The sequence below is a fragment of the Ruegeria sp. YTSA105 genome (assembly GCF_059610225.1).
Map to the genome: position 1 here is coordinate 1 of NZ_JBXWNE010000004.1, position 230686 is coordinate 230686.

Annotated in this window: 199 protein-coding genes and 2 tRNA genes (1 of these 201 cut by a window edge); 120 read left to right on the plus strand and 81 right to left on the minus strand. The window is 56.2% G+C overall.

Features of this window, described 5'->3' with window-relative positions:
- Nucleotides 1-150: 150 nt before the first annotated feature.
- Together AC2FH2_RS06850 and AC2FH2_RS06855 are read left to right on the plus strand one after the other, a co-directional pair.
- Complete coding sequence (locus AC2FH2_RS06850) at nucleotides 151-528, plus strand: hypothetical protein (RefSeq protein ID WP_496823200.1); 378 nt, start codon at nucleotides 151-153, stop codon at nucleotides 526-528.
- Nucleotides 525-1259 carry a DUF3726 domain-containing protein gene (locus AC2FH2_RS06855; RefSeq protein WP_496713551.1) on the plus strand — a complete coding sequence of 245 codons (735 nt, stop codon included), beginning with the start codon at nucleotides 525-527 and terminating at the stop codon, nucleotides 1257-1259. The genes AC2FH2_RS06850 and AC2FH2_RS06855 overlap by 4 nt, the downstream gene beginning before the upstream one ends.
- 201 nt (nucleotides 1260-1460) lie before the next feature.
- On the opposite strand, the gene AC2FH2_RS06860 is transcribed toward AC2FH2_RS06855, so the two are convergent.
- On the minus strand, nucleotides 1461-2462 hold the full coding sequence (locus tag AC2FH2_RS06860; protein WP_496823201.1) for a nuclear transport factor 2 family protein: 1002 nt from the start codon (nucleotides 2460-2462) through the stop codon (nucleotides 1461-1463).
- Between the two features lie 158 nt (nucleotides 2463-2620).
- On the opposite strand from AC2FH2_RS06860, the gene AC2FH2_RS06865 reads away from it, so the two are divergent.
- The 15 genes from AC2FH2_RS06865 to AC2FH2_RS06935 all read left to right on the plus strand — a co-directional run bounded on the left by AC2FH2_RS06865 (nucleotide 2621) and on the right by AC2FH2_RS06935 (nucleotide 17724).
- Nucleotides 2621-3670 (plus strand): ABC transporter ATP-binding protein, encoded by a 1050-nt coding sequence (locus AC2FH2_RS06865; protein ID WP_142639930.1) that lies wholly within the window; start codon nucleotides 2621-2623, stop codon nucleotides 3668-3670.
- Nucleotides 3671-3753: 83 nt separating this feature from the next.
- Nucleotides 3754-4980, plus strand: coding sequence for an ABC transporter substrate-binding protein (locus AC2FH2_RS06870; protein WP_271949112.1), 1227 nt, complete (start codon nucleotides 3754-3756; stop codon nucleotides 4978-4980).
- 65 nt (nucleotides 4981-5045) lie between these two features.
- A complete protein-coding gene (locus AC2FH2_RS06875) occupies nucleotides 5046-6074 on the plus strand; it encodes a carbohydrate ABC transporter permease (protein ID WP_142639926.1) in 1029 nt (342 codons plus the stop codon).
- A 1-nt stretch (nucleotide 6075) separates the two neighbouring features.
- Complete coding sequence (locus tag AC2FH2_RS06880; RefSeq protein WP_496676806.1) at nucleotides 6076-6957, plus strand: carbohydrate ABC transporter permease; 882 nt, start codon at nucleotides 6076-6078, stop codon at nucleotides 6955-6957.
- A gap of 178 nt (nucleotides 6958-7135) precedes the next feature.
- A complete protein-coding gene (locus AC2FH2_RS06885; protein WP_142639922.1) occupies nucleotides 7136-8125 on the plus strand; it encodes a nuclear transport factor 2 family protein in 990 nt (329 codons plus the stop codon).
- A gap of 132 nt (nucleotides 8126-8257) precedes the next feature.
- Nucleotides 8258-8788 (plus strand): ester cyclase, encoded by a 531-nt coding sequence (locus AC2FH2_RS06890; protein ID WP_142639920.1) that lies wholly within the window; start codon nucleotides 8258-8260, stop codon nucleotides 8786-8788.
- Nucleotides 8789-8799: 11 nt separating this feature from the next.
- Complete coding sequence (hisD, locus tag AC2FH2_RS06895; RefSeq protein ID WP_142639918.1) at nucleotides 8800-10140, plus strand: histidinol dehydrogenase; 1341 nt, start codon at nucleotides 8800-8802, stop codon at nucleotides 10138-10140.
- 94 nt (nucleotides 10141-10234) lie between these two features.
- A complete protein-coding gene (locus AC2FH2_RS06900) occupies nucleotides 10235-11284 on the plus strand; it encodes an ester cyclase (RefSeq protein WP_281972843.1) in 1050 nt (349 codons plus the stop codon).
- A 1-nt stretch (nucleotide 11285) separates the two neighbouring features.
- Complete coding sequence (locus AC2FH2_RS06905; RefSeq protein WP_496713559.1) at nucleotides 11286-12053, plus strand: SDR family NAD(P)-dependent oxidoreductase; 768 nt, start codon at nucleotides 11286-11288, stop codon at nucleotides 12051-12053.
- Nucleotides 12053-13072, plus strand: coding sequence for a LacI family DNA-binding transcriptional regulator (locus tag AC2FH2_RS06910; protein WP_496823202.1), 1020 nt, complete (start codon nucleotides 12053-12055; stop codon nucleotides 13070-13072). Before AC2FH2_RS06905 ends, AC2FH2_RS06910 begins: the two co-directional genes overlap by 1 nt.
- The gene (locus AC2FH2_RS06915; RefSeq protein WP_496698277.1) at nucleotides 13069-14043 is read left to right on the plus strand and encodes a nuclear transport factor 2 family protein; all 975 of its coding nucleotides are present in this window, start codon (nucleotides 13069-13071) and stop codon (nucleotides 14041-14043) included. Before AC2FH2_RS06910 ends, AC2FH2_RS06915 begins: the two co-directional genes overlap by 4 nt.
- Nucleotides 14044-14194: 151 nt before the next feature.
- Nucleotides 14195-15157, plus strand: coding sequence for a cupin domain-containing protein (locus tag AC2FH2_RS06920; protein WP_281972845.1), 963 nt, complete (start codon nucleotides 14195-14197; stop codon nucleotides 15155-15157).
- A 58-nt stretch (nucleotides 15158-15215) separates the two neighbouring features.
- The gene (locus AC2FH2_RS06925; protein WP_142639909.1) at nucleotides 15216-16340 is read left to right on the plus strand and encodes a cobalamin-independent methionine synthase II family protein; all 1125 of its coding nucleotides are present in this window, start codon (nucleotides 15216-15218) and stop codon (nucleotides 16338-16340) included.
- Nucleotides 16337-17032 carry an alpha/beta fold hydrolase gene (locus AC2FH2_RS06930; RefSeq protein WP_142639907.1) on the plus strand — a complete coding sequence of 232 codons (696 nt, stop codon included), beginning with the start codon at nucleotides 16337-16339 and terminating at the stop codon, nucleotides 17030-17032. Before AC2FH2_RS06925 ends, AC2FH2_RS06930 begins: the two co-directional genes overlap by 4 nt.
- Nucleotides 17029-17724, plus strand: a complete 696-nt coding sequence (locus tag AC2FH2_RS06935; RefSeq protein WP_496823203.1) for an RraA family protein — start codon at nucleotides 17029-17031, stop codon at nucleotides 17722-17724. The genes AC2FH2_RS06930 and AC2FH2_RS06935 overlap by 4 nt, the downstream gene beginning before the upstream one ends.
- Before the next feature lie 111 nt (nucleotides 17725-17835).
- Here the strand turns inward: AC2FH2_RS06935 and AC2FH2_RS06940 are convergent, their stop codons facing one another.
- Genes AC2FH2_RS06940 through ugpB form a run of 5 tightly spaced genes read right to left on the minus strand, consistent with a single transcriptional unit; the run spans nucleotide 17836 to nucleotide 22936 of the window.
- Nucleotides 17836-18771 carry a glycerophosphodiester phosphodiesterase family protein gene (locus tag AC2FH2_RS06940; RefSeq protein WP_496823204.1) on the minus strand — a complete coding sequence of 312 codons (936 nt, stop codon included), beginning with the start codon at nucleotides 18769-18771 and terminating at the stop codon, nucleotides 17836-17838.
- Nucleotides 18771-19826 (minus strand): sn-glycerol-3-phosphate ABC transporter ATP-binding protein UgpC, encoded by a 1056-nt coding sequence (gene ugpC / locus AC2FH2_RS06945; RefSeq protein ID WP_496823205.1) that lies wholly within the window; start codon nucleotides 19824-19826, stop codon nucleotides 18771-18773. Before ugpC ends, AC2FH2_RS06940 begins: the two co-directional genes overlap by 1 nt.
- A 3-nt stretch (nucleotides 19827-19829) precedes the next feature.
- Entirely contained in the window at nucleotides 19830-20666 is an 837-nt protein-coding gene (gene ugpE / locus AC2FH2_RS06950) for a sn-glycerol-3-phosphate ABC transporter permease UgpE (RefSeq protein ID WP_271949133.1), read from the minus strand.
- Nucleotides 20667-20686: 20 nt separating this feature from the next.
- Complete coding sequence (gene ugpA, locus AC2FH2_RS06955; protein WP_142639899.1) at nucleotides 20687-21568, minus strand: sn-glycerol-3-phosphate ABC transporter permease UgpA; 882 nt, start codon at nucleotides 21566-21568, stop codon at nucleotides 20687-20689.
- A 57-nt stretch (nucleotides 21569-21625) separates the two neighbouring features.
- Nucleotides 21626-22936 (minus strand): sn-glycerol-3-phosphate ABC transporter substrate-binding protein UgpB, encoded by a 1311-nt coding sequence (ugpB, locus tag AC2FH2_RS06960; protein ID WP_271949090.1) that lies wholly within the window; start codon nucleotides 22934-22936, stop codon nucleotides 21626-21628.
- A gap of 181 nt (nucleotides 22937-23117) precedes the next feature.
- Between ugpB and AC2FH2_RS06965 the strand changes: the two genes are divergently transcribed.
- Together AC2FH2_RS06965 and AC2FH2_RS06970 are read left to right on the plus strand one after the other, a co-directional pair.
- Nucleotides 23118-24023 (plus strand): LysR substrate-binding domain-containing protein, encoded by a 906-nt coding sequence (locus tag AC2FH2_RS06965; RefSeq protein ID WP_496823206.1) that lies wholly within the window; start codon nucleotides 23118-23120, stop codon nucleotides 24021-24023.
- Nucleotides 24024-24262: 239 nt separating this feature from the next.
- The gene (locus AC2FH2_RS06970) at nucleotides 24263-26242 is read left to right on the plus strand and encodes a bifunctional 2',3'-cyclic-nucleotide 2'-phosphodiesterase/3'-nucleotidase (RefSeq protein ID WP_496823207.1); all 1980 of its coding nucleotides are present in this window, start codon (nucleotides 24263-24265) and stop codon (nucleotides 26240-26242) included.
- Between the two features lie 117 nt (nucleotides 26243-26359).
- On the opposite strand, the gene AC2FH2_RS06975 is transcribed toward AC2FH2_RS06970, so the two are convergent.
- From AC2FH2_RS06975 to paaG, 4 genes are read right to left on the minus strand one after another with little or no spacing between them, the layout of a single operon-like run.
- On the minus strand, nucleotides 26360-26956 hold the full coding sequence (locus AC2FH2_RS06975) for a TetR/AcrR family transcriptional regulator (RefSeq protein WP_496691524.1): 597 nt from the start codon (nucleotides 26954-26956) through the stop codon (nucleotides 26360-26362).
- Nucleotides 26957-26959: 3 nt separating this feature from the next.
- Nucleotides 26960-28270 (minus strand): phenylacetate--CoA ligase PaaK, encoded by a 1311-nt coding sequence (gene paaK, locus AC2FH2_RS06980; protein WP_142639891.1) that lies wholly within the window; start codon nucleotides 28268-28270, stop codon nucleotides 26960-26962.
- Between the two features lie 24 nt (nucleotides 28271-28294).
- Nucleotides 28295-28720 carry a hydroxyphenylacetyl-CoA thioesterase PaaI gene (paaI, locus tag AC2FH2_RS06985; protein ID WP_142639944.1) on the minus strand — a complete coding sequence of 142 codons (426 nt, stop codon included), beginning with the start codon at nucleotides 28718-28720 and terminating at the stop codon, nucleotides 28295-28297.
- A 2-nt stretch (nucleotides 28721-28722) separates the two neighbouring features.
- A complete protein-coding gene (paaG, locus tag AC2FH2_RS06990) occupies nucleotides 28723-29508 on the minus strand; it encodes a 2-(1,2-epoxy-1,2-dihydrophenyl)acetyl-CoA isomerase PaaG (RefSeq protein WP_496823208.1) in 786 nt (261 codons plus the stop codon).
- Between the two features lie 103 nt (nucleotides 29509-29611).
- Here paaG and AC2FH2_RS06995 point away from each other — a divergent pair, with 103 nt between their 5' ends.
- The 14 genes from AC2FH2_RS06995 to AC2FH2_RS07060 all read left to right on the plus strand — a co-directional run bounded on the left by AC2FH2_RS06995 (nucleotide 29612) and on the right by AC2FH2_RS07060 (nucleotide 44634).
- Nucleotides 29612-31645, plus strand: a complete 2034-nt coding sequence (locus tag AC2FH2_RS06995) for an FAD-dependent oxidoreductase (RefSeq protein WP_496823209.1) — start codon at nucleotides 29612-29614, stop codon at nucleotides 31643-31645.
- A gap of 69 nt (nucleotides 31646-31714) precedes the next feature.
- A complete protein-coding gene (locus AC2FH2_RS07000) occupies nucleotides 31715-32734 on the plus strand; it encodes a TRAP transporter substrate-binding protein (protein ID WP_271949076.1) in 1020 nt (339 codons plus the stop codon).
- A 57-nt stretch (nucleotides 32735-32791) separates the two neighbouring features.
- The gene (locus tag AC2FH2_RS07005) at nucleotides 32792-33298 is read left to right on the plus strand and encodes a TRAP transporter small permease (RefSeq protein ID WP_496689208.1); all 507 of its coding nucleotides are present in this window, start codon (nucleotides 32792-32794) and stop codon (nucleotides 33296-33298) included.
- The gene (locus AC2FH2_RS07010; RefSeq protein WP_281972857.1) at nucleotides 33295-34647 is read left to right on the plus strand and encodes a TRAP transporter large permease; all 1353 of its coding nucleotides are present in this window, start codon (nucleotides 33295-33297) and stop codon (nucleotides 34645-34647) included. The genes AC2FH2_RS07005 and AC2FH2_RS07010 overlap by 4 nt, the downstream gene beginning before the upstream one ends.
- Nucleotides 34647-35834 (plus strand): cytochrome P450, encoded by a 1188-nt coding sequence (locus tag AC2FH2_RS07015; RefSeq protein ID WP_496691529.1) that lies wholly within the window; start codon nucleotides 34647-34649, stop codon nucleotides 35832-35834. Before AC2FH2_RS07010 ends, AC2FH2_RS07015 begins: the two co-directional genes overlap by 1 nt.
- Nucleotides 35835-35941: 107 nt before the next feature.
- Nucleotides 35942-37975 (plus strand): phenylacetic acid degradation bifunctional protein PaaZ, encoded by a 2034-nt coding sequence (gene paaZ, locus AC2FH2_RS07020; protein ID WP_496823210.1) that lies wholly within the window; start codon nucleotides 35942-35944, stop codon nucleotides 37973-37975.
- Nucleotides 37976-38024: 49 nt separating this feature from the next.
- Entirely contained in the window at nucleotides 38025-38840 is an 816-nt protein-coding gene (locus AC2FH2_RS07025) for a PaaX family transcriptional regulator C-terminal domain-containing protein (RefSeq protein ID WP_496823211.1), read from the plus strand.
- Between the two features lie 203 nt (nucleotides 38841-39043).
- Nucleotides 39044-40246 carry a 3-oxoadipyl-CoA thiolase gene (gene pcaF / locus AC2FH2_RS07030; protein ID WP_282021795.1) on the plus strand — a complete coding sequence of 401 codons (1203 nt, stop codon included), beginning with the start codon at nucleotides 39044-39046 and terminating at the stop codon, nucleotides 40244-40246.
- 15 nt (nucleotides 40247-40261) lie between these two features.
- Entirely contained in the window at nucleotides 40262-41239 is a 978-nt protein-coding gene (gene paaA, locus AC2FH2_RS07035) for a 1,2-phenylacetyl-CoA epoxidase subunit PaaA (protein ID WP_271949060.1), read from the plus strand.
- 23 nt (nucleotides 41240-41262) lie between these two features.
- Complete coding sequence (gene paaB / locus AC2FH2_RS07040; protein ID WP_142639870.1) at nucleotides 41263-41547, plus strand: 1,2-phenylacetyl-CoA epoxidase subunit PaaB; 285 nt, start codon at nucleotides 41263-41265, stop codon at nucleotides 41545-41547.
- Complete coding sequence (gene paaC / locus AC2FH2_RS07045; RefSeq protein ID WP_496689217.1) at nucleotides 41547-42305, plus strand: 1,2-phenylacetyl-CoA epoxidase subunit PaaC; 759 nt, start codon at nucleotides 41547-41549, stop codon at nucleotides 42303-42305. Before paaB ends, paaC begins: the two co-directional genes overlap by 1 nt.
- 5 nt (nucleotides 42306-42310) lie before the next feature.
- The gene (gene paaD, locus AC2FH2_RS07050; RefSeq protein WP_142639942.1) at nucleotides 42311-42772 is read left to right on the plus strand and encodes a 1,2-phenylacetyl-CoA epoxidase subunit PaaD; all 462 of its coding nucleotides are present in this window, start codon (nucleotides 42311-42313) and stop codon (nucleotides 42770-42772) included.
- Between the two features lie 13 nt (nucleotides 42773-42785).
- On the plus strand, nucleotides 42786-43859 hold the full coding sequence (gene paaE / locus AC2FH2_RS07055; protein WP_496823212.1) for a 1,2-phenylacetyl-CoA epoxidase subunit PaaE: 1074 nt from the start codon (nucleotides 42786-42788) through the stop codon (nucleotides 43857-43859).
- A gap of 13 nt (nucleotides 43860-43872) precedes the next feature.
- Entirely contained in the window at nucleotides 43873-44634 is a 762-nt protein-coding gene (locus AC2FH2_RS07060; RefSeq protein WP_271949049.1) for a Phenylacetic acid catabolic protein, read from the plus strand.
- A gap of 33 nt (nucleotides 44635-44667) precedes the next feature.
- Here AC2FH2_RS07060 and AC2FH2_RS07065 read toward each other — a convergent pair whose 3' ends face one another.
- The 4 genes from AC2FH2_RS07065 to AC2FH2_RS07080 all read right to left on the minus strand — a co-directional run bounded on the left by AC2FH2_RS07065 (nucleotide 44668) and on the right by AC2FH2_RS07080 (nucleotide 48301).
- A complete protein-coding gene (locus tag AC2FH2_RS07065) occupies nucleotides 44668-45408 on the minus strand; it encodes a maleate cis-trans isomerase family protein (RefSeq protein WP_496786234.1) in 741 nt (246 codons plus the stop codon).
- An 8-nt stretch (nucleotides 45409-45416) separates the two neighbouring features.
- Entirely contained in the window at nucleotides 45417-46580 is a 1164-nt protein-coding gene (locus AC2FH2_RS07070; RefSeq protein ID WP_496823213.1) for a M24 family metallopeptidase, read from the minus strand.
- Nucleotides 46577-47731 carry an amidohydrolase gene (locus tag AC2FH2_RS07075; protein ID WP_496823214.1) on the minus strand — a complete coding sequence of 385 codons (1155 nt, stop codon included), beginning with the start codon at nucleotides 47729-47731 and terminating at the stop codon, nucleotides 46577-46579. Before AC2FH2_RS07075 ends, AC2FH2_RS07070 begins: the two co-directional genes overlap by 4 nt.
- A gap of 105 nt (nucleotides 47732-47836) precedes the next feature.
- The gene (locus AC2FH2_RS07080; RefSeq protein WP_271949042.1) at nucleotides 47837-48301 is read right to left on the minus strand and encodes an Lrp/AsnC family transcriptional regulator; all 465 of its coding nucleotides are present in this window, start codon (nucleotides 48299-48301) and stop codon (nucleotides 47837-47839) included.
- A gap of 125 nt (nucleotides 48302-48426) precedes the next feature.
- Between AC2FH2_RS07080 and AC2FH2_RS07085 the strand changes: the two genes are divergently transcribed.
- From AC2FH2_RS07085 to AC2FH2_RS07100, 4 genes are all read left to right on the plus strand, one after another.
- Nucleotides 48427-49476: a pyridoxal-phosphate dependent enzyme gene (locus AC2FH2_RS07085; protein WP_496823215.1), complete on the plus strand. Its 1050-nt coding sequence runs from the start codon at nucleotides 48427-48429 to the stop codon at nucleotides 49474-49476.
- Nucleotides 49477-49499: 23 nt separating this feature from the next.
- On the plus strand, nucleotides 49500-50552 hold the full coding sequence (locus AC2FH2_RS07090) for a TRAP transporter substrate-binding protein (RefSeq protein ID WP_496823216.1): 1053 nt from the start codon (nucleotides 49500-49502) through the stop codon (nucleotides 50550-50552).
- Nucleotides 50553-50644: 92 nt separating this feature from the next.
- The gene (locus AC2FH2_RS07095) at nucleotides 50645-51181 is read left to right on the plus strand and encodes a TRAP transporter small permease (RefSeq protein ID WP_142639851.1); all 537 of its coding nucleotides are present in this window, start codon (nucleotides 50645-50647) and stop codon (nucleotides 51179-51181) included.
- Nucleotides 51182-51242: 61 nt separating this feature from the next.
- Nucleotides 51243-52526 (plus strand): TRAP transporter large permease, encoded by a 1284-nt coding sequence (locus AC2FH2_RS07100; RefSeq protein WP_416383921.1) that lies wholly within the window; start codon nucleotides 51243-51245, stop codon nucleotides 52524-52526.
- A 59-nt stretch (nucleotides 52527-52585) separates the two neighbouring features.
- Here the strand turns inward: AC2FH2_RS07100 and AC2FH2_RS07105 are convergent, their stop codons facing one another.
- Nucleotides 52586-53890, minus strand: a complete 1305-nt coding sequence (locus AC2FH2_RS07105) for a UDP-glucose dehydrogenase family protein (protein WP_142639848.1) — start codon at nucleotides 53888-53890, stop codon at nucleotides 52586-52588.
- 160 nt (nucleotides 53891-54050) lie between these two features.
- On the opposite strand from AC2FH2_RS07105, the gene gmd reads away from it, so the two are divergent.
- A complete protein-coding gene (gene gmd / locus AC2FH2_RS07110; RefSeq protein WP_496823217.1) occupies nucleotides 54051-55175 on the plus strand; it encodes a GDP-mannose 4,6-dehydratase in 1125 nt (374 codons plus the stop codon).
- A gap of 10 nt (nucleotides 55176-55185) precedes the next feature.
- Nucleotides 55186-56163: a GDP-L-fucose synthase gene (fcl, locus tag AC2FH2_RS07115; protein ID WP_496702161.1), complete on the plus strand. Its 978-nt coding sequence runs from the start codon at nucleotides 55186-55188 to the stop codon at nucleotides 56161-56163.
- Between the two features lie 32 nt (nucleotides 56164-56195).
- Here the strand turns inward: fcl and AC2FH2_RS07120 are convergent, their stop codons facing one another.
- The 8 genes from AC2FH2_RS07120 to AC2FH2_RS07155 all read right to left on the minus strand — a co-directional run bounded on the left by AC2FH2_RS07120 (nucleotide 56196) and on the right by AC2FH2_RS07155 (nucleotide 67189).
- Nucleotides 56196-57272, minus strand: a complete 1077-nt coding sequence (locus AC2FH2_RS07120) for a DUF2793 domain-containing protein (RefSeq protein ID WP_496676873.1) — start codon at nucleotides 57270-57272, stop codon at nucleotides 56196-56198.
- A 207-nt stretch (nucleotides 57273-57479) separates the two neighbouring features.
- On the minus strand, nucleotides 57480-58916 hold the full coding sequence (locus tag AC2FH2_RS07125) for a mannose-1-phosphate guanylyltransferase/mannose-6-phosphate isomerase (RefSeq protein WP_271949025.1): 1437 nt from the start codon (nucleotides 58914-58916) through the stop codon (nucleotides 57480-57482).
- 66 nt (nucleotides 58917-58982) lie between these two features.
- Nucleotides 58983-59876 carry a UTP--glucose-1-phosphate uridylyltransferase GalU gene (gene galU / locus AC2FH2_RS07130; protein WP_281995135.1) on the minus strand — a complete coding sequence of 298 codons (894 nt, stop codon included), beginning with the start codon at nucleotides 59874-59876 and terminating at the stop codon, nucleotides 58983-58985.
- 311 nt (nucleotides 59877-60187) lie between these two features.
- Nucleotides 60188-61993 (minus strand): ABC transporter ATP-binding protein, encoded by a 1806-nt coding sequence (locus AC2FH2_RS07135; RefSeq protein ID WP_496713587.1) that lies wholly within the window; start codon nucleotides 61991-61993, stop codon nucleotides 60188-60190.
- A gap of 1 nt (nucleotide 61994) precedes the next feature.
- Nucleotides 61995-62924, minus strand: a complete 930-nt coding sequence (locus AC2FH2_RS07140) for an ABC transporter permease subunit (RefSeq protein ID WP_142639834.1) — start codon at nucleotides 62922-62924, stop codon at nucleotides 61995-61997.
- A 10-nt stretch (nucleotides 62925-62934) separates the two neighbouring features.
- A complete protein-coding gene (gene oppB, locus AC2FH2_RS07145; RefSeq protein ID WP_142639832.1) occupies nucleotides 62935-63858 on the minus strand; it encodes an oligopeptide ABC transporter permease OppB in 924 nt (307 codons plus the stop codon).
- A 65-nt stretch (nucleotides 63859-63923) separates the two neighbouring features.
- On the minus strand, nucleotides 63924-65552 hold the full coding sequence (locus AC2FH2_RS07150) for a peptide ABC transporter substrate-binding protein (RefSeq protein WP_496676879.1): 1629 nt from the start codon (nucleotides 65550-65552) through the stop codon (nucleotides 63924-63926).
- A gap of 401 nt (nucleotides 65553-65953) precedes the next feature.
- Entirely contained in the window at nucleotides 65954-67189 is a 1236-nt protein-coding gene (locus AC2FH2_RS07155; RefSeq protein WP_496823218.1) for a lytic murein transglycosylase, read from the minus strand.
- 183 nt (nucleotides 67190-67372) lie between these two features.
- Here AC2FH2_RS07155 and AC2FH2_RS07160 point away from each other — a divergent pair, with 183 nt between their 5' ends.
- Genes AC2FH2_RS07160 through AC2FH2_RS07175 form a run of 4 tightly spaced genes read left to right on the plus strand, consistent with a single transcriptional unit; the run spans nucleotide 67373 to nucleotide 71370 of the window.
- Entirely contained in the window at nucleotides 67373-68335 is a 963-nt protein-coding gene (locus tag AC2FH2_RS07160; protein WP_271949015.1) for a cytochrome ubiquinol oxidase subunit II family protein, read from the plus strand.
- Nucleotides 68332-70422 carry a cbb3-type cytochrome c oxidase subunit I gene (locus AC2FH2_RS07165; RefSeq protein WP_496823219.1) on the plus strand — a complete coding sequence of 697 codons (2091 nt, stop codon included), beginning with the start codon at nucleotides 68332-68334 and terminating at the stop codon, nucleotides 70420-70422. The genes AC2FH2_RS07160 and AC2FH2_RS07165 overlap by 4 nt, the downstream gene beginning before the upstream one ends.
- Entirely contained in the window at nucleotides 70419-71051 is a 633-nt protein-coding gene (locus AC2FH2_RS07170) for a cytochrome c oxidase subunit 3 (protein WP_142639822.1), read from the plus strand. Before AC2FH2_RS07165 ends, AC2FH2_RS07170 begins: the two co-directional genes overlap by 4 nt.
- On the plus strand, nucleotides 71044-71370 hold the full coding sequence (locus tag AC2FH2_RS07175) for a cytochrome o ubiquinol oxidase subunit IV (protein WP_142639820.1): 327 nt from the start codon (nucleotides 71044-71046) through the stop codon (nucleotides 71368-71370). The genes AC2FH2_RS07170 and AC2FH2_RS07175 overlap by 8 nt, the downstream gene beginning before the upstream one ends.
- Nucleotides 71371-71386: 16 nt before the next feature.
- Here the strand turns inward: AC2FH2_RS07175 and AC2FH2_RS07180 are convergent, their stop codons facing one another.
- Together AC2FH2_RS07180 and AC2FH2_RS07185 are read right to left on the minus strand one after the other, a co-directional pair.
- Entirely contained in the window at nucleotides 71387-71749 is a 363-nt protein-coding gene (locus AC2FH2_RS07180) for a fluoride efflux transporter FluC (RefSeq protein ID WP_496691548.1), read from the minus strand.
- Nucleotides 71746-72243 carry a fluoride efflux transporter FluC gene (locus tag AC2FH2_RS07185; RefSeq protein ID WP_496823220.1) on the minus strand — a complete coding sequence of 166 codons (498 nt, stop codon included), beginning with the start codon at nucleotides 72241-72243 and terminating at the stop codon, nucleotides 71746-71748. The genes AC2FH2_RS07180 and AC2FH2_RS07185 overlap by 4 nt, the downstream gene beginning before the upstream one ends.
- An 87-nt stretch (nucleotides 72244-72330) precedes the next feature.
- On the opposite strand from AC2FH2_RS07185, the gene AC2FH2_RS07190 reads away from it, so the two are divergent.
- From AC2FH2_RS07190 to AC2FH2_RS07200, 3 genes are all read left to right on the plus strand, one after another.
- Complete coding sequence (locus AC2FH2_RS07190; protein WP_142639816.1) at nucleotides 72331-73911, plus strand: FMN-binding glutamate synthase family protein; 1581 nt, start codon at nucleotides 72331-72333, stop codon at nucleotides 73909-73911.
- A gap of 61 nt (nucleotides 73912-73972) precedes the next feature.
- Nucleotides 73973-74512: an RNA polymerase sigma factor gene (locus tag AC2FH2_RS07195; protein ID WP_142639814.1), complete on the plus strand. Its 540-nt coding sequence runs from the start codon at nucleotides 73973-73975 to the stop codon at nucleotides 74510-74512.
- Complete coding sequence (locus AC2FH2_RS07200) at nucleotides 74509-76446, plus strand: vWA domain-containing protein (RefSeq protein ID WP_496689246.1); 1938 nt, start codon at nucleotides 74509-74511, stop codon at nucleotides 76444-76446. Before AC2FH2_RS07195 ends, AC2FH2_RS07200 begins: the two co-directional genes overlap by 4 nt.
- 19 nt (nucleotides 76447-76465) lie before the next feature.
- Here the strand turns inward: AC2FH2_RS07200 and AC2FH2_RS07205 are convergent, their stop codons facing one another.
- Genes AC2FH2_RS07205 through AC2FH2_RS07220 form a run of 4 tightly spaced genes read right to left on the minus strand, consistent with a single transcriptional unit; the run spans nucleotide 76466 to nucleotide 80376 of the window.
- The gene (locus AC2FH2_RS07205; protein ID WP_142636431.1) at nucleotides 76466-77116 is read right to left on the minus strand and encodes an ABC-type transport auxiliary lipoprotein family protein; all 651 of its coding nucleotides are present in this window, start codon (nucleotides 77114-77116) and stop codon (nucleotides 76466-76468) included.
- The gene (locus tag AC2FH2_RS07210) at nucleotides 77113-78429 is read right to left on the minus strand and encodes an MlaD family protein (protein WP_271949005.1); all 1317 of its coding nucleotides are present in this window, start codon (nucleotides 78427-78429) and stop codon (nucleotides 77113-77115) included. The genes AC2FH2_RS07205 and AC2FH2_RS07210 overlap by 4 nt, the downstream gene beginning before the upstream one ends.
- Nucleotides 78430-78434: 5 nt before the next feature.
- Entirely contained in the window at nucleotides 78435-79250 is an 816-nt protein-coding gene (locus AC2FH2_RS07215) for an ABC transporter ATP-binding protein (RefSeq protein WP_281972879.1), read from the minus strand.
- 1 nt (nucleotide 79251) lies between these two features.
- The gene (locus AC2FH2_RS07220) at nucleotides 79252-80376 is read right to left on the minus strand and encodes an ABC transporter permease (protein ID WP_496823221.1); all 1125 of its coding nucleotides are present in this window, start codon (nucleotides 80374-80376) and stop codon (nucleotides 79252-79254) included.
- Between the two features lie 191 nt (nucleotides 80377-80567).
- On the opposite strand from AC2FH2_RS07220, the gene AC2FH2_RS07225 reads away from it, so the two are divergent.
- The 7 genes from AC2FH2_RS07225 to AC2FH2_RS07255 all read left to right on the plus strand — a co-directional run bounded on the left by AC2FH2_RS07225 (nucleotide 80568) and on the right by AC2FH2_RS07255 (nucleotide 89273).
- On the plus strand, nucleotides 80568-80972 hold the full coding sequence (locus tag AC2FH2_RS07225) for an SxtJ family membrane protein (protein ID WP_281972881.1): 405 nt from the start codon (nucleotides 80568-80570) through the stop codon (nucleotides 80970-80972).
- Between the two features lie 16 nt (nucleotides 80973-80988).
- Nucleotides 80989-81138 (plus strand): DUF5989 family protein, encoded by a 150-nt coding sequence (locus AC2FH2_RS07230; RefSeq protein ID WP_142636421.1) that lies wholly within the window; start codon nucleotides 80989-80991, stop codon nucleotides 81136-81138.
- A gap of 4 nt (nucleotides 81139-81142) precedes the next feature.
- The gene (locus AC2FH2_RS07235) at nucleotides 81143-82978 is read left to right on the plus strand and encodes a carbamoyltransferase family protein (RefSeq protein ID WP_496823222.1); all 1836 of its coding nucleotides are present in this window, start codon (nucleotides 81143-81145) and stop codon (nucleotides 82976-82978) included.
- 72 nt (nucleotides 82979-83050) lie between these two features.
- The gene (locus tag AC2FH2_RS07240) at nucleotides 83051-84583 is read left to right on the plus strand and encodes a sulfatase-like hydrolase/transferase (RefSeq protein ID WP_496823223.1); all 1533 of its coding nucleotides are present in this window, start codon (nucleotides 83051-83053) and stop codon (nucleotides 84581-84583) included.
- Nucleotides 84584-84687: 104 nt separating this feature from the next.
- A complete protein-coding gene (locus tag AC2FH2_RS07245) occupies nucleotides 84688-86553 on the plus strand; it encodes a PAS-domain containing protein (protein ID WP_496713599.1) in 1866 nt (621 codons plus the stop codon).
- Nucleotides 86553-87254 (plus strand): response regulator transcription factor, encoded by a 702-nt coding sequence (locus AC2FH2_RS07250; protein WP_142636417.1) that lies wholly within the window; start codon nucleotides 86553-86555, stop codon nucleotides 87252-87254. The genes AC2FH2_RS07245 and AC2FH2_RS07250 overlap by 1 nt, the downstream gene beginning before the upstream one ends.
- Before the next feature lie 252 nt (nucleotides 87255-87506).
- Nucleotides 87507-89273, plus strand: coding sequence for an ABC transporter ATP-binding protein (locus AC2FH2_RS07255; RefSeq protein ID WP_496823224.1), 1767 nt, complete (start codon nucleotides 87507-87509; stop codon nucleotides 89271-89273).
- Nucleotides 89274-89350: 77 nt separating this feature from the next.
- On the opposite strand, the gene AC2FH2_RS07260 is transcribed toward AC2FH2_RS07255, so the two are convergent.
- The 5 genes from AC2FH2_RS07260 to AC2FH2_RS07280 form a co-directional block, all read right to left on the minus strand.
- Nucleotides 89351-90661, minus strand: a complete 1311-nt coding sequence (locus tag AC2FH2_RS07260; protein WP_496823225.1) for an HlyD family type I secretion periplasmic adaptor subunit — start codon at nucleotides 90659-90661, stop codon at nucleotides 89351-89353.
- On the minus strand, nucleotides 90645-92792 hold the full coding sequence (locus AC2FH2_RS07265) for a type I secretion system permease/ATPase (protein WP_496823226.1): 2148 nt from the start codon (nucleotides 92790-92792) through the stop codon (nucleotides 90645-90647). Before AC2FH2_RS07265 ends, AC2FH2_RS07260 begins: the two co-directional genes overlap by 17 nt.
- Nucleotides 92789-94012, minus strand: a complete 1224-nt coding sequence (locus AC2FH2_RS07270; RefSeq protein WP_496823227.1) for a TolC family protein — start codon at nucleotides 94010-94012, stop codon at nucleotides 92789-92791. The genes AC2FH2_RS07265 and AC2FH2_RS07270 overlap by 4 nt, the downstream gene beginning before the upstream one ends.
- Before the next feature lie 137 nt (nucleotides 94013-94149).
- Complete coding sequence (locus AC2FH2_RS07275; protein WP_142636409.1) at nucleotides 94150-94944, minus strand: SapC family protein; 795 nt, start codon at nucleotides 94942-94944, stop codon at nucleotides 94150-94152.
- A 60-nt stretch (nucleotides 94945-95004) separates the two neighbouring features.
- Nucleotides 95005-98835 (minus strand): beta strand repeat-containing protein, encoded by a 3831-nt coding sequence (locus tag AC2FH2_RS07280; protein WP_496823228.1) that lies wholly within the window; start codon nucleotides 98833-98835, stop codon nucleotides 95005-95007.
- Nucleotides 98836-99047: 212 nt separating this feature from the next.
- Between AC2FH2_RS07280 and AC2FH2_RS07285 the strand changes: the two genes are divergently transcribed.
- Entirely contained in the window at nucleotides 99048-101099 is a 2052-nt protein-coding gene (locus AC2FH2_RS07285; RefSeq protein WP_496823229.1) for a dockerin type I domain-containing protein, read from the plus strand.
- Nucleotides 101100-101111: 12 nt separating this feature from the next.
- On the opposite strand, the gene AC2FH2_RS07290 is transcribed toward AC2FH2_RS07285, so the two are convergent.
- Complete coding sequence (locus AC2FH2_RS07290) at nucleotides 101112-102428, minus strand: HlyD family type I secretion periplasmic adaptor subunit (protein WP_496790987.1); 1317 nt, start codon at nucleotides 102426-102428, stop codon at nucleotides 101112-101114.
- On the minus strand, nucleotides 102428-104167 hold the full coding sequence (locus AC2FH2_RS07295; protein ID WP_416383920.1) for a type I secretion system permease/ATPase: 1740 nt from the start codon (nucleotides 104165-104167) through the stop codon (nucleotides 102428-102430). Before AC2FH2_RS07295 ends, AC2FH2_RS07290 begins: the two co-directional genes overlap by 1 nt.
- Before the next feature lie 426 nt (nucleotides 104168-104593).
- Between AC2FH2_RS07295 and AC2FH2_RS07300 the strand changes: the two genes are divergently transcribed.
- Genes AC2FH2_RS07300 through arcC form a run of 5 tightly spaced genes read left to right on the plus strand, consistent with a single transcriptional unit; the run spans nucleotide 104594 to nucleotide 110540 of the window.
- Entirely contained in the window at nucleotides 104594-106000 is a 1407-nt protein-coding gene (locus tag AC2FH2_RS07300; RefSeq protein WP_496823230.1) for a YfcC family protein, read from the plus strand.
- 9 nt (nucleotides 106001-106009) lie between these two features.
- The gene (locus AC2FH2_RS07305) at nucleotides 106010-107347 is read left to right on the plus strand and encodes an amino acid permease (RefSeq protein WP_496823231.1); all 1338 of its coding nucleotides are present in this window, start codon (nucleotides 106010-106012) and stop codon (nucleotides 107345-107347) included.
- The gene (locus tag AC2FH2_RS07310) at nucleotides 107344-108573 is read left to right on the plus strand and encodes an arginine deiminase (protein WP_142636397.1); all 1230 of its coding nucleotides are present in this window, start codon (nucleotides 107344-107346) and stop codon (nucleotides 108571-108573) included. The genes AC2FH2_RS07305 and AC2FH2_RS07310 overlap by 4 nt, the downstream gene beginning before the upstream one ends.
- Before the next feature lie 29 nt (nucleotides 108574-108602).
- Nucleotides 108603-109604 (plus strand): ornithine carbamoyltransferase, encoded by a 1002-nt coding sequence (gene argF, locus AC2FH2_RS07315; RefSeq protein WP_496823232.1) that lies wholly within the window; start codon nucleotides 108603-108605, stop codon nucleotides 109602-109604.
- A gap of 3 nt (nucleotides 109605-109607) precedes the next feature.
- Nucleotides 109608-110540 carry a carbamate kinase gene (gene arcC / locus AC2FH2_RS07320; protein WP_496689276.1) on the plus strand — a complete coding sequence of 311 codons (933 nt, stop codon included), beginning with the start codon at nucleotides 109608-109610 and terminating at the stop codon, nucleotides 110538-110540.
- Here the strand turns inward: arcC and AC2FH2_RS07325 are convergent.
- Nucleotides 110537-110815 carry a hypothetical protein gene (locus AC2FH2_RS07325; RefSeq protein ID WP_496823233.1) on the minus strand — a complete coding sequence of 93 codons (279 nt, stop codon included), beginning with the start codon at nucleotides 110813-110815 and terminating at the stop codon, nucleotides 110537-110539. The two genes, arcC and AC2FH2_RS07325, sit on opposite strands and share 4 nt — an antisense overlap.
- On the opposite strand from AC2FH2_RS07325, the gene AC2FH2_RS07330 reads away from it, so the two are divergent.
- The 5 genes from AC2FH2_RS07330 to AC2FH2_RS07350 are packed head-to-tail and all read left to right on the plus strand — an operon-like array spanning nucleotide 110808 to nucleotide 114563.
- Nucleotides 110808-111326, plus strand: coding sequence for a DUF4178 domain-containing protein (locus AC2FH2_RS07330; RefSeq protein WP_496823234.1), 519 nt, complete (start codon nucleotides 110808-110810; stop codon nucleotides 111324-111326). The two genes, AC2FH2_RS07325 and AC2FH2_RS07330, sit on opposite strands and share 8 nt — an antisense overlap.
- Nucleotides 111323-112624 (plus strand): DUF4178 domain-containing protein, encoded by a 1302-nt coding sequence (locus AC2FH2_RS07335; RefSeq protein ID WP_496823235.1) that lies wholly within the window; start codon nucleotides 111323-111325, stop codon nucleotides 112622-112624. The genes AC2FH2_RS07330 and AC2FH2_RS07335 overlap by 4 nt, the downstream gene beginning before the upstream one ends.
- A gap of 1 nt (nucleotide 112625) precedes the next feature.
- Entirely contained in the window at nucleotides 112626-112790 is a 165-nt protein-coding gene (locus tag AC2FH2_RS07340) for a hypothetical protein (protein WP_496689284.1), read from the plus strand.
- Between the two features lie 10 nt (nucleotides 112791-112800).
- A complete protein-coding gene (locus AC2FH2_RS07345) occupies nucleotides 112801-113025 on the plus strand; it encodes a DUF350 domain-containing protein (RefSeq protein ID WP_142636390.1) in 225 nt (74 codons plus the stop codon).
- Entirely contained in the window at nucleotides 113022-114563 is a 1542-nt protein-coding gene (locus AC2FH2_RS07350) for a polyamine aminopropyltransferase (RefSeq protein ID WP_496689286.1), read from the plus strand. The genes AC2FH2_RS07345 and AC2FH2_RS07350 overlap by 4 nt, the downstream gene beginning before the upstream one ends.
- Here AC2FH2_RS07350 and speD read toward each other — a convergent pair.
- Nucleotides 114534-114935, minus strand: a complete 402-nt coding sequence (gene speD, locus AC2FH2_RS07355) for an adenosylmethionine decarboxylase (protein ID WP_142636388.1) — start codon at nucleotides 114933-114935, stop codon at nucleotides 114534-114536. The two genes, AC2FH2_RS07350 and speD, sit on opposite strands and share 30 nt — an antisense overlap.
- A 335-nt stretch (nucleotides 114936-115270) precedes the next feature.
- On the opposite strand from speD, the gene AC2FH2_RS07360 reads away from it, so the two are divergent.
- Nucleotides 115271-116434 carry an ATP-binding protein gene (locus tag AC2FH2_RS07360; RefSeq protein WP_496823236.1) on the plus strand — a complete coding sequence of 388 codons (1164 nt, stop codon included), beginning with the start codon at nucleotides 115271-115273 and terminating at the stop codon, nucleotides 116432-116434.
- A gap of 410 nt (nucleotides 116435-116844) precedes the next feature.
- Nucleotides 116845-118866: a DEAD/DEAH box helicase gene (locus AC2FH2_RS07365; RefSeq protein ID WP_496823237.1), complete on the plus strand. Its 2022-nt coding sequence runs from the start codon at nucleotides 116845-116847 to the stop codon at nucleotides 118864-118866.
- Between the two features lie 382 nt (nucleotides 118867-119248).
- Here AC2FH2_RS07365 and AC2FH2_RS07370 read toward each other — a convergent pair whose 3' ends face one another.
- Entirely contained in the window at nucleotides 119249-120850 is a 1602-nt protein-coding gene (locus AC2FH2_RS07370) for a BCCT family transporter (RefSeq protein WP_496698393.1), read from the minus strand.
- Nucleotides 120851-120879: 29 nt separating this feature from the next.
- Entirely contained in the window at nucleotides 120880-121959 is a 1080-nt protein-coding gene (locus AC2FH2_RS07375) for an extracellular solute-binding protein (protein WP_271948936.1), read from the minus strand.
- A 634-nt stretch (nucleotides 121960-122593) separates the two neighbouring features.
- Here AC2FH2_RS07375 and AC2FH2_RS07380 point away from each other — a divergent pair.
- A complete protein-coding gene (locus tag AC2FH2_RS07380) occupies nucleotides 122594-122884 on the plus strand; it encodes a hypothetical protein (protein WP_496823238.1) in 291 nt (96 codons plus the stop codon).
- A gap of 50 nt (nucleotides 122885-122934) precedes the next feature.
- On the opposite strand, the gene AC2FH2_RS07385 is transcribed toward AC2FH2_RS07380, so the two are convergent.
- Nucleotides 122935-123011, minus strand: a tRNA-Pro gene (locus AC2FH2_RS07385).
- A 115-nt stretch (nucleotides 123012-123126) separates the two neighbouring features.
- The gene (locus AC2FH2_RS07390) at nucleotides 123127-124242 is read right to left on the minus strand and encodes a THUMP domain-containing class I SAM-dependent RNA methyltransferase (RefSeq protein ID WP_496823239.1); all 1116 of its coding nucleotides are present in this window, start codon (nucleotides 124240-124242) and stop codon (nucleotides 123127-123129) included.
- Between the two features lie 276 nt (nucleotides 124243-124518).
- On the opposite strand from AC2FH2_RS07390, the gene AC2FH2_RS07395 reads away from it, so the two are divergent.
- The 6 genes from AC2FH2_RS07395 to nqrF are packed head-to-tail and all read left to right on the plus strand — an operon-like array spanning nucleotide 124519 to nucleotide 130379.
- The gene (locus AC2FH2_RS07395; RefSeq protein WP_496823240.1) at nucleotides 124519-125862 is read left to right on the plus strand and encodes a Na(+)-translocating NADH-quinone reductase subunit A; all 1344 of its coding nucleotides are present in this window, start codon (nucleotides 124519-124521) and stop codon (nucleotides 125860-125862) included.
- Between the two features lie 5 nt (nucleotides 125863-125867).
- A complete protein-coding gene (locus tag AC2FH2_RS07400) occupies nucleotides 125868-127076 on the plus strand; it encodes an NADH:ubiquinone reductase (Na(+)-transporting) subunit B (protein ID WP_282027194.1) in 1209 nt (402 codons plus the stop codon).
- Nucleotides 127069-127884 (plus strand): Na(+)-translocating NADH-quinone reductase subunit C, encoded by an 816-nt coding sequence (locus tag AC2FH2_RS07405; protein ID WP_496823241.1) that lies wholly within the window; start codon nucleotides 127069-127071, stop codon nucleotides 127882-127884. The genes AC2FH2_RS07400 and AC2FH2_RS07405 overlap by 8 nt, the downstream gene beginning before the upstream one ends.
- Nucleotides 127884-128537 carry an NADH:ubiquinone reductase (Na(+)-transporting) subunit D gene (locus tag AC2FH2_RS07410; RefSeq protein ID WP_142636378.1) on the plus strand — a complete coding sequence of 218 codons (654 nt, stop codon included), beginning with the start codon at nucleotides 127884-127886 and terminating at the stop codon, nucleotides 128535-128537. The genes AC2FH2_RS07405 and AC2FH2_RS07410 overlap by 1 nt, the downstream gene beginning before the upstream one ends.
- Nucleotides 128537-129145 carry an NADH:ubiquinone reductase (Na(+)-transporting) subunit E gene (gene nqrE / locus AC2FH2_RS07415; RefSeq protein WP_142636377.1) on the plus strand — a complete coding sequence of 203 codons (609 nt, stop codon included), beginning with the start codon at nucleotides 128537-128539 and terminating at the stop codon, nucleotides 129143-129145. The genes AC2FH2_RS07410 and nqrE overlap by 1 nt, the downstream gene beginning before the upstream one ends.
- A gap of 10 nt (nucleotides 129146-129155) precedes the next feature.
- Nucleotides 129156-130379, plus strand: coding sequence for an NADH:ubiquinone reductase (Na(+)-transporting) subunit F (gene nqrF, locus AC2FH2_RS07420; protein ID WP_496823242.1), 1224 nt, complete (start codon nucleotides 129156-129158; stop codon nucleotides 130377-130379).
- A 53-nt stretch (nucleotides 130380-130432) separates the two neighbouring features.
- Here the strand turns inward: nqrF and tviB are convergent, their stop codons facing one another.
- Both tviB and AC2FH2_RS07430 read right to left on the minus strand, forming a co-directional pair.
- Nucleotides 130433-131716 (minus strand): Vi polysaccharide biosynthesis UDP-N-acetylglucosamine C-6 dehydrogenase TviB, encoded by a 1284-nt coding sequence (gene tviB / locus AC2FH2_RS07425; protein ID WP_142636375.1) that lies wholly within the window; start codon nucleotides 131714-131716, stop codon nucleotides 130433-130435.
- A gap of 5 nt (nucleotides 131717-131721) precedes the next feature.
- Entirely contained in the window at nucleotides 131722-132735 is a 1014-nt protein-coding gene (locus AC2FH2_RS07430) for a GDP-mannose 4,6-dehydratase (protein WP_281995105.1), read from the minus strand.
- Nucleotides 132736-132894: 159 nt separating this feature from the next.
- On the opposite strand from AC2FH2_RS07430, the gene AC2FH2_RS07435 reads away from it, so the two are divergent.
- Entirely contained in the window at nucleotides 132895-133665 is a 771-nt protein-coding gene (locus AC2FH2_RS07435; protein ID WP_496713631.1) for a metallophosphoesterase family protein, read from the plus strand.
- 3 nt (nucleotides 133666-133668) lie between these two features.
- Here AC2FH2_RS07435 and AC2FH2_RS07440 read toward each other — a convergent pair whose 3' ends face one another.
- Nucleotides 133669-134193 carry a CBS domain-containing protein gene (locus tag AC2FH2_RS07440; RefSeq protein ID WP_271948907.1) on the minus strand — a complete coding sequence of 175 codons (525 nt, stop codon included), beginning with the start codon at nucleotides 134191-134193 and terminating at the stop codon, nucleotides 133669-133671.
- A gap of 363 nt (nucleotides 134194-134556) precedes the next feature.
- Between AC2FH2_RS07440 and AC2FH2_RS07445 the strand changes: the two genes are divergently transcribed.
- The 6 genes from AC2FH2_RS07445 (at nucleotide 134557) to AC2FH2_RS07470 (ending at nucleotide 141669) form a co-directional block, all read left to right on the plus strand.
- Complete coding sequence (locus AC2FH2_RS07445; RefSeq protein WP_496823243.1) at nucleotides 134557-135582, plus strand: FAD:protein FMN transferase; 1026 nt, start codon at nucleotides 134557-134559, stop codon at nucleotides 135580-135582.
- Between the two features lie 14 nt (nucleotides 135583-135596).
- Entirely contained in the window at nucleotides 135597-135833 is a 237-nt protein-coding gene (gene nqrM, locus AC2FH2_RS07450; RefSeq protein WP_271948901.1) for a (Na+)-NQR maturation NqrM, read from the plus strand.
- A gap of 66 nt (nucleotides 135834-135899) precedes the next feature.
- The gene (locus AC2FH2_RS07455; RefSeq protein ID WP_496693764.1) at nucleotides 135900-137573 is read left to right on the plus strand and encodes a sulfatase-like hydrolase/transferase; all 1674 of its coding nucleotides are present in this window, start codon (nucleotides 135900-135902) and stop codon (nucleotides 137571-137573) included.
- 104 nt (nucleotides 137574-137677) lie between these two features.
- Nucleotides 137678-139195 carry a 2,3-bisphosphoglycerate-independent phosphoglycerate mutase gene (gpmI, locus tag AC2FH2_RS07460; RefSeq protein WP_496823244.1) on the plus strand — a complete coding sequence of 506 codons (1518 nt, stop codon included), beginning with the start codon at nucleotides 137678-137680 and terminating at the stop codon, nucleotides 139193-139195.
- Nucleotides 139192-140322: a murein hydrolase activator EnvC family protein gene (locus AC2FH2_RS07465; RefSeq protein WP_496823245.1), complete on the plus strand. Its 1131-nt coding sequence runs from the start codon at nucleotides 139192-139194 to the stop codon at nucleotides 140320-140322. Before gpmI ends, AC2FH2_RS07465 begins: the two co-directional genes overlap by 4 nt.
- Nucleotides 140323-140328: 6 nt before the next feature.
- Nucleotides 140329-141669: a S41 family peptidase gene (locus AC2FH2_RS07470; protein ID WP_142636359.1), complete on the plus strand. Its 1341-nt coding sequence runs from the start codon at nucleotides 140329-140331 to the stop codon at nucleotides 141667-141669.
- Between the two features lie 125 nt (nucleotides 141670-141794).
- Here the strand turns inward: AC2FH2_RS07470 and AC2FH2_RS07475 are convergent, their stop codons facing one another.
- Nucleotides 141795-142151 (minus strand): VOC family protein, encoded by a 357-nt coding sequence (locus AC2FH2_RS07475; RefSeq protein ID WP_142636355.1) that lies wholly within the window; start codon nucleotides 142149-142151, stop codon nucleotides 141795-141797.
- Between the two features lie 133 nt (nucleotides 142152-142284).
- Here AC2FH2_RS07475 and AC2FH2_RS07480 point away from each other — a divergent pair, with 133 nt between their 5' ends.
- Nucleotides 142285-142983: a helix-turn-helix transcriptional regulator gene (locus tag AC2FH2_RS07480; RefSeq protein ID WP_496689311.1), complete on the plus strand. Its 699-nt coding sequence runs from the start codon at nucleotides 142285-142287 to the stop codon at nucleotides 142981-142983.
- Nucleotides 142984-143057: 74 nt separating this feature from the next.
- Here AC2FH2_RS07480 and AC2FH2_RS07485 read toward each other — a convergent pair whose 3' ends face one another.
- Nucleotides 143058-143405, minus strand: coding sequence for a hypothetical protein (locus AC2FH2_RS07485; RefSeq protein ID WP_496689313.1), 348 nt, complete (start codon nucleotides 143403-143405; stop codon nucleotides 143058-143060).
- Between the two features lie 10 nt (nucleotides 143406-143415).
- Entirely contained in the window at nucleotides 143416-144177 is a 762-nt protein-coding gene (locus AC2FH2_RS07490) for a DUF6478 family protein (protein WP_271948884.1), read from the minus strand.
- 246 nt (nucleotides 144178-144423) lie between these two features.
- Between AC2FH2_RS07490 and AC2FH2_RS07495 the strand changes: the two genes are divergently transcribed.
- The 4 genes from AC2FH2_RS07495 to AC2FH2_RS07510 are packed head-to-tail and all read left to right on the plus strand — an operon-like array spanning nucleotide 144424 to nucleotide 150659.
- Nucleotides 144424-147522, plus strand: coding sequence for an ABC transporter transmembrane domain-containing protein (locus tag AC2FH2_RS07495; RefSeq protein WP_496823246.1), 3099 nt, complete (start codon nucleotides 144424-144426; stop codon nucleotides 147520-147522).
- A complete protein-coding gene (locus AC2FH2_RS07500; RefSeq protein WP_496693760.1) occupies nucleotides 147515-148411 on the plus strand; it encodes a CPBP family intramembrane glutamic endopeptidase in 897 nt (298 codons plus the stop codon). Before AC2FH2_RS07495 ends, AC2FH2_RS07500 begins: the two co-directional genes overlap by 8 nt.
- A 59-nt stretch (nucleotides 148412-148470) precedes the next feature.
- Entirely contained in the window at nucleotides 148471-149388 is a 918-nt protein-coding gene (gene accD / locus AC2FH2_RS07505) for an acetyl-CoA carboxylase, carboxyltransferase subunit beta (RefSeq protein WP_496689318.1), read from the plus strand.
- Nucleotides 149385-150659, plus strand: a complete 1275-nt coding sequence (locus AC2FH2_RS07510; RefSeq protein WP_496823247.1) for a bifunctional folylpolyglutamate synthase/dihydrofolate synthase — start codon at nucleotides 149385-149387, stop codon at nucleotides 150657-150659. The genes accD and AC2FH2_RS07510 overlap by 4 nt, the downstream gene beginning before the upstream one ends.
- A gap of 59 nt (nucleotides 150660-150718) precedes the next feature.
- Here AC2FH2_RS07510 and zapE read toward each other — a convergent pair whose 3' ends face one another.
- A complete protein-coding gene (gene zapE / locus AC2FH2_RS07515; protein ID WP_142636336.1) occupies nucleotides 150719-151777 on the minus strand; it encodes a cell division protein ZapE in 1059 nt (352 codons plus the stop codon).
- 146 nt (nucleotides 151778-151923) lie between these two features.
- Here zapE and AC2FH2_RS07520 point away from each other — a divergent pair, with 146 nt between their 5' ends.
- Nucleotides 151924-153162, plus strand: coding sequence for an MFS transporter (locus AC2FH2_RS07520; protein WP_496823248.1), 1239 nt, complete (start codon nucleotides 151924-151926; stop codon nucleotides 153160-153162).
- Between the two features lies 1 nt (nucleotide 153163).
- Here the strand turns inward: AC2FH2_RS07520 and AC2FH2_RS07525 are convergent, their stop codons facing one another.
- From AC2FH2_RS07525 to AC2FH2_RS07545, 5 genes are all read right to left on the minus strand, one after another.
- Nucleotides 153164-153784, minus strand: a complete 621-nt coding sequence (locus tag AC2FH2_RS07525; protein ID WP_282021765.1) for an HAD family hydrolase — start codon at nucleotides 153782-153784, stop codon at nucleotides 153164-153166.
- Between the two features lie 142 nt (nucleotides 153785-153926).
- Nucleotides 153927-154382 (minus strand): YaiI/YqxD family protein, encoded by a 456-nt coding sequence (locus AC2FH2_RS07530; RefSeq protein ID WP_281972917.1) that lies wholly within the window; start codon nucleotides 154380-154382, stop codon nucleotides 153927-153929.
- Nucleotides 154379-155827, minus strand: coding sequence for a Si-specific NAD(P)(+) transhydrogenase (gene sthA, locus AC2FH2_RS07535; RefSeq protein WP_142636327.1), 1449 nt, complete (start codon nucleotides 155825-155827; stop codon nucleotides 154379-154381). Before sthA ends, AC2FH2_RS07530 begins: the two co-directional genes overlap by 4 nt.
- A 3-nt stretch (nucleotides 155828-155830) precedes the next feature.
- Nucleotides 155831-156664: an S-formylglutathione hydrolase gene (gene fghA / locus AC2FH2_RS07540; protein ID WP_496823249.1), complete on the minus strand. Its 834-nt coding sequence runs from the start codon at nucleotides 156662-156664 to the stop codon at nucleotides 155831-155833.
- A 104-nt stretch (nucleotides 156665-156768) separates the two neighbouring features.
- Nucleotides 156769-157698 (minus strand): AEC family transporter, encoded by a 930-nt coding sequence (locus AC2FH2_RS07545; protein WP_142636323.1) that lies wholly within the window; start codon nucleotides 157696-157698, stop codon nucleotides 156769-156771.
- Nucleotides 157699-157891: 193 nt separating this feature from the next.
- On the opposite strand from AC2FH2_RS07545, the gene AC2FH2_RS07550 reads away from it, so the two are divergent.
- From AC2FH2_RS07550 to AC2FH2_RS07580, 7 genes are all read left to right on the plus strand, one after another.
- The gene (locus tag AC2FH2_RS07550) at nucleotides 157892-158509 is read left to right on the plus strand and encodes a TetR/AcrR family transcriptional regulator (protein WP_142636321.1); all 618 of its coding nucleotides are present in this window, start codon (nucleotides 157892-157894) and stop codon (nucleotides 158507-158509) included.
- Between the two features lie 368 nt (nucleotides 158510-158877).
- The gene (locus tag AC2FH2_RS07555) at nucleotides 158878-160461 is read left to right on the plus strand and encodes an ABC transporter substrate-binding protein (RefSeq protein ID WP_142636319.1); all 1584 of its coding nucleotides are present in this window, start codon (nucleotides 158878-158880) and stop codon (nucleotides 160459-160461) included.
- Nucleotides 160462-160526: 65 nt separating this feature from the next.
- The gene (locus tag AC2FH2_RS07560; protein WP_496823250.1) at nucleotides 160527-161621 is read left to right on the plus strand and encodes a M24 family metallopeptidase; all 1095 of its coding nucleotides are present in this window, start codon (nucleotides 160527-160529) and stop codon (nucleotides 161619-161621) included.
- A complete protein-coding gene (locus AC2FH2_RS07565; RefSeq protein ID WP_142636316.1) occupies nucleotides 161621-162628 on the plus strand; it encodes an ABC transporter permease subunit in 1008 nt (335 codons plus the stop codon). Before AC2FH2_RS07560 ends, AC2FH2_RS07565 begins: the two co-directional genes overlap by 1 nt.
- On the plus strand, nucleotides 162628-163530 hold the full coding sequence (locus AC2FH2_RS07570; RefSeq protein WP_185956667.1) for an ABC transporter permease subunit: 903 nt from the start codon (nucleotides 162628-162630) through the stop codon (nucleotides 163528-163530). Before AC2FH2_RS07565 ends, AC2FH2_RS07570 begins: the two co-directional genes overlap by 1 nt.
- 4 nt (nucleotides 163531-163534) lie before the next feature.
- Nucleotides 163535-164512, plus strand: a complete 978-nt coding sequence (locus AC2FH2_RS07575; protein ID WP_142636312.1) for an ABC transporter ATP-binding protein — start codon at nucleotides 163535-163537, stop codon at nucleotides 164510-164512.
- On the plus strand, nucleotides 164509-165465 hold the full coding sequence (locus AC2FH2_RS07580; protein ID WP_496691600.1) for an ABC transporter ATP-binding protein: 957 nt from the start codon (nucleotides 164509-164511) through the stop codon (nucleotides 165463-165465). The genes AC2FH2_RS07575 and AC2FH2_RS07580 overlap by 4 nt, the downstream gene beginning before the upstream one ends.
- A 1-nt stretch (nucleotide 165466) precedes the next feature.
- Here the strand turns inward: AC2FH2_RS07580 and AC2FH2_RS07585 are convergent, their stop codons facing one another.
- A complete protein-coding gene (locus AC2FH2_RS07585; RefSeq protein ID WP_142636309.1) occupies nucleotides 165467-166144 on the minus strand; it encodes a GntR family transcriptional regulator in 678 nt (225 codons plus the stop codon).
- A gap of 157 nt (nucleotides 166145-166301) precedes the next feature.
- Here AC2FH2_RS07585 and AC2FH2_RS07590 point away from each other — a divergent pair, with 157 nt between their 5' ends.
- Nucleotides 166302-167339 carry a GlxA family transcriptional regulator gene (locus AC2FH2_RS07590; RefSeq protein WP_246097212.1) on the plus strand — a complete coding sequence of 346 codons (1038 nt, stop codon included), beginning with the start codon at nucleotides 166302-166304 and terminating at the stop codon, nucleotides 167337-167339.
- 32 nt (nucleotides 167340-167371) lie between these two features.
- Here AC2FH2_RS07590 and AC2FH2_RS07595 read toward each other — a convergent pair whose 3' ends face one another.
- The 6 genes from AC2FH2_RS07595 to AC2FH2_RS07620 all read right to left on the minus strand — a co-directional run bounded on the left by AC2FH2_RS07595 (nucleotide 167372) and on the right by AC2FH2_RS07620 (nucleotide 172107).
- Entirely contained in the window at nucleotides 167372-168214 is an 843-nt protein-coding gene (locus tag AC2FH2_RS07595; protein WP_496693755.1) for a fumarylacetoacetate hydrolase family protein, read from the minus strand.
- Nucleotides 168215-168233: 19 nt separating this feature from the next.
- Nucleotides 168234-168989, minus strand: coding sequence for an SDR family oxidoreductase (locus AC2FH2_RS07600; protein ID WP_142636305.1), 756 nt, complete (start codon nucleotides 168987-168989; stop codon nucleotides 168234-168236).
- 86 nt (nucleotides 168990-169075) lie between these two features.
- Nucleotides 169076-169906, minus strand: coding sequence for an amidohydrolase family protein (locus AC2FH2_RS07605; RefSeq protein ID WP_496689340.1), 831 nt, complete (start codon nucleotides 169904-169906; stop codon nucleotides 169076-169078).
- Entirely contained in the window at nucleotides 169903-170331 is a 429-nt protein-coding gene (locus tag AC2FH2_RS07610; RefSeq protein WP_142636301.1) for an RbsD/FucU family protein, read from the minus strand. Before AC2FH2_RS07610 ends, AC2FH2_RS07605 begins: the two co-directional genes overlap by 4 nt.
- Nucleotides 170321-171373 carry an aldo/keto reductase gene (locus tag AC2FH2_RS07615; RefSeq protein ID WP_281995094.1) on the minus strand — a complete coding sequence of 351 codons (1053 nt, stop codon included), beginning with the start codon at nucleotides 171371-171373 and terminating at the stop codon, nucleotides 170321-170323. Before AC2FH2_RS07615 ends, AC2FH2_RS07610 begins: the two co-directional genes overlap by 11 nt.
- The gene (locus tag AC2FH2_RS07620) at nucleotides 171370-172107 is read right to left on the minus strand and encodes a GntR family transcriptional regulator (RefSeq protein ID WP_496823251.1); all 738 of its coding nucleotides are present in this window, start codon (nucleotides 172105-172107) and stop codon (nucleotides 171370-171372) included. The genes AC2FH2_RS07615 and AC2FH2_RS07620 overlap by 4 nt, the downstream gene beginning before the upstream one ends.
- Nucleotides 172108-172190: 83 nt before the next feature.
- Between AC2FH2_RS07620 and AC2FH2_RS07625 the strand changes: the two genes are divergently transcribed.
- From AC2FH2_RS07625 to AC2FH2_RS07650, 6 genes are all read left to right on the plus strand, one after another.
- Nucleotides 172191-173744, plus strand: coding sequence for a UxaA family hydrolase (locus AC2FH2_RS07625; protein ID WP_496823296.1), 1554 nt, complete (start codon nucleotides 172191-172193; stop codon nucleotides 173742-173744).
- Between the two features lie 40 nt (nucleotides 173745-173784).
- Entirely contained in the window at nucleotides 173785-175311 is a 1527-nt protein-coding gene (locus AC2FH2_RS07630; protein ID WP_496823252.1) for a sugar ABC transporter ATP-binding protein, read from the plus strand.
- Entirely contained in the window at nucleotides 175308-176315 is a 1008-nt protein-coding gene (locus AC2FH2_RS07635) for an ABC transporter permease (RefSeq protein WP_142636296.1), read from the plus strand. Before AC2FH2_RS07630 ends, AC2FH2_RS07635 begins: the two co-directional genes overlap by 4 nt.
- Nucleotides 176316-176363: 48 nt before the next feature.
- Nucleotides 176364-177308: an ABC transporter substrate-binding protein gene (locus AC2FH2_RS07640; RefSeq protein ID WP_271948847.1), complete on the plus strand. Its 945-nt coding sequence runs from the start codon at nucleotides 176364-176366 to the stop codon at nucleotides 177306-177308.
- A gap of 153 nt (nucleotides 177309-177461) precedes the next feature.
- On the plus strand, nucleotides 177462-178109 hold the full coding sequence (locus AC2FH2_RS07645; protein WP_281995091.1) for a GNAT family N-acetyltransferase: 648 nt from the start codon (nucleotides 177462-177464) through the stop codon (nucleotides 178107-178109).
- An 85-nt stretch (nucleotides 178110-178194) separates the two neighbouring features.
- Complete coding sequence (locus tag AC2FH2_RS07650; protein ID WP_281286267.1) at nucleotides 178195-179964, plus strand: adenylate/guanylate cyclase domain-containing protein; 1770 nt, start codon at nucleotides 178195-178197, stop codon at nucleotides 179962-179964.
- Between the two features lie 52 nt (nucleotides 179965-180016).
- On the opposite strand, the gene AC2FH2_RS07655 is transcribed toward AC2FH2_RS07650, so the two are convergent.
- The 5 genes from AC2FH2_RS07655 to AC2FH2_RS07675 all read right to left on the minus strand — a co-directional run bounded on the left by AC2FH2_RS07655 (nucleotide 180017) and on the right by AC2FH2_RS07675 (nucleotide 185089).
- Complete coding sequence (locus AC2FH2_RS07655; protein ID WP_246097208.1) at nucleotides 180017-180622, minus strand: pentapeptide repeat-containing protein; 606 nt, start codon at nucleotides 180620-180622, stop codon at nucleotides 180017-180019.
- Nucleotides 180623-180735: 113 nt separating this feature from the next.
- On the minus strand, nucleotides 180736-182031 hold the full coding sequence (locus AC2FH2_RS07660; RefSeq protein ID WP_281972927.1) for a gluzincin family metallopeptidase: 1296 nt from the start codon (nucleotides 182029-182031) through the stop codon (nucleotides 180736-180738).
- Between the two features lie 44 nt (nucleotides 182032-182075).
- The gene (locus tag AC2FH2_RS07665) at nucleotides 182076-183398 is read right to left on the minus strand and encodes a TfuA-like protein (protein ID WP_496823253.1); all 1323 of its coding nucleotides are present in this window, start codon (nucleotides 183396-183398) and stop codon (nucleotides 182076-182078) included.
- Entirely contained in the window at nucleotides 183395-184600 is a 1206-nt protein-coding gene (locus tag AC2FH2_RS07670; protein WP_142636285.1) for a YcaO-like family protein, read from the minus strand. Before AC2FH2_RS07670 ends, AC2FH2_RS07665 begins: the two co-directional genes overlap by 4 nt.
- Nucleotides 184601-185004: 404 nt before the next feature.
- Nucleotides 185005-185089 (minus strand) — tRNA-Leu (locus AC2FH2_RS07675).
- Between the two features lie 664 nt (nucleotides 185090-185753).
- On the opposite strand from AC2FH2_RS07675, the gene AC2FH2_RS07680 reads away from it, so the two are divergent.
- The 16 genes from AC2FH2_RS07680 (at nucleotide 185754) to AC2FH2_RS07755 (ending at nucleotide 208458) form a co-directional block, all read left to right on the plus strand.
- Nucleotides 185754-186236, plus strand: coding sequence for a hypothetical protein (locus AC2FH2_RS07680; RefSeq protein ID WP_246097206.1), 483 nt, complete (start codon nucleotides 185754-185756; stop codon nucleotides 186234-186236).
- A gap of 2 nt (nucleotides 186237-186238) precedes the next feature.
- Entirely contained in the window at nucleotides 186239-188251 is a 2013-nt protein-coding gene (locus AC2FH2_RS07685) for a dynamin family protein (protein WP_142636261.1), read from the plus strand.
- A gap of 98 nt (nucleotides 188252-188349) precedes the next feature.
- Entirely contained in the window at nucleotides 188350-189975 is a 1626-nt protein-coding gene (locus AC2FH2_RS07690; protein ID WP_496823254.1) for a dynamin family protein, read from the plus strand.
- Nucleotides 189976-190005: 30 nt separating this feature from the next.
- Complete coding sequence (locus tag AC2FH2_RS07695) at nucleotides 190006-190407, plus strand: hypothetical protein (protein ID WP_142636257.1); 402 nt, start codon at nucleotides 190006-190008, stop codon at nucleotides 190405-190407.
- A 22-nt stretch (nucleotides 190408-190429) separates the two neighbouring features.
- Nucleotides 190430-191302 (plus strand): hypothetical protein, encoded by an 873-nt coding sequence (locus tag AC2FH2_RS07700; RefSeq protein ID WP_496823255.1) that lies wholly within the window; start codon nucleotides 190430-190432, stop codon nucleotides 191300-191302.
- 67 nt (nucleotides 191303-191369) lie between these two features.
- Nucleotides 191370-193412 carry a dynamin family protein gene (locus AC2FH2_RS07705; protein ID WP_496689350.1) on the plus strand — a complete coding sequence of 681 codons (2043 nt, stop codon included), beginning with the start codon at nucleotides 191370-191372 and terminating at the stop codon, nucleotides 193410-193412.
- Nucleotides 193409-194695, plus strand: a complete 1287-nt coding sequence (locus AC2FH2_RS07710; RefSeq protein WP_271948831.1) for a dynamin family protein — start codon at nucleotides 193409-193411, stop codon at nucleotides 194693-194695. Before AC2FH2_RS07705 ends, AC2FH2_RS07710 begins: the two co-directional genes overlap by 4 nt.
- A 334-nt stretch (nucleotides 194696-195029) precedes the next feature.
- Complete coding sequence (locus tag AC2FH2_RS07715) at nucleotides 195030-197189, plus strand: serine/threonine protein kinase (RefSeq protein WP_496823256.1); 2160 nt, start codon at nucleotides 195030-195032, stop codon at nucleotides 197187-197189.
- Between the two features lie 202 nt (nucleotides 197190-197391).
- Nucleotides 197392-198363 (plus strand): FHA domain-containing protein, encoded by a 972-nt coding sequence (locus tag AC2FH2_RS07720; protein WP_281995082.1) that lies wholly within the window; start codon nucleotides 197392-197394, stop codon nucleotides 198361-198363.
- Between the two features lie 3 nt (nucleotides 198364-198366).
- On the plus strand, nucleotides 198367-199155 hold the full coding sequence (locus tag AC2FH2_RS07725) for a PP2C family protein-serine/threonine phosphatase (RefSeq protein WP_281995081.1): 789 nt from the start codon (nucleotides 198367-198369) through the stop codon (nucleotides 199153-199155).
- 19 nt (nucleotides 199156-199174) lie between these two features.
- Nucleotides 199175-200416, plus strand: coding sequence for a peptidoglycan-binding protein LysM (locus AC2FH2_RS07730; RefSeq protein ID WP_496689359.1), 1242 nt, complete (start codon nucleotides 199175-199177; stop codon nucleotides 200414-200416).
- Nucleotides 200417-200460: 44 nt separating this feature from the next.
- The gene (locus AC2FH2_RS07735) at nucleotides 200461-201567 is read left to right on the plus strand and encodes a transporter substrate-binding domain-containing protein (RefSeq protein ID WP_271948822.1); all 1107 of its coding nucleotides are present in this window, start codon (nucleotides 200461-200463) and stop codon (nucleotides 201565-201567) included.
- A 258-nt stretch (nucleotides 201568-201825) separates the two neighbouring features.
- The gene (locus AC2FH2_RS07740; RefSeq protein ID WP_142636239.1) at nucleotides 201826-203304 is read left to right on the plus strand and encodes a Y-family DNA polymerase; all 1479 of its coding nucleotides are present in this window, start codon (nucleotides 201826-201828) and stop codon (nucleotides 203302-203304) included.
- On the plus strand, nucleotides 203301-206675 hold the full coding sequence (locus tag AC2FH2_RS07745; RefSeq protein ID WP_496823257.1) for an error-prone DNA polymerase: 3375 nt from the start codon (nucleotides 203301-203303) through the stop codon (nucleotides 206673-206675). Before AC2FH2_RS07740 ends, AC2FH2_RS07745 begins: the two co-directional genes overlap by 4 nt.
- Nucleotides 206676-206830: 155 nt before the next feature.
- A complete protein-coding gene (locus tag AC2FH2_RS07750; RefSeq protein ID WP_496823258.1) occupies nucleotides 206831-207802 on the plus strand; it encodes an ATP-grasp domain-containing protein in 972 nt (323 codons plus the stop codon).
- Nucleotides 207802-208458, plus strand: coding sequence for an HAD family hydrolase (locus tag AC2FH2_RS07755; protein ID WP_496823259.1), 657 nt, complete (start codon nucleotides 207802-207804; stop codon nucleotides 208456-208458). Before AC2FH2_RS07750 ends, AC2FH2_RS07755 begins: the two co-directional genes overlap by 1 nt.
- Here AC2FH2_RS07755 and AC2FH2_RS07760 read toward each other — a convergent pair.
- The 10 genes from AC2FH2_RS07760 to AC2FH2_RS07805 form a co-directional block, all read right to left on the minus strand.
- Nucleotides 208433-209551: a glycosyltransferase family 4 protein gene (locus AC2FH2_RS07760; protein WP_142636233.1), complete on the minus strand. Its 1119-nt coding sequence runs from the start codon at nucleotides 209549-209551 to the stop codon at nucleotides 208433-208435. The genes AC2FH2_RS07755 and AC2FH2_RS07760 overlap by 26 nt on opposite strands.
- A 3-nt stretch (nucleotides 209552-209554) precedes the next feature.
- Nucleotides 209555-210574: a glycosyltransferase family 2 protein gene (locus tag AC2FH2_RS07765; protein WP_185956666.1), complete on the minus strand. Its 1020-nt coding sequence runs from the start codon at nucleotides 210572-210574 to the stop codon at nucleotides 209555-209557.
- A complete protein-coding gene (locus tag AC2FH2_RS07770; protein WP_496693743.1) occupies nucleotides 210535-211482 on the minus strand; it encodes an NAD-dependent epimerase/dehydratase family protein in 948 nt (315 codons plus the stop codon). Before AC2FH2_RS07770 ends, AC2FH2_RS07765 begins: the two co-directional genes overlap by 40 nt.
- Before the next feature lie 10 nt (nucleotides 211483-211492).
- Nucleotides 211493-212737: a class I SAM-dependent methyltransferase gene (locus AC2FH2_RS07775; RefSeq protein WP_271948813.1), complete on the minus strand. Its 1245-nt coding sequence runs from the start codon at nucleotides 212735-212737 to the stop codon at nucleotides 211493-211495.
- On the minus strand, nucleotides 212737-213939 hold the full coding sequence (locus tag AC2FH2_RS07780; RefSeq protein WP_142636227.1) for a DegT/DnrJ/EryC1/StrS family aminotransferase: 1203 nt from the start codon (nucleotides 213937-213939) through the stop codon (nucleotides 212737-212739). The genes AC2FH2_RS07775 and AC2FH2_RS07780 overlap by 1 nt, the downstream gene beginning before the upstream one ends.
- 24 nt (nucleotides 213940-213963) lie before the next feature.
- Complete coding sequence (rfbG, locus tag AC2FH2_RS07785; RefSeq protein WP_496701901.1) at nucleotides 213964-215097, minus strand: CDP-glucose 4,6-dehydratase; 1134 nt, start codon at nucleotides 215095-215097, stop codon at nucleotides 213964-213966.
- A gap of 8 nt (nucleotides 215098-215105) precedes the next feature.
- On the minus strand, nucleotides 215106-215915 hold the full coding sequence (gene rfbF / locus AC2FH2_RS07790; RefSeq protein WP_142636222.1) for a glucose-1-phosphate cytidylyltransferase: 810 nt from the start codon (nucleotides 215913-215915) through the stop codon (nucleotides 215106-215108).
- A 96-nt stretch (nucleotides 215916-216011) separates the two neighbouring features.
- Nucleotides 216012-217646, minus strand: a complete 1635-nt coding sequence (locus tag AC2FH2_RS07795; RefSeq protein WP_496823260.1) for a glycosyltransferase family protein — start codon at nucleotides 217644-217646, stop codon at nucleotides 216012-216014.
- 1 nt (nucleotide 217647) lies between these two features.
- Complete coding sequence (locus AC2FH2_RS07800; RefSeq protein ID WP_496710013.1) at nucleotides 217648-218016, minus strand: GtrA family protein; 369 nt, start codon at nucleotides 218014-218016, stop codon at nucleotides 217648-217650.
- A 138-nt stretch (nucleotides 218017-218154) separates the two neighbouring features.
- Nucleotides 218155-220047 (minus strand): polysaccharide biosynthesis protein, encoded by a 1893-nt coding sequence (locus AC2FH2_RS07805; protein WP_496823261.1) that lies wholly within the window; start codon nucleotides 220045-220047, stop codon nucleotides 218155-218157.
- A gap of 1062 nt (nucleotides 220048-221109) precedes the next feature.
- On the opposite strand from AC2FH2_RS07805, the gene AC2FH2_RS07810 reads away from it, so the two are divergent.
- Genes AC2FH2_RS07810 through AC2FH2_RS07820 form a run of 3 tightly spaced genes read left to right on the plus strand, consistent with a single transcriptional unit; the run spans nucleotide 221110 to nucleotide 223318 of the window.
- Nucleotides 221110-221715: a sugar transferase gene (locus tag AC2FH2_RS07810; protein ID WP_142636214.1), complete on the plus strand. Its 606-nt coding sequence runs from the start codon at nucleotides 221110-221112 to the stop codon at nucleotides 221713-221715.
- A complete protein-coding gene (locus AC2FH2_RS07815) occupies nucleotides 221712-222626 on the plus strand; it encodes a methionyl-tRNA formyltransferase (protein WP_496823262.1) in 915 nt (304 codons plus the stop codon). The genes AC2FH2_RS07810 and AC2FH2_RS07815 overlap by 4 nt, the downstream gene beginning before the upstream one ends.
- Complete coding sequence (locus AC2FH2_RS07820; protein ID WP_496823263.1) at nucleotides 222623-223318, plus strand: PIG-L deacetylase family protein; 696 nt, start codon at nucleotides 222623-222625, stop codon at nucleotides 223316-223318. The genes AC2FH2_RS07815 and AC2FH2_RS07820 overlap by 4 nt, the downstream gene beginning before the upstream one ends.
- A gap of 30 nt (nucleotides 223319-223348) precedes the next feature.
- Here the strand turns inward: AC2FH2_RS07820 and asnB are convergent, their stop codons facing one another.
- From asnB to AC2FH2_RS07835, 3 genes are all read right to left on the minus strand, one after another.
- Entirely contained in the window at nucleotides 223349-225298 is a 1950-nt protein-coding gene (gene asnB / locus AC2FH2_RS07825) for an asparagine synthase (glutamine-hydrolyzing) (RefSeq protein ID WP_496823264.1), read from the minus strand.
- 3 nt (nucleotides 225299-225301) lie between these two features.
- Entirely contained in the window at nucleotides 225302-226426 is a 1125-nt protein-coding gene (locus tag AC2FH2_RS07830; protein ID WP_496823265.1) for a glycosyltransferase, read from the minus strand.
- A 100-nt stretch (nucleotides 226427-226526) separates the two neighbouring features.
- On the minus strand, nucleotides 226527-227690 hold the full coding sequence (locus AC2FH2_RS07835; protein ID WP_496823266.1) for a DegT/DnrJ/EryC1/StrS family aminotransferase: 1164 nt from the start codon (nucleotides 227688-227690) through the stop codon (nucleotides 226527-226529).
- Between the two features lie 424 nt (nucleotides 227691-228114).
- Between AC2FH2_RS07835 and AC2FH2_RS07840 the strand changes: the two genes are divergently transcribed.
- Nucleotides 228115-229347, plus strand: coding sequence for a glycosyltransferase family 4 protein (locus AC2FH2_RS07840; RefSeq protein WP_496823267.1), 1233 nt, complete (start codon nucleotides 228115-228117; stop codon nucleotides 229345-229347).
- Between the two features lie 24 nt (nucleotides 229348-229371).
- Here AC2FH2_RS07840 and AC2FH2_RS07845 read toward each other — a convergent pair whose 3' ends face one another.
- The gene (locus AC2FH2_RS07845) at nucleotides 229372-230208 is read right to left on the minus strand and encodes a sulfotransferase family protein (protein WP_496823268.1); all 837 of its coding nucleotides are present in this window, start codon (nucleotides 230206-230208) and stop codon (nucleotides 229372-229374) included.
- 33 nt (nucleotides 230209-230241) lie between these two features.
- Nucleotides 230242-230686, minus strand: partial view of a glycosyltransferase family 4 protein gene (locus AC2FH2_RS07850; RefSeq protein WP_496823269.1) — the 3' portion only. 719 nt of this gene lie beyond the right edge of the window; the window shows 445 of its 1164 coding nt (coding positions 720-1164); its start codon lies off the right edge, out of view; its stop codon occupies nucleotides 230242-230244.

Consider the following 230686-nt stretch of genomic DNA (forward strand, 5'->3'; position numbering starts at 1 on the left):
TTGCCGTAACTTCGAGACAATCTCTTCCGGCTTCGGTCGCTTGTTTGCCATTCTAGGTCCTCCGTTTCCTAAACATAGCCGTGGACCAGTTCAGTTGGGGAGGCTCAGCGGCTGGGTTTTGCCGGTGCTGATCCGGGGATTGAGAAACAAATGCCGCTGCCCATCGGGCGCCGTGTTCGCGCCTGCTATGACGTGTTGTTGGAAGACCTTGAAGAGCATCCAGGCAGTGACGTCATTCATTTCCTGTTGCGCCGCCCAGCTCTGAAAAGCATCGTGCGCCGCATCCAAACCATGAGCAGGCGCAAATACGCCGAAATCCGAGCCAACCTTGCGGACCGGAACGTGCACCCCATGGATCTGTTGCGCTGCAACCTTGCCTTCTTTGGCGTCAGCAAGTTCGACCCTCGTTCGAAGCTATGGGTACGTAACACAATGTATCAGGGGGCACCGCTGATTGATGACATCGGCCAGACCTATGAAAGCTGGTTCCTGCCACTGAAACCGCAGATTGAGGAGGCACAGGCATGAAAGTATCCCGTAACGAAATGATCACCGCGCTGTCCCGCGCCTACGAAGGAGCCGGGCACGAGATCGGTGACTATGAGGACGCTGGCCAATTGGTCACTTGGTTGCAAATGGCGGGTCTGAGCGGGTTCGACCGTATCAGCCTGCCACCACGGGCCCCCAAGGGTGGAGCGACTCCGCGGTTGGTGTTCGAAAATGGCGACATCGCCGTTCTTGATGCAGGTGGCGCGGATGTCTGCGAGCACGGCTCATTGGCGGCCTATCTGATGCACTCCAAGGCCAACAAGTCGGGCTTTGCGATCATCGAACTGGCCAACTGCCGCTATCCTGGTCTAATCCTGCGAAGCCTGTCGATGGTCGCGCAGTTGGGCGTGTATATCTCAGCCTATCGGAAAGATCAGGTTGGATCACACGGAGCGAGCTTTGAAAGCGGCGCGACTTTCCCGCATTACTGGCGATTGGATAATGCAGATGACAGAAAAGAAATCTCGACCGTCACTATCATCTGCACAAATCAGCCTGCATTGCTGGCGGACGCGGTGACACGTCAGGTGGAGCAACCCGAACTTCAGCGGTTTGAAATTTCGGCGGCGCAGCTAGCAGCCAACTATAACCAAGCTTTGGAACAGGGGATTGAGGTTGACCCCGGCCAATGGGACGCCCTGAACGCCGCCGCTTGGCCCATTCTCGTTCGCTCAGATACGCAATCCCGCTCAGGCGCCGGGCCCATGTGAGGCTTGGGATATGAGCCAGCGCTTGCTCCGTTTGCAAACAAAAAAAATGCCGCCCCGATTGGGGCGGCGTCGGACCGGAACTCGTTCAGCATGTATTCCCGGTGAATCGGCGCTGGGTCGCCAAAGAACCTTTTGACCCTGCGCGCCATGAGCCAGGGGTAGTGCACAGAGCCAAGGTCTGATGTGCGTCAATCCTGCCGGTTATGTTCGCGGTAGCTCGGACATTCTGGCAAGGATGTCCACACCCTGCTGTTTCCAGAAATGCAAAAGGTCGATGAATATCCAGTTCTCGGCCAACTTATCCCCGTCTCGCCGATAGATATCTATCACCCGAAATTCACCGGCTTTGTCAGTTGCAGGCATTCCCATGAACCCGCCAGTTGGACGGGCTGTGAAGTTCGGCCAGCCAAAAAAACCGCCATAGTGACCCTCTGCCAGGCGGCATATGTGTTTGGTTTTCGACCGGTCAGTGAAACCAGCACGGAAAGGGCCTGCATGCTGTTGGGCGTAGCGTTCGATCGTGTAGGTCGCCCCGATCCCGGATGGCCCCCACCAGATCATGTCTTCGGACCATGTGCGCCGTAGTTCGTCCTCAAGGCTGAGGCCGCTGTTCCATTGGCCCAGATCGGAGATCATAGAGTTGATGGCCGCCAGAGTCCGCTCTCCTTCCGCCGCAGGTTGCGGACCGACCATCAGGCCGTCATGGGTCATGGGCCCCGGCTGCACGAGCTGCGCGGCTGTCTGAGGCGGGAACGGCTGCAATCCGGCCTGCATCATGAAATGAGGTATGTCGAAATACATCGCCGTTTCAGTGATTTTTCCGTTTTCGACCTTGTTGAATTCGCAATAGCGCAGAAATGTCATTTTGCCGTTTGGCGAGATACCTAGCCAATCTTTGTCGAACAGCCCCATGAGATGGCCCATTGATGCAACCCAGACCGAGGTGAAACCGTCCATCTCGTTTTCTCCGGCCATGAATACGTCCATACGGCGCTGCATTCGGGTCAGGCTTTGTTTCAGCGGAAGCCAGAACTGGGCACCTACGTCACTGGGGCCATGCAGTTCGTCAAAGGGATGGAATCCGCGCCACAGATAGTCATCGGCGCAATATTTCGAGATCACGTCAGGGACCGCTGATTCTTCAGCTCGGCTCAGAGCTTCATAAAGATCCAGAACAATATTTTTCTCGGCTTCGTAAGGCATATTCTTTTCTTTCAGTGCTTTACCAGGAATTGAGCACAGGTTTTCTGTATAGTGAAACGTAGATTTGCAAACGCATGCAAAAAAAGCTTGCCTGATGTTCCATCAGATGTCTATGCTCTTGCAAACGTATGCACGACAAGTGCACATGGGAGGACAGAATGGCCGAAATTCAACTTCGCAGTGTTGGGAAACGTTGGGGATCGTTTGTGGGGGTGGATAATTTCGACCTGACTATTGCCGATAAAGAGTTTCTGGTTCTTCTTGGCCCATCAGGCTGTGGCAAGACGACGACCATGCGCATGATTGCGGGTTTGGAGGACGCCAGCGAGGGCGACATTCTGATAGATGGCGAGCGTGTCAATGACATGGAGCCCAAGGACCGCGATGTCGCCATGGTGTTTCAGTCCTACGCGCTCTATCCGAACATGAATGTTTATGAGAATATCCGGTTCCCGCTGAAGGTGCGCGGCATCGACCCTTCCACACATGACGAAAAAGTGCGCCGCGCTTCGGCCATGGTCGAACTGGATGACTTTCTGCATCGCAAACCGGCAGAGCTGTCGGGCGGCCAGCGTCAGCGCGTCGCTTTGGCCCGCGCCATTGTTCGCGAGCCAAATGTCTTTCTGATGGACGAACCGCTGTCAAACCTTGACGCCAAGCTGCGTGTTTCGACGCGCGCGCAGATCAAGAACCTCAGCCACGAGCTTGCCGTGACCACGATCTACGTGACTCATGACCAGATCGAAGCGATGACTCTTGCAGATCGTGTGGTGATCATGAAGCAGGGTATCGTGCAGCAGGTTGGCTCTCCGACCGATATTTACGATGCACCCGCAAACACTTTTGTGGCCAGCTTTATTGGCAACCCGGCAATGAACCTTATCGATGGTCAGGTTCAGGATGGGGTGTTTCGGGCTCAGAACACTGAGGTGCATGGGCTGAATGCGTCGGACGGCCCGATTACGCTGGGCTTTCGCGCCGAGGACGCCAATGTCGTGGAAAGCGGCGGCGAGATTAACGGGCCCATCTACACGCAGGAGCTTTTGGGCGACAGCACGATGGTCTCGGTTCGGATCGGTGGCGCGCTGGTTTCGGTCAAAGCCGACAAAACCTATCGCGCTGAAATCGATGATCAGGTTTCAATCCATATCCACACCGATCACTGCCACTTGTTTGATGCGCAAACCGGAACGCGTTTGGAGCGCTGAACAGAAAATCCAAACCCGCATTGCCGGGTTTAACGCAGGTGCAGACTTCGAAGATGCACCCATCTACCTAGGGAGGAATACAAATGTTTCTGAAGAAAATTGCATTGGCTGGGTCCTTGGCCGCCTTTGCCGCCAGCGCAGGTTATGCCTGTGAAATTAGCGGGCGCGTGAATATCGTTGGTAACGAATTTGCGGCCATTCAGGCCGTCGCAACCGGCGCGAAAGAATGCACAGGCGCATCGGTCGATTCAAACCTGACCTCCGAGCACCAGACCATCAACGTGGCTGGTCTGTCCGGAAACCCGTCTGAATACACCAGTGCCATCATCGCCAACAGCTCGATCGTGGCGTTGATGAACGAAGATGTTATTCGGCCGCTCAACGATCTGGTGGAACAGCATGGTCAGGACCTGCAGCCAGGTCAGTTGATCAAGATTGGTGATGACATTATGGCCGTGGCGTTCATGGCGAATGCTCAGCACCTGATGTATCGTAAGGACGTGTTGGAACAGGCCGGTGTCGAAGTGCCGACAACCTATGAAGAATTGCTCGAAGCGGCCAAAGCCATTCGCGAGCAGGGCATCATGCAAAACCCGGTTGGCGGCGCCTATGCGTCGGGTTGGAATCTGGCACAGGAATTCAACAACATTTTTCTTGGCTATGGCGGCAGCCACTTCAAAGCCGGAACAGCAGAGCCCAACGTGAATTCTGAGGCTGGTGTCAATGCGCTGAACATGATGAAGGCTTTGTCGGAATATATGAACCCCGACTTTCTGACCCACGATTCCAATGCCACTAATGCCGAATACCGTGCTGGTAACGTTGCAATCATGAACATGTGGGGTTCACGCGCATCGCAGCAAACCACGACCGAAGGCGTGCTTCAGGAAGTGATCGACGGTCATGCGATCGGCGCACCACTGACAGTCGGCGGCGGCTCGACGCCGGCATCGACCCTGTGGTGGGACGGCTGGACCGTCGGCAAGAACATCTCGGATGAAGAAGCCGAGGCTACGTTCATCGCGATGAAACACGGTATCCGTCCTGACATGCTGAACGATGAAACCACGCCGCTGGCGGTATGGTTGATCGAAGGCTACGAGCCTGGTGCGGACGCCGAAGGCGTGTTTGAGGCGGCCAAAATGGGCACACCGCCTTATCCGATGTTGCCTTACATGGGCCTGATGCACAGCGCGCTAGGCAATGAACTTTCAGACTTCATGCAAGGCAAGGAAAGCGCTGAGCAGGCGCTGGCCGATGTCGAAGCCGCATATCGCGCCGCTGCCATCGAACAAGGTTTCCTCCAGTAGGGCCTGACTCGTGCGGGCGTCTGTAAGGGCCGCCCGCACAAACCAATTCACGTGGGGATTGCGACATGCGCCATAAGACCTTCCTGTGGTTCTTCCTGCCCACCGGGCTTGCGATGCTGCTGTTCATCGCGATGCCGATAGTCTCGGTGGTGACCCAATCCATTTTCGCGCCTCATCCGGCCGTTTTGTTAGAGGTCGAAAGCTGCACCCCCCTGATCGGCTGCACGACAGAGACCACGATTGATCAAGAGGCAACAGCAGCCCTTCGCGCCGAGAAACCACTGGGCCGATTTGTCGGATTGGACATTTACCTGGACCGTGGCCACCTGGCGATCCAGGAAATTGGACAGATCTGGGCTGCGAATGAAACCTGGGGCGGTTTCTTCTCAAAGATCGGTAATTTGCCCTTTTACAGGGCAATGGCTTTTACGCTGACCTTCACGTTTGTTGTGACGCCGCTCACAATCATTTTGGGGCTGGTGATTGCGCTGGCAATCAACTCCCTGCACCGAAATCTCAAAGGGCTGCTGATCTTCTTTTCGCTTCTGCCGATGATCGTCACTCCGTTGATTGGCTCGCTTATCCTGTTCTGGATGATTGACAGCCGCGGGGTCATCGGCAACGCCCTAGTATATCTGGCCGGGGATCCGGATTTTAGCCTGAAGGCCTCAACCGGGCTGATGTGGGTGGCGCTGATGGTTTATGGAGTTTGGCACGCCGCTCCATTTGCATTTGTCGTGTTCTATGCGGGGTTGCAAACATTGCCCCAGGATCAAATCGAGGCCGCCCAGATAGACGGGGCAACCCGCTGGCAACAGGTTAAGTTCGTGGTCGTTCCTCATCTCATGCCACTGGTCACATTTGTTGCGTTGATTCAGTTGATGGACAACTTCAAGGTGTTTGAACCGATAATCGGGTTCAGCGCAGGTGCGCACGCACAATCCCTTAGTACATTCATCTTCAACGACTTAGGCGGTGAAACCCGGCAGCTTTCTTCCGCGGCCGCGACCTCTGTGATCACGATAATCGGAGTCGCCATTCTGCTGTCACCGGTGCTTGTCCGCACCTGGCGCGACTTCAAAGGAGCAAGATAATATGGCCAGCCGCGCACAAAGAATGCCTAGAAGTCTCCGGATCGCCACGTCCTTATTTGTGATCCTATGGTTCGTTCTGGCCGCTTTCCCGTTCCTCTGGACGGTCTGGGGTTCGTTCAAGGTAGAGTTGGATTTCTTTTCGATCGCCGACTGGACCAATGCCATCACCGGAGCACGGACCGAAGCCGTCTATGGCTCGCCCTTCACAACCACAGGGTACGAGGGCGCCTGGATACAGGAAGAATTCTGGCGGAATGTTCTCAACACGGGGATCATCTGTTTCTTTGTTGTCACCATCTCGCTCACAATCGGAACGCTGGGGGGCTATGCCCTGTCCCGGTCGACCTACAACTATACGTTCTGGCTATTGATCACGGCACTTATCTTCCGGGCTATGCCACCGATTACGCTGGTCTCGGGATATTTGCTGCCTTTCTTCGAATGGAACATCTGGGGGATCCTTCCAACCACGATCATCGTGCTTGTGGCGATAAACCAGCCGTTCACTCTGTGGATGCTGCATTCTTTCTTTAAGAATATCCCAAGCGAGCTGGATGAAAGTGCCAAGGTCGACGGATGCAACCAGTTCCAGGCATTTCGTCGCGTGATCATTCCGGTGATGTGGCCAGGGGTGATCACCACCGGGCTGTTCTCGTTCCTGCTGGCCTATAACGATTTTGCTGTCGGGGCGATGCTTCTGTCCGAAAGCAACCGCACGATGGTGCCTGCCATTGCCGCGTTTCTTGGTACAACGCAGACTGAAGGTAACGTGATGTTCGCGGTTGCGGCTGTGGTTTCAGCCACAGTTCCACTGTTCATTCTGGTCATGTTCTTCCAGCGACAGATTGTGGGCGGTCTGACGGCCGGGGCTGTGAAAGGCTAACTCTGATGGGACGCACTCATCCTCAGTCCGTATCTGCCCATGCGCATACAGCCAGACTGAATGTGGCTGCGCGCAGGACCCGGCGGCCGGGACGAATTCCATTTGCTTTGATGCGCGCGGGACCTTGCGGGGCGCTTCTCCGAACACGCCCCGAACAGACCCCATTGAGACAGAGAAGATGAAAAACCTCGACCGTAAACCCTTTCTGAAATTCACCGAAGCACAACGCCATCCTGGCAACTTCCGGCCGGCATTTGACGCCTTCTTCGCCCCCGGTGCACATGTCAACGTGGTGCATCCCTTCAATGAGGTCGCGGGCGGCCTCGGGCTGCACGATCACGTCATCGCCCCGCTCGCCGCTGCCTTCGACGGGCTTTTTCGGCGCGATGACATCGTCATGGCCGGCGAATTTGACGGGCAGGACTGGATCAGCGCCACCGGCTATTTCGTTGGTCGGTTCTCGCGCGACTGGCTCGGCATCCGGGCCACAGGCGAGCTTGCCTATCTGCGCTTCGGCGAGTTCCACCGGATGCAGGACGGCAAGGCGGTGGAAAGCTATATCTTCTTCGATATTCCAGAGCTGATGCTGGCCGCTGGACAATGGCCGATCCCCGACAGCCCGGGCAAGACCCGCGGCTTCACCGGCATGATTCAGGGCCCTGCCAGCCATGATGGCATATTGACCACTCCGCAGGATCCTGCCGAGGGTGCCAAGAGCTATCATATGGTCACAGAAATGCTGGCCGGGCTTGCTACCGAGAACGAGGCTTGGCGCCCCTACTGGCATGACAACATGGTCTGGTACGGCCCCGGCGCCTTCGGTTCTTTCGTCGGGATCGAGAGTTTTGCCAGCTTCCAGGTGCCTTTCGAAGCCACCTTTGAAGGCTGGTCCGGCGGCACTGCGGGCAACGGTATGACGGCGCATTTCACCCGCTATGGCGAAGGTAACTACGTATGCTCGGGCGGTTGGCCCTCGTTAACTGGCGTCCAAGTGAAACCTTTCCTCGGCCAGTCCGCAAGTGGCAAACGCGTCTTCATGCGGGTCTGCGATTGGTGGCGCCGCGAGGACGATCTGCTGGTCGAAAACTGGGTTTTTGTCGATGTCCCGCATGTGCTGTTGCAACTGGGCTATGACCTCTTTGCTGAAATCGCCGAGCAGGCTGCATGAGCTGCTCTGCCAGACATAACGCCGTTGCGCGCCATCCGGCGCTCAACCGGATGCCAAGGGATTTTCTGACGGCGGATTAATCCTCGCCCTCCACACAGAAGACCCCTTGGTAACCATAAAAGGAAGAGAAACATGAAGGGCTCCCGCCCCGAACAGGCCGTGCTGACACGTGACACGGACATGAGCAAAACCGACGAGACCCGCGCCGTGATCGAGGGGATGGTCGATGGTTTGAACGACCACCGTATCGAAGACATCGGCGAATTCTTCGCCGAAGGGTTCCGCTGGCTTGGCAACCAGGGTTGCGGCACCAAGACGGGCCTGAAGGAATTCCAGGAAAACTGGCAACGCCCGTTCCAGGCTGCGTTTTCCGACAAGACCTGCATCGACGAGGCCCGGCTTTATATGGGCGAGTGGGCGGCAGCTTTTGGCCGCCAGGAAGCAACCCATTCTGGCGAATTTCTGGGGATTGCGCCCACCGGCAAGCGCGTCGAGATCCGTTACATGGATTTCTGGAAAGTTGTCGACGGCAAGATCGTCGACAACTGGGTGAATGTCGATTTTGCCCATGTCGCCTCGCAGCTTGGAGTCGATCTGTTCCAGGGCAAAGGGTGGGAAACATTTGACCGGGGAGAAGAAATTCCGCCCCGGCCCGAAAATTGAGGATTAGGACAATGGCTATCGAATATCTGAAAAGCGGCAAACCCGAGGCCGACCGGGCCGAAGATGACGCCAAAACCCGCGCTGTCGTTGAAGCGACGCTGAAAGACATCGAAACCCGAGGTGATGCGGCAGTGCGTGATCTGTCGGAAAAGTTTGATAATTACTCGCCGGAAAGCTTCCGCCTGAGCCAGAAACAGATCGACGAGCTGATCGCCTCATTGACCGAACGCGAGCTGGCCGACATCAAGTTCGCTCAGAAACAGGTGATAAACTTCGCCCAGGCGCAGCGTGACTCAATGCTGGATATCGAGGTTGAAACCTTGCCGGGGGTCATCCTCGGCCACAAGAACATCCCGGTGCAGTCTGTTGGCTGTTATGTTCCTGGCGGTAAATTCCCGATGGTTGCGTCGGCGCATATGTCGGTTGCGACCGCTAAAGTGGCCGGTGTGCCTCGCATCATCGCCTGTACGCCACCGTTTCAGGGCAAGCCCAATGCGGCCGTGATCGCTGCCATGTATCTGGGTGGGGCGCATGAGATCTATGTCATGGGTGGTATCCAAGCGATTGGTGCCATGGCGATCGGTACGGAAACCATTGATCCGGTCCACATGCTGGTCGGCCCCGGGAATGCCTTTGTGGCAGAAGCCAAACGGCAGCTCTTTGGTCGCGTTGGCATCGACCTTTTTGCGGGCCCGACCGAGACCATGGTCATTGCCGACGAAACCGCTGCCGATGCCGAACTTTGTGCGACCGACTTGTTGGGGCAGGCCGAGCATGGCTACAACAGCCCCTGTGTTCTGGTCACCAACTCGCGCAAGCTGGCGGAAGAAACGCTTAGCGAGATCGACCGTATCCTCGGTATCCTGCCTACCGCCGGAACCGCAAAAGTCAGCTGGGAGGAGTATGGGGAAGTCATTGTCTGCGACACTTATGACGAAATGCTGCAAGTTGCCGATGATATCGCCTCTGAGCATGTGCAGGTGATGACCGACCGTGACGACTGGTTCCTGGAAAACATGACCAGCTATGGCGCGCTGTTTCTTGGGGCGCGGACCAATGTTGCAAACGGTGATAAGGTGATCGGCACGAACCACACGCTGCCGACCAAAAAGGCCGGACGTTATACCGGCGGCTTGTGGGTCGGCAAGTTCATGAAAACTCACAGCTACCAGAAGGTTGTTACTGACGAGGCAGCGGCAATGATCGGCGAATACGGCTCACGCCTGTGTATGCTGGAAGGCTTTGTCGGCCATGCCGAGCAATGCAATATTCGCGTCCGGCGTTATGGGGGCATCAACGTACCTTACGGCGAAGGTGCGGCTTATCGCGAGGCTGCAGACGCGTCCTCATAAGAGTGAGGTCATTGCTGCAGAACTTGCGCTTGGGGTTTGCCCGGGCACCACGGGTTTTGAAAGAAAAGCAGATAACACAATGCGAGATTTCGCAATGGACACACATTCTACCCATAAGGCCCTGATCGCGCCATTGCGCGAAGCCATGTATAACTTTGACGAAACCGGCGTCCGAGCTGCACTGCAGGCGGTGATTGCGCCCGATGCCGTCATCCACATGCCCCATCCATTCGGCGACCTGACCGGGCCGCAGGAACTCTATGATGCCTGCTACACACCGCTTTTGAAATCCATGCCCGATCTGGAACGCCGGGATTGGATTGTGATGGGCGGGCCGACGCAACATGGTGATGATTGGGTCTGCTGTGGCGGCCACTACGTAGGCACCTTCGTCGCCCCTTGGTTGGACATCCCGCCGACCGGGCATCTGACCCATATGCGGTTCCACGAATTCTACCGCTTTGAAAATCGCAAAGTTGTCGAAATCCAGGCACTCTGGGACATTCCCGAAGTGATGATGCAGGCGAAGGCCTGGCCGATGGCCCCGTCTTTGGGGCAGGAGTTCTGTATTCCCGGCCCGGCGACGCTGGACGGTATCGTGCGGGGCCCCTGGGATGAGGCAAAATCGAAGGCCTCCTGCGACCATATCGTTTCCATGCTTGAACATCTGGAAAAGCATCCCAGTCAGGGTGGCCCCGAAGTGATGGAGATGGAAAGGTTCTGGCATCCGCGCATGAACTGGTACGGCCCCGCTGGGATCGGCACCGGGCGCGGCATTGCAGGGTTTCGCAACTGGCACCAGATCCCTTTCCTAGGTGGCATGCCGGACCGAGGCAAATACGCCGACGAGATCACCTTTCATTTCTTTGGTGACGGTGATTATGCAGCTGTTACCGGTTGGCCGGACATGATCCAGACCATCACTCATGACGGCTGGATGGGTATCGCCCCTTCTGGCCAGCGCATCACTATGAGATCGTTGGATTTCTGGCGATTGGAAGATGGCCTGATCCGGGAGAACTGGGTGTTGGTCGACCTGCTGGACGTGTACCGGCAACTGGGCGTAGATGTCTTTGCCCGCCTGCGCGAATTCAACAAAGCGCGTGTCGCAGGTGAAATTCCATACCCAGTCGGCGAGGTCTGATATGCTCAATTTTCCCAGTACCCCTAGTTTCAGTCTAGGCGGCAAACGTGCGCTAGTCGCCGGGGCATCGTCGGGCATAGGTCTGGCCTGCGCCGTAGCGCTGGCAGAGCATGGGGCCGAGGTCACATTGTCGGCGCGCCGCGCAAGTGCGCTACAAGAGATAGCCGATCAGATGACTGCCAGGGGATGGTCTGCCAAGGTGCTTGAGATGGATGTCACCGATGTCGCAGGAACTGCCGCGGCTGTCGCCGAAAACGGGCCGTTTGACATCCTTTTGAACTCGGCAGGGTTTGCACGTCATAGCAAGGCGGTCGAAACGGTGCCCGAAGATTTTGACTTGGTCATGAACGTCAATGTCCGGGGGGCCTATTTCCTAACCCAAGCCGTTGCCAAAGGGTTGCTTGAAGCCGGGCGTCCCGGATCGCTGATAAATATCTCAAGCCAGATGGGCCATGTCGGCGGGCAGGAACGCGCGGTCTATTGCGCCTCCAAGTTTGCGGTCGAGGGCTTTACCAAGGCGATGGCGCTGGAATTCGGGCCCGCAAAGATCCGTGTCAACACGATTTGCCCGACTTTCATCCTGACGGATTTGTCCCGGCCTACATTCGAAGACCCGACCAAACGGGCCTGGATTTTGGACAAGATCAAGCTGGGCCGCCCGGGAGAGATTGAGGATATTATGGGCGCGGTAGTGTACCTGGCATCAGAGGCGTCGGCTTTGGTTACAGGAACAGCAATGTTGGTGGACGGAGGCTGGACGGCAGACTGATGGTTACTCAGAAGGTTACATCGTTGGACGTTGCCCGGCTGGCCGGGGTCAGCCAATCCGCCGTTAGCCGGGTCTTTACGCCTGGTGCATCGGCCTCGCAAAAAACGGTCGCGAAAGTGCGCAAGGCAGCGGATGAACTGGGATATCGGCCAAATTTTCTGGCCCGTGCGGTGGTCTCGGGCAAAAGCCGGATCATTGGACTTGTGGTCGCCTATCTGAACAATCAGTTCTATCCTGAAGCGTTGGAAAAGCTGACAAACAAGTTGCAAGAGCGCGGCTACCACGTGCTGGTCTTCATGGCGTCGCATCAGGCCGGCAACATAGACAACGTGATCGAAGAAATACTGGATTTTCAGGTTGATGGGATTATCGCGGCTTCGGTGGCTTTGTCGTCGGATCTGTCGGATCGTTGTCTGGCTGCCGGTGTGCCGATGGTGCTGTTTAACCGGGTTCAGGACGACCCGGCCATGTCGGCGGTCACCTCGGACAATATCGCGGGTGGGCGCAAGGCTGCCGAATTCCTTTTGGCCGGGGGGCATAAAAAGATCGGGTACATCGCCGGTTGGGAAGGCGCGTCGACCCAGCGTGACCGCGAAGCAGGTTTCAGGGCCGCCTTGCACGATGCGGGGGCGGAACTGCATGCGCGCGGTGTTGGGAACTTCACCAGCGAACAGTCGCGGGCGGCAACGCTGGAGATGTTTGCCTCGGACCCGCCCGACGCCGTTTTTGTGGCCAATGACCACATGGCCATTGCAGTGATGGACACCCTCAGATTCGAGTTGGGCCTAAGGATTCCCGAAGATGTTTCGGTTGTCGGATATGACGATGTGGCCGTTGCGGCATGGCCAACCTATAGCCTGACCACTGTACGACAGCCTGCAAACCGTATGGTTGCCGAAACCGTGGACATTTTGCTGAGCAAAATCGAAGGGCCCGATATTGGTCCGCACCGATTGGAAATAGATGGACCGCTGATTGTTCGCGGTTCTGCACGTATACCTGAAGGATGGAAGACATGAAGGGATTTGACCCGAAATTCAAAGATTTTCCTGACTATATTATTGGGATCACAAAAGAAATCTGGGAAGATCGGGGCATTGCCACGCTGCACCATTACTATGCGCCCGATATCGTAGTTCGATCCCCGGGGTCAGTTGTCGTTGGCAATCAGGGCGTCATTGCCGCTACCATGGCAACGCTTGCCGAGTTCCCCGACCGCACATTGCTGGGTGAGGATGTGATTTGGTCAGGCACACCGGAAGAGGGCATGCTGTCCTCGCACAGGCTTTTGTCGACTGCGACCCATCTGGGCGACGGTGTCTATGGGAAGGCTACCGGGAAAAAGCTGGTCTACCGTATCCTTGCTGACTGTCACGCCATCAACAACCAGATCAACGATGAATGGCTGATCCGCGACCAGGGTGCGATTGTCCAACAGATGGGTTGGGACCCAAAAGAATATGCCCGCGATCTGATCGCCCGCGAAGGCGGCCCAGAGGCTTGCGCCCAGCCTTACACGCCGGCGAATGATCAGCCTGGACCTTACAAAGGGCGTGGTAATGACAATGAATGGGGTCAGAAATACGCCGACATTCTGAACCGGGTCATGTCTGCAGACCTGAGCGTGATCAGTGCCGAGTATGACCGCGCCGTGCAATCGGAATATCCGCGCGGCACGACTGGTCACAGCTGGGCTCCGGTCGATCGCTTTTGGATGGGACTTCGCGCCTCTTTCCCGAATGCCGAGTTCAAAATTCAACATCAGATCGGTCGCGATGACCCAATGATGCCGCCTCGCGCCGCGATCCGCTGGTCGCTGCATGGCAAGCATGATGGATGGGGTGTGTTCGGCACGCCGACGGGGGCCGAGGTCTTTGTGCTGGGTATCAGCCACGCCGAATTCGGCCCCTGGGGCCTGCGCCGTGAATACACTCTGTTTGATGAAACGTCGGTCTGGAAACAGATCCTTTTGAAAACCGGTGATCTGTAAAATGTCGCATCGTCTCTCAAATCTGGAGGCTGGGCAGGCCCTGCGGCGTTTTCACGCCCACCGGGCCAGCCTGCGTGCCCGGCGACTGAACAACCGCCCGCCTGGTTTCGGAGTTTGACCGCAGCGAACTCCAACCAAAAGGAAGACTGAAATGAGTACCATCCAAAGCCGCATCGTCCGTTATGGCGAATTGAAACCCTGTAAAACCGCGTTCATCGACGCCCATACCCCGGGGTCAGATCAAAAGGAAAACTTCACCATCATCGGCGGGGGCGTATCTGAAAGCCCCGACCAGCATGTCCACATCACCGACAAGATTGGTTTCAACATCGGTGCCGCAGGCCAACCGCCGAGATGCCGGAACTCTCTGCATAGCCACACCACGGCCGAAGTGTTCTTTGTCGCCAAAGGCCGTTGGCGGTTCTTCTGGGGCAGATACGGATCGGCTGGTGAGTTCATTGCCGAAGAAGGAGACATCTTCAACATCCCGACCGGTATCTTCCGCGGGTTTGAAAATGTGGGGCAGGACTATGGGATGATCATGGCGGTCCTTGGTGGTGACGATGCCGGGGGCGGGGTCACCTGGGCGCCGCAGGTTATTCAGGATGCGCAGGCCCATGGCTTGATGCTGGGAAACAATGGGGTTCTTTACGACAGCAAAAAAGGGGAAACGCTGCCGCATAACGTACAGCCCATGCCCTTGCTGACTGAAGAGCAGTTGAAAGCCTATCCCGAGGTCCCCGTCGAAAATGTGATTGGCAATTACGTGGCCCGCTATTGGGATTTGATGGCGCTGTCATCAAACAAGCCTGCCGTTGTGATCGGTGAAAACGGCCTGATCAAAGACAAGCCGGGTTTCGAGGTTGATTTCCTTGGTCGCGGCTCGTGCGTGTCTGATCCGGTCAAAGCCGAAAAGCCTGTGGTCTTGATGCCGGCCAGTGGCCACTGGCGGATTACGATTGAGGATGTCGAAACAACCCTGACAAATGGGGATACCGCACTGGTTCTGCCCGGCGAAAGCTATGGCGTCACGCCTTCGATGACCGGTGACGCGGGGCTCTATCGCGTTACCGCAACCGAAGATCCGGCAGGTACAACTTGGACAGGTGCATGAAACAAACTGCGCTGCCTTCCGGGCGGCGCAGATTAGACTTGCAGAGGGAGAAGAAGGAATGACCCGCATTTCAACCACACATGTAGGGAGCCTTCCGCGTAGTCAGGAGGTCGTGGATTTCATCTTTGCGCGCGAGCGTGCAGAGCCATTTGACGCGGATGCGTTTGATGCCTGTATGACCTCGGCCGTGTCCGAGACAGTGCGCAAACAGGTCGAAGCCGGGGTCGATATCGTATCGGATGGCGAGACATCGAAGATCTCATACGCCACCTATGTCAAAGACCGCTATACCGGCTTTGACGGGGACAGCCCGCGCAACGCGCCAGCGGATCTGAAGATGTTTCCCGGCTTCCTGAAACGTCTGGCTGATGATGGCGGTACGCCACAATATGCGCGCCCAATGTGTGTGGGTGAGGTGCGGTCAAAAGGGCAAGGTGAACTGCAAAAAGACATCGACAACCTCAAGGCCGCCATGGCCGCGCATGGTGTCGAGCGTGGTTTTATGAACGCGGCCAGCCCGGGTGTCATCTCGCTGTTTCTGCAAAATGATTTCTACCCCACGCGTGAAGCCTATCTGGCTGCACTCGCCGATGCGATGAAGCAAGAGTACGAAACCATTGTGGGGGCCGGTCTGGACCTACAGCTGGATTGCCCCGACCTGGCCTTGTCTCGCCATATGCTGTTCTCTGACCTTTCGGACGAAGAATTTGTCAAAGTCGCCAATTTGCATGTTGAGGCCCTGAACCACGCATTGCAGGACGTTCCCGCTGACAAGGTGCGCGTCCATATTTGCTGGGGCAATTACGAAGGACCGCATTGTTGCGACATTGGAATGGACAAAGTGTTCGGCACGCTGATGTCGACCAAATCCCGCTATGTCCTGTTCGAAACCTCGAACCCCCGTCATGCGCATGAATGGACGGTGTTCCGTGACCGCAAAGCCGAAATACCTGAGGACAAAGTGCTTGTACCTGGAGTTGTCGACACCACGACAAATTTTGTCGAACATCCGGAACTGGTCGCCCAACGTATTGAACGGTTTTCGAATATTGTCGGCCGCGAAAGAGTGATCGCGGGCTCGGATTGCGGATTTGGCACTTTTGCCGGATTTGGTGCGGTTGATCCTGATATCGCCTTTGCCAAGCTTGGATCTCTGGCCGACGGGGCTGCATTGGTCACATGAAACCACTTGTAATGTTGCCCGGCATGATGTGCGACGCCCGGCTTTTTGCCCCGCAGATCGCGGCGCTTTCGAGCAGCAATCCTGTCCTCTACGCGCCGATTGGGGGGCATGACACGGTGCAGGCTTTGGCCGCCGAAGTGTTGTCTTATGCGCCCCCGCGCTTTGTCCTTGCGGGTCTGTCCATGGGTGGCATCGTTGCGATGGAAATAATCCGGCAGCAACCGCAGCGCGTCGTCAGCGTGGCGCTGATGGATACCAACCACTTGGCCGAACGGGATGACGTCAAAGCCAAGCGTGGCCCACAAATCGCCTCTGTGTCCAGTGGGGGCTTGGGCCGGGTCATGGCCGAGGAGATGAAACCGAATTACCTGACCGATGGCCCGAACCGCGAGGCAATTCTGAACCTGTGCATGGATATGGCCTTGGGTCTTGGACCGGATGTTTTTATCAACCAGTCCAAAGCATTGCGAGATCGCCCTGACCAAAGCGATACCTTGCGCGGTTATACCGGGCAGGCCCTGATCCTGTGCGGGAAAGATGATGCTCTGTGCCCGGTTTCGCGACACGCTTTGATGCATGAACTTCTCACGAATAGCCGTTTCGAGGTCATCGAACAGGCGGGGCATTTGCCTACACTTGAACAACCCGAACGGACGACAGCGGCTCTGTGCCGTTGGCTGGAGGCACTATGAAAAAACCCTTGCTGGATCTTTTGAAATCCGTCGACACCCCCACCGTTTGCAATGCGATAGAAGTGGCGCAAGGCAGGCGTGGGTTCGACAATTTCACGCGGGGCACAATGCAGTGCTCGGATCCCGATGCGGGCGCAATGGTCGGTTATGCCAGAACGGCAAAGATCGCGGCGGTGAACCCTCCCGATGACCCTCCCGAAGTGATCCGTCAGCGCCGGATGGATTACTACCGGCACATGGCAACGGGCACAGGCCCGGCTGTCACGGTTGTCGAAGATCTGGATTTCCCGGACTGCATCGGTGCTTATTGGGGTGAGATCAATACCACGGTCCACAAAGGGTTTGGCATCAGCGGTGCGTTGACCAACGGCGTGATGCGGGATCTGGGCGATTTGCCGGATGGGTTTCCGGTTGTGGCGGGCTCGGTCGGTCCAAGCCACGGGTTCGTGCACGTCAAAGAGGTGGGCACTCCGGTGACCATCTTCAGCCTCTCGATCAAGGACGGGGACCTGGTGCATGCGGACCGGCACGGCGCTTTGGTGATCCCGCCCGAAGTGGTGGACAGCCTGGAACAGGCGATCCGCAAATTGCTTGAAACCGAAAAGCTTATTCTTGGCCCAGCACGCGCGTCAGAGTTTGATTTTGAGGCCTTTGAACAAGCATGGGCGGCGTTCGAAGCCTCGCGCACGTAAATGCGGCAACAACCGCGCGGCCCAGCCATAGACTAACCCGACAGCGAGCCGATGTGATCCTGAATAGACCCGTCACTAGCGATGGCGATCGTGTCAGAAATCGCGGCTGGGTCACACCCATCTCATGCCCAAATCCGACAGATGCCTTTGAACCCGTCCAGGATAGTCCGAGACGATGGCATCGACACCCAGATCAATCATCCTGCTGATATCCGCCGGTTCATTGACCGTCCATACGGCTACGCAAAGCCCAAGTTCTTTGGCAAGCGCGACGTCCTCAGAAATCACATCTGCGAAATACGGACACCAAAGCGCGCCGCCCGCTTGCTTGACCATTTGCGGGATTTTTTCGCTTTGGCCTCGAAAGTCCGGACAAACGGCCTTGGAGGAATCCTCGCCAACGTCATCGGCATTTTCGGGAAGCTGCGTCAGGTAAGATGAAGGGATGTCAGGTGCCTGCCGCTGACAGACTTCCAACAGGGTCCAGTCAAAGCTGTGCAGCAACACGCGATCGGATAGGCCAGCGGCCCGAACCTGCTGTACCACGCATGCGACAAAGCGGTCCAGATAGGCCGCGTCATGGGCCAGATCCGGATCAGATTTCAGTTCGAGCATCAGATTGGCTTTGCCGTATTCCGGCCGATTGATCAGATCCAGCAGGTCCTGCAGCTTTGGCACGCGAACGCCGTCCAGTTGGGCCTGATCGGGGAACCGTCGACCATAATCCGAGTGTCCGTCCAAGCGCCCGATTTCGAACTGTTGAATCTGGTCGAAGGACAGGGACGAGACTTTGGGTTCTTTTCCGGTCAAAAACTGACCGCTGGCATCCCGAAAGGTCGGCGCGTGCAGCCGATGGTTATGGGTTATGACAGGCACATCATCCGCCGTCAGCACCACGTCGAACTCAAGAAGTGGAACCCCGATGGACAGCGTAAAATCGAAACCGATCATGCTGTTTTCGGGCAGGACGCCGCGTGCCCCCCGGTGCCCTACTACACGGATCAGGTTTTTACCGCCGCGAAACGCCTCGACCTGAGGGAAAGGCATCAGCCCTCGAGCCTTATGCCAGAGGCCGGGTCAAACAGATGCATATGCTCTGGCGCAACAGAAAAACGCATATTGGGATGACGGCCTTCGATCGGATGAACACCCGGAAGGCTGATCGTGATTGCCGCGCCAGAGCCTGACACCTGACCGTGCAGCAAAGTATTCGCCCCCAGCGGTTCGGCTATCTGAACTACGACATCAAAGGGCCCGTTTTCATCAAAGAACAGATGCTCTGGCCGTATGCCCAATTTGAACGGGCCATCGGGCCCGTCCGAGGGGCCAATCTCGGTATCGTTGATCCTGATCTTTCCGCCCTGTCGCTCTGCATCAAAGGTATTCATCGCCGGGCTGCCGATGAATTGCGCAGCGAACAGCGTCCGCGGCGTCTCATAGACCTCAAGCGGGGTGCCGATTTGCTCGGCAACACCACCGTTCATCACGATCATTCTGTCGGCCATGGTCATGGCCTCGACCTGATCATGGGTCACGTATAGCGAGGTGATCCCCAGCTTTTCTTGCAGTTCGCGGATTTCCAGGCGCATCTGGACACGCAGCTTTGCATCCAGGTTTGAGAGCGGCTCATCAAACAGGAACACGGCAGGTTCACGGACAATAGCGCGGCCCATGGCAACCCTTTGGCGTTGACCGCCTGAAAGCTGACGGGGCTTGCGGTCAAGCAGCGGCTCAAGCTGCAACAGCTTAGCGGCCTCGGTCACCTTCTGGTCAATCTGAGCCTTGGGCAATCCGGCGATTTTCAGACCATAGCCCATGTTCTGGCGTACCGACATATGGGGGTACAGAGCATAGTTCTGGAACACCATTGCAATGTCCCGGTCCATCGGCTCCTTGTCATTGGCGCGCTCTTCGCCAATCCGGATTTCGCCGGATGTCACAGTCTCAAGCCCGGCCACCATCCGCAGCAAAGTGGATTTGCCGCAGCCCGAGGGGCCCACGATCACGATAAACTCGCCATCCGCGATATCGACGTCGATGCCATGAATGACGTCCGTCGGGCCAAAGCTCTTTTTGACGTTCTCAAGGGATACTGTTGCCATTTCTTATTTCTCGCTATCGACAAGGCCGCGGACAAAAAGCTTTTGCATCGACACCACCACAAGGACCGGTGGGATCATTGCCAGGATCGAGGTCGCCATGATCGTCGGCCAATGGGCAAAATCATCGCCCGAGGGGAACATCTGTTTGATGCCCATCACGATGGTGTTCATCTCGGGGTCGGTCGTGATCAGCAGCGGCCAGAGATATTGATTCCACCCATAGATGAACAGGATCACGAACAGGGCCGCGATGTTGGTTCGGCTCATCGGGATCACGATATCAACGAAGAACCGCATCGGGCGGGCGCCATCCACCCGCGCGGCCTCGGCCAGTTCGTCCGGGATGGTCAGAAAGAACTGGCGGAACAGGAACGTGGCAGTGGCCGAGGCGATCAGCGGAAAGATCAGCCCCGAATAGCTGTTGAGCATACCAAACCCGGCCACCACCTCGAAGGTCGGGACAATCCGCACCTCAACCGGCAGCATCAGGGTCAGGAAGATCAGCCAGAAAAACGTGTTCCGCCCGGGAAAGCGGAAATAGACGATGGCAAAGGCTGACAGCAGCGAGATGACGATCTTGCCCACGGCAATGCCAATCGCCATCACCAGGCTGTTGAACAGCATCGTTGCGACCGGGACGTTCACGCCTGAGAACAGGGCCGCCTTGTAATTCACCCAGAACTGATCACCTGGCACAACCGGCATCGGGGGCGAGATTATGTCGGCCTGAGTAACGGTCGAGGCCACAAAGGCCAGCCAGATCGGGAAGAAGATGACCAGAACGCCAAGGATCATAAACGCATGGGTCAGCCACAGGCCCGCACCACGTTTCTCGACCATTCCATGTTGTTGGGCCGCCATCAGTAATGCACCCTCTTCTCAACGTATTTGAACTGGATCACTGTCAGCAGGCCGACAACCACCAGCAGGATGACCGATTGGGCCGAAGACGACCCCAGATCTTGGCCCACAAACCCATCGGAAAAGACTTTGTAGACCAGGATAGTTGTGGCTTGTTGCGGACCCCCTCCGGTGATCGTGTGGATCACGCCGAAAGTTTCAAAGAAGGCATAGACAATGTTCACGACCAGCAGGAAGAACGCGGTCGGCGACAAAAGCGGCAGTACGATGGTAAAGAACCGGCGCCAAAAATGGGCCCCATCAATCGCCGCTGCTTCGATGACCGAGCGGGGCACGGATTGCAGCGCCGCAAAGAAGAACAGAAAGTTATAGCTGATGCGCCCCCAGGCCGAGGCGACAACGACCAGCCCCATGGCCTCGGCATCGTTCAGGACGTGGTTCCAGTCATAGCCGAGCTGGCCCAGATACCATGCGACCACACCAACGCGGGTGTTGAACATGAACAGCCACAGCACACCCGCCACCGCGGGGGCAACGGCGTAGGGCCAGATCAACAAGGTCCGATACACGCCCGAGCCCTTGATCAGTCGATCTGCGATGACTGCCAGGAACAAGGCCGGGATCATCGAGCACAGGGTCACAAGCGTAGAAAACACCGCCGTCGTCACGAATGAGGCGCGGTAGTATTTATCGCTCAGCAGGAATTCGAAATTGCCCAAGCCCACGAACTGAGATGACAACCCGAACGGGTCGGGAATGAACAACGATTGCCATACGGCCTGACCAGCAGGATAGAAAAAGAAGACGGCGGAAATGATGACCTGCGGGGCGATCAGCGCAAGCGGCAGCAGCCAGCCGCGAAAAATGACGCGTTTTTCCATTCTATTGGCCCACCAGAGTAGAATGCGGGCCCAACGAGGCCCGCATCAGATTACGACTTATTGATTGGCGGATTCGAACCGGCGCAGCAGCGCGTCGCCGCGTTCCTTCGCACTGTCCATCGCCTCTTGGGCGGTCTTTTCACCAGCCCAGATGGCCTCAAGCTCTTCGTCGATGATGCCACGGATCTGGTCGAATGATCCCAGACGCAGACCTTTCGAGTTTGCCGTCGGCTCTTTCGCGGTCATCTGGATGACGGCGATGTCGGTGCCTGGGTTTTCGTCATAGAAACCAGACGCTCGGGTCGCTTCGCCCGCCTCGGTGGTGATAGGCAGATAGCCGGTGTTCTGGTGCCAGGCTGCCTGAACGTCAGACGAGGACAGGAAGCTGAGGAATTCGCCGACGCCTTTGTATTCATCGGCCTCATGACCTTCCATGACCCACAGTGAGGCACCACCGATGATGGTGTTCTGCGGCTCGGCCGTGACAGCTTCCCAATAGGGCAGCGGGCGCACGTCGAAATCAAACTCGGCTTCGGCTTTGATCCCGGCGTATCCCGCCGAGCTTTCGGTGAACAGGGCGCATTCGCCGGACCGGAAGTTCGCGCCACCTTCGTTGCGGCGGCCCGTGTAGATGAACTTGCCGTCCTTGGCCCAGTCACCCATCGCGGTCAGGTGCGCAACCTGGGCCGGACCGTTCAGCATCAGCTCGGTATCCAGACCGGCAAAGCCGTTATCCTGCGAGGCGAAGGGGACGTCGTGATAGGCTGACAGGTTCTCAAGATGAATCCAGCTTTGCCATGCAGTGACCAACGGGCAATCTTCACCACCGGCCTTGAGCTGCTCCAGCGTTTCCCCGACCTTTTCCCAGGTCGACAGATCGGTGTCAGGATCAACGCCCGCCGCTTCGAACGCGTTGCGATTGACCCAAAGAACCGGCGTGGAAGAGTTGAAGGGCAGGGACAGCATGTCGCCATCTGTGGTCGTATAATACCCTTTGACCGAGCCGATATAGGCGTCCGGATCAAATGACGCACCGCTTTCGGCCATTACCTCATAGACCGGTTTGATCGCGCCCTGGGCCGACATCATAGTTGCGGTGCCAACCTCAAAGACCATCAGGATCTGCGGTTGTTCACCGGCGCGGAACGCGGCGATGCCTGCATTCAGGGTTTCCGAATAGTTGCCCTTGTGGCTTTCAACCACGACATATTCATCCTGGCTGGCGTTGAATTCTTCAACCTGAGCTTTCACAAGCTCACCCAGGCGGCCGGTAAAGGCATGCCAGAACTGAACTTCGGTTTGCGCCATTGCCGCGATCGGGGACAAGGCTGTCGATACGGCAAGAGCGCCAAGCAATTTCGTTTTCATCATTCCTCCCATGCATCAAAGGCGATGCTTCGTTGAATACCGAGCGCTACGCGTAATCGGCACACATGACGATTTCACGACGTTAACGTTACAGAAATATAATTCAAGCCTGATTTTCTGGCAAAAAATATAATACGATGTTATGAAGTGACCGAGATTTGCAGCAAAAACAGGACGCTCCATGAGCCAAACCCTGAGAATCCGGCAGCTAGAAGCGCTTATGGCGGTGACCGTCAATGGCTCGGTCACGGCTGCCGCATCCGATCTGGGGGTCAGCCAGCCCGCGGTCAGCAGGTTGCTTTCAGATTTGGAAAAATCGCTTGGGTTTCAACTGTTCGACCGCCGCGAAGGTCGATTGGTTCCGACGCAAGAGGTCCGCTATCTGCAACCTAGCGTAGAGCGCGTGCTGGAATTGATGCGGCAGATCTCGGATGTCAGTCAGGACATCACGCAACGCAAAGCCGGGCATATTCGCGTCGCCTGCCTTCCTGGCTTCGCCACCAGTCACTTACCAGATGTTGTAGCCGGATTTCTGAGCGACCGGCCTGGCGTCACCATGACGATAGAGCCGGATCGGCCCGAGCGCATCCTGGAGTGGATGATCGGCGAGCAATATGATTTCGGAATCACAGATGGGTTTAATGGCCACCCGGCTGTCGAAAGCACCCATATTGATATCCGCACAGTTTGCGTCTTTCCCGCAGGCCATGCGCTGAAAGACCTTTCGACCGTGACACCGGCAGATATTGCCGATCAGAAGATCATCCACACCCGGCGCGACAGCGACTTTTTCGCACGCCTGTCGCGTGCATTTCAAAACTCGAATGTCGAACTGAACTCGCATATCGAGGTTCGGCAATTCACGGCCGCTTGCGAATTGGTGGTGAAGGGCGTTGGGGTGTCTGTCGTTAGCGAACTGGACGCAGTACAATATCAGAACAGGGGGTTGAGCTATCGGTCTTTCAGGCCATTTCTGCCTCATACGCTGTCGCTGGTGCGACCGGTTTTGAAGCAACCATCGCTGGTCACGCTGGAATTCATAGAACAGTTCAGCGACAGCCTTGGACCTTTCATCGCCGATCCTTAGCTGGATACAGCAGAAAGCGTTGCCCGATTGATTGCCTGAACGCGGCTTTGGGCATTGGCAAAATTTTACAAAAATCGAATTGAGACCCCGGGATTGCTTTACGCGCCCTGAAACTTGTGGGCAAACTGACTTGGTTCATGCCCAGTTCGACGCGTGGCAGGACCTGCCAGCCAGTGTCACACCACTGTTTCGCAGGGCCTGCACAAGTCGCGTCGACAAACGAAAATGAAAGGTGTCACATGCCATTTTCCAACCCCAGCTTGATGTCCCGCCGTCAGTTCCTTGCGACCACCACCGCCAGCGCCGCGGCCATTACACTTCACCCTTTTTCTGCGGCGGCTGCCAATAATCAGGCGCATTTACGGATAATGGAGACGACGGACATTCATGTGCATGTCTTCCCTTATGATTATTACGCCGACAAGCCTCGCGACACGGTAGGCCTCTCCCGTACCGCTTCAATCATCAACGGCATCCGGTCCGAGGCGACGAATTCTCTGCTGGTCGATAACGGAGACTTTCTGCAGGGCAACCCAATGGGCGATTACATCGCCTATGAGCGAGGGATGAAAGAGGGCGACAGCCACCCGATTATCACCGCCTTCAACACAGTCGGTTATGACGCCGCCACATTGGGCAATCACGAATTCAACTACGGTTTGGACTTTTTGGAAAAGGCGCTTTCTGGCGCGGATTTCCCGGTTGTTCTGGCCAACGTCGCAAAGGAACAGGGGGCAAACCCGCGTGAGGATAAAACGCTGGTTAAACCCTATGCGATTCTCGACCGCGAGATTGAAATGGGCGATGGCAGCAAACACCCGATCAAGGTCGGCGTCATTGGGTTTACGCCACCGCAGGTCATGAATTGGGACCGCAAGCATCTCGAAGGCAACGTGCAGGCCCGCGACATTGTCGAGACAGCGCAGGCCTATGTGCCTGAGATGAAAGAGCAGGGCTGCGACTTGATCATCGCGCTTTCGCATTCGGGGATTGGCGATGCCGACCATTCCGACGGTATGGAAAACGCCTCGGTCGTGCTGGCCGGTGTTGACGGGATTGACGCGCTGGTGACCGGTCACAACCACCTTGTTTTCCCGTCCGAGACATTTGCCGACCGTCCCGGTATTGACGTTGCAAAAGGGATGTTGATGGGCAAACCCGCCGTAATGGGCGGGTTCTGGGGATCGCATCTTGGCCTTCTGGACCTGCTGCTGGAGCGCGATGGGAATGAGTGGCGCGTGGTGACCACAACGTCCGAGGCGCGCCCGATTTCGGTTCGCAACGAAGACCGCTCGATCACCGCGCTGGTCGAGGATGATCAGGCCGTTCTGGCCTCGGTCGCCACGGACCACGACGAAACCCTGGCCTATGTGCGCCGCGCGGTCGGCAAGACGTCGGCCCCGCTGCACAGCTATTTCGCGCTGGTTGCGGATGATCCATCTGTACAGATCGTGTCGATAGCGCAGAAATGGTACGTCGAAGAGATGATGAAGGGCACGGAACATGAAGGCCTGCCCATATTGTCAGCCGCGGCGCCTTTCAAGGCCGGCGGTCGTGGTGGCCCGGAGTATTACACCGATGTCCCGGTGGGTGACGTGGCAATCAAGAACGTGGCCGACCTTTACCTTTATCCCAACACCGTCCGCGCCGTACGGGTGAACGGAGCGCAGGTTCGGGGCTGGCTGGAGCGGTCTGCCGGGATGTTCAATCAGGTCGAACCGGGCGCAAGCGACGCGGTCCTGCTGAACCCAGAGTTTCCGTCCTATAATTTTGACGTGATGGACGGCGTCACCTATCAGATCGACCTGTCCCAACCATCGCGGTTTGGACCCAAGGGTGAAGAGGTCAACCCTGGCGCGGCCCGGATCGTGGACCTTGCCTTCAATGGTTCTCCGGTCACGGATGATATGGAGTTCATCATTGCCACCAACAATTACCGAGCGTCCGGTGGCGGATCTTTCCCCGGCGCGATGGGCGACACGGTTGTGTTCGAGGCGCCGGACACCAACCGCGACGTGATTGTCCGCTATATCGTCGAACAGGGCACGATTGACCCCAAAGCAGATGCCAACTGGTCGTTTGCGCCGCTGGACGGCACCACGGTCCTGTTCGAAACAGGCCCGAAGGCGCGTGACTATATGAGTGACGTCAAAGGTGTTTCGATCGAGGATGTCGGTGAGGGCGCAGATGGTTTTGCGGCCTTCCGCATCCAGCTGTAACAGATTGAAAGCAGGCTTATCCCCCTAATTTCTGACCCAATGGTATGGATCGGAGTTGGGGGGTGAGCCTAAATTATTCTGTCAGGCAACTGTCCTGCGAAGCGGCCCGTCCTGGGTCTAGAGTTTGCGTATTCCGTGGAGCGTTAGGGTGCTGACCAAATCAGCGTAATCCTCACGTGCTTTGGTGCCCGCGCCGGAGTTCCACATGTAATACCAGTTCAGCATGCCAAAAACTGACATCGTGGCGCCGCGCAGCTTGTCCTTGTCATCGCCGAACGACTCCGGGGACAGGTCTTTCAATATGTCCCGCACGACATTCACCAGATCCAACTGATACCCGCGCAACAGCTTTTGCTGATCGTCGCTCAGGGCGTTCATGCCGCTGATCTGCACCCGATGTTCATCATCCGCGCCCTGATAGGCGAACAGGATTTCACGCACGGTCTTTCGCAGCCTTTCTTCGGGCGTCAGGCCCGTCAGATCAACCTCGCAGATGCGATCGCGCAGCTCACGCAGATAGGTTTCGAGGATGTCATACAGGATGGCATCCTTGCTGTCGTAATAGTGGTAGATGTTCGCCTTGGAGATTCCGCACTCATTGGCCAAAAGGGTCATCGAAGCGCGATCAAACCCCTGGTCGGCAAACACTTTGGCTGCCGTTTTCAGGATTTGTTCCCGCTTTTGGTCGTGGTCTTTTGCGATTGTCCGGGCCAAGGCTTAATCCTTATCGCGGTTGTCGATGACGCGCTTCGCCTTGCCCTGAGAGCGTTCGACGTCGCCCGGCTCACCTACAACAATTTCTGTTGAAACTCCAACGATGTCCTTGATGCGTTTGGTCAGCATCCGGGCGGCCGCCGTCTTGGACATTTCATCGGTAGATCCCGGAGAGGCTTCGACAAAGACCCGCATGGCATCCATCCGGCCGGATTTATACAGCTCGACCTGGTAATAAGGCGCAAGGCCTCCGGTCGCCATGACCTGTTCCTCGATTTGGCTGGGAAAGACATTGACGCCGCGCAGGATCATCATGTCGTCGCTGCGGCCGGTGATCTTGGCCATGCGACGCATGGAACGGGCCGTTCCGGGCAGCAGGCAGGTCAGATCGCGCGTGCGATAGCGGATCATCGGCAGCCCTTCTTTGGTCAGGGTGGTAAAGACCAGCTCACCAGTTTCACCGTCGGGCAGTACTTCGCCGGTGGCGGGGTCGATGATTTCTGGCAGAAAGTGATCTTCCCAGATCACTGGGCCATCCTTGGTTTCGACGCATTCGCTGGCAACGCCGGGCCCCATGATCTCCGACAGGCCATAGATGTCGACCGCATGCATGTCGAATGCAGCCTCGATTTCCGAGCGCATCGCGTCGGTCCAGGGCTCGGCGCCGAAGATACCAACCTTCAGAGAGCTTTCGCGCGGATCAAGGCCCACCTTATGGAATTGTTCGAGGATGTTGAGCATGTAGGATGGGGTCACCATGATCCCATCGGGTTGAAAATCTGTGATCAGTCCAACCTGCTTTTCGGTTTGCCCGCCACCCATCGGAACGACGGTCGCCTCTAGACGTTCGATGCCGTAATGCGCGCCCAGACCCCCGGTGAACAGGCCATAGCCATAAGCGTTATGCACGATATCGCCCTTGCGCAGACCTGCGGCCCGCAGCGACCGAGCACCCAGATCGGCCCAGTTGTCGATATCGCCTTTGGTATAGCCCACAACGGTTGGCTTGCCGGTTGTCCCGGATGAGGCATGCAGCCGAACCAGTTGGCTGCGCGGCACGGCGAACATGCCGAACGGGTAGTTGTCACGCAGGTCGTTCTTGTAGGTGAATGGAAATTTCGAAAGGTCAGATAACTGTTGCAGGTCATCTGGATGCACGCCGGCATCGTCGAAGCGCTGGGTGTATATCGGCACGTTTTCGTAAGCGTGACGCAGGGACCATTTCAGACGCTCCAACTGGGTGGCGCGGATTTCGTCAACCGAGGCGATCTCGATCGGGTCCAGGTCAGCTTTGTTAGGGGACAGGTCCTCCATCGCGTTACTCCTTCGGTCGCGAAGCTATTCTTGAAAATTCGTGCCACCAATCGCGCGGGACATGCCGCGGAATTCGGCGACCACGTTGCTGTCTTGATTGGTGACGCGCACGTCATAGATGCCGCTGCGACCCGTAACCGAGACCTCGGTCGCGGTGGCCGTCAGGCGATCCCCCAGCTTGCCGGGGGCGAGATAGCTCATCATCGTGTGCTGGCCAACGGTCGCGTGATTACGGCTGTTGCAGGCAAAGGCGAAGGCGCTGTCGGCCAGGGCATGGGTCACGCCGCCATGGCACATGCCGTGCCCATTACAGTGATGCGCAACGACGGTCAGCGCCAGAACTGCGCAGCCTTCGTCCACCTCGACAAGCTCCATGCCAAACCATTTGCTGGCTTCGTCACTCGCCCACATCGCAGCGGCTGATTTGCTGGCACGTTCCTTTGGTGTCATCGTCATTTACCCTGAAAATTGGGCGCGCGCTTTTCAAGAAAGCTGGACACGCCCTCGGCATAATCCGCGCTTTCGCCGCAGATTTTCATCGCATCAGCCTCCAATTCCAGATGATCGGACAAAGAGGTCGCCGCCGCTGCTTGGATACAGTGCTTGGTCTTGCCCAACCCAAGGGTCGGGCCATTGGCCAGTTGATAAGCCAGCATACGAGCCTCTGCCAATAGCTGATCGTCGGGTATGGCTTTCCAGATCAGGCCCCAGTCTTCGGCCTGTTTGGCGGGCAGCGGCTGTGCAGTAAAGGCCAGCCCTTTGGCGCGCGCCTCGCCCAAAAGGCGGGGCAGGTGCCAGCTGCCGCCAGTGTCCGGGATCAGGCCGACCTTGGAAAAGCTCTGGATGAATTTCGCGCTTTCCGCTGCCAGAACCATGTCGCAGGCCAGTGCCAGATTGGCCCCAGCCCCCGCGGCGACGCCATTCACGGCGCAGATGACAGGGCAGTCCAACGACCGGATCAGCCGCACGAGGGGGGCATAGAAACTGCGGACGGTCTTGCCCAGATCCGGCGGCCCGTCCATTTTCGACGGATCGCGGTCACCAAGGTCCTGGCCGGCACAAAAGCCACGCCCGGTGCCCGTCAGCAGCACTGCCCGCGCGCCTGTATCGCGCGCGGAATTCAAGGCAGCCTGAAGCGCATGATGCATGTCTTCGTTGAACGAATTCAGCTTGTCTGGACGGTTCAACGTAATCTCGACCCAGTTCCCGTGATTTTCTACAAGAATCGTATCGCTCATCACTGCCTCGGCCGGTATCGTTTCAACTTTATGATTGCATTAACCGAACGGTTGGTCAATATATAAACGCAAGCCGAATCTGAGCAAATCAAAGGGATGGGTTATGGCAAAATCGCCGGTGGTGAGCGTTGAGCGGAAGGGTGACGTTGCCTGGGTAACGATCAACAATCCGCCAGTGAACGCGACATCCGCTGCGGTGCGTCAGGGGTTGGCCGACGCGGTAGGTGCCATCAAAGGCGCGCGCGTGGCTGTCCTGCGATGTGCGGGTAAAACCTTTGTTGCCGGTGGCGATATGTCAGAGTTCGACGCCCCACCGGTTGAGCCACATCTGCCTGACGTAGTACAGATGATCGAAGACAGTGAAGTTCCCTTTATCGCCTGCATGCACGGTACTGTTCTGGGCGGCGGGTTCGAGATTGCCATGGCTTGCGCTTGGCGCATTGCCGCGTCGGGCACCAGATTTGGTCTGCCAGAGGTCAATGTCGGCCTGATCCCCGGGGCAGGGGGTACCCAGCGTATTCCCCGTCTTGTGGGGATGGAGGCCGCGATTGACATGGCCTGCCGGGGCGAGATCCTGACTGCAGAAACGTTACTAGGGCTGGGTGGCCTTGATCTTGTCGCTGAACAGCCTGAGGCTGCCGTTGAGGCCTTTGCGGCCGAACTGCCGCAGCGACCAGTGCCAGTCAGTCAGCGTAGCCTCACCAGCTTTGCACCGGACCTGATCGAGGTTTCGCGCGCGGAACTTTTGAAACGGTCAAAGGGTCAGCAGTCTCCGCTGGAAAATCTGACGGCATTGGGGTGGGCGACCGAACCCTTTGCCGATGCCTTGCCAAAAGAGCGCGTCCGCCATTTAGCCCTGCGCCAAGGTGCCGAAAGCCGAGCCCTTCGCCATGCTTTCTTTGCCGAACGGAGCGTGTCCAAACCTTCTTTGATCAGAGGCGTAACCCCGCGCGACATCAGCCGTATCGCGGTGGTCGGCGGCGGTCTGATGGGGGCCGGGATTGCAACCGCCGCCCTGAATGGGGGGTTTTCTGTCACGTTGATTGAGCAGAACGCCGAAGCCGCCGCGGCGGCCTTTGGGCGTGTTAAGGGTCTGCTCGAAGGCGCTGCCAAACGGGGAAAGCTGACTGAGGCGCAGATGCAGAGCCGTCTGAGCGCCTTTCGCGCCGTTGACAGCTATGCCGACGCACGGGATGCGCAACTGGCCATTGAGGCGGTGTTCGAGGACATATCTGTCAAACAGCAGGTTTTCGCGGAACTCGCCCGGCATATGGACACAAACGCAATTCTTGCCACCAACACATCTTATCTGGATCCAAACCAGATTTTCGCCGGTATCGACAGTCCGGACCGCTGTATAGGTCTACATTTCTTCAGCCCAGCCCATGTCATGAAACTGCTTGAAATCGTACATACCGGGTATTCGGACCCAGAGGTCATCGCCACCGGATTTGCGTTTGGCAAAAAGCTGGGCAAAGTGGCGGTCCTATCGGGCATTTGCGATGGCTTTATCGGCAATCGCATGCTGGCCGCCTATCGGCGCGAGGCTGATTATCTTCTGGCAGATGGTGCGCTGCCTTATCAAGTGGATCAGGCCATGCGCGACTTTGGTATGCCCATGGGTCCGTACGAATTGCAGGATCTGACCGGTCTTCAGATCTCATGGGCCAATCGCAAGCGCAATGCCGCAACACGCCCACCGGATGAGCGCTATGTCTCTGTGGCCGACCAGCTTTGCGAGATGGAGCGTTTCGGGCAGCGGTCCGGAAAAGGCTGGTATAGTTATGATGACGGCGACCGTACGCCGATCCGTGATACACAGGTCGAGGCTTTGATCGAAGCCAACTCGGCTGAACATGGCATCACCCGGCGCGCGTTTGCGAGCACCGAGATTTCGTCGCGCTTGATGGCGGTACTTGCGAATGAGGGCGCATTGATCATCGAAGAGGGTATCGCCGAAAACGCGATGGCCGTGGATATGGTCCAGATCCATGGCTACGGATTCCCGCGCTGGCGCGGGGGGCCGATGAACTATCGAGATGAAATTGGGGCGCAGCTGTCGCGGGAAATAATGGAGACCGTCGCCTCTGAAAGCCCCGGGTCTTGGAGGATTGCGAGGCAGACCACATCACCATGACTATTGATGGTTACAAAACGGACTATTAACGCAGATTCAATGTATGTTTCAGAGGGAGGAGACAAAACCATGAAATTCAACAGTTTGAGCACGCTATTGGCCTCAGCCGCCTTGGCCGTTTCGGGCACCGTGGCGCTGGCCGCAGATTATACGCTGACCATATCCAGCTGGGCACCGCCGACCCACGGTATCAACGCGAAGATGTGGCCAAAATTCGTGGAAATGGTTGAAGAGGCCACAGACGGTCAGGTCACCGCCGAACTGAAGTTGGGCATCGCTCCGCCACCAGCACAGATGGATCTGATCATGGATGGCGCGGCGGATGCCTCGATCATTTTCCACGGCTACCAGCCGGGGCGCTTTGTCACCACAAAGATGATAGAACTGCCCGGATATGAAGGCTCGGCAGAGGCCGCATCGGTTGCATATTGGCGCACCTATGACGCGCATCTCAAGGCCGCGGACGAGCATCGCGGCGTGAAAGTGATCGCCCTGCATACGCATGGTCCGGCGCAGCTGCATTCCAGCAGCGCGGTGACCACGCTGGATGAAGTGTCGGGCCTCAAGGTCCGTATCCCGGGTGGGGTTGGCGGTGACGTCGGCACAGCGCTTGGCGCGACCGGCATCCAGGTGCCTGCACCGAAAGTCTATGAGACCCTTGCTTCGAAAGCAGCCGATGGCGTTGTCATGCCGTTTGAATCCCGCAAGGGTTTTAAGCTGACCGAGGTTGCCCAGAACGTTTACGAAGTTCCGGGCGGTCTGTATCGCGGGTCGTTCGCCTTTATCATGAACGAAGAAACGTTTGCCGACCTGCCCCCTGAGCTGCAACAGGCGCTGGAGGAGAATGTGTTCGGTGAACCGCTGAGCCGCGAAATCGGCAAGATCTGGGACGAGATCGACGGGATCGGCCGCGAGGCGACCGAAGCCACTGAGGGCAACGCAATCAACGCGGCCTCGGCGGAAGATCTGGAAAAGTTCAACGCGATCGCCGTTGATGTCCGCGCCAAGGTGATTGACGAGGTCAACGGCACCGGTGTTGACGCACAGGCGGCCTATGACATGATCGTAAATGAAATGGCTGCCCAGTAACGCAGTCCGGCTGGCGGGGTCTCTTCGCCAGCCATATTCACCAGCCGGGACCCAATCATGCAATCTCTCGTGACTTTTGCGCGTCGCGTCAGCATCGCTCCGACGCTGCTGGCCTGTATAGCGCTGTTCATCCTGATGGTGATGACCTTTTTTGACGTCATACTGCGGTCTGTCTTGAACGCCCCGATTGAGGCAGCGACTGAGCTGACACGTATTCTCATGGCGATCATGGTGTTTTCGGTTCTGCCGATGATCTCAGCCGGAAAGGGTCAGATCGCCGTCGACCTGACGGACGGAGTATTTTCCCGCTTGCGGCTGAGCCGAGCGCGTGACGCTGTTGTATATATTGTGTCGGGCGTGATGCTCATCTGGCCGATCAAACGCGTCTGGATTCTTGCCGAGCGCGCACGGGACTATGGCGATGTGACTGAATACCTGTCGATCCCGGTATTCTATGTCGGCTGGTTCATCGCCGGGTTCACTGCGATCACGGCCATGGCGATGATTGTCACGGGCCTGATTACTATCTTCTCCCCCCAATCCTTGTCGGAGACCTCTCAATGACCGCCGCACTTATCGGTTTTGCCCTTGTTCTGGTGCTTGTACTGGTGCGTCTGCCTATCGTCTTCGCGATGGGTCTGGTTGGTACGCTTGGGTTCGCCTACGAACGTGGCGGCAGCATCTTTTCGGAGCGCGGCTTGAAGGCGGCGATGTCGATGGTGGGTCGCCAGATCACCGATACGGCACAGGATTACGGATTGTCGGTGGTGCCTCTGTTCATCCTGATGGGCCTGTTCGTGAACAAAGGCGGGCTCGCGCGCGAGCTTTATGCGGTGTCCAATGCATTTCTCGGCCATTTCCGGGGCGGCATCGCCATGGCGACTGTCGCGGCCTGCGGCGGGTTCTCGGCAATTTGCGGGTCGTCTCTGGCGACAGCGGCCACCATGTCCAAGGTCGCGATGCCGGAAATGCGCCGGTATGGTTATGCGGATGAGCTTTCGACTGCGTCGATTGCAGCGGGTGGCACGCTTGGCATCCTGATCCCGCCCTCGGTGATCCTGGTCATTTATGGCCTGCTGACGGAAACCTCGATTGGCAAACTGTTTGTTGCGGGCATTATCCCCGGTGTGCTTGGCATTCTTTTTTATCTTCTCGCGGTGCGCTGGACCGTCTGGCGCAAACCAGAGGCGGGACCGGCAGGCGAACGCCACGGTTGGGTCGAGCGCCTGAGGGCCTTGCGCTCGGTCTGGGCCGTGTTGCTGCTGTTCTTTCTGGTCATTGGCGGGCTTTATGGTGCCTTCGATTTTCAACCGCTGAACCTGACCTTCAGCCCGACCGAGGCGGCAGGGATGGGGGCCATGGGCGCCTTTTTGATTGCCTTGTCGCGCGGCGGGCTTAGCCTGGGTTCAACATTCGAGGTTTTGAAGGAAACCACCGCGACCGCTGCGGCCCTGTTCTCGGTCCTGATCGGGGCGCAGATATTTTCGAACTTCATCAACCTCGCCGGTTTGCCCGAAGCGCTGATCGCCATGGTCACAGCGTATGACGTTGCGCCCTTTGTGGTGATCCTGATGATCCTTGGCATCTACATCATTTTGGGGTGTGTTTTTGAATCCCTGTCGATGCTACTGCTGACCGTGCCGATCTTTTTTCCTCTGGTCACATCGCTGGGATATGACCCGATCTGGTTCGGCATTGTTGTGGTCGTCGTCACCGAAATCAGCCTGATCACCCCGCCCGTGGGGCTGAACGTGTTCATTCTGAAGGGTGTGGTCGGGGATGTGTCGACCGGGACGATCTTCAGAGGCGTCACGCCGTTTTGGATCGCCGATATCTTCCGGCTGGCCCTGATCGTTCTGGTGCCCTGGCTTGTGCTGGTTCTGCCGGAACAGATGGGGGCGATGGGCCACTGATGTTTGCGCTGACCAAGCTGCCTGACGGGTTCCACGATGATCCCTATCCTACCTATAGGGCGCTGCGTGAAGATACGCCCGTCTGCCTGCAACCCGATGGGTCAGTGATCCTGTCACGACATCAGGATCTGGACATCATCTATCGGGACACAACGCGGTTCATTTCGGACAAGAAGGCCGTGTTTGGCCCCAAATACGGGGTGGATAGCCCATTGTTTGAACATCACACCACCAGTCTTGTGTTCAATGATCCGCCCCTGCACTCGCGTGTCCGCAAGGTGATGGTGGGCGCGATGAACCCGCGCGCTTTGGCGCAGATGGAGCCGGGTCTGATCGAACTTGTCGACGGGCTGTTGGATCAAATGCAGGCCAAGGGCACAGTTGAGTTGATCGAGGATTTTGCCGGGGCGATCCCGATCGAGATCATCGGCAACCTGCTGGGAATCCCTCGGTCCGAGCGTGAGCCGTTGCGTGAGTGGTCCTTGGCCATTCTCGGGGCGTTGGAACCGCAGCTGACGCCCGAGCAGGAAGATTGGGGCAACCGCGCAGTCCGCGAGTTCAAAGCCTTTCTGCGCGATATCATCGACGACCGCAGGGCCAACCCGGGCAACCCGGAGACCGATGTTTTGACCCGGTTGATACAGGATGACACCGAGGGCGGCCTGACCGAAGTTGAACTGTACCAGAACTGCATCTTCATTCTGAATGCCGGGCATGAGACCACAACAAACCTGATTGGCAACGCTTTGGATCTGTTGGATCGCCACAGGGATAAGCGGACCGAGCTGTTGGTTAATCCAGACCTGATTTTCACCGCAGTTGACGAGTTTCTGCGTCTGGAAAGCCCGAACCAGTTCGGCAATCGCCTGACCACTGAAGAGGTGGAATTTCACGGACATGTCATTCCAGCAGGAACCGATCTGCATCTTTGCATCGGCGCGGCCAACCGCGATCCGCGGCAGTTTGATTGCCCCGACGACATGATGTTGGATCGCCGTCCCAACAAGCACCACGCGTTTGCGGGCGGACCGCATACTTGTGTTGGTCTGACCTTGGCCCGGATGGAAGGACGGGTTGCCATTAGCCGGTTTTTGAACCGGTTCCCTGATTACCAGATCACGGAAAGTGCTCAGCGTGGGGGGCGTATCCGGTTTCGGGGGTTCGCCCACCTGCCCGCGCAGGTTTGAACTAGCCGCGCTGCTTGTTCTGAAATTTATTGACCGACCGTACGGTTAATAATAAGATATCGCAAACGCCCCCGCGCGCTAGCCCTGCCGCGAGTAAGGAGAGACCTATGACGATCCAACAGATTTCAAGTTTTGCTGCGGGCGAGTGGATTGCGCCGGGGGCAGGTGCTCGCAACATCGCAAGCGCGGTGACGGGAGAGGTGATCGCAACAGCCGGAAACAACGCCTTGGACGTTCAGGGAATGCTGGATCATGCGCGCAATGTTGGTGGTCCTGCGCTGCGCAAGATGACGTTTCACCAGCGGGCCAAGATGCTCAAGGCGCTGTCTGTTCATCTGGGCAAGCACAAGCAGGCGATGTACGATCTGTCCTTCAATACCGGCGCAACCCAGGCGGATCATCTGATCGACATTGACGGCGGTATTGGCACGATGTTCGTCTTTGCCTCAAAAGGGCGGCGCGAGATGCCGGACGGGCATGTCTATCTGGATGGTGAGGTCGAGCAGCTTTCGCGCAATGGCACCTTTCTGGGGCAGCACATTTGTACACCCCTGCAAGGCGTGGCCGTCCATATCAACGCTTTCAACTTTCCGGTTTGGGGCATGCTGGAAAAGCTGGCGCCGACCCTGCTGGCGGGGGTTCCGGCCATCGTCAAACCGGCCACGAATTCCTGTTACGTGACCGAGCTGTGTGTTCGCCTGATGCTGGATTCGGGCATCTTGCCCAGCGGGGCGTTGCAGCTGGTGTCAGGCGGTTTGGGCGACATGCTGGATCACCTGACCCTGCAAGACGTGGTCAGCTTTACCGGCTCGGCGGATACAGCGCTGAAGCTGCGTGCGAACCCTGTGATCCTGGAAAATTCGGTCCGGTTCGTGGCGGAACAGGACAGCTTGAACTGCTCGGTCCTTGGCCCTGATGCCGCGCCGGGAACGCCCGAATTCGATCTGTTCGTCAAAGAGGTTCAGCGCGAGATGACCACCAAGGCGGGTCAGAAATGCACTGCCATCCGCAGGATCATCGCGCCCGAGCCGCATGTGCAGGCCGTGATTGAGGCGCTGTCCGCGCGTTTGGCAAAGACCACCATCGGGGATCCGAAACTGGAAACCACCCGAATGGGTGCGCTGGTCTCAGCCAGTCAGAAGCGCGATGTTTTAGAGAAGGCCGCGATTATAGGGCGCGAGGCCGAGTGCGTCTTTGGCAACCCGGACGACTTCGTGGTCGATGGGGCCGATGCGGATAAGGGCGCCTTTCTGCCACCAATGCTGTTCCATTGCAGCGATCCCGATGCCGCGCAACGTGTGCATGATACCGAAGCCTTTGGGCCCGTCAGTACAATCATGGGCTATCGCGATACCGACCACGCGATTGAGCTGGCGAACCGAGGGCAGGGGTCTCTGGTGGCCTCAGTCATCACACATGATGCTGATGTTGCCCGCAAATTTGTTATGGGGGCAGGGGCCTATCATGGGCGGCTCTATTTCAACAACCGAGACTCGATGAAAGAATCCACAGGCCATGGCTCTCCTTTGCCGCATATGGTCCATGGCGGTCCCGGCCGTGCTGGCGGTGGCGAGGAAATGGGCGGTGTGCGCGGTGTGATGCATTATATGCAACGTACGGCGATTCAAGGATCGCCGGACATATTGACAGCTATTGGCGAGAGATGGGTGCCGGGTGCCGCCGAGGAGGTCAATGCGCCAGCCCATCCATTTACACGCCGCTATCACGATCTGGCCATTGGTGAGACGATCCACACCGCACCGCGGACCGTGACCATGGAAGACATTGAACATTTCGCGGAATTCACTGGCGACACCTTCTATGCCCACATGGATCAGGCCGCGGCTGAGCGTAACCCGTTCTTTCCGGGCCGGGTCGCACATGGATATCTTTTGCTGTCTTTCGCGGCGGGTCTTTTTGTGGAACCGAACGAGGGGCCGGTCCTGGCCAATACTGGGCTCGATAACCTGCGCTTTATGAAACCGGTAGAGGCAGGCGACAGCATCAAGGTGCGCCTGACGGTCAAAAAGAAAACCCGCCGCAATGATGAATATGGCGAGGTGCGCTGGCATGTCACCCTGACCCAACAGGATGATGAGCCTGTGGCCGAATATGAGCTGCTGACCATGGTGGCCTACTAAGATTCTTGGGCCGGATGGTAATTCGATCTGGCCCGATTATACTTGCCGTATGAAAGATTCAGCCCCTGATTGGTTTGAAACCTGCGTTAGCCATCTGACCTCTGAGGGTACGCAACGGGTGTGGTCAGTGCTGGTGACGATATTCGGTGATCTGGCGCAGGAAGAAACAGATCAGATAAGTGGTGCGGTGATCACCGCACTGACCAGCCTTGCCGGGATCAAGGCCGAAGCCACGCGTGTTGCCCTGCATCGGCTGCGCAAGGATGGCTGGATTGAAAGCACCCGCAAAGGGCGCAGCAGCTTTCACCGCCTGACCGCGTTTGGCCGTCATCAGAGTGTGACCGCCGCACCGCGTATCTATGCCAAGGAAGCGCCGGAACCCGGCCTCTGGCATGTACTTATCGCCAGCAATTCGGACTCATCGCGCAAAGAATTGGCTGACCTGATGCTGACTGGGGACTACATCTCTCTCAATCCCGCAACATCGATGGCTCCGGGTCAGGTTCCGGCGGGTCTTGAAGAGCTGATGTGCGTGGAAAGCAGCGCTATCTCTGTTCCTGGCTGGCTTCGGGATCTCTGCGGGCCAGAGGCGTTGAAAACCGCCTATGATCAGTTCTTGAGATCGACACAGATCATCGACCAAGAGATGCCATCTGAGGGGGCGGGCGACCCGATGAAGACGGCCATTCTGCGTGTCCTGATCGTGCATAATTGGCGCCGTATTGTTCTGCGCCATCCCGCCTTTCCTGCAGCGTTTCTGCCCGCTGACTGGAAAGGCCCTGCATGCCGGGCGGCTGTATCTCAGTTGTTGGAAAAACTGCCGCGCCCGGATTTAACATCCTTGGAAGCCGAGCTGGACAGCTAGGTTTTCTTTAGCGTCACCTATCTGATCCGCCCGATGCTGGTCATTCGGCGATCATTGCGGGCGTATCTCTCGCGCTTAATGTTACAGAAAAGCTAAGAAAGAAGAAGAGCTCGTAACATAAAGCTTGCCTCGAATCGATGGACGCCCTAAAAACCGACCATGCGGTCAATGATACGGATCAGCACCTACAGGAGAATTAAGTGATGGACGCATTCATTTGCGACGCGACGCGCACTCCGATTGGGCGATATGGGGGGGCTTTGTCGTCAGTCAGGACAGATGATCTGGCCGCGATTCCATTGGCCGCCCTGAAAGAGCGCAACCCGCAGGTTGATTGGGCCAGCGTTGATGATGTGATCTATGGCGATGCCAATCAGGCGGGTGAAAGCAACCGCAATGTGGCGCGGATGGCGGCCTTGTTGGCTGGATTGCCGGTTGATGTGCCCGGAACAACAGTGAACCGATTGTGCGCCAGTGGAATGGATGCGGTTGGAATGGCGGCGCGGGGCATCAAGGCGGGCGATTATGATCTGGCTGTGGCCGGCGGCGTCGAAAGCATGTCGCGGGCGCCCTTTGTGATGCCCAAGGCGACCTCGGCCTTTACCCGCAGCAATGCGGTCTATGACACCACAATCGGTTGGCGCTTTGTGAACCCGAAGATGAAACAGGCCTATGGCATCGACTCGATGCCGCAAACGGCCGACAATGTGGCCGAAGACTTTGGTATCAGCCGCGATGACCAAGATGCTTTTGCGGCGCGCAGTCAGGCCCGATGGGCCGCCGCGCACGAGGCAGGTCTGTTCCGGGATGAAATCACTCCGGTCACGATCCCGCAACGCAAGGGCGATCCGATCATTGTCGATACGGATGAACATCCGCGCCCGGATGTGACCGTGGACAAGCTGTCCGGTCTCAAAGGTGTCAACGGGCCGGATAAGACGGTGACCGCTGGCAACGCCTCGGGCGTCAATGACGGCGCTGCGGCCATTTTGATGGCCAATGAGGCGGCAGCGTCAAAGAACGGCCTGACCCCGATGGCCCGGGTCGTGGGCATGTCTGTCGCCGGGGTTGAGCCGCGTGTCATGGGCATTGGCCCGGTTCCGGCTAGCCGCAAAGTTTTGGCTCGCGCCGGGCTGAGCATCGAGCAAATGGACGTGATAGAGTTGAATGAGGCCTTCGCGTCACAGGGTCTGGCGACACTGCGCGAACTGGGTCTGCCAGACGACGCGCCACAGGTGAACCCGAATGGGGGCGCGATTGCCATTGGCCACCCGTTGGGCATGTCCGGCGCAAGGTTGGTTATGACCGCGGCCTATCAGTTGCGGCGCACGGGCGGGCGATACGCGCTGTGCACCATGTGTGTCGGCGTCGGTCAGGGCGCAGCGCTTATTCTTGAACGCGTATAGGGGAGATGACGGGATATGTATGCTCAGATGGTTAAGTCCGAGGCGACACAGGAAGATCCTGCAAAGCTCGCTGCCTTTCAGTCGCGCATAGACGCTGACGAAAAGATCGAACCCAAGGATTGGATGCCCGAAGGCTATCGCAAGACGCTGATCCGCCAGATCGGCCAGCACGCCCATTCCGAAATCGTTGGACAACTGCCCGAGGCGAACTGGATCACACGGGCACCCACACTGGAACGCAAGGCGATCCTGTTGGCAAAAGTTCAGGACGAGGCCGGGCATGGTCTGTACCTTTACTGCGCCGCCGAAACACTGGGTGTCAGCCGGGATGAGATCACCGAAATGCTGCTGGACGGGCGCATGAAATACTCGTCCATCTTCAACTATCCCACCCTGAACTGGGCTGATGTTGGTGCCGTTGGCTGGCTGGTGGATGGCGCCGCGATCATGAACCAGGTGCCGTTGCAGCGCACGTCTTACGGTCCCTATTCACGCGCCATGATCCGCATCTGCAAAGAAGAGAGCTTTCATCAGCGTCAGGGCTATGACGCCATCCGCAAGATGGCCGAAGGCACGCCGGACCAGAAACGAATGGCGCAGGACGCTTTGAACCGCTTTTGGTACCCATCGCTGATGATGTTTGGACCGTCCGACAAGGACTCGGTGCATTCGACGCAGTCGATGAAATGGAAGATCAAGATGAACACCAATGACGAGCTGCGTCAGAAATTCGTCGATCAGACTGTGCCACAGGCCGAGTATCTGGGCCTGACCATCCCTGACCCAAAGCTGAATTGGAACGACGATCGCGGCCATTATGATTTTTCAGAACCTGACTGGTCCGAGTTCTTCGATGTCATCAGTGGCAATGGCCCCTGCAACACCGACCGGCTGGCCGCCCGAAACCAAGCCTGGGACGACGGCAAATGGGTGCGCGACGGGCTGATGGCCTATGCCGAAAAGAAACGCTCTGGCACAGTGGCTGCCGAATAAGCCGACCCTGAGGAGGAAACCCGATGAAAAACGAATGGCCCCTGTGGGAAGTCTTTATCCGCGGTCAGCATGGTATGAGCCACCGTCACGTCGGCTCGTTGCATGCCCCTGACGCGGAGATGGCCATCAAGAACGCGCGCGATGTCTATACCCGCCGCAATGAAGGTGTGTCGATCTGGGTGGTCGAGGCGAATAATATCTCGGCCTCCTCGCCCAGCGACAAGGGCCCATTATACGAGCCCAGCGAAAGCAAGGTCTATCGTCACCCGACCTTTTTCGACATCCCCGATGAAGTGGGGGCCATGTGATGGACCGGGACGCGGCATTTGTACAATTCCTTCTTCGGATGGGTGATAACGACCTGGTCCTTGGCCATCGCGTCAGTGAATGGTGCGGCCATGCGCCGGTGCTGGAAGAGGATATCGCACTGGCCAACACGGCCTTGGACCTGATCGGGCAGACTCAGATGTGGTTGGGTCTGGCGGGGGAAATCCAAGGCGGCAAAACCGCTGACGATCTGGCCTTCCTGCGCGATGCCTGGGATTTCCGCAATGTGCTGCTGGTCGAGGTTCCCAATGGGGATTTTGGCCGGACCCTGATGCGCCAGTTCCTGTTCGATGCATGGCATTCCATCATGCTGGGACGCTTGCTCAACTCTACGGATGACCGTGTCGCGGCCATTGCCGCGAAAGCCAGCAAAGAGGTGGCATATCACCTGGAACGCTCGGGCGACACGGTGGTTGGTCTGGGGGACGGAACAGCGGAAAGCCACGCCCGGATGCAGTCGGCTCTGGACTACCTGTGGCCGTATGTCGGTGAGATGTTCACCAGCGACGAAGTTGACGTCGAGATGGTCGCGGCGGGCATTGCGCCGAACCCCGCGGATCTGCGCGCGGAGTTTGACGCTTTAGTGCAGCGGATCCTGTCCGAGGCGACCTTGACGATCCCGGAAGGCGCGTTTGCCCATAAAGGTGGGCGTGACGGGCGGATGCATACGGAACATCTGGGTCATCTGTTGACACAGATGCAGTGGCTGCAACGCGCCTATCCCGAAGCAAGCTGGTAACGCCGATGGATCGGGCATCGACCAAACAAATCTGGGAATGGCTGGATGCTGTTCCTGACCCTGAAATTCCGGTGATTTCGGTGGTCGATCTTGGCATTGTGCGCGATGTGCAGTGGCAGGACGAGACGTTGAAGGTGACGGTCACTCCAACCTATTCCGGCTGTCCGGCAACATCCATTATCAGCCTGGATATCGAAACCGCCTTGCACGATCGCGGGATCAGTGACGTGCAGATCGAAACCAGCATCGCCCCGGCCTGGACCACCGATTGGCTCAGCGAAAAGGGCCGCGCCCGGTTGGAAGACTATGGCATTGCCCCGCCGCAACCGGCAGGCGGCCCGGATCGCTGTCCACGCTGCGGCAGCAAAGCGGTCGAGAAGGTCAGCCAGTTCGGTTCGACGCCTTGCAAGGCGCATTGGCGATGCACCGACTGCCTGGAACCATTTGACTATTTCAAGTGCATCTGAGGAGGACCACCGGATGGCACGTTTCCACGACCTGAAAGTCACAGATATCCACAAAACCACTCGCGATGCGGTGGTGGTGACACTGGAACCTGTGAACGGCGCTGCAGATCAGTTCGATTTCACCGCCGGTCAATATCTGACATTTCGTCGCGAATTTGAGGGCGAAGAACTGCGCCGGTCCTACTCGATCTGCGCGGGCAAGGATGAAGGCGTGCTGCAGGTTGGCATCAAACGCGTTGAAGGCGGCGCATTTTCCGGATGGGCGAATACTGAACTGAATATCGGCGACATCGTCGAGGCCATGCCGCCGATGGGCAGCTTTCATACTCCGATAGATGCGGGTGCGGAAAAGCAATATCTGGGCTTTGCAGGGGGCTCGGGGATTACTCCGGTCCTGTCGATCCTCAAAACGACCCTCGCACAGGAACCGCAATCACGCTTTACCCTTATCTATGCCAATAAGGGCATCAACACGATCATGTTCCGCGAGGATCTCGAAGACCTCAAGAACCTCTATATGGGTCGCCTCAACGTGATCCACGTTCTTGAGAGGGATTCACAAGAGATCGAGCTGTTCACCGGTTTGGTGACCCAGGAAAAATGCGCGCAGCTGTTCAAACATTGGGTCGATATCGACCATGTCGACACCGCATTTATCTGCGGCCCGGAACCGATGATGCTGGGCATTGCCGCCGCATTGCGCGAACACGGACTGGATGACAGCCAGATCAAGTTTGAACTGTTCGCCAGCGCCCAGCCCGGACGGGCCAAGGCTAAGCCCGTTTCGGCAGAAACGGGTACGCAGGGCAATCAAAGCAGCGCGTCGATCACGCTGGATGGATCCACTCAGACCGTGACCATACCCAAGGACCAATCCATCCTTGAGGCGGCCCTTGCAAACGCTATGGATGCCCCGTTTGCCTGCAAGGCGGGTGTCTGTTCGACCTGCCGCTGCAAGGTGCTTGAGGGTGAGGTCGAGATGCTCGCCAATCACGCGCTGGAAGATTACGAAGTGGAAAAAGGCTATGTGCTAAGCTGCCAGGCCTACCCGGTAACAGACCGCGTGGTCGTCGATTACGACCGGTAGAAAGGGGGCAGATATGTCCGATTCAATGACACTCGACAGCTATCTGGCCGCAGGCGGTGTTCTGACCAACCCATCGAACGTGCCGCCTCGCTATCGGGCCGAGCTGATGAAGCTGATGGCGACATTTGTCGACAGCGAACTGGCTGGGGCTGCCGGGTTTGCCGACATCATCAATCAGGGGCCGGGGATCAAGGAACGGATCGCCGCCGCAAAGATCGTGCTGGAAAAGTCAGACCACGCAAATTGTGTTCTCAGCATCATGGGCGAATTTGGCGCAGATACCGAACGCTATGCCAATCACCATCCTTGGACCATGCGCTTGTCGCGGGATGCGGATATAGGGGCCACCCGGTCCGAGCATGACATGCGTCTGGCGGTGTTCAACTATCCGCTGTCCGGCTGGACAGACGCTGTGGTCATGAACCTGCTGATGAGCCGCGCGGTGGCCGAACAACTGGCCGAGTATTCCACCATCTCGTATCAGCCTCTGGCCGAAGCCTTCCGATCCATCGCCCCGGTCGAGGCACATCATGGCGAGCTGGCGTTGGAAGGGGCGGTCAAACTGATCGAGAACGGTGCGGCGGACGACATGCAGAACTCGGTCACTTACTGGTGGCCTCGGGTTGCGGTGTCCTTCGGCGGCGATGACCCGAAACGGTTCGAGCTGTTGAAATCAATGGGCCTGCGTCGCAACACAAACAGCGCATTGCAGGACCGTTGGGGCCAGACAATGGCTGCAACTCTGGCAACGCTTGGCCTCAAATCGCCTGCTTGAACGAAAGCGCCCTAGGCGGACACCCTTCACGCTCTAGGCAAAGAGCCGTCCGAACTGAGGGTTGAGGTCCTCAATGCCGGCCAATCGAAGCATATGCCAGGCAAGCGCCTGATTACTGGAAATGACTGGAATCCCGATCTTTTCTTCTGCCTGAACAATGACGTCAAGGCATCGCAGATTCGTGCAAGAGACAATGACAGCATCGCAGGGCGCTTGAGCCGCGACCTTTTCAATAGCGTCAAGGATCGACCCTTCTGTGATCCGCGCAACAACGCGATCATTTCCTTCCTCGAACGACCCGAAACCTGCGATTTCGAAACCGGCCTGTTCCAGCTTTGTGCGCATCCCAGCGGAAACTTCGGGAATATAGGGGGTGACGAAGCCCAATCGTCGGGCTCCTAAATGCTGACCGGCAGCGATGATTGCCGCCAACGGATCTGTCACACGTGCATCCGGGCAGACCGTCTTTATCACCTTGGCCACATTCTCGGACCCGATCACGGTCGAGGCCGAGGTACAGCCAAATCCGATTGCATCAAAGCTGAGCGATGGTGGTAAAAGCCGTGCCGTCGCAGGTAAGTCCTGTTCCATCCGCGCCAGTGTGTCGGGTCGGATTTCGGGCACCATCGGAATCCGGCTGTGATAGAGCGCGACACCAGCTAGGCGCATGATCCGAGAGAATTCGTTCTCTAACGTCTCGTCAGTCTCAAGAACAATCACACCTAGATTGGCGCGGGTGCCAATGCCTTCGTCTGTTTCGAAATCAAGCTTCATGATTGGCCTCAGATGATTGGTAGTTCGGGCGCGGCGCGTTTGGTCAAAAGCTCTGCCCCACTTGCACGTATGACGATGTTCTCTTCGTGCACCATGACCCGACCGTCGCCATAACCAAGTGATGGTTCAAGGGTCAGTACCATATTTTCGGCGATCTCGGTTGTATCCCAACTGGTGTGTGAGGGCCATTCGGTCAGCTGCATGCCAAGCCCATGACCCAGCCTGCCGACGTCACCACCCTGATCGTCGAGCTCAGCGATCACCTTCTGCATCGCTAGAAACAATTCTCGGCAAGTCGCTCCGGGGCGAGCTGCGGCGATCCCGGCCTCAGTCGCGCGCCAAAGAACATCATATGCACGGCGTGAGGCGTCATCGGCGCGGCCAATGGCCCAATTCCGATCGAAGTCACAAAAATACCCGTCCCAGTTGGAACCGGTGTCAAGCATCAGCACATCGCCGCGCGTCAGTGGACGGCGGGACGGGGGCGAGATGACGTCGTGATAGCCACCCGTATCAGCACCGCCGACCAAATACGGAACATCATCGGCACCCTGCGCCAGCCCTTCGCGCCGAAAGGAGCGGAAAACATCCTCAAGCGGCTGCCCTTCGCGGGCGAAGTCAGGCACCTGCTCAAACGTTTGCGACCCGATTGAGCAGATATAAGAGAGCTTTTCGATCTCGGCCTCGGATTTCACCATTCGCAAGCCCCGAACGATCTCGGTCGCGTCAGTGATCTTTAGCCCATTCAGGCCCGCCAACAGCCGCTCATAATCGCCAAGCGGCATCCGCAAATGGGTTTCGTGGCCCTTCATCAGGCCGACAGTCTCGCCGCGGCTGGCAAGCGGCGCCAGCAGATCGGTCAACAGCCCGATACCGTCATCCTTTGGTGCAGGTGCGCCCCAGGTGCGGATATCTGTGACCCAGGTTCGCCGCATAAGGTCTGCGCCGATCTCAGGGATGATTGCGATGGGCTTGCCGGATGCCGGGATGAACAGGAACCATGGGCGGGTCGGGCTTTGCCAAAACAGTGTGTGGAACCCGCTGAAATAGCGCACATCCGGTTCAGTTGTCAGCAATATGCCCGCCATACCGGTTTCGGCCATCTTTGTCTGCGCCGCTGCGGTACGCGTTGCGAATTCTTGTTGGTCAAAACCACGTCGTGGGGCGTTCATGACTCTTGATCCTTTCGCAGGGGCAACCGGTCCTGAACCAATCGGGCCCAGAATTCAGCTCCGATCGGCAGCAGTTCATCATTGAAATCATAGTCAGAAGCATGAAGCGGTTGGCCATGCGGCCCGGTCTCGCCATTGCCCAGCAAAAGGAAACATCCTGGCACGGCGGCCGAAAACTGGGCGAAATCCTCAGAAAAACTCATCGGTGCCCGATCTTTGATCAGGTCACAACCGGCGGCTTCGGCTGCGCGATATACCGCAAGGGCCGGGGTGGCGGCGTTGATGGTCTCGACGAACTGCGTATCAAAGCTGACCGAGGCCTGAATGCTATGCGCCGCCGCAATCCCCTCGGCGATCTGGCGCATGAACCCTTCGATGGCGCTGCGGTCCTCGGGCGATCTGGCGCGGAAATCTCCTTTGAGAGTGGCGTTGCCCGGCAAGACATTTCGCTGGCCGTCCGTCAGGAATTCGGTCACGGACACTACCGCGCCAGAGGCGGGCGCAAGCTTTCTTGCCACCACGGTCTGCAATGCCACCACAATCTCGGACCCTACGGTAATTGCATCAACGCCGGTTTGTGGCATCGAGGCATGACCGCCCTGGCCTTTAACCGTGATCTCGAACAGGGTTTCACTGTTACAGATAATACCGGTGCGGGTCGAAATCTGACCGGTTGGAGCGCCTGGCAAATTGTGGATTGCATAGATTTCTTCGACCGGAAATTGCTCTAGCACACCGTCGTCGATCATCGCGCGCGCGCCCAGGCCGTGCTCTTCGTTTGGCTGGAATAGAAAAACAACCGTACCGTCAAAGGTAGGTTCTTTCGCCAGACGCTCTGCCGCCCCAAGCAGCATGGTTGTATGTCCATCGTGGCCACAAGCATGCATCACACCGGGTGAGGTAGAGACATAGTCATGGGACGAGGTTTCGGTGATTGGAAGCGCATCCATGTCAGCACGCAGGCCAATGGCTTTGTTGCCACCGCCGGATCGAAGCACACCGACAACGCCTGCGCCTTCGTGCACTTCGATCCCAAGGGCGCGCAGCCGTTCAGCGACAACCGACTTGGTTCGCTTCTCTTGAAAGCCCAGTTCCGGGTGCCTGTGCAAATCCCGCCGAAGCGCGATCATACGGTTTTCTAAATCGCTCATTTCTTCATCCGCGTGTGAGTTGCATCGGTTCTACAGGATAGGGCTGCGTGTTTCGCATCAAATTTCCGGCCCTAAAGCAGAAAAAATTGCACAAAAGCGCCAAGTTCAGATCGGAAGTTCCAGACCAATCTTTGTACGGTCCATCGCGACGGATGTGCGAAATCTGCGGACGTTCGAGTTATCGAAAAACAAGCGATGGGTCAGGTCCTCGAAATCCTCCATGTCCTGCGCGACGCAGATAAGAACAAAGTCGGCATCACCGGTCACATAATAGCATTGCTGAACTTGCGGCTCGTTCCTGGCGCGTTTTCGGAACAGATCGAGTTGCTGAAGCGATTCCCGGTCAAGTTCGACCAGAACAATGAAGGTCATCTTATAGTCAAAGCGCGACGGGTTGAGCACCGCGACCTCTTTCAGGATCAGCCCGGAATCTCGCAACCGCTTGAGCCGCCGCTGCACCGAGGGAACAGAAAGACTGCATTCTTGCGCCAGCTGTTCCAGCCCGATTCGACAATCCCTTTGCAGGGTTCTGAGGATTATCGTGTCTGCATCATCAAGTTGTTGGTTCATGAAAAATCCTCGCGATGGAAGAGGCAGGTTTGAAACATATTATCGAGATTAGGGTCAAATACGATAAATAGAAATAGGTCGGTCATGCACAATCTCTGCACATGGAGAAAGCGGATGAAAAATACATGATAGTGACCGACGACCTAAGCTTCGCCCCGGATTTCGTCCGTGCGCAGGTGTTTTTTCAGGGGCAAGAGACCTATGCTGTATCGCCGCTGATTGAAATCACGGGGCCGGATGGTCAGAGCATTCTGGCCAAGAACGAGACAGAGCGTATGGGGCTTGGCGCCTTCAAAGCTTTGGGGGCACCCTATGCGGTTGCACGCCTTCTCGAGGATGCATGGCACGAGAATACAGGTGAAACGCTCTCCCTCACGCGGATGAAGGATGCCGATTTTAGAGAATTCGCATCTAGCCACACATTCGTCTGCGCAAGTGCAGGCAACCACGGAATGGGCGTTGCGGCTGGGGCACGGGCGATGGGCGCAAAGGCGCGAATTCATCTGGCGCAGACCGTACCGCAAGGGTTCGGCGACCGTCTTAGAACCTTCGGTGTCGAGGTTGTCCGTTCGGGCGATGTTTATGACGAAAGCGTCGCCGCCGCTATTGCTGACGCCAAAACCACCGGTGCCACGCTTTTGGCCGACGGAACCTGGCCTGGTTACACCGAAATTCCGAAACTGGTGATGGAGGGCTATTGCGTCATCGCCGAAGAGTTGCGCGCGCGGTTCGAGGCCTCGGGGCAGTGGCCTACGCATGTCTATCTGCAGGCCGGTGTCGGTGGGTTGGCCGCCGCAATGTCGCATATGATCCGTCTGAACTGGGCGGAACAGCCTGAACTGATCGTTGTCGAACCCGGCGCTGCGTCCTGTTTGCGGGCCAGTCACTTGGCCGGACGGGCCACCCGCAGCGATGGGCCGGATTCGAATATGGGTCGGCTTGACTGCAAGGCACCGTCGATCGTGGCCTGGGATGTGCTCGAGCGCTGCGGCGTGAGCTACGAAACCCTTTCCGAAGAAGAAGGCCAGGCAGCCGCAGAAGCTGTCACAGCACTTGGAATCGCGACCACTCCGTCAGGCGCGGCCGGTTACGGCGCCCTGTGCAAGAGAACCAACCAACAGGCGAGGACGCAGGAAATACGTCCTCTTGTCATCATCTCAGAAGGGCTCGCATGAGCGGGCAAGAAAGGACTAACAGAATGACATCCATTTTTAGCAAGCTGATAACCTCGGCGGTTTTCGCGGCAGGTCTGTCGACTGCTGCCTTTGCGGACACCTGGAAATTCGCCTCGGAAGAGGACAAAGGCGACGTACAGGATATCTTTGCACAGGCCTTCGCCGAAAGTGTCAAAGAGCAGTCCGATGGCGACATCAAAGTGCGTATCTACTACTACGGTCAGTTGGGTACCGAGAACGATATTGTCGAGCTGACATCTAAGGGTACGGTCCAGTTCGTATCGGTGGGCACCGGTCACCTGGGGTCTTATGTGCCCGAGGCGCAGGTTCTTGATCTTCCCTATGTTCTGGGCGGTGATATCGACGTGATCCGCGAGGTTCTGACCACCAGCCCGACCATCTACGAAGACCTCAGCGAGAAATTCGAGAAGGTGAACCTCAAGCTGCTCACTATGATCTCGGAAGGCGACATGGCCTGGGGCGCCAACAAGGCGATCCGCAGCCCGGCGGATTTTGAAGGCCAGAAAATCCGTACCTTCACCTCGACCATTCCGGTGGAAACCTTCAAGGCGTTTGGCGCTAACCCGACTCCTTTGTCCTGGGGCGAGGTCTATGGCGCGCTGCAGTTGAAGACCGTCGATGGCATGGTGAACCCGATCTATTTCATCTACAACGCCAAGTGGCATGAGGTTCAGGATTACCTGATCTTCCCCGGCCAGCTTCCTTACGTCGGCACTGTTTCCACCAACAGCGATTGGTTCAACCGCCTGCCTGCAGATCAGCAGGAAATGGTCAAGAACGCTATCGCCAAGGGTGAGCAGGCTGCGCATGACTATCAGATCAAGATCAACTTGGAAAACATGGAAAAGATCAAAGCAGAGCGCCCCGATCTGCAGGTCATTGTCCTGACCGAGGACGAGCGCGCTGTCTTTGAAGCCCAAAGCGCCACATTGCATGAAACATTCTTCGATGTGGTCGAAAACGCCTATGACGACGCCGAGAAACCTGCGGCCCGCGCGCAAGCCCAGAAGATCCTCGACGGCCTGCTTAACGAGGTGAGCAATGCGTCGCAATAAAAGCTGACATCACTGAAAGGCGCGGCGTCTCATCCAGGCGTCGCGTCTTTCATTTACGGAACGCTGACTGGCGGGCCGAGGGAGGGAAAATCATGAGAAGCGCATTGGTCGCCCTAAGTAGGGGCACCGAGTTCATCGAGAAATTCGTTATCATTCTGGCCATATTGTTGATGATGGTGAATTCGACCGCTAACGCCATTGGCCGCTACGCCTTTGGCAAAAGCCTGTTCTTCTCGGAAGAGCTGAACCAGTTTCTGATTGTCAGCGTGACCTTTTTTGGATTTGCCTATGCGGTTCGGAAAGGTCGGAACATTCGGATGACGGCGGTTTATGACACGCTGTCCCGTCGGTCCAAGAAAGTGATCCTGACGCTGATTTCGATCACGACCAGCATGCTGCTGGCCTTTTTGGCCTATAAGTCCGTGTTCTACGTGCTTGAGATCAAAGAGCTGAACCGTCTGAGCCCGGCGCTGCAGTTTCCGGTCTATATCATCTACTCGGTGATCCCGGTCGGCCTGTTTATGGCCAGCCTGCAATATCTGATCGCATTCATCATGAATGTCACTCATGTCGGCATCTGGCACTCGTACGAGGTCGAGGACAATGACGCAGTGGATGTAGGAGTCTGAGATGCCCGGATTCCTTGATTTCCTTGGCGATGTCATAGCTGGTGAGCTGGATATCTATGTCATCACCTTTGCTCTGGTCGTGGCGATGGTGGTTCTGCTGTTCCTCAGCTACCCGATGGTTGTTCCGCTAGCGGTTGCCACGCTGATTGGCCTTGTTCATTTCTCGCAAAGCGATACTGGCGTCATCATCCAGCAGATGGTCACTGGCATTTCGCCAAACGCGCTGATCGCTGTGCCGATGTTCATATTCGCCGCCGATATCATGGCGAGAGGTCATACGGCCAACAATCTGCTGGGGCTGATCGAAGCCTTTGTCGGTCACCGCCGGGCCGGATTGCCGATCACGGCCTGCATCAGTTGCACATTGTTCGGCTCGGTTTCGGGTTCGACTCAGGCGACCGTGGTTTCGATTGGTCAGATCATGCGGCCAAAGCTGCTGAAGGCCGGTTACAAGGACAGTTTTGTCATGGCGTTGATCATCAATGCTAGCGACATCGCCTTCCTTATCCCTCCAAGCATCGGGATGATCCTATATGGCACGCTGGCCAATACCAGCGTGGGCGAGCTGTTCATTGCAGGAATTGGTCCGGGCGTTGTTCTGGCGCTGATGTTTTCGGTCTATTGCTATTTTTACAGCGTCCTGCAGGGCGATCTGATCGCGCGGGTGCCAAAGAAATCCGGTGCCGAGCGGCGCGCAGCGTTTCGCAAGGCCATACTGCCGCTTGGTTTCCCGGTCCTGATCGTCGGCGGTATCTACACCGGCGCGGTGACCCCGACCGAAGCAGCCTCGTTTTCGGTGCTTTATGCGCTGATCGTCGAATGCGTGATTTATCGGGAACTGAAACTCAACGACGTTTTGGATTCTGCTCTCAGTACAGGATTGATTACGGCGGTTGTGTTCATCCTTGTCGGGATCGGTCAGGCGTTCTCCTGGTATATTTCCTTCGAACAGATCCCACAGGGCCTGTTAGAGCCGCTGAACCTGGAAGGCGCGTCGCAGGAATACATCCTGTTCATCATCGCGCTGTGCTTCTTCGTGGGATGTATGTTCGTCGACTCGCTGGTCGTGCTTGTCATCCTTACGCCAATCTTCGTTCCGATCGTGGATGCCTCGGGGATTGATCCGGTTCTTGTCGGGGTTATGGTGACGCTGCAGATGGCCATCGGATCAGCAACACCGCCGTTTGGCTGCGATATCTTCACTGCAATCGCGATTTTCAACAGACCTTATCTTGAGGTGATCCGGGGCACTTTGCCGTTCTTCGCGATCCTGGCGCTGATGACGGCTATGCTGATCTACTTCCCGGGTATCGCGCTATTCCTCAGGGATCTGGCGGCGTTTTGACAAAATGAATGACGGATGGCCGGTTGATTTGAATCGGCCATCCAAACTTGATCCGTAGATCAGCGCCCAATACCGACGTAACTATCGAAGCCGGATTTCTTGACGGCGGGTTCGGAATAGATATTGCGCAGATCGACCATTCGGGGGGATTTCATCGTGCCAGCTAGTTCGCTCAGATTGAGCGCACGGAACTCGTTCCATTCGGTCAACAGCACAACGACATCCGCATCTGCAGCAGCAGCATAGGGATCTTCGCACCATTCGACGCCGGGCAGCAGGGCCTCACCTTCGGAACGCCCCTGAGGGTCGACAACCCGCACCGTTGCCCCACCACCGATCAGTGCAGGCACGATAGTTAACGAGGGCGCATCACGCATATCGTCGGTATTGGGTTTGAAGGTCACGCCCAGAACAGCGATCGTTTTTCCATTGAAACTGTCGTCGCAGACATCTCGGATTTTCTGGATCATCCGTTTCTTGACCTCGTCATTCACCCGGATGACGGTTTCGGTGATCTGCATCGGGTGGGCATGTTCCTGACCGATCCGGGCCAAAGCGGCGGTGTCTTTTGGAAAGCACGATCCGCCATATCCCGGACCTGCATGTAGGAATTTATTGCCAATGCGCCCATCCAGACCGATGCCTCGGGCGACCTCTTTCACGTCGCCGCCAACACGTTCGCACAGGCCTGCGATCTCATTTATAAAGGTGATCTTGGTCGCAAGAAACGCGTTAGCGGCGTATTTGATCATCTCTGCGCTTTCCAGATCAGTGGTCAGGATCGGGAAGTCCCGCAGGTAAAGCGGGCGGTATATTTCCGCCATTACATCGGCGGCGCGGTCTGATTCAACGCCGACAACCACACGATCCGGGCGCATGAAATCATCAATGGCGGCCCCTTCGCGCAGGAATTCAGGGTTCGAGGCGACGTCGAATTCGGCCTTCGGGTTGGCGGCAGAAATGACCTGATGCACCTTGCGATTGGTGCCAACTGGAACGGTCGATTTGGTTACCACCACAGTGTAGCCCGTAATCGCATGCGCAATTTCTTCTGCGGCGGCCATCACATAAGTCAGATCGGCGTGACCGTCCCCGCGACGTGTGGGCGTGCCCACGGCAATAAAAACAGCATCCGCACCATCCACTGCTGCGGCCAGGTCCGTGGAAAAGCTGAGCCGACCAGCGGCTACGTTTTTGGCCATCAGGACGTCAAGCCCGGGCTCATATATCGGGACTTCGCCAGCCTGCAGCATCTCAATTTTCTGTTCGGCCTTGTCGACGCAAATGACATCATGGCCGAAATCGGAAAAACATACCCCGGACACCAAACCTACATAGCCGGTTCCGATCATCGCAATACGCATACTAAAATACCCTTCTTAACAAATACCGCCTTTGGCGCGCACACATTCGAAGAAAGTTCCGCCGGTTTCAATGCCTGTCAGCGTGCTTGGGTTGCATTCCGGGGATTCTTGCTGTTTTTGGGTCGGCAATCATACACATTTGTTTTCGTAGGGCGGAACTATGACAAAAACGGCATTAATCACCGGGATTACCGGACAAGACGGATCGTATCTGGCCGAGTTTTTGTTGGAAAAAGGTTATGAAGTTCACGGCATTAAGCGCCGCGCGTCCTCATTCAACACGCAACGCATCGACCACATCTATCAAGACCCACACGTTCCCAATCCCAAACTGCACCTGCACTATGGTGATCTGAGCGATACGTCTAACCTGACGCGAATCATTCGCGAAGTGCAGCCGGACGAGGTCTATAACCTTGGCGCACAGTCCCATGTGGCCGTCAGTTTTGAATCCCCGGAATACACTGCGGATGTGGATGCCATTGGTACTTTGCGTTTGCTGGAAGCGATACGTTTTCTCGGGCTCGAGAAAAAGACACGCTTCTATCAGGCCTCGACCTCGGAACTCTACGGTCTGGTGCAAGAGACTCCGCAACGCGAAACCACCCCGTTCCACCCAAGGTCACCTTATGCGGTTGCCAAACTCTATTCTTACTGGATCACGGTTAATTACCGTGAGGCCTATGGCATGTATGCCTGTAACGGGATCCTGTTTAACCACGAAAGCCCGCGCCGGGGCGAAACTTTTGTTACCCGCAAGATCACACGCGGTTTGGCAAATATTGCGCAAGGACTGGAAAGTTGCCTGTACATGGGCAATATCGACAGTCTGCGGGATTGGGGCCACGCGCAGGACTATGTGCGGATGCAATGGCTGATGCTGCAGCAGGACAATCCTGAGGATTTCGTGATTGCGACCGGGGTTCAGTATTCGGTACGACAGTTCATTGAATGGTCGGCAGCCGAGCTTGGCGTTTCACTGGAATTCACCGGGTCAGGCGTTGACGAAACCGCGACTGTTGTTTCGATCGAGGGGGACAAAGCCCCGGGATTGAAACCCGGTGACGTCGTAATGCGGATAGACCCACAATATTTTCGCCCGGCCGAGGTCGAAACCCTTCTGGGCGATCCCTCAAACGCCAAGAACAAACTGGGTTGGGTACCAGAACTGACCGTGCAGGAAATGTGCGCTGAGATGGTGACCGAAGACCTGAAGACGGCCAAACGTCACGCGCTTTTGAAAGAGCACGGGTTTGAGCTGCCAATGAGCCTGGAAAACGGCTGAGGAGGCCCTCATGCGTAAGATCTATGTTGCCGGGCATCGTGGTATGGTTGGCGGCGCAATCCTGCGCCGTTTGCAAAACCGCAAGGACGAAGGCGAAGCGCTGGAGTTGATCACGCGCAGGCATTCCGAACTGGATCTGACCGACCAACCCGCCGTGCGTGATTTTATGCAGACCGAGCGTCCGGATATGGTGATCCTAGCCGCGGCCAAGGTTGGTGGGATTCACGCAAATAACACCTACCCCGCAGATTTCATTTACGAAAACCTGATGATTGAATGCAACGTGATCCATCAGGCTTTTGCAGCGGGGGTAAAGCATTTGCTGCAACTGGGCAGCTCGTGCATTTACCCACGGGCTGTCCCTCAGCCCATGCGTGAAGACGCTTTGCTGACCGGCGTGCTGGAACCCACCAACGAACCCTATGCCGTTGCAAAGATCGCCGGGATCAAGCTGTGTGAAAGCTATAATCGCCAACATGGCGTCGATTACCGGTCGGTTATGCCAACCAATCTTTACGGACCCGGAGACAATTTTCACCCCGAAAACAGCCATGTCCTGCCGGCCCTGATCCGCAGATTCCATGAGGCGCAGCGTGACGGGCTGGAAGAAGTGGTGATTTGGGGCACAGGAAAGCCAAGGCGCGAGTTTTTGCATGTTGATGATATGGCCGAGGCATCGCTGTTCGTGCTCGATCTGCCGCGCGATATCTATGATGCGAATACCCAGCCGATGCTGAGCCATATCAATGTGGGATGCGGCGAAGATATCTCAATCGCTGAGCTGGCGGCCCTGGTGGCCGGAACAACCGGATTCACGGGTAAGATCACTCAGGATGTCAGCAAGCCTGACGGGACACTGCGCAAGTTGATGGATGTGTCCCGACTGGCCGATATGGGGTGGCGCGCGCGCGTCGGACTCGAAGATGGTATCCGCGAGACCTATGCGTGGTTTCTGGAGCAGGCAGACACCGATTTGCGCGCCAAATGACCGCCCGGGAATAGCTCCGGACGGTCTAAAGCTCAGAACCAGCGACCGGTTGCGATTACCGTTGGGGACAGGCTGCTTGTGTCCGAGGATGCCGATAGAACCTTAAAGGGCACTTGTGTTTCAGTGGCCGCGCCCAAACCTATAAACCGGCTTGTCGCGCCGCCACTGCCACCGACCGAGGGTGAGGTTCCGGACGCAAAGGCTGCGGGAAAGCTCCAGGTGGTCTCGGCGCTGGAATACAGCGATCCTTCGGCGTTCACGCAATCGGTGGCCGTCAGAACGCCCGTGCAGATTTGTGTACCATCCGCAAACCGGACGTATTCGCCAGTGGCGGTTGATCCGCGTTCGACAACTGCGCCGGTCGGCACCCCGGCGGATTCAGACACAGTGCCCAGCAGATTTCCGGGGCAATAGCCATAATCGGCCCGCATCAGGCGGCCCGCCGTGATGTCCTCGGCATCGTTTTGAATGGCAGAGCCTGAGGCTGTTCCGGTGGCTGGGTCAAAGCTCAGCGCCTCGGTCCAGGATCCGCCATCAGAAGAGACTTTGATGGAAAAACCGGTATTGCCGGACAATCCCATTTCCGCATGGCCAACCCAGTTTGACTGGAATAAAAGCGACGCGGTATCCCCTGACGCCGCCTTGTTGATCTTCAACTGGTGACCAGCCCCGTCATGGCTGAGCAACGTCGCAGGCGACCGGACCGAAAGCCGATTGGTGCTGTCATACCCGGTTGCGATGCCCAACCCGTCCAGGTTCTGGGTCGCGACCTGTGGTTCGGACCAGTCTGCGCCGTCCCAGATCTTCAACCGGTTGGCCTGTTCATCCCAGGTCCGCCAGCCGATTCCCGGGGTCACAAAATGCCAGGCGTCATCCAACCAGGCCGCAAGGGCGCCCGGCTGCGCGGCCCAATCCCCGGTAGGGTTGGCGCCAAGCGCGTGAATCTCGCCCTGTTCCGGCACCGCAGGCGGGACCGAGGCGTTTGTCGACGCTACGCTCAGCTGGACAATCAGGTCCAGAGCACGCAGCGCCTCGTTATGGGTGACGTGTTTCTGGGCCTGCGAAGGTTGCAGGAAAGGTAAATCCAATCTGGGTGAGTTTTGTGACACGGGCGGCGTCCTCCTGTAGCTGTCGGTCCGACTATTGCATTGCGCGCTACATTGCCGTGCCCAGGATGAATTCGGTCTGATCTGACCGAACGTTCGAATAATCATTTGCTAACGTTTGGAGGATTCCATGGGGCGTAGCCAAAGGTCTGGATTCAACGAAAAAGGACAGCCGAAGCTGCCCTTAAGCTTACCAATCGCCGCTAAAGGTTAGCTGCGGGCGTACACATCCTCGTACCGGATGATGTCGTCCTCACCCAGATAAGACCCGGTCTGGACCTCGATCAGAACCATCGGCACCTTGCCCGGATTCTCCATCCGATGAACGGCGCCGAGCGGGATGTAGACAGACTGGTTTTCAGAGATCAGGCGCACATCTTCGTCGATCGTTACTTTTGCCGTGCCCTGAACAACGATCCAGTGTTCAGACCGGTGGTGATGGGATTGCAGGCTTAGTGAGGCGCCGGGGTGAACGTGTATGCGTTTGACCTGGAACCGATCCCCGATAACCAGGCTTTCGAACCAGCCCCAAGGGCGATGATCGACCGGCAGCGATTCCGCTTGTTTGGCGCCTTTGGCCTTCAGGGCCGCAACCGCCTGTTTGACGTCCTGAGCCTTGTCCATGCTGGCCACCAAAACCGCATCAGGCATGGCGACCGCAATCATGTTTTCCAGACCCATCGCAACAACTTCTTGCGTGGGGGTTTCTGAACGCACCAATACGTTCCGGCAGTCAATGGTGGTAACCTGGCCCGTAGTGGCAACGCCATCGGCGTCTGGATTGCTCAGCTCTTGAACTGCCGACCAGCTGCCGACATCCGACCAGCCCGACGCATAGGGTACGACGCTCAGATTGCGGGCTTTCTCCATGACCGCGTAGTCGATCGAGATATCCTCGACCGTGCCCCAGGCTCGGGGATCGAGGCGCAGAAACCCGAGGTCGGCCTTTGCCTCACGGACGGCCTTGCCGACCGGGTCCAGCAGTGCGGACGCATGTTCTTTGAATGCAGCGATTATGTCTTTGACCGCGAAAAGAAATATCCCCGAATTCCAAAGATAGCTGCCATCGGCGATCATGGCTTGGGCATTCTGCAGATCAGGCTTTTCGACAAAACGGTCCAACGCAATGGCGGTGTTGCCCGTATCTGGGGCATGGCTGAGCTTGAGATATCCATAGCCGGTTTCCGGCCGGTCCGGAGTGATCCCGAAAGTGACGAGATCCCCACGATCCGAAATCGCGCGCGCGCCTTCGGTAACTGCCTGATGAAACGCAGCTTTGTCCGGGATGACATGGTCCGATGGGGCGACAAGCATGATCGCATCCGGGTTGCTGGCGGCCAGATACAACGCGGCGGCCAGAACCGCTGGTGCTGTGTTGCGCCCTTCGGGTTCGATCAAAATGGGACCCGGATCTATGCCAATCGCGCCCAGTTGTTCCGGAACCACAAAACGGAATGCATCATTGGTAAGGATCAGCGGCTTGGCATAAGGCGCGTCCTTGGGTCCCTGCATTCGTTCAGCACAATCCTGAAGCAGGCTTGAATCACCGATCAGAGGGACGAACTGCTTGGGGTAACTTTTGCGCGACAGGGGCCACAGTCGGGTGCCGGACCCTCCGCAGAGTATGATGGGATGGATGGTGGTCATTGCGGCTTGCCTCGAAGGTTCTTGGACTTTGTCACTTTAGAAACGACATGCTGAAGGTTGCGGGCGCTATTGAGCGGCCTTCCCGGCGGCGACTATCTCGTTCAGATATTGGCTCAGGTCATCACGCAGATCGCTACGGGCCAGCGCAAAGGCAACAGTTGCCTGAAGGAACCCGGCTTTCGAGCCGCAATCAAATCGCTGGCCGTCGAATTTATAGCCAAACACGGGCACACCGTTACAGATGTCTTCTGCGATAGCATCGGTCAGCTGAATCTCACCGCCACTGCCCGTTTTCTTTTGGTTGAGATTGTACAGCACTGACGGCCCCAGAATATACCGACCGATAACGGCCAGGTTCGAGGGGGCTTCTTCCGGCTTGGGCTTTTCAACCATTCCTCTGGCGCGTACCACGGAGCCGACGTTTTCGCCTACATCCAGAACGCCATAGGAACTGGTTTTTTCGTTTGGCACTTCCATCGTTGCGACCATGTTGCCGCCGGTTTCCTCATAGGCTTCGACCATCTGCTGCAGACAGGGTTTATCAGCAGCAATGACGTCATCCGGCAACATTACGGCAAATGGCTCGTCGCCGATCAGCCGGCGGGCGCACCAGACCGCATGGCCCAGACCAAGCGCCTTGTGCTGGCGGATATAGGCGATGGCGCCGCTTTCCATATTCGTTGCATTCAGCGCTTCAAGCAGGTCATCCTTGCCCTTGGCCTTGAGCTCTTGTTCCAGAACGAGGTTGTGATCAAAGTAATCTTCCAGCGCAGATTTGCCACGCGAAGTTACAAAGATGAATTCGGTAATACCTGCGGCGCGGGCTTCGTCGATTGCGTATTGAACCAAAGGACGGTCAACCAGTGTCATGATCTCTTTGGGGACGGATTTTGTCGCTGGGAGAAAACGCGTGCCCAATCCCGCAACGGGGAAAATCGCCTTGGTGACCTTGCGTACCATGTTACCTCTCAAATTCAATTCTTGCCCGACCGCGTAGGGCAGGCCGGGGTTTCCTATTAGGCTGCGCAGTCAGAACAATCAATGACATCGCGGCCGCAGTCTAAAATCTGACAGGAAGGTGCCACCGGGGGTAGGGGAAGTCAAAACGAACCGCCGTTTGATGCCTTTGAAACCCGTCATTTACCGGTGTTTTGTTGTACAATCCGGCCCTTCGTCCATTCATTGGCAAGAATACGCCAAGAATCGTCATGAAGTCGTGCAAAGCCGAACCTGTCCCCGAGGCTGTTCATGCGGCCTCGGGGACAGGGGATTTATGTGTTCGCCAGGATTGTCTCAAGCGGATCATGCTCGGCGACGAAATGGTTCGGGGCGACCTCGTTCAGCTGAGGCACATATTCGTTCTGACCGGCCGACAACCGACTGGGCAGGAACCTAAGCGCCGCCTTTGGATCCATCGGAGACGGCAGCTCGCCCGGCAGTTTCAGCCGTTGACGCTGCCGTTCCACATCCGGATCGGGGATCGGAACCGCAGAGATCAGCGATTTGGTATAGGGATGGAGCGGCTGCGAACAGACCACCTCACCATCGCCCAGTTCAACGATGCGGCCCAGATACAGCACCATGATCCGGTTCGACACCGCGCGCACAACGGACAGGTCGTGGCTGATGAAAATCATCGACAGCCCGAATTCCTGCTGCAGCTCTTTCAAAAGCTCTACGATCTGGGCCTGGATCGACACGTCCAGAGCCGAGACCGCCTCGTCACAAATGATCAGCTTGGGCTTGTTGATCATCGCCCGCGCGATCCCGACCCGCTGGTTCTGCCCACCAGACAGCTCGTGCGGATAGCGGTTGATCATGTTGGCCTGCAGGCCAACCCGCTCCATCATTTCGCCGACCATTTTCTTGCGCTCACGCTCTGTCAGATCCGGGCGATAGGTTTTCAGCGGTTCGGCGATAGAGGCCGAGATGGTCATCCGCGGATCGAGGCTGGCCAGCGGATCCTGGAACACAATCTGCAGGTCCTTGCGGTACTTGTTCAGCTCGGCCCGCTTTAGCCCGACTATCGGATGGCCCAGCCAGCTGACATTGCCACCGCTGGGTTCGATCAGCTGCAGAACCGCCCGCGCCAGTGTGGATTTGCCACAGCCGGATTCACCCACAACGCCCAGCGTCTCGCCCTTACGGATGTCAAAGCTGACACCGTCCACAGCTTTCAGCGGTACCTTGCGCCCGAACAACCCGCCCGACACGTGGATCGGGAAATGCACTTTCACGTCATCGACCCTAAGCAAAGGTGCGTCGGTTTCTTCCAGCGCTTTTGGCGCGTCACCGGCATCAATGCGCGGCATCGCTTCAAGCAGGGTGCGGGTGTATTCATGCTGCGGCGCGCGGAAGATCTCGCGTGTGTCCCCGGCCTCAACAAACTGACCCAGACGCATGACCTGAATGCGGTCACACATCCGTGCCACCACGCCCATGTCATGCGTGATCAGCGCAATGGCAGTGCCTTCGTCTTTTTGCAGGTGCACCATCAAGTCCAGGATGTCGGCCTGGACCGTCACATCCAGCGCCGTGGTCGGTTCATCGGCGATCAGCAGCTTTGGGTTGCACAACATCGACATGGCGATCATGACACGTTGGCGCATGCCCCCCGACAATTCGTGCGGGTATTGATCCAGACGACGGTTTGCCTCTGGGATGCGGACCCGGTCCAACCACTCCAGACAGCGCGCCCGAGCGGCCGAACCCTGCAACCCTTCGTGAACCTGCAGAACCTCACGCATTTGCTGCCCGACCCTCAGATGCGGGGTCAGGGCGGTCAGCGGATCCTGAAAGATCATGCCGACGTCATCGCCCCGGATCTGGTTCAGCTTGTTGATCGGCAGATTCAGGATTTCCTTGCCGTTCAGCGTGGCCGATCCGATTGCACGACCCGCTGAAGGCAACAGCCCCATCGCGGCCATGAAAGTCTGGCTTTTACCGGACCCGCTTTCGCCCACAATACCAAGGCATTCGCCCGGATTAATGTCAAAGCTGATGCCTTTGACGGCCTCGACCACACCATCGGGGGTGTCGAACTGGACGCTTAGGTCCTTAACAGAGAACAGGCTCATATCAGCGATCCTTTGGGTCCAGAGCGTCACGCAGCCCATCGCCGATGAAGAACATCGTGATGATAATGGCGACATAGAATGTCAGAGGGAACATCAGCTGCCAGAGGGTTCCGTACCCCATTGTGCCTGCCCCTTCAGCGATCAGACGGCCTAGCGAGGTATAGGGCTCCGAGATGCCAAGTCCGAGGAACGAGATAAAGCTTTCGGTCAGGATCATCTCAGGCACCAGAAGCGATGCATAGACGATTACCACGCCCAGCAGGTTGGGCAGGATATGGCGATACATGATGGTGAATTCGCTGACACCGGCGGCGCGCGCGGCCTCGATGAATTCGCGGTTTTTCAGGGCCAGAGTCTGCCCTCTGACGATCCGTGACATGGTCAACCAACCAACCGCGCCCAACGCGATGAACAGGGTAAAGAACGACCGACCGGCCACCACAAGCAACAGAATGATGATCAGAGTTGTCGGAATGGCCAGAAGGATATCGACGAACCGCATCATCGCGCCGTCAAGGCGCCCGCCAATATACCCGGCGGCGATGCCATAGCAGGTGCCAACAATCAACGCGGTGGCCGCCCCGACGAGCCCCACCAACAACGATGTTGTTGTGGCCTGAATGACCCGGCTGTAAAGGTCGCGCCCCAGATCGTCGACGCCAAAGAAGTGCCCGGTCTCGATCGACGGCATTCCCATGCCACGGATGTCACCCATCACGTTCCAGTCGATTTCCTCATTGCTCCAAACGGCGAAATATGGGCCGAAGATTGTGAACAGAACGATCATCAGCAAGATGAATACGCTCGCCATTGCGGCTTTGTTGCGGACAAACCGCATCCGCGCATCCTGCCAGAGGGAACGCCCCTGAACGGCCGTGAAATCGGTGATGTCCTCGGCCAGATGGGCGGCTTTTTGTGATTTTCCTAGCATTTTGTGCCCCTCAGTACCGGATTTTCGGATCGAACCAGGCATATGCCAAGTCGGTCAGCAGGTTCACGATCACTGTAAGCGTGCCGTACAAGATCGTGACCCCCAGCAGCACCGCATAGTCACGCGACAGGGCCGAGCCGACATAAGCCTGCCCCAGACCACCGGTCGAGAAATAGATGTCGACAAAAACCGATCCGGTCAGAACATAGACAAAGACAGGGCCCAGATAGGACACCACCGGCAGCAGCGTGGGCTTCAACGCATGGCGCCAGATTACGGTCCTGGTAGGCAAACCCTTGGCCCGGGCCGTGCGGATGAAGTTCGAGTTCAGAACTTCCAGCATCGACGAACGGGTAATCCGCGCGATCGACCCCATATAGGAGGTGGCCAATGCGATGACAGGCATGATCAGGTATTGCCACTGACCGCCGTTCCAGCCACCACCCGGCAACCATCCCAGCCACAAAGTGAAGGTCAGGATCAGGATCGGGCCCATGATGAAGTTCGGCAGAGCCTGCGCAGCGATACCCAGACCTACGGCAAAATAGTCGATCCAGCTGTTGTGTCGGATGGCTGCGGCGATCCCAAGGCCAATACCTACGACACTTGCCAGCAGGAATGACAATGACCCGTAAGTCAGCGAGATCGGGAAGCCTTGCGAAATGATATCATTGACGTCCCGGTCCTTGAACTTGAAGGACGGGCCGAAATCGAAATGCACGACAATGTTGTACAGATAGTCCCAAAGCTGTTTCCACAGCGGCTGGTCCAGACCATAGCGCGCCTCAATATTGGCCAGTACCTGCGGCGGCAATGGCCGTTCCGAGGTAAACGGCCCGCCGGGCGCGTAGTGCATCAGAAAGAAACAGGCAACGATCAGCAACAGGATCGTTGGAACGGCGATCAGCAATCGCCGGATGATATAGGCAAGCATTTCATGCCCCCATTATTGGCTTTGCCCCGGGGTGATCCTCGGGGCAAAGCGTGGTCTAAGGAAGGTTATTCGGCGATCTTGTAGAGGTTCTTGGAGTACCAGTTCTGCTCTACGTTCTTGACCGGCCAGTTGCCGACATCGCTGTCCATCATGTAGACGCCAGCATAGTGATAGATCGGGATAACCGGAGTCTCTTGTGCAATGATCCGCTCAACCTCGGTATACAGTGGTGCTGCGTCATCTGCTGTCTTGGCCTGGGTCAGCAAATCGTCAACCTTGGAGTTGTTGTACTTGCCGTCGTTATAGCCGGAATCCGACTGCAACAGGTCCAGGAAGGTCGAGGCTTCGTTATAGTCGCCACACCAGGCGCCACGGGCCAGATCGAAGTTCTGGTTGCCGCGCTCTTCCAGGAACACTTTCCATTCCATATTGGCCAACTCGACCTGTACGCCCAGTTTCTGTTTCCACATCTGGCTCAGTGCCACTGCGACTTTCTTATGGGCCTCTGATGTGTTGTAGACCATGTCAAAGCTCAGCGGGTTGTCGGGGCCAAATCCGGCCTCGGCCAGCAGCTCCTTGGCTAGCTCGTCACGCTCGGCTTGCGTCATCGAAGCCATTTCGACTTCGGGGACGGTGAACCCAGCGGTTGCTTCGGGTGCGAACGTATATGCGGGCGGCTCACCACCGGCTTTAACGTTCTTGGTGATGATGTCGCGGTCAACTGCAAGAGACAGGGCTTGACGTACATTTGGGTTCTTGAATTCTTCCGGTCCGCTGTCAGACAGGTTGAATGTATAGTAATAGTTGCACAGGCGCGGGAAGCTGATGGCCTCTTCGGGGTGCTCTTTCTGTAGGCGCGGGAACTGACCAGCAGGTACTTCAGTGCGGTCCAGCTCGCCTGCGAGGTAACGGGTCAGGGCTACGTTTTCGTCGTTGATGACAAGGGCCACGACTTTTTCGACAATCGTATTGTCGTTATCCCAATACATCTCGTTGCGCTCACGGACCGAGCGTTCCTGTGGCAGGTGTTCGGTCAGAACATAGGCGCCGTTCGAGACGATGTTTTCCGGCTTAGTCCAGGCGTCGCCAAACTCTTCGATCACCTTCTGCGGGGCAGGGAAGGTGGTGGAATGGGTGGTCATTTGCGCGAAATAAGGCAGTGCTGCGCTCAGCTTGACCTCAAGTGTGTGGTCGTCGATGGCGGTTACGCCCAGTTCGTCCACCGGCTTCTCACCAGCAATGATTTCGGCCGCATTTTCGATCGACATCAGCTCCATGAACCACGCATAAGGCGAGGACAGAGCGGGATCGACGGCACGTTTCCATGCAAAGACGAAATCGCCTGCCGTGACCGGATCACCATTGGACCATTTGGCGTTATCACGCAGTGTAAATGTGTAAACGTCCTTGGTATCGTTTGTGGTATAGCCGGTTGCGACACCGGGCACCAAATTGCCGTCTTCGTCTTGGTTCATCAGGCCTTCGAACAGGTCGCGGACAATTTCCGCACCGGTAACGTCTTCAACAACCTGCGGGTCAACCGAACTGTGCTCATCCAGAACGCGATAGGTGAAGGTTTGATCATCCGCCAGCGCCTCGCCGGTTTCGGGATGGGTGCCGGCGGCAAATGCAGCGCCGGTGATCATGGTCGAGGTCAGTAGCCCCGCCAGAGATGTCCGAATGTATTTGTTCATATCTTTCTACTCCCATTTGTGTGGTGGCAAGGTACGCACATCCGTTCAGGATGGTCGCTGACCACCATGATTGTCCGACTCAGATAGACCGGGACTTGTTCGAATTTTGCTTTTTCAGATCGCAATGAACACCGCGTCGCAGTCTTTCGGTTTGCTGTCGGAAACGTAGTTGCGAAAGTCGCCTTTCACTGATGCAGAACGTGGCACTATTTCAAAAAAGGTTAAAGCCTTTGCGTGCAAAATGGCCAGGTGCGGCCGAAATCTAAAAAATTCCACGGGAGAACGGAAATATTATAATGATACGCGATGGTTTCTTGACATTTTTGTGAAGCTCTTGAGTAAGCGGTTGAGCGTTGACGCAAGGTCCGCTTTTGCGGCTTTCCAAAAATTGGCGCGAATCGCTATTGGGTCAGTGCCCGGACCATATGGGTCTGAGGAAAGCATGTGGCGGACTGATTGGTGGCCTCTTGCCAGCGCCCGATAGAGCGGCGTGTTCGAAAGCCCGGCAGGCCGTCAGCGCCGCCGACGTCATGGCCCATCTGTTCCAATGCGCGCTGCATGGCTGCTATATCCGATCGGTAAAGACCGCCGACTTTGTCCCACCGGCCGCGGAAATCCTGGACGCCATATTCTATCCTATCCCCAACATGGCCGACGAACAGGGCGTAGAGATCGCTTTTGTTGTATTCCTTCAGGACATAAAAATTGGGGGTGACAATGAAGGCCGGGCCATTGCGCCCGGCGGGCATCATCAAAAACCCTTGTCCCTGCATTTCTTGTTTTGGAAACGGCTTGCCAGATACACGGGTGATCCCCAACCCGGCCCAGTCGCGAATAGGACGGCCCTGATCCGGCCCTTCAAGGGTGCAGGAAACCGAAGACGGGACAGTTACTTCGAACCCCCAATCACGACCCGAGACCCAGCCATGTTGGTCGAGGTAGTTTCCGATCGATGAAATTGTGTCCTCGGCCGAGGTCCAGATATCCGCGCGCCCGTCGCCATTTCCATCGGCCGCATAAGTCAGGTAGTTCGATGGCATGAACTGCGGTTGCCCAAGCGCACCCGCCCAACTGCTTTTCATTTGATCCGGCGGTATGTGGCCAGCCTCTGCAATCTTGAGCGCGGCGATAAGCTCTGACGTGAAATATTCTGAGCGGGTGCTCATGAAACCTTTGGTGCCCAGAACCTGAAACGCATTATGTCGGATAGCCACCTGCCCATATCCGCTTTCGCGGCCCCAGATCGCCAGAATGACGCGCGCTGGTACACCGGTATCGGATTCTACCTGTTTCAGTGTCGTGTTATAGCGCCGGGCCATCTTGCGTCCGACAGAAGTGGCCCCCTGAACCGAACCAGCGTTGAAATAGCGTCCGGGTGATCCGAACTCGGCCTGCTTTTGTTCCTTGGGAACTGTTGTTGCCGTACCTGGAGGAACCAGGTCTGGCAGTTTCCAGTTCAGCGTGACGCCGTTGAAGGCCCTGTTCATCGTGCGCTTTGAAACACCCTCGGATTTCGCCCGCGCCCAGACCGTGTGTTTCAGCCATGACTGAAACTGAGCCTCGATCGCCGCACGATCCTGTGCTGTCGCACTTGTCGACAGGTAGCAAAGTCCAAGAGTAAGGATTAACCAACGCATTATCCTATGATCTCACCTGCGATCTGCTTTAAGTCAACCTACCAGAATGGCGTTTCTGCCGCTGTGATCGGGGTGGCAAGATCAAATCTCGGGAAACTGGCAGAGCTGCGTAAAAATCCTTGTGAATTTTCAGGACTCTGCCGATAGTTGTCCCAATCAATTTTGAAATGAGGATGAACAGGCGTGACATATTCTAGACCGTCTTTTGCATCCTTGGTTGTCTTGTCTGCCGCTATCGCAGGTCTTGGCTTTGTGCCGGTTGCCGAAGCCAGCAACAATTTCTTGGACCCTCAGGGACCCGTCGCCGCCCTTCAGAAAAGCCACCTTTTACGGGCAACTGTTCTGATACTGGTCGCAGTTGTTCCGGTTCTGATCCTGGTGCCTTTGATTGCCATACGGTATCGAAGGCGAAAGGAGGGGCAGGCAGACTATCGACCGGAATGGGATTTTTCCGCCCGGTTGGAATTTCTCATGTGGGGTATCCCGGTTGTTATTGTGGCCATCCTTTCATTCTATTTGTGGAAAGCCACCCACCGGCTGGACCCTTACGAGACCTCATTCGGAGAAGAACCGGCGCTGAAAGTGCAGGTTGTTGGTCTCGACTGGAAGTGGCTGTTCATCTACCCCGATCTTGGCATCGCCAGCGTCGGTGAGATGGGGCTCCCGGTCAACCAACAGGTGGCTGTCACACTGACAACAGATACGGTGATGCAGTCCTTTATGATCCCGGCACTGGCCGGGCAAATCTATGCCATGCCGGGGATGACGACCAAATTGCACCTTGTCGCCGATAGGCCCGAAACAATGCAGGGCGAAAATACGCAGTATAACGGACGCGGCTTTACCAAGCAGAAATTCAAAGCCATTGCCATGGCGCCTCAGGAGTTCAATGACTGGGCCGAGAATGTCCAGGCAAACGGTGTTCCGTTGAGCGCTGAAACATACCGAACGCTTGCCATGCGAACGGACCGGGACGAGGTGCAGGCCATGTTGGGCAATGATCAGATGCCGACTGATGCGCTATATTTCACGCTAGCCGATGGTGATCTGTTTCAGTCGATCCTGCACCGCTATCACGGGGCCACACCCTTGCCTGCCGATCAGCAACCGGGCACTGCCGAATATGGTCAGGAGAAAACACAATGACCAATGTCGAGACTGGTTTTTTCGGCCGTCTAAACTGGGATGCTTTTCCGATCACCGGGTTGATCCAGTCACCCAACGCAAATGAGATCGTGGCAAATGCTGCCGCTGGGATCGTGATTGTGGGCGTCATTGCCGTTGTGGGGCTGCTGACATGGTTTCGTCTGTGGGGGCCGCTGTGGCGTGACTGGCTGACCAGCGCGGATCACAAGAAGATCGGCATCATGTATATCGTCTTTGCCATCGTGATGCTGGCGCGGGGCGTTCTGGAAGGCGTCGTCATGCGCGCCCAACAAGCCGCTGGCCCGGGCGAAGGCTTTCTGGAAGCCGAGCATTTCGCCGAGCTTTTCAGCACCCATGGTACGATCATGATCTTCTTTGTGGCGGTGCCGTTTGTGTTCGGCGCCGCCAATTTCCTGATCCCGCTGATGATCGGCGCCCGCGACGTGGCATTCCCGGTGATGAACCAGATCAGCCTCGGCCTGACCGTGTCCTCGGGCATGATGCTGATGGTGTCCCTGGTGGTCGGAGAGTTCTCGACCGGGGGCTGGACGGCCTACCCGCCCTTTACCGGAGCGGCCTTTAATCCCGGCGTTGGGCCGGATTACTGGATTTGGGCCATCGTTGTGTCGGGGATCGGAACGACGCTGACAGGGATCAACTTTGCCGTCACGATCTACAAACTGCGCGCGCCGGGGATGCAGTTCATGCGGTTGCCGATGTATTGCTGGACGATCATCTGCAGCTCGATCCTGATTGTCTTTGCCATGCCGCCGCTGGGTGTTGCGGCGCTGATGCTGGCCGCAGACCGGTACTTGGATTTCCACTTTTTCACCAATGACCTAGGCGGCAACATGATGAACTATGCCAACCTGTTTTGGCTGTTCGGTCACCCCGAGGTCTATCTGTTGGTCCTGCCCGCCTATGGTATCTATTCCGAGGTGTTTGCGACTTTCTCGGCCAAGCGCCTGTACGGGTATAATTCTCTGGTCATTGCCACGATGTCGATTGCGGTGCTGTCCTTCACGGTCTGGCTGCACCACTTTTTCACTATGGGCCAAAGCGCGCTGATCAATGCGGTGTTTGGGATTGCCACGATGCTGATCGCCATACCGACTGGCGTGAAAGTCTATGATTGGATGGCCACGCTGTTTCGCGGGCGTATCCGGTTCTCGGTCCCGATGCTCTATGGGTTGTCTTTCCTGATGCTGTTCGTGATCGGAGGGTTGTCGGGCGTCATCCTGGCCAATCCGACCATCGACTATCAGGTGCATAACACCCTGTTCCTGGTCGCGCATTTTCACAATGTGCTGCTGCCTGGCGTCCTGTTTGGCCTGCTTGCGGGATACAACTATTGGTTCCCCAAAGCCTTTGGCTTCCGCCTGAGCGAAGGCTGGGGACGGATATCTGTCGCGTTGTGGACCGTTGGGTTTATGTTGACCTTCCTACCGCTTTATTTTGTCGGCCTGATGGGGATGCCACGTCGATCTTACAGTTGGGAAGATCCCAGCTTTCACCCCTATATGATCGCCGCCGTGCTTGGGTCTTTGGTCATTCTCGCAGCGCTTCTGTCGATCATTGTCCAGCTGTGGGTCAGCATTCGAGACCGGGAAAAAACCCGCGTGCCGGTTGGCGACCCTTGGGATGGGCGCACGCTGGAATGGTCAATTCCGGCACCGCCGCCTCCGTATAACTTTGCAATCATTCCGCATGTGACCGACCGGGATGATTTTGCCGCCGCAAAAGAGCGCGGCAACGCCTATCCGTCCCTTGATGCCTATGAAGATATCCTCATGCCACGCAATACGGCGATCGGGTTCGGTCTGTGCGTGCTCAGCGGTATCTGGATGTTTGCGCTGGTCTGGTGGATCTGGTGGCTGGCTATTGCGACGACAGCCGCGATGTTGGCGGCCTTCATCGCCTGGACTTTCAGAACCGACACCGAAGAGTTTATTCCGGCCGAGCAGGTCCGCAAAGAGCATGAAGCCTGGCTTGATCTTGTGCGCGCATCGGTTCCGGTCAATCGCGATCATGAATACGCGCCCGAGAACCGCGGCTTGGCCCGTCCCGATCTGGAGGCCACTACATGAAACGCGCGCCGACACACAGCTATCCGGGCCTAAACTTGGGCCGACGGCATCCGGGTGCCGACAAGGCCAGCGAAGTGGTCACCTTTGGGTTCTGGGTCTTTCTGATGAGCGATCTGGTCTATTTCGGCCTGATGTTCGCGATCTATATCACCATGATCGACGCGCAGGCGGGTGGGCCCGGTCCGCATGAGCTGTTCGACCTGACCAGCATTTTTGCCCAAACCCTGATCCTGTTGACCAGCAGCCTTACAGTGGGCCTTGCGATGCTGGCGTTGAAATACAACCTGCCACGGCCCCGTATCGTGCTTTGGTTCGCGGTAACTCTGGTTCTGGGCCTCAGCTTTCTGGTACTTGAGATACGTGACTTTCTGGCTATGGCGGAAAAGGGTGGCATTCCACAGCGCAGCGGGTTTCTGTCAGCGTTTTACGGGCTAGTGCCGCTGCACGGGCTGCATGTTGCTGCGGGGTGCCTGTGGTTGATCGTTCTGGGTATTCAGCTGCGTGTGTTTGGTCTAACCGACGTTCTGATGTCACGGGTGGTTCGTCTGGCCCTGTTCTGGCATTTTCTCGACCTCATCTGGATCGGCATAATCACGATCGTCTATTTCGGAGGGCTGACCTATGGATAGGCGCAGCGAAATGCACCGACGTGAACGCCGCCGATATGTGATTGGCTATGGCGGATCGCTGCTGCTGACACTGGCGGTCTTTACCATTGCATATACGTTCGGGATCGAGACCAAGGGCGTTTATTTGTCGATCGGTTTGTTGGGGCTTGCGCAGTTGATTGTTCAACTGGTGTATTTCCTGCATATCGACCGTCGACGCAGCAGCCGCGAGGACCTGGACCTAGTCCTGTTTTCCACGATGGTTCTATTGATCATCATTGTTGGGACGGTCTGGATAATGGGGAATCTGGCGGTGCGGATGCATACCTATCCGATGTAGGTCCGGCTGCACCGGATCAGCGCATCGCCATCAGCCCAAGCCACAGCGCGCCCCAACACAGCAAGAGGCTCAGCACGATATTGCCCGCCGCCGTAGCGATTGTACGTTCGCGCCGCAGTTCCAGGGACTGGTAAGCAAAGCTGGAGAAAGTGGTGAAGCCGCCACAAAAGCCGAACACCAGGCGCTGTTCCTCCAGGCTGACGCCCGTCGGTCCGCCCAGATACCCGACCCAAAGCCCAAGCAACAGACTGCCAAAGACGTTCACGATCAGCGTTGCCACGGGCAGGTCATGGCGAATTCGAATGGCGATCCAGTGCCGCAGAACCGCGCCCAGACCACCGCCTAAACCAAACATTGCATGCAGGTAGAGATCGCTCACTCTGACGACCTCCGCGGGGAAAAGCGACGCCCGGAGGTTTCACCCAGAATCGCCGCAAAAAGACCCGCCACAATTTCCAAACCCGCTGCGGTTAGGGCAAGCCCGAAACTGACCTCTGCCAGACGTTCCAATTCCGCAACAAATGAGGAAAACGTAGATAAACCGCCACAAAACCCAACCGCGCCCAGATGCAGGACGTGCGCATGCACCCGGTGTCGGATGGCGTATAACCAGCCAAGCACAAAGCATGCGGCTATATTGATTCCAAAAGTCTCGGTCAGGATCGGCAGGCCCGAGATCCCGAGCGACAACGCTTCTCTGACCAGTGACCCAGCCGCGCCACCCGCGAAAACGGCACAGAACATGAGAGCCGTGGCCCATGCTGTTTGCGATTTTTTCACAGCCAATGATCCTGCCCGCGTTGCCCTGCCATCCGGGATACCGATTGGCGCGGCCGGGATCAACTGCGCATGGCGGATCACAAGTTTCACCATTTACGTGATTTCGGGCGTAAAGGCTTGCGTGCAATCGCGAATTTGTACCACGGTGACTCAGCTAACAGCCACAGTGGGAGAGCACGAATGATTATACGCAGACTCTATTACGTGTTGAGCCTCGTGTGCCTGCCACTGACAATCGTGGCCGGGTTTTTCTGGCCCCCGGCCCATTGGCTGCTGCTTTTCCTGATCCCATACGCGGTGGTCGGGCTATATGATATCCTGACCACAAGGCATAACGTGCTGAACAACTATCCGGTTCTGGGGCATTTCCGGTACATGCTGGAATTTGTCAGCCCAGAGATACGGCAATATTTTGTTGAAACCAACGAAAACGGCCGTCCCTATAATCGCATCATTCGCAGCCTGGTTTATTCCCGTGCCAAAGGGCAGGTTGATACCCAGGCATTTGGTACCCAATACGACATCCAAACCGTTGGATACCACAGGGCCAATCACTCGCTTGCGCCCAAACATGTGCCCGAAAGCGAAGAACGGGTGATGCTGGGCGGGCCGCAATGTTCCCAACCCTATAGTGCCTCGCGCCTGAACGTTTCAGCGATGAGCTTTGGTGCCCTCAGCGCCAATGCAATCCGAGCATTGAATGGTGGGGCAAAGGATGGAGGTTTTGCGCATAATACGGGTGAGGGTGGTCTGTCGCCGCACCATCTGGCCGAAGGTGGCGATATCATCTGGCAGATTGGCACTGGGTATTTCGGATGCCGCGCACCGGATGGCGGGTTCGACAAAGACAAATTCACCGAAAGAGCCAGGAACGAGGTCGTCAAGGCGATTGAAATCAAGCTGTCGCAAGGGGCCAAGCCCTCGCACGGGGGGGTGTTGCCTGCGGCGAAGGTGGATGAAGAGATTGCGCAGATACGCGGAGTTCCCCTGCATCAGGACGTGATTTCTCCGCCAATTCATTCCGCATTTGACGGACCTACCGGATTGATGAATTTCGTTCAGAATCTGCGCGAGATGTCCGGTGGCAAACCTATTGGGTTTAAGTTGTGCATTGGTCGTCCGTCCGAGTTTTTAGCGATATGCAAAGCCATGCTGGAAACAGGCATCCTGCCTGATTTCATCACCATTGATGGTGCCGAAGGCGGCACGGGCGCGGCCCCAGTAGAATTCACCAACCGGTTGGGCATGCCTTTGAACGAGGCGTTGATTTTCGTGAATAACTGTCTACGCGGTGTGGGTTTGCGCGATAAGATCCGCATTATTTGCTCGGGCAAAGTCGCCACAGGCTATGACATCATCGAGAAATGCGCGCTTGGGGCCGATATGTGTAATGCGGCAAGGGCAATGATGTTTGCAGTGGGATGCATTCAGGCGCTTCACTGCAACACAAACCGATGCCCGTCCGGCGTGGCCACACAGGATCCGGTCCGAGGCCGCGCTGTGAATGTTCCGCAAAAAAGACAACGGGTACATCGCTATCACGACGCGACTTTAGAGAGCTTTCGTGAGCTGCTGGGCGCCATGGGCAAGGAAAAGGTCTCCGAACTTCACCCTTCGGACATCCTTCGGCGTACTGCAGATGAAAGAGATCGCTCTTATGCTGAACTCTATTTGCATCTTGAAGAAGGCGCTTTGCTGAAGGCTCCGCTTCCGGATGAATATGCAGAGGACTGGAATCGCGCATCGGCGCATCATTTCTGATTTTTTTGTGTGCATAGCCAAGGATTGATGTTTTTGGTTCGTCTTACCCATTGTGATGCGCATGAAAACATCGGATGAGAATCTGGCAAAGGCCGCTGCTGCAGGGGACGCTGATGCGTTTGCCACGCTATTGGCACGCCACTACGACAGGGTCTTTCGGTTGGCTTTTCGACTGACAGGACGCGCGGATCAGGCCGAAGATCTGACGCAGGATATATGCGCCGCCTTGCCGTCAAAGATCGTAGGTTTTCGTGCCGAAGCCCGGTTTACGACATGGTTGTACCGTGTTGTTGTCAATGCAGCCGAGGATGCACGCCGTCGCGCGACCCGTCACACGCGGGCGGCCCACGGCTGGGGGGATGTGGAACAGATGCGCCGGGCCGAGGTGCAGGAAACGGCCGAGGCTGTCGATTGGTTGCAACGGGCCATGCGGTCCCTGCCGCAGGACTTGCAAGACACTCTGGCCCTGACCCTCGAGGATGAGATGACCCATGCAGAAGCTGCAGAGGTGCTGGGTGTTTCCGAAGGGACAGTGTCCTGGAGGATGTCAGATATCCGCAAACGGTTGCGCGCCTTGCGGCAAGAGGAACTGGCACAATGACCGATGAACTGGACAAGCTGAAGATGCTGATGGACGCCGCCACGCCGACCCCGGATGTGTCGCGACGGATTGAAAATCTGAGCCAGGCGCAAAAAAAATTCGATAATATCCAAGGATCGACCTCTGCGCGACGTCCCACTGTCAAGCGCGGCCTCATAGCCCGCCTGACAGAAGGAGCGAAAGCCATGTTGAATGCCCTCTCTTATCGCGGTGCCCTGACCGCTACCACCGCAGTTGCTGCTGTGGCTCTGATAGTGATCTTGCCGCAGACGCGCGACGAGGTTGTTGCGCCACTGCCCTGGTCCGAGGACCGCGCCGACGCACGGCAGGAGTCTGACCTATTGGTGGCGGATATGCCCGAGGCCAATCTCGAAGAACCAGTTGTTGAGGCGCCTGTTGTGATTGAAGAAACAATCGCACCTTCCGCCAAGAGGCAGGGGGCCGTTGCGCAGCTAGGGGCTGCGGACCTTTTACAGAGCGCGCCGGCATCGGCGGTCGGGAAATTTGACATTCAACATGAGACTGTTCCCGCGCCGGAACAGAATACCGAAACTTTCGCGAACGCGGACAGCAACTCGCTGAAGATCACGACGGACGAACCGGTTTCGACTTTTTCGATTGATGTAGATACCGCCTCTTACGCCATTGTTCGGTCGTCTTTGATGAATGGCTATCTGCCGCCCAAGGATGCGGCGCGGGTTGAAGAGATGGTGAACTATTTCCCCTATTCCTACCCAGCGCCTGATGGGGTGGAACCGTTCCGTTCTACGATCACCGTGACACCGACGCCTTGGAATGAGGGGACGCAGCTTGTTCATGTCGGCATCCAAGGGGTCATGCCCCAGATCGAAGACCGTCCTCCATTGAACTTGGTTTTCCTGATCGACACATCGGGCTCAATGCAGGATGCTAACAAATTGCCGCTGCTGAAACAGTCTTTCAGGTTGATGCTGTCTGAACTCAGTCCGGAAGATCAGGTTTCGATCGTCACCTATGCGGGAAGTGCCGGGCAGGTTTTGCCACCGACCGCGGCAGCCGAAAAGATGTCCATTCTCTCAGCCCTCGACAGGCTCGAAGCCGGTGGCTCGACAGCGGGGCAGGCCGGGTTGCAGCAAGCCTATCAAGTGGCAGAAGGTATGGCTGCGGACGGTGAGGTGACCCGCGTAATTCTGGCCACCGATGGCGATTTCAATGTGGGTCTGTCAGACCCTGATGCCCTGAAGGATTTTATCGCCCGCAAGCGCGACAGTGGTACATTCCTAAGCGTTCTGGGTTTTGGCCGAGGCAATCTGGACGATGCCACCATGCAGGCTCTGGCCCAGAACGGAAACGGGCAGGCGGCATATATCGACACGCTGGTTGAGGCGCAAAAAGTATTGGTCGATCAACTTACCGGGGCGCTTTTTCCCATCGCCAACGACGTCAAAATCCAGGTCGAGTTCAACCCGTCACAGATCGCTGAATACCGTCTGATCGGTTATGAAACCCGATCCCTGCAGCGCGAGGACTTTTCAAATGACAAAGTGGATGCTGGTGATATTGGAGCTGGTCACACCGTAACGGCGATCTACGAGGTCACGCCAGTTGGTTCCGATGCGATCAGAAACGGCCCGTTGCGGTATGCTGAACAATCCATATCGGATGATTCAGTGGAAATTGGTTTCTTCAAAATGCGTTACAAGCTTCCTGGTGAAGATCAAAGCAATCTGATGGAGCAGCCTATTTTACCCGGACAAGGGACAGTCACGGATGACATCCGCTTTTCCTATGCGATTGCAGGATTTGGTCAGTTGCTTCGGGGCGGAGGATATCTTGGCGGCTGGTCCTATGCGGATGCCATTGATCTGGCCACGCTGTCCCGAGGTGAGGATTCTTTCGGATATCGGGCTGAAGCTGTCACCTTGATGCGTCTGGCCCAGACGCTGGCTGAGTAAGGCCCGGGCTTGGGAGTAACTAGAATGACCTAGGGTTGTTGGCTGTATGGGTACTAATTCTACGAATGCTCCATTCGACAGCATCCCGCATGGTTTTACCCAGAGCAACGTCAAAGGCAGTAACCAGATCTTCGGTCTGGTTACTTTTGGCAATTACGTTCTCTTGGAACGAATTCGATGCGATGATTTTGTCGTCGAACTCGTCCACGATCTTGATATTCATGCGGACTTCGACGCGTACGGTCGAGCTTTCACCATCCTGGTTAACGACAATGCCCTGAAACTCGCGTAGATCGGGAACAATCACATAATCCGGACGAAGCCCCACGGTCGAACGACCCACGGCAGATACCCGTCCGCTGTTTTCATAGCTTTCGACCAAAAGCGCCTGGACGATCAGCGGCGCTCGATCCACCCATCTGGCACGCGGCAGATATTGAACTTGCAAAGGTGTCGGCTGAACTGCAATTTGATCGGTATTTACCGCGGCAGTCGCGGTTGGCTCTTGGACCACGATCTGTTTCTGGATGCGTGGCAGCGAAGAAGAAAACGTGCTTTTGGGTGTCAGCAGATAGAGATCATTGGGTTCTGAGGCCTGCCGCAGCGTTTCCAGTCCAGTACACGCCCCCAAAGACGCCAAAACTGCGGTCATTATCAAATGCCTGATCATTGACGATACTCCGATGCTTGGGTCCCAAGAAGGAAACGGGCGGGGTCGCGTTCAACTTTGTCCACCAGACGATCGAGGCTGATCACCAGTCGTTGGGATTCTTCTATGAAACGGGTGAATTGTGGCAGGCCAACCCGCATGAAATCGGACAGTTGACGTCGATTGTCCTGAACGATGCCGTCGATCGTTCCCAAAAGTTCCGAGGCCGATTTGGACGCGCTGAGGATGTCGGCTGAAATATCATCAAGCCTGTCTGTCACTTTCGTTACCGTGGACGCCACTTGGTTGGCGGCATTGCGGACATCATCCATGACGACGCCGATATCTTTGTTGATCACCTCATTGGCCGAGTCAAATGCGCGTTCAGCTGAGGTCAAAGTGCCCTTTGCTGTTTCCATCGCACCAGTGACGGAGCCGAGCGTTTTGTTTGCGTTCACGAAAGTCTCGGAAACCGTGGCCAGCGCGACGCGCCCATCTTCGGTCAGGACCGTAAGGTGGTCTGCCAGGGTCGAGGCCCGTTCGATGAAGGGCTGCAGATCCTGCTGCATGATGCGATCTGCTGCGTCAAAAGTATCTTTTGCGCTGTCTAGGGCCGATACAGCCGTGTCGGATGCGGTTTTCAGGCTATTTAATGTATTTGTTCCGGCTTCCAGCGTTGTTTCTGCCGTGTCTGCCAATTTTTCGAGGCGTTTTGAGAAGGCTGAAATTTCTTTAGCTGCGCCACCCAAATCTGAGGACAAGTTTTCGAAATCTGCAAGGGTTTTGTCCAGCCTTCCGGTGGCCGAAGATACGTTCTCCAGAATCTGAGATACCTGCTGGCGGTTCTTGTCATCCACCACCTTGTCGATATCCTCGATCAGCGTAATCGCCTTTTCCAACAGTTTAGGGGCACCTTCGAACAAGGACTGGATGGTGCTGCGTTTGCTTTTGATCAGGCTGTCCTGTTCTAAACGCTTGGCCGAGGCCGAGCCTCCGGTCAGTTCCACATAGCTGACCCCAGTGACCCCAAGCGATTGTAACTGGGCGACGGTATCCTCGGTCACCGGGATACTTGCGTCTACTTCAATGCGGACGCGCACTTTAGATGGGTGCTCGTCATCCAAGTTAAGGGAGATTACCTGCCCGACTGGCAGTCCGTTGTAACTGACGCCACCTGCCGCAGACAGGCCCGAAACATTGTCGAACAGTACATTGTAATAGGCGTATTGCCGGGAAACCTCGAATTTGGCCAGCCATAGAAAAAAGCCAAACGCACCCAGTATTCCAGCCAGGGTGAATGCACCGATCAGGATATAATTTGCTCGGGTTTCCATGGGTGTTACCTGTCCTGACCCTTTTTTTGTGCTGCGCGCGCCCGGGGGCCGGTGAAATATTCTTGTACCCAAGGATGATCGACTTTGGTCATCTCTTCAATCGGACCATCAACCAGAACACGTTTTTCTGCAAGAACTGCGATCCTGTTGCAAATCGCATAAAGGCTATCCAGATCGTGCGTGACCATAAACACAGTCAGACCCAGCGCTTGCTGAAGTTCGCCAATCAGGTCGTCATAAGCAGCGGCGCCGATGGGATCCAAACCGGCCGTTGGTTCATCAAGAAATACGATCTCAGGGTCCAGCGCCAGCGCGCGCGCCAAAGCGGCACGTTTGCGCATCCCGCCCGACAGTTCAGACGGGAATTTGCCACAGCTCAGCTGCGGCAGTCCGACCAAGCTGATTTTCAGACCGCCAAGCGCCGACATAAGGCTTTCACTTATTCCTGTATGCTCGCGCAGGGGGGCTACGACATTCTGCAACACGGTGAGCGACGAGAAAAGCGCGCCGTCCTGAAAGGCGACGCCCCAGCGGCGTTCGATGCGCCGCCTCTCTTGTTCGGGGCCGTTCAGGACGTCGACGCCCAGAACTTCGATGCTTCCCGCGGCTGGTTTGTTCAGGCCGACGATGGTGCGGAGCAAGACGGATTTACCCGTGCCCGAGCCGCCGACAATGCCCAGTACTTCGCCCCGCCAGACATCCAAATTCAGATCCTGGTGCACGACCTGCGGCCCGAACCGGTTGGTCAGATTGCGGACCCGTATCACCGCCTCGCGCTGGGTGTCGCCAATCGGCATCTGTTCGTGGGCCACACCGTCCATTTCAGACCCCCAGTACCGAGAAAAAGATCGAGAACATGGCATCCAGCGCGATCACCAAGAAGATCGCCTGGACCACGGACGCGGTGGTTCTTTGCCCAACACTTTGTGCCGATCCTTTGACCTGTAAGGCCTGCCAACAGGCGATGATACCGATGACCAGCGCAAAGAAAGGTGCCTTGATCATACCGATGGCAAATTGCCAGATGCCGGTGTTTTCCTTGAGGCGGGTCACGAACATTCCGGGGCTGACTCCAAGGTCGATCCAGCTCATAAGACCGCCGCCAATCAAGGCGGCGATATCGGCGATGAACCCTAGGATTGGCAGCATGATCAGCAACGCCACAACGCGTGGAATGACCAGAACCTCGATCGGATCCAGGCCCAGCGTCCGCATGGCATCTATTTCTTCTTGCACCTTCATCGAGCCGATGGAAGCTGTAAAGGCTGATCCCGAGCGACCCGCAACAATGATTGCCGTCAACAAAATGCCCAGCTCACGCAGCACAGAGATCGAGATCAATTCGACCACGAATATCTCGGCCCCGAACTGCTTGAGCTGCGTGGCCCCCTGAAATGCTAGTACAACGCCGATCAGAAAACCCATAAGGGCAATGATCGGAATCGCTTTCAATCCGGTTTCTTCCATCTGCGATACCAGCGCAGCCCGCCGCAGACGCCGCGGCATCAAGATTGTGCGGACCAGCCGGTGTAGCGTCAGGCCCAGAAACTCAAGCAACGACAAGCTGTCTTTCCAGCCACCGACTGTGCGCTCGCCGACACGTGCCACCCAATCCAGAAAATCTGGCTTTCCGGGATCAGGGGCGGGTTCGTCCGGCATGTTGCGAGAAACCGTTTCGATCAGCGCAGAATGCGCGGCGGTTGCACCGTGCAGCTCGACTTGCCCGCCGCTGGACTTCACCTTGCGGACAAGGCTGGCAATCAGCCAAGCCCCGCCAGTGTCGAGTGCCTTAACGCCTGTCAAATCAACTGTGACCGTTCCGCCGTTGGGATGGAAATTCGCGAATTCACGCTCAACCATATCCAGAGACTGGGTGTGAAGATCACCCGATATCTGCAGGTGAACCTGATCCGTATCCAGGTCAGTTGTGAATGTAGGCGGGGTCATGGGGGTATCTGATGTGAATCTGCATGGTGCTGCAACGGGTTTTTGTCACGCTTCAAGTAATTAGCCATCAGGCGATGCAAGATGGCATTCATCGCAAGAATGATGGTGTGAGCTTGCAAAAGGCTTGTTTCGGCAACCAGTAGTGTTATTCTTTGCGCAGGTTTTTTGTTTGGTTATTATGGTTGTGTTCAATGTCTGATCATCACGCGAAGGTAGAAGTCGAAATCGGGTCCGAACGGGGCTTTGGTTACGTCTTCACCGCTGTCTTCTTAATTATCGCTCTTTGGCCCTTGTGGGGCGGAGGGTCGGTGCGCCTGATCCCAATGGTTATCGCCGGGGTTATTCTGGCTTTGACAGTTTTTGCACCCGCCACTCTGAAGGTGCCGAACCGGCTTTGGTTCAAACTCGGCATGCTTTTGGGTGCGATTGTGGCCCCAATCGTCATGTTTTTGGTGTTTGTCACTACGTTTGTCCCGTTTGGGCTGGTTACGCGCCTGTTGGGAAAAGACCTGCTGTCACAGAAACTGGACAGTTCCTCAGATAGCTACTGGATTGTTCGTGAAGAGCAGCCCGGCAGCATGAAACAGCAATTTTAACAAGGGAGTACCAGGCGTGACATTCGTATCCGAGCTCTGGTCATTTATGAAAGTCAGAAAGAAATTCTGGCTGTTGCCCATTCTGATCGTTTTGGGTGTGTTTGGTGGATTGATCGTGTTGAGCCAAGGCTCGGCGATTGCACCTTTCGTCTACACGTTGTTCTGATCACATGGCATACATTTTAGGTATTTCGGCGCTGTATCACGACAGCGCAGCGGCGTTGCTTTGCGACGGCAAGATCGTTGCGGCCGCGCAGGAAGAGCGTTTTACACGGCGCAAACACGACCCCGGATTTCCGGTAGAAGCCATCAATTACGTGCTGGCCGAATCGGGGGTTGCGCTTGAAGACGTCGACAATGTGGTTTTCTACGACAAACCGTTTCTAAAATTCGAACGGTTGATCGAGACTTACATTGCGGTGGCGCCACGCGGGTTCAATTCATTCCGCATGGCAATGCCGGTCTGGCTGCGAGAGAAGCTGTTTCTCAAGGATCTGCTTGCAAAGCAGCTTCGCAAAATCGACCCGGAATTCGATCTCGAAAAACTGCTGTTCGCCGAGCACCACATCAGTCACGCGGCCAGTGCGTTCTATCCTTCGCCCTTCGAAGACGCGGTCGTGCTGACTGTCGATGGAGTCGGAGAATGGGCAACCACCACCGTGGGTATTGGTCGCGGTAACGAACTGACCATGGTGAAAGAGCTGCATTTCCCGCATTCGCTGGGTCTGCTGTATTCTGCATTCACCTATTACACCGGGTTCAAGGTGAATTCTGGTGAATACAAGGTCATGGGCTTGGCGCCCTATGGCGACCCCAAATACAAGGATCTGATCCTTGAGCATCTTGTCGACCTGAAAGAGGACGGTTCGTTCCGCCTGAACCAGAAGTATTTCAATTATACAGCTGGTCTGACCATGACGAGCAAAGCGATGGAAGAGCTGTTCGATCAACCGGTTCGAAAAGCCGAAACCGACCAGCTGACGCAGTTCCACATGGATATTGCCGCCTCGGTTCAGGCCGTGACCGAAGAGATCATGCTGCGGATCACTCGGGACCTGGCGAAAGAGCATGGTATACGCAACCTCTGCATGGCCGGAGGCGTTGCTCTGAACTGTGTCGCGAATGGCAAAATCCTTCGCGATGGCGCCTTCGACAATGTTTGGGTGCAGCCCGCAGCGGGTGATGCGGGCGGGGCGCTGGGTGCTGCCTATGCGGCCTGGCATCAAGAGCTAGCGCAGCCGCGGCAAGTGATCTCCGGTGACCAGATGCTGGGGGCCTATCTTGGTCCGCGTTATGAAGATGACGACATAGCGCAAGAACTGGCGGCGGCCGGTGCGAAGTTTTCCACCTATGAAAATGGTGAGTTGATTGACCAGACGGCGCAGGCGCTGGCTGACGGTAAGGCCGTTGGTTGGTTCCAGGGGCGGATGGAATTCGGGCCGCGTGCGTTGGGTGCCCGCTCCATTCTGGGCGATCCACGGTCAGCTTCGATGCAGAAAACGCTGAACCTGAAGGTCAAGTATCGCGAAAGCTTCCGCCCATTTGCCCCATCTGTTCTGCGCGAAGACGTAGCCGATTGGTTCGAACTGGATGGCGATAGCCCTTACATGTTGATCGTGGCGGATGTGCAGGAAAAAATCCGGCGCAAGATGACCGAGGAAGAAGACGCTCTGTTCGGGATTGAAAAGCTGAACGTCAAACGATCTGACATTCCTGCTGTGACCCATGTTGATTATTCTGCCCGTATCCAGACAGTCCACCAAGAGACCAACCCAGCCTATCACGCGCTGATTTCAAAGTTCAAAGAACTGACCGGATGCTCTTTGGTGGTGAACACTTCATTCAATGTGCGCGGCGAACCGATTGTGTGCACGCCCACCGATGCGTTCCGGTGTTTCATGGGAACGGATATCGAGGTCCTGTCCATCGGGAACTGCCTGTTGCGTAAGGAAGATCAGGATCCCGCACTTAGGGAGAATTACGAGACAAAATACGAGCTGGACTAATCTGTTGCGCAAGCGGCGGAACCGCGACACAGTCTGCCCCTGAGACCTATTTGGTGGAATCGGGGGCAGGGAATGCGGCAGCGCGGAAATGTCTTGTTTGTCGTGATTGACCAGCTTCGGGCAGATTGTCTGACCGGCGCGCTGGCCGAGCATGTCAATTTGCCTAATCTGCGCGCTTTTATGGACGAGGCCGTAACGTTTCAGCGCCATTTCTCGGTTACTAACCCTTGTGGCCCGTCGCGTGCGTCCATCCTGACCGGGCAATATGCGATGAATCATAGATCGGTTCGCAATGGAACGCCTTTGCGGCACGACACGCCAAACATCGCAACCGAGATGCGTAAGGCGGGATATCTGCCCTTGCTCTACGGGTATACCGACACCTCGGCTGACCCACGGGTTTACGATGCCAATGACCCGATCCTGAAATCTTACGAACGTCCCATGGAGGGGTTTGAAGAGGTCGTGGAAATGCGGCTTGAAGAATCTTATCCCTGGCGCGCCGACTTGCTGAAAAAAGGTTACAGGTTCGACACATACTGGGATCTGCACAAACCTGTTTCAACCTCAGGTGAGCCGTCCAAATTGAACGACCCGGCGGTGTACCGCGCCGAAGACAGCGACACCGCCTTTTTGACCAACGCTTTTCTGGACAGTATCGCGGCCTTCGGCGACCAAAGCTGGTTTGCGCATCTGACCTATATCCGGCCTCATCCTCCTTTGGTCGCTCCCGCTCCCTATAACGATATGTACGATCCCGTCGCGTTGCCGGGGCCAGTTGGTCATGTCAGCCCAGAAGATGAACAGGCAATACACCCGTTTTTTGGGCCAACGATGGCTCGGTATTCGGCTTCGGATTTCGTTTTGGGTTTTGATGAGGTGCAACCCTCCACGGCCAATATTCAGGCGCTGCGCTCTGTTTATCTGGGCCTTGCAACAGAGGTCGATTATCATATCGGCCGCGTTGTCCAGTTTCTCAAGGACAGCAATCAATATGATGAGACATTGATCGTAATCACAGCTGACCACGGTGAAATGCTGGGTGATCGACATAGCTGGGGTAAGATGACAGTCTATGACGCAGCTTATCACACGCCTTTACTGATCCGGATGCCAGGCAATCAGGCGCAGGCCGGAGCCGTGGTGACGGCACCGACCGAGTCGATTGACATCACGCCAACCATTTTGGATTGGGTGGGCCAGAGTATCCCGAATTCTATGGATGGGCGGTCTTTGATGCCGTTTCTGCAGGGGCAGGGACCCAAGGATTGGCGAAGCTTTTCTTTCAGCGAGCTTGACTTTGCCGAGCCGGAAAATCCAACCCTTTGGCAACAGGAATTGGGAACGGGCAGTAGCGATTCATGCCTGTCCATCTTGCGTGACGAACGGTTTACGCTGGTCGAGTTTGCGGCAAACCTGCCACCGCTTTTGTTTGACCACCTGCGTCGCGGCGAAATGGAAAACGTGGCGTGCAACCCGGAATACGCAACAGACCTGGCCAGGTTGGGGCGCGAGATGCTGCGGCACCGTATGCGAAATATGGACCATACGCTTTCCCTGCATTCCATCACCAAAGAGGGGCCAAAATCCAAGCTCAGGCATTAGTCGGGAATGTTGCCCTGTCTCTGCTACACCTGCGATCAATCTGATGTTACGCATAGCTTCAGAGAGGGGGCAGATTGAACATCACAGATAACCAGATAAAGGCAATGACGACAGCTGGGCTGAATCTGATCGGACAGGCGTTGTCGATCTACGACAGTCAGTTGCGGCTGGTGCTTTGCAACCGGCCTTTTCAGGTGATGTTCGACCTTCCGGATGATCTGGTCCGGCCGGGTGCGTTGTTCCGTGACACAATACATTTTCTGGCGAGCATCGGCGAGTATGGCCATGATGAGGATGTCGAGGACATCGTCGCACATAGGGTCAGTCAAGCCCTCACATTTGAACCGCACTATATTGAGCGCGTCAGGGCGAATGGGCAGGTGATCTCGGTCGAGGGTGCACCGCTGCCCAACGGCGGATGGGTAACGGTCTATACCGACATCACGGATACCAAACAGGCCGAAGCGCTATTGCGGGCGCGTTCCGAAGAATTGTCGGACGAATTGTTGACCCGGGCCGAGGAATTGGCAGCGACCAACAGAAAGCTAGCGTCGACCATTTCGGCTTTGGAAGAGGCAAAACGTCAGTTAACCGAAATCGAAGCCCGTACCCGGATGACAACCGAAATGATGCCAGCGCATATTGCGCATCTGGATGCCGATGGGCGGTACGATTATTCCAATCGCAAGCTCAGTTCGGTTTTGCCCGGCCGTCCCTCTGAAATTCTTGGGATGCATATTTCTGACGCTTTGGGACCGGCCGCATTTGCGCGGATCGAACAGAACCTGAACCGTGCCTACGACGGGGAAGCCACGGTATTTGAATTCACAGAGGGTCAGGATTCACGTCGAATCCGTGTTTCGTTCACGCCCGACAGCGAAGGCGGTGTCTATGTGATGTCAGTCGACATCACTGAAGAAACGCAAGCCCGTGTGGCCCTGCAACAAACACGCCGCCGGGAAATGGCGGCGCAAATGACAAGCGGTCTTGCGCATGATTTCTCAAACTTGCTGACAATTATACTGGGGATGCAGGCCAAGCTTGATAAAATGGACCTGCCGGAAGGCGCACAAAAGCTGGTGGCCGCCACGCGCCAGACTGCTAAACGCGGCGGGCAGTTGCTGAACCGCATAGCAGGCATGACCGGCAACCGAACGCCGCAACCCAAAGCCACGGATATGCGTGCTCTGCTCGAGGATTTGCGTATTCTCGCCACGCCGTCACTGCCGCGTGGCATGGGGCTTTCGGTCGTGAATACATTGCCGGATGTGGCACTTATGTTGGATCAGGGGATGATGCAGGACGCCATCCTGAATCTGGTGCTGAATGCGCGAGATGCGTGCGGAGAAACAGGTCAGATCACGATCAGCGCGCATACGATTGGTGGAACCTGGATCGAGATTTCCGTCTCGGACACAGGGCCGGGCTTTTCGGAAGAAGCGCTTGGAAAAGCACTCAATCCTTTCTTCACCACAAAGGGTGATAAGGGATCGGGTTTGGGTTTGCCCATGGTTTACGATACGGTCAAATTGACCGGCGGAAATCTGAGCCTGCGCAATACACCAAGCGGCGCCATGGTGGTTCTTCGGTTACCATACCGCGCCGCGCCGCCTGCGCTGGAAGGGCTGGTTCTGTTGGTTGAAGACAGTAGCCAACTTCGTCGGAATTTCCGTGACATGCTTGTGGAGATGGGGTTCACCGTGATTGAGGCGACCTCAACCGATGAGGCGCTTTCATTGGTGAACCAGATCGAAGACATTGCATTGATATTGTCCGACATTCGGCTGGAAGGACCAGAGACGGGGCTTGACCTTTTGCAGAAAGTGAACCCTGACTTGCCGTGTATTCTAATGACATCGCTGCCTTATTCCGACCCGCTGCATCGTCAGGCACTGGCTTTGGCACCAGTTCTGCGCAAACCGTTCACACAAGCGCAGCTTACTGCCTTAATCCGAAATGAGGCCGCATGATGAACCAACCGCTGGTAACCATCTTAGATGATGAGCCTGAGATACGTCGTATCCTGACCGACACACTGGAAGAGGCGGGGTTCCGCACTCAAAGTTTTTCCCGTGCTCGTGAATTTGAAGCATCGTTGAAAAGAGTGGTGCCCGATGTGTGTCTGGTCGACCTGTCTTTGCCGGACACAGACGGCTTGGCACTTGTTCATCGCCTGGCTTTGGAACAAGGTGCCGCAGTCATCATTATTTCGGGGCGGGCACAGGTACAGGATCGTGTCACCGGATTGGAGCTTGGTGCGGATGACTACATCACCAAACCCTTTGATCCAGCCGAAGTGGTCGCTCGTATCCGGGCGCGGCTTCGATCATCGCGGGCACCAGCTCCTCAGTCAGAGATCGCAGAATTCAACGGCTGGACCGCGTATTTCGACCGCTACGTTCTTGAAGACGGTTCCGGATCAGAAACGCCGTTCAGCCACGCCGAGGCCGAGGTGTTACGTCTGTTTCTAGATAGTCCTAAACGGTTGATCAGCCGGTCGCAGATGCAAGAAGCGCTCGGGGGAGGCGCGGGCGACAGCTTTGACCGGGCCATGGACGTGCGAATATCCCGATTGCGAACAAAACTGGGCGAGGACCCTAAGAACCCGCGATTGATTAAAACCATCTATGGGGCAGGGTACATCTTTTTGGGCGACGTCGCCTGGCGATGATGATGACGAAGCTGGGTGCATCTGGCATTCGGTGTGAAACGGGCTCATAAGCTGTCGGAACGTAGGGGTGCTAAAGTAGATATTGCGGTCGCCACCCCGTTATTGTCGGTCGCGTGTTGATAATCTTTCGGCAGGCACTGGATTCTCGGTACAGTCAGGCATAACTAACACAACCGCGCGGTTCTTTGGCTAAGGCTAACTTGGGTTGAAACGTGATCAGATATCGAATTCGAAAAGGTTTTGGAGCGTAAAATGATCAAAGAGACCTTAGCGAACTGGCGATCCAGCCATCTCGGTCGACTTTTGAGTGAAAGTCTTCGGAAGCAGGGTTGGTTGTACGGTGTTGCCATGGTGGCGATGATTGTCGTCGCAGCAACAACTGCGGGAACCGCATGGATGATGGAGAACATCGTCAATGCGATGACCACGCCTGAGATGAAGTCGCAAGTCTACCTGATTGCCGCAGCGGTCGTCGGCTTGTTTTTGAGTAAGGCTGTCGCCTCTTATATCCAGTCGATCTTTCTGGCGCGTGCGGGCAACCGGATCATCGCGGTGCAACAGGAAAGGCTTTACAATAAGCTGCTGAAACGCGGTGTTGGTTTCTTTGCTGAAACAGAATCGTCCAACCTTCTTATGCGCGTAACTCATGGCGCTCAGGCCGCGCGGCGGCTTATCGACGTCATGGTGACCAGCTTCGTTCGTGATGCCCTGACATTGGTCGGCCTCATCTTCGTGATGATTTACCAGGAACCTGTATTGTCAATTCTGTTCTTCTTTGTGGGTCCCGTTGCGCTTTTGAGTGTGCGTTACATCCTCAAAGGTGTGCGGTCGATCATGCAGTCAGAAATGAAGGCGCTGTCTGAAATCATCAAGGTTCTGCAGGAAACATCTGCGGGCATTCGGGTCATCAAGGTCTTTGCTTTGGAAGACAACATGACTGACCGTATGAATGGGGCGATCAGGTCGGTTGAAAAACGGGCGAACTCAATTTCCAGATTGCAGTCGATTGCCAGCCCGTTGATGGAGCTTCTGGCCGGTGTCGCGATTGCGGGTGTTCTGATCATCAGTACTCTTGGTATTACCGGCAGCGAGCCGACTTCGGCAGGCCAACTGATGTCATTTATCACAGCGCTTCTGATGGCTTATGAACCCGCCAAACGCCTGTCAAAAATGCGGGTCGTGATTGAAACGGCCCTGGTACCAGTGGGGATGATGTTCGAGCTGCTCGATCAGGAAGACCCGATGGTCGAAAGCGTGAACCCTGAAAAGCTGAAATCCGGCCCGGGTGAAATCCGTCTAAACAACGTGACGTTCGGCTATCAGGGTGAGCAAAAAGTAATCCGAGATATGAACCTGACCTTCGAGGCAGGCAAGACGACAGCTCTGGTGGGTCAGTCCGGTGGTGGCAAGTCCACGATTTTTGGGTTGATCATGCGGTTTTATGATCCCGATCAGGGCAAGGTCGAAATCGATGGCCAAAACCTTGTCGATGTAAGTTTTGCCTCTTTGCGCCGGAAGATCTCCTATGTGGGCCAAGACACGTTCCTGTTCTCGACAACCGTGATGGAGAACCTTCGTTTTGCGCGACCTGGTGCCACCGATGAAGAGGTGATTGAGGCCGCAAAGGCTGCCCATGCTGATGTGTTCATCTCACAACTGCCAAATGGGTACGATACGCAGGTAGGCGAAAACGGCGCGTTTCTTTCTGGAGGTCAAAAACAGCGTTTGGCGATCGCGCGGGCAATTCTACGCAATGCCGAGATTTTGCTTTTGGATGAAGCCACCAGTGCTTTGGATGCGGAATCTGAGGCGCTTGTTAAGGCTGCGCTGGACAAGTTGACCGAGAATGTAACAACCATTGTAATCGCACACCGGCTTTCAACTGTGCTTCAGGCAGATACCATTATGGTTGTTCAAGACGGTGAAGTTATCGAACAAGGCAACCTTGATGCGCTAATCGAACATAACGGGACGTTCCGCCAACTGTTTGACCAGCAATTCAAGCTTCCGGGATCCTAAGCTCAGTCCGAATGGGCGGGGCCCCACATAGATTCTGAACGGCATCGAGAAGTAATGGGCGTTGGCCCGGTCAATTACTACTCACGAAGAGCCTGATCTTTGACTTTGACAATCGGCTGCAGCAGGTAGTCCAAAACGGTTTTCTTGCCCGCAAGAATATCCACCTCGGCAATCATGCCGGGAATAATTTCAACCGCTACTCCGTTCCCATCCAACATCGAGTGGTTGGTCCGGATTTCCACGACAAAAACTTCTTCGTCGTCCCGCTCAGATCGCGTCACGGTATCAGCCCCGATACGGATAATTTGCCCGTCCAAGGCCCCGTATCGAGCAAAATCATAGGCAGTAATCTTGATCCGAACCAACTGTTCAGGGTGCAGAAATGCGATGTCTTCGGGGCGGACATAGGCTTCGACCAACAAAGACTCATCCAGCGGTACAATTTCGATCAGTTCCTCACCGCTCCGTGCCATACCGCCTATGGTCGTGCGGTGAATGCGATTTACGATGCCGCGTACCGGCGACCTGATTTGTGCCTGTTCCGCTCTGTTTCGTAAGGCTGGCAGTGATGGTTCCAGAGTAGCCAGTTCCGCAGTTGCCAATGCAAGTTCGGTCAAAGCCGCACTTCGAAACCTGCTTTGTGTCGCCCGAACCCGATCATCAATTTCCTCCAATCCTGTCTTCAGACGGTTGGTAGCGGCTTCAGCCCTGGTCCGGCGGCCTTGCCACTCAGCCTCGCTGCGTCGCAATGACAATAGTGTCGTGGCGGGTTCCATCTGCTGTTCTACTAGGGGGGTAATGATTGCCCGTTCCTCGGCCAGAACTTTCAAAGTCTCGGACGCGGTCACCGTATCGACAAGCCCTTCTTCGTATTCTCTTAACCGTTGTTCCCGTTGGCTCATCAGAATTGAGATTTCTGCCTGCAACTCTGATCGCCGGCCTTGAAACAGAGCTGTCTCAGACTGAACAACAGTCGGCGCACCTTGGACCAGGATCGTATCAAATGTCAGCTCGGTCCCGTCTATCTCAGCTTGCAGGCGCTGAGATCGGGCTCTCAAGCCATATGCACGCTGTTCCTCTTGGCTGAGCTTGCTGTCGATTTGGGTGGTATCGAACTCCATCAGCAACTTCCCCTTTTCAACAACCTCGCCTTCTCGGACATTCAATGACCGCAGAATGCCGGACTCCGTAGCTTCAATCATCTGAACATCCGCCGACGGCACGATGCGGCCTTCTACACGGGTGACATCATCAAGTTCAGTGAAATGGGCCCAAAACGCTGCAGCCGCCAAGAAAGTCAGGATTACCAAGAGAAGCAATGAACTCCTGACCGGTGACCCGCCTCGCATTTCCCGGGCAAGCGAGGCTAGGTCATGATGCTGCGACATTCAGATGCCTCCGTTGCTTTCCGGAATGCTGTGACAGTATGCTTTTTGGTCCATCTACCCGTACTTTGCCGCCCTCTATGACGATAACCCTATCGACAAGTTCCAATAGGCTGGTTCGATGGGTTACGATCAGCATAGTTGTGTCGGGGGTCGCCTTTTTGAGCCGCTGAATGACCTCAGCTTCGGTTTTGACGTCCATGGCACTTGTTGGCTCGTCGAGAAGAAGAACCGGAGGTTTACCAATCAGGGCTCTGGCCAAGGCGATGGCCTGCCGTTGTCCCCCTGACAATCCCTCACCGCGCTCTTCCAGATTTTGGTCATAGCCTCCGGGATGGCGAGCGACAAAATCCTCGACCCCAGCGACTTGGCCCGCCCAAATCAGATCCTCATCCCTTGGCCTGATTGCGCCGCTTTTGATATTGTCGCGGATTGACCCGGAAAACAGCCAAATATCTTGCAGAACAGAGCCGATATTGCGCCGCAAATCACCTGGATCAATTTGTCTGATATCGACCCCATCCAATTGAACAGACCCGGCGTCTGGATCGTACAAGCCGAGCATTAGCCGCGCGACCGTGCTTTTCCCCGAGCCGATCGGACCGAGGATTGCAACCTTTTCTCCGGGCGAGATGGTGAATGAAACACCGGACAAGACGTTGTCGTGTTTTTCGGGATAAGCAAACTGGATATTTTCGAAGGTTAATCTCCCTTCAAAGCGATCGCGACTGATCCAGCTCCGCCCTTCGGGGCGTTCACTGTCGGCCTGCATTAAGGCATTAAGGTTTTGATAGGCATTTCGGGCCTGATTAACCCGTGTCAGGGTCTGTGCCAGTTGCCCAAGTGGCGCAAGAGCCCGCCCGGTCAACATGACCGAAGCAACAAGCGCGCCCATGCTTGCCTGACCATCCATCACAAGAAAAACACCGTAGAAAACGATAAGGACCTGGGCGGCCTGTTGGGTAAATCCGGTCAGATTCAAGGCAAATTGAGTCACTGCCCTGCTGCGCGCGCCATGTGATGACTGAAGCTGTATGGCAGCCTCCCACCGCGACCTCATGGGCCGGGCCGCCGCTGTCGTTTTTATGGTCTCCAACCCGGATACAGTTTCGACCAGAACCGATTGCTTGGATTGACCATCGGTGAAGCTTTTCTCGGCAAGGCGAGAAAGTATAGGTTGCACGATGATGCCTGCTAGCAAAACGACAGGCACAGCCAGAGCTGGAACAAGTGCAAGTGGGCCACCGACCAAGTAAATGACAAAGACAAACAATGCTATGAAGGGTAGATCCACGACTGCCACCAAGGTGGCGGATGTGAAAAACTCACGGAGTGTTTCAAATTCACGAATGGTGCTGGCCATGGCTCCTGTCGAACCTGTGCGCGCCTTCATGCGAATGTTGAGGACCTGGTCAAAGACTCTACGGCCCATCGAAATATCTGCTTTCTGGCCAGACCGATCTATGAATCCTGCCCGCAGAAGTTTGAGCACGAAATCAAAAAGCAGCGCGATCCCAACACCTGCTGTCAAAGCAATCAGAGATTCTGTGGCTTCGTTTGGCAAAACACGGTCATAGACGACCATGATAAAGACCGAGGTAGATAGACCAAGCAGATTTGCCAACGCCGCCGCAAGCGCAACCTGAGTGTAAGACCAACGATTTGCCGTCATGGCGGACCAAAACCAGTGGCCCGAAGCAGAACTGGACCCCGTGGCTAAATCCTCACGGTGATTGCGCCGCAGCAGGATCGCAAACCCTGTATAGACATCTGATAGATCGGTTTGCTGAATTTCACCTATTTCCGAACCAACCTCTGGATCATAGATCAGAACCCGACCATTTGAGGTTCGGCCATGAAACACAACGGATCTTCCCCCTTCAAGAATCAACAACGCAGGAACCAAAGTGTTGTCAAAAGCTGACAAAGCCCTTCTTCCGTATCCCGCCTGGACCCCAACACGCCGTGCCAGTTCCAATGAATCGCGGATTGTAAGCTCTCCGTTCGAGCCTGTTTGGGCCGAGAGAATCCCTGCAAAAGTGATTGGACAGTCAAGATGGGCCGCAGCGTGCATCAGGCATTTTTCAAAGCACGATAACTCGGGCGTTGCGAAGGCAGGTGTCAGTTGTTTCATTGAGAACCCTCAACGGAACTGATTGAAATGCCAAAGAGATCCAGGATGTCACCAGTCAAACTAAGGATTGCGTAGTCTGTCAGGAAATAGTTCTGTTCGGCTAGGATAAGTCTTTCCTGCGCATTCACATAGTCGCGCTGTGCGTCAAGGATTTCGATCAGACTGCGTCGTCCGATTGTGAATTGCGCGCGCGCCGCTGCAACACTGTCAGCATTCGCCTGCGCAGCTATTCGCGCCTCTTTAAGCCGTTGTGCTCCAGCAATTTGGTCAGCGCGAATTGTGTCCAGCTCTCTTTGTATTTCTCGCGTTAGGGATTGATGAACGAATTCCGCTTCGCGAACTTTGGCTTCAGCCGAGGTGATGGTGGCACGGCGCTGTCCAGTAGAGTCCAGCTCATAATTGAAGGACAGGTCGACCCCGAAATTTGCGTCATTACTATCATCGCGATCCGCAAATGCCGAAACATTCACGCCGGGTTGACGGCGTGCCAAAGCGGCAGAACGTTCTGCCTTGGCGGCAAGCAGGGCCGCTTCCGAACGTCGAATCTGCAGGCTTCCCGTTACGATACTATGATCCGATTGTGAGATCGTCGGCGCTTTGACTGGGGGTTGAAGATCACCTGACGGGCTGCCAAAAACTTCACGAAACCGGGCATCTGCGAGGTCCACTCTGGCTTTTGCATCCGCCAGTCGCGTCCGTGCATCGGCCATCCGCGACCGCGCTGTCAATACATCGGCGTTCGAACCAGCGCCTAATGCAGCCCTCTCGGAAATTTGTTGAACGAGCTGTTGGTGGACTTCCACATTTTTCACCGAAATATCCAGGATTTTCCGTAAATCCAAGACCACTATATAGACCTCAATCGCAGCCAGAGCGGTTGCCGAGGCTGTTGATAACTGGCCGCCGCGACTTTCAAAAACCCGTGCTTTTGCAGCAGTCAAATCACCGGATGCGGCCCCCCCGTCATAAACGAGCTGTGAGATCCGCAGATAAGGGGTCACGTCGGCTGTGTCCGAGTCTACCCGCTCGGATCTGGCGTTGATTCCAAGTGAAACCTGCGGAAGAAAGGCCCCTTTTGCCGCGTCGTGATTGGCTACCGCCACATCCAGCGCGGACATAGATCGCGCGAGGTTGGGGCTGGTCTCGACAGCGTGCCGTACGCGCTTGCCAAAGGAACTGGTGGTCAGTTTCTGAGATGGTTCATGTGTGCGGAAACCCACGGCCCCGGTTGAAAAAGAAGCCTCGACACCGGCAATGTCAGGTGGTTGGGTACAGGCCGATACTATGCTGAAAGAGAGAGCAGAAATCAGAAAACTCAAAAAGCGACCGCATGTGGGCATTTGTCATTCACACTTCATTAGGACCAGATTACGTCATCGGTTTGGGCTTGGGCGAATGCATTCATGAAACCGGTAAGTTCTGAATTTTCGGTGTATTTTACAGATGCACCGGCCTGGGAAATCTGCTTTTGCGCCTGAAAAAGCCATCTGAGATTGGATAATGAAGCCTGATGGCCATAGATCAGGCGTAAGCCTTTTGTTTCGACCAGTTCCAATTTGCGTTTTGCCGATAGCTGTTCCAGGCGTGCAGAGTTGATTTGCAACCAGTTATGTGCAGAGCCGAATTCCAAATTACCGCTCAGGGGCTCAAACAGCCCAAAGGCGTCTATCATTTTGCAAATTTCGGTTGTTCTAATCTGAGAGGTTGCGCGCGCTTTCAAGAAGTTTTGAACTTCTTTCAATTCAGTGCCGAGCGTATCCGGAGTTGAAAAAAAGGGATTGTCAGAGCACTCTTCGGTCAACAGGCCTGAACCTTCATCTACCACCAGCTGAAAGGTGCTGCCGTTATCCATTCGGCGGCACGAAAAGGGGTGGCTGCGCAGTTCGGACGGAATATAGCTGGCCAGCCAACGCCCTTCTGTTGAAACAAATGGCGAGGGTTCACCAGCAAGAAGTGAATATACAGCAATCGGTTCAATTTCTGGGCCGGTCCTGCGAAACACAATCGGAAAAGTGGCTGCAATCTGGAGCACCTCTTCTTCCACGATCACGCTCTCGGTGCGTTCAGCTGCAAAGTCATAAGATGTGAAACGCTTCCAATACTGATGACTGTGACGGTTGAAATTGATTGGAACTAGGCCATTCTGTGCCATGGCAACCTCTTGAATATCGAGAATACTGCCACCCGTGCAGGGTGGCAGTGTAGTCGAGCGTCAGGCACTGGCCCCGGTTGGATCGGTATGCAGAATATTGTCAGCAGTAAGCCCGCTGAGGTCATCCAACCCGGTGAAATGGGCCACCGTTTCGACTGTCGCCGCATCGGATGCGGAATAGTCGACCTTGACTAGCACACTGTCAGTTCCATCCGTAGCCAGGACATAGATCTCGTCACCTGCTTTGGCGCCGGTAAGGCTTTCGACCGCGGTCTCGATGGTTTGAGCAGTCAGATCGCTCAGCTCTGTCGTCAAACCAACCACTCCGGTGTCCGCGCCTAGTGCATCCCCTACTGAAAGCGTTTCCACACCTGTTCCGTCGCCGCGCAGGCTGTCGACATCCAATCCACTGAACATGATCGCATCAGCGGTGTCAGTCGCGGGTCCAGTCGTGAAGCCAGTGATCGTATCAACGCCATTTGCTGTTGGGTCCGGCTCGAACACGACAATGTCCCGACCAGCACCTGAGACATCCACTGTGTCATCGCCGTCCTGGCCACGAATGACGTTGTCGATGTTGGTTGCAATCAATGTGTCGTCGCCTGACGTCCCGATCTGCAGCACCGATGGACCACCATCCGGAGTCGTCAACGTCAGAACAATCGGTTCAGAGGCATCTAGAACTGTCATCGTGAATGTGACGATGGGTTGGGACAGGTCGGAATAGGTGGTCGCCGCGCCAGCAAAACTGACGGCTGATCCACTCACCGGGTTCGTCAGGAACAAATCGAATGCCCCATTCTCGACATCTGATCCGGTGTCAAACGTCACCACTGAGGGATCGAAACCCAGTTCGGCTGTGATCGCCAGACCGCTGGACAGATCCGTATCAGGGTCTGCGTAGATTTCAAATGTGACTGTTGATCCACTTTGTCCGGCTTCAGTGATCACATAGGCTGCAGGTTCATGGGCCGTGTTTTCATCCGTAACTGGCAAAGGATCAGGGCCACCTGCCACAGATACCTCTGCGCCAAAGTCCAGATCATCCCCCGCCTCGACTGATGCAAAGGTCGCAACACTTACCAACAGTGTCCAGGTTCCGTCGGCACCGACCGTAGCGGTTCCGACTGACATGGAATTCAACGTCACATCTACAGCCTCGCCTGCGGCAAGGCCTATTGACGTGCCAGAGACAACGACTCCTGAATTTTGGGCGTCATTCAATGAAACGGCACCGTTTGTTCCGGTGTCATTGATTGTCAGGACAGGCCGGAAATCCGTGGCTAACGGGGTGGCGGCGGCGGTAGAGATGTTGCCGGCGGAATCCGTAACCGTCGCTGAAACCTGGAAGGTTGTGCTGTCTGCCAACGCTCCCAAGTCACCGGACGGAACGATTGCTGACCAGGTGCCACTTGAGGCGGTGCCTGTATAGGACTGCCCGTTCAGTGTGACTGTAACCATTTCCCCATCGGCGGCATCCGTAGTCCCGGTGATCGTCAGGTCACTATCTTTTTCGGATACATCCAGCTCTGACCCGACCGAAAGAGGGTCGATGGTGACCGCTGGTGCTGTATAGTCTGTGTCAAAACTGGTTGATGTCGCTGTTGTGTTCCCAGCCGCATCCGAAGCAGATGCCTCGACATCGTAGGTTTCGCTATCCTGAAGTCCGGCCAAATCCGCGGCTGAGGCGGTATAGGTCCAGGACCCGCCCGTTACGGTCGCCGTGCCGGTGACGTCAACTGTGCCGTCCTGCCGAACGATTTCTACGGTCACAACCGTGCCATCTGCCGTATCAGAGGTTCCGGACACTGTAAGGTCGGTTCCTTGTTCCGCGGCGTTCATGACAGCCCCATCCGACAACCCGGTGATAGAGACCGCCGGTGCTGTGAAATCCGTTGTGAAACTGCCGCTGGCCTGCAGGGCAGGGTTTCCAGCCGCGTCCGAGACATCTGCGGTAACATTGACGGTTGCTGCATCGGACAGGGCAGCAAGATCTATCGCCGGGACGGTCGCCGACCAGGTACCGCCAGAGGCGGTTGCGGTGTAGTCCTGCCCATTCATGGAAACGGTTACGGTTTGACCATCCTCAGCGTTCGTTGTTCCAGAGATTGTCAGATCAGTGCCCTGTTCGGCTGCATTCATGACAGCGCCGTCGGAAAAGTTGTCGATGCTTACAGTCGGCGCGGTGGCATCTTTCGAAAGCGGGACACTTGCCTGCGGTGCAGATAGGCCGTCTGTGTCAAGCACATCCGCCGTGATCGTGAAATCGCCCCCATCTGCCAGCGATGCAAGATCGCTTGCAGGGACGGTGACGCTCCAACTGCCGCCGCTGACTGAACCGGTGTAGGTTTGTCCATCCAGGGTGACTGTCACCACCTGGCCGTCCTGAACATTTCCTGTTGTGCCACTGATGGTCAAGTCGGAGGCGGTTTCGGCAGCGTTGATGACCGCGCCAACTGACAATGGCGCGATATTCACCGAGGGTCCCGTCAGATCGACCGGAACCGAGGCGGTGACCGGTACCGATGGGTTTCCTGCCACATCATCTACGACAACACTTACCGTGGCCGGAATTCCGGTGGAAAGCGAGCCGAGGTCGCCGCTGGGTATGGTGACACTCCAAGTACCGCCTGACACGGTGCCGGTATATGCTTGGCCATCGAACGTCACAGTGACCGTCTGACCGTCTGTGGCGGACGTTGACCCGGACACAACCAGATCAGAGCTAATGTCCCCCAGGCCGATCGAGCCGCCAGAGACCGGATCAAGCGTGATCGTTGGAGCGCTAAAGTCTGTGTCAAAGCTTGCGCTTGTCTGTACCGCCGGATTACCCGCGCGGTCGTCGACATCGGCAGTCACTGAAACGGTCACCCCGTCAGGCAGGGCGGCCAGGTCTGTGGCTGGCACGGTAACACTCCAGTGGCCGCCGCCATTCACTGTCCCAGTATAAGTCTGCCCGTTTACAGATACCGTTACTGTTTGACCTCTCTCGGCGTCAGAAGTGCCCGAGATTGTAAGATCAGTCGCTTGCTCGGCGGCATTCAGAATGGCCCCGACCGAAAAGCCCGTAATGCTGACCGTCGGTGGAAGAGTGTCCACATCAAATCTTACCGTTTCGACCGATACTTCCTCACCCGCTCCATCCAGGTTGCGAACGGTGATTGTTGTCACACCTTGAGGAAGGCTAGCCGCCTCAACCGCCGTAAGGGAAATACTCCAACTGCCATCTGGATTGGGCGTTGCCGTCTTGGTCAGTGACCCGATTGTCACCTCGACCGTTGTGGTTCCGGTCGGTGCCATCAGGTTTGCGCTGGCGCTGTTCAATGCGTTCGCTTGCAGACCAGCAAGGTTCAGGCTCTGGAAATTTGGAGCGGGCGCCGGAGCCTCGTCATCTCCACCGCCGCCGCCACCACCTCCCCCTGCTGCGGCTGCACCCGCCAGACCAAGGCCCCCCAAAACAGCACCGGCGCCGCTAACGCCGCCAGCAGCTGCTGCGGCTCCCCCGGCTTCGGCGGCCAGTGCGAATTGCGCGATTTCCGCCGCCGCATCTTCGGCAATCATGATGGAGCCGCCATCCAGGATATGAACATTCTCTGCCGAGACCAAAATCGTGCGCCCATCTTCCAATTTGAGGAGAACATCGCCATTTGCCAGCAGCTTTGCGCTGTTAACGCCGGGAATCGCATCAGCGAATTGGAAGGTGTCCAGTTCTTCGGTCGTGGCCTGTGCCAACGCAGGAAGGGCAAGCAAGGCCGAACTTAGACTGCCTGCGATACCGCGCCCGACCCAGCGACGCATTTTGTTGCCGATCCACTTGCGTATCTGTTGCCGCTGACCCGCATCGGGCCGGGTACTTGCAGGATTGCGTGTCATATCAGGTGTTTTGGTCATCTTGCCCTCACATGCTGTTTCCGCGCTGAAATCATGGGCAGGGACGTTTTGTTCATGTGTGTTGCCCATCGGATGTTCATGCGGTCGGACCAGAAAAAATTGTGTTAAACTGAAACCGAACTCCTCGTTTTCACCACAATCCCGCTTCGGTATTGGACCGGGCATCAGTTCATCCTGTTCAAGAGCCAGATTTTGGCGTGGGGTGATTTGGTATGATGCTTCAGTTAGGCGGAGTAGTTGCAACAGGGAGCGCAGCGCTCGATTCAGGTATCGGCGATACGGCTTTAGAAACGTTTAACGGGGAAACGTATCTGTACAGCCTGACCGGACAGGGAGGGGGCATTGTCGTATGGCACCTCGTCGAAGGTGCGGTTCCCCAGCAGCAAGATATAGAATATTTCAGCGGTACAATCTCGGGCACCGTTGGACGTTCCGGGGAAATGGTTTCTCTGTTGGGGGGCGATCACATCGTTCTGGATGTCAGGTCCGCAGCCGGCCTTGTCAGCTACGAAATCCTTCCAGACGGATCTATCGGAGAATTACAGGAAACCGGGACCCTGAGCGGTGGGGGTGGCTATTCGGCCTTAGTGCAGGTTTCCTTTGGATCGGTCGACATTCTGGCCGTGGCGCAAGAGGGCAGCGGGTTGATTTCGACCTATACGGTCGGCTCAGACGGCTCTTTGACCTTTGCAGGGGCCGTTGCAGGTCAGGCCGACTCGATCCAGACCGCTCAGTCCGGGTCGGATCAATTTGTCGTCGCAACCGACGACACCAGCAATTCGATAACGACCTATTTGGTGGACAGCAGCGCGGCAACCTTGAGCCTCGCAGATTCCGGCGATGGGGTCTCGACCTTGGGCATTGGCGCCCCAACGGCCGTCGAAATTGTGCAGGCGCATGGCCATTCCTGGGTCATCGTTGCTGGCAGCGAAAGCAACACGATCAGCGTCATGGAGCTGTCTGGTGATGGCCGGTTGATACCCACCGATCACGTGCTGGATACACTGAATACCCGCTTTGAATCGGCTCAGGACCTGGCCGTGGTCGAAGTGAATGGTCAGGTGTTTGTCGTGGCCGGGGGAGGCGATGATGGGGTGACACTGTTTACCCTGACACCGGATGGTCAACTGGTCTATCTGGACAGTTTTGCCGATACGTTGAGCACCGGGCTGCAAAATGTCGAATCGCTCAGCGTGGCCCATGTCGGGGACGAAATTCAGATCTTTGCCGCCTCACAAGAAGAGGCGGGGTTAACGCAGCTTACTTTTTCGGTCGCTGACCTGGGTATCGCCGCGGACGGTTATGGGACAGTCACTGGCACCGCGCAGAACGATATGCTCAGTGGCAGCATCCTTGATGCCACTCTACTTGGCGGCGGCGGCGATGACATCCTGATTGCGGGGATTGGGGCCACTATGATGACCGGCGGTTCCGGGTCTGATATCTTTGTGATGCAGACCGGAACCGCGATGACAACGATTACCGATTTTGAAGTCGGATCGGACAGGCTGGATCTGTTTGACTATCCATTCCTGCGCTCACCTGGACAGCTCACTTTTACGTCCACCGCGCAAGGTGCGCAGATCGAGTATCTGGATAATGTGGTTCAGGTGTTTTCGGCGTCAGGTGCTCCGCTGACCAGTTCAGATGTCTTTGGCGCCGGATTTGGCGGGCCAGACCATATTCCGTTGGATTTGAACGGTTTGGGCGGGCTCGACCCGGACAGTTCGGCAGGCATTCAAGGGAATATTACCATTGATTCACAAGCTGCAAATCCCGGTCTGTCAAACGCTGAAATACGTTTCACCCCGGACGGAGGCGGCACGGTTAATGTCCAAGCCGACGATGAAGGGAGGTTCGATCTGGATCTGCCTTCGGGCACATTTATCGGTGAACTGGATATCATAAAGTCCTATTCGGCTGGGACCGGCGAGATCACGGCCTTGGACGCATTGCAGGTCTTGCGGCTTTCAGTGGGACTGGACCCGACATGGGGGCAGGCAGCACCGGAAGACCTAATTGCAGCCGATATCAATCAAGATGGCCTCATCAACGCTCTGGATGCGCTGGCTATCTTGCAGATCGCCGTCGGATTGCCCACAGCGCATGAGGCAGAGTGGGTGTTTCTGGACGCAGACGCTGATTTGTCGGGGATCACAAGTTCAAACGTGACCTACGAAACCGGTGTCGATGTCGTCGCGGTAGACGGAGTGATCACGACTGACATGACTTCGATCCTGTTGGGCAATCTCGAAGCGGTTTAAAGACGACGGAATCTATTCCCGGAAGGCCCTGTTAAAGTAATCGGCCATCGGTTTTATCAGATATGAAAACGGGGATCGCTCGTCCGTCTTGATCATCGCTTCGACTGGCATGCCGGGTACAAGGCGTTGCCCGTTCAGGCGCTCGATCTGGTTGGCATCAGGTAACATTTCAGCGCGATAAAATGTGTGTCCGGTGTTCTCATCAGTGAACGTATCGGCAGAAATCGTGACAACATGCCCTTCGATTTCGGGGGTTTCGCGTTGGTTGAAGGCGGGAAATCGCAGGAGGGCGGGCTGCCCAATATACACTTGGTCCACATGAATCGCATCTACGCGAGCGGCAATCAGCAGAGGAATTTCCTGTGGTACGACATACATCATCGGTTCTGCCGGCTGTACAACCGAATGCAGTGCAAATACCTGGCTTCCATAGACTGTACCGGAAACCGGCGCTCTAATATCCAGCCGCGATAGACGAACAGCCAGCGAGAGCCTGCGTTCAGACAGTTCCGCGATTTTCGATTGCGCATCGCGTAGGGCGGTGATTGCTTCTTCGCGGCGTGTCGCCTGCAGTTCTACAATCTTGATCTCGGTTGCCGCGATTTGGCCTTTGAGCCGCGCGGCAGCCGCTTCGAGCCTGCCTATTTCACCTGTCAGGCTGGCTTCTTCGCGTTGCAAGGCGGATACCCGACTGGCTTGTGTCAGGCCGCGTTGAAGCAGGCTTTGCTGGTCCTGCAGCTCCTCCTGTATCAGATCGACCTGACGGCGCAGCGAGACCAGTTGCGCCAAGGTGCCCTCGATCTCGCTTTCTATCTGAATGCGTTGCTTGCTCAACTGCTGAGTCTGCTGATTTAGGGTATTCAGACGTGCCTCGAACAGGCGTTGCTGGCCGGCGATCAGCTCAGGGTCAATGTCTTCTTGTTTCTGTACGTCGTTCAGCGCGGATGTCAAAACAGTCAGATCAGTGCCATCGCGTTCGGCCTGAAGCCGCGCCTTTCGGACGAGTAATTCAAACAGCTGCGCCTCAACGATGGTCTTTTCCGAGGTCAGAAACGTGTCATCCAGACGTAACAGAATGTCGCCGCCGGTGACGGAATCACCGTCGCGCACAAAAATCTCGCCGACCACGCCACCGTCTGGATGCTCGACTACCTGGCGGTTGCTTTGAACTTCGATGACGCCCTGCGATACAATGGCGCCTGCCAGCCTGGTCTGCACCGCCCAAAAGCCCAACCCGCCGATTAAAATAGCCAGTGCGAGAAACCCGACCAGAGCAGGAAATGTAATGCGCCAAACAGGGCGCGTGTTATTATGATTGGGCTTTTGCATTACTCACCCACCCGTGCCAGACCCTTTTTGATCGCATTTGCGTTCTGAACCATGGCGCTTAGCACCTCGTCGCGGCTGCCGGATTTCACAACCTGCCCATTTTCAACAACTGCAAGATCGTCGCATTCGGAAATGGCCTGCGGCCGGTGCGTCATGATGATGGCTGATTTACCCGCGGCCTTCAGTTCTCGGATCGCGGTGTTCAATGCCTCAGTGCCATCAGCATCCAGAGCCGAGTTCGGCTCGTCCAGGATCAGTAGGACAGGATCTCCATACAAAGCGCGCGCCAGAGCAATACGTTGCTTTTGGCCACCCGACAGTTGACTGTCATTGCCTTCCAGAAACGTGTCGTACCCCTTTTCCAATGTCAGGATCAGGTCATGAGCCTTGGCTTTCTTGGCTGCAGCGATGACCGCTTCCGAATCCGGGTTTTGGGACATCCGGGCGATGTTTTCGGTCACTGTTCCGTTGAACAAAGTGACTTCCTGCGGCAGATAGCCGATGTGTTGGCCCAAATCATCAGTCCCGTATTGATCCAGTGTAGCGCCTCCAAGCCTGATTTCGCCAACGGCCGGTTTCCACAATCCTAACAGGGCCTTGGCAAGCGTGGATTTTCCTGACCCGCTTTTGCCGATCACGCCCAAAGCTTTGCCCGGTTCTAGTTTCAGTGAAACGTTCCTGAGTGTCGGTAAATCGGCGCCGGGTGGTACAACGGTCAGTCCTTTGGCGATCAGGCGCGCATCTGGTACAGGCAATTTGGTCCGGTCCGGCTCGGGCGGGGTGGTGTCCAGGAATCGGTTCAGTGAAATCCACGCAGATCGCGCACGCTCCACCAATGCCCATTGGCCCACCGCCTGCTCGACCGGGGCCAATGCGCGCCCAAGCAGGATGGACCCTGCAATCATTGCCCCAGGGGACAGTTCGTTTCTTAAAACCAGCAAAGCTCCCAATGCCAGCATGGCAGATTGCAAGAACAGCCGCATCGACTTGGTTAATGAGGTAAAGCTTCCGGTCCAATCGCTGGCCGAGATGGTCTGTCTCAGCGCATCGGTCCTCTGGGTCAGCCAGCGTTGCGAGATGTCGTGCTGCATTCCTTGCGAGCGGACAACTTCTGCGGCTTGTCTGGCATGTTCCGAGAATGAGCCTGCCCGCGCCGAGGCCTGCTGTGCAGCGGCAACCTTTCTATGAGTGAGCGCCTGATTAAGCAGAGCGATGACAATCAGGATCGCGCCACCCGCAACCGCAAGCCATCCAAGCATCGGGTGGAATAGGAAGATTGCTGCCAGAAAAACCGGTGTCCAGGGGATATCCATTACGGCCAGCAAAACAGGTGAGGAACACAGGTTCTGGATTGCCTCAAGGTCGCGCAAGGCAGTGGCTGGGGCTGCACGGGCCTGCGGAACAAGAGATTTTCGCAGCGTTGCCTCGAACACCCGCTCGTCCAGTTGCGACTGGAACCTCGCTCCGAACCGCGCAACGATACGTCCTCGCGCAAAATCCAGCATGGCCATAAGGCTATATAATAGAGCGACAATCAGAAACAGCGCCGTGAGGGTTTCAACCGCCCGAGAGGCAAGGACCCGGTCATAAACCTGCAGCATGAATAAAGGCCCCGTCAGCATCAGCAGGTTGACAAAGATGCTGAACAGGAAGGCCAGTGCCAGAAATGACAGCCCCTTGTTGCGCACCTTGCGCAACTCATGTCTGGCAGGCAGGGACCTGGGAATTTCAGAGCTCACGTTGTTAGCCTTGGGTTACTGTTCGATACGGGCATTTGCGCCTTAATTTCTTGCACATTAGCCTTTGGTAAGCCTAATGCAAATGTGCGACTTACCGGTTCAGGGAAATGGGCTGATATGTCAACATGATCACCACAGTCTCAAGCGGGTTTCTGCCAGACTGGGGCGATGGATCGCAAGGTGCTAACCGCTGCACTCAGATGAGCAACTTACGATCTGTAGGAAAGCAAAAACTGACGAACCTGAATCCGGCGTCAGCCTGAATTCTATTGATGCAGGTCAATGCGCAGCGCCAGCGAATGGCGTTCATGTAGAACCGTTCAGGTCGCCTCGGGGTCATTCATCCTTAGAAATCTCATATTGAGACTGTATGAAGAGACCGGAAGTTTCGAAACCCAATCTCAGCTCTTTTAGGAGTTTGATGACATGAAGCTCAAGTTTCCAACTGCATATACAATTCTGTTTGCGTTGATAGCACTGGTCGCCATTGCAACCTGGTTTGTTCCCGCTGGCCAATATGACCGCGTCGCTAACGAAGCCCTGGGACGCGATGTTCCGGTACCGGGCAGCTATCAGGTTGTCGAGCCCAATCCGCAGGGGTTCTATGATGTCGTACTGGCCCCTATCGGGGGGTTCTATGACCCTGTCAGTTATGAAGCGCGGGCGATTGATGTTGCACTTTTTGTGCTGGTGATTGGCGGTTTTTTGGGAGTTGTAACGCGAACCGGGGCGATTGACGCCGGGATTGCGCGCGCAATGGTGCGTCTGAAGGGGCGCGAGAAATGGATGATCCCCATCTTGATGGCCTTCTTTGCTGCGGGGGGCACAATCTATGGCATGGCCGAAGAGTCACTGGCTTTTTACGCGCTGATTATCCCAGTGATGATTGCCGCGCGCTATGACGCGGTAGTGGGTGTGGCCATCATCATGCTGGGGGCGGGGGTTGGCACGCTGGGATCGACGATTAACCCGTTTGCCACAGTCATCGCCTCGGATGCGGCGAGGGTGCCCTTCACCAATGGCATAATGCTGCGCTTTGCGCTGTTGCTGGCATGCTGGTTGGCCTGTGTGGTCTTTGTCATGCGATATGCAGCCAAGGTCAAAGCCGATCCGGATCTGTCCATCGTTGCCGACAAGCGCGAAAGCAATGAGGCGCATTTCCTCAAAGGTGGCCGCACGGGCGGTGAAGCTCCGACCTTTACGAGTATGCATGGGCTGATCCTTTTGATCTTTGCGGCCAGCTTTGGCGTGATGATCTGGGGTGTCGCGGCAGGAGGCTGGTGGATGGCCGAGATGTCCGGCCTGTTCATTGTGTCCTCGATAATCGTGGGATTGATCGCACGGATCGGGGAAGAGGAATTCACCTCGACCTTCGTTGACGGTGCCCGGGATTTGCTGGGGGTTGCGCTGGTGATCGGGATCGCGCGCGGGATCGTAGTGGTCATGGACGCAGGAAACATCACCGATACCATTTTGTATTGGGCAGAAGGTGCCGTGGATGGTTTGGGCAAAGTGGCCTTTATCAATGCGATGTTCGCCATGCAGGGGCTGTTGTCCTTCCTCGTCCCGTCTTCCTCGGGCCTGGCGGTTCTGACCATGCCGATCATGGCGCCGCTAGCAGACTTTTCCGGCGTAGAACGGTCTTTGGTCGTGACGGCCTATCAGTCAGCCAGCGGTTTGGTGAACCTGATTAACCCCACCTTTGCGGTGGTCATGGGCGGGCTTGCCCTGGGGCGTGTGCCCTATGAACGCTGGCTCAGGTTCATGTGGCCGCTTTTACTGATCCTGATCATCATCATCATGGCCGGGCTCAGCCTTTCCGCGTTGGCATGAGGTCGCATTATGCCCACCGACACCCGATCTAAACCCAAAGGAACCCTTGGGTTCTGGATGTGCACCGCGCTGGTGGTGGGCAATATGATCGGGTCCGGTATTTTCCTGCTGCCCTCTTCTTTGGCCGCGTTCGGGCCAATCTCGATGGCGGGATGGGTTCTGACCGCAGGTGGCGCGATTGTGCTGGCCCTGATCTTTGGTCGGCTGGCGCGATTGTCTTCCAATACCGGCGGGCCATACGCTTATGCGCGCGAGGGCTTTGGTGATTTTGCCGGTTTCCTGATTGCTTGGGGCTATTGGATCGCGCTGTGGTCTGGGAATGCCGCCGTTGCCGTCGCCTTTGCTGGCTATCTCAGCTTTATGGTGCCCGCCATTGGGGAAACTGCGCTCGCGGGATTGGCGGTCTCACTTGGTGCGATTTCGCTGCTCACCTGGGTCAATCTGCGCGGCGTTCGGCAGGCCGGGATTGTGCAAGTGGTGACCACGGTGATGAAGCTGGCCCCGCTGCTGGTGCTGATCCTGCTGGGACTGTCCCATGTCCAACCGGCCAACTTCCGGCCGGCCAACCTTAGTGGAATGTCGAACATATCGGCGATCTCGGCCTGCGCGGCGTTGACGCTTTGGGCCTTTGTGGGGCTCGAATCCGCAACGGTTCCGGCGGGCGATGTCAGGAACCCTACCAAAACGATCCCTCTTGCGACGATTGTCGGAACCTGTGTTGCCGCATTGGTCTATATCGCCACGACCTATGTGGCGCTTGGGGTGGTGCCATCCGGCACGCTGGCCGGAAGCAACGCACCGCTGGCGGATGTTGCGCATGTGATGTGGGGGTTTGGCGGTGCGGTATTCATCGCGGTCGGGGCCTGCGTTTCGACCTTCGGCACGCTCAACGGATTTGTGCTGCTGACCGGGCAAGTGCCACTGGGCGCGGCGCGTGACGGGTTGTTCCCGGCCGGTTTTGCCCGGGTGTCACGGACTGGTACGCCGGCATTTGGCCTGATCTCCTCAAGCCTGCTCGCCAGCGCTCTGATCGCTATGAACTATACCCGATCCCTGGCTGAACAGTTTGAATTCATCATTCTGTTGGCCACCCTATCCACGCTGGTTCCCTACCTGCTGTGCGCAGGTGCCGAGATTATGATCCGCGCAAAACGCAAAGAACGCACCCGCCTGCGACCGCAGGCCTTTGTGCTGGCGGGTCTCGGTTTTGTCTATTCATTCTGGGCGATCTTCGGCGCTGGAAAGGACGTCGTTTTCTGGGGCGTCCTGTTGCTGTTGGCTGGGTTGCCCATCCATGTCTGGCTGCGTTGGCAGTCCGGCGCGATTACATCAAAGGAGATATCATGACTGGATTTGGCGCACATTCCGAGATTGGGAAACTTCGAAAGGTGATGGTCTGCGAACCGGGTCTAGCCCATTCCCGCCTGACCCCCGGCAATGCGGCAGAGTTGCTTTATGACGATGTTCTTTGGGTGCACAAAGCCCGCTCTGACCATGCCGATTTCCGCATGAAGATGGAGGATCGCGGGGTTCAGGTTTTAGAATTCCAGACGCTGCTTGCAGAAACGCTGAAGGACAAGGGAGCCCGTAATTGGGTTCTGGACCGCCGCATTACCGAAAATCAGGTGGGCGTCGGTATGCTGAATGAGCTGCGCGGCTGGTTGGATGAGATGGCGGCCAAGGATCTGGCCAGATATCTGATCGGCGGCATCGCGGTCGAAGATATGCCGTTCAAACCCTCAGGTATGTTCGGCAGCTATCTGGGGCCACTGGGCTTTGTGATCCCACCGATTCCAAATACGCAGTTCACTCGTGACAACAGTTGCTGGATCTATGGCGGAGTGACGGTCAACCCGATGTACTGGCCGGCGCGGCGCCCCGAAACCCTGTTGGTGACCGCGATCTACAAGTTCCACCCAGAGTTCCGCGACGCAGATTTCGAGATCTGGTGGGGTGACCCAGACAAGGATCACGGCGCGGCCACGGTCGAAGGCGGTGATGTCATGCCCTGGGGCAATGGCAGTGTGTTGATCGGCATGGGCGAACGTACCAGTCCGCAGGCGGTTGGTCAGGTTGCCCGCGCTCTGTTTGCCAAAGGCGCGGCGGAGAGGGTTGTTGCCTGTCAGATGCCCCGCAGCCGCGCGGCTATGCATCTGGATACAGTGTTCAGCCATTGCGACCGCGAGACCGCGACTGCCTATGTTGATGTCTGTAACGACATCCAGTGCATCAGCCTGCGCCCCGGAAACAAAGAGGACACGATCGACTTCCGGCGCGATGACAAACATCTGTTCGATGTGGCCGCCGAATGTCTGGGGATCAAATCTCTGAACATCGTGCAGACCGGCGGAGACGCATTCAATCAGGAACGCGAGCAGTGGGACGACGGCAACAACGTGGTGGCGTTAGAGCCCGGCGTGGTCGTCGCTTATGACCGCAACACCTATACCAACACGCTGCTGCGCAAGGCGGGGGTCGAGGTGATCACGATCTCGGGCTCGGAACTGGGGCGTGGACGAGGCGGCGGGCATTGCATGACCTGCCCGATCTGGCGTGACCCCGTGGATTATTGAACCCGATTACTGAAAAAGGAGATTGACCAATGGCATTTAACATCAAGGGCCGCAGCTTCCTGAAACTGCTCGATTTCGACCAGCGCGAGCTGCGTTATTTGCTGGACCTGTCGCGCGATCTGAAGCGCGCAAAATATGCGGGGTCTGAAATCCAGCATCTAAAAGGCAAGAACATCTGCCTGATCTTCGAAAAATCCTCGACCCGGACCATGTGCGCCTTTGAAGTGGCCGCGATGGATCAGGGTGCCGGTGTCACCTATCTTGGGCCCTCGGGGTCACAGATCGGGCATAAGGAAAGCATGAAGGACACTGCCCGCGTGCTGGGCCGCATGTTCGACGGCATTGAATATCGCGGTTTTGGGCAGGAACTGGCGGAAACACTGGCCGCCAATGCGGGCGTGCCGGTCTATAACGGGCTGACCGATGAGTTCCACCCGACCCAGATGCTGGCCGATCTGCTGACCATGCAGGAATATGGAGAAAAGCCCCTGCATGACATCAAATACGCCTATGTGGGCGACGGGCGGTCCAATATGGGCCATTCGCTGATGATCGCGGGCTGCATGATGGGGATGGAAGTCCGCATCGCCGCCCCACGTGATCTGTGGCCGTCCGACGAATTCCGCGGTCCGGCGGAAGAAGCCGCCTCGCGTTACGGCGCAACGCTGACCATCACCGATGATCCTGCGGCCGCCGTGGATGGCGTGGATTTCATCCACACCGATGTCTGGGTCTCGATGGGCGAAGCACCAGAGGTCTGGGACAGCCGGATCAAGCAGCTGACCCCCTATCAGGTCAACAGCGCGTTAATGGCAGCGGCAAACAATCCAAACGTCAAATTCATGCATTGCCTGCCCGCCTTCCACAATACCGAGACAAAAGTGGGCGAAGACATCCACGAGAAATTCGGCATCACCGAAATGGAGGTCACCGAAGAGGTATTCGAAAGCCCCGCCGGTATTCAGTTTGAACAGGCCGAAAACCGAATGCACACAATCAAGGCCGTTCTGGTCGCCACTCTGGGGGCCTGAGTCATGCGCATCGTCGTCGCCCTTGGGGGCAATGCGCTGCTGCGGCGGGGTCAGGCCCTGACCGCCGAGAACCAGCGTGAAAACACGGCCATCGCCGCGCAGGCGCTGGCCACTATTGCCGAGGGGAACGAGTTGATTGTGACCCACGGGAATGGCCCTCAGGTGGGATTACTGGCCCTACAGGGCAACGCCTATAAACCGGATGAGGCCTATCCGCTGGACGTGCTTGGGGCGGAAACCGAGGGCATGATCGGGTACATGATCGAGCAGGAGCTGGGCAACCGTCTGCCGCCCGAGACGCCTCTGGCCACGCTGCTGACCATGATTGAGGTCGATGCCAAGGATCCCGCCTTTGACGACCCCACAAAATTCATCGGTCCGGTATATGACAAACCCGAGGCAGAACGATTGGCCGCCGACAAGGGCTGGCAAATTCGTGCGGATGGTGACAAATGGCGACGGGTTGTTGCCTCTCCGCTGCCGAAACGGATTTTTCAAATCAGGCCGATTAAATGGCTGCTGGAACGGCAAACCGTGGTGATCTGTGCCGGTGGCGGGGGCATTCCCACGGCCTATACTTCTCCGGGTTATCTGGAGGGGATAGAAGCGGTGATCGACAAGGATCTGGCCTCGGAGCTGCTGGCCCGAGAGGTCGGGGCCGATTTGTTCATTTCGGCAACGGATGCTGATTGTGCCTATCTGGACTGGGGTACCGATACTCAGCGTGGCATAAAAGCCGCCTCACCAGATGCCATGGCCAAGTTCAATTTCGCCGCCGGTTCGATGGGCCCAAAGGTCGAGGCCGCCGCCCAGTTTGCGCGGCTTACCGGCAAATCTGCAGCCATCGGCGCACTGGCCGATCTGGCGGATATCGTTGCGGGCAGGAAGGGCACAACCATAAGCAAAGACGCAGCTGAAACCCTATTTCACGACTAACTCAGATGATTGCTGGGGCTGACGGCACCTCTAACAGAACCGCCAGCATGTTCAGTTCCACCTAAGTGGTTCTGTTTGAATTCTGGCAACAAGGGCAAGGCGGCACCGGACGTGTATTCTCCAGAACCAATAACGGCTTGAACTTTCATTTTCTTTGCGCGACTTGAAAGCATGAAGACTTTGAACTGTCCAAACTGCGGTGCGCAAACCCCGATTGCGCTGAAAGGGATAAAGGTTGCCACCTGTGCGTCCTGCGGTACGACGTTGATGATCAATGATGTCCAGGTTCAATCGGCGGGCCAGCAGGGTGAGATGCACGATGCACCGCTTTTGTTCGGGATAGGCGATCAAGTGCAACTGGGTCGAACGTCGACATTGATTCTTGGTCATGCGCGCTATTCCTACGGGCGGGGGTTCTGGGATGAGTTCTGCGGTGTCGATGGTGATGGCCGCACCTGCTGGATATCGCTCGATGAGGGAGATGTCGTTCGGCAGAAACGCTTGACCGGAAAGTACACGCCGAAATTCATGCCTCCGTTCAAGCTGGGCGAAACGCTGGATTTTGACGCGGCCACATTCACGGTTACCGAAGTTGAACATGCCGAATGCATCGCCCTACGCGGACAGTTCGATGAGGTGCTTCAGGTCGGGGAAAGCCATGAATTCGTGAACGCTTCCGCCGGGGACGAGGCTTTGTTGTCCGGCGAATTCTGGCCCGGTCATGCGATCTGGTTCTACGGTCGGTGGTATGACGCATTTGACGTGAAGGTTCAGCGGCAGCCATGACCCGAGATCCAAGTCTTCTTTCGATCAACTGCACCTGCTGCGGCGCCGGTCTGGATGTACTGGGCGGTGGCCGGGTGATCGTGCAGATCTGTTCGTATTGCGGGGCCGAGCTGGATGCACAGAACAACTATCGGACATTGCGGCAGTTCAAGGATCAGAAACGCCCGGAAACCCCGCTTTCGATTGGGATGAGTGGGTCGTTGTATGGTGCCGAGTTCACCATAATTGGTCTGATCGAACATGCCGAGCGCTGGGGCGGACGGGTCTACCAATGGTTAGACCATCAGCTCTATTCGCCAACTCACGGCTATGCCTGGCTGACGCTTGAGGCGGGGCATCTGGTGTTTTCCAGACGCTATCGCGGATCGGCCTGGATGTCGGAGCGGTGGGTTGAGACAGCGGAATCCCCTCCCTCTGTGACGACCGAGGATGGGCGCTATGTGTATTACGAGACCACCACAAGCGCGGTCACCTATGTTGAGGGTGAATTCACCTGGCCGCCGTCACTGGGGGAAAAGACAACCACGATTTCGGCGATGTCTGATACGGCGATGCTGGGGTTTTCAACCACTGGGTCCGAGCGTGAGACCTATCGCTTGTTCTATGTTTCGAAACAGCAGGCCGAAGCAGCTTTTGGGGTTTCATTGAACCTGAACCCACATCGGGTGCATCCGCTGCAACCTTTCATCGAGGGCCCAAACTATAGATTTTTGCTGGTCGTATCATTCGTGTTTACGATCCTCTGTCTTGTGATGGCGGTCTCCTTCTCTCAACGATCAGGTGAGAGGGCGATAGAGCGTCAGGCGCTAAAACGTGGCGACTTCCCCGCCGAGATCACAATCCCGCTTGAAGCCAATAGCCAACTGACGAACGTTACCTTTTCGGGCAATGTTGAAAACAGTTGGATCTATCTGGACATCGAGATGTTTGATCCGGACGGAGAGCCGGTGTTCCAGGCGGGTCGAACAATCGAATATTACACCGGTCGCGACTCGGACGGCACATGGCGTGAAGGCAGCAAATTTGCGAGCCTGACGTTTCGGCCAGATCGCACGGGTGATTACACATTGGCACTGGACGTGCCAGAGCAGGGGCTTTGGAACGGACAGGGCGCAGATCATGTGCCCGGGCAGCCGTTCAGCCAGTTGCAAGTCAGTGTCAAAACCGGACTGTCCAGTGGTCTCTGGGCATTTGCGCTGGCCGGGGTTTTTGGAGCGCTGTTCCTGTTCCAGTTCGGGCGCAAATGGATTCATCAACGCGCCCGGTGGTCGGGAACTGATTGGGTAGATGAGAATTAGAGTGACAGCTTTCAGGATCATTTTCATCGTCATTTCGACCCTGGCCGTGGCTGCCACAGGTTATGTCTCGTGGCATGGGTATTGGGCCGAAAGCCGTGACTTGGACACTTCGGTTCGGGTCGGCAGCGGTGGCGGCGGGTACTATCGGTCAAATCGGATAAAATAGTGAGGAATCAATGGACTATATAGCAGCAATTCAGATTGCAGAGATCATCAGCACAATCTTTTACACCCTTCTGGGCGTGACGCTGATGTGGGTCGTGTGGAAGGTGATCGACTGGATGACGCCCTTCTCGGTCGTGCACGAGATTGAAAAAGATCAGAATATCGCGTTGGCGATCCTGATCGGGCTGCTATTTGTGGCGGTGTCCATCATCATCGCGGCCGTCATCCTGTCATGACCCAGCCCCGCGCGGTTGAGGCGCGTGCCGCGTGGTTGTTGCTGGCCACCTTTCTGGTGGCTGTCGCCGGTCTGATCTATGAGCTGATTGCAGCCACTCTTTCGAGTTATCTGCTGGGGGACTCCGTCCGCCAGTTCTCGTTGGTGATTGGTATCTTTCTGTCAGCAATGGGGGTCGGGGCCTGGCTATCGCGCTTTGTCTCGGATGCGTTTTCCGGATTTGTCTGGGCGCAGATCCTACTGGGCATTGTCGGCGGGTTTTTGGCGCCGGTGCTGTTTCTGAACTACGCGTGGATGGGGCAGGTGGCCTTGCCGCTTTACGGCGCCTTGATTGCCATTGGTATCCTGTCGGGGATGGAAATCCCTTTAATCGCCCGCGTTCTGGAACAGATTGGGGCGCTGAAATTCCGTTTCGAAAACGTGCTGAGTGTCGACTACATCGGTGCGCTGGTCGCCTCGCTGGCCTTTCCACTGCTGGTAATCCCATATCTGGGGTTGATGTCTGCCAGCCTGGCCTTCGGAGGGCTGAACCTCGCCGTCGCAGGCCTGTCCCTGCTGGTATTTCGGGAATGGGCCACGCGAGTCCAGGTTGCGGTCTGGGCGGTGGCCTTTGTGGCAACACTGGGCGCGTTGTGGCAGTCCGAGCGGCTGGTCTCGGTCACCGAGGCTGAGCTGTTCGAGGATGATGTCATCCTGTCCGAGGCCACGCCGTATCAGCAGATCACCGTCACCCGGTACCGCGACCGGGTGCGCCTGTTTCTGGATCATTCGATCCAGTTCGATTCCCTTGACGAACACCGCTATCACGAGCCACTTGTGCATCCGGCCATGGCCCTTGCACCACGCGCGCGTGACATCCTGATCCTTGGGGGTGGAGACGGCATGGCCGCGCGCGAGGTGCTGCGCTATCCCGAGGTGCAATCCGTGACGCTGGTGGATCTTGATCCGCGTGTGACGCAGTTGTTTCGCGACCATCCAGATCTGTCCAAGCTGAACGACAATGCTCTCAGCGACCCGCGCGTGACGGTTGTCAACGAAGACGCCTGGAGGTTTCTGGAGCGGGAAACCCAGATTTACGACGTGGTGATCATTGATCTGCCAGACCCCAAATCCATCGCCTTGTCCCGGTTATACACCAAGCAATTCTACGGCTTGCTGGCCGAACGGCTAAGCGGGCAGGGGGTCTTTGTCACCCAGGCCGGATCACCGTTCTTTGCTCGGCAGGCCTTTTGGTCGGTGGCCGAAACGATCGAGAGCAGCCGCAATCCGCAAAGGCCCGGGCGGGGACTGCAGGCGGTTCCCTATCACAGCTACGTGCCGAGCTTCGGCGAATGGGGGTTTGTTCTGGCTACATTTGAACCATTGACCGACCGTAGAATCGAACTGCCGGATGGGTTGAGCTATCTCGACGATGATGTTTGGCGCGCGGCACAGATTTTTGGCGGTGATACCGACCGGGTCGATGCCGAACCTAATACACTGCAATCGCACGCACTGATGGGATATTACTTAGACGGTTGGGACTACTGGTTCCGGTAAACCGCGGTTGACGCGCGTAATTTCAACTCGGGCAGGGCGCAGGTGCTTCTCAAGATATGCGACCGCTTTGTCCGGTTGCGTTGTGCCACACATGAAGATGTCGATGGCGGCATAATCATTTTCCGGCCAAGTGTGGATCGAGATATGGGATTCTGCCAGCAACAACACTCCGGTCACACCGCCATGCCCGCCAAATTTGTGGAACTTGCCCGACAGTATCGTTGCGCCAGCCTCCCGCGCCGCGCGGGTCAGTGCCTCTTCGATGTGCATTACGTCGGTTAGGTATAGGCTGCCGTAATGATCGACCAGAATATGCATTCCCGAGCCAGCCAGCGTGCCTGTGTCAGCGTTTTTGATTGCTGGTATGGTCATGATCCTGGTCCTTTCTGCGATTTGATTTTTCGCAGATTCTTAGGGGTTTGTGCGCGGCAAGTACCTAGTTGGCTTCGCCCTTCAGGGCAATGGAAATGAAATTGAGGGATGCAAAGAGGACTCTTCGAATTTAATAGTTAAGAAAGAAGAACGTACTCAGGTTCTATTTTCTCTTGATCAAATGGGACGCAGCTTTCCACGATTATGCTCGACCTAAGGTCCAGACTTGCGTGTCATGGTTCTGGGGTGAAGGGCCGAGACGATAGGGTTTCACTGGACAGTAATTTGGAATTTTAACCTTGTAAATCTTCCATCAAATGGAATAAATGCAAGGTATGATCAAGCGCGGTGATAGGAAGTCAGTTGAAGACTCTCTCGAGAACCAGGCGGGTGTAGTCCTGCTTGGGCCGCGGCAAGTTGGGAAGACAACCCTCGCGCAGGATATCGCTGAAAGCCGTGACGCTGTCTATCTTGATATGGAGAGATCTGCTGATCGCCAGGTGCTCGAAGAGCCAGACCTCTATCTCGACGAGCAGGTTGGGCGCCTGGTGGTGATCGATGAAGTTCAGCTTATGCCCGGCCTGTTTAAGGCATTACGCGGTCAGATTGACCGACGACGAAGACAAGGGTATCGGACTGGGCAATTCCTGCTGCTGGGGTCGGCCTCGAACACGCTTCTGCACCAAAGCGCAGAATCTTTGGCTGGCCGGGTCAGCTATCACGAGCTGACGCCTTTCATTTTGTCGGAAACCGGAGCGGACTCGATCTCTGCGCTGTGGTTGCGGGGTGGGTTTCCAGATAGCTTCCTTGCCAAGAACGACAAAACCAGCCTGGCATGGCGCGAGGATTTCATCCGCACCTATCTGGAACGCGATGTTCCGGCTTTTGGGTTGCGCATCCCGGCGGAAACATTGCGCCGGTTCTGGACAATGCTTGCCCACGAGCAAGGCGGGTTACTCAATGCGGCGAAACTCGCGGGAAACCTTGGCGTATCGGGCCAGAGCGTTGCCCGCTATCTTGATTTGCTGGTCGACCTGATGCTGGTGCGCCGTTTGCAGCCATGGCATTCCAATGCCGGAAAACGTTTGGTCAAATCTCCCAAGGTTTATATTCGCGATTCCGGGTTGGCCCATGCGCTTCTTGGGATCGAAACACCGGAAGACCTGCTTGGGCATCCGGTTGTCGGCGGCAGTTGGGAAGGGTTCTGCATCGAAAACCTGATCGCCGCGGCACCGCGCGGAACAGAAGCAAGCTTCTATCGCTCTTCAGCAGGGGCTGAGGTGGATTTGATGTTGAAACTTCCCCGCGGCGGCCTCTGGGCCATAGAGATCAAGCGGACGACATCAGCGAAGGTTACGCGTGGGTTTCACATCGCGACAGAAGAATTGGACGTCTCAGAGCGCATCCTTGTCTATGCCAACGACAAGGAAGTGCCGGGGCAGGGAGGTGTGCGAGCTATGCCTCTCATGAGCGCAATGAAACGGCTGGCGTCAGCATAGACGCAAGAGGGACCGCGCCATTGGCTCAACGTCATGCCCTAAATTCGAAGAAAACGTGGTCGTAGAAGCTATCGAATCCGACTGCTTGTAGTAGATTTCCCGAAGGAGTAGTCACGTTGACCGCCAGCCCGACAGGGACAGCCGGTTTACAGACGGTTGAAAGCTCTACAGAAAAACGCCTGTTTTGATTATTCCAAGCCTGCGCTTCTGCCGCGTCTCAACAAATTGAACCGAATGCAGCGAGGGTCTCAAGCCGCTACTGAAAGGGAGCAGTACGGACAGGATACGGGATTTTCAGCGCATCTGCCCCGGTTCGTGGCTATACAATAGACAAGACACTCGTTAAGGGGCTGTCTTTACCCATGGATGATGCATTGATTGCAATACCGCACAATCCCATCTCCTGACCGATGAAAAGAACCACCGCTGTGAAACAAACCATTGCAAATGCGCTGGCTCGCAAGGGCTATGACACCTTAACCCAAGTTCAGCAGGCTGTAACCCGGCCCGAACTGGAAGGGAAGGATATGCTGGTTTCGGCCCAAACCGGATCGGGTAAAACCATCGGATTCGGTCTGGCGATTGCGCCGCGACTTTTGGGTGACGCTGAGACTTTCGAAACCTCGGGCGCACCGCTGGCACTTGTTGTAGCACCAACAAGGGAACTGGCGCTGCAGGTAAAGCGTGAACTGAGCTGGTTGTTCGCCGATGCGGGCGCGTTTCTGGCGTCCTGCGTCGGAGGCATGGATATTCGGGATGAACGTCGCGCGTTGGCGCGTGGCGCGCATATTGTTGTTGCCACTCCGGGACGGCTGCGGGATCATATCATGCGGGGCTCGATCGACCTGACGGCCATTCGCGCCGTGGTTCTTGATGAGGCCGACGAGATGTTGGATCTCGGGTTCCGAGAGGATCTGGAATTCATTCTGGATGAAACACCATCAGACCGTCAGACTTTGCTGTTTTCTGCCACTGTCCCACGTGCGATTGCCAATCTGGCGACACGGTATCAGCGCGATGCAGAACGTGTGAGCACCGTCAGCGAAAAGACGCAGCACGCCGATATCGATTATCGTGCTATGTTGGTCGGCCCGCGCGACGGCGAGAATGCAATTATCAATGTGTTGCGCTATTATGAGGCGCCGAACGCCATCGTGTTCTGCAATACCCGCGCGATGGTGTCACGTCTGACAGCGCGCCTATCAAACCGGGGCTTTTCGGTCGTCGCCCTATCCGGAGAATTGACCCAGAGCGAACGCTCGAACGCCTTGCAGGCCATGCGCGATGGGCGTGCCAGGGTCTGTGTGGCAACGGATGTTGCCGCCCGCGGTATTGATTTGCCTAACCTTGATTTGGTGATCCATGCGGAACTGCCAAACAGCCATGAAACACTGCTGCACCGCTCGGGTCGAACAGGCCGGGCCGGGCGCAAGGGCGTTAGCGCACTAGTGGTTGCACCCGCGTCGCGGAAAAAGGCGGAACGTATTCTGAAATTCGCCAAGCTGACCGCCGATTGGGGGACAGCCCCGTCAGCCGAAGAGGTGACCGAACGCGATCAGGTGAGGATGTTCGCATCGGATGACTGGCAAGCAGAGATCACGGAAAGTGAACGCGCAGCAGTTCAGGAAATGGTAGAAAGCTTTACCCCTGAGCAGATTGCAGCAGCTTACCTGCGGCAGTACAAGCTGCGTCATTCCGCGCCAGAAGAGTTGTCGACGGTCGATCAGCAAAGCCAGAAACCGCGCGCGGCTTTTGGCCCCAGCGTCTGGTTTTCGCTGTCCGAGGGGCGCAATCAAAATGCGTCGCCGCGTTATATGCTGCCGATGATCTGCAAGTCAGGCAATCTGACGAAGGATGACATTGGGGCCATCCGGATTGCCGATGATGTGACCTATTTCGAGATACGTGAGCCCAGCGTCGAAGGGTTTCTGACAGCCGTTGGGCCCGAGATGAAGATCGAAAAGGTCAAGAATCTCGTGCGTCTGGACACGGCACCGGACTTTGCTGCAACTGGCCGGACCAAGCCCATCGGAAAGCAAAGAGGCAAACCGATTACGAGCAAACGAGATACGACTCCGACCGAACGGAGCAGCACTGCAACTTATGGACGTCGCAAGCCTGAATCCGAGGGCCGGGCACCTTCCAGCCCTGCAGAACGTCCCACAAGGGCCGTCAAATCAGCCAAAGTAGAACGCCAGCGTGCTTCGAAAGACGAGGCAGATGCCTTGTTCAAACCGGTTGGTGCAAAGCCAAAGGCACGTAAGGGCGGTAAATCTGAAGCCAAAGGCGGCGACATCAAATCTGCCCGAACAGCATCAAAGGGTCCACCTCCACCCAAAGGTAAGTCAAGCAGCAAGAAGAACCGAGCGCGAGTCGCAGCGGCCAAATCTACAAAAGGTGGCGATTCTGTCCCGAAACGGCGGAAGACTTAGCCTGCATTCCATTCCGAACCTGGTTTTTTGGCTCTGGGCATTACCTTTAAGGGACAATGGAAGGCATGGGCGAAAGAAACCGCTCCATCACGACCAGGATCGGACTATCCCCACAATGTACCTTTGGTTCACAGGTCGGGATTGTGTGAGAGGCTCACCATGGAGAGCCGGACAAGCCTATCCAGTTTCTGTACCACGCGGGTAGCAGAGACGCTGGTGGAAACCATTAGGCAGAGGTTCTTTCGTATTCGTTTGCTCCCAGAAAATTTGGCGAACTTCACATCAGAACGAGGAAAGCTTCGCGGACAGGTCGAAACCCATGTCTGTAATTGTCGAGAGGCAGATATAACTGCCTCTCGACAAATTGAACCACAATGGCTGCCTATCTGTTGAGGAACTCCATTTCGTACTTATCCTCAACATCGGGCACTGGATGCTCAGCGTGAAGCGACGAGACAATACCATAGATCATGAACAACAAGATCACGGCGATTGGTAGCCCTGCGACGATGGACGCTGTCTGTAGCGCGCTCAACCCACCGGCCAGCATTAGGACACCGGCAACAACGCCTGCGGTAATACCCCAAAACACACGGAACTTGATTGGCGGATGCTCGTCACCCATCGACAGCATTGTGCACATCACCAGTGTCCCCGAGTCAGAAGACGTGACAAACCACGAAATCAGCAGAACCGTAATCAACACTGTGATCGGGTACACCAACCATGTGTAGCCAAATCCTTTGACCGTTTGGAATACGCCAGCGGCGTAGTCATTGTTGACCGCCTCGACGACACCTGCGTCGTAGAACAGATCAACCCCGGCTGCAGCGCCACCAAAGACACCCATCCAGAGCATCACGACTGAGGTTGGGATAAGAAGAACGCAATAGCAGAATTGCTTGATCGTCCGCCCCTTTGAAACCCGCGCAATGAACAGTCCAACAAACGGGCACCATGCGATCCACCAGCCCCAGTAAAAGATCGTCCACCAGCTCTGCCATTGGTTTTCGGGCTCACCGTTGATCCAGAAACCCATGGGTATCACTGTCCAGAGGTAATCTCCAAATCCGGATATGGTTATGCCCAACAGGAATGCCGTCGGTCCCAGAATGATGAACAGGAGCAGCAGGCCAACACTTGCCATAACGTTGGCTTCAGACAAGATACGCACGCCTTTGCCAACACCCGATGCAGCAGAAGCCGTGCCAAGACAGGTAATGATTGCGACGAGGATCAACTGATTTGTCTGGGTGTTTGCCATCCAGCCAAGATCCTCAAGACCGGCGGCGATTGGTGTGACGCCCAACCCCAATGAGGTTGCGAGGCCAAAGATTGTACCAAATACGCCAATCAGATCGACGAGATGACCCCAGGGACCATAGATCCGTTCCTTCAGCACAGGATAAAGAGCGGTGCGCAAAGTCAGAGGAAGCCCATGGCGGTACGAGAAATATGCAAGGCAGAGGCCAACCAGCACATAAAGGGCCCAACCGTGGAAACCCCAGTGGAAATTCGTGATCGTTACCGCAGAAACCGCGGCGTCAACCGAACCTGGTTCAATTCCCGCCCGCTCAAGGAATGGGCTGCCTTGGATATGGAACATTGGCTCTGCAACACCCCAATAGATCAGACCAGATCCCAAGCCCGCACTAAACAGCATGCAAATCCATGAAAACGTTGAAAAATCTGGCTCGTCATCATCCTTGCCCAGCTTCACGTGTCCGAACCGGCTGATCATAAGCCAAATTACGAAAAACAGTGCCGCGTTAACGACCAGTACATAGAACCAGTCCAGGCTACCGATGATGAAGTTTTTACCTGTCGCAAAGATCGCACTTGAAGCTTCAACATCACGGATCGTGAAAAACACAAACCCCAATATCATCACCATCGAAGCGATACCCATCGTCGGATTCATACCTTTGAACAAGCCGCTCTTTGCTACAAGATTGTCAGGTTTCTGTGTTGATTGATCACTCATTTTGCACCTCTTAGACCTGTTGTTTCGGCTTACCGTGTTGAACCCGCAGCGCCCTGACGGGCGGAGGTTGCGAGCCAGGACTGGAACGCCTCTTCCAGGCGCCCGTGGTTGGTGGCCCACCACTCGGCGTCCGACAGAATGTAAAGATTGTCTTCATACGCCGGACCGTTCGGGATGCGCTCCAAAACGTCGTCTGACAGGAGTGTCATCGAAGATTTTCGGGTTGGACCATTTGGCAGGTACCCGACCATATCGGCCAGCGAATTTGAGCTGCTAGCAAAGCGAATAAAATCAATGGCTTCTTCTTTATTCTGGCTTCCTTTTGGTATGCCGAACAGATCCAGCTCAATCACACGGCCGTCCATGTTGACCGTAAAATCGGAACCGTCTTCCTGGGCGGCCGTTGCACCGGTAGTGGCCCAGATCGATGACATCGCAATGTCGCCAGAGTTCAGCAGACGTACGGGTTCACGCCCGGTTTCCCAGATTTGCAGGCCGGTTTTTATGTCGTCCATCTTTTTCAGCGCGCGCTCAACACCTTCTTCGGTTTCGAGCGTTGGATACACATCATCGCGGGCTACGCCGTCGGCCATAAGGGCCCATTCCATGATCACTGTCGGATCATTTCGGATGGCACGTGGCCCAGGATAGGTTTCTGTGTCGAAGAAATCCGAAATGGTTGATGGAGGCGTTTCTGCGAATTGAGAATTGTTATACGCATATGCGGTGCCCCATACGATGACTCCTACGCCACAATCATTCAGGGCACCTTCGACAAAATCCTCGCGAAATGGTGTACCATCGACGCCATCAGGCAGTTCTATGTCAGATATGTTCTCCAGCAAGCCCTCTTCGCAGGCGCGAAGTGAATCTGCTTGCGTAAGGTCGACCACATCCCAAATCACATTTGCGCTTTCGACCTGATCGCGGATTTCCGAGATGCCACCATTGTAATGTGCAACATGCACATCAGCGTTTTTGGCTTGCTCATAAGGGCGCACAAACCCAAGCATCTGACTTCGCATGTAAGGGCCGGTCCAGGATGTGAAGGTGATGGACGGCCCGGGCTCTGGGATTGTGGTTTCGCTCTCAGAGTTACTTTGCGCCATCGCATTACTCAAAGAGAGAGTAGAAAACAGCGCAGCTATCATTATCCGACAGCCCCTGACCGCCTTTAGCCTATAGTACATCATCAAATTCCTCCCTAGTCGCTTCTAATTTTGTATAAGCGCTTTGTTTGGGTCGTCCTCCTGGTCAATTCCCAGCACATTCAGCAAGAATACATCAAATTCACCCTGATGATCAGCAATAATCAAAAATTGCGAAAGCTAAATACGACTATTACGCCAGACAGAGCGACAGATTTGGCAGAGCCACCAAGAAACAAGGCTTGCGGTTACAGGTTGTTTTCCAGAAGCCAGCGATACAGAGAAACCGGTTCCTGTTCATCGACCACAGTTAATTACGGACCTGATCTTGGGGCCTATCTCACCTTCGGCGAAAGAGCCTCAGGGGCGTGCGCGGGCGCTGGAATGACGACGCCCAGGACATGGTGTGCCACTTCGCACACGCGACGGATATCAACATCGCGGAGCTTTGAAGTCTTGATCAACATTCTCATGACAGCTGCATGATCGCCGCCGCCCACGGGCGTAGGCAAATATATCCTGCGCGCTTTGTGATTTGTATGTCGTTCGCTGTGTAACCGTTCAGGATGTCGATAGGGGCCAGTAACTCTGTGACTTGCTGGTTGAAGTCGCAAACCAGCAAGCACCGGCCGAGCAATTTGATACAATTTATCTTGCCCTCGACGCTCCTCCAGCGATGCTCGTTGTCTCAATTTTACCTGATGGCGCGACAGAGGTTTCTAGAGGCGCGCAGGGCCTCATTCCTTGCGCCGAGCCGTTTCAACGCTTCATTGTAGGCCAACCAGTGCGTCATTTTGACTTCGTGGGAGTAAAGCAGTTCATACCACACAGCTATCACCTTGGATTCATGCAGTTAATCCTCGAACCAAATTGTGCGGAAAAGTAGGTTTATTGGTCAAACAGCAAAAAATCTTTGCAGTTGAAACCTTGCTTTATTGGTCGGAGTGAGAGGATTCGAACCTCCGACCCCTGCCTCCCGAAGACAGTGCTCTACCAGGCTGAGCTACACTCCGACCGTGGCGGGTGATTTATACCTGAGGGTTTGGATATGCAAGAGGGATTCTGGGTCTGGTTTGTGATTAATAACAGGCTTTGGACAGGCTCAAAATCCCCGCGATTAGACCCATGTCAGACCAGGCGGTCAGTGCGATAAAGTCGGATTTTTGTGCCGCCGTGATCCACTACCGGCCCTGCCGGAAGCAAAGGAAGGCGCGTGGCATGGGCCAGGGATGGGGTGCTTGTTACGATGCCAACGCGCCAGCCTTTGAAGCGTGACATCAGAACCTTGCCGAAACTCCCATACAAGGATCGCAGCCGTTTTTCATCGCCTATCCGGGCGCCATAAGGGGGGTTTACGATCACTAACCCCTCAGCGCCTTGCGGGGGCTTCAGATCGCTGACGGAGTGGCAATGAAATGTTGTATTGGTCGAAACACCGGCTTGTTCCGCGTTGGCTTTTGCGGCCTCGATCGCGCCTGCATTCCTGTCGGAGCCGAAGAACTGAACCTCGGGGGCAGGGGGTTCTGACCCGGCGCGCATGTCGGACCAGATGTCGGGATCAAAACTCCTTAGGCTTTCGAATGCAAAATTACGCGTGCGACCGGGAAGCAGGCCCAATGAGATCTCGGCAGCCTCGATGACGAAAGTGCCCGACCCGCACATGGGATCCAGCACCGGTTCGGTCCCGTGATAGCCACATTCGCGCAGGAACATGGCCGCCATTGTCTCGCGCATGGGGGCCTTGGCGACGGAAGTCTTGTGACCTCGCTTGTGCAGGGGCTCTCCGGAGGTGTCGATCGAGAATGTGCAGATGTCTTTCTCAATCCGCAAAAGCACGCGCAGGGCTGCATCTGTCGAGATTGGAGTCCCCAGTGTCTCGGCCAGCGCTCGTTCGATCCTTTGGCGCGCGGCACCCGCATGATAAATGCGCGATCTGCGGCTTGTCGCCTCGACTTTTACCGGCTCTTCCGGGCGCAGGAAATCTGACCACGGAAATTTTCTGGCGCGTTTGTCCAGTTGTGCCAGATGGACAGCGGGAAAGCTGCCAATCCGAACCAGAACTTTATTTGCGCCCCGAAGGCAAAGGTTGGCACGCCATACTTCGGGCCACCCGCCCCGACAAACCACGCCACCAGCAATGACCTTAGCATCGGCGAATCCCTGTTCGGTGGCCTCGGCATGCAGCGGCGCCTCTAGTCCGGGCGTTGCTACCAGAAAAATTTCCAGATCGTTCGTTTGTTCCATCAAGGGTGCTTACACCGGACATGATCGGGGCGCGACAGGCAATTTCAGCGAAAGTGATACAAGAAAATGAATACCGTGAGGGAATTTTGACGGTTACAGGTTTGCTTTTGGTATCATCCCCGCGTAAAGGGGCCACAATCAGAGGGACGGCCGCGGATTTCAGTCGCAATTCGACGCTTTTGCGACGACTGCTTGGAATTCTCGCGTTATTGTCTGACACTAGATAGGTGTTGGCTCAGCCGGCACAGGTAAAGAGGCTTGGAAGACCGTAGCGACATGCAAACTTTCAAACTGAAAAAAGGGTTGGAGCTGCCGGTGCAAGGCGCACCGGAACAAACCATCCATCCGGGTCCAGAATTCAAGACTGTTGGGGTTTTGGGGGGCGATTACCTTGGCTTGAAACCGCGAATGCTGGTTCAGGAGGGGGATGACGTTCAACGTGGCACTCCGCTTTTCTGTCACAAGGACGCACCCGAGGCGATGATGGTCGCCCCGCTAAGTGGTAAGATCGTTGCCATCAACCGTGGTGCGCGCCGGGTTTTGCAAAGCGTTGTGATCGAGGTTGCGGATGCCAACGACACGGGTATCGATTTCTCGGGTGTTGGTGATGCGGACAGCGCCGAGGGTGTTACCGCCAAGCTATGCGCCGCGGGGCTGTGGACCGCTTTCCGTACGCGTCCCTATTCCAAGATACCAGTTCCGGGCACCAAGCCAGCAGCGATTTTCGTCACCGCCATGGATAGCGAGCCACTGGCCGGAGATGCAGAACTCATCATCAATGACGCGGGCAAAGCATTTGCGGATGGTCTGGTAGCCGTATCCAAGCTGACCGAGGGCAAAACCTATTTGTGCCAGCAGGACGGTGCTTCAGTTCCGGGTAGCGATCTGCCAGACGTAGAGGCGGCGGCATTCTCTGGTCCGCATCCTGCGGGTTTGGCCGGAACCCACATCCATTTCCTCGAACCGCTTGCGGGCGAAAAGCAGGTCTGGACCATCGGGTATCAAGATGTCATCGCCATTGGCCGCCTGATGCAGACGGGCCATCTGGACCCTAATCTGGTGATCGCCCTGACTGGCCCGGGTGTCCGTCAGCCGCGCCTGATCCGTACGGTGATGGGAGCGTCGACCGAAGACCTGACCAGGGATGAGATTGATGTGGAGGGCACGGCACGGATCATTTCGGGCTCGATCCTATCTGGTCAGCATGCGGATGGCCCAACGGCTTATCTGGGGCGTTTTGCAAGGCAGATGACCATCATCCGTGAGGACCACGACCAGATTCCGATGGGTTGGATCCGCCCGATGCCTTCGAAATTTGCGGTTCAGCCGGTGCTGGGTTCTGCTTTCGCCAAAAAGCTGTACGCGCTCAGCTCGAATCTGAATGGGGGGCGCCGCGCCATGGTGCCTACGGGTACGTTCGAAGAGCTGATGCCGCAGGACTATCTGCCGACGCAACTACTGCGGGCACTACTGGTGATGGACACCGATACTGCGCAAGCTCTGGGCGCGCTAGAGCTGGACGAAGAGGATCTGGGCCTTGTCGGCTTTGCCTGTCCGGCAAAATATGAATACGGGCTGGCGTTGCGCGACTGCCTGAACAAGATTGAAAAGGAGGGCTGATCCAAATGGGTTTGCGCAGCTTCTTCGATCGGATCGAGCCGAACTTTACCAAGGGCGGCAAGTACGAAAAGTATTTCCCCATCTACGAGATGGTCGAAAGCTTTATCTACACTCCGAAAACCGTGACCTCTGTGGCCCCGCATGCGCGGTCTTACGTGGATATGAAGCGGATCATGACCTATGTCGTGATCGCGACCATTCCCTGTATCCTTTGGGGGATGTGGAACACCGGCTATCAGGCCAACTCGGCCATCGCCAGCCTCGGGCCGGACTCTGCCACCGGTTGGCGCATCGCTCTGCTGCAGATGTTTGGTATCTCGCTGGACCCCAGCAGTGTCTTTGCAAATGTGATGCACGGGTTGATGTATTTTCTGCCTATCTACATCGTCACACTGGTCGCAGGCGGTATATTCGAGGTCATCTTTGCCACCGTGCGCGGCCATGAGGTGAACGAAGGTTTCCTTGTAACATCAATGCTTTACACTCTGATTATGCCGGCCACTACACCCTTGTGGCAGGTGGCTTTGGGCATTATCTTCGGTGTGGTGATCGGCAAAGAGGTATTTGGCGGCACCGGCAAGAACTTCCTTAACCCCGCGCTGGTTGGTCGTGCGTTTTTGTACTTCGCTTATCCTGCTCAGATGTCGGGTGACTCGGTTTGGACCCCGGTTGACGGGTTCTCGGGTGCAACCGCGCTGGCGGTGTCAGCGGCCGAGGGCGTACAGGCTCTTGCTGCCGAAGGGATCACATGGTCCAGCGCTTTTTACGGCACCATTCAGGGCAGCTTTGGCGAGACCTCGACCTTGGCCTGCTTGATTGGTATGGCCTTCCTGCTGATGACCAAGATTGCCAATTACCGCCTGATCGTTGGCTGTCTGGCCGGGACCATCGGATTTACTCTGCTGCTGAACCTGATCGGGTCGGATACCAACCCGATGTTCGCGATGCCGTGGTATTGGCATGTGGTTCTGGGTGGGTATGCATTTGGCCTGGCCTTCATGGTGACCGAACCGGTTTCCGCCAGCCACACCAACCTGGGCCGCTATATCTATGGCGCCTTGATCGGAGTGATGGTTGTGATGATACGCGTGATCAATCCGGCCTTCCCCGAAGGCATGATGCTGGCCATCCTGTTCGGCAATGTCTTTGCACCGCTGATCGACTATTTCGTCGTGCAGGCCAATATCAAACGGAGGGCGCGTCGCCATGTCTGATCCGCAACCTCAAGAACCCAAGGGCGCATTGGCTCGCTTTCTGGCCGCCTCGCCGGATTCGGTTGGCAAGACGATCTTCGTCGCCGTTGCTGTCTGTCTTGTTGCCTCGATGGTGGTTTCCGCCGCTGCGGTCAGCCTGCGCCCGGTGCAAGAAGCCAACGCGCTGAAGGACAAACAGGTTAACGTTTTGCAGGTGGCTGGTGTCTTCGAGCCGGGCATAGATGTGACCGAAGCCTTCGCTGCGTTCGAGCCGCATGTGCTCGAGCTTGCCACCGGCGAATTTGTCGACGATCAGTTCGATCCGGCAACCTTTGATGACCAGGCTGCTGCAAGTGATCCTGAACTCAGCGTAGCATTGGACACTGACCCGGCGGGTATTGGTCGTCAGGCCAAGTACCGAGTGATCTATCTGTTGCGCGATGATGCGGGCGATTTAGACAAAGTGATCCTGCCGCTGCATGGTTATGGCCTGTGGTCGACGCTCTATGGTTTTATCGCTCTAGAAAGTAACGGCAACGACATCTACGGCCTGCAGTTCTATCAGCATGGTGAGACCCCCGGCCTTGGCGCCGAGGTGGACAACCCGCGATGGAAAGGTCTGTGGAATGGCAAGAAATTGCGCGACGATGCAGGCGAGCTGCAGATTACCGTCGCCAAGTCGCAGCCCGCCTCCGGTCCCGATTTCTATGTCGACGCGCTTGCTGGGGCCACTCTGACCTCGGTTGGTGTCGATAACCTGGTGAAATTCTGGATGGGTGACGCGGGCTACGCCCGGTTCCTGGCCAAACTGCAAGCAGGAGAGTTTTGATGTCTCAGACCAAGAAAGAGATGCTGGTCGACCCGCTTGTCGACAATAACCCGATCACGCTGCAGGTCCTGGGCATCTGTTCCGCGCTGGCCGTGACTTCTTCGTTGCAGGTGGCCTTTGTAATGGCGCTGGCTGTGACCTTCGTGACCGCCTTCTCGTCGATGTTCATTTCGATGTTGCGCAACCAGATACCCGGCTCAATCCGGATCATCGTTCAGATGGTGATCATCGCGTCGCTGGTGATCCTGGTGGATCAGGTTCTCAAGGCCTATGCCTTCCAGATTTCGAAAACCCTGTCGGTTTTCGTTGGGCTGATTATCACAAACTGTATCGTGATGGGCCGTGCCGAGGCATTTGCGATGAAGAACCCCCCGATAGCATCTTTTATCGACGGTGTTGGCAACGGCATGGGCTATGGGCTGATCCTGCTGCTAGTCGGCTTTATCCGCGAGCTGTTGGGGGCCGGGTCGCTGTTCGGTGTCACCATCTTGCAGACTGTGAACAATGGCGGCTGGTACGTACCCAACGGTATGCTGCTGTTGCCACCTTCGGCGTTCTTCATCATCGGCCTGATCATCTGGGCCTTCCGTACATGGAAGCCGAACCAGGTCGAAGAACGCGAATACAAAATCCAGCAGGTAGAGGCGCACTGATGGAAGGGCTTATCTCACTGGCCGTAAAGGCCATCTTTGTCGAAAACCTTGCGCTCAGCTTCTTTCTTGGCATGTGTACCTTCATCGCCGTGTCCAAGAAGATCTCGACCGCGCTGGGTCTTGGGATCTCGGTCATGGTCGTGCAGGCGATCACCGTTCCCGCCAACAACCTGTTGCTGACCTATCTGCTGAAGCCGGGCGCGCTGGCCTGGGCCGGGTTCCCGGATGTGGACCTGACCTTCCTTGGCCTGATCTCGTATATCGGCGTGATAGCCGCGATGGTTCAGATCCTCGAGATGGTCTTGGACAAGTATTTCCCCCCGCTCTACAACGCGCTGGGTATTTTTCTGCCGCTGATCACGGTGAACTGCGCCATCCTGGGTGGCTCGCTGTTCATGGTCGAGCGGGATTATAACTTTGCCGAGGCCACGACCTATGGTCTGTCCTCCGGCTTTGGCTGGGCGCTGGCGATTACCGCTATGGCGGGGGTGCGCGAAAAGCTGAAATATTCGGACATTCCTGATGGCCTGCAGGGTCTGGGGATCACCTTTATCACCGCGGGTCTGATGGCGATGGCCTTCATGTCCTTCTCGGGCGTGAAACTGTAAGGGGGCGGCAATGGAAACCTTTAGCCTAGGCGTCGTTCTTTTCACGCTGATCGTTCTGGCGCTTGTCGCCCTTATCATGGCCGCCCGGTCGCGGTTGGTGTCGACGGGCAATGTCAACATCACCATCAATGGTGAGAAAACCGTGTCCGTGCCCGCCGGTGGCAAGCTGTTGCAAACCCTGGCAGCTGAGAAACTGTTCGTGCCATCGGCCTGTGGCGGCGGCGGGACCTGCGCACAATGCCGCGTACGCGTCCATTCCGGCGGTGGCTCGATCCTGCCGACCGAACAAAGCCATATCACCAAGCGCGAGGCCGCTTGTGGCGACCGTCTGTCTTGTCAGGTTGCAGTTAAACAAGACATGGATATCGAGGTCCCCGAAGAGGTCTTTGGCGTCAAGAAATGGGAATGCACGGTTCGGTCGAACGAAAACGTTGCCACCTTTATCAAAGCGCTGACGCTGGACCTGCCCGAAGGTGAGGATGTGAATTTCCGCGCTGGTGGCTATATCCAGATCGAAGCCCCCGCCCATGCGCTGAAATACACTGATTTCGATGTCGAGGAGGAATATCGCGAAGATTGGGATCGCTTCAATCTGTGGCAATACGACTCGGTCGTTGCCGAACCCATCGAACGCGCCTATTCCATGGCCAACTATCCGGACGAAAAGGGCATGATCATGCTGAACGTCCGGGTTGCCTCACCGCCTCCGGGTTCCGAAGGGATACCGGCGGGCCAGATGTCGTCGTATATCTTCAACCTGAAACCGGGTGACAAGGTCACGATCTCGGGTCCATTCGGTGAATTCTTCGCCCGCGAGACCGGAAGAGAGATGGTGTTCATCGGTGGTGGTGCTGGTATGGCGCCCATGCGCAGCCATATTTTCGACCAGCTCAAACGGCTTGAGAATCGCGACCGTAAGATCACCTTCTGGTACGGTGCCCGGTCCAAGAAAGAGATGTTCTTTGTCGAGGATTTCGACAGCCTCGCGGAAGAGTTCGACAATTTCGAATGGCATGTCGCCCTGTCGGATGCCCAGCCCGAGGATGACTGGAAAGGCTATACCGGCTTTATCCATAACGTGCTGTTCGACGAATACCTCAAGAACCACCCGGCACCCGAGGATTGCGAGTTCTACATGTGCGGACCGCCGATCATGAACCAGTCGGTCATCAACATGCTGCTGGATCTGGGTGTGGACCGCGAAGATATCATGCTCGACGATTTCGGCGGGTAATCAGTTATCCGGCGCCCTGTGGCGCCGGTTTCATTTTAGGTCTTTTGGTTCGATTACAGGCGCAGGTCGCTTGCCTCGCGTGGCAGGCAGGATTTGATGTCGAAGACTACGCTGTTTTCTTTGCCATAGGCTCGAAACTGCAAAGGATCGAGTGCCCGATATTCCGCATGCGCGACGGCCAGGACGACCCCATCATAGAGCCCTGGCTCAGGTTGGTCGATCAGGTCCAGGTCGTATTCTTCTTGCGCAGCTTTGGGGTCGGCATGAGGGTCGTGGACATCGACGCTTATGCCATAGCTTTGCAATTCTTCGATAATGTCGACGACACGGGTGTTGCGCAGGTCGGGGCAGTTTTCCTTGAACGTCAGGCCCATCACCAGAACACGGGCCGCGCCAACATTGATACCGCAACGGGTCATACGTTTGACCAGTTGCGACACCACATAGCTGCCCATCCTGTCATTCAGGCGCCGCCCTGCAAGGATGATCTGCGGGTGATGGCCCACGGCCTCGGCCTTGTGCGTCAGGTAGTAAGGATCCACGCCGATGCAATGCCCGCCGACCAGACCGGGGCGGAAGGGCAGGAAGTTCCATTTGGTTCCGGCTGCGCGCAGCACAGCCTCGGTATCGATGCCCATGCGACCGAAGATCATCGCCAACTCGTTCACCAGAGCGATATTCAGGTCGCGCTGGGTGTTTTCGATCACCTTCGCGGCCTCAGCCACGCGGATGCTTTCGGCCTTGTAGGTTCCAGCGGTGATGATCCGGGCATAGAGCGCGTCAACTAGATCAGCGACCTGCGGGGTTGAACCAGCGGTGACTTTGCAGATGTCCGCGATACGGTGGGTCTTGTCACCGGGGTTGATCCGCTCGGGGCTGTAGCCTGCAAAGAAATCCGTGTTGAAAGTCAGGCCCGAGGCGCGTTCCAGCACCGGAACGCAATCTTCTTCGGTTGCGCCGGGATAGACGGTGGATTCGTAGATCACCAAATCACCGGATTTCAATACGTGGCCAACTGTTTCCGACGCAGCCAGAAGGGGGGCTAAATCAGGCTGCTTACCTGCGGTGATCGGCGTGGGGACGGTTACGACATAGGTATCGCAATCGGCAATCTCCGAGGGGTTGGTTGTGAATTTCAGGCCGCCCGCCGCGCTCAGGTCATGTGGCTCAACCTCATGCGTTGCATCTACGCCAGCGCGTAGTGCCTCGACCCGCGCCGCATTGATGTCAAATCCGATCACCTTGCCAATTTTGCCGAAGGCCACGGCCAGGGGCAGGCCGACATAACCCAGCCCGATCACAGCAATCTTTCGGGAATTGGGGTCGGTTTCAAGCATATGCGTCACTTACCATGATAGTCGCGGAACCATTCGACAAACTGGGCGATTCCATCTTTGAAATTTGTCTGCGGACGATAGCCGGTCAGCTTTTGCAGCAGATCACTATTCGCCCAAGTGGCAGGAACATCACCCATCTGCATAGGCATGTAATTGCGGATGGCTTTCTTGCCGATAGCTTCCTCAATGGCTTCGATAAAATCCATCAGCCGCACTTTGTCGCCATTGCCGATATTCACCACGCGCCAGGGCGCCGCCGGCGACAGGCTGTCACCTTCTTCAATCTCATCTGCGCTGTCCGGCCGCACCGGAGGGACGTCGATCAGCAGTCGGATACCGCGGACAAGGTCTTCGACATTGGTGAAATCCCGATACATGTCGCCGTGGTTATAGATATCGATCGGGCGGTCATCCAGGATGGCGTCCACAAATTTATAGAGCGCAAGATCGGGTCGCCCCCAGGTGCCATAGACGGTGAAGAACCGGAACATGGTCGTGGGCAGGTTCCACAAATGGGCATAGGAATGGCCCATCGCCTCATTTGCCTTTTTGGTCGCGGCGTAAATCGTGAGCGGCGTGTCGGCCTTTTCGACCTCGGTGAAGGGCATGACCTCGTTGGCGCCATAGACCGAGGATGTCGAGGCCATCAGAAGGTGATCCACCTTATGCTCGCGCGCGATTTCCATGACGTTGAACGTGCCGACCACGTTGGAATTGATATAGCTGCGCGGGTCCTCAAGGCTATAGCGGACACCAGCCTGCGCCGCGAGATGCACGATCACCTCGGGCTGGAACTCCTCAGCGACCTTTGCAAGCTGCTCGTAGTTTTCCAAAAGATCCTCGGTTGCGGAAAACCCAGGGGATTGCAAGAGCATCTGATGGCGGCGCTGCTTGAGCGAGACGTCGTAATAATCCGTCATCCCATCGTAGCCGTGAACCTGAAACCCCTCGGCCAGTAGTAGTTTTGCCAAGTGAAAACCGATGAACCCTGCTGTGCCTGTGACTAATACGCGCTTCATTTAACCCTCGACCCAAACCAAAACCGTTTGAAACATCAGGGATACTTTCAGCCCCTCAAGGTCAAGGGGATTTTCCTACAAACCGCGCCAATGGGGCAATCCAGAACCCGAATTCACTTGCGGATTGTTGTTGCCCGCCAGTCAGGGTAGGAAATTGCGATGGTGTGGGATTGGATCAAAACCAGGTGGAAAAAACCTCAGGCGGCACAGAATTCAGTTTCTGACATCGCGCCTGACCAGAGGTTTTATGCCGTGGGGGATATCCACGGGCGATTGGATCTGTTGCAGACTTTGCTGGCAAGGCTGGATCCAGATTGCCCCACAATCTTTGTCGGGGACTACATTGATCGTGGCAATTACAGCGCCCAGGTGCTGCACCAGTTACGGCACCTTAGCCGGGTCCGGGGCAACGATTTCATTTGCCTGCTGGGTAATCACGAGGAGATGCTGTTGCGGTTCACCCATGACCCAAAACGGGTCGGCAGGCTTTGGCTGCAAAACGGTGGTCTGCAGACGCTCGCCTCATTTGGAATTACCGGTGTGGATGAAGACACGGTTGGTGCGGATGCTGTCTCGGTGGCTGACAGATTGCGACGCGCAATGGGAGAAGATTTGCTGTCATGGCTGCACGACCGTCCCCTGACCTGGACCAGCGGCAATGTCACCGTGGTGCATGCAGGGCTGGACCCAGGCAAGCCATTGGATGAGCAGACACGCCAAGTCCGCCTGTGGGGCCATCCGAATTTCTCACGGCAGATGCGGGAAGATGGCCAGTGGGTTGTCCATGGTCATACGATCACGTCAGAGCCCCGCGCTGAGAATGGCGTTGTTTCGATCGACACCGGCGCCTTCTTCAGTGGCAGGTTGACCGCCACTGATATTCGCGCCGGCGAGGTCCGGTTCATCGCAACCAACGAGCAGCCGGAATAGCTGTCAACCGACGATCATCTGCTTCATGCGAAGGGCTTCATACTCCAGCTCTTTGAGGCGGAAATGCACGACATCACCGATCGTGATCACGCCACGAAGATGGCCATCGCTGAGGACGGGCATGTGGCGAAAGCGCCCCTCTGTCATGGTTTTCAGCACATCGTTCAACAGATCCTCGGGCGCGCAGGTCTGTACACTGCGGGTCATCAGATCTTCGACAGATTGGGGCAGGGTCTGGCCGGGAGTATCGGCCATACGGCGCACAATATCACGCTCGGACAGGATACCCTGAAGCGTACCATTCTGATCTGTCACCACCACAGCGCCGATCCGCTTTTCCTTGAGGATATTCACCACCGAATGAATTGTGTCTTTCGGGCGCACGGTAAAAACCGCGTCCCCTTTGCCAACTAGCAGCTTTTCGACTGTTGTCTGTGTATGAGAAAGGTTCGATTCAACCGACTGGCTATGCGAGGCAGCCGCGGCCTTGTCGCCGCGTGTCGGTGGCTGGTAAGAGCTTGGGGCCATGGGCAATCTCCTCTTGCTTTGCTTTTCACCTTACCGCAGCCATATGACCTGTATAGGGTACAAATGCCCTAACCGGGGAAAACTGCCAAAAACCAAGGAAATCCGGCCCGTTGTCCAACTTTTATCTGACCCCCCCTGTTGCCGCGCTGATATTTTTTGCGGTTGTCGTTTGTGGCCATAATTTTCGCATGACCTGGAAACAACAGGCTCCGGGATGGCAGAAGAAAGCATGGCTGTTCGGGGTGCCCGCCGGAATCGGTTTGTTGGCGCTAGGCTTCCTGCCGCTGAAAGCCTGATGCAGGTTTGACTCTGATTGGGGCCGCTGTCATATGCCGGGCACGCTTTTCCTCAGGAGGGACCCATATGCGTTTCTTGCCAGTCCTGGCTGTCGCCACACTTATTTCCGGCTGCTTGTTCGACAAAGAGCCCGAGGTGGTACGCCTGTCAGGCGAAACGATGGGGACGACCTTCAACATCACGGCCATCGGTGTCGATGTTGATGAAGAAGCACTGGCGGGTGCGGTCGAACAGACACTGGCCGAAGTTAACGCAAAGATGTCGAACTGGGACCCGAATTCCGAGGTTTCGACCTTCTCGGACTCGGGCAGCACTGAACCTGTAGCCGTTTCGGATGAATTTGCGCTGGTGCTTGATGCCGCGAATGATGTGCACGAGAAATCCGGGGGTACATTCGACGTGACTCTCGGCCCGCTGATCGAGCTGTGGGGCTTTGGTCCGCGCAAACCGGAAGATCCGGTGCCCGCAGATGCTGACATCCAGGCGGCTTTGGGCAGGGTCGGACAGGCCAGATTGCTGCAACTGGATCGCGATGCCGGAACTTTGGCGAAGGCCGATGCCGGAGTCGGCATTAACCTGTCCGCCATTGCCAAGGGGTATGGCATCGACGCCGTGGCCGAAACGCTGCGCTCGGCTGGGATTGAGGACTATATGGTCGAGATCGGCGGCGATCTGGTCACAAGAGGCGATAACGACAAGGGTGAAACTTGGCGGATCGGGATCGAAAAACCCCAGGCCGATGCGCAGAATCTGCAGTTGATCGTACAGCTTGATGATCTGGGTATGGCGACATCCGGCGATTACAAGAATTTCTTTGAACAAGATGGTGTGCGGTATTCGCATATCATTGACCCAACTACTGGTCGCCCGATCACGCATCGGACCACTTCGGTCACGGTACTGGCCGAAAATGCTATGATGGCAGATGCTTGGGCGACAGCGATGTTGGCCTTGGGTCAGGAAAAGGGTTTGAAACTTGCCGAGACGCATAAACTTGCCGTGTATTTCATCTCGCGGGATGTGACAGGCGGTGCGGATGCCTATATCACGGTACACAGCACAGCGTTCAAAGAGGCGTTGGGCACCAACTGACGGGTTGAGCTGAGATGAGCACTTTTATTCTGGCCTTCATTCTGCTGCTGATCATCATGGTTGGCATGTCGCTGGGTGTGATGTTGATGGGTAAGACCATCAAGGGCAGCTGCGGTGGCCTGAATGCGATCTCGGGGGCGGATAAATGTGTGGTCTGCCAAAAGGACGTGGACCCTAACAGCCCCTTGCGCGACAAGCTTCAGTGCAAACGCGCCCAAAAGATGCTTGAGCAGATGGAACGGCAAGCCTAATAACTTAGCGCTTCGTTTGGCGGTTGGAATTGGCTAAGCAGGTCCCTGAATAACGGGGGCGCAGATTTGGCCAAAGCAAGAAACATCCTGTTCATCATGTTCGACCAGCTGCGCTGGGACTATCTGAGCTGTTACGGGCATCCGCATCTGCACACCCCCAACATAGACCGCTTGGCTGCGCGTGGCGTGCGGTTCGACAGGGCCTATATTCAGTCTCCTATTTGCGGTTCCTCCCGTATGTCGACCTATACCGGGCGCTATGTGCATTCGCATGGGGCTTCTTGGAACGGTATCCCGCTGAAAGTGGGTGAGATGACCATGGGTGATCATCTGCGCAAGGCCGGGATGGACTGTTGGCTGGTGGGCAAAACCCATATGCGCGCGGATGCTGAAGGCATGGCGCGGCTGGGGCTGGAGCCGGACAGTCTGATTGGTGCGCGCGTGGCCGAATGCGGGTTCGACGTGTTCGAGCGTGATGACGGAATGCTGCCCGAAGGGCCGGATGGGTATTATGACCCGGACGGAGCCAAGGAATACAACAAATATCTATCGGCCAAAGGATATGACAGCGACAATCCCTGGCATGACTTCGCCAATTCAGGTCTCGACGCTGATGGCAATGTTCTGTCGGGCTGGTTTCTCAAGAACTCGTCCCAGCCGGCGAATATTGCCGAGGAAGATAGCGAAACGCCCTATCTGACCGGGCGCGGGATCGAATTCATGGAAACCCATGACGGCCCCTGGTGCTGCCACCTGAGCTTTATCAAACCGCATTGGCCCTATGTCGTGCCGGAACCCTATGCCTCAATGTACGGACCGGAACATATCCTGCCCGTGGTCCGGTCTGAGGCGGAACGCCGGAATGCCCATCCGGTGCTCCGGGCATTCATGGACACCAAGGTTGGCGAGGCGTTCTCGCGGCAGGATGTGCGCGACGCCGTGATCCCCGCTTATATGGGTCTGATCAAGCAGGCCGACGACCAAATGGGCCGGCTGTTCGCATGGCTGGAAAAGACGGGTCGGATGGAGGACACGATGATCGTGTTAACCTCGGACCACGGGGATTTTCTGGGCGATCACTGGATGGGTGAGAAGACCTTTTTCCAGGACGCATCGGTCAAGGTGCCGTTAATCATCTATGACCCATCCCCCGAGGCTGAGGCAACCCGTGGCACTGTCAGCGACGCGCTGGTCGAGTCCATCGACCTCGCCCCAACATTCTTGGACATAGCCGGAGGCGAAGCGTCGGGTCACATTCTGGAAGGTCACTCCTTGTTGCCGATCTTGCGTGGCCATCAGGTCGAGACACCTCGGGAAGTGGCAATCAGTGAGTATGACTATTCCGCCTCGCCCATGGCGGAAAAGCTGAATGCCTCGGTTCGGGATGCAGTGATGTTCATGGTGGCCAACAAGAATTGGAAGCTGATCCATTGCGAAGGCGGGCATCGGCCACTGCTGTTCGATCTTGAAAACGACCCGAATGAACTAACCGACCTTGGCAACAGTGCTGAACACGCGGATATCATCGCCAAGATGTATGACCATCTGTTCACTTGGGCGCGTCGCCCGTCGCAGCGCACAACACGTTCCGAACAGCAACTGATCGATATGCGCACCAATAGTCGGGGCAGAGGGGTGGTTATTGGAATCTATGACGAAAACGACGCACCACTGGAATTGACCGTGAAATACAGAGGCCGCAAAGCGCGCCCCTATCAGGACCATACCGGCAAGGAATAGCCTTTGTAACATGAATTCTGACCTGATCAGGGCAAAAGGCGGTTCACCCTGCGCGGGGCAGGCGATACAAGACCAACCAAGAGCAGCAAACCCGGAGAGCCGAAATGACCGCCCCGAAACCCGTCGTCCTGTGTATTCTTGATGGCTGGGGCCTGTCCGAGGACACCGAGGCCAATGCGCCTTACCTTGCCGACACGCCAACATTTGATGCGATCATGGCCAAGGGCCCACACGCCAAGCTGATCACCCATGGTCCGGATGTTGGTCTGCCAAGTGGTCAGATGGGCAATTCCGAAGTCGGTCACACAAATATTGGGGCTGGCCGCGTTGTTGCGATGGATTTGGGCCAGATTGATCTGGCGATTGAGGACGGTTCTTTCTTTGCCAACTCCGCGCTGCAGAACTTTATCGGTAAGGTAAAGGCTGCAGGTGGCACCGCACATCTGTTGGGGGTGGTCTCGGACGGGGGAGTGCATGGCCACCTGAACCATATCATTGCTGCGGCAAAGGCGATAACGGATTCTGGTGTGCCCGTTGCCTTGCACGCGGTTACGGATGGCCGGGATGTGGCCCCGAAATCAGTGCTGACCTATATCACAGAGCTTGAGGAGCGCTTGCCCGACGGCGCCCGTGTTGCCTCGGTCTGCGGGCGCTATTTTGCCATGGACCGCGACAACCGATGGGAACGTGTTAGCGAAGCCTATGGTGCAATGATCAAGGGGAAAGGGCGCAGCGCTGTTTCGGCGCGCAATGCCGTGGATCAGGCCTATCAGCAGTCGGAAACGGACGAGTTCATCGTTCCGACCGTCCTCGACGGCTATCACGGCATCAAAGACGGAGACGGGTTCTTCTGCCTCAACTTCCGCGCCGACCGGGCCCGCGAGATTCTGCGGGCGATTGGCGAACCCGGCTTTGATGATTTCGACACCGGCGCGCGCCCACAGCTTTCAGCCCTGCTGGGCATGGTCGAATATTCCGACGGGCACAGCGCTTATATGACCACTGTTTTCCCCAAACGTGACATCATCAATACACTGGGCGAATGGGTGGCAAAAAATGGGCTCAGCCAGTTCCGACTGGCCGAGACCGAGAAGTACCCGCATGTGACCTTCTTCCTCAATGGCGGCAAGGAAGTGCCTGAGGCGAACGAAGACCGCTTTATGCCTAAATCACCCAAAGTGGCGACCTACGACCTGCAACCCGAGATGTCATCGGCCGAAGTAACCGCAAAATTCGTCGAAGCCATCGGGGCGGGCTATGATCTGATCATAACCAACTATGCCAATCCGGATATGGTTGGGCATACCGGCGACCTGCAAGCGGCAATCCGCGCCTGTGAGGCTGTGGATCAAGGGCTGGCGCAAGTGGTCGCCGCGTTGGAAAAAGTGGGGGGCGCAATGATTGTAACGGCCGATCATGGAAATTGCGAGATGATGGTCGATCCCGAAACCGGCGGGCCGCATACAGCCCATACGCTGAACCCCGTGCCCGTGGCGTTAGTCGGGGGACCAGCAGGGGTATCCTTGCGGGATGGTCGCCTGTCCGATCTGGCGCCCACACTACTGGAACTGATGGCGTTGGATCAGCCCCCTGAAATGACTGGAAAGAGCCTGCTTTCATGACGCTTCGTGCGCTGCTTCTGGCGATTTTCTTTGCATCCAGGGCGGTTGCCCAGACCGACCCCGCGACCGCTGCATTGAATGCAGCGCAGATGCTTGAGCAGGCATCAGTATCGTTGACCGAGGCCGAAAGCGCCCGCGACCGGGTCCGCGCCCTGACCGAAACCATACAGGCGTATGAGGCGGGCCTGTCGGCCATGCGGGATGGCCTACGACGGGCGGCAACACGCGAAGCCCAGTTAACAGCCGAGTTGCGCAGTCGGGAAAAGGACGTGGCACAGCTGTTGGGCGTATTACAAACGATCGAAACCACGGCGCCTCCGGTTCTGATGCTACACCCGTCAGGGCCGTTGGGCTCGGCCCGGGCCGGTATGATGCTGTCCGAGGTTACGCCGGGTCTGAACGCAAAAGCGCAGTCTCTTGCGCGTGATCTTCTAGAAGTGCGCACGCTGCGATTGTTGCAGCAAAGCGCCTCGGAAACCTTGGTCGAGGGCTTGACCGGCGTTCAGAATGCCCGCACCCAGCTCAGCACCGCCATCGCAGACCGAACGGATTTGCCGCGCCGCTTTGTCGAGGACCCGATCCGCACAGCGATCCTGATCTCATCGACTGAAACGCTTGACGGTTTTGCCAGCGGGCTTTCCCAGATCTCCGAAGGGCAAATCGCCGAAACGGATGCGGATATATCAAGTATCAAGGGTCAAATTGCGCTGCCGACGCAGGGCATCATCCTGCACCGGGCAAATGAAACCGATGCGGCCGGTGTCAAACGCCCTGGTATCGTATTGGGCACCCGACCGCGCGCAATAGTCACCTCGCCAACGGCGGCCACGATACGGTATCGCGGGCCACTACTGGAGTTGGGGAATCTGGTGATCCTCGAGCCGCAACCGGGGCTTCTATTTGTCTTTTCCGGGCTACAAGAGGTCTACGGAGAAGCCGGTCAGGTGATTCCCCGGGGGACGCCAGTCGGATTGATGCCTGCAGAATCGAAGGAAATCGGCGCAATTTTGTCAACAAGCGGTGATGGCACTGGAACTGACCGGTCAGAAACGCTCTATATAGAGGTAAGACAGGATAACAGCCCCGTGGACCCGGAATCGTGGTTTCGGACCGACAAGGATGGATAAACGAGTATGAAGAAATTTGTGATGGCCGGTTTGGCTGGAACTATTGCAGGCCTGATTGTAACGACGCAGATCGCCGGTCCGTTGCTTGCCCAAGAAGCCGAAAACAAGGCCAGTGTCTATGAACAGCTGGATCTGTTTGGCGATATTTTCGAACGCATCCGCGCGCAATATGTCGAAGAGGTTGAGCCCGAAGACCTGATTGAGGCGGCCATTGACGGTATGCTGACCTCGCTGGATCCGCATTCCAGCTATCTGTCGCCGGATGATGCCGAACAAATGCGGGTCCAGACCCGTGGCGAGTTTGGCGGTCTGGGTATCGAAGTCACGCAGGAAGAGGGCTTTGTCAAAGTTGTCTCGCCGATCGACGATACGCCTGCGGATGAGGCCGGGATCGAAGCCGGAGATTTCATCACCCATGTCGATGGCGAAAGCATACTGGGCCTGACCCTGGACAAAGCGGTCGATCTGATGCGCGGGCCGGTGGGCTCGGAAATCGTGATCACCGTTGTCCGCGAGGGTGAACAGGAACCTTTTGACGTGCCTATCATCCGCGACACAATCAAACTGACGGCAGTACGCGCGCGCACCGAAGGGACCAGTGTGGTTCTGCGTGTGACCACCTTTAACGACCAAACCTATCCCAACTTGCAGGAAGGTCTGGCCGAGCAGATCGAAGAGGCCGGAGGGATCGACAAGGTGAATGGTGTCGTTCTGGACCTGCGCAACAATCCCGGTGGTCTGCTGACACAGGCAATCAAGGTTTCGGACGCATTCCTAAACGAGGGTGAGATCGTATCAACCCGTGGCCGCGATCCAAGCGATGGTGAGCGTTTCAACGCAACAGTGGGTGATCTGGCAGAAGGAAAGCCGATTGTCGTGCTGATCAATGGCGGGTCCGCCTCGGCATCCGAGATTGTAGCCGGCGCGCTGCAGGATCATCGCCGCGCAATCGTTGTGGGAACCAAAAGTTTCGGCAAGGGCTCGGTCCAGACCGTTATGCCACTGCGGAGCGATGGTGCGATGCGTTTGACCACGTCGCGTTATTACACGCCATCGGGCCGTTCGATTCAGGCGCTTGGTGTCAGCCCCGACATCATCGTTGAACAGCCCCGCCCAGCCCCGGAGACCGAGGAAGAAGAGGCCAATGGGAACACCCGTTCCGAGGCCGATCTGCGTGGCAGTCTGAACAATGACAGCCTGAGCGAGGATGAAATCCGCCAGATCGAAGAAGATAGGGCCAAGGCCGAAGCCACCGCCGAATTGCGGGAAGAGGATTACCAGCTGGCCTATGCCATCGACATCCTCAAGGGGCTGTCAGCCTTCAACCCGGACGGGCCATCGCAATAAAGAAACCGGGCCGCCTGACAGGCGGCCCTTTTCCTGATGGGGCCGCTGCCGATCGAGGTAAGGTGGCTGATTAGAGCCCGATGCCACCTATGTTGTCTCCCAACCAACGTCCGCTCTGTGAAAAGCTAGTCAGAAAAACACATCTTGTTTCCATCCAGGTCTCGAACGTATGCAGAGAACTTTGGCCCGCGTTGGTTGGGGGCCCCCTCACAATCACCCCCGAGATCTGTGGCTAAAGCGTGCAGCCTTCTGACTTCTGCTTCGCCACCAACGCAAAATCCAACCATCGTTCCATTACCGTTGGTGGCCGGCAACGTGTCGAAGGGTTTGGCCACGGCGAAGGCAAAATCCTTTCCAAGCCAGTAAGTCATTCTTTCTGAAGGCGACATGCTTTGGAGACCCGATTGCGAAAACAGTGTGTCGTAGAAGGTTCTTGCAGCTGCCATGTCATTCGTTCCGACAACAAAGTAATTCATTTTCATCGATTTAGCTCCTGCAAGTGAGTGGCCTGCGTCAGGCATTGGTTTCAGTGACCCAAGCTATATCGACTAATGTGCCATTTTATGTCTTATTTGATTCATGGCACGGGCTAATACACACAACAGACTGAGGCGATTGGAATTGCTTGCGGTTCAACTCAAGCAAGATGCCCATTGTACGGTTAGAGACTTGGCGCAACAGCATGGTGTCAGCATGCGCACGATAGCCCGCGACCTTGTGCTTATGCGGGACCAAGGCATGCAGATAGACGCTGATCGCGGTCGTGGAGGAGGTGTGCGCCTCGACCGCAACTGGGGCGTTGGTCGCATGAACCTGACATACGCTGAGGCGGTCGATCTGCTAATCAGCATCGCTGTCGCAGAGCAGATGAAATCACCAATGTTGCTTGCGAACTTGGCATCGGTAAGGCGGCAGCTTGTGGCCTCGTTTTCACCCGAGAAACGCAACAAGGTGAACCAGCTCAAGTCCCGTATTCTCATAGGCGTCACGGCTTCGACTTATGTTCAAGCCAGCGCGAGCGCCCCACCAAAAAGGATTGTGCAAGCGGTTCATCAGGCTTTCGTCGATCAAAAGGTCTTGGAGCTGCAATATCAAAGAGAAGACGGTGTTATTTCCAACCGGCAAATTGAGCCTCAGTATCTCTTGTTGAAGTATCCCATTTGGTACGTCGTTGCGATCGACCGTCTGAGAAACGAACCAAGGACATTTCGGTGCGACCGGATGCTTGGGGCCTCAATGGGCGAAACGCGCTTCAAGCTCCTGCCGAAAGAAAAATTTCAACCCTCATTGGTAATTGATGATTCTTCGATGTGATCGGGTCATGGCCAACAGTAAGCGTACAATGACACCTGAATTATAGGCACGCACTTCGTCCGCCCTTCTACCGCCTACTGAGACCGGCGAAAGACTCGTTTTAGCATATCAAGCTCTGCTCGCATCAGGTCCAGTTCGGCGCGCAGGTCATCGGCGGCGGCGTTTCCTGCAATGATCGAGAACCCGCCCAGTTTAAGCCCTGAAACAGAATCTGAGATTACAAAACTATGGACCCCGTCAGACAGGGCCACATCAGGCACCTGTACACGAAGCTCCCATCCGGTGTCGGCTGGTGACAGGTGAACCTCATCCAGCGCGTCACCACGGTAGGACACGCTGATCTCGGGCTGCGTATCAGCCTGCAGGTGGCCCATCCAGGTGCCATTTTCCAGGCCCAGTGATGTGAGTATCAGATCGGTCATGGCTGGGTTCTCATAAATCGGCGCGATGGTGACGACAGACGGTCAGGTCCTGCAACACTATCCGGTTCATCCGAGGATTATCCAGAATGATATCCAGCCAGACTTTGTCCATGCGGCGTTCATTCAGTGGTAAATGTGCAAGATCAAAATCCACGCTGTTTGAAGGACCAGTGGGATCAAGTTTGCGCAGAACCTGTTCGGCGTTTGGGCCGTGTCGAATATTGAGCCGCGCGAACAATTCCTGTGGGCGTTCGGCCTCAATATGGCAATCGACTCGGATCAGATGCTGCTGCGTCAGCCCTTGCACAGCCTCTTGTGGAAGCTCGATAGAGAGAGAGAGAAATGATCCCTCGAACCCGAAAACCTCGACCGCCAAGCTGAACGGTGACAGATCATGCTTGCGCGTGTTCCTGATCTGGCGCGTGCTGATTTCCTGGCGCGGACAGTCGTGAAACAGCGTTGCCTCATCGTTGATACGTGCCTTACGCGGGGCCGAGGCGACACCGGGGCGGGGCTGAGGATAGCGCCACAGCTCGGGCCTCCAGCTCCAGTCGGTGCCCAACGGTTTCGGGAAATGGGTTGATCCCGCCACAGGCCGTGTAAGGCGGCTGTTGGCCTGAAGGATCAGCGCATCCAGCTCGGATCGCAAGCGACGTGCATCATCACGCTGCAGCCGCAATTCAGAAAGCACAGCCTCGGGCGCTGCCCGGGCGTCCCGCTGCCAGCGCGTCAGTGCTTTGCGGTGAATATAGCGATCCAGTAGCTTGCCCATGATCCCAATCTATTGCTCCACACATCTTTTGTCGGATATCCACCCGAGGATAAAGCCGATTTGCATCATAGCGTCGGTAAATTACCGGAAATGTGAACACGCTTTTGGCTAGGCAGCAAAGTTGTGACCTGTTATGGAGGGCGCCGTTCTTGCAATCGACCCGGTCAGTGCGTACCGTCTGACACCTGATTGCAGTGGACCATCCGTTATAACCCTATAGCAATATTTCCGAGGCAAAGACGGGGCATGGAACCCACTCTATTCGCATTCATCTGGAAGCATTCCAAGAAACAGCAACTGGTATTGTTGCTGCTGACATTGTTTTCTTTTCCCTTCCTCTATGCATCACTGGAGCTGCCCAAGCAGATCATTAACGATGCGATTGGTGCACCAGGCAGCTCGGTAACTTTCTTAGGAGTTACGGTGACGCAGGTGCAGTATTTGTTGATTCTGTGTCTGGCCTTTCTGGCGACGGTCATCGCCAGCGGTCTGATGAAAATGCGGATCAACACGATGAAAGGTGTGTTGGCCGAACGCATGTTACGCCGACTGAGGTACACGCTGATCCACCGAACTCTGCGGTTCCCGAAATCCTATTTTGCCACCACCAGTCAGGGCGAGTTGGTGTCGATGATCACGTCCGAGGCTGAACCGATGGGCGGCCTGATGGGAGATGCGATCGCACAACCTGTATTCCAGTTTGGTCAGATGATGACCATTGTGACGTTTCTGTTCATGCAAAGCGTGTGGTTTGGTCTTGCAAGTATTGCGCTGATTCCGCTGCAGGCTTGGTTGATTCCAAAATTGCAGCGCCAGATCAACCTGTTGAACAAAGACCGAATCCAGGAAGTTAGGCGCTTGAGCTCAGAAATCGGCGAAAGCGCAGCCGGGATCAGTGATCTGCGCACCAACGGAGGCTGGCGGCACAGATTGGCCCAGTTCAGCCATCGTTTGGGAACTTTGTTCGAGATCCGATTCAAGATCTATAACAAAAAGTTCTTCATGAAGTTTCTCAACAATCTGATCACTCAGATGACCCCGTTCATGTTTTATTCGGTGGGCGGATACCTGGCGATCACGGGCGAGGTAACAGTGGGCGCGCTGGTGGCGGCCCTGGGAGCATATAAGGATCTTAGCGGACCTTGGAAGGATCTGCTGACCTATTACAATCAGGTTCAGGACATGTCGTTGCGGTGGGAAATCGTGACCGAACGCTTCGCACCCGACAACATGGTGCCCGAAGAGCTTTTCGAGGGCGAGCCTGATTCCATTCCGCATCTGACTGGCGAGATCAAGCTGCAGAATATTACCGTTCGGGATAACGATGGGAAAACTGTTCTCGAGGATATAGACCTCGTCATACCCAAAGGGGCCCGCGTGGCCATCAAATCCTCGAATGCGGCCGAAAGAGGGGCATTGGCTCAGCTGCTGACCCGCGAATTGCTGCCGGTTCAGGGCGACGTCACAATTGCCGGGCATGACATCCAATCCTTGCACCAATCCGTCATCGCGGCGCGGATCGGATATGCCTATTCTCGACCATATCTGTTTGATGGGTCGATTGGGGACAACTTGATGATGCCCCTGAAAACACGCCCTCAGCATGAAGCCGACGCCGCCAGGGCCCCTAGCCGCCGCCAGATCGAGGCCGCGCGAGCGGGGAACTCGGTGGATTCGCTGTCAGATGAATGGATTGATCCCGGTCTGGCCGGGCTCAATAACACTGACGACATCCAGGATTGGTGGTTCAAGCTGGTCGAGGCGATGGGAACGGATGAATTCATGTTCCGCCGCACCCTGCGCAGCCAGTTGAATCCGGATCAGCATCCCGAGTTTGTGCAAAATATCATCGACCTCCGTGGCCCCATCCGTGACAAGTTGGTGGAAAAAGATCTGGACCGCTTTGTCTACCGGTTCGATCCGGACAGGTTCAACCCAACTGTGCCTTTGGGCGGCAACCTTCTTTATGCAGCACCGTCGCAGGAAATCTCGCCGGACATTCTGGCCGGCGATAATCGGTTCATGCAGATGCTGCGTACACATGAGCTTGATGACGACGCGCTGAGTATCTCAAGCGCTGTTCTAGAAACGCTGAACCATGCTTTTGGGCGGGACGGAACCGACCATCCGCTGTTCCTGCGCCTGGGCTTGAGCAAGGATATGTTCCACCGGCTGCTGGCGATCGAAGACAAGCGCAAGGCAAAAGGAGTGGACGAGCTGTCGCAGCGCGAACACGCCTTTCTTCTGACTGTTCCGTTCCTGCTGACCGCCGAACAGATAGGCCCTGATTTCCCGGATGAATACAAACAGAAGATTCTGAAAATCCGCACTGAACAGGGCGAAAGGCTACGTGGAAGCCTGCAGGAGATATTTGTACCGGTCACACCGGACACATACATCGCGCGTATGACGGTTATGGAAAATGCGCTTTTCGGGCGGGTGTCTGTGACGGCGGGAGCTCATGCTGACGAGATAGAGGATGTGGTTGCCGAAGTGATCAATGCCGCAGGTCTGCGCAGACAGGCAGCGGCCATCGTCTATGATCTGTCCGCAGGGCTGGGTGGGAACAATCTGACAACCGTCTTTCAGGAACGAATTGCCTTCTCGCGCGCCGGGATTAAACGGCCGGATTTGCTAATCCTGGATAAAGCGTTGGCCAGCCATGACTCTGAGAGCCGTTTACGCACCCGGTTGAAACTGCGCGAACTGCTGCCCGATTCCATCATGATTTTCATGGAGGACAGTTTCGCCCATCCCGAGGCCTATGATCTGTTTGTTGAAATCAAGGATGGCCGCATTGACGGTGTCTCGAAAACGCAGCTCGAACAAGAATCCGGCACCACCGCTGACCTCAGCCGCAAGCTGAAGATTATCTCATCAACTCCGCTTTTTGCCAATATCGACGGTCGCAACCAGAGATTGCTGGCGTTTTCGGCGCAGTGGTATGATGCTGCCGCTGGTCAGGTCATTTTCTCTCGTGGGCAGGCGCCGGATGCGGCCTATCTGTGCATTTCGGGTCATGCGAAGCTTATGTGGCACGAAGAAGACGGTTCGACTCGGTCCATATCTGTCATTGAACCCGGGCGCCTGATCGGTGATCTGTCTGTTATCACCGGTGAGACCAGACAGTTGGATCTTGTGGCAGGCGAAAACTGTTCATTCCTGCGGATTGGTGCAGTGGAACTGCGCGCGGTGATCGAAAGCGATGCAAGCGTTGCGGTTCAGTTGCTTGAAACAGTTGCCGGATACCTGACAACCATTTCGGAAAAGATCAACGCCACCAAAGCATCGACCTTGTTCTTCGATGATGAGGACCAGACCGAAAGTTCCCACCAGAATGTCTGAAATCCGCGCGCCCTCTTACGCCCCGCATGAGCAACTGGTCGCCGACGCACGCGACAAACCACAGCTGTGGCGCCTGCTGGCCGGCCTGGCAACAATCGTGGTCGTTGCAACCGTCTTCAATCTGATCCTGTTTGCAGTCGTAACCGTGGCCGGACCGCAGGAATGGGCCAGCGGGTTGATGAACGGCTCGACCCCGATCTCGATGGTGATCCTGCTGTCAAGCTTTGGGTTTGTCACATTTGGTGTGTGGACCGCAGCGCGACAGTTTCAGAAGCGGTCCCTGGGTTCTATTTTAGGGACTCGGGGCAAAGCGGCCAGACAGTTCTGGCTTGTGCTGCGCGCCCTGATGGTGCTTGGCGTGGTTATCGTAACCGTGCCGCACGTCATTTTGGGCGCGCCGCTTGTTCAAAACCTGTCCTTTTCGGTTTGGCTGGTATTCCTGCCTCTGTCGCTATTGGCTGTGTTTGTCCAAATCAGTGCAGAGGAGCTGCTTTTCCGCGGATATATGCAGCAAAGCCTGGCGGCGCGATTTCGTTCTCCGATCATCTGGATGGGGGTACCGTCGCTTCTATTCGCAGTGGGGCACTATTCGCCCGATGCGGCGGGCGGCAATGCAGAGTTGCTGGTGCTGTGGACTGGTCTGTTTGGACTTTTGGCTGCGGATTTGACCGCGCGGGCGGGAACCCTGGGCCCGGCCATAGCGCTGCATTTTTTCAACAATGTCATAGCGCTCTTGTTTGTCTCGCTACCTGACACCCTCAGCGGTCTTGCCTTATTTGTACTGCCCTTTGATATGACCGATACTCTGACATTGCGGCAATGGTTATATGTGGATTTTGCCGTGATGATTGTCAGCTGGTTTATCGCGCGCCTTGCGCTCAGGCGCTGATTGCAATTCTTTCCGTAGCGTCTTATGTGACGTCAACGCCGTACTAGCAAGGTTCCGACATGAACTGGATCACAAACTACGTCCGTCCCCGGATTAATTCGATCTTCTCACGCCGGGAAGTCCCCGAAAACCTTTGGCACAAGTGTGACGAATGCGGCACGATGCTGTTCCACCGCGAATTGGCGGAAAACCAGAATGTCTGCACCCAATGTGATCATCATATGGCGATCACACCGCGCGACCGGTTCGGGCACCTGTTTGACGGTGGTATATTTACCGAGGTCGATGTTCCCGCTCCCAAAGATGATCCGCTACAGTTCCGGGACCAGAAGAGATACCCCGACCGGATGAAAGCAGCGCAGAAGAAAACTGGCGAGCAAGAGGCGATGCTGGTCGCCAAAGGTGATATCGGACGTACGCCGGTCGTGGCAGCAGCCCAGGATTTCTCGTTCATGGGCGGCTCGATGGGTATGTATGTCGGCAATGCCATCATTGCGGCGGCGCAAGAGGCAGTGAAGTTGAAACGCCCGCTGATCCTGTTCTCGGCAGCGGGTGGCGCTCGAATGCAGGAAGGCATCCTGAGCTTGATGCAGATGCCGCGAACCACCGTGGCGGTTGAGATGCTGAAAGAGGCAAAACTGCCCTATATCGTTGTACTCACCCATCCTACCACCGGAGGCGTGACCGCTTCTTATGCGATGCTGGGCGACGTCCATATCTCGGAACCCAATGCGCTAATCTGCTTTGCAGGCCCGCGCGTGATCGAACAGACCATTCGGGAAAAGCTGCCCGAAGGATTTCAGCGCGCAGAATACCTGCTGGACCACGGAATGCTGGACCGGGTAACGAAGCGTACCGAAATGCGTGACGAATTGATCACGATTACCCGCATGCTGATGAATCAGCCTCCTGCGGTCAAAGGTGATTTGCCCGCGCCCACCCCCGAAGCCCCAGAGAAAGACGCGGATCAGGAATGACTTCGCCATCGTCAGACGTCATCCTTGATCGGATGATGGCGCTGCATCCCAAGATCATTGACCTGACGCTGGATCGGGTGTGGCGTCTGCTTGCCGCACTGGAAAGCCCTCAGACCAAATTGCCTCCGGTCGTTCATATCGCAGGGACAAATGGCAAGGGGTCTACGCAGGCTATGATCCGCGCCGGTATGGAAGGGGCGGGGAAAACGGTTCACGCCTATACCTCTCCGCATCTTGCCCGGTTTCACGAGCGTATTCGGCTGGCAGGTGAGTTGATTTCGGAAGCCGAACTGACAAACGTCCTTGATGAGTGCTATGCCGCCAATGGTGGTGAGAACATCACCTATTTCGAGATTACGACCTGTGCGGCCCTGCTGGCCTTTGCCCGCAAACAGGCTGATTATACCTTGCTTGAGGTCGGCCTTGGCGGGCGCCTGGATGCAACAAACGTAGTGCACGAACCCGCCGTGACGGTTATCACGCCGGTTTCCATCGACCATGAACAGTTTCTAGGCGACACGTTGGGCAAGATCGCAGCCGAAAAAGCCGGGATCATCAAGCCGGGCGTCCATTGTATCGTCGGCCCACAGCAGGACGAAGCGCTTGAGGTCATCGAATATACAGCGGCCCGTCTGGGCGCCCCATTGCTGGTACACGGTCAGCACTGGCATGTGATCGAGGAAAACGGACGTCTTGTGTATCAGGACGAAATCGGGCTGCGGGATCTGCCGCTACCCAACCTGCTTGGCGCACATCAAATTCAGAATGCGGGTGCGGCAATAGCGGTATTGCGCCATCTCGAACTTGGTGATCAGGCCTATGAGGCCGCCGTTACCAAGGCCGAGTGGCCAGCACGGATGCAGCGTCTGAAATCCGGCCCGCTTGTTGAACAGGCCGCACAGGCCGAGCTGTGGCTGGATGGTGGGCACAATGCCGCCGCGGGAATTGCGCTTGCTGAAGTGCTGAGAAAATTACCGCAATCTCCGACACATTTGATCTGCGGAATGCTCAGCACCAAAGATGTCGCTGGCTATCTTGCACCGCTTGCCACGCAGGCTCAAAGCCTGACCGCAGTGTCGATACCGGGTGAGGCCGCAACGCTTAGCGCTGAAGATACGGCGCAGGCTGCTGACCAGGTTGGCTTGAAAGCCGACACAGCAGAGAGTGTATCCGCGGCCCTGCAGAAAATCACAGACCAAGACCCTCAGGCCCGTATCCTGATTTGCGGATCACTCTATTTGGCGGGCAACATCCTACGCGAAAACGGATAAGTCTTCACCTGGCTGAAATACCTTGGGGGAGGCGCGCAAAACGTGACGGGGCAGCGCCCCTATGCCCCCCAATCCTCGGCCTGCATCTCGCGCAGTCGCGAGGCAGTGCGTTCGAACTCGAACGTCCCTTCACCCTCGACATACAACATCTCGGGCTCTGCGGCCGCCGAACAGATCAGGCGAACCCGCGCCTCATACAAGGCGTCAATCAACGTCACAAAGCGCTTGGCCTCATTGAAATTATTCCGGGACAGGCGCGGGATGTCCTCCAGAACCAGGACTTTGACCGCCTCGGCAACGGCCAGATAATCTGCAGGGCCCAGCATCCGTCCGCACAGGTCATAAAAGCTTGCTCGGGCTATCCCGTTCCGAAAGGCCGGCAATTCGACAGCACGGCCATTTACCTGTAACACCAGCGGTTCCGCCGCACCGCCCGCGAGATCGTTCCAGACGGATCGGATATTCTGTCGAGCCTCGGGGCCGATCGGCGTGAAATAGACTGGCGCACCTTCAAGACGGTTCTGTCGGTAATCAGTGGGCGAGACCAGTTCCCATATCTGAAGCTGTTCCTTGATATGCGCGATGAATGGCAAAAAGAGCTGGCGGTTCAAGCCGTTCTTGTACAATTCATCCGGGTGCCGGTTGGATGTGGTGATGACCACGACCCCGCCAGCATGCAAAAGATCAAACAGCCGCCCGACGATCATCGCATCGGTGATATCGGTGATCTGCATCTCGTCAAATGCCAGCAGTTTTACGGATTTGACAACCGAGTCCGCGACCGGTGCAAGCGCATCCTCAACTCCGTCCTTACGAGCTTTATGCATTCCCGCGTGGATTTCCTGCATGAAAGCATGAAAATGGACGCGACGGGCAGGGATGTCGCCAAGCGCGTCGACAAACATATCCATCAACATCGACTTGCCACGACCAACTCCGCCCCAAAGATAAAGTCCCTGGGGCGGCGGGGGTGCCTTGCGAAAGAAACCACGCTTGACCGGGGTAGCCAAGGCCGCGCGAATGCGTTCGAAATGCGGAAGGACAGCCTCTTGCGCATCGTCCCGCGTCAAAGTGCCATCGGCGATGCGTGTCTCGTAAAGCGATATCAAATCTGACATATCCCGAGGGATACCTTCACCTCAGGGCGTTGAAAAGAAGGCATTTGGAAGATGCATCAATTTTGCTTATCCGCGGCGTCAAAACTCCTGAATTGACCACGGTACAAATTTGCGTACCGTCGCGGCTCTGCCATCCCGAGGATTCAATGCCCCAACACGCGCGCCTGCTAAACCCGATCTTGATCGTCGGCTGCATCATTATCGCAGTCAGTTTTGCAGTGCGGGCATCCTTTGGCGTATTCCAGATCCCCATTGCGACTGAATTCGGCTGGCTGCGCACCGATTTTTCGATGGCGATTGCCATCCAGAATCTCGCTTGGGGAATTGGACAACCCATTTTTGCCGCCATCGCCGAGAAGGTGGGGGATCGCCGTGCGATTGTGCTCGGGGCATTGACCTATGCATCGGGCATGGTGTTGTCGGCGTGGTCCGTTACCCCGTTCGAGCATCAGATGTACGCCTGGCTTGTGGGCTTTGGGATTGCCGGCACGGGGTTTGGTGTCGTGCTTGCCGTAGTTGGGCGGGCGTCCTCTGATCATAACCGCTCTATGTCTCTGGCCGTCGTGACAGCGGCAGGAAGCTTTGGCCAGGTTTTGGGTGCTCCAACGGCGGAATGGCTTTTGTCTTTTATGCCCTGGCAACAGGTTTTCATCGTGTTTGCCGTTGCCATCCTGGCACTGGTCATGACTCTGCCCTTCATGCGCGCGCCCCAAGCCGCGACCAAAGCCGAAATCGAAGAGAGCATGGGCCAGATTCTGGGTAAGGCCTTCCGGGACCCGTCTTATACCCTGATTTTCCTGGGATTTTTCAGCTGTGGTTATCAGCTTGGCTTTATCACAGCGCATTTTCCCGCTTTCGTTACCGAAATGTGCGGCCCGATTCAGCCGGGTGGAATACTGGATTCCATTGGTATAACGACAACTTCCGCCTTAGGGGCTGTGTCGATTTCATTGATCGGGTTGGCCAATATCGGAGGGACATTGCTGGCGGGGTGGGCCGGAATGCACTTTCCCAAGAAATACCTTCTGGCCTCTATTTATGCCGCCCGCACGCTTACAGCGGCGGCTTTCATTATCCTGCCGATCACGCCAATCACGGTCGTTGTATTCTCATTGGTCATGGGTTCGCTCTGGCTGGCAACGGTTCCGCTGACCTCGGGGCTTGTCGCACATTTGTACGGGTTGCGCTACATGGGTACGCTTTACGGCATCATCTTCTTCAGCCATCAGGTCGGCAGTTTTCTTGGCGTCTGGCTAGGCGGCCGCATGTATGATCAGTACGGAGATTACACCTTTGTCTGGTGGATCGGCGTGGCCATCGGCGCCTTCAGCGCCATCGTTCACCTGCCCATCCGCGAGAACCGCACACAACCCGTCGCGGCCTGATCTATCGCGCGTCTTCGCGGGTCAAAAGCCCCTCAGCCACCAACCGGTCGGCCCATCCTTGCGGGCCCTCAAAATGATGCGTTTGCCAGCCTCGCGCCTGCGCCGTTTCGATATTGTCGATCCGGTCGTCGGTGAACAACAACGCCTCAGGCGCCAGACCACAATCGGCTTCGACCATCTCGTAAATAGGGACATGCGGTTTCACGGTCTGCATGCGACCCGAAACATACAGCCGGTCAAACTCGTTGAGGAATGGATAGACCGTGGTTGCATACTCAAAATTCTGCACCCCGAAATTTGTGAGCGCAAAGACCGAGATGCCTTTGGCGCGCAGCGCACGTTGCAACCGTACCGAGTGGGGGATTTCGGGCGTGGCCAATTCGATCCATTTGTCGTGCCACATCCGGATTTCATCCCGCCATTGGGGATATTTATCAGCCCAGCCATAGATGGTGTCAGTGAAATGTTGCCCCTGATCAACAAGATCATTCATTCCATGCAGGTCAACCTCGGCAAACATGGCCCGGCGACGGTCTTCACCAATAACCGCGTCGTAGTACCGTTCTGGCTGCCATTCTATCAGGACATTCCCGATGTCGAAAACCACCGCTTCTATTGGCATGAATAATCCTTCTTAGAATCTCTGCTGGGGCTGACTGAATCAATCCTTGCTGCGCTTTTCAAGACAGGAACTGCAGCGTGCAGCGCTGCCCGGCCCAACCGGAGGGGACGCATCTCTGATGCGTCTGAGACGGGCGGGAAGGTCACGCCCTTAGTGCCGCCCGCAATTCCCGTTCCAACGCATCCAAAAACCGGGACCTATCGGCCTTGCCAAAAGGCTTGCCACCGCCGCCCGCGCCCAGAGGGTTTGCTGAACGCAGGTCTGCCATCAGGTCGCGCATCGCCAGTTGCTGACCAATATTGGCGGCGGTAAAGGCCTCGCCGTTGTGACGTAATACACGCGCACCTGCTTCAACACATTTTGCGGCTAAAGGAATGTCAGAGGTCACAACCACGTCCCCTGTACCACAACGCTCTGCGATCCATTTATCGGCCTCATCCGCACCTGCGGACACGATCACAACCTGTACCAGAGGATTGGCCGAAGGCCTCAGGCCACCGTTCGATACCAGAGCCATCGGAATCTTATGTCGGGTCGCTACACGCTCGGCCTCGGCCTTCACTGGACAGGCATCTGCGTCTATGTACAGGGTTGTCACGCTTTCTTTGCCTGTTTCTCGGCAGGCTTCTTCTTGACCTTGAACTCCTCAGGGATGGGCATCCGGTTAAACGCATCCAGACCAGCAATCTTATAGGCCTCGGCCAAGGTCGGGTAGTTGAATGTGTTTTGAACGAAATAATCCACTGTGCCTTTCAGGTTCAATACAGCCTGTGCGATATGGATCAGCTCAGTCGCGCCTTCGCCTACGATCTGCACACCAAGAACCCGGCGGGTTTTCAGCGAAAACAGCATCTTCAACATGCCATGTTCCAACCCCATGATATGCCCGCGAGAAGTTTCGCGGAATCGCGCGACGCCGACCTCGTAAGGGATATCGCGCTCCTGTAGCTCCTCTTCGGACATGCCGCAGGTGGATATCTCGGGCACCGAATAGATGCCGTAAGGGTACCAGGGGCTTTCCGGCAGGGTTGGGGTCTCCAACGCGTGACATGCCGCCACGCGCCCCTGCTGCAGCGAGGTTGATGCCAACGAGGGATGTCCGATTACATCTCCGGTCGCATAGATATGCGGTACCGCTGTCTGATAGGTCTTGCGATCGACCTCAATCCGGTTGCGGTGATCGGTTGTCAGCCCGACAGCATCCAGATTCAAGGCCGAGGTCGCGCCCATCCGCCCGGCAGCAAACAACAACATCTCGGCCCGGACATGCCGTCCATTCTCGAGCGTCACTTCTACGTGGCTACCTCCATCTTCGATCTTTTCAACGGCAGAGCCCAGCCGCAAATCCACACCGTTTTCGCGGATTTGGTGGGTAAAGTCGTGGATCAGCCGGCTGTCGATGAAATCCAGAAACGTCTCGCGGGGTTCAATCAGGGTGACACGTACATCAAGCGCGGAAAACATCGTGGCATATTCAACACCGATTACACCGGCCCCGATCACGCATAGCGAGCGCGGTATCTCGGCCATCTCCAGAAAATCATCGCCATCGACGATGGTCTTCCCGTTGAAGGGCACATAATCGGGACGATAGGTCTTGGTTCCGGTGGCTATCAGGAACTTTGCGGCGGACAGACGTGTGGTTTCGCCTGCGTCGGTTGCAACCTCAATCTCGTGGGGACCGACAAATCTTGCCAGACCATTTAAGGTTTCCACGTGGTTCCGGTTGAACTGATGTTCCAGCACGTCGACCTCATGGTCCAGCGTCATGTGCAACCGAGCCTTGAGGTCTTCGGCCCGGATCTGATCCTTTACCCGGTACGAGCGCCCGTAAAAGCTGCGCTCGCGCCAGCCAGACAGGTTCAGCACTGTCTCGCGGAGGGTTTTTGACGGGATGGTCCCGGTATGGACCGAGACCCCACCCAACCGATCCTTGCGGTCGATAACCAGCACCCGGCGTTTCAACTTGCCTGCCTGAATCGCCGCCGAACGACCGGAAGGGCCGGACCCGACAATGATCAGGTCATAGTCGTATTTGCTCATGCCTCAGTCTCCATACAGTGCTTCGGCGTGGAAAGTGATGTGGTCTTCCATGAAGGTCGACACAAAGAAGTAAGAATGGTCATAGCCGGGCTGCAGACGGAAAACTGCCTGTTGGCGACGTTCGGCTATCGCCTGGGCCAGCGCCTCGGGGCGCAACAGGTCGATGAACTGGTCATTGTCGCCGGTGTCGATCAGGACAGGGCCGTCGAAACCGGTGTTCTTCATCATCAGCGATGCGTCGTGCTTGGCCCATTGGGCCGCGTCATCGCCCAGATATGCCTTCAGTTGTTTGCGGCCCCAATCGGCGCTTGTTGGGTTTGAAATCGGTGCAAATGCCGAAACCGATCGGAACCGACCCGGTAGGTTCATTGCCAATGTCAGGGCGCCATGGCCGCCCATGGAATGGCCGGTAATGGCCTGGCGGTCTGCGTCGATTGCAAAGGTTTCAACCAGCAGAGCGGGCAATTCCTCGGCCACATAGTCCCACATGTTGAAGTGCGGTGCCCAGGGTGATTGCGTGGCATTCACATAAAACCCCGCGCCCTGGCCCAGATCGTAGTCCTCGTGATCGGCGACGCCTTCGCCGCGCGGGGACGTGTCAGGGAAAACAAGGGCGATTCCCTGTTCCGCGGCCCAGGCCTGCGCTCCGGCCTTGGTCATGGCGTTTTCATGGGTGCAGGTCAGGCCCGACAGATACCATAGAACCGGAACCGGGCCGTCCTTTGCCTCGGCGGGCAGGAACAGTCCAATAGTCATGTCGCATTGGCAGGCTGCCGAGGCGTGGCGGTAGACGCCCTGGACGCCTCCGAAACAAGCGTTTTCCGAAAGGGTTTCCATTTGGTTCCGTCCTTACCTTAGGTTCGCGCCATGGCTATCGTTACTCGGTCCGTGCGTAAAGTCTGTGTTCCTGCGGCCAGCGAGTATTTTTACCTATCTGTGGCTTAGAATGTTCCGGCTATGGCAATCACCAGTGGCAGTGTCAGGATGCTGACCACGGTAGACAAGAGAATTGCGGCCGAAGCCCGATGGGGTGCGACCCCGTAATAGGCCGCCAGCATATAGACATTCCCAGCGACCGGCAGTGCTGCCGCTGCAATGGCAACCGAAGCCGAGAAGCTTTCCGCCGGGATCAGCCAGATTACGAAGACAGCAACGCAGAGCGGATGAATGATCAGCTTGCAAAAACTCAGCCAGGCAGCGATCTGAACACGCTCGGCGGATTTGCTGGCGAGCGATGCCCCTATCGCAAACAAGGCTCCCGGAGTGGCTGCCCCGCCCAGGATTGTCAGAAAATCGTTCAGTGGAACGGGCACGGGAATTTGGAAGGCTGACCACAAAAGCCCCGCTGAAATAGATACGATCATCGGGTTTTTGAGCAAACCGAGGCCAATCAACCTAAATGTTGCCGGCGTCAGCCGCCCATCGCGTCCGGCATTGATCAAAATCACGATCAGCGAGGAAAACACCACAAGGTCGACAGTCAATACCAGCATGACCGGGCCGATTGCTGCTTCGGTGAACAAAAGCGCAAGCATCGGCAGCCCCAGAAAGCCCACATTGCCGATCGCAGCGCATTGGGCCTCGACGGCCGAGGTTGGTATGTCAAGGCCGCGCATCCACGCGATCAGACTGGCCAGAGCATAAACCGTAAGCGTTCCCAGCAGATAGCCCGCGACCAATCTGCCGTCGAATATCTCGGCAAAGGGCAGGGTGGCGGCAAAGCGGAACAACATTGCCGAAAGCGCGAAATAGAACACGAATTTCGTCAGATAGGCCGTGGCTTCTTCCGAAAAGAACCGACTGCGCCCAGCCCAATACCCCAGGCCGATAATCGCAAAGAACGGCAGCGTACGCAGAAAAATATCAGCCATGGCCAGAGTGTTAGCACGGTTTTCTCTGGCGGCAACCCCTGGCCAATCAGGCCCCGCCGAACGACCTTCGCGGACTGACCTAACGGAAAAATTACCATAATCCCGCCTGCCCATGGCCGAAATCCTATGCGAATCGTTGTATCTGAACTGATCAGTTTATAGATTCGACGAATTCACCCCTGAAGGAGAGCGCATGTCCGAAGCAACTGCCATTTTGCGAACAGGCCGAAAATTTGATCAGGTCCTGCAAGGAGCCCGATCAGTGTTCATGGCAGATGGTTTCGAAGGAGCTAGTGTAGATGACATTGCGCGCGCGGCGGGTGTTTCCAAGGCGACTCTGTACAGCTATTTCCCGGATAAGCGTCTTCTTTTCATGGAGGTCGCTCAGAACGAATGCTGCCGTATGGCCGAGAATGTCGTTTCGATGGTTGACGATACAAAACCTGCACGCGAGGTGCTGACCATCGCTGCGACCCAGCTGGCCGCATTTCTGGTGTCGGATTTTGCGCAGCAGGTGTTCCGCATCTGCGTGGCCGAGCAAGATCGGTTCCCCGAACTTGGCCGCGCCTTCTATGAGGCGGGGCCGCAAAATGGCACCCGGCAACTTGCAGAATATCTGCAAAAAGCGGTGAATAAAGGCGAATTGGTTATCGAGGACCTTCAATTTGCCGCTGAACAGTTTTCGGAATTGTGCAAGGTCCGCCTTTGGCCCCGATCCACATTCGGCATTCAAAGCAGCTTTTCAGAGGCTGAGATTGAAGAGGTCGCGCTGCAGGCTGTCGACATGTTCATGGCCCGTTACGGCGCCTGACATTTGGGTCGGATCGACTCGATTCAAGATATGGATGTGGAGGTCGATCCCTGAAGCCCGCGGCATTTAGGATTGATGGCATTCAAGAGTTCGGACGCTCCTGCCCGGTGGCTTCGCCACTGCTTGGCTCTAATCGCCAAAGAACCGAAATCAGTTAGAAAACAGGCCCGACCAGGCAAATCATAACGCTGTACCTGCCCTCTTTTTTACTTCCTGATCGCTGGGCGGTGAACTCAGTTGACAATGGATTTTGTATTTTGGATACATTGGGCAGGGATTTCGCGGCGGTGACAGTCATCAAAGATTGTTCTGACTAGAAATTAGAACAACGCGAAAATCTGAAGAAAAAACATTTCTGGGAGAAACTCATGAAACTTAGATTGATGGCCGCAACTGCAGCGATTGCGTTGTCCAGTGCTGCGGCCCAAGCAAATACTTTGGTATATTGCTCGGAAGGATCACCCGAAGGCTTTGACCCGGCGCTATTTACCGCAGGGACAACCTTTGATGCCTCGTCACACCCGATTTACAACCGTCTGCTCGAGTTTGAGACCGGTACTACCAATGTTATCCCCGGTCTGGCGGAAAGCGTTGAGGCCAGCGATGATGGTCTGGAATATACCTTCAAATTGCGTCAGGGCGTCAAATTCCATTCGAATGACGAATTCACGCCAACGCGTGATTTCAATGCTGATGACGTGATCTTCTCGTTCATGCGCCAGAAGGATGAAGGCCATGCCTATAATCAGGTATCTGGTGGTACCTGGGAATATTTCCAGGGCATGGGTATGCCGGACCTGGTCGAGTCGATTGAAAAAGTCGACGACTACACAGTGAAGTTCACCCTGTCCAAGCCTGAAGCGCCTTTTGTGGCCAACATGGCGATGGACTTTGCCTCGATCCTGTCTGCGGAATATGCGGATGCGATGATGGCCGCGGGTACGCCTGAGAAGCTGAACACAGCACCGATCGGGACTGGTCCGTTCTCGTTTGTAGCCTATCAGAAAGACGCGGTGATCCGCTATGCGCAGAATGCCGACTACTGGAAGGCCCCTGCGGATGTGGAGAACCTGATCTTCGCGATCACGCCGGATGCATCGGTTCGCTATCAAAAGCTGAAAGCAGGCGAATGTCATATCATGCCTTATCCGAACCCGGCCGACATTCAGGCGATGCAGGACGATGCGGATATCAACATGTTGGAGCAGGAAGGCCTGAACGTCGGCTACCTCGCCTACAACACCACCATGGCACCGTTCGACAATCCGAAGGTCCGCAAGGCGCTGAACATGGCGATCGACAAGAATGCGATCATCGACGTCGTGTTCCAGGGCTCGGGCCAAGTTGCCAAGAACCCGATCCCGCCAACCATGTGGGGCTATAACGACGCCATCACCGATGACGCGTATGATCCCGAAGCGGCCAAGGCGATGCTGGAAGCCGAAGGCGTATCCGACCTGTCGATGAAGGTTTGGGCGATGCCGGTACAGCGTCCCTATAACCCGAATGCACGCCGTATGGCCGAGCTGATCCAAGCGGATTTTGCCAAGGTTGGTGTCGACGTCGAAATCGTGTCCTATGAATGGGGTGAATACCTGTCGCGTTCGAAAGATCTGGACCGTGACGGAGCCGTTCTGCTGGGTTGGACCGGTGACAATGGCGATCCAGACAACTTCCTGGCGGTTCTGCTGGGTTGTGACGGACGCGAAGCCTCGAACCGGGCGCAGTGGTGCCACGAACCCTTCGAAGAGCTGATCCTCAAGGCCAAGCAGTCCACTGATCAGGCCGAACGCACCAAGCTGTACGAAGACGCTCAGGTGGTCTTCAAAGAGCAGGCGCCTTGGGCAACGATCGCACACTCGGTGGTCTTTATGCCGATGCGCAACGAAGTGCAGGGCTATAAAGTGCACCCGCTGGGCGGCCACATCTTCTACGGTGTGAGCGTCGAATAATTCATCACTTACCGACCGGAGCCGCCCGCGTGGCGGCTCCGGTTTCTTATTGGAGGTCGGCCCTGATGCCGAATTTGTCCGAGTACCGTCAACTGGCAAAGGACATGTCAGTTGATGCCGTGGCCCTTGTGCCCGGCCCGAATTTTACCCGCGCATTGGGAAAACCTTTCATGAGCCACGAACGGCCCTTTGTGGTCGTGGTCCCCGGCGAAGGTTCTCCTGCGGCCATCGTTCCCAACCTTGAGCTCGGCAGTTGGGACCTGGTTGGATTTGAAGGCGCCGTTTTCGACTGGTTCGACCAGACCGGGTATGATGACGCCTTTGCAGCCCTCGCCAAGCATATGCCACTGACATCGCTGGCTGTGGAAGGGCAGGTGATGCGAGTCTTTGTGTCGAAGGCGTTTACCAACGCGTTACCGGACCTGCGGATTGTCGATGCCGAGCGTGAAATTTCTGGCTTGCGCACTATCAAGACAGAAGACGATATCGCAGCGCTTCAAGCCGCGATCGACATCTCTGAACGCGCGTTAGAGCGCGTGATTGCGGATGTGCGCGTCGGTCAGACCGAATTGCAGATTGAACAGGCCTTGATTCAGGCGCTGTTTGCGGAAGGCGCCGCCTCGCTGGCATTTTCGCCGATTGTTGCCGCCGGGGATAACTCGGCGCGGCCCCATGGTAAGGCGCGGGCGGATTACCAGATCAAACCGGGCGATGCGCTTTTGTTTGATTTCGGAGCCCGCAAACATGGCTTTGCCGCCGACATCACCCGCACGTTCTTTGTCGAAGAGGTCTCGGACGAGGGCAGGGCGGTCTATGACACCGTTCTGCGCGCCAATCTGGCAGGATTCAAAGCCTGCCGTCCCGGTGTCACGGCGCATGATATCGACGATGCCGTGATCGGCGTTCTCGAAGCGTCACCCTATGCCGATCGAATCCGCACCAAAACGGGCCACGGTCTGGGCCGCGACGTTCACGAAGCGCCGTATATCATGCGTGGAAACGACCAGGAAATCCTGCCGGGCATGGTTTGGACAAACGAGCCTGGCCTTTACGCGCTGGACAATTTCGGCGTGCGCATAGAAGATGACGTGCTTGTTACAGGGGATGGCTGTCGGTCGCTGACCCACTTTCCCAAAGATCTCACAATCATAGGTCGCTGATGTTTGGCTACTTTCTTTCTCGTCTCGGTATGTTCATTCCGACGTTCCTGGGTGTAACGCTTATCTCCTTCATGTTCATTCGGGTTTTGCCCGGTGATCCGATCATCGTCATGGCCGGTGAACGCGGAATGTCCGAGGAACGCTATCAGGAAATGGTGGTCAAACTGGGCTTCGACAAGCCGGTACTCCAACAATATTGGGACTATCTGACCGGCGTTATGCAGGGCGATCTGGGCGAAAGCTTTGTCACCAAGAAACCGGTCTGGGACGAGTTTTTTGCCCTGTTCCCAGCGACGCTGGAGTTGTCAATCTGCGCGATGATCTTCGCGGTGGCCCTTGGGTTGCCCGCCGGTGTCATTGCCGCAGTCAACCGGGGCAAATTCTTTGATCGGGCGCTGATGTCATCTGCGCTGGTGGGATATTCGATGCCTATCTTCTGGTGGGCGCTGCTGCTGATCATCGTGTTCTCGGGCAATTTGGGCTGGACACCTGTTTCGGGTCGGATCGACCTTCTGTATTACTTCCCCAGCGTGACCGGCTTTATGCTGATCGACAGTCTCTTGTCGGGGCAACCCGGGGCATTCACGTCGGCTGTTCGGCATTTGATTCTGCCAACGATTGTTCTGGGGACGATCCCGCTGGCTGTCATTGCGCGTCAGACGCGCTCGGCGATGCTTGAGGTTCTGGGCGAGGACTACATTCGTACCGCGCGGGCAAAAGGCCTGTCACCCACTCGGATCAACGGGCTGCATGCTCTGCGTAATGCGTTGATCCCCGTGATTACGGTGATCGGCCTGTCGGTTGGAACTTTGCTGGCTGGTGCAATTCTGACCGAGACGATCTTTAGCTGGCCGGGCATAGGCAAGTGGATGGTCGACAGCATCTTCCGGCGCGATTACCCGGTGGTGCAGGGCGGTCTTCTGATGATCGCCGTGATCGTGATGCTGGTGAACCTACTGGTCGATGTCCTTTATGGCATCATCAATCCAAAAATCCGGAGGCGGTGATGGCTGAACTATCCGCAAATGCACCCAAAACCGAAGACCGCCCAAGCGCCTTGCGCGAATTCTGGTTTTATTTCAGTGAAAACCGCGGCGCGGTGATTGGCCTGTGGGTATTCGCTGCCTTTGTCTTTTGTGCTGCCTTCGCACCTTTGCTGGCCCCCTACGATCCAACCGAACAGTTCCGCGAGCATATCCTGCAGCCTCCGGCGTGGCAGGAAGGCGGCAGTTGGGCCTTCCCGCTGGGGACTGATCCACTCGGCCGGGATATGCTTTCGCGGCTGATTATGGGATCTCGCTATTCCTTCTTTGTCGGGATCGTCGTGGTTTGTGTGGCCGTGTCAGGCGGTGTGGTTCTTGGCCTGCTATCCGGGTTTGCACCCAAATGGGTCGATACGATGATCATGCGCGTGATGGATATTATCTTGTCCTTTCCGTCGCTGCTGCTGGCACTGGTTCTGGTCGCCATTCTGGGCCCGTCTCTGACCAATGCAATGATCGCCATCGCCATTGTGTTTCAACCACATTACGTGCGCCTCACCCGCGCCTCGGTTCTGGCCGAACGGCAAAAGGATTATGTGACCTCGGCTCGTGTGGCCGGTGCAAGCAAGGCACGCCTGATGTTCAAAACCGTGCTGCCGAACTGTCTGGCGCCGATCATTGTCCAGGCGGCGCTGTCCTTCTCGACCGCGATTCTGGATGCTGCGGCACTTGGCTTTCTGGGCATGGGGGCGCAGCCGCCCACGCCGGAATGGGGTACGATGCTGGCCGAAGCGCGCGAATTCATTCTGCGCGCGTGGTGGGTGGTAACTTTCCCGGGCCTGGCCATTCTGGTCACGGTGCTGGCAATCAACCTGATGGGCGACGGTCTGCGCGACGCGCTGGACCCCAAGCTGAAACGGAGCTGACGACATGAGCCTGTTGGAAATCCGAAATCTTTCGGTCGAGTTTGCTACTGCGTCGGGTGAGTTCCGCGCTGTGGATGGCGTTGATCTGTCTGTCAACAAGGGCGAGTTGATGGCCATTGTCGGGGAAAGCGGCTCGGGGAAATCCGTTTCAATGCTGGCGCTGATGGGGTTGCTGCCATGGACGGCGACGATCACGGCAGATGAAATGAGCTTTGAGGGTCGCGACCTGACCAAAATCTCGGCACGGGATCGGCGCAAGATCATCGGCAAAGATATTGCCATGATCTTTCAAGAGCCGATGTCTTCGCTAAACCCCTGTTTCACGGTCGGTTTCCAGATCAAGGAAGCACTGCGTATCCATTTGGGACTAAACCGCAAAGACCGTCATCAGCGCGCGATTGAGCTGTTTGACCTGGTGGGTATCCCGGCACCCGAGAGCCGCCTGAATACGTTTCCTCACCAGATGTCGGGCGGCATGAATCAGCGGGTCATGATCGCGATGGCGATTGCCTGCACCCCGAAACTTCTGATCGCGGACGAACCCACTACCGCGCTTGATGTAACGATTCAGGCGCAGATTCTGGATCTGTTGGTCCGATTGCGCGATGAGCAGGGGATGGGCCTTGTTCTGATTACCCATGACATGGGTGTTGTGGCAGAAACCGCCGAGCGGGTTCAGGTCCAATATGCCGGTCAAAAGGTCGAGGAACAGCCGGTACGCGATCTGTTCCGCACACCGCGCCATCCTTATACCTCAGCTTTGCTGAACGCTTTGCCTGAACGGGCAACTTCGAAATTGCTGCCGACGATTCCAGGTGTTGTTCCTGGTCAATTTGACCGTCCCAAAGGTTGCTTGTTCAGCCCGCGATGCCAATTCGCCGATGACTTGTGCCGGAACACACCACCCGCTCCGCATGGAGCAGATTTCGGCAAGGCCCGCTGTCACCACGTCAAGGAAATCACCGCTGGAGAATTGGCATGACCGCCCCGATCGTTCAGGCAAACGCGTTGGCCCGGCACTATGAGGTCAAAGGGGGATTGCTGTCGAAATCGGCAACGGTCAAAGCCCTTTCCGGTGTGGATTTTGCCCTAGAGCCTGGCAAGACGCTGGCCATTGTAGGAGAGTCCGGGTGCGGTAAATCCACCCTCGCTCGCGTCGTAACGATGATTGAAGAGCCCACTTCGGGAACACTGACCATCGACGGCGTCGAAATCACCCCGTCAAAATGGGCTGAGATGCGCGAAAACGTGCAGATCGTGTTTCAGGATCCCTATGGTTCGCTTAATCCGCGACAACGGATCGGTCAGATCCTTCAGGAACCTCTGATCATCAACCGGCCCGATATGACCGCTGCGGAACGGGAAACTCGCGCACGCGAAATGATTGATCTTGTCGGTCTGCGCCCCGAGCATTATGATCGCTACCCCCACATGTTTTCGGGTGGCCAACGGCAGCGGATTGCGATTGCCCGAGCCCTGATGCTGAACCCCAAGGTTCTGGTTTTGGATGAGCCGGTATCGGCGCTGGATGTTTCGATCCAGTCACAAATCCTGAACCTGCTGGTTGAACTGCAAGAGCGTCTGAACCTGGCCTACCTGTTCATCTCGCATGACCTGTCTGTGGTGAAGCATTTCGCTGATGACGTAATCGTCATGTATCTGGGACGCGCAGTCGAGAAAGCTCCGAAAGAACAGTTGTTCGCGGCGCCCCGGCATCCTTACTCCAAAGCGTTGTTGTCGACGACACCGCGTGCCGACCCCGAGGCGCGTAAGGAACGGATCAAGCTGGAAGGTGAGTTGCCCTCACCGATGAATATCCCCAAGGGATGTGCCTTTGCTCAGCGATGCTGGCTGGCAACTGACGAATGCCGTGCGGCACCACCCGATCTGCAAGGAACAACCCATCAGGCTGCATGCCTGCATCCGCTGGGTTAGGTTAGCTCTCGGAACTGCGCGTTGCGGTGACCATCGCAAGCAAATGGTCTTTTGTACGCCCAATATGTTGGGTCAACAGCGCGCAGGCTTCCTCAACTTGCCCATTCTCGGCCAGCGTCAGCAGTTGGCGATGGTCCTTTTTCGCGGGCTCGCGTTGTTCCATAACGCTCAGGTGCATACGGACATAGCGATCGGACTGTAGATTGATCCGTTGTAGTATATCATTGGTGATCCCACGGTCTGCTGCAGCGTAAAGCGCATTGTGGTATTCGTAGTTCAAACCACCCCACCGCCCGACATCATAGGCTTCGTAGGACGTTTCCATTTCGTCCAGAAACCTTTCGCATTCGGCAAAATTTGCTTCGGTCATCTGTGGAATTGCACGCCTGAACAGGTCGACCTCCAACATTATCCGCAGGTCAAATATCTCACCGATTTCTGACAGCGAATGTCTTGTCACCGCAGCGCCGCGATTGTTGGTCAGTTGCACAAGACCCTCTGCATCAAGCCGTTTTAACGCTTCTCGTATGGGCATGCGTGACACGTCATAGTCTTCTGCCAGGGCTTCTTGACGGATGGCTTCACCTTCTGCCATCTCACCGCTTAGAATCCGCTCGCGCAGGTCATTTGTGATGACATCGGGCAAACTTTGCCTGGGAATTGCGCGGGTTCTTGGCATTGTTACAGTCTCTGCTGGTGTAATTTTGTATCCAAAATACAAAATAGACACCGATTTTCCAAGAGCCTTGCATTCACTAATGAATATAAAGTGTTGATTGATTTCAAGCCGCCTCGGCTGCCACAGTAAAAATGGTCACGTTCTATAAGGATTAAACATGAAAGAGGATCGTATGGATAATCCGCGCTTTTTGCCAAAAGGCGCAATTTCCGTGGACGTTTCCTATGACGGGCCGCCCAAGGCCTTCTATTTTCTGCTTTTACCCAACACGACGATGCTGGCTTTCAGTGCCGCGATTGAGCCTCTGCGCATATCAAATCAACTGTCCAGAAAGCAGCTGTTCGAATGGTACGTGCTCTCCACCGACGGAGAACCCGTGACCTGTTCCAACGGCATACGTGTTCAGGCGGATCACTCGGTTCATGACCTGGAGAAGGGAGCGTTTGTCTTTGTGTGTTCCGGAACGCAACCGATGAGGTCTTTCAACACAAATGTCCTGAACTGGATTCGGCGACAAAAGGCGCATGGATGTGAGTTCGGTGGGATTTGTACCGGTGCATTTGCCTTAGCAAAGGCGGGCGTGATCGGAACCAGAAACTTTACCGTCCATTGGGAAAACCGGCCTGGCTTTTGTGAGAACTTCCCAACAATGGAGCCGACCCAGAACCTCTATGAAATTGACGGGAAACTTAGAACATGCGGGGGCGGGCACGCCAGCACTGACATGATGCTTGAAGTTATCGAGGAATTGTTTGGCAACGCCTTGGCGAACAATGTTTCGGAAATGTGCCTGCACAGAAGGCTGGGAGAAGGCGGCAGCAAACAGGTATCGCCGGTTTCGGCGCTTTTGGGCACGCGAAATGCCAAATTGATCGAAGCGGTGCAAATCATGCGCGAGAATATTGAAACGCAGCTTAGCCTCGAGGCAATAGCGGATCAGGCGTCCCTGTCCCGGCGGCATATGGAGCGGCTATTCAGGCAGCACACTAACATGTCGCCGGGACGGTTCTATAATGAACTCAGGCTGGACCGTGCTTTTGCCCTGTTGAATGAAACAAACCTGAGCGTTTCTGAGATAGCCTTTGCATCCGGGTTTTCCAGTACGGATAGGCTTTCTGTGCATTTCCGGAACCGATTCAGAATATCACCGCATAATTTCCGGCGATCCTGGTCCGAGGAAACCCACCCAGAATGACTGGATGAGCACCACTTGATAGGTCCCAAGGACTATCCCTGTATAACGTTCTGACGTTGAACCCCCAGACCTTCGATCCCCAGTTCCATCTTGTCTCCAGGTTTGAGGTAAACCTGCGGATTTTGCCCCAGACCCACACCGGGGGGTGTCCCGGTCGAGATCACGTCGCCGGGTTGCAGTGACATGAATTGCGACAGGTGCGAGATCACCGCTGTGACACTGAAATGCATCGTTCTGGTCGAGCCATCCTGATACCGATGCCCGTTCACCTCAAGATACATTGGCAGGTCTTGGGGATCAGGGATTTCGTCCCGTGTCACCAGCCAGGGACCGATTGGGCCGAACGTATCTGCGGATTTACCTTTGACCCACTGACCTGAACGGTGCAGCTGAAAATCCCGTTCTGACAGGTCATTGATCACACAATATCCTGCCACATGGGCCAGTGCTTCATCCTCCGAGATGTATTTTGCTTCTTTTCCGATGACGACGCCCAGTTCCACCTCCCAGTCGGTCTTGACTGACCCGCGGGGGATTTCAACCGTGTCATCGGGGCCTATGATGGCGGATGTCGCTTTGAAAAAGACCACCGGCTCAGCAGGTAGGTCCATGCCGCTTTCGGCCGCGTGATCGGCAAAGTTTAAACCGATGCAGATGAACTTGCCGACACGTCCAACACAGGCGCCGATACGGCTGTCGGCATCGACGGGTGGCAGGGTTTCAAGATCCAGCGCGCGCAGCCGTGCGAGGGTTTCATCGCTAAGCGCTTCCCCAGCAATGTCGGCGACGATCCCCGACAGGTCCCGGATAGTGCCGTCTTTATCAACTATGCCCGGCTTTTCCGCGCCTGCTGGGCCGTATCGTAGCAATTTCATTTCACATTCCTCATTTGCTTCAGATCGTCCAGCCGCCATCAATGGCAAAGGGCTGTCCGGTTGTGTATTTGCTGGCATCGCTGGCCAGATAGAGCGCAAGTTCCGCGATCTCATCTGCGGTTCCGATGCGGCCCATGGGTTGCCGCGCGATAAAATCAGTCATTGCTTTCTCGTAATCCCCAGTTGCGCGCAACCGGTCGTGCAAGCTGGGGCTGTCGACAGTGCCGGGGCAGATCGCATTGCACCGGATGCCTTGAGTGACGAAATCGGCTGCGATCGATTTCGTCAGTCCGATTACGGCGGCTTTCGAGGCGCAGTATGCAAACCTGTTTGGAACGCCCTTCAACGAAGAGGCGACCGAAGACATGTTGATGATAGACCCGCCACCATGTTCCAGCATTGTTGGCAGGGCACATTGGATCAGCCGGTACATCGATTTGACGTTCAGCTCAAAACTGGAATCCCAGTCACGTTCATCACATTCCAGAATGGACCCGCCAGCCACATATCCTGCGCAGTTGAACAAAACATCCAACGGGGGCGTGCCCGCGACGAAGTCCTGCACTGCCGCCGCATCGGTTACGTCAAGTTTTACCGACGTAACGCCTTGGATATTTTGCAACTCTGCCAGAGAGGTATCATTAATGTCGCTGGCAAAAACCTGTGCACCTTCGGCGGCGAACAATTCGGCTGTTGCACGCCCTATGCCCTGTCCCGCGGCGGTGATCAGAGCAGTTTTGCCAGCCAGACGGCCAAGGTTTTCGGATGATGTCATATCTAATTCACTCTCCTTCTAAAATCCAAGCTTCTGGGAACCACGACGGCAAAATCCCATCGGCATACAGCCTCGGAAAGATCAATCTAGTTCCTGAGATCATAGGCATGGGCAGCATTACCGCCCCGTATCGCCTGATGCTCGTGTGGTGACAGACCGGTTAACAGCGTATCGGTCGCCTCGAGCCATCGTTCATAACTGCTGTTTAATGTGCAAACCGGCCAGTCGCTGCCCCAGATCAGGCGATAGGGCCCGAATGTGTTCAGCAGGTGATTCACATAAGGCTTCAAATCTTCTACCGTCCAATTCGCCCCGGCCTCGGTCACCAACCCGGAAAGTTTGCACCAGGCATTTGTATTTCGGGCCAATGTCGACATGTCTTCTTGCCAGCCCTCCATGACTCCCTCCCGGATCAGGGGCTTGGCACCGTGATCAATCACCGTGCGCATATGTGGGTGCCGATCCAGCAGCTGTTGAAGCGGCCCCAGATGTCGCGGCAGGGTCAGCGCATCAAAGGTAAGGTTTGACTGTTGCAGAGAGTCAAAAGCCGGTGTCAGCCCATCCTTGAGCATCCATAATGGGTCGGGAATGTCCTGAACCATGGGGCGCAAACCGACAAAAACCGGGTGGGCAGCCAGTCGTGCGATTTGTTCCGGTGCGTCGGCGGCCTCAAAATCAACCCATCCGACAACGCCTTTTATGAACGGGGCCTGCTCGGCGAGTGACAGCAGATATTCGGTCTCAGCAGCTGTCGGCGCAGCCTGTACTAAGACCGTACCGTCAATTCCCGCTCCTTTCAGCAATGGGGCCAGATCCGCGGGCGCGAAATCCGCGTAAATCGGCCCCAGATCCGGTGTCAGCCAGCCATAGTCTTCGCGCGCCAATGTCCAAAAATGCTGATGGGCGTCGATCTTCATCCAAGAACACCCTTTTTCAGGATGATGTTGCCATACAGCCGACGTTCGCCGGTTTGCACGATCGCAAAAGCTGTGGCCGCCCGGTCGTAAAAGGCGAAACGTTCAAGGCCCTGTATCGTGGCCGGGTGGTCCGCTATTTCGCTGATAATGGTCTGAAAATCGGCGATGGCCTCAGGTATAGCATCCGGATCGCCAACAACCTGCATGGTCAGGGCCGGGTCAGGCACAAATGTGTCCAACGGCATGACAGACAAAATAGCTCTTAGGATTTCGCTGGCGCTTGACCCGTCGGCACGTATGCAGCCCGGCCCAGAGCTGGAGCCGGGGAAATTCGCATCCGCAATCACGATTTCATCGCCATGCCCCATAGCGCGCAGGGTGTACAACAGGTCAGGCGACAGGATGGGATCAATATTACGCAGCATAGGCAGTCTCTCCGGGAAGGGGGGCGTCGGAACGGATCAATCCTTCCGAACACAGATCAGACCAAAGCGCAGCGGGGATTTGACGTTCGAGCAGGGCCGCATTGGCCTGCACCTCGGCCGCATTCACCGCGCCGGGGACAACGGTTTTGACGCAGGGATGGCCAAGGACAAATTGCAAGGCAGCAGCGATCAGTGGTGTATCATGGGCTGAGCAGACAGCCTCGATCTGGCGAACTCGGGCAAGGATGTCTTCGGGTGCATCAGCATAATTGTATTTCGCACCGGAAACAGCGCCGGTTGCGAGGATACCCGAGTTGTACGGCCCGCCAAGAATTATGCCCACGTCCCGCTTTTCGCAAAGGGGTAGAAAGCTGTCTAAAGCGTCTTGTTCCAAGAGGGTATAACGGCCTGCCAGAAGAAACCCGTCAAAGTCGCCCAAGCCCAATAATCTTTCGCAGACCTGCCATTCATTTACACCGGCTCCAATGGCGGAGATTTCACCGGCTTCACGAAGTTCGACCAGAGCTTTGTATCCGCCGCCATCGAACAGTTCCCGGATCTTGGCATCAGATGCCTCCTGACTGCCCTGACTGAACGCACAGACGTCATGCACAAGCAGGATATCGGCGCATGAGACACCCAACCGGTCGCGGCTGGCGTCGTAGGATCGCATGACCCCGTCATAGGTATAGTCGAAAACGATACGTTTCTGCGGCACATCAACAAAGGCTTCGGGTGTGACCTGATGCGGTGCGCAATCCAGCAGCAGACGCCCGATCTTGGTCGAAAGTTGAATCTCTTCGCGTCCGAACCGGGCAATAGCCTGGCCAAATCGTTGCTCGGAGCGGCCCAGCCCATATTGCGGTGCGGTGTCAAAAAATCGGATGCCCAAATCAAAGGCTGCCTGCAGCGCAGCCTGCGCATCCTCGTCTGATACTTTGCGATAGAGATTCCCCAAAGGCGCGCCACCAAAACCCATCCTGGTCAGCGGAACGGGTCGCGCCGTGCGGCCATTTAGAAGCTCTGTTGCGGTAACTGTCATCCTGCCTCGCGTATTGGATGAGGGGAGTCCGTGAAAAGGTGGGACTGTTCCTGCTGCAAGCGTTGAATCCGAGGCATCAACTGCCCAAGATGATGTTGCATGGCGTCCTGTGCAGCTTTTTCATCTCTCTCAAGAATCGCGTTGAAAATGGCGCGGTGTTCGGCCAGCGTTTCCACCACCCGGCCCGGGGTGGGCAGCAGCAGCATTCGCGCTCTGGTCACTTGCAGTGAAACGGTTTGCGCGACGTCGCTTAACCTGTTGAATCCTGTGAATTTCATTAGCAGGCCGTGGAATTCTTCATCCGCCTCGTAAAAGCCGGGGACATCTTCATCTTCGATCAGCAGCTCTTGCAGACGCATGTTGCGGCCCAGTATCTTGCGCTGATCCTCGGTCAAATCGCGCGCGACTTTGGCGACCGTCGCAAGTTCAAGTGCTTCACGCAGGAACATGCCCTCGCGAATTTCGGACATCGAGAAATAGGATACGCGCGTGCCGGATTGGGGCACGACATCCACCAGACCCTCGGAAGCAAGTCGGGCAATCGCCTCGGTCACGGGCGCACGCGAAACGCCAAGGCGTTCGCATATCGGCGCCTTCCTGAGGTTGTCGCCCGGCGCGAAGTCCAGCGACAGGATTGCATGCTTGATTGAGAGGTAAACGCGCTGAGACAACGAGCCCTCAGACGTAGAAATATCGCGCAGGTGCAGAGCGTTTATGTCCTGTGGTTTATTCATATTTGGTGACCTAGCATACTAACATGTTAGTTGACAAGTGCGTGTCCGACGATTAGCAGTCGGGATCAGCAAACAGGAAAATGATGCAACCAGATCAGAAAATAAAGGCTTCTGAGCCCGCAGCGCGCGATACAGTCAGGTTGAACCCGGACGACAATATCGTCATTGCACTCCGAGATCTGAAGATCGGCACGCAGCCTTCCGGGCTGAATGTCCCGCTTCGGGATCAGGTTCTGCGTGGGCACAAGATTGCTATTACCCCAATTTCTGCCGGAAAAAACGTCATTCGCTATGGTCAGATCATTGGTCAGGCAAAGGCAGATATCGCAGCCGGAGATCACGTCCATGTCCACAATCTTGGTATGGGGGCCCATCAGCAGGACTATGCCCATGCGACCGCAAATACTCCTTTGCCGCATATCGACGAAGAGCGGAGTTTTCTTGGGTATCACCGGTCCGATGGGAAGGTTGGCACGCGCAACTATATCGGAATTCTGACGACGGTGAATTGTTCGGGTTCAGTAGCCCGGTTCATCGCCGAAGCGGCCTCAAAAAGCGGGTTGCTTGATCCATATCCCAACGTGGACGGGGTGGTGCCCATCGTGCATGGCACGGGCTGCGGTATGTCGGCCAAGGATGACGGCTATGCTACGTTGATGCGCACCCTGGCCGGGTACGCCCAGCACCCGAACTTTGCCGGCATTCTGCTGATCGGGCTGGGATGTGAGGTCATGCAAGTGGCCGGTTTGGTTGATGGCCGCCCCATCCGCGAGGACGGTGCCTTGCGCTATATGACCATCCAAAACGAAGGCGGTACGCGCCGCACGATCGAGCGCGGGCTTGCCGAGCTGGAGGGGATCGCTCGGCTCGCCAATCAGGCCGTCCGCAAGCCGGCTCGGATCAGTGCGATTACGGTCGGGATGCAATGCGGTGGCTCGGATGGTTATTCCGGCATCACTGCCAATCCGGCGCTTGGATATGCCTCTGATTTGCTTGTGCGCCATGGCGGAACAACAATCCTATCGGAAACCTCTGAAATTTATGGCGCCGAGCATCTTTTGACCCGGCGCGCAGAAACGCCGGAAATCGGCGAAAAACTGATCGAACGTATTCATTGGTGGGAAGATTACACCAAGCGCAATGGCGGCGAGATGGACAACAATCCAAGCCCCGGAAACAAGCGCGGTGGACTGACGACCATTCTTGAAAAGTCTCTGGGTGCGGTGGCCAAGGGGGGCACGGCCCCGATGCGCGACGTCTACAGATTTGGCGAAATTATCGACAAAAAGGGCTTTGTCTTCATGGACAGCCCCGGGTTCGATCCTTGCTCAGTCACGGGTCAGGTAGCAGCGGGTGCCAATTTGATCGTGTTCACCACGGGCAGGGGGTCGGTCTCCGGATATCAACCCACGCCCTGCATCAAGCTGGCAACAAATTCGGAAATGTACGCCCGCATGTCCGAAGACATGGATCTGAATTGCGGCGACATCGTCACTGACGGGGTCAGTATCGAGGCCAAGGGCGAAGAGTTGTTCGAAATGTTGATCCGTGTCGCATCGGGCGAACAAACAAAAAGCGAAGAGCTTGGTTTTGGGGGCGTTGAATTTGTCCCCTGGCAAATTGGCGCTGTGATGTAGCGGCAGGTTCGTCAGAGGTAGGGGCAAAATGGGAGGAGAGATGGAAAAACTGGTCGAAATGAAGGGGATCGAAAAGTATTTCCCCGGTGTGCACGCGCTGAAATCCGTGCAGTTCGATCTGTTTTCGGGCGAAGTCCACGCGCTTATGGGGGAAAACGGGGCGGGGAAGAGTACGTTGATGAAAATCCTGTCCGGGATCTATCAGCGCGATGGCGGCGACTTGGCCATTCAAGGCAAATCAGCCAGTCCCACATCCCCGCGTGAGGCTCAGAACCTCGGGATCGGGATCATCCATCAGGAACTGAGTCTGATGAATGATCTGACCGTAGCGCAGAACATCTTTATCGGACGCGAGCCCCGGAAACGTTTTGGTCGCCTGGACGAGGCCGCGCTGAACGCTCAAACCGCTGAAATCTTCGGGGCGATGAACCTGAACCTTGATCCCAAAGCGCTGGTCGGCGGGTTGACCATTGCCAAGCAGCAGATGGTCGAAATTGCCAAGGCGCTGTCCTATCGCTCCAAGGTTCTGGTCATGGACGAACCGACCGCAGCCCTGAACGACGCCGAGATTGCCGAGCTGTTCGTCATCATCCGCCGCCTGAGGGCGGAAGGGGTGGGGATTGTCTATATCAGCCACAAAATGGACGAGCTGAAACAAATCGCCGACCGTGTGACTGTCATGCGCGACGGTGAATATGTTGGCACTGTCGGTGCCAGTGACACGCCGATCAGCAAAATCATTGCGATGATGGTTGGGCGCGAAGTATCCGAAGACCCTCTGGATGTGCCGGACCTGAGCGATGCCGAGGTTTCTCTGGAAGTCGCAGGACTGACGCGGGGCATGGATCTGAAAGATGTCAGCTTTTCGGTCCGGAAGGGTGAAATCTTGGGCTTTGCTGGGCTGATGGGGGCAGGGCGGACCGAAGTTGCGCGGGCAATCTTTGGGGCTGACACTATCGATGGCGGTGAAATCCGGGTACATGGGCAGATCGTGCCCATCCGTTCCCCTGTGGATGCCGTGCGGGCCGGGATCGGGTACCTGTCCGAGGATCGCAAGCATTTCGGCCTCGCCACGGGAATGAACGTCCGCGACAATATCGCTCTGGCTTCGATGGATAGGTTTACCAGTGCCACCGGTGTTCTGAACGATAGCGAAATCAGCACTACGGCCAAAGGCTATATCGCCCAGCTTGGCATTCGCACACCCTCGGATGTGCAAGAGGTGCGCCTGTTGTCCGGCGGCAATCAGCAAAAGGTAGTCATCGCAAAATGGCTTCTGCGAGATTGCGACATCCTGATCTTTGACGAACCCACGCGCGGTATTGATGTCGGTGCAAAATCGGAAATCTACAAACTGCTCGAAGAACTGGCCGCGCAGGGAAAGACGATCATCGTGATCTCATCCGAATTGCCGGAAATCATGCGCCTCAGCCACCGCATCGCCGTCATGTGCGAAGGCCGGCTGACCGGAATTCTGCCCGGCGGAAACAACACCACTCAGGAAGACATCATGCATCTGGCCACCCAACGCACGGCGGCGATGCAGGTCACAGGGACAGCAATATGACCACAGCAACGGATATAGACAAAAAAAAGCCCCTGGCGGGCCTGTCGGAAAGCGGCGCGTATCAAAAGCTGCTGGCCTTTGCCAGTCTCATCGCCCTGTTGATCGGCTTTTCGATCGCATCGCCGAACTTCATGCAAACCTCGAACATGATTGCCATTCTGCAGGCAACTTCGGTCAACGGCGTACTGGCCGTTGCCGCAACTCTGGTGATCATCACGGGCGGAATCGACCTGTCGGTTGGCACTTTGATGACCTTCTGTGCCGTGATTGCGGGCGTGGCCCTGACTTATCTCGGCATGCCCCTGCTTTTGGGTGTTGCTGCAGCCATTGCAGCGGGTGCGTTTTGTGGTCTGTGTTCGGGCACATTTGTGGCCAAAATGAAAATCCCGCCCTTCATCGCGACGCTGGGCATGATGCTGATCCTCAAGGGTCTATCGCTGGTTATCTCGGGCACACGACCGATCTATTTCAATGACACGCCTGGTTTCGATCAGATCTCGCGCGGGTCTCTGATCGGAGAAATCATCCCCTCGGTGCCTATCCCGAACGGCGTGCTGATCTTGTTTTTGGTCGCGATTGCAGCATCCTATATCCTCAGCCGCACTGTTTTGGGCCGCTATACGTTTGCTTTGGGATCAAACGAAGAGGCGGTCCGCTTGTCGGGTGTCAACACCGACGCCTGGAAGATGCGAATCTACGCGCTGGCCGGGGGAATTTGCGGCATCGGCGGCATCCTGATCGCCTCGCGCCTGAACTCGGCACAACCCGCTTTGGGGCTGGGATACGAACTTGAGGCCATCGCGGCTGTGGTCATTGGCGGAACCTCTCTGTCCGGCGGGCGCGGAACGATCCTGGGAACGCTCATCGGCGCGCTTATCATGGCTGTCCTGACCAATGGGCTGCGCGTTCTGTCTGTCGCGCAGGAATGGCAGACCGTTGTCACTGGCGCGATCATCATTCTGGCCGTCTATGCCGACATGGCGCGGCGCAAAAAGACCGGCTGAACAATTTTTAGGACCAAAGAAGATAACAACCAACTGGAGGAGAATATCATGTTAACACGTCGTTTCGTTCTGGGGGTGCTCAGCGCAGCCACCCTCGCAGCTCCGGCCTCGATGGCCATGGCGGAAGAAATCTATATTCCGCTGGTATCCAAAGGGTTCCAGCACCAATTCTGGCAGGCGGTAAAGCAGGGCGCCGAACAGGCAGCCGAAGAGTTTGACGTCACAATCACATTCGAAGGACCGGACAACGAAACGATGGTCGACCGTCAGATCGACATGCTGGCCGCAGCACTGGCAAACAATCCAAAAGCCATCGGCTTTGCCGCACTCGACAGTCAGGCCGCCATTCCGTTGCTGAAACAGGCAAATGACAAGGGTATCCCGATCATCGCTTTTGACAGCGGTGTCGACAGTGATATTCCTGTTTCTACTGCCACAACCGATAACCTAGCTGCAGCGGGGCTTGCCGCTGACAAAATGGCCGAAAAGATTGGTGGAAAAGGCAAAGTTGCAGTGGTAGCCCACGACCAGACCAGCCGCACTGGCATTGACCGCCGCGATGGATTTGTGAACCGCATTGCGGAAAAATACCCTGATATCGAGGTTGTCACCGTTCAGTACGGGCAGGGCGATCATCTGAAATCAACCGAGGTGACAAAAGCGATCCTCACTGCAAACCCCGATCTGGATGGTATTTTTGGCACCAATGAAGGCTCTGCCATTGGTGTCGTGAACGGGGTACAGGAATTGGGCACCGAAGGCCTTGTCATCATTGGCTATGACAGCGGCAAAGCCCAAAAAGACGCGATCAAAAGTGGTCTGATGACCGGGGCAATCACCCAGAACCCGGTTGGTATCGGCTATGAAACGGTCAAGGCGGCCGTCGCGGCGATGAAAGGCGAAGAAGTCCCCGCCCTAATCGACACCGGCTTTTACTATTACGATGCTTCCAATATTGACGATCCGAAGATCGCGGCAGTTCTTTACGACTAAGAGCCTGACAGCTTAATACGGACCGGTTCGCCCGATCGGCGGACCGGTTTTTTTGTCTTACTGGGTTGCAACAATCATCTTTTCTGTTTGCGGCGTTTTCATGCTATCCTCTACAGGTTATTTTTTTGATGTTTATTAAAGGTTGAAATTCCGGTGAAAAAAAAGCCCAGCAACAAGACCTATGTCCTGCGTCCCCTGGAAAAATCCGATCTTGAGACAATTCTGCCCTGGTTTCAAAATGTAGAGGATTTAGCCAAATTCGAACGCGTGTCCCGCATTCCTCTTAATCTTGCACAGACAGAGGAAAGCTGGAGCGACATGTTCACCGGCTCAGCCATCGGCCGCAGGTGTTGGTTCGTTGTTGAGAATTCGGCGGGAAAACTGGTCGGCATGAGCGGCCTCGAGGGGATATCGCCGATCAATCGCGATGCTGTCGTTGCGATGTTCGTCGATCATTCGGTGCGCCGCCATGGAGTTGGTATCAGGGCGACGGCTTTGGTCGCCGATTTCGCCTTTCGACAACTGGGGCTGAACCGGCTGACGTCGTATTATAGGGCGGATAATGTCAGCAGCAGAGACCTGGTTGCCAGACTGGGGTGCCAGATCGAGGGGTCGATGCGTCAGGCCTGGTTTGCAGATGGTCAATTTCACGATATGGTTGTGGTCGGGTTGCTGAGCAGCGGTTGGTTCGAAAACCGAAATTCACTGGCGAAAGAATTGGGCGGTGAAACCATCGTTAAGCTTGGCAATAATGCCTCGGATTGCTGGTGTTGGCCCCCGCAAGAGACTGGGTCGGACTAAGAGACGTTATTACCAATCGTTTCAAATCTTTTTTTGTTATACAAAAGTTAGGGTTCGTTCAGAACTCAGGAATCGAGTACCGCCAGTGAATACAGTTAACCCGAATTCATCAATCACTCAGAAGCTGGGTGCAGTCTTATTTGCAGATGTCGTCGGCTATTCTCGCCTGATGAGTGAGAACGAACTCGACACCTACAACGCTTTGAAGACACTTCTATCGCAGATCGAAGCCGCATGCGCCCGTTATCAGGGGCGTGTGGTCGAAGTGCGCGGTGACGGCATCCTGGCCCTGTTTGAAACAGCGACCAGCGCGGTCGAATTTGGTGTTGAGCTGCACCAAATTTCTGCCCAGCACAACGATTCAGGATCAGATCAACAGCAAATCAAGTTTCGCGTTGGCATCCATCTTGGAGAGATCCTGATAGATGAGCGTGGAATTCATGGCGACAACGTCAACATTGCAGCGCGATTGCAAGAAATTGCGGAACCCGAGCGGGTCTATGTCAGCTCTGCGGTGTATGATCAGGTTTGTAACCGGTTGCGGTATGGGTACGAATTTCTTGGTCCGCAGCATCTGAAGAACATTCTTTCGCCGGTTTCAACCTACTGTGTCCGCAGCGAGGTTGCCGGTGCTACTTTGGCGGGCACTATGCGTCCCGACGCTATTGTCGATCTGTTGGAACGCCCGGACACTCCGTCGGTCGCTGTGCTACCGTTCAGCATCAGCGGCGGGGATGAGTCTGACGGCTGGATTGCCGATGGTCTGACCGACGACATCATTCTGAACCTTTCCAAATTCAGAAACCTTTTCGTCATCGCCCGAAACTCATCATTCTTCTTCAGGGCGCAGTCCATGCCACCGAAGGAAGCCGCAAGAAAGCTGAATGTCCGGTATATCGCCCGGGGCAGTGTGCGTCGCTCTTCCAGTCGAATCCGCATTACTGCGGAACTGGTCGATGCAAACACTGAACGCACGATTTGGGGTGAGCGGTTTGATCGAAACATTGACGATATATTTGATATTCTGGACGAGGTGACTGAATGTATCGTCGCGGCCACGGCCGTAATGATCGAATCCCATGAGCGCCAAGTTATGGTTCAGGCCGTTCCTTCAGATCTGGAGGCATATGGCTCTGTCCTGCAGGGGCAGCAGCACATCTTCAAATACACGCGCAACGACAACCGCAAGGCACAGAATTTCTATCAATCTGCGCTGGAAAGGGACGGCAACTATGCCCGTGCCGCCGCCGCCTTGTCCCGAACGTTGAATCTGGATTGGCGATACTCGTGGACCGAAGATCCAGGCAGTGCATTCGAGCAGGCGCTGTCTTTGGCACAGCGGTCGATCGAATTGGACCCGACAGACGCGCGGGGATTTGGCGAGCTGGGATTTGTCCATCTGTATCGCAAGGAACATAGTGCGGCGCTACAGTCTTACCAACGTGCTTTGGCTCTCAACCCCAATGATGCGGATATGCATTCGGATTTCGCCGATGCGCTTGCACATTCGGGGGAAAATGAGACCGCCATCACGCATCTGCAACAGGCCATGCGTCTGAACCCGTACTTTCCGGATCAGTATCTCTGGCACCTCGGCGGCGCCTATTACAATCTCAGGCGCTATGAAGATGTTATCGAAACCGTCAACAAGATGAACAATCCAACCGAGGGTCAACGGATGCTGGCCGCCAGCCATGCGCAGCTGGGCAACATGGATATGGCACGCATGATTGCTGAAAAGCACCGCGCCGCACACCCGAACTTTTCTTTGTCACGCTGGGCCAAGGTGCTGCCCGACCGTCTGGAAGACGACACGCAGCACTTTGTCGAAGGGCTGAAAAAAGCGGGATTTTAGAACGGAAAAAGGCGCGAGATCCCGCGCCTTCTTTGCTGACTTTGTCCGAAGATCAGTCGCCGCCGCGTACTTTGGCTCCGCTAACCTTGGCGCCACTGACCTTGGCACCGCTGACTTTCGCGCCACTGACCTTGGCACCACTCACTTTGGCACCGCTGACCTTTGCACCGCTGATAGCAGGGCTGTCAAAGCCAAAATAGAGGTCTAGAAGAACCTGTTCGAACTGGCCTGTCATGACATCCATGCGCATGGTCTGATCGGACTTATCATAGCTCCAGAACTTGATACCGTCAGCGACCTGATAGTCCGCCGCCGCAACACCGCCAATCGAAGGATCCGTGGGCGCGCGCGAGGCCTGGTTTGGTGGCTCGCCCTTTTTGGCGACATCTTGACCATCGCCGTGAACCAGGAAAATCACCGGCTCGGGCAGGTCGTAGTAGGTGCCTTCATAGGCAAACCCGTAGATCTTGGCAAATTTGGCTTCGTCATTTCCTGAATTCGCGAGTTGCTCATCAAGATGTTTGTTGTTGCCTTTTCCTCTGCTTTTCTTTTTCGCAGGGTCGTAATCCAAATCGTCGATAACTCTGCCGTAAATCAACACTTCCGAAAAACTGAGCAAGGATTCCGCCATAAACTCATCTCCCAAATATGGGTCCATCACCCGAACCCCCTTCGATTAAATCCCGAGGATGACCGCATCGGTGTCTCCTCAAAAATCACCCCGCCTCTAAATGCCATAAATCTGCCGAAAAAAAAAGAATTTTGCTGTCATCAGTCTGGAACCTGCGTGCGGACGGAGTGTGCGTGACTGTCTTCATCAGGGTCAGGCAGCCGCGGACCGGCAGTTGCCACCCCGATATCACGCATCCGAAAGTTTCCTTCGATGATCCGCCGGAAGGCACCCCCGGTAATTTCCTGATCCACCGCCAGCATGGCCTTTTCGACACCGAAATAGCTGAGCATATCGGCGTCCAACATGCTCCAGGCGTCGGCCAGATAGGTGCCCAGGAAATCGCGCGCCTCAAGAAGTGCTACGCGGAATCCATCGGGGTTTTCGGCATATCGCTTGTCAAAAATACCCTGCATGACCTCGCTGTAATCGGGTGAATCCTCTAGCTGATCGGACAGGTCTTCCTCTGCCTGTGTGATAAGGCCATGAACCAACAGGCGCTCATGATAGATGTCCACCAAAATGTCGAACATTGCACCTGTCAGTGGCTCGGAAAGTGCATGTTCACTGGACCATCCGGCAGCGAATTCCGATAGTGACCGGTTGTTTGCGGCCGTTCTGATCTGTGCATTTTCCGAAAGCTCGGCAAAGCGATTCAGTCGATTGAAGCTGTAGAGATTGCCTTTGGTGTTTTCCAACAGCGCCTCTACCACCGAGCCAAAATGCAAAGAGGCCAGAAGCGCCACCATATCGGCGGCGGATTCATGGAACCCGTAATACTCACCCGAGACATCTCCGTCGGTGGGCATGCCCACGACGCTGTAAATGATTGAGTGGCCGATTTCATGTGCGACCACGTCGAAATTCAGGCTGTAGGGGCGATATTCGTCCCCGTGTTCATGGGTGCCCCCGGTTTCAAGGAAACCCCAACCGATATGCGCATTGTCCAGGCTTGGCAGCAGCGACAGTTCGAGCCGGTTAAAATCACGGGCGAAATGCCATGGGATTGGTCGGTCAAAATAGCCCTGCCAGACGTCCATCGTGAAATGCGCCGAGCCAAACAGATGCGCTGCCTCAAAAGCCGGGTCCGACGGGCCAATATGGATAAAGTTACCGAACTCATCAGGCATTGCCGGGGGATGGATATATCCGTTCCAGGGCGGCAGATACATTCCCGGACCATCCGGTCCGGGCACGATGGCCCCATAGGGTGTAGTCTTTCCGACAGGGTTAACCGTGTACATGCGCGGACCCGATGGACCAGGGCCGATACTGCCCTGCGGGGCCGATATTTCGACTAGCTCAAGCTGTGGGTCCTCTTCCAGAAAAGGGGATTGCGGATACAGCAGAAATCGCGTTCCAGGCTCTTCTTCATCAAGGTGATCTGGTAAGTTCACAATACCCCCCTTTCAGGCCACGCCTCGGATCCGCCTTGGGGCGGCTAGTCAACGGTACTATTTAATCCGGCATCCGCGTGACAAAACAAATACTCTGCTTCTATCAAATCAAAAAATGCTTCCCGCCCGGCCAATCCAAGTGAAACTGCATATGATTCAAGATCATCCGGCACTGGTTGGTCAAGCTGTGTTTCAAAATACCACATAACCATAGGTAGGCGCCTGCTTGCGGGACCGCCTCGGGCAGTCAATGATTCAGCTCCCCTTTGTGCCTTGCGATGGGCACGATCCCGCAATTCGGCATAGCTCCCGTCACGGCGCAACTCGCGCAAAAGCGATGACTCAAGGACCGAAGCCCGAGAGGTAATGTGGCCATGCACCCGAGCGGCATCGGCCAGCATCGCCTCGTATTCCTCGACACTCAGATCATTCTCGTCCAGCCATGCCATCAAAGCGGCGCGGCGCGACAGGCCGGCTTTTTGCCTGTGCGCATCCATCTGTGCCATCAGGGCAGGGCGGTCAGGCTCTTCATCCCGCCGATCAGCCTCTTCCCGCGCCAGCAGAGTCAGCGCGGCCCGTTCACGCAGCCGCGTATACATGTCCGGGTTCAGCCTGACTTCGTCGATAACCGCCTGATCGGCCTTCTGATCGGCATCCACTCGGGCACGCAGCCCTTTCCACATCAGCGTTTCTTCGGTCGGTTGCTGCGTCGCCGGGAAGGGAAGGTCGTTTGCCAGATCTTCGGCCATACGCCCAAGCATCTCAATGGCATCACGCGCTTTTGCATCAACCTTGCCGTTTGGCAGCCAGTCCACAAAACTCTGGATATCAGAAAGCCCGTTCAACGCGTCAATTATGTTAGGCCAACTGCGCTGACGATAGTTCATGCCTTTGGCAATCCGCAGAACCTCTGCGGCACGTTCAGCGACCAACATGCCTAGATTATGCGCCTCCTCAACCGTTGCTCGGACCGAGACCATGGGTTCGCTCAATGGCAAATAACCCAATTCTGCCGGGCTGTGCAGGACCGCAACTTCGTCGTCATCCTGCAGGGTTCGGCTGTAGAAATCCTCAAAGATTCGACCCACGCCGATCATACCAAAATCAGCCAACTCTGCCGCGCGCAAAGCACCCATGCTGGCACTGCCATAAACGGGGATTCCCTGATTCATGGCCCAAAGAATCTCTTTGTGCCAGACCGACGGGACGCCCTCAAAAAAGCCGTCTATTATCCCGATCGCGCGCGGACGATCACGTGCCACGCGATATACGTCCCCCTGCCGGACCGGGGGCAAGATCACAGGGTCTAAGCATTGGGCCACAGCATCGGCTGTCAACGTCGGGCCCACAAAAATAACGACACTCATCCGTATGTTTCCATTACACGCTGCGCGCGTTCCCCGGCGATGTAATCGGGGTCGTCATGAGGCGCTTCAAGCCCCGGTATGACAGCTCGGACAACGGCGATCTCATACTCCGGGCGCGATAGATCGACCGTGATCACCTGCGAAATACCTACAGTTTCGAGGCGGGTAGTCAGCAAGTTCAAATCCTCTTGGAATGATCCGGTGGCATATGTCGGAGTATTCGAAAAATCCTGCGTCGCGTCCGAACTGTCTATCTGATTGCGAATATAGGCACATCTTTCTATCTGCGCCTGGTCAGTAAACTCTTCTGGGTCCAGATCATCACGCGCGCCAGAGATATAGGTGAGGCGGGTTTGTGCCGCTTCGGTCAGGGCCCGCAACAAAGCAATGGCGCGATCTGGATGGCAGCCATCACCGATACCGATGTGGCCGTTCTGCCCGTCCGGCTCGCAGATCGTACAGCGGAAACAGGCGATTCCGATGTCCGAGGTGGTGTCCCAGATGCCCAGGTTCAGGCCCGCCGCCTCAACCATGCTTATTGCGTCCTTGCACCTGTCATCATCGATAGTGTCTGGGTGGATCCGTGCTGGCGCGGACTGAAATTGCCACAGTGTGGTGGCATCGCGTTCGATGAGTTCAAAGATCGCATGGCAACTGGCTTCAAACAGGTTGTTGCCGGATGCCAAACCGTTTGTCGTTCTGGGAAAAGCAACCTGCCCACCCATCGGCAAAGACGTATAATCGGTATCGACCATCTCCATTGGAACCCAACGGGCGCAAGTGGAATTCAAATCCCGACCCTCTACCCACAATCTGTTCGCATCAGGATCAAATCGGCCACCAGTCACCCGAGGTAGCTTATCAACATCCACCACCGGCGCATCGCGCGCTATATCGGTAAATCGTGCCAGACGTTGAGGCGCCGTTACCCGTTCCGCGTGCCAGCTTTCGATCGCTTCCATAACCCCCGACGCTTGCGCGGCCGGGACTGACAATCCCTTGCCGAGCGACACCGAAACCGATCGGGAATTCGGGCGCGCAACCATGACCGTGGGCAATCCGATACGATCCAGGCCGGTTAAGTTCGCAATTCGAGTAATGCCCATTTCACGCAAATAGGGCGTTACGATTTCCAATGTTTGGCTGGGGCTTCGCAGGCGATGAGTATCAAGCACATATTGCTTTTCCGATACGTCAGACATGATGCAACCTTGCCAAAAACAAAAGAAATTGGCCACCAAGCGAAAATACATGCCGGTGACCGGATCAGCTCAGGATGGGGGATGATTTCATAGGGGTCAACTCTGCCGCCCATAATTGTCTCAACACGACAATCTACTTGCTGGACGATGATGAGCGCGGGCTGAACCAACTGTGTCCAGCAGCCAGCACCTAAAATCGAATTGCAGCTACGATATTCAAAGGATGTCGCATTATTTTAACATAATCTTCATTCTGCGATATTTACTGCGGGACCGGAAACCCAAAATGTCTCGAAAAGCTGTCAGAAGCGCGCCTTCTTTCGTGCGAAGGTCTCAGGGCAATCGGGAAAGTTGCTCTATTGGGTCAAATTTATAAAATATAATCAATGCAATACAATGAACTATGGTGCGGGTGGAGGGACTTGAACCCCCACGCCTTGCGGCGCCAGAACCTAAATCTGGTGCGTCTACCAATTTCGCCACACCCGCACGACCAGCAGCTGCTGCCGGAATGCCGCTCAATAGCAAAGCTTTTGAACGAGTGCGAGAGGGAAATTGTAGTTTACACGAAGAATATTGATGCCCGTTTCAGAACAAACCCAACCTCTGCTTAGAGGCACCACACGACCCGAAAACATATGAAAGACCGCACGAGCACATCGACCGGAAAGGCCAATGGGCTTGCAGCTGGCCAAGCTTTGCCTGACGCCGCCTAAAACAGAAATCTCGTAGACCAGGCAGACCCAAAATAAGACTATGTGAAACCTAGCGTCCTGTTAAAATTCACCATTGATGAACCTGCCAAATCTAAACACCCTCACGTTGTGCCGTGTTGTTGTTGCCTTTCCCGAAAGCGCACTTTGTTTGGGCGATGGATTCTGTCTCATGACAAGATTTTGCCGAATATGGAGCTGACCACATGTATGTAAAACTATAATTTAATAAATAGTTACACCCCATTTGGGGGCCAGTTATCAAATTCGGCTCGCTGTGAACTTCAGCTGATATGCTCATATTTCTATACGCTTTTTAGTTTAGTAGTGGGCCCGGGCAAGTCCGCAGCCATACTTGCGCCACAATTCAAACGCCAAAAAATCTTATTCGCGTCAAAATAAGACCGCCTTGCCAGTAGTTGATGGGTGGAAAGGAGTTAATGAGTCTTTTGCCTTCGGGCGTCTTACCAGTTCGTTCGCTCAACTCCAGTACAAGGGTCTTTACCGTGACCAACATGATGAACTCTGCATCTGCCGAGCAAGACGCGATTGGTCTTGCACGCGAAAGTTTTCTTGGTGAACTCAAAACCCTGAATCGCGAACACCCGAATACCGGGTTTGGCATCTCGCTGCGCACGCATTCTGGCGGGCATTATTTGCTTGCCAATTCTCGAATGCCTCTGCCCGAGGTCAAATCCCAGGGTTTCCCAACAGGGCGCAGTGTTGCGTGCCTGGAAAATAGCGACTGCTTCAGCTCGATCGAAGTGCTGGCCGATGCCCGCGCATATGAATCGATCACACCAAGCGCCGAAGCCGCAATTTTGGGCAACGCCCTGAACCTGATCGCCCGGATCGATACGCTGACCAGCGCACCTCACGGGCAGATCGAACCTCATATCGCCGCTACAGGAACCGGAGGCTAACCATGGCGCGTAACGATCATCTTTTGTCTGTTGGAAACGAAGCGCTGACCCCAATGACTTCGGCCATGTCGGCATTGACGACACAGATTGACCAACTGACAGAGGTGGCGGACGCGCGCTCCTCGGCACGTCTTGCGACGCTCAAGACACGCATGGAGAATTTCACTGCCAGCGTCACGCTGGTCGGTCAGGTCAAGGCGGGAAAATCTTCGCTTGTGAACATTCTGTCCGCACGCCCTGCCCTGCTGCCTTCGGATGTGAACCCCTGGACCTCTGTGGTTACCACGCTGAACATCAACACCAGAACCCAGGGTGATACAAAATCCCGGTTCACTTTCTTCGAACAAGAGGAATGGGACAATCTGATGGTTGGCGGCGGCCGGCTGGGAGAGCTGGCCAATCGGGCCGGCGCCGACGATGAAATGGACGATATCCGCCGTCAGATCGGCGAAATGAAAGCTAAGTCCGAGGAACGACTGGGTAAGCATTTCGACTTGATTCTGGGGCAAAGCCATCAATACGACTATTTCGATGAGGAACTGATCCAAAGGTATGTGTGTCTGGGTGATGAAGACGACCCGGACATCAACCCCAAGACCGGTCGTTTTGCGGATGTGACAAAGTCGGCTGAGCTGTACATGGACATCCCCCAGTACCCAATTTCCCTCAAGCTGTGCGACACACCGGGTGTAAACGATACGTTTATGGTGCGTGAACAGATCACCCTGCGCAGCCTGCGCGGGTCCGAAGTCTGCATTGTGGTTCTTGCAGCCAGTCAGGCTCTGACCACAATGGACATGGCGCTGATGCGGATCATCGCTCAGTTCGAAAATCGTCAGATTATCCTGTTCGTTAACCGAATTGACGAACTTGCAGATCCGGTCACCCAGGTTCCTGAGATTCGGGATCGGATTCTGGACACGCTGAAACAGAACAATATCGACACCAAGGCAAGTGTTGTGTTCGGCAGCGCTCTGTGGGCCGAGGCCGCGATAACTGGCAATCCCGATATTCTGTCTGAGGAATCCCGGAAAGCCCTTAACACGTTCTATCTGGCGGCCGGGTTTGGCGATCAAGCCCCGTCACTGGACAAGATTTGGGCGTTGTCCGGTTTGCCCGACCTATTGCTGGCGATGAATGAACGCATTGCCGAAGGCGCAGGAACTCGACTTCTGGACCGTGTACGCCACCGGGCGCGTAACATCGCCAGTCAGATCCGGGCGACCGCCGTGGCCAAAAAACTATCCGACAGCGAAGGGATCGTGCGAGAGCTGAACGGGGTAGCACCCGAAGACGCCGTGGCCGAGGTCAACGCAGAATATGAAAAGAAGGCCGCTGAGCTTACTGCTTCCTTGCGCGCGAAAGTGCTTGAGCGTCTAAACTCGGCCGAAGCCAACTTTGTCAAACGTGCCACCGATTCTCTGATCGCGCATCTTGAGCAAAATGGCGAGCAAGGAACGTGGCAGTATGATCCTGCCGGGCTGCGGACCTTGCAAAAAGCGGCCTATTTTAGCTTTGCCCGGTCGATGCGCAAAGAAGTTGGTGCGTTGTATTCAGCGGCAGCCGCTGACATCGAAGCGTTGTATCAAAGCCTGCTGGGCAACCATCTGGGAGAGTTCAGCATCGAGGCACCAATCGTCCCGCGGGTACCACCTCCACTGGGTATCGGACGCACGATTGCCCTGGACTTGCAAAGCACATGGTGGCGCCGCTGGTGGCAACGCCGCAATGGTTTCGAGGCCTATGCGGCGGATTATACGCGCCTGATCACATCGGAGGCGAATTCGATCACCAAGGATATCGAAGAAAACCAGATTGCAGCAGTTCTTGAAAATGTCCGCGCCGCCCTTTCCGACTTTATGCGCGAGCAAAAGGAGACTCTGTTGAACATTTCGGCCTCGGCCGAAAAGGACCCCGGTCGCAGTGCAGCGCTGATGGAGGGGCTGGCCCCTCAGAAATCCCGCGACGATATCCTCGGCGATATCCTGAAAGATCTTAGTAACGAGGCAGCATAAGTAGCGATATGGCAAAAGATTCACAAACCCGCTTCGTCTCTTCAAAAGCATGGGACCGCATTGAAAAATGGTCCCGCAGGAAACCTGTTTTCGCACTTATGGGGGAATTCAGCGCCGGCAAATCAACCTTGATGAACTTTCTGCTGCGCTCGGAGGCACTGCCTACACAGGTTACAGCCACACAGCTGCCACCAGTTTGGTTCAGTTGGGGTAGAAGGTCGGCCTATGTACAACGCCCTGACGGAACTCGCGAAAACATCAACCTGGACCAGTTGGAACAAGTCGGGGTGAATGATGCCCAGTTTATTCGCATATTTCTGGAATCCGACATTCTTGAAGCCGTCGACCTGATTGACACTCCGGGTATTTCCGACCCCAAGATTTCTACTGATGTCTGGCGACGGGCTGTCGGTCAGGCAAATGGCGTTATTTGGTGTACGCACGCCACGCAGGCATGGCGCGAAACTGAACGGGCAACCTGGGTTTCCCTGCCCGAACGGTTGCAACATAATTCATTGCTGCTGGTCACACGTGCAGACGTTTTGGATGTCAAGGATCGCCAAAAGGTCCTTCGTCGTGTGAACCGCGAAGCAGGTCACCTGTTCAACCGTTCGATCCTGTTTTCAGCCCGTGATGCCATCATGGCCCGCGACAAAAGTGGGGACGCCGAATTGTGGACCCGCAGTGGCGGTGGCAAGATGGTCGACAGCTTCCTGGAAATCACAGAACTGATCATGGACAGCCGCGCTCATCAGCTGGCGCGTTATCAAATTGACACCAGCTTGTCCGATGCTCCTCAGGTACACCCGCTGCGCCCGCGGCGCAATTTCTCGAATGTACAGGGAACCGCTCCGCTGAAGCTGGTAAACCCGCTGCATGAGGGAACAGAGCCCGAGGTGGTGACACAATTCCCCGTGCGCCCTGCCCGGGTCGAACTGCGCCCTGATGAGGTTGAACGTGCCCCGCGCATTGACCCACAAGAGGCCGAACGTCTGCGCGCCGACATGACCTCGGGTGCCGAGATCGTAAAAGAAGAAAAAGAAGACGAATTGCGGGCGTTCTTCCGGGAGACCACTCCCGAGGACTCGGACGTTGCCGATCTGTCCGTTGCTCCTACCGAGGATGATGAAACAGACCCACAGGCCGTATCCGTCATTGATGAAACTGACATTGTTGAAGTTCAGCCACTTTCTGCGGAAGCCGAAGTTGCTGAAGAAGAAAACCTGTTCAGTGACGAAGACGAAGCTGACACATTCATGGCCTCTTTGGAGGACCAGCTTACAGATGTTCCGGAGCCCGAAGAGACCGCTCAGGCAGAGCCGGAAGAAACCCCGGTCGAACTTTCCGTATCCTCGATCACAGCGTTGATGGCTGAACAATCAGATGATGCCGAGGATGAGTTCGAACCAGAGCCGGAAACCAATGGCCTGATGAACACTCAGGTTGTTGCCATGCCAGAGAGCAGACCGGAAATCGCTGGCTCGTTTGAAGACATTGTAAACGTGTCCGTCGACACCCCGCTTAGCGCGGCGGCGATGTGGCGCGAGGTCACGGATGGCGAAGACATGCCCACCAACCCAGAAGCGTTGAAGAAGGTATTTCAAGCATTTCTTGAGGAGTTTGACCAAATCAAGGCCGACCACAATGCGCGAAAATCAGATAACGCGGTAAGGCCCATGGCCAATACCTCTGAAGACACGGGTGTTGAACGACATGTACTTTAGCCGTGAGAAACCTAGGAGACAGGGCAACTGATGTCTATCGAAACAGCATTAAACGATGCGATGGCGACCATACCCGACTGCATAGCAGCCGGGTATGTCGACATGAAGACAGGTATGTTGCTAGGCACCCATGTCACAGACTCGGAAAGTGCCGAAGCCTTGGATACTCTGGCCATTGCGGTGGCCAACCTTTTTCAGGGGCGCGGTGTGATCGCGTTTGAGAATCTGCTGCGTTCGACCGACGCCGACGATACGGAAAATCCTGGGTTTGGCGAAATCGCAGTGTTTTCAAAGGATCGGCTGAATATTTTCCTGCGGACCCCGGACTACCCGGACCATGTGGTCTGCTACATCTGTCGCGACAGTGCCAATGTGGGGCTGGCGCTTACTAAATCGCACATAAGCCTAGGGCCGGTTACGGCCGCTGTATAACGGGACCAGAGGGGGTCACGGCATGATGGATACTGACATACTGGACATGCTCGAAGACATCGGGCGGTTGTCGGTCGCCCGTTTGAATCCGACGGTTACATTAGCTGCTGAGACGACTGAGATTCGTCGTGAAAAGATCCTGCGCACCATTCGCGGAACCATTTTGCCGCGCCGGCTGGAATTTACGGCGGCCAATGGCGATTGTCTGGCAATAGAAGTCAACAGCTCTCGGGTAACTGATGTTTTCCGGGTCCGCTCGGGCATGATACCGGATTTTGAAACTACTCCGCGTGAAGAGCTTGCGACCCGCTTGGCCGAATTGGTGTCCGATATTGCAGCAGCCCCTGCCCCGTTGGAGTTGCTTTCTCTGCAGCCGGACACGGCGCTTGAGGTCGATGATGTCGGTGTGACTTTCAGCGAGATTGCAAAGGCTTGCGGCACTATCGAGCTGCCGCCCGAGACGGTCGTTTCTTTGGTTCCCGACACGCCTGCCCCGCAAGAAACAGATATTCCAGCGTCCGCCGCCGGGGCGACAGCAGGAACCATTGCCAGCGCGTTTTTTGATGGCGCTGAACGGTTCGCATTGGGACGCGCCGAAGTTTCCGTGGACGGTGCAGCCATCTCGCGGCTCGAAGGAGTATGCGACGTCGGGCAACCCATGCACGCCGATCAGGATCTGCTTCGTCAGTTTGCACAGGATCTTGTTGGGTGGGACGGTGACGCCGCCACCGCGCTGGATCATCCTCAGCTGATTGTAATGCGGCCTTCAGGGGGCAAAGGGGATGCGCTTGCCGTTCTGCATGACGGGTCACAATTTGCGCTGGCCATTCATGAAGCGCGCAAACTGGGAGCCGTCGTAAACCTTTGGAAATCAGTTACGGGATCGGAAAAATGATCCGGTGCCAACAGTTCAATTTTTCAACGAATTCGATCCGTGAAATAAAGTAGTCAGGGTATGTGTTATGAGTGAGAATAATCGTCGCGAGTTACTTCGTATAGCCAACGAGATGAAAGGCGTCAGCAATGACGAAACCGGGCAGTTTATCTCTCGGATCATTGGTGATCTTTCGAACCTGAAGCCCTCGATTGCTTTTGTTGGTCAGATCAAGGCCGGCAAATCCCGACTGATCAATGGTTTTACCGGACAGGCCGAATATCTGCCGTCGGATGTGAACCCTTGGACAACCGTAATCACTGATATGCATTTCGGCCACCCGTCGGGCCGGACGCAAGGTGCCGAGTTCCATTTCTTCGACAACCGTCAGTGGCAGTCCCTGATTGCCGAAGGCGAAGAGCTGCGCAACATGTTCCCCGATGACGAGGACAGTTATAAGCGCGAGATGATCGAAGAACAGGTCGACGCAATGAAGACCCGCGCCAAGCTTCGGCTGGGCGATAGCTATGAACAGCTGCTGGGCCAACATCATGATCTGGAAGACCTGAATTCGGATGATTTGGCACGTTATGTTTGCGCAGGCGATGACCCGACCGAGGGTGGGACACATGATCCGGCATCGGACCGGGGCCTTTACAGCGACATCACCCGAAAGGCCGAGGTCTATTTTGACATCGGACATTTCCCATTTCCGCTTACGGTCACCGATACACCCGGCGTAAATGACCCTCTGTTGATCCGCGAAGAGATCTCTCGCCAATACCTCAAAGAGTCCGACTTCTTTGTGGTTGTCCTGTCGGCGCATCAGGCGCTTTCTCGGGCGGACTTGAAACTGTTCCGCCTAATGCAAGCGCTGGAGTTGGGCCAGATCGTGGTTTTTATCAATCGCGTGGACGAATTGGGAAATGGTGCCGAAGATGCCTTCAAGGTGCGGGCCGATGTTCTGGACGGGCTTGAGAAGGCGCTTGGAAACTCGAACATTGACGTGCTGACCGGCAGTGCCCAATGGGCGCATTACGCCCTGACCGGTGACGAAGCCGGTATCAATCACGACGATGTCCTGGCCTGGCTGCGCGCGCACCCCGATCAGATGAAGCAATATCTGGACGGTGTCGAAGAGATCAAACAAGGCCCCGGCCCGATCAGCCGCGAAGGTGTTTTGCGCTTTGCCGCTATGATCGCCTCCGGGTTGCCCGATCTGCGCCGGCATGTGACCCGAGCGCTGACAGAAGGCCCGCGCGATGAACAACTGCGTATGGCCTGGCAGCATCTCAACAGCTTTGCCCAAGGTGAATTGGACCGGTCCAAAGCGCATCTGCGCGCGATCGAGAACGACACCACAACCTCGGCAGAAGACGCTGGTGAAAACAACAGGATATTGGCCGATCTGCGGAACTCGGTCAGCGACAAGACCACCAAGATCATTGACGAAATGGATGACGTCCTAGCCAACCTGAGAGGCGTAATGGATGACACCGTGGCCGAGGCCGTGTCGGGCGTTGTTCGCGGCCCGAACGGAGATTCTCCGCTGTTGTCGAAAACCGGAGAAACCGAGCTGAATTTCACTCCGCTGCGTGACCGCATGCGCGAACTTGTTCAGGGGGCCACCCAAGTTGTCCGCCAAAGAATGCTGAGCGAGCTCTACGCAATCGACATGCAAAGCAATGCCACGCTGCGGGCTCTGCCCGGCTGGCAGGACGCAACCGACAACCGGATGAACACCAGCGCAGTTCGCTGGTTCCGTCCGGACACGTCCGCTTTGACCCGTGGCATCACTGTCGAACTTCGGGTAAACTGGTTGTCCCGGCTGATTTCGCGTAAAAGTGTCGTGTCCCGTGCCGAACGCATGATCGTTCAGGAGTTTGAGATGATCGGAGATGATCTGGTGGATACCGCCCGCGGTGATTTGACCGAGCGGCTTAATACCGTGCTGGACCATTATCTGGCCCTGCTCGCCACACATCTTGAACATCGTGCCGGAACCGGCGAAACAAATGCCCGGGCCGAGGCGCAAGCCGCCTTCAACCACGCACAACATATTTCTGACGAGCTGGGCACCCTATTCAGCCAGCATCAAACAGATGAAAGACTAGCAGAGGCAGCGGAATGATCGAATTTCCCGGAACCGACAAGGAAGTGAGGCAGCTCGAGCGCTTTCTGACCGCGACCGAAAGCCTGCCGAGCGACGTGGCGCTCGAAGATATGCGCGCCCGTGCCTTGGCGCATGCCGAACGCTTGTCAAACGCGGTAAATATTGGATTCGCCGGAGAATTTGGGGCGGGAAAATCCAGCCTGGCCAACATGCTGGCCGGGGCAGATATTCTGCCTACCGGGCCGCAACATCTGAAACTGCCGCTCGTTATTGTGGCATATTCCGAAACCCCCGAAACAACTGTCGGGTGGTGGGACCGTGAACCTAAGGTCTATTCTGGAATTGCACTTGAAAAAGCCGCCAAAGACGAACCCGACTTTATCTCTGTTGGATTGAACACCCCTGCCCTGCAAGAGATATCGCTCTACGATCTGCCTGGGTCAGGCGCTTTGGATGATACCTATAAACCGACGCTCGATCTGCTCAAATTTGTGGATTGCGCAATCTGGTGCACCAACGGCACAAATGCATGGCGCGAAACGGAACGCCATCTTTGGGCTAAGGTTCCGGAAGAGTTGCGAGCAAACAGCATATTGGCTGTGACACATACAGATTTGCCTCCGGTACGCGACGCGCTTGACCGGGTGTTGGCCCGCTTGAACAAAGAAAAGCGCAATATGTTCCGCTCGGTTGTGCCGATCGGCACCCCAGTGGCTGTCCGTGCCATGGCGCAAGAGCCAGAACCGGATTTCGCCCTTTGGGAAACCTGCGGTGGACAGGGGCTGGCCGAACAGGTGCTTGATATTGCTTCGAACCGGCGACAGGCAGACCTGAGTTCGGCGCGCGAAGATCTGGAACAGCACTTTCTGCCCTATCTGAAATCGATTGACGTTCAGGTGCCGGACATAGCCGCCCTCGACGCGCCCTCTATGCAGGCTACGCTGGAAAACGTGCTACCCCCTATCGACAATCCGATCCTGGAAGACTGGCTTGCCGCAATTGCCAGTATCTATGAGGACCTGCGGGAAACCTCAAATATGGAGCCTGCGGCTTTCCTGCAAAGCTGTCAGGAAATCGTTGAGGATTTCGCCGAGCGCCTGGAAAACGATGGCGAGATTGACCCGACGGCGGATTGGATTCCGGGTGAGTTCGAAAAGGCCACGGACTTGTTGCTTTTGCTTCAGTTCGAAAGCGGCGTTGCGCCACTGAAGGATGCGATTAGCATCCTGGCACAGCTGAGTGACAACCTTGCTTGGGCCGGCAGCCGGGTTGAATCGGCACAGCCAAAGACCGGAACCTGAAATTTCCGCTCAAGGCTGAGCGGCAATTCCGCGAATCGTAGATGCGATTCCTACGAATCTATTGTTTCGAATTTGTAGACCAATCCTTAAGAATTTGTTTTTAGCTTTCGATTTTATCACAATATATTTCTATATGTAGTATAAATTGCCATGTATACACTACATATAGATCAATCGCAAAAACGATCCTTAGTGAAGCCATCAGGCGGCCCCAATAAAGTCAAATTTGAATCGTCTAACCGACTTGAGTGTCCTGCGGTTGTTTTTGGTTGTGTGTTTGCGGGCTATTTGCCCAGGTTTTTTGCCGCAAAACGATTAGAACGGGCGGAATGAAATGAGCCATAACCAGGCTGTCGGTGCAACGCACGACGAACCTAAGATTGAAGGACTTGAACCTGGCGCAAAGCTGTTGCGCGGGCAGTATGAGATTCTTCGTTTCCTCAGCAATGGCGGGTTTGGGATTACCTACCTGGCCCGCGACAGCCTAGAGCGCGATGTCGTGATCAAAGAGTGCTATCCGGGCGCTCTGTGCCGTCGGAATGGTGACGCGGTTGAACCCATCAATCCCGACCACAAAGAAGATCTGCGCGCGATCATCGACCTGTTCATTCAGGAAGCGCGCAATCACGCCCGACTGGTTCATCCCAATATCGTTGACGTACATCAGGTCTTTGAAGACAACGACACGGCGTATATCGCTATGGACCTGATCCGGGGTTGCGATCTTCTGGATTATTCCGAGAACCCCGAAAACGACGCTGGCCCGGATTTCATAGTCCAAGTCACCGAGAAAATGCTGTCGGCCGTTTCGTTCATCCACCAAAGCGGAATGCTGCATCGCGATATCTCACCGGACAATATTCTGATTGACCAAAACGGAGACCCGGTCCTCATCGACTTTGGTGCCGCGCGGGAACAGGCAGCCAATCAATCAGCTGCCCTGTTGACTTTGCGGGTTATCAAAGACGGCTATTCCCCGCACGAATTCTATGTACGCGGCGCAGATCAGGGACCCAGCAGCGACCTCTATGTTCTCGCGGCGACGCTTTATCACGCCATCAGTGGCGAACGTCCGATCGACGGGCAAACCCGACTGAATGCCTTCAACAATGGCCAGGATGATCCCTATACGCCCCTCGCAGGTCAGTACAGCGACTATCCCGATGGGTTCCTTGAAGCGATCGACAAAGCGATGGAAGTTCACGCAACAGATCGTCTGCAAACGGCCCTGGATTGGCTGCGGATGTTCCGTGGTCCCGGCGTCATGTTTGACTCGTTCGCCTATCGTCCGGTCTCGGTCATCGTAGCGATGGACCGTAAGGACGAAGTCGAAGAGCAAGCCCGGATCAAAGCCGAAAGTGAAAATGCCGAGGCGGTGGTGACTGCCTTGTTGGCTGGGAACCCTGACATTGCCCTGGGTAATGAGGATAAGTTTGAGGGCGATCTGGCCAAGTTTGCACAAAAAGAAGAGGCCGCGGTTGCGGTCGATACGATCGTCAAGAACGGATCAGGCGGCAGCGGTAAAGTCATCGCAGGCGCTGCTGCGGTGGTGGTTGCCTTGGCTGCAGGCGGATTCGTTTTGTTCAGTGGCAGCGAAGAAACCCCCGAACCGACAGCAGCGCCGGTCCAAGTGACCGAGACAGAGGCACCAGCCTCGGAACAGCCGGAAGAAGCCGTGGAAACGGCGGCACCGGCCGCTGCGGAAGAGGTCGTGGAAACGGCAGAACCGGCCGCTGCGGAAGCTGAAGCACCAGAACAAGAAGTCGCAAGCGTAGAACCTGTTGAGCAGACGGATACCCTCACGGCGCAAAACGCCGAAGCGCTACCTGTCGAGACAGCCCCAGTTGCTGCTGACCCGGTAGAAATCAGCGCTGCTGCTGGCCAACCGGCAGAAACGCAGATTGCGTATTCTCATTGGGATGTGGAAATACCGTTCCAGACCTCGAAACGCCGCGCCTCGACTGGCAGCGTCGTTGTCGTGACCGGCATTGACCCCACGCTGGATACTTCCGTGATCGGAGAATGGGTGCAGCATGGGGCGTCGATTTATACTCTGAACGGAGTGCCGGTCCAGGCAGATGCAAGTTTTGCCGCCCAGATTTTGGATGACCTGAAGGTCGATCCGGATGGGTATATCCGCATCACTGCCCGTTATCGGGAACTCGGAAAAACCCGTGCGCAGAACGGATTGCTGGCCCTGCCCGCCATTCGCATGTTGGGTCTCGAGAATGGTTATGTGTTCACTATCAGAAACAGCAATGGAAACGGCTGGGCAACTGTTGTTGACACTGCACCAGACGCGCCCGCAGCAGGTAGCCTGCGCAAAGGCGATGTACTGATCTCGGAAAATCATACCGGTCAGAACATTACCAACCCTGAAGGGCTGGACGCGCTTTTGCAGCTCCTTGTTTCTGAAAACCAGTCTGAAGCCCGCTTTACAGTTCTGCGCAACGGTACTGAAACGGGTGCGGTTATGCCCCTGGTACAGGAGTAATGATCCGGTCTGATTGTGATCTGCCTGTGTGTGTTTGCTGAGAGTGAAGCGAAAGCCATCACTCTGACGGGGACCGGCCCGTCGCAGAAGGTAAATGAGTTTTTTGTTCCCAATCATCAGTGCCTGTGTACCGAACGTGCAGAGGTGAGTAGCAGCCCCATGGGACGTAGATCCTGTGCCAAGAAACAAAGGTGTCGACACCATGTTTAAATATAAAAGCCCCCTTAGCCGGCTTCTCGAAGGTGCCGGCAAACCTCAAGAGACCGAAACCGAGGAGGTCGCGGCACCTGAGTCTGATAACGCTGAACCGATTGCGGATTTCAACGCACTTCGTAATGCACTGGCAGGCGGCAACACTACCGCTGATAGCTACGATGAAAGCGAAGAACTATTACCCGAAGACAAGATGCCGGAGTTCTCCGAAGCAGAACAAGCCACTGCCGATGAGATTATCGTCGAGGAAGTGGTCGCCGAAGTGCAAAGCGCCACCGAGGTTACAGTTGATGCCGACCCAAAGGACGACGAACCGGTTGTGACACTGCATGTGTCAACCGAAGAACTGACAGCCACGATTGAAGATCCCGCGCCTGAAATGGCGATGGAAGAACCGGTCGTAGACGTAGTCGTCGAGACAGTTGATCCGGAACCAGAAGCGCCTTCTGCCCAAGAGGTCGAGGTACAACCTCAGCCTGCTCCTGCGGCAAAAGAAGACAGACGCAGCCGTGTGAAAACCACCTTCCTGGGCTTCGAGCGCGCGGATACGCATGTTCAGGACCTGATGGAATCGGCCGAGCCGGTGGCTATGGCCAAGACCGAGGCCGCGCAGGCGACATTCCCGGTGGGATGGCTTGTTGTAACTTCCGGCCCCGGCCGCGGTTCCAGCGTTACGTTGACAGAAGGCCTGATGCAGATTGGGCGTAATGATGATCAGGCGATCCAGCTGGACTTTGGCGACACTGGGATTTCCCGCAGCAACCATGCGGTAATTGCCTATGACCCGGAAGACCGCAAATGCTATTTGGGCCATGGCGGCAAGGCCAATCTGGTGCGCCTGAACGGCAAACCCGTTCTCAGCACGGTTCCACTCTCCACTGGCGATCTTATCCGGATCAGTGAAACCTCAATCCGTTTTGCAGCCTTCTGCGATGACGGCTTTGATTGGCGGGATGCTTAATTGATGCTGGCGACCCCGGCATATGATCTTGCGCTGATCCTGGATCAGGGTCAGCGCGACACGCAGGAAGACGCGGTCGCGTCGCGTATGTTCGACGCGGCGGATGCGGGCTATGTCATCGTCGCGGACGGAATGGGTGGGCATGCGGCAGGAGAAGTGGCATCTGAACTGGTAGTCAAAGCCTGGCGCGATGCACTGGATACCGAACTTGAAGCAGACGCTCCGGCTGAGACTGCGCTGATCGACGCCTTACCCTTGGCAGCCATGCAGGCAAATGCCGCGATTTCGACTTACTGCGAGGAGCAGGGTGAAGATTTCAACATGGGATCAACCATGTTGGGAGTTTTGCTGCTGGAAAAGCGCGTCTTCTGGATTTCGATTGGCGACAGCCCCCTTTATCTCTATCGCGACCGTACCCTCAGCCAAATCAACGAAGACCATTCGATGGCTCCGATGATTGATGCTCAGGTTGCTGCAGGTACCCTTACGCCAGACCAGGCGTCGTCTCACCCCGACCGAAACCAACTGACTTCGGTGATAATGGGCGCCGCAATTCCCAAGGTCGATTGCCCGGAAGAACCATTGGGTCTTAGCACCGCGGATGTGCTGATCGTGGGAAGTGATGGGCTGCAATATCTGAGCAACACAGAAATTCAGGCAATTCTTGAGGAAAACGAAGATGCGCTGGCTCAAGATATTGCGGATGCGCTGTTGCGGGCACTGAGAACCAGGAACGACCCGGATCAAGACAATACGTCGATTGGCGTCATCAAACTCAGAAGAAACGACTAGAGGCAAAGCAACCGGACCAATGAAACTCCATCTGATCATATCCAGCCTGGCACTAGCTGCCGCGACGGGCGCTGCTTCGGCACAAGAAGCATGCTCAACCTATGAAATCCAGCGAGGCGACAGCCTGCGGGAACTGACCATCGCAGTCTATTCGACCGAAGATTTTCGGATCATCTTCGAGGCAAACCGCGATGTAATCGGAAATAATCCCAATGTCATCCGCGTCGGCGACGTTTTGACCCTGCCGTGTTTGGAAGATATCGGGCGCGCGGCTGCCGTGCCGCAGACAGAGGCCGAAGCAATGGCCGCCGAAATGGCCGCCGAACTTGTCAAGGCTGCGGAAGATCGCGCTGCCAAAGCTATCGCCGAAGCCGAGTCCCGCGTGGCCGAAGCCAAAGCAGAGGCGGTCATCGCCGCCAAGGCTGCGGCCAAGGATGAGATCGAGGCCGCGCGTGCTGAAGGTGCTGCCCTAATCCGCAATGCAGGTACCGGTGAACGTCCTGAAATCCGGGACCGTCAGTTGATTTTGATCACTGGCGGCAACTATTCCCCGTTCACGGATGAAGCTCTGCCGCATCGTGGTCTATATACAAATCTTGTTGAAACCGCGATGTTGCGCGCAGCGCCGGAACAGTCCTACAAGATCCAGTTCGTCAATGACTGGTCTTCACATCTGGATCTGTTGATGCCGACGCTGGCATTTGACGCAACCTTCCCGTGGTCGCGTCCAGATTGTGACGACGCAGATGCACTGTCTGAAAATGACCGTTCACGTTGTGAAACCTACAATTTCTCAAACCCGTTCTATGAAGTTGTGGACACGTTCTTTGCTCGCGAAGGTTCGGGCTATGAAGAGACCCTGACATATGCGGATTTTGCCGGTGCAACCATCTGCCGACCCGAGGGCTGGTCTCTGTCGCATATGGATGCGGTGGGGCTGTACGAGCCCGCGATCACGATACTGCGCCCGGTTTCGCCGGATGAATGTTTCCATGCATTGATGGATGGAACCGCCGACATCGCCGCAATTGAGGCCCATCTGGCCGTCGAGGCAATCGGTCGGCTGGGTTACGAGCATCGCATTGTAGAAAACCCCAACTTGGCAGCGATCAAGTCTCTTAACATCATGACTCACAAGGATAATCCTGATGGAGAAGCGATCCTTGAAACGCTTAATCAGGGTCTGGCGATCATGCAGCAATCAGGAGAGTGGCGCGACATCGTCTCAACCGCTCTGCGTTATCAAATGGAAAATGGCTAAGGCCCTTATTGGCCTAAACTCAAAAAAGTCTGGAGGAAGTGGACATGTATAAATTTAACCTGAAGAAAGTCGTGATTTCGGCCACCGCCGTCACCGCCCTGAGCGCCGGAGCTGCCGCAGCACAGGAAGCCTGTAGCAACTATACCGTCGCGGATGGTGACACGATGGCGACCATCGCCATCGCGGCTTATGGCACCTCGAACTATCAGCCGATCTTCAACGCCAACCGCAACATCATCACCAACCCAAACGCGCTGGCGCCTGGATTGGTTCTGTCCCTGCCCTGTGAAGACGGTAGTCTGCCGAATGGCCAGTCAGCACAGGAACTGATCGCAGCAGAAGAAAAGCGTGCGGCCAGTGTGAAACGTTCGAACGTCTACGCCCCGCCAATCAAGCTGGTAGCGGGTAACGGATGGGAGCCATTCACGACCGAAAGTCTGAGTGGTGGTGGGATCATGACCCGCCTGGCGACCACAAGTCTTCAGCGTGCCGGCAACAGCCGTGATTTCTCGGTCAGCTTTGTCGACGACTGGACTTCGCATTTGGAAACTCTCTTGCCGCTCGGCGCATTCGACATCTCGATCGCCTGGACAGTTCCAGATTGTACAAACCACACCTATGAGTGGTCTGCAGCGACTGAATCCCGGTGCAACGAGTTTGTTGCTTCGGTTCCGGTCTATGACATCGTCGGCGGCTTCTTCACTCTGCCGGAAAGCGAATACTCACAAGCGACGGCCTTCGAAGACCTCAAAGGTGCAACCCTGTGCCGTATGGACGGCTGGAGCATGGTTGTACTTGAAGAAGTCGGCTTGAATTCCGAGAACCTGACGTTGGTTCACCCCAGCTCGGCCCGCGAGTGTCTGGATGCCGTTTTGACCGGCTCAGCCGATGTGGCCGCGTTCGAAGTCGATCTTTTCGCTGCAACCATGAAGGACATGGGCCTGACCTCGGAAGATATCGTAGAAAACCCCTATGTTTCCACGCTGTCCTCGATGAGCTTCCTTGCGCACCGCACCAACCCGTTTGCACGCGAATACATCGCTATGGTCAACAAGGGCCTGAACGAAATGCGTGAATCCGGCGAATGGTACGCGATCATTTCGGACACGCTGCGTGAACAGAACGAAAAGCTGAACGCCGCGTCAAACTAATACCGATACATATGAACAGTCGCAGGGCCGGTCTTTGGACCGGCCCTGTCTTTTTTCAAGATCCGAAGATTTTTGCGACAGGAATGAGAGTCCGAGTAATGGCTGCCGCGGTTTGATGCCTAAAAGGGCCGCCTTTCCCTTCGAAGCCGAAACAACTTGATCCCGGTGGCACTATCTGCCGGCGTTTGATCCAAAAGACTCGACTCTGTAAAAGCGGAAGCATAAAAAGAACAAATCAAGAACATATTGGTATCTGGCATGTTCGATGGAATGCAGCGTCGCGTCGTTTCATTGTGGTTTCCTCGGTTGGCAAGCGACCGGGTTCTGCGTCGACGCCTGGTGAATGGGCCCTTTGTCCTGACGCTCAAACAACAGAATGCCAATCGTATTTATTGTCTGAACGCTCAGGCTGCGGAACAGGGGCTGCATCAGGGCATGTCCTATGCGGATGCGCGCGCCTTTTGCCCCGCTTTGCAAAGCTGCACAGCCGATCCTCAGGCCGATATGCGTTTCCTGCACATCCTGCGTCGCTGGGCAACGCGCTATTGCCCCTGGGTGGGGATGGAAGGCGAGGATGGGCTGGTGCTTGACGTCACCGGGTCAGCCCATCTCTTTGGCGGCGAAGAGGCGATGTTGGCTGATATGCGCGGACGGTTTGCGCGCGCAGGGCTCTGGGTGCAGATCGGGTTGGGGGATACGCGCGGTGCGGCTTGGGCGCTTGCCCGTTATAACGAGGGGGTCGCAGCCTCTGGCAATATGCTGACGGCCCTAAAGTCGCTGCCGGTGGCGGCCTTGCGTCTGGATGAGAAGACCTCGGTCGCCTTACAGCGCATGGGCCTGCGCAAAATTGGTACATTGGCGGCAGCACCGCGCGCACCGCTGACACGGCGTTTTGGTCCCGGTCTGCTGCTCAGGCTGGATCAGGCTCTGGGCGCGCAACCCGAAGCAATCACGCCGCTGTCCGATCCCCCCCATTACGCGGTGCGCATGACCCTGCCGGACTCCATCGGATTACTGTCGGACGTGATGGCTGGTACCGAACGGCTGTTGGCCCAGCTCTGCACCAAGCTGAAGGCGCAAGAGATGGGCGCCCGGAAACTTTGCATGACATTGCGTCGGGTGGACCAGGACTGCCAGCAGGTTGAACTGCGTCTGGCCCGACCTCTGCGCGATCCTCAGCGTATCCTGTCTTTGTTCGAACGCGGTTTGGGGGAAATAGATGCCGGTTTTGGCATTGATCAAATGCGGTTGGAGGCCACCGGGGTTGAAGCGCTGCCAGTACAACAAATCAGCCATGTGTCGGACCACAGCAAGAGCCGGCTGGATGACCTGATCACCCGGCTGGGCACCCGGGTCGGGCTTGAAAACATACAGCGTTTCCTACCTGCGGACAGCCATATTCCCGAACACAGTTTCATCATCGCGGCCGCCGCCTATTCCAACCCCTCCAGCGGCTGGAGCATCCTGAACCCACGCCCGCTCTACCTGTTTCCACCCGAACCTATTGCGGCAACCGGCCCGCATCCGCCCGCGCGGTTCCGCTGGAGACGTATGTCCCTGACAACCGGCCATGCCACGGGCCCCGAACGCATCGCGCCCGAGTGGTGGCATCAGGATGAAAGCTGGCGGTCCGGTCTGCGGGATTACTGGCGAGTGGAAACCACGCAGGGGCGCAGGCTCTGGCTGTTTTACACGCCTCAGAATCCGGGCTGGTTTGTACAGGGAGAGTTCGCATGATCGCCGCAAACCGCCCGATAGACGCCCTGCATCGCCACATGCCAAAACCCCATGCACAGGGGCTGGGGTATGCCGAACTGTGCGTCACCACGAATTTCACCTTTCTGACCGGGGCCTCCCACCCCGAAGAGCTTGTCCTGCGCGCCGCCGAGCTGGGATTGTCGGCAATAGCCATCACGGATCACAATTCATTGGCAGGGGTTGTGCGCGCATGGTCGGCACTGCGAGAGCTTAAGCGGCAGACCAAACAGCCCCTTCAAATCAGATCCGAACATCGTGTTGATGCCTCTTCCCGGCAGGAGGTTGGCCACAGGCAGGCGCTTGCGAAACCGGACTGCACTGTTCTGCCTAAACTGATTACCGGCTGCCGGCTGCTGCTGCGCGACAGTGCGGTAGATTGGGTGGCGTTGCCCTGTGATCTGGCAGCCTACAAACGCTTGGCCCGCCTGCTGACTCTGGGCAAACGGCGTACAGATAAGGGCGATTGCGAGCTCTATACGCAAGACATGCTGACGGCCTGCAAGGGCATGATCCTGATCGCCCTGCCCCAGACCACCCTGTCAGAGGCCGCATCAGATATTCAGTCCGTGCGACGGCGCTTTCCCAATCATGTTTTTCTGGGCGCTGTTCCGCGCTATGACGGCAGCGATCAGGCCTATCTGGCCGAATGCGCCCAACTGGCCCAGAAAAGCTGCGCCCCCATGGTGGCGGTCGGGGATGTTCTGATGCACCGCGCCCACCGCAAGCAACTGGCCGATATCCTGACCTGCATGCGTGAAAACATCACGATTGATCAGATCGGCACCCGCGCATTCCCCAATGCCGAACGCCGCCTCAAATCCGGCCAGGATCTGGTCCGGCTGTTCCGCCATCACCCCAGCGCCTTGCGGCGCACGATGGAGATTGCCGACAGGTGCAGCTTTGATCTGGCGGAGCTTTCGTATGAATACCCCGATGAGATTGCAAGCGGGGAACATCCGCAAACGCGTCTGGAACGTCTGGCACACGAAGGGTTGCAGCGCCGGTACCCCGAAGGGCCGCCCGACACGGTGGTCGGGCTGATGCGCAAGGAACTGGCGGTGGTCGCGGATCTGCAGTTTCCCGCTTATTTCCTGACTGTACATGACATCGTACAATATGCCCGGTCGCAGGGCATTCTGTGTCAGGGGCGCGGGTCCGCGGCCAATTCGGTGCTCTGTTACCTCTTGGGCATCACGGATGTCAGCCCCGACCAGATCGCCATGGTCTTTGAGCGATTCGTGTCCAGATACCGGGGCGAGCCGCCGGATATTGATGTCGATTTCGAGCATGAGCGGCGTGAGGAGGTGATCCAGTGGATTTACGAGAAATATGGCCGCGAACGTGCTGGTCTTTGCGCAACTGTCATCCATTTCCGCACCCGTGCAGCCATTCGCGAGGTGGGCAAGGTCATGGGGCTGTCGCAGGATGTGACCGCTGGGCTGTCGAGCCAGATCTGGGGCATGAGCAATGGCGGCGTTGATCTGGACCGTATTCGCGAGCTGGGGCTGGACCTCAGCGACCGGCGCCTCATGCAAACCATTCATCTGATTGGCGAAATCATCGGCTTTCCCCGCCATCTGTCCCAGCATGTTGGTGGTTTTGTGATCACCAAAGGACGCCTGGACGAGCTTTGCCCGATTGAAAATGCCGCAATGGAAAACCGCACCGTCATCTGCTGGGACAAAGATGATATTGATGCTCTGAACATCCTGAAAGTCGATGTGCTGGGGCTTGGTATGCTCAGTTGTCTGCGCAAATCCTTTGGCCTGCTGCAACAGCATGAAGGCCAGACCCTGAGCATCGCCAAGGTGCCTCAGGACGACACCGCCACATATGACATGCTCTGCCGGGCGGATGCGATCGGCGTCTTTCAGGTCGAAAGTCGGGCGCAGATGAATTTCCTGCCCCGGATGCGCCCCCGCGAGCTTTATGACCTGATAATCGAAGTTGCCATTGTGCGCCCTGGCCCCATTCAAGGGGATATGGTGAAGCCCTATATCCGGCGACGCAATGGGCTGGAAAACCCCGAACCCTTTGGCCCGAAACTGGAACAGGTGACAGCGCGCACATTGGGCGTCCCCCTGTTTCAGGAACAGGCCATGCAGATTGCCGTGGTCGGGGCCGGATTCACGGCGGAAGAGGCCGACCATCTGCGCCGCTCATTGGCTACGTTCCGGCGAATGGGCACAATCGGCACATTCCGGGATAAATTCATCAATGGGATGCTGGGCAACGGCTATGACATCAAAGTAGCTGAGCAGTGTTTTTCCCAGATCGAAGGCTTTGCCGATTACGGGTTCCCGGAAAGCCATGCGGCGGCCTTTGCCATGCTTGCCTATGTCTCGGCCTGGCTGAAACGCCATCACCCGGCGATCTTTGCCTGCGCGCTTTTGAACTCTCAACCCATGGGGTTTTACGCGCCCGCTCAGATCGTGCGCGACGCCCGCGAGCATGGGGTCGAAATCCGCCCTATCTGCGTCAATCATTCCGAGTGGGACAATATACTGGAACGCCGCCCCGATGGCGCGCTGGCGCTGCGGCTGGGATTCCGCCAGATCAAGGGGTTCAGGGAAGAAGACGCCGGCTGGATTGAGGCCGCCCGCGGCAATGGCTATCAGGATCCAGAGGCGCTGTGGCTGCGTGCGGGGCTGCGGCCTGATGTACTAACGCGCCTGGCCGAGGCAGACGCTTTTTCCGATATGGGGCTGACCCGGCGCGATGCACTCTGGCAGGTCAAAGCCATTCAAAGCCCCAAACCTCTGCCCTTGTTCAATGATCCGATTGACGGGGAAACGGTTCACGAACCCCCGGTCAACCTGCCCGCCATGCAGCTGGGCGAAGAGGTGGTCGAGGATTATGTTGCCACCCGCCTGACCCTGCGGGCCCACCCGATGGAACTGCTGCGCCCCTCTCTGTCAGGGCTGACCACACATGTCGCCTTGCTAGAGGTGCCCCTGGGGCGGCACAGCGTTTGTGGTCTGGTTATCACCCGTCAGCGGCCGGGCACGGCGTCGGGCATAATTTTCCTGACGCTAGAGGATGAAACCGGGGTCAGCAATGTGGTGGTCTGGCCCAAGGTTTATGAGCGTTTCCGCCGGGCCGTGATGGGCGGGCGCCTGCTGCGGATCACAGGGTATCTGCAGCGTGAAGGGATTATCGTGCACCTGATCGCCCAGGACGTTCAGGACATGTCACATAAGCTTTCCGAATTGGGGCACCCGCAACCAGAGGTCCTAAGCACCGAAGGGTCCCGCACTGATGATACACCGAAGAAATCCCGCTATCCTGCCAGGGCAATGCACCCACGGGATCAGGCAAAGCGGCTGTTTCCAAGCCGGGATTTTCATTGAACCGCACTGCTGCATATCTCTGGCAGGGTCCGCACTGTCGGATTGCCGCAACTCAAAACAATATTGAGGCAAACTCACCCCTACCCCGTTCACAGGGCAAGACACCCTGTGCTAGGTTAAGCACGTATAATTGTTTATGAATTGGTGAGTTTCCGATGGCGCGAAAATGTCTGGCAATCCTGATTACGTCGGCGGGTCGCCGTGTTGGCCTGCTGCAATGCTTCAGGGCGGCTGCGGATCGTCTGGATATAGATCTGACCATCATCGCCTGCGACCTGAACCCAGATGAAAGCGCGGCCTGTGCACTGGCCGATCACGCCGCCGCCGTGCCGCGATGTGACAGCCCCGATTATGCAACCTCGATCCTTGAGATTGTGCGTCAACACGGGGTCAGCTTGGTGATCCCCACAATCGACCCGGAACTGATGCCCCTGGCACAGGCCGCACCCGCCTTTGCCAATCTGGGCGCGCGAGTCCATGTCTCGCCGGTGAACGTGATCGAGGTTGTCCGGGACAAGCGCCTGACAATCCAGAAACTGTCCGAAGCCGGGGTTCCAGTTCCGCGCACATTGGATCATCAGGAATTGCTAGAGCGGCCACAGGACATCAGTTGGCCCATCTTTGCAAAGCCAAGTGGCGGCAGTGCAAGCCGGGGGCTGGACGTATTCGAAACCCTCGCTGATGTCCCCTCTGAATTCCCCGAACCGATGATCTTTCAGGACAAGCTGAACGGACCGGAATACACAATCAACATGTTTGTCGATGCCTCGGGTCAGCTCTGCACGGTGATCCCGCATCTGCGCATACAGATCCGCGCCGGTGAGGTTGAAAAGGGTGAAACCAGGCGACGCAATGATCTGCAAACCATCGCCGAAGGCATTGCACAGGCCCTGCCCGATCTGCGCGGTGTCGCCTGTTTTCAGATCATCGATGACCCAGAACATGGCCCCGCAGTGCTTGAGATCAATGCGCGTTTCGGGGGTGGCTACCCTCTGGCCGATCATGCGGGCGCACAGTTCGCACAGTGGCTTTTGGAAGAGGTTGCCGAATTACCGTCAACCGCCAATAACAACTGGCGCGATGGTGTGAAAATGATGCGATATGACAGTGCGGTGTATCAGGGCTGATGCTGGTATTTGATCTGGACGACACCCTGTATCTGGAGCGAGATTTTGCCTTTAGCGGCTATAACTGGCTGAACGGTTGGGTCCACGAAAAAACCGGCGCTGAAGGGTTCGGGCAACACTGTCAGGCCGCGTACAATGCGGGGGAAAGACGACGCATATTCAATGTGGCTTGCGCGCAGACCGGCCTTGATGCGACCGATTCTTTCATACAGGACCTGATCAGCAAATACCGATCACACCCGCCCCTCATTTCGCTGTGCGAAGACGCCGAGCGGTTTTTGACAAACGCAGATCAGCCGATGGGGTTGATCACCGACGGGCCCGAAAAGATGCAGCGCAACAAGATCGCCGCGCTGGATCTGGACCGCTTTATTGCGCATATCCGCCCGACCGGCGCCTGGCCGGATGGCTACGGGAAACCGCATCCCCGCGCCTATGAAGAGATGGAATTGGCCGCGCAAAACCCGCGCAGAATGGTCTATGTCGCGGACAATCCGGCCAAGGATTTTATCACCCCGAATGCCCGAGGCTGGCGGACGGTTCAAATCCTCCGGCCCGGAGCGGTTCATGATCCTATTCCACCCAGTACCCAGCATACCGCATATGCCACGGTCACCAGCTTAGACCAGCTTACAGAAGTTCTGTCAGACCTTTAGCCGTGCCGGCTTTGGCAGCAACTCCGATTTGCACATTGGCAATCAAAGAATCCCAGTCCGACAGGACGTGCTGCGGTTCCAGCCATTCCCTGTTATGGCGCGCATTCTGACGCATTTTATGCAGTAAGGCATCATCCTTTGACAGGCTGAAAATCGCCTTGGTCAGACCGGCAACATCCTCGGCCGGAACAAGCAATCCGTTTTCCCTGTCGCGGATCAATTCCCGTGGCCCATAGGCGCAATCGAACGATATGACCGGCAGACCTGTGACCGTGGCCTCGGCAACTACATTCGGGAACCCTTCAAAGCGAGACGGGAATACAAGAATATCCGCGTCTTGCATCCAGTCTCCGGGTTTTGGGCTGGCGCCGGGCAATGATACTACATCCGATAAATTCGCAGCAGAGATCTGCTGTTCCAACGCGTCGCGCTCTGGGCCCTCGCCAAAGATCGTCAACCGGATGTCTGGGTTGTCGCGCAGCACTTCGGGCATTGCCCGCAGCAGCATATCGAACCCCTTTTGACGATCCAAACGCCCGACAGCCACAAGCCGGGTCTGTCCGGACCCGATGTGGATCCCCCCCAGCGGAGCACATGGATTGGGGATTACACTGGCCTTTGGGATCAGGTCCGCAGGCAAATCCAAACGCGCACGTTCGGTCTGCATGACAATTCCGGACGCCCCCCGCGCAAGCCTGTTCACCGCTTTCAGCCACATGGGATTTCCGCTTTGGACCAGTGGATTGTTCCGCTCGGAAATTACAACCGGCACCCCGGTTCCACGCGCGGCCAACATGGTCAGCACATTCACCTTGGTCAGAAACGAGATGATCAGATCGGGACGCACAGCCCGGATGACCTTGCGAATATGCAAGTAGCGCCGTGCCTGCGTCAGTCGCCGCGAAATCTTTAGCGGCTGAATCATGTGCAAATGCGCGCACTCAGGATAGGCGAAGTAGGAACCAGAATCCTCTGTCGCCATCCCGGCGACGTGAACCTCGTCCCCGGCCGAGATCCGATGCGCGGCGATCATTGCGGCGATCTTTTCCGCACCGCCTGCTCCGAACCCAGCTTGCACCAATAATAGTTTCATTTTTCACTCAGCGGCGCTTTTTACACGATCAGCTTGCTGTACCAGATCCAGAGTTTCCGGACGGTTCAACTCTTGTTCGACAATGGGTCGGTTCAAGTCTTTGGACTGCAGGAAAATCCGCCCAATATATTCGCCCATTATTCCCAGGAACATCGCATTCAAGGTCATAGACAGCAGCAACAGGATGGTGGTCGTGGCAAAACCGCCCGGCCAGTTCTGGCCAAAGAACAGCTTGCCGATCACATATCCGATCATCAGCAAAAACGTCCCTGTGCCAACCGTCAGACTGATCATCGAGGCAAGGCGCAAGGGCAGAAGCGAGTGGTTGATCAACCCGTCGACAGCAAGCGACAGCATGGCCCGAAACGGAAATTTCGACTCGCCAGCGGTGCGCGCATTGCGATCATATTCAAAGCCGATCTGGCGGAAACCCATCCCACTGATTAACCCGCGAACATAAGGAGAGCGATCATCGACCCGGCGCAGCTCGTCCAGAATACGCCGGTCAGTCAGCCGAAACTCGCCCGCATTTCTCGGCAAATCATCATTGCTGATCATGTCGATCAACGCATAAAAGCCGCGCCGCGCGGCAGCGACGATGGGGCCGTCCGGCAGGCTACGGCGAATGCCGTAAACCACGTGATATCCCTGCCGCCAGGTATCCAGCATCTGCGGGATCAGCTCGGGCGGGTCCTGCATGTCGCAATCCAGTTGGATCGAACAGGCCCCGTTTGCGGATCGATAGGCCGTCAGAACTGATGACTGATATCCCATATTGCGGGCAAACCGGATAACCCGGACACGGGGATCAGCAGCAGCAATATCCGACAGGATTTCAAATGTACGATCCGTGGAATGGTTGTCAGTGAAAATGATCTCGGGCTCATAAGAGGGCAGATCGTCAAACACCTTGGTCACACGTTCATAGGCCGTGCGAACGTTATCTTCTTCGTTCAAAGCGGGGATCAGGATTGAAACCAAAGTCACGCGTTCATCTCCGCTTGTTGTGACTGTTTTGTCCATTGAACCGTCCTTTCAAGGCCTTCACGCAAAGCGATTTTTGCCGACCAGCCATAACGTTCCGCCATCTGTGAAGGATCCGAAACCAACAATATCGGGTCATCCTTCGGCGGCGCAGAGGAAACCATATCCGGAGCTGCTCCGGTCAACACCTGCAACTCTCTTGCGACCGCGGCCATATCCGGAGCATCGCCGGTGACAACATTAATGACCGACCCCGCCTTGTCCGGCGCGTCAGCAATCAGAAGCAGCGCTTCGACTATGTCGTCAATATGTATCAGATCACGCCGATCATGTGGACGATGAAGGAAAACCGGGGCTTTCCGCAACAGGCGGCCAATGGCATGGGGTATGAAGAAGTCTTCTGACTGTCCGGGACCATAGGTCAGCGCCAACCGAGCCGTAACAGCCTTGAACGGCAGCCGGGGCTGAGCCATTTCAATATAGTGCGTTCCGGCCACCAGAGAGGCGCCATAGGAATTTCGCGGGTTCTCTCGCGAAGTTTCGACATAGGGCAGCTTGATATCACCATATTCCGCAATGGATCCGGTGCGCACAAACGCATTGGGCGGCTGATCACAGATGGCCAAAGCCGACAGGATCGCAACCAGCGTCGAGAGATTTTGCAAAATACTGGCATTCAGATCTGCCAGGTCATCAGTCTCGGCAAATTTTGTCTGCGCGGCGGTGTGCAGAACTACCTGGGGTCGGAACGCATTCGCGACGCGTTTGATCGCGGCAACATCCGAATACCCATCGGTGAAAAAGCGGATTCCCGAAGCACCTTGCAAACGGTCCAGAGAGGAACCCGGCCGCGTAAGCACAGCGACCTCATCGCCCCGGGCCAAACAGGCCCGAGCCAGATGAGAGCCGATGAATCCGCTGGCTCCGGTGATCAGTACGCGCGTCATTGTTTTCCCTTCAGGGAATAACTACTGGCATTGGCAAAGGCACGATGAACTTGCCGCCAGCGGCTTCGAAATCAGCCATCTGCTCGCGGATTTCGTCAAAGAAATTCCAGGCCAAAACCAGCAGGTAATCAGGTCTGCGTTCCATGACCGCTTCGGGGGCCAATACAGGAATAAGCTTGCCCGGCGAATACAGGCCCTGTTTCAACGTGTTCCGGTCAACCAGAAAATCCAGAGTTTCCGTGCCGATATCAAAATAGTTCAGCAACGTGTTACCCTTAGCGGGCGCACCGTAGCCAGCAATCGTTTTGCCAGATGCCTTAAGCTCGGCCAGCATGGAAACAAGGCTTTCCTGCATCGCGTGAACACGCTCGGCAAATGCTTCGTATGCCTCTTTGTTGGTCATGCCCGCGGCATCTTCGTCAGCCAGCATATCAGCAACAATCGGCGCCGGGGTTTTGTTCAGCGCGGCGGGTTGCATGAACACGCGCATCGAACCGCCATGAACCGGCAGTTTTGTGACATCCACTACATCAAGCCCAACGGACTGGCCCAGTTTGACGACGGACAGAAGGCTCAGTTCAGAGACATGTTCGTGATAAACATTGTCGAACTCGTTGGTCTCGAGGATCATCTTGCCCCAAGGCACTTCGATGATGAAGACGCCGTCATCTGTCAACAGGTCCAGAACACCTTCGGTAAAGCCGTGCAGATCGTCTATATGGTTGAAGGTATTGGTCGTCGTGATGACGCTGGCCGGCCCTTCGGTTTCGCGAATCTGCTGTGCGGTGGCGCGGTTGAAAAAGTCGACATGGACCCGGACGCCCCGTTCACCTGCGATCTTGGCAAGGTTGGCCGCCGGGTCGATGCCCAATGTGCGCCCGCCCTGATCGTTGGCATGGGACAGCATCAGCCCGTCATTACAACCGATATCAATGATCAGCCCACCTTGCGCACGCTCTACCGCGACCGAGGCGAGTTCGGCGAAATGCGTGTGCATTGTTGCCGCACCGGACGGGACATAAAGATAGTCCGTAAAGAAATCAGCAGGCACCTGATCTGCAACCTGGATCAAGCCACAATCCAGACAGGCCTGAGTATTCAGCGGGAAAGCCGGTTGCGGAACATCCTTTTGCTCGGGCCGTGCGAACATATTGGCGGGCGGGTGATCGCCCATCGGCAGCACAAGCATAAGGTTGGTAGACCGGCAGGTCCGGCAGGTCGTGCGAACAGACGTATTGATGCTTTGATCGTTCATCAGACCAGTGCTCCTTGGAATTTCAATGCAAATTCTTCAAATTTTGCATGCATATAATCGATTTGCGCTTGTATCAGACCATGGTGACAAGCCAGCAGGATACCCCCGCGCATAACCGCATCGGAATTGGGATAGCCCGCGGGATCTGCTCGGTATTCTACTTGCTTCATGGCAGGCTGACGCAGAATGTTTCCGGTAAAGACGGGCCGAGTTTGAATGTCCGAAGTCTCAAGGAATATCTGCATCTCGCGCCGTGTGAATGGGGCACCTTCGCGCAATGTCAGCGGGAAGGCCAGCCACCCGGTGCGCGAGTTCGGCAGTTGTTCAGGCAGGATGAACCAGTCTTCATAGCGGGCAAAAAAGGCGCGATGAGCAGCGAAGGCCTCTTCGCGCACGCGGATGTTGTTGTCCAGTTTGCTCAGCTGCACCAACCCGAATGCCGCGCTGATTTCCGAAGGTTCAACGTTATAGCCAAGATCCTCGAACAGAAATTTGGCATCATACTCGATCCCATCCAGTTTGACGTTGAACCGGTTCTCGATGGCCTCGGATTCCACAAACAGCGAGGACGACCGCCCCCAGGACCTCAGCAAAAGCGCCTTGCGGCCAAGCTCTTCGTCATTCACGCACAACATGCCGCCATTCCCGGCGCCATTGATGACGTGGCTGCCGTAAAAGCTGGTGGTAGAGACGTCGGAATAGACGCCCGTGCTTGTACCGTCGATGGTTGCGCCCAGCGTGTCAGCGCTGTCTTCAATTACCTTCAGACCATGCGCATCGGCCAGCTCGCGGATACGGCGCCAATCTGGCAGGTTTCCGATCAGTGACGGGATCATGACGGCAGATGTATTTGGCGTAATCATGCGTTCGATCGCGTCTACGTCGATATTATAGGTCCCGACCGCGGCATCCACAAAGGTCGGGATCAGGCCCTGACGGACAAGCGGAGCAACCGTCGTGGCAAAAGTCAGGGCCGGAGTGATAACTTCGCTGCCCTTTGGCAAGTCCAGAATCTCGACCGCGAGATAGTTCGCCGATGACCCCGAGTTCACCATGATGCCGTGGCGTTTGGAAAACAAAGCAGCCACTTTTTCCTGCATCTCGCGCACTTTGGGGCCCATCTGGGTGGACGTTTTCAGAACTTCGACAACCGCGTCGATCTCTTCCTGGCCATGCACGGTTTGACCGTAATTCACTCGCATTATTCTTTTCTCCTCAATAACCCGCTATTGCGCGGCGACCGGAGCCCGGTCGAAATCCCGTGAAGACATCAGGTCACTGTAGAACCCGATCTGATTGTTTGTGATCCCACCCATCTCCGCACCGGCGGCATGGGCCTTGTACCAGTCTACTGTCAGGCGAACGGCTTCGGGCAATGTCAGTTGCGGACGCCAACCCAATCCCGTTTGCGCCTTAGTGCTGTCCAGTCGAAGAATACCTGCCTCATGCGGCGCGGCAGATGTCTGTTCAGCAGACGCCATCGAAAACTGTGGCGCTCCGTCGCCCCAGGCATCCTGCATCAAGGTTGCCAACTGCCGGACATCCACCGTCCCCGACACATCAGGGCCAAAATTCCAGGCGCCAGCAAAGCTTTGCCCATCCCGATACATTCGCGCGGCCAAGGCCAGATAGCCCGACAGCGGTTCAAGAACATGCTGCCAGGGGCGCACGCTGAGCGGGCTGCGGATAACCACCGGTTCGCCCGCCTCGGATGCGCGGATCACGTCGGGGATAAGCCGATCTTCGCCCCAGTCGCCCCCTCCGAACACATTCCCGGCCCGGACTGTTGCCAGTTGCGGCCCGTCCGCTGATGAAAAGAAGGAATGACCATAAGATTGCGCCACAAGCTCGGTACAGCCTTTCGAGGCGCTATACGGGTCCCTGCCGCCCATCGGATCGTTTTCGCGATAACCCCAGGTCCATTCCTTGTTGTCGTAACATTTGTCACTGGTGACAACGACCACCGCCTTCAGTGAGCGCATCCCCAAAGCGGCATCCAGAACATGGGCCGTTCCAGATACATTGGTCGCAAAGGTTTCGGCAGGATCCCTGTAAGACCGGCGCACCAAGGGTTGGGCGGCCATGTGGAACACGATTTCAGCGTCCACGCCTGACAGTGTATCCAGCACCGCCTGACGATTGCGGATATCCGCAATCCGACTGTCGGTCAGCCCGTCAACAGAACAGGCATCAAAGAATGAATGCCCCTGTTCGGGAGGCAGTGACAAGCCTGTCACCTCTGCCCCCAGACGCCTCAGCCATGCACAAATCCACCCGCCCTTGAATCCGGTATGCCCGGTCACAAGAACACGGCGGCCGGCAAAAACGCCATCAAACTGAGAATTGACCTGCCCGCTCACGGTTCACCTCATATCGCCAGAGCTGGGTAGCTCTTGCCCGAACCTTCGTTGAAATTAAGCCAGGGCGGCGTTTCACCTTCGCACAGACCGTCCAGCGTATTCCTGTCGCGCAGAGTATCCATCGGATGCCAGAACCCATCGTGGCGATAGGCCATCAACTCTCCGTCGCGGGCCATCTGGGTCAGCGGGGTCTGTTCCAGCGGCTCATTGTCATCAACCATATAGTCCAAGACACCCGGCTCGAAGACGAAGAAGCCGCCATTGATCCAGGTTTCGCGATTGCGGACCTTTTCTGTGAAGGCGTCAACCCTGTCGCCCTTGAGCTCGATGTTACCAAACCGCGCCGGGGGCTGAACCGCAGTTACGGTCGCCAGCTTGCCGTGTGATTTGTGGAAATCAATCAGTGCATTGATGTCGATATTTCCTACGCCGTCCGAATAGGTGCACATGAACGGCTCATCAGGAGTCAGCCAATCCTTGAGCCGACGGATACGACCACTGGTCATGGTATGCGCACCGGTGTCGACCACTGACACATTCCACCCGCCCGGAGCAGAAGGGACCAGTTGCAATTCCCCAGTGTCCAACGATACCGATATATTGTTGGCGATCAGGTGATAATTGGCAAAGAACTGCTTCAGCAGCAATGCTTTGTACCCGGCAGCCACAACAAAATCACGATGCCCGAAATGGCTGTAGATATCCATCACGCGTGCGATGATCGGACGCCCGCCCACTTCAACCATGGGCTTGGGAATGGAAACCGTTTCTTCGGCCAGACGCGAGCCTAGTCCACCAGCCAGAAGTACCGTTTTCATTGTCTATCCTTCCTTTATTCGATCAATAGAATTGATGGTCATGTGAATGGTCCCGCCCAGGAAAAATATAGGCAGGTTGAGTCGCGTAGGCACTGGTCATTGTTCAGCCCCTGCAGCTTTCAAGTATACCACACCTTGGCCGTAGCGGTTGTTCAGACCTGATAATTCGACTGGGCGGTAGTTGTTTGCCCGCGCATAGCTCAACAATGGGGCTTCCAGAACGGAATCGTATCCAAGCAGGAAAGCCGAAGGCGGGTTATCTGCAAACAGGGCCGGTAAGTCTTCGGCGCCTGCCATCACATATTTGCCGGCAAGTTCCGGATCCGTGAAGGGTGCAATTCGGTAAGCGAATGGCCCCGTTGCAAATTCTGGATAAACGCTCAGGCCCGCCTCAAGCGCATAGATCGGCAGCAAAGTCGCGACCGGACCATCAGGCAGTGTACTGCCTGCCACCGCATCCCGAAGGACAGCACCGGAACCGGCAAAGCGGGCCGAGGTGAACTTCGAAGGCTCTGTCAGCGAGACCAGGCCCATCCCGATACGCGGGAGTCCCAGGATGACCATCAAGACAATACCTGCCGCAAGCACAGGCACTGCCTCGTGCCGCCGTGGCGGGTCAAGCCGACGAAACAGAACCGCGAGCAGCAGAGGCAGACAGACCAGAGGCTGGATATAATATTGCGGAAAACCGGGCGTTGGGACAAAAGCCATTGAGGCAGTCAGGATAATGATCGCCAGAACAACACCACCATGCCGCAGTTGCGAGGGCTGCATTTCGTCGACACGCGCACCACCACGCAGGATAATCCAAAGCACGGACAGAATGGCCATAACCATCACTAGGCCCACTCCGGCCACCCATGCCGAATGGGCCAGCATCAACTTGCCCGACAATCCCAGGGCCAGCCCCGGTTCTGTTGCGGCGTTGGCCTCCCAATAGGCGACATGTGGTCCGGTGTGAAACCCCAAGACATGCGCCAGAAAGACGCCCGGATCAGCGAGCAGGAAGGCAAACAGGGGCAAGGCCCCGCTCAACCCTCCGATCAGCAGCGGCAGAACCACGGCTTTCAGTCGTCGTGCCATCGAAACATCCGCAGGCAACAAGAATGCGGCAAGAGCAATCGGCGGAATAAACAGTACCGCACTGACCTTCATCCCCGCCGCAATAGACAAAGCGACACCCGATAGGACCAGCGTCAAAAATCGCGGCGCGGGCTTTGACGTCTCGATCAAAAACAGGCCAAGCCCGATGACCGCAAATGGCAGTGGCAACAGATTGTTGGTTGCGGCCATACCGGCACCGGTCAGAAACAGCTCGCATGTCACAATGCCGATAATTGAAAAGACAGCGAGAACCGGTGATCCCGACAAGCGCAGCGTTACCCAGCCAGTCGCCGCGATCAATCCAAGCCAGGCCAGAAACAGGCCGATCCGAGCGGACCCCAACAGGCCAAACTCATCGAACAGAATGCCGGACCCAAGGTAATACCACGCCGAATAAGGGACGTGATTGTAGAAGAAGTCCGAATAAAGCTCCCACTCTCCGAGCAAACGCGCCGGAGGGACGAACATCAGCTCATCCCGGCGCAGATCATAGGTCATCAGGCGGCCGAACAAACCGGCAATCAGCAACACAAGCCCCAGACCAGCGGTCACGATCCCAAGCATAGCACCCATGCGCGTACTTGACGGGGTGGTGCCCTTAAAGCTTGATATTCTCGCATCGCTCATCTCAGCCCCTCCGATCCATCGCCTGACCCCGGCCAAGCGCACGCGAAATCATGAGGTAAGACAATATGACAACGGGCCCCAACGCGACCGCCTGTGCCAAATAGGGATCAAGCCCAACCTGCATCAAACCGCGCAAAAGCAGCGCATTCACAAAATACAGCACGACATAAGACATCGCATATAGCGGGAAACGGCGGTATCCCTGCACGCCAAAGACAAACCGGGCGTGGATACAAAAATTCCAGATCACACCCAAAATAAACTGAAGCAGAAGCGCAAGCTGTGGATGCATGCCCGCAAAAATCAAAAGTGCAAACACGCTATAGCCAAACGCCGTGTTGATCAGGCCGGCCCAGAGAAACCGTACCACCTGCGCACGTTCCTCTGACGGCGCTAAAGCCGAGCGTATATTAAGCCTCGCCATCAAATGTTGGCCCTTTCGGCGGAAATATTAAACACAGAAACCAAATTCGGCAAAATAACCGACACCAGAAAAAACAATGCTAAATCAGCTGCCAGCGGGCAGCAGTTCCGGGTTTTCTCCTTCAGACTGACTGACCGCATTTGCTGCGTTTGTGCCAGCGCTTTTGAAAATGGGCTTGGATGAAAATTCCGAGATCGGAACCGGACGCAGGCCATTTGCACCATACCCTGGCACGAGCTCTTTCAGCAGGCGCTTGGCTGCCAGTTCGTCACCTTCTGCCGCAGCCTGTTCCAGTTTCCGGATCATGGCGCGCAGGCGGGCGACAGGAATGCCCTCGGGCCGTGCGGACCCGACGCCCGAAATGCCGCATTCGTGGCGTTTCTCAGACGCATCAAACAATTCCTCGAACAGCTTTTCGCCTGGACGAATACCAATGAATTCGATGTCGATATCCTCATAAGGCTTTAGCCCGGCAAGGCGGATCATCCGTTCGGCCAGATCAACAATCTTGACCGGCCGACCCATATCCAGAACGAATATCTCTCCGTGGCTGCTTTCCATTTTCAACCCGCTTGCGGCCGCAACCAGAGTCAGTTGCACGGCCTCACGGATGGTCATGAAGTACCGTTCCATCCGGGGATCGGTCACGGTCAGCGGACCACCGTTCGAGATTTGACGTTGAAACAGCGGGATCAGCGAGCCCGACGACCCCAGAACATTGCCAAACCGTACCGAGAAGAACCGGGTTTCTTCCTCGGTTCCGTTGGTTACACGGTCCTGCGCCTGAACGTAGAACTCAGCAACGCGCTTGGTTGCACCCATCACATTGGTGGTGTTTACAGCCTTGTCGGTGGAAACCTGCACCATCGCGATGGCACCATAGTTCCGGGCCGCATCCGCGACGTTACGGGTTCCGATCACATTGGTCAAAACGCCCTCGCAGGGATTCATCTCAACCATCGGAACATGCTTCAGGGCGGCGGCATTGAACACCAACTCGGGGCGATGACGTTCAAAGATGTCATTCACACGCGACGCATTGCGAATGCTTGCGATATACATCCGCCGGGGAACATCTGGAAAGTTCTGCGACAAATCCATGTCGATGGAATAGGCGTTGAACTCGCAATGGTCGATCATCACCAGTTCCGCCGGATCGAAAGAGGCAATCTGACGTGCCAGTTCGCTACCGATCGAACCACCTGCACCGGTCACCAATACGCGGCGCCCACGGAACATCTCGCGCAACATCGAGCGTTCGACAGCTTTTTGTGGCCGCTCGAGAATTTCTTCCGGGTTGATAATACAACCATTGGCGGCATCCTGGCCTTCTTCCCCAAGACCCGGCACGCGTGAGACAGCGATACCGTTGGATTCACACCAGCTGGTCAGCTTGCGGATGCCATCACTTTCAAAATGCGTGATCGGTTCGGTCAGGAACAAGCGTCTGGGCAAATGATCCCAGGTTTTAAGCCGCTCGACCACGCGATCGGCATCCAGAAGAGATCCGATAATCTGAACATCGTGGAAATACAGCCCCATGGTATTGCGCGCATCGTCAATAATGCCCACCGGCTGATACTTGGAGTGCGTATTCCGCAAAGACCTGACAAACAGATCACAACTTGCACCTGTACCAACCAAAAGCACCGGAACCTTGTCCTGATGTTCGGCCATCAACCGCGCATTCTGGCGATTCAGCTCACGGCTACGGGCAACTACACGCAGGGCACTGAGCAGTAGGATCATCAAGCCAAGCTGAATAATGAAGGCAGCGAAGGGTACAGCCTTGGTCACTTCGAAAACTGCACTGGCAGCCATGAGGCACAGGACCAACATTGTCGATCCCCGCAGGATCAGACGAATGTCTCGCAATGACGTCGAGCGTGTGTGGCGCCGGTACATGCCCGCAAGCGGGAAAACCGCCAGTCCAATCAGGCTGGACAAGAGCATCAGCGGGAACATGGCTGGCGCCATCTGTTGCGCTACCGTTCCACCATTCGCAAGATTTATTGCCACTACGGCTGAGAAAGACGAAGCAACAATGTCTCCAAAGACTAATCGATGATTGGCACGCAACTCACTAACAATCTGCGTTTTCCAGCAATGAAAACCCGAAACCATTTACCTCACCCCTTTATCTCATCACCGGCTCAATTCCGATCGAGAATTACTCGTACATCGTTACCCAACAGGATCCTGCAGCATCAAAACATTGCCACAGCTCCCAACTGATCACTCACAGACCGCTTGCAGCTGTCCTATATAAACCAAAGGCCCGCGATCAGATGATCAACCGAAAGCCTTGTACCTGTATCTTTGTTTTGCCCCCTTCACTTGAGCTGGTCTCAATCGCCCAAGTTGAACACACTCACTTCACTCGTTAATAATAATAATTCACGCAAGTAACAAAATTGTTCCTCTGGTTCGCCGGTTAGCGCAATTTCTTCAATCTCCTTCAACGCTAACATACGTTTCCGCGCCCTCAAAAGTAATTTCTTCACACTTCATTAACGAAATGCAGCGTTTCCTGAAGTACTCTTTGACTGATATTTTGCTGAGGGTTGCAGAATTTCCTCCTTGTTTCGGCTGACTTGAGCGCCGATTGACCTAGCGTAAACAATGGAAATGCTAATCTCACGGGGAAATTTACAGTCATTTTCTCAATCCGATGAAATCTTCGTGGGCCGCTGTCCGGGCCTCAATCTTGATTAATCGATCCACAATAAGCCCCAATCGGAGCATTGTGAACCAAGACGCAACAAAGATGACAACTCCTTTCGGCCAATCCTCTCATGAGTCGCAGGCCGGTTTTCCTGACAAAGGCTTTGTGAACTTGGCGCATGCTTGGAAAAATTTCCGCATAGTCAGGGTGCCGGTCGGCTCTGCCGCTTGAATCGAGAATCAATTTGGGATCAACTCAGCCCAGACTTCGGATCAGTGCGTCGGAACTTGGATCCGGCCAGCAGGATGATCCGGAGAGATGTTGGTTCTTGGTTTGATATTCGTAGTTTTCAGCTACAGTTCTTGGGTTTGAATATGAACAGATTTCTCGAAATACTGTGTTGCCTGATCGCGGGCACGATCGCGCTGCCCTTTTTTCTGGCGGGTTGTGTGATTGTGCTGTTTTCGGTCGGGCGACCTTTGTTTTTTGGCCAACGGCGGGCAGGCTGCAACGGGCGCGTCTTTCGCATCTGGAAGCTGAGAACAATGTCCGACACACGCGATCAAAGCGGGGCTTTGCTGCCAGATTCGGAACGTCAGACAAAAACCACCAAGCTTCTGCGCCGCGTGAGGCTGGATGAGATGCCCCAGCTTGTGATCATCTTGCGCGGAGATATGGCCCTTGTTGGGCCCCGTCCCCTGCTTCCCGAAACCATTGAAGAGTTTGGAGACAATGGGCGGGTGCGCTGCACGGTTCGGCCCGGCCTGACAGGGTGGGCTCAGGTCAGCGGCAATACCGCGCTTTCAAATGACGAGAAGCTAAAGCTGGATCTATGGTATGTCGCGCACCGGTCCCTGTCGCTTGATCTGAAGATATTGTTCGAAACCATTATGGTAGCCTTGGCCGGAGAGCATAAACGCCCTGACCGAATTCAGGCCGCAGACAACTGGCTGGACAGCCGAAAGGAGACACCTGCATGAAGACGGTATTTGTGGGGGCGGTCGAAGGATCGCATGTCGCCTTATCCGCCATATGTGCCCGAGGGTTTGTACCGGATTTGGTGGTGACACTACCGCCGGACTTGTCTCACCGGCACTCTGATTTTGCAGATCTCAAACCCACTGCAGATCGGTATGATATTCCTGTCCACTATACCGCCAAAAGTGACTCGGCCGGAACAATCAAAACCATGCAAGCCGTAAAACCTGATCTGATACTGGTCATCGGGTGGTCTCAGATTTGCGGGCCGGAATTTCGGGCCCAGGCAAAGATCGGATGCGTCGGGTTTCACCCATCCGCCCTGCCCCGTCTGCGCGGGCGCGGTGTGATCCCCTGGACTGTCATATTGGGCGAAACCGATGTGGGCGCGTCATTGTTCTGGCTGGGTGAAGGGGCCGATGACGGCCCGATTGCGGCGCAAGCTCGATATGCGGTCGATCCCGACACGGTAACAGCGCGCGAGCTGTATGACCGGGCGCTTCAGGCCCTGACGCAGCTGCTGCCTCAGCTTCTGACGCAAATCTCTGAAGGCGATATCCCGGCGGCTCCGCAGCCAGAAACCGGGATCAGCCTTTGCGCGCGGCGGCGGCCCGAGGACGGGCTGATCGACTGGACCAGACCCGCGGCAGAGATTAACCGGTTGATACGCGCAGCCGGGCCGCCCTATCCCGGCGCTTACACGTATTCTGCATCCGGTGAGAAACTGATCCTGCTGGGTGTACAGAACACCGCCCTGCAGGGCTACTATATCGGCCTGCCTGGTCAGATACAGGCCATCGAAGGAAACCGGTTTACGGTCGCCTGTGGGGATGGGAAATGTCTGGACATCACAAACTGGACCGGCGCCGATGCGCCGCCCGAACTGCACTCAAAGCTCAGGAATTCCGAATGACAGCGCTGACACCTTTTGACGGACAGGACGGACCGGTAATTGTGGTTGCTCCGCACCCGGATGATGAAGTCCTTGGGGCTGGCGGCACCATCGCACGACTGGCAGATGCAGGTCGCGCAGTCCATATTGCGATTGTCACAACGGGTCGGTCGCCCCGGTTCAGCACGGAACAGATCGCCAATGTACAGGCCGAAGCCCGGGCCGCACATGAGCATCTTGGTGTGACGCATACGCATTGGTTGGATTTCCCTGCCGCTGAACTGGCTGAGCACCCCCATGGTGACCTGAACGCAGGTCTGGGAACACTGATCCGCGATCTCGACCCAAGTGTCATCCTGGCGCCACATCCCGGCGACATCCATTTGGACCACCAGTTGAGTTTCCTTTCGACTTTGGTGGCAAGCCGACCTTATCAGGACAAATACCCGACGACGATCGCGGCCTATGAGACGCTGTCCGAGACAAATTGGAACGCGCCATATCTGACGCCGCCGTTCGTGCCGAACTTGTTTGTGGACATTTCGGATACATTGGAGCGTAAACTGGAAGCCTTCCAGTTATTTGCAAGCCAGGTCAAACAGCCCCCGCACGAGCGTTCGGTTCAGAGCTTGAAAGCGTTGGCAACTTTGCGTGGCGCGACGGTTCACCGGGCCGCGGCTGAGGGCTTTGTCTTGGTCAGGTCGGTTATCTGACTGACTGATCGCAAAATCGCCAAGCTGCGATCAGCGCATCCACGCTTCGGACCATAGTTGGAACATAAAGACCGTCCACAGCTGAGCACCCCAGTTGCGTTTGCCTGATTGGTGCTCGGCCCAGCATTTTTCCAGCGCTGCCTTGTCCACGAAACCCTCAAGCCCGTTCCCATCCAGAAGAATGCTGGAAACACGGGACTTTAGGGGCCCGCGCAGCCAAGCGTTGAGTGGGATACCGAACCCGCGCTTTGGCCGGTCGTACAGCGATTGCGGAACCCGCTTTTTCAAAAGCTCCCGCAACGCCACCTTGCCAACCTTCCCGTCGCACCGAAGCGATGCCGAAGAGCGCCAGGCGGCGGTGACAACGCGGTAGTCCAACAACGGCGCGCGCATCTCAAGGCCCACCGACATCGAAGTGCGGTCGGCCTTCACCAGAATATCATCCGGCAAATAATAGAGCGAATCCAACAACATCATGCTGTCCAACTGGCTCAACCCTGCGGGCAAATCATGCGTTCCGATCTCATTGCCCAGCGGGATGCCGGACTTTCCAAGCATACCGGAGGACCAGATCGAAAACTGGGCCTGATAGCGGCACTGGAACTCTCGTCCCTGCAGAACCGGCGCCAGCTTGGCCAGACGATCCGCGCTCAGATCGTCACGCATGCTGCTTGGGGCGAATGGCTTGAGGACAGGCACCAGAGCTGCAAGAACCGATTGCGGCGTCTGCGACAGGGCTTGAATTGCCAGGTCGGGCATCTTGCCCTTCAGGCGCTCAAAGGCCTGCATCCGAACATATCGGGCATAGCCACCAAACGACTCGTCACCGCCGTCGCCGGACATGACGACCTTAAGCTGCTGGCGCGCCAGTTGCGAAACCAGCAGGGTTGGTAGTTGCGACGGGTCGGCGAAAGGTTCGTCAAACACCTGCGGCAAGCCTTCGATGGCTTGAAACGCCATTTCCGGCGTCGCCGTCACCTCGTGGTAATCCGTCCCAAGATACTCGGTGATGGCTTTTGCATGGTCGGCTTCGTTGGTGTCTTCGTCCTCAAAGCGTACGGTAAAGCTGGGAACCTTCCTGCTGGATTGCTCTTGCATCATTGCAGTTATCAGCGACGAGTCGATGCCTCCGGACAGAAATGTCCCAACCGGCACATCCGCAACCATCCGTTCGCCCACCGCGCGCAGCAGTTCGGATTCGATTTCAGCTATGGCCGTTTCATCGTCAGGATAGGGGTTTGCGCGCGCCTCGGTGACTACGGCCTCGATATCCCAAAACCGCTCGATCCCTTGCAGAAGCGCATCCAACGAGGCCGGTGGGGTGTCAAGTTTGATCTCGACCATAGAGCCCGCAGGCAGTTTCAGGACATTTGGGTAAATCGTGCGCGGGGCAGGAATATATCCCAACCGAAGAAACGATCCCAAGGCTGCGCGGTCCACCTCTGCCGGTCCAAATTCCGGATGCGCGCGCAGTGACTTCAATTCGGACCCAAACAGAACGGTTTTCCCGGCCAGGCCCAGATAGAGAGGTTTTTTGCCAATCCGGTCGCGCGCCAATGTCACGCTCTGGGTTTTCCGGTCAAACACGGCAATGGCAAACATCCCGTGTACGCGGTCCAGTGTCTTGCGGATACCCCAAAGCTGCATCGCCGCCAGCAAAACTTCGGTATCGGACGTGCCCCTGAAGCTTATGCCCAGATCCTGCAATTCCTGACGCAGTTCCAGATAGCCATAGATCTCACCATTGAACACAATGGTGAACCGACCGTCTGCGGAATCCATCGGCTGGACCCCGGTTTCCGACAGATCAATAATGGCCAGACGCAGATGCCCCAGGGCCACACCCTGATCCGGGTCCACAAACAACCCGGTTCCATCCGGGCCACGGTGTTCAATCGATTGACACATCCTGCCAAGGACGGATGAGGCCTGAGACCGATCAACGGTGCCAAAGTTGATAAATCCGGTAATGCCACACATCGCTCAGATCCCCTTCTGTTCTGGCTGAGAGGCAATCTTATCGGGATCAAGACTGCCGCTCTCCAAAATGTTCCGATACTGCGCGGCAATGCGGTCAAGCTGGTAGGTACTGGCCACAATCGCCCGGGCTTTTTCTCTTTTTTCCAGATACTCTGAGGCCGACCAATTTGCGGCATGGACCAAAGCGTCTGCCAGCAATTCCGCGTTGCGGGGCGGTACGATCAATCCGCAGTTGCGAATGATCACCACTGCATCACCCACATCCGTCGACACAACGGGGTGGCCATAGCTCATCGCTTCGACAATGACATTCGGAAACCCTTCGGTTCGGGATGAAAGCACCAGCGCATCAATCCGTTTGTAGAATGCAGCCATATCATGCAGGTCGCCGCACAGCTCTACATTGTCGGCAGTCAGGTTATAGCGCGCCAGCAATGATTGTACTTCGGAGTTTTCAGGCGACATATTCTCTCCGGCCGCGATGATGCGCAGATCGGGGACTGACCGCAGCGCCAGGGACAGAGCCTGGAAAAGGGTTTCGTGATCCTTCTGTGGATGAAACCGCGCCGCAATCCCGAAAACCCTGGGCGGGTCGCTCCGCACCACAGAGGCTTGAGGCATGATCAGACCGTTCGGAATGACGCAAGACCGCGCAGCAGCAAACCCGTTCTTCGTGTGCTGATCCAATGCGCGTTGCGAATTATAAATGATCCCCGCGCACCTGCCCGACAAACGCCGACACAGGTCCACCGCAATCCGTGTGCTGCGCGTGAATGAGCTGGTATCGTCCAAAGCCTGCCTCACCGTCCAGTAAATTGGCACCTTTCGACCTGATATCCAGCTGGCAATCAGCCCGATGACCATCGCATGATACATCCAGCACAGAACCGCCTGCGGTTTATACTGACGGATAAGACGCGATATCTGCAATATCGCGCAGGGCATGGACGACAGTGATCTGGCATTCAATCCGATCAGAACGGCGTTTGGATTTGCACATTGGCTTTTGATCCTGTCCGAAACCTCCGTCAGCGACACCACCAATACCCGATCCCCGGATTTGGCAACCAGCCGAGCCAGCATCGCCTGGGCCCCGCCCTGACCGGAAAAATCGGTGATGACATGCATGATCATCCGTTCAACACCCGAAACTCACTAACCTGATCCGGCGGCACATGCCGGGTCGGAACCTTCAGACACGCGCCCTGAATGCGGCGGTGTGAACTGCCTATGCACGCGCCCGATCTCCGATTTCGCGTACAAATTCGGCCAGACCGACGATATCTTGATGCGACCAGGTCGGATCAACCAGAAAAGCAAGGCTGGTTTCACCAAGCTCTTTCGCCACCGGTAAGGGATCAACCGGGCCAACACCAAGGCGTGCGAACATCTCTTCTCTATATATTTCAGAACAACTGCCCGAGAACACGGGGAAACCCGCCGCAGAAATATCAGCTATGATGCGATCCCTGCTCCAACCCGAGGCCAGATTCTCAGGTCTTATGAACGCATAAAACCGGTAATAGGCGTGTGTCAGCCCGGCAGGTGGAACAGGTACCCGAAACGCAGCGCATCCGGATAGAGCTTCCGCCAAAATCTCGGCATTTCTGGTTCTATGGGCGCGCCACCCGTCCAGTTTCCCCAGCTGAATGCGCCCGATGGCGGCGGAAAGCCCGGTCATCCGCAGATTGGTGCCCGGCTGCCCACTATGTAGCCAGCGAAACCCCGGAGGGTGGCTTTTGTTAAACACGTGTTCATAGCTTTTACCGTGATCCTTATAGCTCCAGACCTTGGACCACAGCTCATCATCATTGGTGATCAGCATTCCGCCTTCGCCACCGGTTGTGATGATTTTATCCTGACAGAAAGAATACGAGCCGCAGGTGCCAAAGGTTCCCACGTGCTGGTCACCGATCATGGCACCATGCGCCTGCGCACAGTCCTCGATCACCCAGAGGTCGCGGCTGCGCGCCAGATCCATGAGACCCGCCATATCCGATGGCCACCCGGCCAGATGGACCGCGATAATCCCCACGGTTCTGTCGGTCAGAACCGGTGCAATCGTTTCTGCGGTGATGTTCTGGCTGTCACGATCCACATCTGCAAATACCGGCTTGCCACCGGCCAGAAGGATCGAACTGGCAGACGCGATAAAGCTACGCGGTGTGACGATAACCTCGTCTCCGGGTCGGATGTTCAACGCCAGCAGCGCGGCGTCCAGAGTGACCGTGCCATTTGCCATGGCGATCGCATGCTGCGCGCCGGTATAGGCGCTGTATTCACGTTCGAACTCTTTGACATCGGGGCCGGTCCAGGCATTCACGCAACCGGATCTTAGCACTGCGCTGACAGCATCAATTTCATCTTCTTCGAAGAATGGCCATTTGGGCATCAGCTGTTTCCCTTCAGATAAGCGGCCAGAGGATAGCCGATGGAAGATGGGCCAAGCCTATAATTGCTCAAATTTAGACAGCAGGATTTCCGGATCATTTCTTTACCTCGCGCCAAACCATCCGAGGAGGTCAGGCAAGCTCAACAATTAACAAATTTTTGGCGCTCAGCGCCTGAATTGGAAACAAACTCCGCAGGTTCGGAAATATCTTTTTGTGCCGCGGCAGGCGAAACCTGACCTGAATCGATTGCTTATGCAAGGTTCCAGGTCACTTAACAGCGTGATTTTTCAACAATCAGGCCGCAGACAGTCAGAGGTGAAAAATAGGCAACAATCGGCTTTGGTGACAGCGCCGTTGACAGCTTCGGCGACATGGATCAGCATCGCCTCAACCTTGGTTTTTAAAGTTTGAAATGTTTCTTTGATGAGTGATTTTCCCGACACCGCTTCCGGTGCCCAAGCCGTACCTGCCGAACGAGGTTCGACAACTGGCGGACGTCCAAAAGTTCTGTTTGTCGGCAATCTTACGACCTCTTTGACCAATTTTCGTTATGACCTGCTGAAAGAGCTTGCTGAACGCGCAGACGTACTTGCTTGCGCACCAGAAAACGATGCGGCGACCGAAGCAGCCCTTGCCGAGATCGGCGTGACATTTCGGCAAATCCCCATGGCGCGCGCGGGGTTAAATCCATTTCAGGATATGTCCACCCTGTTCACGCTGATCGGGATCTGCCGGGAAATACGGCCCGATATCGTCTTTGCCTATACGATGAAGCCGATCATCTTCAGCGGCCTTGCGGCGCGGTTGACCGGCGTTCGACGGCGGTTCGCGATGTGTACCGGGTTAGGTTATGTATTTGCGGATGCCGAACTGACCCTGCGCCGAAAAGTGCTGAGAGCGGTGGCGACAGGCCTTTACCGCATCGGATTGAAAGGTGCCGACGAAGTTCTGGTTTACAACTCGGTCGACGCCGAGGAGTTTCGCAGCAGACGTTTGCTGGCACCTCAGGCCGCGCTGTCGATTGTGCCCGGTTCCGGTGTCAATCTCGCCAGATACGCAAAATCCCATCAGCCTACGGATCCACCCGTGTTCCTGATGATCGCACGTTTGCTGCGTGACAAGGGCGTGTTCGAATATGCCGAGGCCGCCCGGCAGCTTAGGGAACAATTCCCTGATGTGCGCTGTCAGCTTTTGGGCCCGCTGGACGACAACCCGGACTCGGTAAACGCACAGCAGCTCGAAGAATGGGGCCAGCAGGGGCATATCGAGTATCTAGGCGAAACCAAGGATGTTCGGCCATTTCTCAAGGAATGTTCGGTCTTCGTATTGCCCACCGTCTATCGTGAGGGCATCCCCCGCGCCATTCTTGAGGCGATGTCGACAGGGCGCGCCGTCATTACGACCGATGCCCCGGGATGCGCCGATGCGGTCAGCGACGGGGAAAACGGGTTTATCGTCCCCAAACGCAATCCAGAGGGGCTGGCGGATGCGATGAGAAGATTCGTTGAAGACCGGAGCCTGATCGAATCCATGGGTCAGGCCGCGCGGGCGCGTGCCGAGCAAGAGTTTGACGTCGCGCGGATCAACACGATCCTGCTACGGAAAATGGGGCTGATCGACAGCGATACCACGCTGCCCTCGACTGCAACCGACTGATCCACACCCATTCTAAGCTGACGTCTAATCCGAGAAACTGCGCCACCCGCGGCTGAGACCCGGATCAATCGCATCAAGCTCGGCAACGTCTGGCCTGTAGAAATCGGCCATTTTCTGCGCCAAAGCATCGGGCAATTCAGGGTATTCCACCTGCCGCGCCACCGCTCTGCGAATGGCCTTTAACGGCCCCGTATGCCGGATCGGGTCAAGCAACGGTCGAAGCGGCGCCAGAACCCGCCTCAGAGGCAAGGGCACGATTGGCGTATTTTTGTTTTTGACCCGCTCTTCTAGTGGCGGCTCCACGACGCCGGAATAACCGATGTGATCGGCAACACGGCGCAAGGTTTCCACCGGTTGCGAGACGGTATTTTCATAGGCCAGTAACAAAATCTGATCGGTCGGAAACAGATCGTAAAAGCGGCGCAGGTGATAGCCATATCTGCCGTTGTGCAAGAACCTTTCATCACCGGCTTTGTCGGGGTCCAGATACCGATGAATGTCGTCCCCGACAGTGCCCCGGCGATACAGCATACAGTAATCGGAATAAGCCCTGCGAACCGGATCGCGCATCTGCAGGATCAACCTGACATCAGGATGATCCTGGGCGATCCTTTTGGCGGCCTCTGGATGTGTCAGGTAGGTATTGCACTTTTCACCCACGATACTCTGGCCCGAATATCCTTCGTATTGATCGCGATACCAGACCGCCCCCCGGTCATAATGATCCGAGAAATAGTGCAGCTCGGGATCCGGCATGAAAATTTGCGGTGTAGCCGTCAATGAATTCTGCAACCAAGTGGTCGCACATTTCGCAGCACCGAAAATCAGGAAATCTATTTTTCGTTCGTTCGGCAAACCCATTTTACCCCCAAAACCTTACATTTCGCATCCGGATTACGAAACCAATTCTCGGTACACGTCGGACACTTCGGCCACGTGTTTATCCAACCCAAAATTATCCTGCACATATTGGTATGCAGCCTGTGTTACCTGCTGTCTCAGGCTCGGGTCCTCAATCAGAGAGACGACCGGCTCAACAAAGGCCTCGGGGTCCTGCGGATCTACCAGAAAACCGGTTTTGCCATGATCGATTGCCTCGACATTGCCGCCGTGCCGTGTGGCCACAACAGGCAGTCCAAGGTGCATTGCCTCGATCAAGGTGCGTCCAAATGGCTCGTTCAAGGCCGGCACAAGGGTGGCATCCATTGCGACCATGCACTTTTCAACATCCTGCCGAAAACCCATCATATGAATCTGCGCGCCCATCCCCTGTTCTCGGGCCACGTCCATGGAGCCTGAGTCCAACCCGTCATCGGGATTGAGTACTTTGCCAAACAGC

Excerpts from the sequence above, each read along its gene's own strand:
- AC2FH2_RS07525 (WP_282021765.1), bottom strand. The coding sequence starts at position 153,784 with ATGCCAATAGAAGCGGTGGTTTTCGACATCGGGAATGTCCTGATAGAA.
- argF (WP_496823232.1), top strand. The coding sequence starts at position 108,603 with ATGGCATTTAACATCAAGGGCCGCAGCTTCCTGAAACTGCTCGATTTC.
- AC2FH2_RS07715 (WP_496823256.1), top strand. The coding sequence starts at position 195,030 with ATGAGCCATAACCAGGCTGTCGGTGCAACGCACGACGAACCTAAGATT.
- AC2FH2_RS07260 (WP_496823225.1), bottom strand. The coding sequence starts at position 90,661 with ATGTCGCAGCATCATGACCTAGCCTCGCTTGCCCGGGAAATGCGAGGC.
- AC2FH2_RS07240 (WP_496823223.1), top strand. The coding sequence starts at position 83,051 with ATGCGGCAGCGCGGAAATGTCTTGTTTGTCGTGATTGACCAGCTTCGG.
- AC2FH2_RS07720 (WP_281995082.1), top strand. The coding sequence starts at position 197,392 with ATGTTTAAATATAAAAGCCCCCTTAGCCGGCTTCTCGAAGGTGCCGGC.
- AC2FH2_RS07390 (WP_496823239.1), bottom strand. The coding sequence starts at position 124,242 with ATGGAACAAACGAACGATCTGGAAATTTTTCTGGTAGCAACGCCCGGA.
- ugpC (WP_496823205.1), bottom strand. The coding sequence starts at position 19,826 with ATGGCAACAGTATCCCTTGAGAACGTCAAAAAGAGCTTTGGCCCGACG.
- AC2FH2_RS07755 (WP_496823259.1), top strand. The coding sequence starts at position 207,802 with ATGCTGGTATTTGATCTGGACGACACCCTGTATCTGGAGCGAGATTTT.
- AC2FH2_RS07280 (WP_496823228.1), bottom strand. The coding sequence starts at position 98,835 with ATGACCAAAACACCTGATATGACACGCAATCCTGCAAGTACCCGGCCC.
- AC2FH2_RS07410 (WP_142636378.1), top strand. The coding sequence starts at position 127,884 with ATGTCTCAGACCAAGAAAGAGATGCTGGTCGACCCGCTTGTCGACAAT.
- ugpB (WP_271949090.1), bottom strand. The coding sequence starts at position 22,936 with ATGAAAACGAAATTGCTTGGCGCTCTTGCCGTATCGACAGCCTTGTCC.
- sthA (WP_142636327.1), bottom strand. The coding sequence starts at position 155,827 with ATGAGCAAATACGACTATGACCTGATCATTGTCGGGTCCGGCCCTTCC.
- fcl (WP_496702161.1), top strand. The coding sequence starts at position 55,186 with ATGCGTAAGATCTATGTTGCCGGGCATCGTGGTATGGTTGGCGGCGCA.
- AC2FH2_RS07725 (WP_281995081.1), top strand. The coding sequence starts at position 198,367 with ATGCTGGCGACCCCGGCATATGATCTTGCGCTGATCCTGGATCAGGGT.
- AC2FH2_RS07475 (WP_142636355.1), bottom strand. The coding sequence starts at position 142,151 with ATGAAAATGAATTACTTTGTTGTCGGAACGAATGACATGGCAGCTGCA.
- AC2FH2_RS07485 (WP_496689313.1), bottom strand. The coding sequence starts at position 143,405 with ATGACCGATCTGATACTCACATCACTGGGCCTGGAAAATGGCACCTGG.
- AC2FH2_RS07400 (WP_282027194.1), top strand. The coding sequence starts at position 125,868 with ATGGGTTTGCGCAGCTTCTTCGATCGGATCGAGCCGAACTTTACCAAG.
- AC2FH2_RS07630 (WP_496823252.1), top strand. The coding sequence starts at position 173,785 with ATGGAAAAACTGGTCGAAATGAAGGGGATCGAAAAGTATTTCCCCGGT.
- AC2FH2_RS07685 (WP_142636261.1), top strand. The coding sequence starts at position 186,239 with ATGGCGCGTAACGATCATCTTTTGTCTGTTGGAAACGAAGCGCTGACC.
- AC2FH2_RS06900 (WP_281972843.1), top strand. The coding sequence starts at position 10,235 with ATGGACACACATTCTACCCATAAGGCCCTGATCGCGCCATTGCGCGAA.
- AC2FH2_RS07810 (WP_142636214.1), top strand. The coding sequence starts at position 221,110 with ATGAACAGATTTCTCGAAATACTGTGTTGCCTGATCGCGGGCACGATC.
- paaA (WP_271949060.1), top strand. The coding sequence starts at position 40,262 with ATGTATGCTCAGATGGTTAAGTCCGAGGCGACACAGGAAGATCCTGCA.
- AC2FH2_RS06905 (WP_496713559.1), top strand. The coding sequence starts at position 11,286 with ATGCTCAATTTTCCCAGTACCCCTAGTTTCAGTCTAGGCGGCAAACGT.
- AC2FH2_RS07185 (WP_496823220.1), bottom strand. The coding sequence starts at position 72,243 with ATGGTGAAACTTGTGATCCGCCATGCGCAGTTGATCCCGGCCGCGCCA.
- AC2FH2_RS07250 (WP_142636417.1), top strand. The coding sequence starts at position 86,553 with ATGAACCAACCGCTGGTAACCATCTTAGATGATGAGCCTGAGATACGT.
- nqrE (WP_142636377.1), top strand. The coding sequence starts at position 128,537 with ATGGAAGGGCTTATCTCACTGGCCGTAAAGGCCATCTTTGTCGAAAAC.
- paaG (WP_496823208.1), bottom strand. The coding sequence starts at position 29,508 with ATGAGCGATACGATTCTTGTAGAAAATCACGGGAACTGGGTCGAGATT.
- AC2FH2_RS07695 (WP_142636257.1), top strand. The coding sequence starts at position 190,006 with ATGTCTATCGAAACAGCATTAAACGATGCGATGGCGACCATACCCGAC.
- AC2FH2_RS07070 (WP_496823213.1), bottom strand. The coding sequence starts at position 46,580 with ATGAACGCCCCACGACGTGGTTTTGACCAACAAGAATTCGCAACGCGT.
- AC2FH2_RS06860 (WP_496823201.1), bottom strand. The coding sequence starts at position 2,462 with ATGCCTTACGAAGCCGAGAAAAATATTGTTCTGGATCTTTATGAAGCT.
- AC2FH2_RS07670 (WP_142636285.1), bottom strand. The coding sequence starts at position 184,600 with ATGTCTGACGTATCGGAAAAGCAATATGTGCTTGATACTCATCGCCTG.
- AC2FH2_RS07700 (WP_496823255.1), top strand. The coding sequence starts at position 190,430 with ATGATGGATACTGACATACTGGACATGCTCGAAGACATCGGGCGGTTG.
- AC2FH2_RS07640 (WP_271948847.1), top strand. The coding sequence starts at position 176,364 with ATGTTAACACGTCGTTTCGTTCTGGGGGTGCTCAGCGCAGCCACCCTC.
- AC2FH2_RS07735 (WP_271948822.1), top strand. The coding sequence starts at position 200,461 with ATGTATAAATTTAACCTGAAGAAAGTCGTGATTTCGGCCACCGCCGTC.
- AC2FH2_RS06885 (WP_142639922.1), top strand. The coding sequence starts at position 7,136 with ATGAAAAACCTCGACCGTAAACCCTTTCTGAAATTCACCGAAGCACAA.
- paaB (WP_142639870.1), top strand. The coding sequence starts at position 41,263 with ATGAAAAACGAATGGCCCCTGTGGGAAGTCTTTATCCGCGGTCAGCAT.
- AC2FH2_RS07680 (WP_246097206.1), top strand. The coding sequence starts at position 185,754 with ATGAGTCTTTTGCCTTCGGGCGTCTTACCAGTTCGTTCGCTCAACTCC.
- arcC (WP_496689276.1), top strand. The coding sequence starts at position 109,608 with ATGCGCATCGTCGTCGCCCTTGGGGGCAATGCGCTGCTGCGGCGGGGT.
- AC2FH2_RS06970 (WP_496823207.1), top strand. The coding sequence starts at position 24,263 with ATGCCATTTTCCAACCCCAGCTTGATGTCCCGCCGTCAGTTCCTTGCG.
- AC2FH2_RS07405 (WP_496823241.1), top strand. The coding sequence starts at position 127,069 with ATGTCTGATCCGCAACCTCAAGAACCCAAGGGCGCATTGGCTCGCTTT.
- AC2FH2_RS07595 (WP_496693755.1), bottom strand. The coding sequence starts at position 168,214 with ATGAAATTGCTACGATACGGCCCAGCAGGCGCGGAAAAGCCGGGCATA.
- AC2FH2_RS07165 (WP_496823219.1), top strand. The coding sequence starts at position 68,332 with ATGACCAATGTCGAGACTGGTTTTTTCGGCCGTCTAAACTGGGATGCT.
- AC2FH2_RS06925 (WP_142639909.1), top strand. The coding sequence starts at position 15,216 with ATGACCCGCATTTCAACCACACATGTAGGGAGCCTTCCGCGTAGTCAG.
- AC2FH2_RS07740 (WP_142636239.1), top strand. The coding sequence starts at position 201,826 with ATGTTCGATGGAATGCAGCGTCGCGTCGTTTCATTGTGGTTTCCTCGG.
- ugpE (WP_271949133.1), bottom strand. The coding sequence starts at position 20,666 with ATGGTCGAGAAACGTGGTGCGGGCCTGTGGCTGACCCATGCGTTTATG.
- AC2FH2_RS07445 (WP_496823243.1), top strand. The coding sequence starts at position 134,557 with ATGCGTTTCTTGCCAGTCCTGGCTGTCGCCACACTTATTTCCGGCTGC.
- nqrF (WP_496823242.1), top strand. The coding sequence starts at position 129,156 with ATGGAAACCTTTAGCCTAGGCGTCGTTCTTTTCACGCTGATCGTTCTG.
- AC2FH2_RS07500 (WP_496693760.1), top strand. The coding sequence starts at position 147,515 with ATGTCTGAAATCCGCGCGCCCTCTTACGCCCCGCATGAGCAACTGGTC.
- AC2FH2_RS07220 (WP_496823221.1), bottom strand. The coding sequence starts at position 80,376 with ATGACCCCGCCTACATTCACAACTGACCTGGATACGGATCAGGTTCAC.
- AC2FH2_RS07150 (WP_496676879.1), bottom strand. The coding sequence starts at position 65,552 with ATGAACAAATACATTCGGACATCTCTGGCGGGGCTACTGACCTCGACC.
- AC2FH2_RS06910 (WP_496823202.1), top strand. The coding sequence starts at position 12,053 with ATGGTTACTCAGAAGGTTACATCGTTGGACGTTGCCCGGCTGGCCGGG.
- gmd (WP_496823217.1), top strand. The coding sequence starts at position 54,051 with ATGACAAAAACGGCATTAATCACCGGGATTACCGGACAAGACGGATCG.
- hisD (WP_142639918.1), top strand. The coding sequence starts at position 8,800 with ATGGCTATCGAATATCTGAAAAGCGGCAAACCCGAGGCCGACCGGGCC.
- AC2FH2_RS07730 (WP_496689359.1), top strand. The coding sequence starts at position 199,175 with ATGAAACTCCATCTGATCATATCCAGCCTGGCACTAGCTGCCGCGACG.
- AC2FH2_RS07705 (WP_496689350.1), top strand. The coding sequence starts at position 191,370 with ATGAGTGAGAATAATCGTCGCGAGTTACTTCGTATAGCCAACGAGATG.
- paaI (WP_142639944.1), bottom strand. The coding sequence starts at position 28,720 with ATGACACCAAAGGAACGTGCCAGCAAATCAGCCGCTGCGATGTGGGCG.
- AC2FH2_RS07285 (WP_496823229.1), top strand. The coding sequence starts at position 99,048 with ATGATGCTTCAGTTAGGCGGAGTAGTTGCAACAGGGAGCGCAGCGCTC.
- AC2FH2_RS06850 (WP_496823200.1), top strand. The coding sequence starts at position 151 with ATGCCGCTGCCCATCGGGCGCCGTGTTCGCGCCTGCTATGACGTGTTG.
- paaE (WP_496823212.1), top strand. The coding sequence starts at position 42,786 with ATGGCACGTTTCCACGACCTGAAAGTCACAGATATCCACAAAACCACT.
- AC2FH2_RS07770 (WP_496693743.1), bottom strand. The coding sequence starts at position 211,482 with ATGACGCGCGTACTGATCACCGGAGCCAGCGGATTCATCGGCTCTCAT.
- AC2FH2_RS07300 (WP_496823230.1), top strand. The coding sequence starts at position 104,594 with ATGAAGCTCAAGTTTCCAACTGCATATACAATTCTGTTTGCGTTGATA.
- AC2FH2_RS07610 (WP_142636301.1), bottom strand. The coding sequence starts at position 170,331 with ATGCTGCGTAATATTGATCCCATCCTGTCGCCTGACCTGTTGTACACC.
- AC2FH2_RS07255 (WP_496823224.1), top strand. The coding sequence starts at position 87,507 with ATGATCAAAGAGACCTTAGCGAACTGGCGATCCAGCCATCTCGGTCGA.
- AC2FH2_RS07125 (WP_271949025.1), bottom strand. The coding sequence starts at position 58,916 with ATGACCACCATCCATCCCATCATACTCTGCGGAGGGTCCGGCACCCGA.
- AC2FH2_RS07430 (WP_281995105.1), bottom strand. The coding sequence starts at position 132,735 with ATGAAGCGCGTATTAGTCACAGGCACAGCAGGGTTCATCGGTTTTCAC.
- speD (WP_142636388.1), bottom strand. The coding sequence starts at position 114,935 with ATGACCATACCAGCAATCAAAAACGCTGACACAGGCACGCTGGCTGGC.
- AC2FH2_RS07840 (WP_496823267.1), top strand. The coding sequence starts at position 228,115 with ATGAGTGATTTTCCCGACACCGCTTCCGGTGCCCAAGCCGTACCTGCC.
- AC2FH2_RS06940 (WP_496823204.1), bottom strand. The coding sequence starts at position 18,771 with ATGCCTTTCCCTCAGGTCGAGGCGTTTCGCGGCGGTAAAAACCTGATC.
- paaD (WP_142639942.1), top strand. The coding sequence starts at position 42,311 with ATGGATCGGGCATCGACCAAACAAATCTGGGAATGGCTGGATGCTGTT.
- AC2FH2_RS07625 (WP_496823296.1), top strand. The coding sequence starts at position 172,191 with ATGCAACCAGATCAGAAAATAAAGGCTTCTGAGCCCGCAGCGCGCGAT.
- ugpA (WP_142639899.1), bottom strand. The coding sequence starts at position 21,568 with ATGGAAAAACGCGTCATTTTTCGCGGCTGGCTGCTGCCGCTTGCGCTG.
- AC2FH2_RS07605 (WP_496689340.1), bottom strand. The coding sequence starts at position 169,906 with ATGAAGATCGACGCCCATCAGCATTTTTGGACATTGGCGCGCGAAGAC.
- AC2FH2_RS07365 (WP_496823237.1), top strand. The coding sequence starts at position 116,845 with ATGAAAAGAACCACCGCTGTGAAACAAACCATTGCAAATGCGCTGGCT.
- AC2FH2_RS07205 (WP_142636431.1), bottom strand. The coding sequence starts at position 77,116 with ATGATCAGGCATTTGATAATGACCGCAGTTTTGGCGTCTTTGGGGGCG.
- AC2FH2_RS07060 (WP_271949049.1), top strand. The coding sequence starts at position 43,873 with ATGTCCGATTCAATGACACTCGACAGCTATCTGGCCGCAGGCGGTGTT.
- AC2FH2_RS07635 (WP_142636296.1), top strand. The coding sequence starts at position 175,308 with ATGACCACAGCAACGGATATAGACAAAAAAAAGCCCCTGGCGGGCCTG.
- AC2FH2_RS07655 (WP_246097208.1), bottom strand. The coding sequence starts at position 180,622 with ATGGACCCATATTTGGGAGATGAGTTTATGGCGGAATCCTTGCTCAGT.
- AC2FH2_RS07085 (WP_496823215.1), top strand. The coding sequence starts at position 48,427 with ATGATAGTGACCGACGACCTAAGCTTCGCCCCGGATTTCGTCCGTGCG.
- AC2FH2_RS07495 (WP_496823246.1), top strand. The coding sequence starts at position 144,424 with ATGGAACCCACTCTATTCGCATTCATCTGGAAGCATTCCAAGAAACAG.
- AC2FH2_RS07470 (WP_142636359.1), top strand. The coding sequence starts at position 140,329 with ATGAAGAAATTTGTGATGGCCGGTTTGGCTGGAACTATTGCAGGCCTG.
- AC2FH2_RS06915 (WP_496698277.1), top strand. The coding sequence starts at position 13,069 with ATGAAGGGATTTGACCCGAAATTCAAAGATTTTCCTGACTATATTATT.
- AC2FH2_RS07065 (WP_496786234.1), bottom strand. The coding sequence starts at position 45,408 with ATGAAGCTTGATTTCGAAACAGACGAAGGCATTGGCACCCGCGCCAAT.
- AC2FH2_RS07025 (WP_496823211.1), top strand. The coding sequence starts at position 38,025 with ATGAAAGATTCAGCCCCTGATTGGTTTGAAACCTGCGTTAGCCATCTG.
- AC2FH2_RS07620 (WP_496823251.1), bottom strand. The coding sequence starts at position 172,107 with ATGAATAAACCACAGGACATAAACGCTCTGCACCTGCGCGATATTTCT.
- AC2FH2_RS07090 (WP_496823216.1), top strand. The coding sequence starts at position 49,500 with ATGACATCCATTTTTAGCAAGCTGATAACCTCGGCGGTTTTCGCGGCA.
- AC2FH2_RS07015 (WP_496691529.1), top strand. The coding sequence starts at position 34,647 with ATGTTTGCGCTGACCAAGCTGCCTGACGGGTTCCACGATGATCCCTAT.
- paaZ (WP_496823210.1), top strand. The coding sequence starts at position 35,942 with ATGACGATCCAACAGATTTCAAGTTTTGCTGCGGGCGAGTGGATTGCG.
- AC2FH2_RS07580 (WP_496691600.1), top strand. The coding sequence starts at position 164,509 with ATGACCGCCCCGATCGTTCAGGCAAACGCGTTGGCCCGGCACTATGAG.
- AC2FH2_RS06870 (WP_271949112.1), top strand. The coding sequence starts at position 3,754 with ATGTTTCTGAAGAAAATTGCATTGGCTGGGTCCTTGGCCGCCTTTGCC.
- AC2FH2_RS07570 (WP_185956667.1), top strand. The coding sequence starts at position 162,628 with ATGGCTGAACTATCCGCAAATGCACCCAAAACCGAAGACCGCCCAAGC.
- AC2FH2_RS06965 (WP_496823206.1), top strand. The coding sequence starts at position 23,118 with ATGAGCCAAACCCTGAGAATCCGGCAGCTAGAAGCGCTTATGGCGGTG.
- AC2FH2_RS07440 (WP_271948907.1), bottom strand. The coding sequence starts at position 134,193 with ATGGCCCCAAGCTCTTACCAGCCACCGACACGCGGCGACAAGGCCGCG.
- AC2FH2_RS07330 (WP_496823234.1), top strand. The coding sequence starts at position 110,808 with ATGATCAATGATGTCCAGGTTCAATCGGCGGGCCAGCAGGGTGAGATG.
- AC2FH2_RS07080 (WP_271949042.1), bottom strand. The coding sequence starts at position 48,301 with ATGAACCAACAACTTGATGATGCAGACACGATAATCCTCAGAACCCTG.
- AC2FH2_RS07395 (WP_496823240.1), top strand. The coding sequence starts at position 124,519 with ATGCAAACTTTCAAACTGAAAAAAGGGTTGGAGCTGCCGGTGCAAGGC.
- AC2FH2_RS07615 (WP_281995094.1), bottom strand. The coding sequence starts at position 171,373 with ATGACAGTTACCGCAACAGAGCTTCTAAATGGCCGCACGGCGCGACCC.
- zapE (WP_142636336.1), bottom strand. The coding sequence starts at position 151,777 with ATGTCAGATTTGATATCGCTTTACGAGACACGCATCGCCGATGGCACT.
- AC2FH2_RS07590 (WP_246097212.1), top strand. The coding sequence starts at position 166,302 with ATGAAAGAGGATCGTATGGATAATCCGCGCTTTTTGCCAAAAGGCGCA.
- AC2FH2_RS07560 (WP_496823250.1), top strand. The coding sequence starts at position 160,527 with ATGCCGAATTTGTCCGAGTACCGTCAACTGGCAAAGGACATGTCAGTT.
- AC2FH2_RS07710 (WP_271948831.1), top strand. The coding sequence starts at position 193,409 with ATGATCGAATTTCCCGGAACCGACAAGGAAGTGAGGCAGCTCGAGCGC.
- AC2FH2_RS07565 (WP_142636316.1), top strand. The coding sequence starts at position 161,621 with ATGTTTGGCTACTTTCTTTCTCGTCTCGGTATGTTCATTCCGACGTTC.
- AC2FH2_RS07265 (WP_496823226.1), bottom strand. The coding sequence starts at position 92,792 with ATGAAACAACTGACACCTGCCTTCGCAACGCCCGAGTTATCGTGCTTT.
- AC2FH2_RS07550 (WP_142636321.1), top strand. The coding sequence starts at position 157,892 with ATGTCCGAAGCAACTGCCATTTTGCGAACAGGCCGAAAATTTGATCAG.
- fghA (WP_496823249.1), bottom strand. The coding sequence starts at position 156,664 with ATGGAAACCCTTTCGGAAAACGCTTGTTTCGGAGGCGTCCAGGGCGTC.
- AC2FH2_RS07350 (WP_496689286.1), top strand. The coding sequence starts at position 113,022 with ATGACCCAGCCCCGCGCGGTTGAGGCGCGTGCCGCGTGGTTGTTGCTG.
- AC2FH2_RS07835 (WP_496823266.1), bottom strand. The coding sequence starts at position 227,690 with ATGCCCAAATGGCCATTCTTCGAAGAAGATGAAATTGATGCTGTCAGC.
- AC2FH2_RS07225 (WP_281972881.1), top strand. The coding sequence starts at position 80,568 with ATGTCTGATCATCACGCGAAGGTAGAAGTCGAAATCGGGTCCGAACGG.
- AC2FH2_RS07155 (WP_496823218.1), bottom strand. The coding sequence starts at position 67,189 with ATGCGTTGGTTAATCCTTACTCTTGGACTTTGCTACCTGTCGACAAGT.
- AC2FH2_RS07135 (WP_496713587.1), bottom strand. The coding sequence starts at position 61,993 with ATGAGCCTGTTCTCTGTTAAGGACCTAAGCGTCCAGTTCGACACCCCC.
- AC2FH2_RS07520 (WP_496823248.1), top strand. The coding sequence starts at position 151,924 with ATGCCCCAACACGCGCGCCTGCTAAACCCGATCTTGATCGTCGGCTGC.
- AC2FH2_RS07095 (WP_142639851.1), top strand. The coding sequence starts at position 50,645 with ATGAGAAGCGCATTGGTCGCCCTAAGTAGGGGCACCGAGTTCATCGAG.
- AC2FH2_RS07820 (WP_496823263.1), top strand. The coding sequence starts at position 222,623 with ATGACAGCGCTGACACCTTTTGACGGACAGGACGGACCGGTAATTGTG.
- AC2FH2_RS07345 (WP_142636390.1), top strand. The coding sequence starts at position 112,801 with ATGGACTATATAGCAGCAATTCAGATTGCAGAGATCATCAGCACAATC.
- oppB (WP_142639832.1), bottom strand. The coding sequence starts at position 63,858 with ATGCTTGCCTATATCATCCGGCGATTGCTGATCGCCGTTCCAACGATC.
- AC2FH2_RS07235 (WP_496823222.1), top strand. The coding sequence starts at position 81,143 with ATGGCATACATTTTAGGTATTTCGGCGCTGTATCACGACAGCGCAGCG.
- AC2FH2_RS07175 (WP_142639820.1), top strand. The coding sequence starts at position 71,044 with ATGGATAGGCGCAGCGAAATGCACCGACGTGAACGCCGCCGATATGTG.
- AC2FH2_RS07600 (WP_142636305.1), bottom strand. The coding sequence starts at position 168,989 with ATGACATCATCCGAAAACCTTGGCCGTCTGGCTGGCAAAACTGCTCTG.
- AC2FH2_RS07845 (WP_496823268.1), bottom strand. The coding sequence starts at position 230,208 with ATGGGTTTGCCGAACGAACGAAAAATAGATTTCCTGATTTTCGGTGCT.
- AC2FH2_RS07575 (WP_142636312.1), top strand. The coding sequence starts at position 163,535 with ATGAGCCTGTTGGAAATCCGAAATCTTTCGGTCGAGTTTGCTACTGCG.
- AC2FH2_RS07765 (WP_185956666.1), bottom strand. The coding sequence starts at position 210,574 with ATGGACAAAACAGTCACAACAAGCGGAGATGAACGCGTGACTTTGGTT.
- AC2FH2_RS07275 (WP_142636409.1), bottom strand. The coding sequence starts at position 94,944 with ATGGCACAGAATGGCCTAGTTCCAATCAATTTCAACCGTCACAGTCAT.
- AC2FH2_RS07815 (WP_496823262.1), top strand. The coding sequence starts at position 221,712 with ATGAAGACGGTATTTGTGGGGGCGGTCGAAGGATCGCATGTCGCCTTA.
- AC2FH2_RS07665 (WP_496823253.1), bottom strand. The coding sequence starts at position 183,398 with ATGAGTGTCGTTATTTTTGTGGGCCCGACGTTGACAGCCGATGCTGTG.
- AC2FH2_RS07245 (WP_496713599.1), top strand. The coding sequence starts at position 84,688 with ATGACGACAGCTGGGCTGAATCTGATCGGACAGGCGTTGTCGATCTAC.
- AC2FH2_RS07465 (WP_496823245.1), top strand. The coding sequence starts at position 139,192 with ATGACGCTTCGTGCGCTGCTTCTGGCGATTTTCTTTGCATCCAGGGCG.
- paaK (WP_142639891.1), bottom strand. The coding sequence starts at position 28,270 with ATGGAGGACCTGTCCCCTAACAAAGCTGACCTGGACCCGATCGAGATC.
- AC2FH2_RS07760 (WP_142636233.1), bottom strand. The coding sequence starts at position 209,551 with ATGAAACTATTATTGGTGCAAGCTGGGTTCGGAGCAGGCGGTGCGGAA.
- tviB (WP_142636375.1), bottom strand. The coding sequence starts at position 131,716 with ATGCTTGAAACCGACCCCAATTCCCGAAAGATTGCTGTGATCGGGCTG.
- AC2FH2_RS07780 (WP_142636227.1), bottom strand. The coding sequence starts at position 213,939 with ATGCGAGTGAATTACGGTCAAACCGTGCATGGCCAGGAAGAGATCGAC.
- AC2FH2_RS07795 (WP_496823260.1), bottom strand. The coding sequence starts at position 217,646 with ATGAGCGATGCGAGAATATCAAGCTTTAAGGGCACCACCCCGTCAAGT.
- AC2FH2_RS06930 (WP_142639907.1), top strand. The coding sequence starts at position 16,337 with ATGAAACCACTTGTAATGTTGCCCGGCATGATGTGCGACGCCCGGCTT.
- AC2FH2_RS06875 (WP_142639926.1), top strand. The coding sequence starts at position 5,046 with ATGCGCCATAAGACCTTCCTGTGGTTCTTCCTGCCCACCGGGCTTGCG.
- gpmI (WP_496823244.1), top strand. The coding sequence starts at position 137,678 with ATGACCGCCCCGAAACCCGTCGTCCTGTGTATTCTTGATGGCTGGGGC.
- AC2FH2_RS07370 (WP_496698393.1), bottom strand. The coding sequence starts at position 120,850 with ATGAGTGATCAATCAACACAGAAACCTGACAATCTTGTAGCAAAGAGC.
- AC2FH2_RS06935 (WP_496823203.1), top strand. The coding sequence starts at position 17,029 with ATGAAAAAACCCTTGCTGGATCTTTTGAAATCCGTCGACACCCCCACC.
- AC2FH2_RS06920 (WP_281972845.1), top strand. The coding sequence starts at position 14,195 with ATGAGTACCATCCAAAGCCGCATCGTCCGTTATGGCGAATTGAAACCC.
- AC2FH2_RS07805 (WP_496823261.1), bottom strand. The coding sequence starts at position 220,047 with ATGGCGCCAGCCATGTTCCCGCTGATGCTCTTGTCCAGCCTGATTGGA.
- AC2FH2_RS07000 (WP_271949076.1), top strand. The coding sequence starts at position 31,715 with ATGAAATTCAACAGTTTGAGCACGCTATTGGCCTCAGCCGCCTTGGCC.
- nqrM (WP_271948901.1), top strand. The coding sequence starts at position 135,597 with ATGAGCACTTTTATTCTGGCCTTCATTCTGCTGCTGATCATCATGGTT.
- AC2FH2_RS06865 (WP_142639930.1), top strand. The coding sequence starts at position 2,621 with ATGGCCGAAATTCAACTTCGCAGTGTTGGGAAACGTTGGGGATCGTTT.
- AC2FH2_RS07775 (WP_271948813.1), bottom strand. The coding sequence starts at position 212,737 with ATGAACGATCAAAGCATCAATACGTCTGTTCGCACGACCTGCCGGACC.
- AC2FH2_RS07435 (WP_496713631.1), top strand. The coding sequence starts at position 132,895 with ATGGTGTGGGATTGGATCAAAACCAGGTGGAAAAAACCTCAGGCGGCA.
- AC2FH2_RS07075 (WP_496823214.1), bottom strand. The coding sequence starts at position 47,731 with ATGAGCGATTTAGAAAACCGTATGATCGCGCTTCGGCGGGATTTGCAC.
- AC2FH2_RS07585 (WP_142636309.1), bottom strand. The coding sequence starts at position 166,144 with ATGCCAAGAACCCGCGCAATTCCCAGGCAAAGTTTGCCCGATGTCATC.
- asnB (WP_496823264.1), bottom strand. The coding sequence starts at position 225,298 with ATGTGTGGCATTACCGGATTTATCAACTTTGGCACCGTTGATCGGTCT.
- AC2FH2_RS07310 (WP_142636397.1), top strand. The coding sequence starts at position 107,344 with ATGACTGGATTTGGCGCACATTCCGAGATTGGGAAACTTCGAAAGGTG.
- pcaF (WP_282021795.1), top strand. The coding sequence starts at position 39,044 with ATGGACGCATTCATTTGCGACGCGACGCGCACTCCGATTGGGCGATAT.
- galU (WP_281995135.1), bottom strand. The coding sequence starts at position 59,876 with ATGGTACGCAAGGTCACCAAGGCGATTTTCCCCGTTGCGGGATTGGGC.
- AC2FH2_RS07190 (WP_142639816.1), top strand. The coding sequence starts at position 72,331 with ATGATTATACGCAGACTCTATTACGTGTTGAGCCTCGTGTGCCTGCCA.
- AC2FH2_RS07510 (WP_496823247.1), top strand. The coding sequence starts at position 149,385 with ATGACTTCGCCATCGTCAGACGTCATCCTTGATCGGATGATGGCGCTG.
- AC2FH2_RS07360 (WP_496823236.1), top strand. The coding sequence starts at position 115,271 with ATGATCAAGCGCGGTGATAGGAAGTCAGTTGAAGACTCTCTCGAGAAC.
- AC2FH2_RS07305 (WP_496823231.1), top strand. The coding sequence starts at position 106,010 with ATGCCCACCGACACCCGATCTAAACCCAAAGGAACCCTTGGGTTCTGG.
- AC2FH2_RS06855 (WP_496713551.1), top strand. The coding sequence starts at position 525 with ATGAAAGTATCCCGTAACGAAATGATCACCGCGCTGTCCCGCGCCTAC.
- AC2FH2_RS07490 (WP_271948884.1), bottom strand. The coding sequence starts at position 144,177 with ATGGGCAAGCTACTGGATCGCTATATTCACCGCAAAGCACTGACGCGC.
- AC2FH2_RS07195 (WP_142639814.1), top strand. The coding sequence starts at position 73,973 with ATGAAAACATCGGATGAGAATCTGGCAAAGGCCGCTGCTGCAGGGGAC.
- AC2FH2_RS07210 (WP_271949005.1), bottom strand. The coding sequence starts at position 78,429 with ATGGAAACCCGAGCAAATTATATCCTGATCGGTGCATTCACCCTGGCT.
- AC2FH2_RS07290 (WP_496790987.1), bottom strand. The coding sequence starts at position 102,428 with ATGCAAAAGCCCAATCATAATAACACGCGCCCTGTTTGGCGCATTACA.
- AC2FH2_RS07200 (WP_496689246.1), top strand. The coding sequence starts at position 74,509 with ATGACCGATGAACTGGACAAGCTGAAGATGCTGATGGACGCCGCCACG.
- paaC (WP_496689217.1), top strand. The coding sequence starts at position 41,547 with ATGGACCGGGACGCGGCATTTGTACAATTCCTTCTTCGGATGGGTGAT.
- AC2FH2_RS07745 (WP_496823257.1), top strand. The coding sequence starts at position 203,301 with ATGATCGCCGCAAACCGCCCGATAGACGCCCTGCATCGCCACATGCCA.
- AC2FH2_RS07690 (WP_496823254.1), top strand. The coding sequence starts at position 188,350 with ATGGGGGAATTCAGCGCCGGCAAATCAACCTTGATGAACTTTCTGCTG.
- AC2FH2_RS07105 (WP_142639848.1), bottom strand. The coding sequence starts at position 53,890 with ATGCGTATTGCGATGATCGGAACCGGCTATGTAGGTTTGGTGTCCGGG.
- AC2FH2_RS07010 (WP_281972857.1), top strand. The coding sequence starts at position 33,295 with ATGACCGCCGCACTTATCGGTTTTGCCCTTGTTCTGGTGCTTGTACTG.
- AC2FH2_RS07215 (WP_281972879.1), bottom strand. The coding sequence starts at position 79,250 with ATGGACGGTGTGGCCCACGAACAGATGCCGATTGGCGACACCCAGCGC.
- AC2FH2_RS07375 (WP_271948936.1), bottom strand. The coding sequence starts at position 121,959 with ATGGCGCAAAGTAACTCTGAGAGCGAAACCACAATCCCAGAGCCCGGG.
- AC2FH2_RS07555 (WP_142636319.1), top strand. The coding sequence starts at position 158,878 with ATGAAACTTAGATTGATGGCCGCAACTGCAGCGATTGCGTTGTCCAGT.
- AC2FH2_RS06995 (WP_496823209.1), top strand. The coding sequence starts at position 29,612 with ATGGCAAAATCGCCGGTGGTGAGCGTTGAGCGGAAGGGTGACGTTGCC.
- AC2FH2_RS06880 (WP_496676806.1), top strand. The coding sequence starts at position 6,076 with ATGGCCAGCCGCGCACAAAGAATGCCTAGAAGTCTCCGGATCGCCACG.
- AC2FH2_RS07170 (WP_142639822.1), top strand. The coding sequence starts at position 70,419 with ATGAAACGCGCGCCGACACACAGCTATCCGGGCCTAAACTTGGGCCGA.
- AC2FH2_RS07750 (WP_496823258.1), top strand. The coding sequence starts at position 206,831 with ATGGCGCGAAAATGTCTGGCAATCCTGATTACGTCGGCGGGTCGCCGT.
- AC2FH2_RS07335 (WP_496823235.1), top strand. The coding sequence starts at position 111,323 with ATGACCCGAGATCCAAGTCTTCTTTCGATCAACTGCACCTGCTGCGGC.
- AC2FH2_RS06890 (WP_142639920.1), top strand. The coding sequence starts at position 8,258 with ATGAAGGGCTCCCGCCCCGAACAGGCCGTGCTGACACGTGACACGGAC.
- rfbF (WP_142636222.1), bottom strand. The coding sequence starts at position 215,915 with ATGAAAACGGTACTTCTGGCTGGTGGACTAGGCTCGCGTCTGGCCGAA.
- AC2FH2_RS07005 (WP_496689208.1), top strand. The coding sequence starts at position 32,792 with ATGCAATCTCTCGTGACTTTTGCGCGTCGCGTCAGCATCGCTCCGACG.
- AC2FH2_RS07140 (WP_142639834.1), bottom strand. The coding sequence starts at position 62,924 with ATGCTAGGAAAATCACAAAAAGCCGCCCATCTGGCCGAGGACATCACC.
- accD (WP_496689318.1), top strand. The coding sequence starts at position 148,471 with ATGAACTGGATCACAAACTACGTCCGTCCCCGGATTAATTCGATCTTC.
- AC2FH2_RS07830 (WP_496823265.1), bottom strand. The coding sequence starts at position 226,426 with ATGCATGTCATCACCGATTTTTCCGGTCAGGGCGGGGCCCAGGCGATG.
- AC2FH2_RS07545 (WP_142636323.1), bottom strand. The coding sequence starts at position 157,698 with ATGGCTGATATTTTTCTGCGTACGCTGCCGTTCTTTGCGATTATCGGC.